Origin of the sequence: Sarcina ventriculi, assembly GCF_900456775.1 — a bacterium.
In the GTDB taxonomy this organism is placed as follows: Bacteria; Bacillota; Clostridia; order Clostridiales; family Clostridiaceae; genus Sarcina; species Sarcina ventriculi.
This window is the reverse complement of sequence record NZ_UAUL01000001.1, coordinates 403,701-634,386: the sequence shown is the minus strand read 5'-3', so window position 1 is coordinate 634,386 and position 230,686 is coordinate 403,701. Positions and strand designations below refer to the sequence as shown.

The 230,686-nt window shown below is 27.8% G+C and carries 202 protein-coding genes, 1 tRNA gene, 5 rRNA genes, 1 pseudogene, 1 riboswitch and 2 other annotated features (1 of these 212 running past the window's edge); of the genes and pseudogenes, 173 read left to right on the top strand and 36 right to left on the bottom strand.

Annotation, left to right across the window (positions count from 1 at the left end; genetic code table 11):
• The 3 genes in view from DR020_RS02830 to DR020_RS02820 are tightly spaced (at most 2 nt apart) and all read right to left on the bottom strand, a layout consistent with a single transcriptional unit that may run on beyond the window.
• Nucleotides 1-163, bottom strand: partial view of a TIGR03111 family XrtG-associated glycosyltransferase gene (locus tag DR020_RS02830; RefSeq protein ID WP_112365208.1) — the beginning only. It extends 1,163 nt beyond the left edge of the window; the window shows 163 of its 1,326 coding nt (coding positions 1-163); the start codon lies at nt 161-163; its stop codon lies off the left edge, out of view.
• Entirely contained in the window at nt 157-741 is a 585-nt protein-coding gene (gene xrtG / locus DR020_RS12710; RefSeq protein WP_055259691.1) for an exosortase family protein XrtG, read from the bottom strand. Before xrtG ends, DR020_RS02830 begins: the two co-directional genes overlap by 7 nt.
• Before the next feature lie 2 nt (nt 742-743).
• Nucleotides 744-1,100, bottom strand: coding sequence for a 6-carboxytetrahydropterin synthase (locus DR020_RS02820; RefSeq protein ID WP_160110436.1), 357 nt, complete (start codon nt 1,098-1,100; stop codon nt 744-746).
• Nucleotides 1,101-1,669: 569 nt separating this feature from the next.
• Between DR020_RS02820 and DR020_RS02815 the strand changes: the two genes are divergently transcribed.
• Complete coding sequence (locus DR020_RS02815; protein ID WP_112365206.1) at nt 1,670-2,263, top strand: class I SAM-dependent methyltransferase; 594 nt, start codon at nt 1,670-1,672, stop codon at nt 2,261-2,263.
• An 86-nt stretch (nt 2,264-2,349) separates the two neighbouring features.
• Here the strand turns inward: DR020_RS02815 and DR020_RS02810 are convergent, their stop codons facing one another.
• Nucleotides 2,350-2,784 carry a MarR family winged helix-turn-helix transcriptional regulator gene (locus DR020_RS02810; RefSeq protein ID WP_055259686.1) on the bottom strand — a complete coding sequence of 145 codons (435 nt, stop codon included), beginning with the start codon at nt 2,782-2,784 and terminating at the stop codon, nt 2,350-2,352.
• Nucleotides 2,785-3,111: 327 nt separating this feature from the next.
• Here DR020_RS02810 and DR020_RS02805 point away from each other — a divergent pair, with 327 nt between their 5' ends.
• The 4 genes from DR020_RS02805 (at nt 3,112) to DR020_RS02790 (ending at nt 6,705) form a co-directional block, all read left to right on the top strand.
• Nucleotides 3,112-3,786 (top strand): hypothetical protein, encoded by a 675-nt coding sequence (locus tag DR020_RS02805; RefSeq protein WP_112365205.1) that lies wholly within the window; start codon nt 3,112-3,114, stop codon nt 3,784-3,786.
• A 153-nt stretch (nt 3,787-3,939) separates the two neighbouring features.
• Nucleotides 3,940-5,232 carry a HAMP domain-containing sensor histidine kinase gene (locus DR020_RS02800; RefSeq protein ID WP_112365204.1) on the top strand — a complete coding sequence of 431 codons (1,293 nt, stop codon included), beginning with the start codon at nt 3,940-3,942 and terminating at the stop codon, nt 5,230-5,232.
• 2 nt (nt 5,233-5,234) lie between these two features.
• Nucleotides 5,235-5,927: a response regulator transcription factor gene (locus tag DR020_RS02795; protein ID WP_055259682.1), complete on the top strand. Its 693-nt coding sequence runs from the start codon at nt 5,235-5,237 to the stop codon at nt 5,925-5,927.
• Between the two features lie 49 nt (nt 5,928-5,976).
• A complete protein-coding gene (locus DR020_RS02790) occupies nt 5,977-6,705 on the top strand; it encodes an MBL fold metallo-hydrolase (protein ID WP_055259680.1) in 729 nt (242 codons plus the stop codon).
• A gap of 83 nt (nt 6,706-6,788) precedes the next feature.
• On the opposite strand, the gene DR020_RS02785 is transcribed toward DR020_RS02790, so the two are convergent.
• Genes DR020_RS02785 through DR020_RS02775 form a run of 3 tightly spaced genes read right to left on the bottom strand, consistent with a single transcriptional unit; the run spans nt 6,789 to nt 10,139 of the window.
• Nucleotides 6,789-8,096 carry an ABC transporter permease gene (locus tag DR020_RS02785; RefSeq protein WP_058992365.1) on the bottom strand — a complete coding sequence of 436 codons (1,308 nt, stop codon included), beginning with the start codon at nt 8,094-8,096 and terminating at the stop codon, nt 6,789-6,791.
• Nucleotides 8,097-8,110: 14 nt separating this feature from the next.
• Nucleotides 8,111-9,430, bottom strand: coding sequence for an ABC transporter permease (locus DR020_RS02780; RefSeq protein WP_112365203.1), 1,320 nt, complete (start codon nt 9,428-9,430; stop codon nt 8,111-8,113).
• Between the two features lie 31 nt (nt 9,431-9,461).
• Nucleotides 9,462-10,139: an ABC transporter ATP-binding protein gene (locus tag DR020_RS02775; protein WP_055259675.1), complete on the bottom strand. Its 678-nt coding sequence runs from the start codon at nt 10,137-10,139 to the stop codon at nt 9,462-9,464.
• A gap of 343 nt (nt 10,140-10,482) precedes the next feature.
• Between DR020_RS02775 and DR020_RS02770 the strand changes: the two genes are divergently transcribed.
• The 11 genes from DR020_RS02770 (at nt 10,483) to DR020_RS02720 (ending at nt 22,228) form a co-directional block, all read left to right on the top strand.
• Nucleotides 10,483-11,034, top strand: coding sequence for an ECF transporter S component (locus DR020_RS02770; protein ID WP_112365202.1), 552 nt, complete (start codon nt 10,483-10,485; stop codon nt 11,032-11,034).
• A gap of 135 nt (nt 11,035-11,169) precedes the next feature.
• The gene (locus DR020_RS02765; protein WP_055259671.1) at nt 11,170-11,601 is read left to right on the top strand and encodes a MarR family winged helix-turn-helix transcriptional regulator; all 432 of its coding nucleotides are present in this window, start codon (nt 11,170-11,172) and stop codon (nt 11,599-11,601) included.
• Nucleotides 11,602-11,749: 148 nt separating this feature from the next.
• Complete coding sequence (locus DR020_RS02760; protein ID WP_055259669.1) at nt 11,750-12,037, top strand: putative quinol monooxygenase; 288 nt, start codon at nt 11,750-11,752, stop codon at nt 12,035-12,037.
• 205 nt (nt 12,038-12,242) lie between these two features.
• Complete coding sequence (locus DR020_RS02755) at nt 12,243-13,034, top strand: alpha/beta fold hydrolase (RefSeq protein ID WP_082663345.1); 792 nt, start codon at nt 12,243-12,245, stop codon at nt 13,032-13,034.
• Between the two features lie 118 nt (nt 13,035-13,152).
• A complete protein-coding gene (locus DR020_RS02750; RefSeq protein ID WP_112365201.1) occupies nt 13,153-13,797 on the top strand; it encodes a DedA family protein in 645 nt (214 codons plus the stop codon).
• Between the two features lie 651 nt (nt 13,798-14,448).
• The gene (locus tag DR020_RS02745; protein ID WP_235865651.1) at nt 14,449-15,615 is read left to right on the top strand and encodes an MFS transporter; all 1,167 of its coding nucleotides are present in this window, start codon (nt 14,449-14,451) and stop codon (nt 15,613-15,615) included.
• 820 nt (nt 15,616-16,435) lie between these two features.
• Complete coding sequence (gene kdpF, locus DR020_RS12705; protein WP_082412345.1) at nt 16,436-16,516, top strand: K(+)-transporting ATPase subunit F; 81 nt, start codon at nt 16,436-16,438, stop codon at nt 16,514-16,516.
• A 20-nt stretch (nt 16,517-16,536) separates the two neighbouring features.
• Nucleotides 16,537-18,213: a potassium-transporting ATPase subunit KdpA gene (kdpA, locus tag DR020_RS02735; RefSeq protein ID WP_055259661.1), complete on the top strand. Its 1,677-nt coding sequence runs from the start codon at nt 16,537-16,539 to the stop codon at nt 18,211-18,213.
• A gap of 22 nt (nt 18,214-18,235) precedes the next feature.
• Nucleotides 18,236-20,296, top strand: coding sequence for a potassium-transporting ATPase subunit KdpB (gene kdpB / locus DR020_RS02730; protein ID WP_055259660.1), 2,061 nt, complete (start codon nt 18,236-18,238; stop codon nt 20,294-20,296).
• 12 nt (nt 20,297-20,308) lie between these two features.
• Entirely contained in the window at nt 20,309-20,896 is a 588-nt protein-coding gene (gene kdpC, locus DR020_RS02725) for a K(+)-transporting ATPase subunit C (protein WP_055259658.1), read from the top strand.
• Nucleotides 20,897-21,076: 180 nt separating this feature from the next.
• Nucleotides 21,077-22,228, top strand: a complete 1,152-nt coding sequence (locus tag DR020_RS02720) for a universal stress protein (protein WP_235804586.1) — start codon at nt 21,077-21,079, stop codon at nt 22,226-22,228.
• Nucleotides 22,229-22,321: 93 nt separating this feature from the next.
• Here the strand turns inward: DR020_RS02720 and pnuC are convergent, their stop codons facing one another.
• Complete coding sequence (pnuC, locus tag DR020_RS02715) at nt 22,322-23,146, bottom strand: nicotinamide riboside transporter PnuC (RefSeq protein ID WP_055259656.1); 825 nt, start codon at nt 23,144-23,146, stop codon at nt 22,322-22,324.
• 454 nt (nt 23,147-23,600) lie between these two features.
• On the opposite strand from pnuC, the gene DR020_RS02710 reads away from it, so the two are divergent.
• From DR020_RS02710 to DR020_RS02685, 7 genes are all read left to right on the top strand, one after another.
• Nucleotides 23,601-23,957 carry an ArsR/SmtB family transcription factor gene (locus tag DR020_RS02710; protein WP_055259653.1) on the top strand — a complete coding sequence of 119 codons (357 nt, stop codon included), beginning with the start codon at nt 23,601-23,603 and terminating at the stop codon, nt 23,955-23,957.
• Between the two features lie 173 nt (nt 23,958-24,130).
• Nucleotides 24,131-24,898: an ABC transporter ATP-binding protein gene (locus DR020_RS02705; RefSeq protein ID WP_055259648.1), complete on the top strand. Its 768-nt coding sequence runs from the start codon at nt 24,131-24,133 to the stop codon at nt 24,896-24,898.
• A complete protein-coding gene (locus DR020_RS12670) occupies nt 24,888-25,910 on the top strand; it encodes an FtsX-like permease family protein (RefSeq protein WP_321523632.1) in 1,023 nt (340 codons plus the stop codon). Before DR020_RS02705 ends, DR020_RS12670 begins: the two co-directional genes overlap by 11 nt.
• A 90-nt stretch (nt 25,911-26,000) precedes the next feature.
• Entirely contained in the window at nt 26,001-26,903 is a 903-nt protein-coding gene (locus DR020_RS12665) for an FtsX-like permease family protein (RefSeq protein WP_321523631.1), read from the top strand.
• Nucleotides 26,904-27,056: 153 nt separating this feature from the next.
• A complete protein-coding gene (locus tag DR020_RS02695; protein ID WP_112365200.1) occupies nt 27,057-27,725 on the top strand; it encodes a response regulator transcription factor in 669 nt (222 codons plus the stop codon).
• The gene (locus tag DR020_RS02690; protein WP_112365199.1) at nt 27,722-28,735 is read left to right on the top strand and encodes a sensor histidine kinase; all 1,014 of its coding nucleotides are present in this window, start codon (nt 27,722-27,724) and stop codon (nt 28,733-28,735) included. Before DR020_RS02695 ends, DR020_RS02690 begins: the two co-directional genes overlap by 4 nt.
• 371 nt (nt 28,736-29,106) lie before the next feature.
• Nucleotides 29,107-31,434: a heavy metal translocating P-type ATPase gene (locus tag DR020_RS02685; RefSeq protein WP_112365298.1), complete on the top strand. Its 2,328-nt coding sequence runs from the start codon at nt 29,107-29,109 to the stop codon at nt 31,432-31,434.
• Between the two features lie 45 nt (nt 31,435-31,479).
• On the opposite strand, the gene DR020_RS02680 is transcribed toward DR020_RS02685, so the two are convergent.
• Nucleotides 31,480-32,433, bottom strand: a complete 954-nt coding sequence (locus tag DR020_RS02680) for an aldo/keto reductase (RefSeq protein ID WP_055259638.1) — start codon at nt 32,431-32,433, stop codon at nt 31,480-31,482.
• A gap of 239 nt (nt 32,434-32,672) precedes the next feature.
• Between DR020_RS02680 and DR020_RS02675 the strand changes: the two genes are divergently transcribed.
• The gene (locus DR020_RS02675) at nt 32,673-33,572 is read left to right on the top strand and encodes a radical SAM protein (protein ID WP_112365198.1); all 900 of its coding nucleotides are present in this window, start codon (nt 32,673-32,675) and stop codon (nt 33,570-33,572) included.
• Between the two features lie 90 nt (nt 33,573-33,662).
• On the opposite strand, the gene DR020_RS02670 is transcribed toward DR020_RS02675, so the two are convergent.
• Nucleotides 33,663-33,845, bottom strand: a complete 183-nt coding sequence (locus DR020_RS02670) for an alpha/beta-type small acid-soluble spore protein (protein ID WP_055259637.1) — start codon at nt 33,843-33,845, stop codon at nt 33,663-33,665.
• A 207-nt stretch (nt 33,846-34,052) separates the two neighbouring features.
• Here DR020_RS02670 and DR020_RS02665 point away from each other — a divergent pair, with 207 nt between their 5' ends.
• The 14 genes from DR020_RS02665 to larB all read left to right on the top strand — a co-directional run bounded on the left by DR020_RS02665 (nt 34,053) and on the right by larB (nt 51,099).
• On the top strand, nt 34,053-34,709 hold the full coding sequence (locus DR020_RS02665) for a hypothetical protein (protein ID WP_055259633.1): 657 nt from the start codon (nt 34,053-34,055) through the stop codon (nt 34,707-34,709).
• Nucleotides 34,710-35,223: 514 nt separating this feature from the next.
• Nucleotides 35,224-36,733, top strand: a 16S ribosomal RNA gene (locus DR020_RS02660).
• Nucleotides 36,734-36,931: 198 nt separating this feature from the next.
• A 23S ribosomal RNA gene (locus DR020_RS02655) occupies nt 36,932-39,835 on the top strand.
• Nucleotides 39,836-39,902: 67 nt separating this feature from the next.
• Nucleotides 39,903-40,020 (top strand): 5S ribosomal RNA (gene rrf / locus DR020_RS02650).
• Together the 16S, 23S and 5S rRNA genes form the textbook arrangement of a ribosomal RNA operon.
• Before the next feature lie 187 nt (nt 40,021-40,207).
• Nucleotides 40,208-41,197 carry a Gfo/Idh/MocA family protein gene (locus tag DR020_RS02645; RefSeq protein WP_055260146.1) on the top strand — a complete coding sequence of 330 codons (990 nt, stop codon included), beginning with the start codon at nt 40,208-40,210 and terminating at the stop codon, nt 41,195-41,197.
• 248 nt (nt 41,198-41,445) lie between these two features.
• Nucleotides 41,446-42,375, top strand: coding sequence for an ABC transporter permease (locus tag DR020_RS02640; protein WP_055260147.1), 930 nt, complete (start codon nt 41,446-41,448; stop codon nt 42,373-42,375).
• An 11-nt stretch (nt 42,376-42,386) separates the two neighbouring features.
• The gene (locus DR020_RS02635) at nt 42,387-43,325 is read left to right on the top strand and encodes an ABC transporter permease (protein ID WP_055260148.1); all 939 of its coding nucleotides are present in this window, start codon (nt 42,387-42,389) and stop codon (nt 43,323-43,325) included.
• 12 nt (nt 43,326-43,337) lie between these two features.
• Nucleotides 43,338-44,348, top strand: a complete 1,011-nt coding sequence (locus DR020_RS02630; protein ID WP_112365197.1) for an ABC transporter ATP-binding protein — start codon at nt 43,338-43,340, stop codon at nt 44,346-44,348.
• Between the two features lies 1 nt (nt 44,349).
• Entirely contained in the window at nt 44,350-45,318 is a 969-nt protein-coding gene (locus tag DR020_RS02625) for an ABC transporter ATP-binding protein (protein WP_055260150.1), read from the top strand.
• A gap of 29 nt (nt 45,319-45,347) precedes the next feature.
• Complete coding sequence (locus DR020_RS02620; RefSeq protein ID WP_112365196.1) at nt 45,348-46,991, top strand: peptide ABC transporter substrate-binding protein; 1,644 nt, start codon at nt 45,348-45,350, stop codon at nt 46,989-46,991.
• 225 nt (nt 46,992-47,216) lie between these two features.
• The gene (locus DR020_RS02615; protein WP_055260151.1) at nt 47,217-47,867 is read left to right on the top strand and encodes a peptidoglycan recognition protein family protein; all 651 of its coding nucleotides are present in this window, start codon (nt 47,217-47,219) and stop codon (nt 47,865-47,867) included.
• Between the two features lie 358 nt (nt 47,868-48,225).
• Nucleotides 48,226-49,533 carry a nickel pincer cofactor biosynthesis protein LarC gene (larC, locus tag DR020_RS02610; RefSeq protein ID WP_112365195.1) on the top strand — a complete coding sequence of 436 codons (1,308 nt, stop codon included), beginning with the start codon at nt 48,226-48,228 and terminating at the stop codon, nt 49,531-49,533.
• Complete coding sequence (larE, locus tag DR020_RS02605) at nt 49,534-50,331, top strand: ATP-dependent sacrificial sulfur transferase LarE (protein ID WP_408069126.1); 798 nt, start codon at nt 49,534-49,536, stop codon at nt 50,329-50,331.
• Nucleotides 50,332-50,352: 21 nt separating this feature from the next.
• A complete protein-coding gene (gene larB, locus DR020_RS02600; RefSeq protein ID WP_058994140.1) occupies nt 50,353-51,099 on the top strand; it encodes a nickel pincer cofactor biosynthesis protein LarB in 747 nt (248 codons plus the stop codon).
• Between the two features lie 134 nt (nt 51,100-51,233).
• On the opposite strand, the gene DR020_RS02595 is transcribed toward larB, so the two are convergent.
• The gene (locus tag DR020_RS02595) at nt 51,234-52,016 is read right to left on the bottom strand and encodes a DeoR/GlpR family DNA-binding transcription regulator (RefSeq protein ID WP_112365193.1); all 783 of its coding nucleotides are present in this window, start codon (nt 52,014-52,016) and stop codon (nt 51,234-51,236) included.
• A 294-nt stretch (nt 52,017-52,310) separates the two neighbouring features.
• Between DR020_RS02595 and ulaG the strand changes: the two genes are divergently transcribed.
• The 13 genes from ulaG (at nt 52,311) to DR020_RS02530 (ending at nt 63,058) form a co-directional block, all read left to right on the top strand.
• On the top strand, nt 52,311-53,375 hold the full coding sequence (gene ulaG, locus DR020_RS02590) for an L-ascorbate 6-phosphate lactonase (RefSeq protein WP_058994142.1): 1,065 nt from the start codon (nt 52,311-52,313) through the stop codon (nt 53,373-53,375).
• A 29-nt stretch (nt 53,376-53,404) separates the two neighbouring features.
• Nucleotides 53,405-53,839 carry a PTS sugar transporter subunit IIA gene (locus tag DR020_RS02585; RefSeq protein ID WP_058994145.1) on the top strand — a complete coding sequence of 145 codons (435 nt, stop codon included), beginning with the start codon at nt 53,405-53,407 and terminating at the stop codon, nt 53,837-53,839.
• 69 nt (nt 53,840-53,908) lie between these two features.
• A complete protein-coding gene (locus DR020_RS02580) occupies nt 53,909-55,390 on the top strand; it encodes a PTS ascorbate transporter subunit IIC (protein WP_112365192.1) in 1,482 nt (493 codons plus the stop codon).
• A gap of 59 nt (nt 55,391-55,449) precedes the next feature.
• The gene (locus DR020_RS02575) at nt 55,450-55,740 is read left to right on the top strand and encodes a PTS sugar transporter subunit IIB (RefSeq protein WP_055260159.1); all 291 of its coding nucleotides are present in this window, start codon (nt 55,450-55,452) and stop codon (nt 55,738-55,740) included.
• A gap of 51 nt (nt 55,741-55,791) precedes the next feature.
• Nucleotides 55,792-56,823 carry a hypothetical protein gene (locus DR020_RS02570; RefSeq protein WP_055260160.1) on the top strand — a complete coding sequence of 344 codons (1,032 nt, stop codon included), beginning with the start codon at nt 55,792-55,794 and terminating at the stop codon, nt 56,821-56,823.
• A 94-nt stretch (nt 56,824-56,917) separates the two neighbouring features.
• Nucleotides 56,918-58,375: a PTS galactitol transporter subunit IIC gene (locus DR020_RS02565; protein ID WP_055260161.1), complete on the top strand. Its 1,458-nt coding sequence runs from the start codon at nt 56,918-56,920 to the stop codon at nt 58,373-58,375.
• 32 nt (nt 58,376-58,407) lie between these two features.
• The gene (araD, locus tag DR020_RS02560; protein ID WP_112365191.1) at nt 58,408-59,112 is read left to right on the top strand and encodes an L-ribulose-5-phosphate 4-epimerase; all 705 of its coding nucleotides are present in this window, start codon (nt 58,408-58,410) and stop codon (nt 59,110-59,112) included.
• A gap of 3 nt (nt 59,113-59,115) precedes the next feature.
• On the top strand, nt 59,116-59,970 hold the full coding sequence (locus DR020_RS02555; protein ID WP_112365190.1) for an L-ribulose-5-phosphate 3-epimerase: 855 nt from the start codon (nt 59,116-59,118) through the stop codon (nt 59,968-59,970).
• Nucleotides 59,963-60,784 (top strand): transketolase, encoded by an 822-nt coding sequence (locus DR020_RS02550; protein ID WP_112365189.1) that lies wholly within the window; start codon nt 59,963-59,965, stop codon nt 60,782-60,784. Before DR020_RS02555 ends, DR020_RS02550 begins: the two co-directional genes overlap by 8 nt.
• Nucleotides 60,784-61,719, top strand: a complete 936-nt coding sequence (locus tag DR020_RS02545; RefSeq protein ID WP_112365188.1) for a transketolase family protein — start codon at nt 60,784-60,786, stop codon at nt 61,717-61,719. The genes DR020_RS02550 and DR020_RS02545 overlap by 1 nt, the downstream gene beginning before the upstream one ends.
• A 22-nt stretch (nt 61,720-61,741) precedes the next feature.
• A complete protein-coding gene (locus tag DR020_RS02540; protein WP_055260166.1) occupies nt 61,742-62,020 on the top strand; it encodes a hypothetical protein in 279 nt (92 codons plus the stop codon).
• Nucleotides 62,021-62,063: 43 nt separating this feature from the next.
• Nucleotides 62,064-62,717, top strand: coding sequence for a fructose-6-phosphate aldolase (fsa, locus tag DR020_RS02535; RefSeq protein ID WP_055260167.1), 654 nt, complete (start codon nt 62,064-62,066; stop codon nt 62,715-62,717).
• Nucleotides 62,718-62,770: 53 nt separating this feature from the next.
• Nucleotides 62,771-63,058: an ATP cone domain-containing protein gene (locus DR020_RS02530; protein WP_146739581.1), complete on the top strand. Its 288-nt coding sequence runs from the start codon at nt 62,771-62,773 to the stop codon at nt 63,056-63,058.
• Nucleotides 63,059-63,196: 138 nt separating this feature from the next.
• Here DR020_RS02530 and DR020_RS02525 read toward each other — a convergent pair whose 3' ends face one another.
• The gene (locus DR020_RS02525; protein ID WP_112365187.1) at nt 63,197-64,960 is read right to left on the bottom strand and encodes a glycoside hydrolase family 13 protein; all 1,764 of its coding nucleotides are present in this window, start codon (nt 64,958-64,960) and stop codon (nt 63,197-63,199) included.
• A 127-nt stretch (nt 64,961-65,087) separates the two neighbouring features.
• On the opposite strand from DR020_RS02525, the gene DR020_RS02520 reads away from it, so the two are divergent.
• The 8 genes from DR020_RS02520 to DR020_RS02485 all read left to right on the top strand — a co-directional run bounded on the left by DR020_RS02520 (nt 65,088) and on the right by DR020_RS02485 (nt 72,288).
• Complete coding sequence (locus DR020_RS02520) at nt 65,088-65,756, top strand: helix-turn-helix domain-containing protein (protein ID WP_112365186.1); 669 nt, start codon at nt 65,088-65,090, stop codon at nt 65,754-65,756.
• A gap of 301 nt (nt 65,757-66,057) precedes the next feature.
• A complete protein-coding gene (locus tag DR020_RS02515) occupies nt 66,058-66,573 on the top strand; it encodes a PaaI family thioesterase (protein ID WP_112365185.1) in 516 nt (171 codons plus the stop codon).
• A gap of 17 nt (nt 66,574-66,590) precedes the next feature.
• The gene (locus DR020_RS02510) at nt 66,591-67,628 is read left to right on the top strand and encodes a M42 family metallopeptidase (protein ID WP_112365184.1); all 1,038 of its coding nucleotides are present in this window, start codon (nt 66,591-66,593) and stop codon (nt 67,626-67,628) included.
• 196 nt (nt 67,629-67,824) lie between these two features.
• Entirely contained in the window at nt 67,825-69,468 is a 1,644-nt protein-coding gene (gene hcp / locus DR020_RS02505; RefSeq protein WP_112365183.1) for a hydroxylamine reductase, read from the top strand.
• Between the two features lie 164 nt (nt 69,469-69,632).
• Complete coding sequence (locus DR020_RS02500) at nt 69,633-69,887, top strand: SHOCT domain-containing protein (RefSeq protein WP_055260174.1); 255 nt, start codon at nt 69,633-69,635, stop codon at nt 69,885-69,887.
• A 188-nt stretch (nt 69,888-70,075) separates the two neighbouring features.
• Nucleotides 70,076-70,942, top strand: coding sequence for a DUF4434 domain-containing protein (locus DR020_RS02495; protein ID WP_160110435.1), 867 nt, complete (start codon nt 70,076-70,078; stop codon nt 70,940-70,942).
• 73 nt (nt 70,943-71,015) lie between these two features.
• The gene (locus DR020_RS02490; RefSeq protein ID WP_160110434.1) at nt 71,016-71,795 is read left to right on the top strand and encodes a TMEM164 family acyltransferase; all 780 of its coding nucleotides are present in this window, start codon (nt 71,016-71,018) and stop codon (nt 71,793-71,795) included.
• A 97-nt stretch (nt 71,796-71,892) separates the two neighbouring features.
• Nucleotides 71,893-72,288, top strand: coding sequence for an RrF2 family transcriptional regulator (locus tag DR020_RS02485; RefSeq protein ID WP_055260177.1), 396 nt, complete (start codon nt 71,893-71,895; stop codon nt 72,286-72,288).
• 43 nt (nt 72,289-72,331) lie between these two features.
• On the opposite strand, the gene DR020_RS02480 is transcribed toward DR020_RS02485, so the two are convergent.
• From DR020_RS02480 to DR020_RS02465, 4 genes are all read right to left on the bottom strand, one after another.
• Nucleotides 72,332-73,138 carry a cation diffusion facilitator family transporter gene (locus DR020_RS02480; protein WP_112365180.1) on the bottom strand — a complete coding sequence of 269 codons (807 nt, stop codon included), beginning with the start codon at nt 73,136-73,138 and terminating at the stop codon, nt 72,332-72,334.
• Between the two features lie 397 nt (nt 73,139-73,535).
• Nucleotides 73,536-75,440, bottom strand: a complete 1,905-nt coding sequence (locus DR020_RS02475) for a PTS fructose transporter subunit IIABC (protein ID WP_112365179.1) — start codon at nt 75,438-75,440, stop codon at nt 73,536-73,538.
• A 17-nt stretch (nt 75,441-75,457) separates the two neighbouring features.
• Nucleotides 75,458-76,375 carry a 1-phosphofructokinase gene (gene pfkB / locus DR020_RS02470; protein ID WP_112365178.1) on the bottom strand — a complete coding sequence of 306 codons (918 nt, stop codon included), beginning with the start codon at nt 76,373-76,375 and terminating at the stop codon, nt 75,458-75,460.
• Nucleotides 76,375-77,121, bottom strand: coding sequence for a DeoR/GlpR family DNA-binding transcription regulator (locus tag DR020_RS02465; protein WP_055260181.1), 747 nt, complete (start codon nt 77,119-77,121; stop codon nt 76,375-76,377). The genes pfkB and DR020_RS02465 overlap by 1 nt, the downstream gene beginning before the upstream one ends.
• Before the next feature lie 317 nt (nt 77,122-77,438).
• Between DR020_RS02465 and DR020_RS02460 the strand changes: the two genes are divergently transcribed.
• Nucleotides 77,439-77,771, top strand: coding sequence for a hypothetical protein (locus DR020_RS02460; RefSeq protein WP_055260182.1), 333 nt, complete (start codon nt 77,439-77,441; stop codon nt 77,769-77,771).
• Between the two features lie 118 nt (nt 77,772-77,889).
• Here the strand turns inward: DR020_RS02460 and DR020_RS02455 are convergent, their stop codons facing one another.
• The gene (locus DR020_RS02455; protein ID WP_112365177.1) at nt 77,890-78,984 is read right to left on the bottom strand and encodes an AI-2E family transporter; all 1,095 of its coding nucleotides are present in this window, start codon (nt 78,982-78,984) and stop codon (nt 77,890-77,892) included.
• Between the two features lie 305 nt (nt 78,985-79,289).
• On the opposite strand from DR020_RS02455, the gene DR020_RS02450 reads away from it, so the two are divergent.
• The 17 genes from DR020_RS02450 to DR020_RS02370 all read left to right on the top strand — a co-directional run bounded on the left by DR020_RS02450 (nt 79,290) and on the right by DR020_RS02370 (nt 99,370).
• Nucleotides 79,290-79,916 (top strand): isochorismatase family cysteine hydrolase, encoded by a 627-nt coding sequence (locus tag DR020_RS02450; RefSeq protein ID WP_112365176.1) that lies wholly within the window; start codon nt 79,290-79,292, stop codon nt 79,914-79,916.
• A 284-nt stretch (nt 79,917-80,200) separates the two neighbouring features.
• A 16S ribosomal RNA gene (locus DR020_RS02445) occupies nt 80,201-81,710 on the top strand.
• 198 nt (nt 81,711-81,908) lie between these two features.
• Nucleotides 81,909-84,812: ribosomal RNA gene (locus DR020_RS02440) — 23S ribosomal RNA — on the top strand.
• Nucleotides 84,813-84,875: 63 nt separating this feature from the next.
• Nucleotides 84,876-84,950, top strand: a tRNA-Glu gene (locus DR020_RS02435).
• A gap of 285 nt (nt 84,951-85,235) precedes the next feature.
• Complete coding sequence (locus DR020_RS02430; RefSeq protein WP_112365175.1) at nt 85,236-85,733, top strand: NAD(+) diphosphatase; 498 nt, start codon at nt 85,236-85,238, stop codon at nt 85,731-85,733.
• A gap of 54 nt (nt 85,734-85,787) precedes the next feature.
• The gene (lysA, locus tag DR020_RS02425; protein WP_112365174.1) at nt 85,788-87,083 is read left to right on the top strand and encodes a diaminopimelate decarboxylase; all 1,296 of its coding nucleotides are present in this window, start codon (nt 85,788-85,790) and stop codon (nt 87,081-87,083) included.
• A gap of 116 nt (nt 87,084-87,199) precedes the next feature.
• Nucleotides 87,200-87,424: a DUF3006 domain-containing protein gene (locus DR020_RS02420; protein WP_055258124.1), complete on the top strand. Its 225-nt coding sequence runs from the start codon at nt 87,200-87,202 to the stop codon at nt 87,422-87,424.
• Nucleotides 87,417-87,953 carry a signal peptidase I gene (gene lepB, locus DR020_RS02415; protein ID WP_055258126.1) on the top strand — a complete coding sequence of 179 codons (537 nt, stop codon included), beginning with the start codon at nt 87,417-87,419 and terminating at the stop codon, nt 87,951-87,953. Before DR020_RS02420 ends, lepB begins: the two co-directional genes overlap by 8 nt.
• Nucleotides 87,954-87,991: 38 nt before the next feature.
• Nucleotides 87,992-90,112 carry an ATP-dependent zinc metalloprotease FtsH gene (gene ftsH / locus DR020_RS02410; protein ID WP_112365173.1) on the top strand — a complete coding sequence of 707 codons (2,121 nt, stop codon included), beginning with the start codon at nt 87,992-87,994 and terminating at the stop codon, nt 90,110-90,112.
• A 155-nt stretch (nt 90,113-90,267) separates the two neighbouring features.
• Nucleotides 90,268-92,385, top strand: coding sequence for a HelD family protein (locus DR020_RS02405; protein ID WP_112365172.1), 2,118 nt, complete (start codon nt 90,268-90,270; stop codon nt 92,383-92,385).
• Between the two features lie 190 nt (nt 92,386-92,575).
• The gene (locus DR020_RS02400; protein ID WP_112365171.1) at nt 92,576-93,415 is read left to right on the top strand and encodes a transporter substrate-binding domain-containing protein; all 840 of its coding nucleotides are present in this window, start codon (nt 92,576-92,578) and stop codon (nt 93,413-93,415) included.
• Between the two features lie 29 nt (nt 93,416-93,444).
• The gene (locus DR020_RS02395) at nt 93,445-94,122 is read left to right on the top strand and encodes an amino acid ABC transporter permease (protein ID WP_112365170.1); all 678 of its coding nucleotides are present in this window, start codon (nt 93,445-93,447) and stop codon (nt 94,120-94,122) included.
• Nucleotides 94,106-94,828 (top strand): amino acid ABC transporter ATP-binding protein, encoded by a 723-nt coding sequence (locus tag DR020_RS02390; RefSeq protein WP_112365169.1) that lies wholly within the window; start codon nt 94,106-94,108, stop codon nt 94,826-94,828. The genes DR020_RS02395 and DR020_RS02390 overlap by 17 nt, the downstream gene beginning before the upstream one ends.
• A 250-nt stretch (nt 94,829-95,078) precedes the next feature.
• A complete protein-coding gene (locus DR020_RS02385; protein WP_055258135.1) occupies nt 95,079-95,417 on the top strand; it encodes an EamA family transporter in 339 nt (112 codons plus the stop codon).
• Nucleotides 95,410-95,754, top strand: a complete 345-nt coding sequence (locus DR020_RS02380) for an EamA family transporter (protein WP_055258138.1) — start codon at nt 95,410-95,412, stop codon at nt 95,752-95,754. The genes DR020_RS02385 and DR020_RS02380 overlap by 8 nt, the downstream gene beginning before the upstream one ends.
• 52 nt (nt 95,755-95,806) lie before the next feature.
• Entirely contained in the window at nt 95,807-96,754 is a 948-nt protein-coding gene (locus DR020_RS02375; RefSeq protein WP_055258140.1) for a glycosyltransferase family 2 protein, read from the top strand.
• A gap of 9 nt (nt 96,755-96,763) precedes the next feature.
• Nucleotides 96,764-99,370: a YfhO family protein gene (locus tag DR020_RS02370; protein WP_112365168.1), complete on the top strand. Its 2,607-nt coding sequence runs from the start codon at nt 96,764-96,766 to the stop codon at nt 99,368-99,370.
• Nucleotides 99,371-99,487: 117 nt separating this feature from the next.
• On the opposite strand, the gene DR020_RS02365 is transcribed toward DR020_RS02370, so the two are convergent.
• Entirely contained in the window at nt 99,488-100,666 is a 1,179-nt protein-coding gene (locus DR020_RS02365; RefSeq protein WP_112365167.1) for a cation diffusion facilitator family transporter, read from the bottom strand.
• Nucleotides 100,667-100,985: 319 nt separating this feature from the next.
• Here DR020_RS02365 and DR020_RS02360 point away from each other — a divergent pair, with 319 nt between their 5' ends.
• The 3 genes from DR020_RS02360 (at nt 100,986) to DR020_RS02350 (ending at nt 103,620) form a co-directional block, all read left to right on the top strand.
• Nucleotides 100,986-101,279: a hypothetical protein gene (locus DR020_RS02360; RefSeq protein ID WP_112365166.1), complete on the top strand. Its 294-nt coding sequence runs from the start codon at nt 100,986-100,988 to the stop codon at nt 101,277-101,279.
• Between the two features lie 20 nt (nt 101,280-101,299).
• On the top strand, nt 101,300-102,229 hold the full coding sequence (locus tag DR020_RS02355) for an SH3 domain-containing protein (protein WP_112365165.1): 930 nt from the start codon (nt 101,300-101,302) through the stop codon (nt 102,227-102,229).
• Nucleotides 102,230-102,318: 89 nt separating this feature from the next.
• Complete coding sequence (locus DR020_RS02350) at nt 102,319-103,620, top strand: M18 family aminopeptidase (RefSeq protein WP_055258148.1); 1,302 nt, start codon at nt 102,319-102,321, stop codon at nt 103,618-103,620.
• An 88-nt stretch (nt 103,621-103,708) separates the two neighbouring features.
• On the opposite strand, the gene DR020_RS02345 is transcribed toward DR020_RS02350, so the two are convergent.
• Nucleotides 103,709-103,930, bottom strand: a complete 222-nt coding sequence (locus DR020_RS02345; RefSeq protein WP_058992740.1) for a hypothetical protein — start codon at nt 103,928-103,930, stop codon at nt 103,709-103,711.
• 196 nt (nt 103,931-104,126) lie between these two features.
• Here DR020_RS02345 and DR020_RS02340 point away from each other — a divergent pair, with 196 nt between their 5' ends.
• On the top strand, nt 104,127-104,960 hold the full coding sequence (locus DR020_RS02340; protein ID WP_112365164.1) for a Cof-type HAD-IIB family hydrolase: 834 nt from the start codon (nt 104,127-104,129) through the stop codon (nt 104,958-104,960).
• Between the two features lie 101 nt (nt 104,961-105,061).
• Here the strand turns inward: DR020_RS02340 and DR020_RS02335 are convergent, their stop codons facing one another.
• The 4 genes from DR020_RS02335 to DR020_RS02320 all read right to left on the bottom strand — a co-directional run bounded on the left by DR020_RS02335 (nt 105,062) and on the right by DR020_RS02320 (nt 111,132).
• On the bottom strand, nt 105,062-106,654 hold the full coding sequence (locus DR020_RS02335; protein ID WP_055258155.1) for a peptide chain release factor 3: 1,593 nt from the start codon (nt 106,652-106,654) through the stop codon (nt 105,062-105,064).
• 182 nt (nt 106,655-106,836) lie between these two features.
• Entirely contained in the window at nt 106,837-108,147 is a 1,311-nt protein-coding gene (locus DR020_RS02330) for a hypothetical protein (RefSeq protein ID WP_112365163.1), read from the bottom strand.
• 230 nt (nt 108,148-108,377) lie between these two features.
• Nucleotides 108,378-110,060, bottom strand: a complete 1,683-nt coding sequence (locus DR020_RS02325) for a PTS transporter subunit EIIC (protein WP_112365162.1) — start codon at nt 110,058-110,060, stop codon at nt 108,378-108,380.
• A 226-nt stretch (nt 110,061-110,286) separates the two neighbouring features.
• The gene (locus DR020_RS02320) at nt 110,287-111,132 is read right to left on the bottom strand and encodes a PRD domain-containing protein (protein WP_112365161.1); all 846 of its coding nucleotides are present in this window, start codon (nt 111,130-111,132) and stop codon (nt 110,287-110,289) included.
• A gap of 226 nt (nt 111,133-111,358) precedes the next feature.
• Between DR020_RS02320 and yidA the strand changes: the two genes are divergently transcribed.
• From yidA to DR020_RS02230, 18 genes are all read left to right on the top strand, one after another.
• Nucleotides 111,359-112,159: a sugar-phosphatase gene (gene yidA, locus DR020_RS02315; protein ID WP_112365160.1), complete on the top strand. Its 801-nt coding sequence runs from the start codon at nt 111,359-111,361 to the stop codon at nt 112,157-112,159.
• 483 nt (nt 112,160-112,642) lie between these two features.
• Complete coding sequence (locus tag DR020_RS02310; RefSeq protein ID WP_058992748.1) at nt 112,643-113,302, top strand: sugar transferase; 660 nt, start codon at nt 112,643-112,645, stop codon at nt 113,300-113,302.
• A 12-nt stretch (nt 113,303-113,314) separates the two neighbouring features.
• Nucleotides 113,315-114,355, top strand: coding sequence for a mannose-1-phosphate guanylyltransferase (locus DR020_RS02305; RefSeq protein WP_112365159.1), 1,041 nt, complete (start codon nt 113,315-113,317; stop codon nt 114,353-114,355).
• A gap of 6 nt (nt 114,356-114,361) precedes the next feature.
• Complete coding sequence (locus DR020_RS02300; protein ID WP_112365158.1) at nt 114,362-115,279, top strand: glycosyltransferase family 2 protein; 918 nt, start codon at nt 114,362-114,364, stop codon at nt 115,277-115,279.
• Between the two features lie 19 nt (nt 115,280-115,298).
• On the top strand, nt 115,299-116,210 hold the full coding sequence (rfbA, locus tag DR020_RS02295) for a glucose-1-phosphate thymidylyltransferase RfbA (protein ID WP_112365157.1): 912 nt from the start codon (nt 115,299-115,301) through the stop codon (nt 116,208-116,210).
• Between the two features lie 17 nt (nt 116,211-116,227).
• Nucleotides 116,228-116,791, top strand: a complete 564-nt coding sequence (gene rfbC, locus DR020_RS02290) for a dTDP-4-dehydrorhamnose 3,5-epimerase (RefSeq protein ID WP_112365156.1) — start codon at nt 116,228-116,230, stop codon at nt 116,789-116,791.
• Between the two features lie 47 nt (nt 116,792-116,838).
• Nucleotides 116,839-117,717: a dTDP-4-dehydrorhamnose reductase gene (gene rfbD / locus DR020_RS02285; RefSeq protein WP_112365155.1), complete on the top strand. Its 879-nt coding sequence runs from the start codon at nt 116,839-116,841 to the stop codon at nt 117,715-117,717.
• Between the two features lie 73 nt (nt 117,718-117,790).
• Nucleotides 117,791-118,843 carry a dTDP-glucose 4,6-dehydratase gene (gene rfbB, locus DR020_RS02280; RefSeq protein ID WP_112365154.1) on the top strand — a complete coding sequence of 351 codons (1,053 nt, stop codon included), beginning with the start codon at nt 117,791-117,793 and terminating at the stop codon, nt 118,841-118,843.
• Nucleotides 118,844-118,890: 47 nt separating this feature from the next.
• Nucleotides 118,891-119,727, top strand: coding sequence for a glycosyltransferase family 2 protein (locus DR020_RS02275; RefSeq protein WP_235865650.1), 837 nt, complete (start codon nt 118,891-118,893; stop codon nt 119,725-119,727).
• Nucleotides 119,728-119,750: 23 nt separating this feature from the next.
• Nucleotides 119,751-120,662: a glycosyltransferase family 2 protein gene (locus DR020_RS02270; RefSeq protein WP_112365153.1), complete on the top strand. Its 912-nt coding sequence runs from the start codon at nt 119,751-119,753 to the stop codon at nt 120,660-120,662.
• A 10-nt stretch (nt 120,663-120,672) separates the two neighbouring features.
• The gene (locus tag DR020_RS02265) at nt 120,673-122,586 is read left to right on the top strand and encodes an O-antigen ligase family protein (RefSeq protein WP_112365152.1); all 1,914 of its coding nucleotides are present in this window, start codon (nt 120,673-120,675) and stop codon (nt 122,584-122,586) included.
• 28 nt (nt 122,587-122,614) lie between these two features.
• Nucleotides 122,615-123,679: an acyltransferase family protein gene (locus DR020_RS02260; RefSeq protein WP_112365151.1), complete on the top strand. Its 1,065-nt coding sequence runs from the start codon at nt 122,615-122,617 to the stop codon at nt 123,677-123,679.
• 37 nt (nt 123,680-123,716) lie between these two features.
• Nucleotides 123,717-124,808 (top strand): glycosyltransferase family 4 protein, encoded by a 1,092-nt coding sequence (locus DR020_RS02255; protein WP_112365150.1) that lies wholly within the window; start codon nt 123,717-123,719, stop codon nt 124,806-124,808.
• Nucleotides 124,808-126,166 carry an O-antigen polymerase gene (locus DR020_RS02250; protein WP_112365149.1) on the top strand — a complete coding sequence of 453 codons (1,359 nt, stop codon included), beginning with the start codon at nt 124,808-124,810 and terminating at the stop codon, nt 126,164-126,166. The genes DR020_RS02255 and DR020_RS02250 overlap by 1 nt, the downstream gene beginning before the upstream one ends.
• Nucleotides 126,163-127,038: a glycosyltransferase family 2 protein gene (locus DR020_RS02245; RefSeq protein WP_112365148.1), complete on the top strand. Its 876-nt coding sequence runs from the start codon at nt 126,163-126,165 to the stop codon at nt 127,036-127,038. Before DR020_RS02250 ends, DR020_RS02245 begins: the two co-directional genes overlap by 4 nt.
• A gap of 171 nt (nt 127,039-127,209) precedes the next feature.
• On the top strand, nt 127,210-129,219 hold the full coding sequence (locus DR020_RS02240) for a hypothetical protein (protein WP_112365147.1): 2,010 nt from the start codon (nt 127,210-127,212) through the stop codon (nt 129,217-129,219).
• Between the two features lie 117 nt (nt 129,220-129,336).
• Nucleotides 129,337-130,308, top strand: coding sequence for a hypothetical protein (locus tag DR020_RS02235; RefSeq protein ID WP_112365146.1), 972 nt, complete (start codon nt 129,337-129,339; stop codon nt 130,306-130,308).
• Nucleotides 130,309-130,322: 14 nt separating this feature from the next.
• Nucleotides 130,323-131,132: an SLAP domain-containing protein gene (locus DR020_RS02230; RefSeq protein ID WP_112365145.1), complete on the top strand. Its 810-nt coding sequence runs from the start codon at nt 130,323-130,325 to the stop codon at nt 131,130-131,132.
• Between the two features lie 64 nt (nt 131,133-131,196).
• Here DR020_RS02230 and DR020_RS02225 read toward each other — a convergent pair whose 3' ends face one another.
• Together DR020_RS02225 and DR020_RS02220 are read right to left on the bottom strand one after the other, a co-directional pair.
• The gene (locus DR020_RS02225; RefSeq protein ID WP_112365144.1) at nt 131,197-132,687 is read right to left on the bottom strand and encodes an alginate O-acetyltransferase AlgX-related protein; all 1,491 of its coding nucleotides are present in this window, start codon (nt 132,685-132,687) and stop codon (nt 131,197-131,199) included.
• A gap of 31 nt (nt 132,688-132,718) precedes the next feature.
• On the bottom strand, nt 132,719-133,996 hold the full coding sequence (locus DR020_RS02220) for an MBOAT family O-acyltransferase (RefSeq protein ID WP_160110433.1): 1,278 nt from the start codon (nt 133,994-133,996) through the stop codon (nt 132,719-132,721).
• A gap of 278 nt (nt 133,997-134,274) precedes the next feature.
• On the opposite strand from DR020_RS02220, the gene secA reads away from it, so the two are divergent.
• Nucleotides 134,275-136,635 (top strand): preprotein translocase subunit SecA, encoded by a 2,361-nt coding sequence (gene secA / locus DR020_RS02215; RefSeq protein WP_112365142.1) that lies wholly within the window; start codon nt 134,275-134,277, stop codon nt 136,633-136,635.
• Between the two features lie 60 nt (nt 136,636-136,695).
• On the opposite strand, the gene DR020_RS02210 is transcribed toward secA, so the two are convergent.
• Nucleotides 136,696-137,721 carry an LCP family protein gene (locus DR020_RS02210; protein ID WP_112365141.1) on the bottom strand — a complete coding sequence of 342 codons (1,026 nt, stop codon included), beginning with the start codon at nt 137,719-137,721 and terminating at the stop codon, nt 136,696-136,698.
• 211 nt (nt 137,722-137,932) lie between these two features.
• Here DR020_RS02210 and DR020_RS02205 point away from each other — a divergent pair, with 211 nt between their 5' ends.
• The 15 genes from DR020_RS02205 (at nt 137,933) to DR020_RS02135 (ending at nt 154,285) form a co-directional block, all read left to right on the top strand.
• A complete protein-coding gene (locus DR020_RS02205) occupies nt 137,933-139,318 on the top strand; it encodes a polysaccharide biosynthesis protein (RefSeq protein ID WP_112365140.1) in 1,386 nt (461 codons plus the stop codon).
• A gap of 174 nt (nt 139,319-139,492) precedes the next feature.
• Nucleotides 139,493-140,110 carry a BsaA family SipW-dependent biofilm matrix protein gene (locus tag DR020_RS02200; RefSeq protein ID WP_112365139.1) on the top strand — a complete coding sequence of 206 codons (618 nt, stop codon included), beginning with the start codon at nt 139,493-139,495 and terminating at the stop codon, nt 140,108-140,110.
• Between the two features lie 42 nt (nt 140,111-140,152).
• Entirely contained in the window at nt 140,153-140,719 is a 567-nt protein-coding gene (locus tag DR020_RS02195) for a signal peptidase I (protein ID WP_112365138.1), read from the top strand.
• Between the two features lie 65 nt (nt 140,720-140,784).
• Nucleotides 140,785-141,474 carry a BsaA family SipW-dependent biofilm matrix protein gene (locus tag DR020_RS02190; protein ID WP_112365137.1) on the top strand — a complete coding sequence of 230 codons (690 nt, stop codon included), beginning with the start codon at nt 140,785-140,787 and terminating at the stop codon, nt 141,472-141,474.
• A gap of 66 nt (nt 141,475-141,540) precedes the next feature.
• Nucleotides 141,541-142,350, top strand: a complete 810-nt coding sequence (locus DR020_RS02185; RefSeq protein WP_112365136.1) for an LPXTG cell wall anchor domain-containing protein — start codon at nt 141,541-141,543, stop codon at nt 142,348-142,350.
• Between the two features lie 12 nt (nt 142,351-142,362).
• Nucleotides 142,363-144,861, top strand: coding sequence for a vWA domain-containing protein (locus tag DR020_RS02180; RefSeq protein WP_112365135.1), 2,499 nt, complete (start codon nt 142,363-142,365; stop codon nt 144,859-144,861).
• A gap of 207 nt (nt 144,862-145,068) precedes the next feature.
• A complete protein-coding gene (galE, locus tag DR020_RS02175) occupies nt 145,069-146,085 on the top strand; it encodes a UDP-glucose 4-epimerase GalE (RefSeq protein WP_112365134.1) in 1,017 nt (338 codons plus the stop codon).
• 108 nt (nt 146,086-146,193) lie between these two features.
• A complete protein-coding gene (gene galU / locus DR020_RS02170) occupies nt 146,194-147,063 on the top strand; it encodes a UTP--glucose-1-phosphate uridylyltransferase GalU (RefSeq protein WP_055258221.1) in 870 nt (289 codons plus the stop codon).
• Between the two features lie 261 nt (nt 147,064-147,324).
• Nucleotides 147,325-147,408, top strand: a riboswitch (cyclic di-GMP riboswitch).
• A gap of 132 nt (nt 147,409-147,540) precedes the next feature.
• A complete protein-coding gene (locus tag DR020_RS02165; RefSeq protein WP_112365133.1) occupies nt 147,541-149,967 on the top strand; it encodes a fibro-slime domain-containing protein in 2,427 nt (808 codons plus the stop codon).
• Nucleotides 149,968-149,977: 10 nt separating this feature from the next.
• The gene (locus tag DR020_RS02160) at nt 149,978-150,661 is read left to right on the top strand and encodes a BsaA family SipW-dependent biofilm matrix protein (protein ID WP_112365132.1); all 684 of its coding nucleotides are present in this window, start codon (nt 149,978-149,980) and stop codon (nt 150,659-150,661) included.
• Between the two features lie 19 nt (nt 150,662-150,680).
• Nucleotides 150,681-151,223 (top strand): signal peptidase I, encoded by a 543-nt coding sequence (locus DR020_RS02155; protein WP_112365131.1) that lies wholly within the window; start codon nt 150,681-150,683, stop codon nt 151,221-151,223.
• Nucleotides 151,224-151,277: 54 nt separating this feature from the next.
• Complete coding sequence (locus DR020_RS02150; protein ID WP_112365130.1) at nt 151,278-152,003, top strand: BsaA family SipW-dependent biofilm matrix protein; 726 nt, start codon at nt 151,278-151,280, stop codon at nt 152,001-152,003.
• Between the two features lie 102 nt (nt 152,004-152,105).
• On the top strand, nt 152,106-152,858 hold the full coding sequence (locus DR020_RS02145; protein ID WP_112365129.1) for a BsaA family SipW-dependent biofilm matrix protein: 753 nt from the start codon (nt 152,106-152,108) through the stop codon (nt 152,856-152,858).
• A 76-nt stretch (nt 152,859-152,934) separates the two neighbouring features.
• On the top strand, nt 152,935-153,600 hold the full coding sequence (locus tag DR020_RS02140) for a hypothetical protein (protein WP_112365128.1): 666 nt from the start codon (nt 152,935-152,937) through the stop codon (nt 153,598-153,600).
• Between the two features lie 88 nt (nt 153,601-153,688).
• Nucleotides 153,689-154,285 (top strand): VanZ family protein, encoded by a 597-nt coding sequence (locus DR020_RS02135; RefSeq protein ID WP_112365127.1) that lies wholly within the window; start codon nt 153,689-153,691, stop codon nt 154,283-154,285.
• 203 nt (nt 154,286-154,488) lie between these two features.
• Here DR020_RS02135 and hcp (DR020_RS02130) read toward each other — a convergent pair whose 3' ends face one another.
• A complete protein-coding gene (gene hcp / locus DR020_RS02130; protein ID WP_235865659.1) occupies nt 154,489-156,126 on the bottom strand; it encodes a hydroxylamine reductase in 1,638 nt (545 codons plus the stop codon).
• A gap of 394 nt (nt 156,127-156,520) precedes the next feature.
• Between hcp (DR020_RS02130) and DR020_RS02125 the strand changes: the two genes are divergently transcribed.
• Nucleotides 156,521-157,630: a glycosyltransferase family protein gene (locus DR020_RS02125; RefSeq protein WP_112365125.1), complete on the top strand. Its 1,110-nt coding sequence runs from the start codon at nt 156,521-156,523 to the stop codon at nt 157,628-157,630.
• Between the two features lie 191 nt (nt 157,631-157,821).
• Nucleotides 157,822-159,726: a hypothetical protein gene (locus DR020_RS02120; protein WP_112365124.1), complete on the top strand. Its 1,905-nt coding sequence runs from the start codon at nt 157,822-157,824 to the stop codon at nt 159,724-159,726.
• Nucleotides 159,727-159,797: 71 nt separating this feature from the next.
• Here DR020_RS02120 and DR020_RS02115 read toward each other — a convergent pair whose 3' ends face one another.
• Complete coding sequence (locus tag DR020_RS02115; protein WP_112365123.1) at nt 159,798-161,129, bottom strand: FAD-dependent oxidoreductase; 1,332 nt, start codon at nt 161,127-161,129, stop codon at nt 159,798-159,800.
• 563 nt (nt 161,130-161,692) lie between these two features.
• Here DR020_RS02115 and galU (DR020_RS02110) point away from each other — a divergent pair.
• The 4 genes from galU (DR020_RS02110) to DR020_RS02095 all read left to right on the top strand — a co-directional run bounded on the left by galU (DR020_RS02110) (nt 161,693) and on the right by DR020_RS02095 (nt 167,158).
• Complete coding sequence (gene galU / locus DR020_RS02110; protein WP_055258239.1) at nt 161,693-162,568, top strand: UTP--glucose-1-phosphate uridylyltransferase GalU; 876 nt, start codon at nt 161,693-161,695, stop codon at nt 162,566-162,568.
• A gap of 220 nt (nt 162,569-162,788) precedes the next feature.
• Nucleotides 162,789-164,768: an amylo-alpha-1,6-glucosidase gene (locus tag DR020_RS02105; RefSeq protein WP_112365122.1), complete on the top strand. Its 1,980-nt coding sequence runs from the start codon at nt 162,789-162,791 to the stop codon at nt 164,766-164,768.
• Nucleotides 164,769-165,314: 546 nt separating this feature from the next.
• The gene (gene trpS / locus DR020_RS02100; RefSeq protein WP_058992815.1) at nt 165,315-166,313 is read left to right on the top strand and encodes a tryptophan--tRNA ligase; all 999 of its coding nucleotides are present in this window, start codon (nt 165,315-165,317) and stop codon (nt 166,311-166,313) included.
• A 146-nt stretch (nt 166,314-166,459) separates the two neighbouring features.
• Nucleotides 166,460-167,158, top strand: a complete 699-nt coding sequence (locus DR020_RS02095) for a response regulator transcription factor (RefSeq protein ID WP_055258245.1) — start codon at nt 166,460-166,462, stop codon at nt 167,156-167,158.
• Nucleotides 167,159-167,309: 151 nt separating this feature from the next.
• Here the strand turns inward: DR020_RS02095 and DR020_RS02090 are convergent, their stop codons facing one another.
• Together DR020_RS02090 and DR020_RS02085 are read right to left on the bottom strand one after the other, a co-directional pair.
• Nucleotides 167,310-168,965, bottom strand: a complete 1,656-nt coding sequence (locus DR020_RS02090) for a glutamine--tRNA ligase/YqeY domain fusion protein (protein ID WP_112365121.1) — start codon at nt 168,963-168,965, stop codon at nt 167,310-167,312.
• A gap of 204 nt (nt 168,966-169,169) precedes the next feature.
• Complete coding sequence (locus DR020_RS02085) at nt 169,170-170,258, bottom strand: GerAB/ArcD/ProY family transporter (RefSeq protein WP_235865649.1); 1,089 nt, start codon at nt 170,256-170,258, stop codon at nt 169,170-169,172.
• Between the two features lie 178 nt (nt 170,259-170,436).
• On the opposite strand from DR020_RS02085, the gene DR020_RS02080 reads away from it, so the two are divergent.
• The 6 genes from DR020_RS02080 (at nt 170,437) to DR020_RS02055 (ending at nt 177,272) form a co-directional block, all read left to right on the top strand.
• Nucleotides 170,437-171,855, top strand: a complete 1,419-nt coding sequence (locus DR020_RS02080; protein ID WP_112365119.1) for a spore germination protein — start codon at nt 170,437-170,439, stop codon at nt 171,853-171,855.
• Nucleotides 171,836-172,972 carry a Ger(x)C family spore germination protein gene (locus DR020_RS02075; protein WP_112365296.1) on the top strand — a complete coding sequence of 379 codons (1,137 nt, stop codon included), beginning with the start codon at nt 171,836-171,838 and terminating at the stop codon, nt 172,970-172,972. Before DR020_RS02080 ends, DR020_RS02075 begins: the two co-directional genes overlap by 20 nt.
• A gap of 127 nt (nt 172,973-173,099) precedes the next feature.
• Nucleotides 173,100-173,513, top strand: a complete 414-nt coding sequence (locus tag DR020_RS02070) for an ATP-binding protein (protein ID WP_055258254.1) — start codon at nt 173,100-173,102, stop codon at nt 173,511-173,513.
• A 130-nt stretch (nt 173,514-173,643) separates the two neighbouring features.
• Nucleotides 173,644-173,901, top strand: a binding site (T-box leader).
• A gap of 53 nt (nt 173,902-173,954) precedes the next feature.
• Nucleotides 173,955-175,175, top strand: a complete 1,221-nt coding sequence (tyrS, locus tag DR020_RS02065; protein WP_112365118.1) for a tyrosine--tRNA ligase — start codon at nt 173,955-173,957, stop codon at nt 175,173-175,175.
• 256 nt (nt 175,176-175,431) lie between these two features.
• Nucleotides 175,432-176,406, top strand: a complete 975-nt coding sequence (locus tag DR020_RS02060) for a LacI family DNA-binding transcriptional regulator (protein ID WP_235804571.1) — start codon at nt 175,432-175,434, stop codon at nt 176,404-176,406.
• A gap of 173 nt (nt 176,407-176,579) precedes the next feature.
• A complete protein-coding gene (locus tag DR020_RS02055) occupies nt 176,580-177,272 on the top strand; it encodes a metallophosphoesterase (RefSeq protein WP_112365295.1) in 693 nt (230 codons plus the stop codon).
• A 106-nt stretch (nt 177,273-177,378) separates the two neighbouring features.
• On the opposite strand, the gene DR020_RS02050 is transcribed toward DR020_RS02055, so the two are convergent.
• On the bottom strand, nt 177,379-178,257 hold the full coding sequence (locus tag DR020_RS02050) for a hypothetical protein (RefSeq protein WP_112365117.1): 879 nt from the start codon (nt 178,255-178,257) through the stop codon (nt 177,379-177,381).
• Nucleotides 178,258-178,390: 133 nt separating this feature from the next.
• On the opposite strand from DR020_RS02050, the gene DR020_RS02045 reads away from it, so the two are divergent.
• The 6 genes from DR020_RS02045 (at nt 178,391) to DR020_RS02020 (ending at nt 184,940) form a co-directional block, all read left to right on the top strand.
• Nucleotides 178,391-179,563: an IS256 family transposase gene (locus tag DR020_RS02045; RefSeq protein ID WP_112365116.1), complete on the top strand. Its 1,173-nt coding sequence runs from the start codon at nt 178,391-178,393 to the stop codon at nt 179,561-179,563.
• 413 nt (nt 179,564-179,976) lie between these two features.
• A complete protein-coding gene (locus DR020_RS02040; RefSeq protein WP_058992826.1) occupies nt 179,977-180,768 on the top strand; it encodes a GTP pyrophosphokinase in 792 nt (263 codons plus the stop codon).
• Nucleotides 180,769-180,993: 225 nt separating this feature from the next.
• Nucleotides 180,994-181,773 carry a DUF4116 domain-containing protein gene (locus tag DR020_RS02035; protein WP_112365115.1) on the top strand — a complete coding sequence of 260 codons (780 nt, stop codon included), beginning with the start codon at nt 180,994-180,996 and terminating at the stop codon, nt 181,771-181,773.
• A gap of 17 nt (nt 181,774-181,790) precedes the next feature.
• Nucleotides 181,791-182,900: an AAA family ATPase gene (locus DR020_RS02030; RefSeq protein WP_112365114.1), complete on the top strand. Its 1,110-nt coding sequence runs from the start codon at nt 181,791-181,793 to the stop codon at nt 182,898-182,900.
• Between the two features lie 10 nt (nt 182,901-182,910).
• On the top strand, nt 182,911-184,254 hold the full coding sequence (locus tag DR020_RS02025) for a vWA domain-containing protein (protein ID WP_112365294.1): 1,344 nt from the start codon (nt 182,911-182,913) through the stop codon (nt 184,252-184,254).
• Between the two features lie 86 nt (nt 184,255-184,340).
• Complete coding sequence (locus DR020_RS02020) at nt 184,341-184,940, top strand: lysozyme inhibitor LprI family protein (RefSeq protein ID WP_112365113.1); 600 nt, start codon at nt 184,341-184,343, stop codon at nt 184,938-184,940.
• 108 nt (nt 184,941-185,048) lie between these two features.
• Here DR020_RS02020 and DR020_RS02015 read toward each other — a convergent pair whose 3' ends face one another.
• Nucleotides 185,049-185,468 carry a discoidin domain-containing protein gene (locus tag DR020_RS02015; RefSeq protein WP_055258270.1) on the bottom strand — a complete coding sequence of 140 codons (420 nt, stop codon included), beginning with the start codon at nt 185,466-185,468 and terminating at the stop codon, nt 185,049-185,051.
• 363 nt (nt 185,469-185,831) lie between these two features.
• On the opposite strand from DR020_RS02015, the gene DR020_RS02010 reads away from it, so the two are divergent.
• The 5 genes from DR020_RS02010 (at nt 185,832) to phoU (DR020_RS01990) (ending at nt 190,059) form a co-directional block, all read left to right on the top strand.
• Entirely contained in the window at nt 185,832-186,728 is an 897-nt protein-coding gene (locus tag DR020_RS02010; protein WP_055258272.1) for a phosphate ABC transporter substrate-binding protein PstS family protein, read from the top strand.
• Between the two features lie 54 nt (nt 186,729-186,782).
• Nucleotides 186,783-187,670: a phosphate ABC transporter permease subunit PstC gene (gene pstC, locus DR020_RS02005; protein ID WP_055258274.1), complete on the top strand. Its 888-nt coding sequence runs from the start codon at nt 186,783-186,785 to the stop codon at nt 187,668-187,670.
• A 2-nt stretch (nt 187,671-187,672) separates the two neighbouring features.
• A complete protein-coding gene (gene pstA, locus DR020_RS02000) occupies nt 187,673-188,575 on the top strand; it encodes a phosphate ABC transporter permease PstA (protein ID WP_055258277.1) in 903 nt (300 codons plus the stop codon).
• A 15-nt stretch (nt 188,576-188,590) separates the two neighbouring features.
• On the top strand, nt 188,591-189,340 hold the full coding sequence (gene pstB, locus DR020_RS01995) for a phosphate ABC transporter ATP-binding protein PstB (protein ID WP_055258279.1): 750 nt from the start codon (nt 188,591-188,593) through the stop codon (nt 189,338-189,340).
• Nucleotides 189,341-189,402: 62 nt separating this feature from the next.
• Complete coding sequence (phoU, locus tag DR020_RS01990; RefSeq protein WP_055258281.1) at nt 189,403-190,059, top strand: phosphate signaling complex protein PhoU; 657 nt, start codon at nt 189,403-189,405, stop codon at nt 190,057-190,059.
• Nucleotides 190,060-190,136: 77 nt separating this feature from the next.
• Here the strand turns inward: phoU (DR020_RS01990) and DR020_RS01985 are convergent, their stop codons facing one another.
• Nucleotides 190,137-190,490, bottom strand: a complete 354-nt coding sequence (locus DR020_RS01985) for a HesB-like protein (protein WP_055258283.1) — start codon at nt 190,488-190,490, stop codon at nt 190,137-190,139.
• A 349-nt stretch (nt 190,491-190,839) separates the two neighbouring features.
• Between DR020_RS01985 and DR020_RS01980 the strand changes: the two genes are divergently transcribed.
• The gene (locus DR020_RS01980; RefSeq protein ID WP_055258285.1) at nt 190,840-191,568 is read left to right on the top strand and encodes a spermidine synthase family protein; all 729 of its coding nucleotides are present in this window, start codon (nt 190,840-190,842) and stop codon (nt 191,566-191,568) included.
• Between the two features lie 54 nt (nt 191,569-191,622).
• Here DR020_RS01980 and DR020_RS01975 read toward each other — a convergent pair whose 3' ends face one another.
• Nucleotides 191,623-192,012 (bottom strand): hypothetical protein, encoded by a 390-nt coding sequence (locus DR020_RS01975; protein WP_055258287.1) that lies wholly within the window; start codon nt 192,010-192,012, stop codon nt 191,623-191,625.
• Nucleotides 192,013-192,246: 234 nt separating this feature from the next.
• Here DR020_RS01975 and DR020_RS01970 point away from each other — a divergent pair, with 234 nt between their 5' ends.
• The 14 genes and pseudogenes from DR020_RS01970 (at nt 192,247) to DR020_RS01905 (ending at nt 206,195) form a co-directional block, all read left to right on the top strand.
• The gene (locus DR020_RS01970) at nt 192,247-193,083 is read left to right on the top strand and encodes a phosphate ABC transporter substrate-binding protein (protein ID WP_055258289.1); all 837 of its coding nucleotides are present in this window, start codon (nt 192,247-192,249) and stop codon (nt 193,081-193,083) included.
• A 98-nt stretch (nt 193,084-193,181) separates the two neighbouring features.
• A complete protein-coding gene (gene pstC / locus DR020_RS01965; protein WP_082412320.1) occupies nt 193,182-194,120 on the top strand; it encodes a phosphate ABC transporter permease subunit PstC in 939 nt (312 codons plus the stop codon).
• A gap of 1 nt (nt 194,121) precedes the next feature.
• The gene (pstA, locus tag DR020_RS01960; RefSeq protein WP_112365112.1) at nt 194,122-194,946 is read left to right on the top strand and encodes a phosphate ABC transporter permease PstA; all 825 of its coding nucleotides are present in this window, start codon (nt 194,122-194,124) and stop codon (nt 194,944-194,946) included.
• 21 nt (nt 194,947-194,967) lie between these two features.
• A complete protein-coding gene (pstB, locus tag DR020_RS01955; protein ID WP_055258293.1) occupies nt 194,968-195,729 on the top strand; it encodes a phosphate ABC transporter ATP-binding protein PstB in 762 nt (253 codons plus the stop codon).
• A gap of 28 nt (nt 195,730-195,757) precedes the next feature.
• Nucleotides 195,758-196,411, top strand: a complete 654-nt coding sequence (gene phoU, locus DR020_RS01950; protein ID WP_055258295.1) for a phosphate signaling complex protein PhoU — start codon at nt 195,758-195,760, stop codon at nt 196,409-196,411.
• 180 nt (nt 196,412-196,591) lie between these two features.
• On the top strand, nt 196,592-197,476 hold the full coding sequence (locus DR020_RS01945; protein WP_055258296.1) for a hypothetical protein: 885 nt from the start codon (nt 196,592-196,594) through the stop codon (nt 197,474-197,476).
• Nucleotides 197,477-197,633: 157 nt separating this feature from the next.
• A complete protein-coding gene (locus tag DR020_RS01940) occupies nt 197,634-198,476 on the top strand; it encodes a prephenate dehydrogenase (RefSeq protein ID WP_112365110.1) in 843 nt (280 codons plus the stop codon).
• Nucleotides 198,477-198,697: 221 nt separating this feature from the next.
• The gene (locus DR020_RS01935) at nt 198,698-199,267 is read left to right on the top strand and encodes a TetR/AcrR family transcriptional regulator (RefSeq protein WP_112365109.1); all 570 of its coding nucleotides are present in this window, start codon (nt 198,698-198,700) and stop codon (nt 199,265-199,267) included.
• Nucleotides 199,268-199,372: 105 nt separating this feature from the next.
• The gene (locus tag DR020_RS01930) at nt 199,373-200,788 is read left to right on the top strand and encodes a DHA2 family efflux MFS transporter permease subunit (RefSeq protein WP_112365108.1); all 1,416 of its coding nucleotides are present in this window, start codon (nt 199,373-199,375) and stop codon (nt 200,786-200,788) included.
• A gap of 196 nt (nt 200,789-200,984) precedes the next feature.
• Nucleotides 200,985-202,211 (top strand): exonuclease SbcCD subunit D, encoded by a 1,227-nt coding sequence (locus tag DR020_RS01925; protein ID WP_112365107.1) that lies wholly within the window; start codon nt 200,985-200,987, stop codon nt 202,209-202,211.
• Complete coding sequence (locus tag DR020_RS01920) at nt 202,198-202,881, top strand: AAA family ATPase (protein WP_160110432.1); 684 nt, start codon at nt 202,198-202,200, stop codon at nt 202,879-202,881. The genes DR020_RS01925 and DR020_RS01920 overlap by 14 nt, the downstream gene beginning before the upstream one ends.
• A gap of 203 nt (nt 202,882-203,084) precedes the next feature.
• The gene (locus DR020_RS01915; protein WP_112365105.1) at nt 203,085-204,530 is read left to right on the top strand and encodes a hypothetical protein; all 1,446 of its coding nucleotides are present in this window, start codon (nt 203,085-203,087) and stop codon (nt 204,528-204,530) included.
• 674 nt (nt 204,531-205,204) lie between these two features.
• Nucleotides 205,205-205,699 (top strand): annotated as a pseudogene (locus DR020_RS01910) (SbcC/MukB-like Walker B domain-containing protein); the annotation flags it as partial.
• Nucleotides 205,700-205,721: 22 nt separating this feature from the next.
• A complete protein-coding gene (locus tag DR020_RS01905; RefSeq protein WP_055258310.1) occupies nt 205,722-206,195 on the top strand; it encodes a nucleoside deaminase in 474 nt (157 codons plus the stop codon).
• Between the two features lie 108 nt (nt 206,196-206,303).
• Here DR020_RS01905 and leuS read toward each other — a convergent pair whose 3' ends face one another.
• The gene (gene leuS / locus DR020_RS01900; protein ID WP_055258312.1) at nt 206,304-208,754 is read right to left on the bottom strand and encodes a leucine--tRNA ligase; all 2,451 of its coding nucleotides are present in this window, start codon (nt 208,752-208,754) and stop codon (nt 206,304-206,306) included.
• Between the two features lie 51 nt (nt 208,755-208,805).
• Nucleotides 208,806-209,020: a binding site (T-box leader), on the bottom strand.
• A gap of 117 nt (nt 209,021-209,137) precedes the next feature.
• On the opposite strand from leuS, the gene DR020_RS01895 reads away from it, so the two are divergent.
• The 13 genes from DR020_RS01895 (at nt 209,138) to DR020_RS01835 (ending at nt 222,272) form a co-directional block, all read left to right on the top strand.
• Entirely contained in the window at nt 209,138-209,728 is a 591-nt protein-coding gene (locus DR020_RS01895; protein ID WP_146739580.1) for an IS3 family transposase, read from the top strand.
• A 226-nt stretch (nt 209,729-209,954) separates the two neighbouring features.
• Entirely contained in the window at nt 209,955-211,103 is a 1,149-nt protein-coding gene (locus DR020_RS01890) for an IS3 family transposase (protein ID WP_082412323.1), read from the top strand.
• 18 nt (nt 211,104-211,121) lie between these two features.
• Nucleotides 211,122-211,622, top strand: a complete 501-nt coding sequence (locus DR020_RS01885) for a hypothetical protein (protein WP_055258316.1) — start codon at nt 211,122-211,124, stop codon at nt 211,620-211,622.
• A 551-nt stretch (nt 211,623-212,173) separates the two neighbouring features.
• The gene (locus DR020_RS01880; protein ID WP_112365102.1) at nt 212,174-213,787 is read left to right on the top strand and encodes a glycoside hydrolase family 16 protein; all 1,614 of its coding nucleotides are present in this window, start codon (nt 212,174-212,176) and stop codon (nt 213,785-213,787) included.
• A gap of 15 nt (nt 213,788-213,802) precedes the next feature.
• A complete protein-coding gene (locus tag DR020_RS01875) occupies nt 213,803-214,027 on the top strand; it encodes a hypothetical protein (RefSeq protein WP_055258320.1) in 225 nt (74 codons plus the stop codon).
• A 115-nt stretch (nt 214,028-214,142) separates the two neighbouring features.
• The gene (locus tag DR020_RS01870; protein WP_058992852.1) at nt 214,143-214,373 is read left to right on the top strand and encodes a hypothetical protein; all 231 of its coding nucleotides are present in this window, start codon (nt 214,143-214,145) and stop codon (nt 214,371-214,373) included.
• Nucleotides 214,374-214,523: 150 nt separating this feature from the next.
• A complete protein-coding gene (locus tag DR020_RS01865) occupies nt 214,524-216,101 on the top strand; it encodes a catalase (protein ID WP_112365101.1) in 1,578 nt (525 codons plus the stop codon).
• 202 nt (nt 216,102-216,303) lie between these two features.
• Nucleotides 216,304-217,068, top strand: a complete 765-nt coding sequence (locus DR020_RS01860; RefSeq protein ID WP_235865658.1) for a nucleotide-binding protein — start codon at nt 216,304-216,306, stop codon at nt 217,066-217,068.
• The gene (locus DR020_RS01855) at nt 217,065-217,955 is read left to right on the top strand and encodes an ABC transporter substrate-binding protein (RefSeq protein ID WP_112365100.1); all 891 of its coding nucleotides are present in this window, start codon (nt 217,065-217,067) and stop codon (nt 217,953-217,955) included. Before DR020_RS01860 ends, DR020_RS01855 begins: the two co-directional genes overlap by 4 nt.
• Nucleotides 217,956-217,957: 2 nt before the next feature.
• Nucleotides 217,958-218,998 carry a FecCD family ABC transporter permease gene (locus tag DR020_RS01850; RefSeq protein ID WP_408069125.1) on the top strand — a complete coding sequence of 347 codons (1,041 nt, stop codon included), beginning with the start codon at nt 217,958-217,960 and terminating at the stop codon, nt 218,996-218,998.
• A complete protein-coding gene (locus tag DR020_RS01845; RefSeq protein ID WP_055258328.1) occupies nt 218,998-219,777 on the top strand; it encodes an ABC transporter ATP-binding protein in 780 nt (259 codons plus the stop codon). Before DR020_RS01850 ends, DR020_RS01845 begins: the two co-directional genes overlap by 1 nt.
• Before the next feature lie 23 nt (nt 219,778-219,800).
• Nucleotides 219,801-221,051, top strand: a complete 1,251-nt coding sequence (locus DR020_RS01840) for a nitrogenase component 1 (protein ID WP_235809700.1) — start codon at nt 219,801-219,803, stop codon at nt 221,049-221,051.
• Nucleotides 221,052-221,060: 9 nt separating this feature from the next.
• Complete coding sequence (locus DR020_RS01835; RefSeq protein WP_112365099.1) at nt 221,061-222,272, top strand: nitrogenase component 1; 1,212 nt, start codon at nt 221,061-221,063, stop codon at nt 222,270-222,272.
• A gap of 104 nt (nt 222,273-222,376) precedes the next feature.
• On the opposite strand, the gene DR020_RS01830 is transcribed toward DR020_RS01835, so the two are convergent.
• Nucleotides 222,377-224,131 carry a 1-deoxy-D-xylulose-5-phosphate synthase gene (locus tag DR020_RS01830; RefSeq protein WP_112365098.1) on the bottom strand — a complete coding sequence of 585 codons (1,755 nt, stop codon included), beginning with the start codon at nt 224,129-224,131 and terminating at the stop codon, nt 222,377-222,379.
• A 359-nt stretch (nt 224,132-224,490) separates the two neighbouring features.
• Between DR020_RS01830 and aroF the strand changes: the two genes are divergently transcribed.
• Genes aroF through DR020_RS01795 form a run of 7 tightly spaced genes read left to right on the top strand, consistent with a single transcriptional unit; the run spans nt 224,491 to nt 230,584 of the window.
• Nucleotides 224,491-225,504 (top strand): 3-deoxy-7-phosphoheptulonate synthase, encoded by a 1,014-nt coding sequence (gene aroF / locus DR020_RS01825; RefSeq protein WP_112365097.1) that lies wholly within the window; start codon nt 224,491-224,493, stop codon nt 225,502-225,504.
• Nucleotides 225,505-225,523: 19 nt separating this feature from the next.
• Nucleotides 225,524-226,591 (top strand): 3-dehydroquinate synthase, encoded by a 1,068-nt coding sequence (gene aroB / locus DR020_RS01820; protein WP_112365096.1) that lies wholly within the window; start codon nt 225,524-225,526, stop codon nt 226,589-226,591.
• A 16-nt stretch (nt 226,592-226,607) separates the two neighbouring features.
• Nucleotides 226,608-227,885: a 3-phosphoshikimate 1-carboxyvinyltransferase gene (gene aroA, locus DR020_RS01815; protein ID WP_112365095.1), complete on the top strand. Its 1,278-nt coding sequence runs from the start codon at nt 226,608-226,610 to the stop codon at nt 227,883-227,885.
• Nucleotides 227,882-228,952, top strand: coding sequence for a chorismate synthase (gene aroC / locus DR020_RS01810; RefSeq protein WP_112365094.1), 1,071 nt, complete (start codon nt 227,882-227,884; stop codon nt 228,950-228,952). The genes aroA and aroC overlap by 4 nt, the downstream gene beginning before the upstream one ends.
• A gap of 22 nt (nt 228,953-228,974) precedes the next feature.
• Nucleotides 228,975-229,256, top strand: a complete 282-nt coding sequence (locus DR020_RS01805) for a chorismate mutase (RefSeq protein WP_112365093.1) — start codon at nt 228,975-228,977, stop codon at nt 229,254-229,256.
• 3 nt (nt 229,257-229,259) lie between these two features.
• Nucleotides 229,260-230,087 carry a shikimate dehydrogenase gene (gene aroE, locus DR020_RS01800; RefSeq protein ID WP_112365092.1) on the top strand — a complete coding sequence of 276 codons (828 nt, stop codon included), beginning with the start codon at nt 229,260-229,262 and terminating at the stop codon, nt 230,085-230,087.
• A gap of 5 nt (nt 230,088-230,092) precedes the next feature.
• Nucleotides 230,093-230,584 carry a shikimate kinase gene (locus DR020_RS01795; RefSeq protein WP_235804568.1) on the top strand — a complete coding sequence of 164 codons (492 nt, stop codon included), beginning with the start codon at nt 230,093-230,095 and terminating at the stop codon, nt 230,582-230,584.
• Nucleotides 230,585-230,686: the final 102 nt, after the last annotated feature.

Genomic DNA, 230,686 nt, shown 5'->3' with positions numbered 1-230,686 from the left:
TAGAGATTGTAGGATAAGATTTTAATATTTTTTCCTTCTTAATCTTAAATTGTGTGATAAATAGATTAAAGGCAATAAAAAAACCAGGAATTCCATCTACTACAAGGGGGATTAAAAGCCATATGCACCAAAAAATTAAATAAAAATAAACTGTATTTAACATAATAATTCACCTACTTTTTGATTTTTTATTTGTGCCTTAGTGAATATAAAATAGTACAACATTATAACTAAAACGAAAAATATAAGTTTTCCTATAACATCAAAATCAATTACTAAGGAATAGGTGGAAAATAATTTTATTAATGAAATTACAGTAAAAGATTTCAAAATATTTATTAAGAATATTAATATATTTCCTAGGAAAAATAAATAGATTCTTTTTTTTAGGGCTAATAAAGGGAAGAAACATATTAGTGATGTAAATACTGTCATACTAATAAATGTTGATGCTTGAAGAGAAAAGTTTATACTATATGTTAAATTATTAACATTAACAATCACATCAGATAAATTATTCAAATAAAAAATATGAGTTAAATTACTTAAAAATAATAACGAATAGAATAACAATATTTTAAAACCTTGCTCTAAGTAAGTTCTAAAAAAGAATAACAGTATAAAAAATAGACCAATAGATCCAAAATAAAATTTAAAAGCTGTCATTTTTAAATCATGGAACATTTTAACAAAGAATATCCAAATTATCATCGAAACTACAAATAAAGTACAAAAAATCATAATTACCTCTTTACAATAAAAGTTCTAGTTGGGTTTTCGCTAAGTTCTAAGCAATCTAAAACAATATCATCTTTTAAAACTACATTTGATAAATCTTCAAAAAAAGTGTAAGCGATATCTTCGGTTGTACAACTTTTATTAATGAAAACTTCTAATGTATTAAGGGATTTTTGTTCTAAATTTTTCAAGTATTGACTTATTTTACTTTCTAAATAGCTGAATTTAATAAGTTCATTGTTAGAAGAGGTTAACAATAAAGTTAATTCCCAAGTATGAGGGTGTAGGATAGTTGGCGTGCCAGCTATATTAGAATAATGTCTTGCGCTAACATAAAATTTGAATCTGTATTGATAATTCAAAATCAATCACTCCTTTTTCTTTAGTAATAAAAACCTAACAATAAATGCGTTAAAGTTGTAAATTGTTAAGTTTACATTAAATATTTTATCTATTTTTAAAGTTAATTTTAATATGTATAAACTTACCTATTAATCTAAAAATTAAGCAAATTAATACCAAAAAATAGATTTAATTTAATTAAAAATAAATTTTAATTAAGTAAAAGATTAATTAAATAAAATATAAAAATTAAATATATTAAATATAATCAATAATATCAAATGAATGTAAAAAAATTAAATATATTGGGAAAATTTTAATGGAAAAATTTAATAAAGTAATATGTTAAAAATATGTTAAAAATATAGAACCATTAAATATTTTAATATTAAGATTATTAAAATTATAGATTTTAATAAATATTACTTATAAAATAGAATAAAATATTTGTTAAAAATTTTAATAGATATAATAAAAAATTTTAAACAAGCATTTGTTATACTATTAATAATAATAGTAATTAAAATTAAGTTATATTTTATAAAATAAGTAGTTATTTATGAAATAAATAAAGAGGTAGGTGTATACAATGAGTAATGAAAGAATTAAAGAAGTTTTTAATTCTTGGGCTGAAACTTGGGATGAAAGAGCTATTCCAAGAGAGGAAAAGATAAAAAGAATTCTTGAAGTTGGTGAAATGAAGGAAGGATTAGATATTTTAGATGTTGCTTGTGGAACTGGAGTTATGGAGCAATTTTTACTAAAATATAATCCAAAATCAATAGTAGCAGTTGATATAGCTGAAAATATGATAAAAAAAGCAAAAGAAAAATATAATGATAACAGAATAGAATTTATTTGTGATGATATTCATAATATAAAGGATAGAAAGTTTGATTATGTAATAATATACAATGCTTTTCCACATTTTTTAAATCCAGATAAGTTTATAGCACATGTACATAGTTTGTTAAGAGAAAATGGTAAATTTTTAATTTGTCATGATATGGGAAGAGATCAATTAAATAACCATCACAATAATAAGAAAAAGGTAAGTGATATATCATTAGGACTTAAAGAAACAGCAGAAGTTGGATGGATGTTAGTAAATTCTTTTTTTGTTGATAAAATGGTAGATGAAAATGATATTTATATAATTTATTCTATAAAGAAGGAAAAATAAAAAAAGAGGATTCAAAATGAATCCTCTTTTTTATTTCTTTGTATAATTTATACGATGTAATGTGTTTAAATTAATATTTTCTACTATTAAGTATTATTTTGCACTATATTATATGAGATATCTACTAATTTGTTTAACATGTTGAAAAAGCATTCTTTTTCTTTAGTTGTAAAGTCTTTTAAAACCTCTTCTTCCCAGTTATTTTTTGCAGTTATTATTTTGGGAATTAGTTTTTTACCGTCATTAGATAAAGATAAGATATTTTTATTATTAGATTCTTTTTTTTGTTCTATATTTATAAATCCTTTAGCAGAAAGTGTTTGCATATGTCTAGATACTAAAGATTTATTCATTCTAACAACTCTACTTAATTCATTTTGTCCTAGTCCTTCTCGTTTTGAAAGCGCAAGTAAAATTGGAAATTCACCAGCACAAACATTTAAATCTTTTAAAACTTTATTCATATATTTGTGATAGGACCTATAAATAAAACTTAAATTTCTTCCCATACTAAATTCCATTATATTCTCTCCTTTATAAATGCTAATTTTAAATTGTTCACTTATAAACGCTAATAATTATAATATACCATTAGTAAAGTTATGTAAATATATTGATTTTATATAAATTATATTTTTAATAAATATAAAATTAAAAAGTATTTAAAAAAATTTTATAAAATTTTTATAATTGCTTTATTTAATTTTTAACTTATTAGTCTAAAATTAAAGCATAGCAAAGGCAAAGCAAACAAATATGTACATGAAATTTATACTTAATTAAAAATTAAGTTTTATACATATTAAATAAAGTTATATGTAAATAATATATTTTGGGAGGAATTTATTATGAATAAATTAGAAGTATTATATAAAGTAGTATCAACTATGAAAGAAAAAGAAGAGTTTAAAGGTGAAGGTAAACTTAACGTATCAGAGCAAAATGGACAAGGTATGTCTATTAGCAATAAATTTAATAAAAATGTAGCAAAAGGAATAGCAAATATAGATTTAAAAGCAGATATAAATTATGAAGACTTTAAAGTAAATGCTGAAGTTAAAAAAGAATTAGATTTAAATAGAATAAAAGAAATGAAAAGAATGGCTCATGGACATCACGGAATGCATGGACATGGATTCCATGGTGGAATGAAAGGTAAATTATCACATATAGCATTTATGTTAAAGAGATTAAATGATATTCAAGTAGAAGCAAATGGAGAAGGTCATTTAATAAAGGTTGATCTTAAAGAAGCTATAAAAGATATGAAAGCATTTAAAGAAGAAAGAATGCAAGAATTTAAAGCAGCTTGTGAAAGTGGACAAATTCAATTAACACAAGAACAAAAGGCTCATTATGATATTATGATGATGCACAAAAAATGCATGAAAAAGATATTCTGTGGAAATTATGATGAAGCTAAATTAAACATATATGTAAACAAAAACTTTGAGGTTGAAAAACTTGAAGCTAAAGGAACTGGTGATAAAAACTTTGATATAAGCTTAGTTTTAAACTGGTAATAAAAATAAATTCAAGGTAAAAACTCAAATATTTTGACTCTAGGAATTTAAGTTTATCTTATTTATTAACAAACTTAAGTTCCTTTTTTATTTAGAGGTATAATATTAAAGGAGTTGTTAAATATAAAAAAATAGTTTTTGCTAGAGGTTAAGATGAAAAAATTTAAAAAAAACATAACTAAAATAATTAAAGAACATTATGAACATCATAAGATAATTAAGGATTATCACAAGGGTTATAAGTATCATAGAAAGTTTCATGAAAATAGTAAATGGACGTCAGATATGGATGATAGAATGAAGAGAATTATTGAAGCGCATCATCACCATAATAATCAATATTATTCAGGACTATCACACAAGGCAAGGGAAGAATTTTATGTATTTCATAAATATATGATATATTTTAAGTTTGTAGCACTTATAGTTAGTATAATCATAACTGGATTAATGTTTGTAAGCATAGGAATTCAGGCAATAACAATATTTTTTGCAATATTTTTTGCTATAAATGAAATTGCTAATATTTATATTTATTACAGATTAGAAAGAAAAATAGTTAAACCGATAGAAAAATTAATAGATGGTGTTAAAAAAATTTCAACAGGGGATTATTCGGTAAGAGTTGAGAATAATTCTTTTAATGAAATTGGGATTTTAACTAGGGCTTTTAATGATATGGCAAACAAGCTTGAAGAGGGGGAAAAGTTAAAGGAAGAATATGAGGAAAATAGAAAGAGTCTTATAGCAAATATTTCTCATGATTTAAAAACACCAATAACGTCAATAAATGGTTATATAGAATTTATTGTAGATGGAAAAATTGAATCACAAGAGAAGGTGGATGGTTATTTAAAAACGATTCAAAGTAATATAGCTTATATGAATAGATTAATAGATGATTTATTTTTGTTTTCTCAATTGGATGTTCAAAAGTTAGATTTTGTGTTTAATAAAACTAATATAGGTATGTATATGATAGATGTTATAGAAGAATTTACTTTTATATTAGGGGAAGAAAATATAGGATTTAAATATATAGATAATTTAAAAGAAGATTTATTTGTAAATATAGATGGAAAGAGAATTTATAGAACTATAAGAAATATTATAGGCAATGCCATAAAGTATGGAACTGCTGATGGTTTATCTATACAAGTTAAGTTATATAATGATGATAATTTTGTATTCATTGATATAATGGATAATGGCCCTGGTATTGAAGAGGAGCATTTAAAGCATGTATTTGAGAGGTTTTATAGAATAGATAAAGAAAGAACTAAGGATTTATTAAGTACAGGGTTAGGTCTTGCCATTGCTAAAGAGATAGTTGAGGCTCATGGTGGAGATATTGGAGTTAAAAGCAAATTAAATGAAGGAACTGTATTTACTATAAGCTTACCCTTATATAGTGAAGAAGAAATTAATGGGTGTAAGGAGAAATAAAAATGGATGAGAAAAAAATATTAATAATAGAAGATGATTTAAATATTGCAGAGCTTGAAAGAGATTATCTTCAACTAAATGGATATAATGTGGAACTTATTTATGATGGTGCAGAGGGATTAAAAAAAGCATTAAGTAATAAATATGAACTTATAATAGTTGATATAATGCTTCCAGGAAAAAGTGGTTATGATATTGTGAAAGAAGTGAGAGAAAAATCAGAAGTTCCAATAATAATAGTTTCAGCTAAAACTGAAGATATAGATAAAATAAGGGGATTAGGGTTTGGAGCAGATGATTATTTAACTAAACCTTTTAGTCCGGCAGAACTTGTTGCTAGGATAAAATCTCATATAATAAGATATGAGAGGCTTATAGGAAAAAAGCCATCAAGTAACATAATAACTAATAAGGCTTTAGAAATAAGAACAGATTCTCATAAAGTTTTTATAAGAGGAAAGGAAATTATATTAACAACTAAAGAATATGAACTTTTATTGTTCTTGGCTACAAATCCTAATATAGTTTTTACAAAAGACAAAATATTTAATAGAATTTGGGGTGAAGAATATATAGGAGATACTGCAACTGTTGCAGTTCATATTCAAAAGCTTAGAAAAAAATTAGAACAAGACACATCAAATCCTGAATATATAGAAACTATTTGGGGAACAGGTTATAGATTTAATGAGTAAATTTTTATTTATTAAAATAGAATAGAAGAAATACAAAGGAGAAATTTATATGAATAATTATAAAATTGAAGTTTTAAATGAAGATACTTTAGGAATTAAAGAAGCAAGGGTTGTAAATCCAGTTTTAATATATAATGAAGAAGAGGCTGTTTTGGTTGATACTGATTATCCAGGAAGATTTGAAGGGTTAAAAAAATCTATTGAAAAATATATAGATATAAATAAATTAAAGACAATAATAATAACTCATCACGATATAGATCATGTTGGTTCAGCTAGAGAGTTTAAAGAATTATTAGGAGATAAAGTTAAAATTTTAGCAACAGAGATAGAAGCTAAATATATTTCAGGAAAAACAACTCCTATAAAATTAGATAATTTAGAAAAAGTTAAAGATAGTTTAAATGAAATGCAAAAAAGTTTTTATGAAATGTTAAAGGTAGGATTTCCAAGGTCTTATGTAGATGTTGATAAAATTATAAATTCAGGTGATGTTCTAAACTTAGCGGGAGCTAAAATTGAAGTTGTAGGAACCCCAGGGCATACCCCAGGTCATATTTGTTTATACATAGCTAAGGATAAAGCGTTAATAACAGGGGACACATTAATGAATAATGCTCAAAAATTAGATATTGTTTCAGATATGTATAATAATGACCCTAAAGAAGCTAGAGAATCATTGAAAAAATTAAAAGAGTTAGATATTGAAAAAGTTTATTGTTATCATGGCGGTCTTTATATTGGCAAACCGCATATAGATGAAATAGTAGCTAAATAATATTTAATAGAAAAAGGAGAGATAATTAATTATCTCTCCTTTTTGTGATTTAGAATAATTATTTTAATGTAGAATTTAAATTACTATTCTTCATTTATAACTTCAACAATATCTAGTTTAGCTGCTTTTGAAGCTGGGATAATTCCAGCAATTATTGAAACTATAATAGTTATAACTATTGAAGAAATTATAATAGTTGGAGTTATTAATATGGTGAAGTCTTTTCCTGACATAATTAAATATTGATTTACTAGAATAAGACCAATTGTTCCTATTATAGAGCCTAAGATAGCTCCAAGTGTTCCTAAAATTATAGATTGGGATAAAAATATAAATCTTATGTTTGACTTAGAAGCTCCAAGAGAACCCATGATACCAATCCATTTTTTCTTTTCTTGAACAGTCATATTCATAGTGTTTACAAGACCAATTCCAGCGACTACAACAACAATTAGTGCTGCTAAATCTAATAGTCCATTAACAAAACTTATAAATATACTAGCAAGACCAACTATTTGACCTAAATTAAATGTTTCATAACCTAAATTATTATTTATTGTATTTGTTATAGAATTTACATCAGATTGACTATTTGCATATAAACTAATCATTGAGTAAGTTGATTCTGGGTTAGTGTTTGGGTTAAGTCCATAAGTATAATCTATAATTTTATTTGTTATCGTATTATATGTTATTATATTTCCTAAATCAAAAGTTCCTTGTTTAAACACACCTTGTATTGAACCTGTAATTATTAAAGGTGTAGAGGAAATTTTAGAGTTTACTGTTAAAGTTATTGTTTTCCCTACAACACTAGAATAATCAGTTACACCTAATTCTTTTAAGAATGATTCATCAACTAAAAATTCATTAGCTTTTCCAGTTAGCTTGTTACCATATAAGATTTTAGAATCATTATAATTATAATTTGGACTATATCCTTGTATTGTTACATCTGATTGCGATGTATTTATTCCGTTTATCTCAACTTTATTTGCAGTAGCTGTGTTATATGCACTTACACTATTAACATTTTTTATTTCAGAAATACTTTTAGCTGTTGAATCAGTTATTACTTTTGTTAGATTAACAGCTTTAGAGCTTTCTTGCTTGTTAGCAACATAAGGAAGCATAGTGCTAGAGGAATCTATATTAAAACTAGATGCAAAGTTATAATCAGATTCATATTTTTGAGGTAAAACTATAACATTTTCTAAACTACCAAAGCTACTAATAAATTTGGTAGCATTTGAGCTTATAGATGTTCCCATTCCTTGCATAGCAACTAAAAGCATACTTCCAACTGAGATTGCAATAATAGTTAAGATACTTCTTAATTTTCTTCTTTTTATATCTCTCAAAGATATAATTATACCATCTAAAATTTTCATATAAATATACCTCCTTAATGCCTTAATGCTTCAATTGGATCAAGTTTTGATGCTCTTACAGCGGGATAAATTCCTGCAAGTAAGGATATTATAACTGAAAAAGCAATAGTAGCTACAATAAGCCACCAAGGAATATTACTTAAGAGACTTAACGAAAATCCTTGTTTTAATAATATTTGTTCAACTGAATAGCTTATAAGTTTAAAAAGACCAAAACTTATTAATGAGCCAATAATACTTCCAATAAATCCAATAATAGCGGATTGAAATAAAAACATAGATAAAATATCAAAGCTACTAGCTCCAAGAGATTTCATAACTCCAATGCTTTTTGTTCTTTCGTGAACAGCCATTATCATAGTGTTTATAATTCCAATAGCGGCAACTATTAAAACTATAACTCCTAAAATAGAAAGCATAAGGGTTATATTATTGAAATTTTTATTTATATCTTTTGTTGTAGATTCATTAGAACTAGTTTTGTAATTTAAATTATTTAAATCATTTTGAACAGCAGAAACATCACCAATAGAGTTTGTTTCTATTTTAACTGCGTTATAACCGTATGTATCCATAAAGTTATTGGTGTATTGTAAAACTCCAATCAAACTAGCTGCATTTTCAGAATCCATAATAATTTTATTTCCATCTGATAAGTCCTTACTTATAACTCCAGCAACTGTAAATGTCTTATAAACAGGAGTTATAGGTGTTCCGTTTATATTATCAACAACAAAAGTTAATTGTTTACCTACAATGTCATTAGGATTTGTTATATCTAAATTCTTTAAAAGTGATTCACCAACTAAAACATCATTTTTATTAGCTTCAGTTAGAGTATTACCTGCAATTATAGGTTTAAAATTTAATTTTTTAGCAGCTGTTTTTGCAGATTCTATTTGGCTATTAAGAAAAATGCTGTAATTTAAATCATAACCTACGATAGGAAACGTTGAGTTATATGTATTACCATTTAGCTCTATTTTAGCTAAGTCACCGCTTATGTATGCTTGAATTTGACTCACTCCAGAAATCTTACTTATTTTAGATAGAGTAGAATTATCTATCTTATTAAAATTTGTTTTAATCCAAGTAGTATAATTTTTTATATCTTTTAAATTAGAGTCTGCTTTAAACGGCTCAACAGTAATTACTTTAGAACTTGAACCACTATCAATTGTTTGAATTAAGAAGCCTTTTAACATAATACCTAATGAAACCATTAAAAGAATTAAAATAGTTCCAACAATTATACCAATTGATGTTAGGAGTGTTCTTTTTTTTCGTCTATTTAGGTCTCTAACTGCAAAAGATAAATTATCACTAAATTTCATTAGTATTCCTCCTTTACTTTTATATTAAATTTTAAACATTAAGAGAATCAGAAATTATATTGCCATCTTTGATTCTTACAACCCTTTTAGCTTTTTCAGCCTCTTCCATGTTGTGCGTTACCATTATAATAGTATAACCTTGATTGTTTAAATCTTTAAAAAGACTCATTATATTTTCACCAGTTTTAGAATCTAAATTTCCAGTAGGTTCATCTGCAAAAATTATTTTAGGATCATTTACAAGGGCTCTAGCGATTGAAACTCTTTGTCTTTGTCCACCTGACATTTCGTTGGGCTTATGGTTTTTTAAATGACCAAGCTCTACAAGTTCTAGAGCCTTTCCAGCTTTAGATTTTCTATTTTTCTTAGATGAACCCGAAAATATTAAGGGCATCATAACATTTTCTAATGCAGTTTGTGTGTTTTCCAAATTAAATGCTTGAAATACAAAACCAATTTCAGAATTTCTAAATTTAGCCTTTTCTTTATCCTTATACTTTGATATATCTTTATTATCAAAATATACATGACCTTCAGTTGGTGAATCCAATCCACCTATTATATGCATTATTGTAGATTTACCAGAGCCAGAAGGGCCAACAATAGCAACGAATTCTCCCTTATCTATGTTTAAGGATACATTATTTAAAGCTACTACTGTTTCTTTTCCCATTTTATATATTTTGGTTACATTTTTAACTTCAATCATTTTTTATCCTCCTAGTTTAAAAAATATTATATATATAAAATATCACTATTTTTAAAATAATAAAATAAAGTTTAATTATTAAAAATTTTATTTTAAGTTTAATTATAAAGCATATTGATATAAGTATATTATTACTTAAATCACAAATTTAATAAATTTAATATAATTACTAAAGTTTTTTAAATACTATCGGTATATTTGCAATAAAGTTATTAAGGATATATATTAGAAAAGTATGTGTTTTACGAGGGATTTTGTAATTATGATATATATTTTAAAATTATAAAATATAAAATTAAAACATGTCTATAATTAATGTATATATAATGGAAGGAAAATTTTTATGGAACAAAGAGCTAGGAATAATAAAGTTTTAATAATGATTTTAACAGCACTTATGATAGCACTTACCTTCGTTGCAGGAAGTGTGATTAAAATACCAACATTAAATGGATTTATGCAACCAGGTGATTGTATGATTTTACTTGGAGCAGTTCTTTTAGGAAAAAAACGAGGAGCTTTGTCTGCTGCGATAGGTATGGGACTAATAGATGTTACAAGTGGATATTTAATTTGGGCACCATTTTCTTTTGTAATACAAGGGGCTATGGGATTTGTTGCTGGATATTTATTTGAGAGATTTAAAGTAAAAAATTATAAGGCTTATTTGATTTCTTTTATTGTCGCAGGTTTTGTATCTTTAGGAGGATATTTTATAGCAAATGCAATAATGGGGGGAATAATAATGGGAGCAGTTCATGGATTTTTACCAAGTGTTCTTTATGCAGTTGCTCATGTGCCTGGGGATTCATCAGAAATAATATTTGGAATAATAATTGCCCTTATTTTAGCACCAATAGTTAATAAGGCTAGAGTAAAATTTAACTTAAAGTAAATTGTATTTTTAAAATTTAATAATATATAAATTTTTTATAGATTATATGGCAATGATTCGGATTAAATATTGACATATTAAGAGTTAGAGTGTTATCATCTGTTAAGAAGAAAATCTGATTGGAGAATTGTTTATATGAGAGATTTATGTATAATAGGTAAAATAGAAGAAATAGGATTAATTTCACATAGATATATGGAAAAAAGAATAAAAGAAGAAAATTTACCTATACTTAAAAATCATATACCACTTTTTTATATATTACCTGAAAATGGAGATAAGATGTTGTTCAATGCTCTAGCTAAATCTTGGGGAATATCTAAATCTTCTTTATCTGAGATGATTGTAAAATATGAAAATATAGGGCTTATAAAAAAATGTGTTTGTGAAGCTGATAGAAGAAGTGTTTATATAAGTCTGTTGCCCGATGCTGTTAAAATAAAAAGAATTTTACAACAAATACAAAAAGAATTTTTAGATAAAATAATGATAGATTTTACTGAATGTGAAAAAAGAACTTTTGAAAGTGCATTAGATAAAGCTTTGGAAAGTGGAAATCAAATATAAATGTAAAAGTTATGTGAGCTTAAATAGTAAACTATATTTAAATTGTTTTAGTTAAGATAAATTTAAATATAGTTTTATTTTATATAACTTTATTTTGAGTATAAATTAGATTAAAATATAAATAAATAGACATTAAGGAGATGAGAGAATGTTAACTGTAGTTGCTAAAGCAATAGTGAAAGAAGAAAAAATAGAAGAATTTAAAAAGTATGCAGATGAAATTATAAAGGAAACTAGAAAAGAAGAAGGTAATATTTCTTATAATTTATATGAGGATTCAAAGAATTCTAATATATTAACGTTTATAGAATTTTGGAGAAGCGAAGAAGATTTGCAAATACATTTTAATTCTAAACATTTTAAAGAAATACTTCCTAAGATGGGAGAACTTCAAAAATCAGAAACTGAAATAAATATTTATAAAGAAATCAGATAAATATTAAAAAATAAAAGAAATTTTTAATATTTGTTAGTTTAGATACTTTAAATTTTTAACATACATTAATAGGATAAGACCAAGAATATTTTATAAATATTTTTGGTCTTATTAGTTTTTATTACAAAATTAGGATTGTTTTTGTAGAAAAAACTATATGTATAAGATAAAATAATATAATAAGTACAATATTTTTTTATTTTTTATGAAATTGACATATTTATATACTATAATAAATAAGATAGTTGCAGAAAGTGTGGATAAAATGATATCAGTAAAGGAAGAGTGTCTACGTATAAATAGTGCAAATTTGGTTTATTATGAAACTGGTAATAGCGATATTCCTATATTATTTTTACATGGTAATAGTTCTAATAGTTTTATTTTTGATAAAATGTATAAATATTTTGAAAGAAAATATAGGGTTATAGCTGTTGATAGTAGAGGACATGGAAAAAGTGATAGGGGATATGTTCCATATTCTATAAGATTATTAGCATCAGATATGATAAATTTTTGTGATGCAAAAGGCTTAAAAAAAGTAATTATTATAGGATACAGTGACGGCGGTAACATAGCTTTAGTTATGGCTGATAAAAAACCAGAAATTATAGATAAATTAATAATTATATCTCCCAATAATAAAGTAAATGGAATGAAGAGGTGGTTTAGGTATAGTATACAGTTTTATACTATGGCATTAAAGATAATCCAAATTTTCAAATTTAATTCTAAAAGCAAAACAAGATTTCAAGTTTGGAGGATGAATCTTATGTTAAGAGATATAGGAGTATCCATGAAAGATTTAAATAAAATGAATGTAAAAACTCTTATTTTAGGTGCTGAAAATGATGTTATTTATAGAAAGCATCTTATTAAAATTAATAAGAATATAAAAAATTCTATATTAAAGATAATAAAATACACCAATCATTTTAATATAGTATCATCTGAAAAAACTATAAAATATATAGAAAATTTTATAGAGAGCAAATAAAAGATTTGTAATCTTTAATCAAATATTAATACGATTTATGAAAATTAATGTTATAATAAGTTGAAGTTAAGTTAATAATTTTTAAATTTAATAATAAATACTGGGGGTTAGAGAAAAAATGGCGCTTATACATGAGTTTATAAATGTAATACTGCACCTTAACCTTTATTTAGGAACAATTATAAATACATATGGAATATTGGTTTATGGTATATTATTTTTAATAATATTTATGGAAACTGGTTTTGTAGTTACACCTATTTTACCAGGAGATTCGGTGCTTTTTGCAGCGGGAGCGTTAGCAGCATCAGGAATGTTGAATATATATGGTTTATTAGGGCTTCTAATCTTTGCAGCTATTGCGGGAGATAATGTGAATTATAATATAGGAAAATTTTTATCGAAAAAAATACTAAAAAATAAAAATTCTAAAATTATAAAGAAAGAATATATTGATAGAACAAATGCTTATTATGATAAATATGGTGGTAAAACAATTATAATAGCTAGGTTTATTCCTATAGTTCGTACGTTTGCGCCTTTTGTTGCTGGTGTTGGAGCTATGGAATATAAGAAATTTGTAAAGTTTGATATATGTGGTGGAATATTATGGGTAGGACTAGTAACTCTTGTAGGATATTTTTTTGGTAATATACCTGTAGTTGAAAATAACTTTTCAATAGTTGTATTCGTAATAATAGGATTTTCATTAATAGCTCCTGCATATGGGTTTATAAAAAGTAGATTATCAACAGCGAAATAAAGTTAATATAAAAACATACCGTGCAATAAATATAATTATTAATTTTAAATTGCATGGTTTTTTTTATTATAAAATATAAAAAAATAATTTTATAATAAAACAGAATATCATTTTGTGTTTAAAATAATAAAGAAAAGGTTTTAAAATTAAAAAAATAAAACACTATTATTAAATATTAAAACACTATTGATGTAAAAGTTATTTAATTATATCTAAAAAGAATAAAAAATAAACAGTATAATGTAAAAATGAAACAGTTCTTATGAAAATGTTTTAAAAAATTTAAACACACCAATAATAAAAAAATGTCTAAAGGTGTAGAATACAGTAGATAAGCTATTTTATAATGTTGGCATAGTAATTGCTATATAATAAAGTGCTATCAAATTTATAATGCGTAAAAACTTTTAATTAATAAAGGAGGGAATAATTAAACATATTAAAACTAATAAGGTTTTCATAGCGTTGACAACGCTATCTGTAAAAATAGTAAAGATTTAAGTAAATTTAAAATTATTTCTTCCTTAATGAAATAATATTATTAATATTTTATATGATTTGGTAAAAGATATTAATAATATAGGAGAAAAATCAAAATTTATATTTAAAGTATTATTTTATGTAAAAAAATAGAAAGAGGTAACTATACATATGGAAATGAAAAGAAATAATAGTAAATTAGTTCCTATTTTAATGGCATTACCTAGTATTGGATTAGGTCTTGCATGGAATATGAACAGTACAGTAGTTCCGTTATTAGTTGAAACAGCAACTAAATCAGCTGTTCAATTAGCTATACTAATTGCTATGGCTTCTGTAACAGGAATATTTGCTCCGTACATATCAGGTATGTTAAGTGATAAATTAGGAAAAAGAAAACCATTTGTATTATTTGGGGCACTAGCAGGTGCTATATTCTTATTCTGCTTAGGATTTTCTTCAGCTTATTTAGAAATGTTTATATTTGCATTTTTATTCTATTTCTCAATGAACTTCTATCAAGGTTCATACTATGCTTGGATGCCAGAGGCTGTTCACAAAGACCAAATTGGTTTAGTTAATGGTTGGGGAAAATTATTCTACTCAGTTGGAGGAATTATAGTATTTGGTGTTGGAGTTTCTTTATTTGCTATAAGTCCTGCTTTACCACTTATAGTTGCAGGTGTAGTTGTTATAATATCTAACCTTATCACTGTATTTGGTGTAAAAGAAGATAGAAGTCATATGACTAAAGCTTCATCTAAAATTAGCTTTGACTTTTTAAAGAATGTTTCAGCAATGAAAGTATTTATGACAGCATTCTTCTTATACTTAGCTTATGGTTTAATAATGCCATACTGGTTACCATACTTTGAAAAAGCAAATGGTTTCACAAGTAATGATATCAGCTTAGCATTAGTTGGATTTACAGTAGTTGGACTTATACTTTCAGTATTTATCGGAATGTTATGTGATAGATATAATAAACAAGTAATATTATTTATTGTATGTGTAATTTATTTTATAGGTTTCTTAGTAGGTATGTTCGTTATGAACTTAGGAATGTTATGGGGATTCACAATCATCTTTGGTTTAGGCTTTGCCGTATTCCAAGTTGTATTCTATGCGTTAATTCCTGCGGTTGCACCTAAGGAAAGATTAGGAGAATATATGGGAATCAACAACGTATTCTTATGTATACCTCAAATCATAGGTAACCTTGTTGCTGGTTCTTTAATGTCTAGCGACATGCATTTAATATTCCCATTAGCTCTTATATCAATAGTGGTAGCGGCATTAATTTGTGGAATAGGTAAAATGAAATTTATAAATGAATAATTTATAACTAAAAAAATAAGGTATAAACATTATTGTTTATACCTTATTTTTTATTTTATATAATGTTTAGAATTATGTATCAATTAATATATTAAGTAAAAAAATAATATATTATAAAACATATTATTAATGTAGAAAAAATTTTTTATAGAAAAAAAGAATTATTTAAATATGTATTTTAAAAATTTAAATAATTGCTTATTAATATGTATATAATAAGTAGGAAAATAAATATAAAATTTAGTTTTAGTTAAAATAAACTATTAATATTTTTAATAGATTAAGAAGTTATCAATATAACATTTAATGATAAAAAAATAATTAAATTATTATAGGAAAATTAAATTCAAATTAATAAAAATATATTTGTAAAAAAGAGTAAAAATATTGCCTTTTTTTAAAAAAAATTTTTATAAAAAGTGAAATTTTTATAGTTTTTTTAAAATAATATTATAAAAATTAAAGGTTTAGACAGCAAAATATAGTTTTTTGATTTATTATAGAGTTATTTTCTTAAAATTAGATTATTTGATTTTATTTAACTTTAGATAGTGTTTTTTTAGTTTTGCCAAAGAAAAGACAATATGTATAATATATAAGTTGTAGTTTAAAATATTCTTTTTCTATACCCAAGGGTAAAACTTACATATATTCAAAAAAATTATATTAGCTAATTTTATAGCTTGATTTAAAATACTTAAAAGGGAAATTTAAACTGCAAAATTAAAAAAATACTAATTGACAAAAAAACTTAATAGAATTAAAATTTTTATTTAAGCTAATCTAAAAAATATTAAAGCAGAATTTGGAGGAACAAGCGATGATATTTGTCTTAGGAATTGTAGTTTTATGTTTGTTTGTGTATCTATTTTATGCATTATTAAATCCAGACAAATTTTAATCTATTGGAGGTAACAAAACATGAATATGCTAAATCTAATTTTATTTTTAGTCATATTTGTAGTGCTTATAGCTATCATAGGTAAATATTTATCTAATATTATTAATTTTAAGCAGTATAAAGGTGACAAATTTTTTAGTAAAATAGATAACTGCATTTATAAAATATGTGGTATATCGAAAGAAGATATGACGTTTAAGCAGTATGCTATTGCATTGCTTATGAGTAACTTTATTATGTTTTTAATAGGATTTATAATCTTAAAAATTCAAGGTTTAATTCCTTTATTAAATTCAGAACACGTAAAAGGTATGAGTACAAGCTTATCATTTAATACAGCTGTATCTTTTATAACAAATACAGACCTTCAACATTATTCTGGAGTAAGTGCCATTTCTAATTTGAGTCAAATGTTAGTTATAATATTTCTTATGTTTGCGGCAGCAGCTACAGGTTGTGCGATAGGAGCTGCATTTATAAGAACTGTTGCAGGAAAATCTAAAAGCCTTGGTAATTTCTATATGGATTTTACAAGAGCTTTAACTAGGGTATTAATACCAGGTGCATTTATATTAGCAATAATATTAATAGCTACAGGAGTTCCTCAAACACTTCAAGGTATGATAACAATAAAAACTATCGAAGGAACATTCCAAAACATAGCAATGGGTCCTATAGCTGCTTTAGAAGCAATTAAGTTTTTAGGTACAAATGGTGGTGGTTTCTTCGCAGCAAACTCAGCAACTCCATTTGCAGATCCAAACCTTATTTCAAATTTTATAGAAATGTTAGCGATGACTGTAATACCTGGTGCTTTTATAGTTAGTTTTGGTATGACAATCAAAAACAAAAAGCAATCAGTTGTAATAATAATTGCTTTATTAGTATTAGTTTTAATTTCATTCTTTGTTATGTATTATGGAAATTCTTTAGGAAATACATTACTTCAAAATTTAGGTTTATCTAAACAACTTAGTGGTTCTACAGGACAAGATTTAAGATTTGGTAACTTTGGAACATCATTATTTACGACAATAAGTACAGCATTTACAACAGGTGCTACAAATTCAGCATTAAATGCTGCAAATCCTATAGTAATTTTCATGGCTCTTTGGAACATGTCGCTTAATACTGTATTTGGCGGTATCGGTACAGGATTCATGAATGTAATAATGTATGTTTTATTAACTGTATTTATCTGTGGACTTATGGTTGGAAGAACGCCAGAGTTTTTAGGTAAAAAGGTTGAAGCAAGAGAAATAAAATTAATAGCGATAGCTATTTTAATACACCCTATACTAATTTTATTCTCAACAGCATTTACATTGATAAGTGGTATAGGCTTACATAGTGGAATTAGTCTTAGCTTCCATGGCATGAGTCAAGTTTTATATGAGTTTACAAGTGCAAGTGCTAACAATGGTTCACTTTTAGGTGGATTTGCAAACAGCACAGGATACTGGAATATACTTACTGCAGTAATTATGCTTATAGCAAGATATGCTCCTATTTTACTTTTATTAGCTGCTGGTTTATCATTAGCTAATAAGCGAAAAGTTCCAAATACTGTAGGAACATTCAAAACTGACAATGCTATATTTGGAGTTATGTTATTCTGCATTATTTTAGTTATAGGTGCTTTAACATTCCTTCCTGCATTAGGTCTTGGACCAATAACTGAGTTTCTTAAATTTTAGGATAAGGAGTGAATAAAGATTTATGAGCGAAAAAAGCGAAAAAGGTAAATTTGTAAGTAAAGACATCCTAAATAATGCGCTTAAGGATTCATTTAAAAAATTGAATCCTAAGCATATGTGTAAAAATCCTATTATGTTTTTAGTTGAATTAGGATGTATACTTGTTTTTATATTATCGGCTTTCCCAAATTTATTTGGGGGAACAGGAAATAATAGAATATATGATTTTATAATTGGGATAATATTATTTATCACCATACTTTTTGCTAACTTTGCAGAATCAATTGCAGAGGGAAGAGGTAAAGCTCAAGCTAGTACTCTTAAGCAAACTAGACAAAATACAGAGGCTAAATTGTTAGATGACAACGGAAATGTAACAATAATTAGTGCTAATGATTTAAAAAAAGGTGACATAATTTTAATAGAAGCTGGAGATTTAATTCCAAATGATGGAGAAGTTATAGAGGGAATCGCATCAGTTGATGAATCAGCTATAACTGGTGAATCAGCTCCAGTTGTTAAAGAGTGTGGTGGAGATTTTGCATCAGTAACTGGAGGAACAAAAGTTGTATCAGACTGGATAAAGGTTGAGATAACAGTTACTCCTGGTGAATCATTCTTAGATAAAATGATTAAGCTAGTTGAGGGTGCTGAAAGAAAGAAAACACCAAATGAAATAGCTTTAGGAACATTACTTTTATCATTAACAATAATATTCTTAGTTGTTGTAGTTACTTTATATCCTATGAGTAATTATTTAAGAGTTAATATATCCATAGCGACTTTGGTAGCGCTTCTTGTGTGTCTTATACCAACAACAATTGGTGGTCTTTTATCAGCAATTGGTATAGCTGGTATGGATAGAGTTACAAAGTTTAATATTATAGCAATGTCAGGTAAAGCAGTTGAAGCTTGTGGTGATGTTGATACTATGATATTAGATAAAACAGGAACAATAACTTTTGGTAATAGATTAGCAGCTGATTTCATACCAGTTGAAGGGGTTAACAAAGATGATTTAATAAAAGCAGCTCTTTTAACTTCACTTTTAGATACAACTCCAGAAGGTAAATCAGTTGTTGAATTAGCGGCTAAGATGAACATAACAGATAGTTTAGATAATTATCCAGGTGCTGAATTTATAGAATTCCAAGCTCAAACTAAAATGAGTGGTATGGATTTAAAAGATGGTACTAGGGTAAGAAAAGGTGCAAGTAGTGCTGTTAAAGAATTTGCTAAATCTTTAGGTGGAGACATTCCAAAAGATATAGATGAAAAAGTAGAACATGTATCAAAACTTGGAGGAACTCCATTAACTGTATGTGTTGAAAATAAAATATATGGTGTAATTTATTTAAAAGATACTGTAAAACCAGGTCTTGTAGAAAGATTTGAAAGACTTAGAGAAATGGGAATAAAAACAGTAATGTGTACTGGAGATAACCCATTAACTGCTGAAACTATAGCTAGAGAAGCTGGTGTTGATGACTTTGTAGCTGAATGTAAGCCAGAAGATAAAATAGCTGTTATTAAAAGAGAACAAGCTCTTGGTAAAATAGTTGCTATGACAGGTGATGGTACTAATGATGCTCCAGCATTAGCGCAAGCAGATGTTGGTATAGCTATGAACTCAGGTACAACTTCAGCAAAAGAAGCTGCGAATATGGTTGATTTAGATTCTGACCCAACTAAGATATTAGAAGTTGTTGAAATAGGTAAACAGCTTTTAATAACTAGAGGTGCTTTAACTACATTTAGTATAGCAAATGATATAGCTAAGTATTTTGCGGTAATTCCTGCAATATTTATTATTGCAATACCACAAATGAAAGTATTAAATGTTATGGGCTTATCTTCACCAACAACTGCAATTTTATCAGCTTTAATATTCAATGCTATTATAATACCAATATTAATACCAATAGCAATGAAAGGTGTTAAATATAGACCAATGAAATCAGAAATGTTACTTCTTAGAAATGTTCTTATATTTGGAGTAGGTGGAGTAATAACACCATTTATAGGAATTAAGATAATTAACATTATAATAACACCACTTTGTAGAATGCTAGGTATAATGTAAGGAGAGAGTTATATGAAACATTTAAAGACAAGTATAAAGCTATCCATTGTATTTATAATAGTATGTGGCCTTATATATCCTTTAGTGTTAACAGGAGTAGGTCAGGTGTTTATGAATAGTCAAGCTAACGGTAGCTTAATATATGTAAATGATAAAGTGGTTGGTTCAAAGCTTATAGGTCAAGAGTTTACAAGCGATATGTTCTTCCATGGCAGACCATCTACTATAAACTATAATACGACAACAACAGAAAGTACTACATTTGAAACAGGAAGTACAGCAGATGCTGCAAATTCATCTAAGTTAACATCAAGTGTAGAATCTAGAATAAATAAATTCTTAGCAGAAAATCCAACAGTTGCAAGACACAACTTACCAGCAAGTTTATTTACTGAATCAGCATCAGGATTAGATCCAGATATTACACTTCAAGGTGCAGAAGTTCAAATAGCTAGAGTGTCAAAAGCAACAGGAATCTCAAGAGTAGATTTAATTAAGTACATAAATGAAAGTAAAGAATCAGTATCTCCAAGTGGGGAAACATTAATAAATGTACTACAACTTAATATAAAAATTGCTGAAGCTCTTAAAATGATTTAATTTTAATTTAAAAGAGAATTATAATGTATTATTGCATTTTAATTCTCTTTTTTTATATTTAGTAATGTATAAATACTATGCTAAAATTAACGTATTAAGAGAAGTACATACAGTAATTTAAAGATTAATTAGAAATTGATTTTAAACTTAATTGCAGATATTTAGAAAGGGATGAACAAGGTGAAAGATAAAGATTTAGATATGGAAGAAGATAAATTAAAAGAAATAAACAAAAGTAGATATGATAGAGAAAATAGTGCGTTTTTAAAAATATTTTTAGGTTACGCACCAGGGGTTGGTAAGACTTATAGTATGCTAAATGAAGGTAATAGAAGGCTTCAGCGTGGAGAAGATATAGTAATTGGCTATATAGAAGACCATGGCAGAGCAGAAACTAAAGAGCAAATAAAAGATTTACCTGTTATTTCAAGAAAAAAAACCATGTACAAAGGTATAGAGCTTGAGGAAATGGATTTAGAAGCTATTATAGAGAGAAATCCTCAATTTGTAATAGTTGATGAGCTTGCTCATACTAATATACCAGGTTCTAAAAATAAAAAGAGATATGAAGATGTTCTAGAGCTTTTAGAACATGGAATAAGTGTTTTAACAACTGTTAATATTCAGCATATAGAAAGTTTGAATGATATAGTCGAAAAAATAACAGATGTGGTTGTAAGAGAAACTATACCTGATAAAATTATTCAAAGAGCAAATGATTTAATGATAATAGATTTGCCTCCAGAAAGTCTTATAAATAGATTAAAAGAGGGAAGAGTATATAAAAGTGAGAATATATCAAGATCATTAGATAATTTTTTCAAAAGAGGAAATTTAACAGCTTTGAGAGAAATGGCTTTAAGAGAAGCTGCAAACGAGGTTGACTATGATTTAAAGAATCATAAAAAACATTTTGAAATAAGAGATGAAATAAAGATAAATGAAAAAGTTTTAGTTTGCATAAGTTCTAATCCTAAGAGCTCTAAACTTATAAGGCATGCAGTAAGGACAGCTAGAAGATATAAATGTAAGTGTTATGTTTTGATAGTTGATTGTACTCACCCTTTAGCTAGAAAGGATACTCCAGAGGATTTGAAAACATTAGAGAGAAATAAAGCATTAGCTATTCATCTAGGAGCTCAAGTAGTTGAGAGAAGTGGAGATTCTATTTCTAAAGTAGTTGTAGATTTTGCTCAAGAAAAAGGCATAACTCAGCTTGTGCTAGGTCACAGCAAAAGAACCAAGCTGCAAACATTTTTTAGAGGTTCAACAATAAATAAAATTTTGAAAGAAGCAGAAAATATAGAAATACGTATAATACCATATACTTAAAATTAAAAAGTGTCATTTATAAAACAGAAATTAAAAAAGGAAGTATGAGGTTAGAGCATACTTCCTTTTGTCTAAATATCTATATTTTATGTGCTAAGCACATTTTGGAGAGGCATTACTATCTTTATTAAAAATTTTACTTTCTTTTTGTTTCTTATACATGTTCTTCCACATAATATATCCGTAAATTGTACCAATTAAGTATTGAACGTAGGATAATGTATCTGATAAGTATGCAACAAGCATTGAAGGATTAGATGCACCAGCTCCAATAGCTTGAATTAAAAACATTACAATTGCAACACCATTACAAGCAATCCAAATATTCCATTGTTGTACAAATCTCTTTCCTGTTAAATAAACAGCAGCGATTGTTGTTACAGCTGTAAATGAGTCAAGAACTATTTGTGGGTCAGCTGATATAGTTATACCAAATAATGTTTTGAACAAGAATGGTAGCTCTAACAAGAAGTATCCATATGCAACCCAGAATACAGCTAGAAGAACTAGCGCTAATATCCATTGTTTAAATGTAAATTGTTTAACTTCAATTTTGTCAGCATTATTTTTTTTCATATTCATTTTCCATGCTATAAAACCATAGATTTGAAGAGGTAATAGAATAAATAGATTTTCTATAAATTGCCCGTAAAGCCCACCAGCTATACCAATTGTAGCGAAAGTAATTGTATTTATCCACCACCATAAGTATCCGGAGATGCTAGCTTTAGCAGTATAAATAGAAACAAGTACACCGGAAATTGTACAAACAATACCTATTACTCCTAATGGAGTTAAAACCCCCGAAATACTTCCATTAGGTAAAAATGCAGGTATGAAAAAAACTATTAAACTAGCTATAATAAAAAACAGGAAAAATCCTTTTTGGAAATTAGTAAAATTTTTATAAAATTTCATTCGATAGTCCTTCCTTTAAATTAGTTTATATTCACGAGGTTAATTCATAAAAATATTTTACGATAATTACAGGATAATTTCAATAGTAATTTTCGTATTTATTTAAAAATATTTATAAAAAACTAAAAAAAACGAATAAAATTTAATAATTTAACCAATAAATTTGTAAAAAAAACAAGAAAATGTAAGAATGTAATACTGAATTACAAATAACGTATGATTAATTAAAAAAAATAATAAAGGTGCGTAAAAAATAAAATCAGAATAAATATTATAAAAATATGAATAAATATTCAAAAATATATTTAAAATGGCTATAAATATTAAAAAAAGTGAATAAAATTATCAAAAATATGTTAAATTGTTTGTACTTGATATGTTACTATATTTATTATTGTATAAAATAACTCAACAAGATAAAATTATAAATATAAGTTGGAAAGGGAATGATTATATGAGTAAAAAAATGGAAACTTGTAACTGTAACGTTATACATAAAGATGCAGTAGAAAAAGTTAGAAATATAATGCCACAAGATGAGAAATTAAATATATTAGCAGACTTTTTTAAGGTATTTGGAGACCCGACTAGATTAAAAATATTATCTGCGCTTTTTGAAGAAGAGCTTTGTGTGTGTGATATATCAGCACTTTTAAACATGACGCAATCAGCAGTTTCTCATCAATTAAGATTATTGAAAAAAAGTCATATAGTTAAATTTAGAAGAGAGGGAAAGGTAGTTTACTATTCTTTAGATGATGGTCATATAAAGTCTATAGTTGATCAAGGAATAATGCATATAAGTGAATAAGATTAAAGGATTATGTGGATATTTCATGTAGTCCTTTTTATTTTAATCAAAGCATCTTTTTATCTTACTAAAGTACATTACAAAAATGTAAGCTAAATGAAAGATAATAAAATATGAGATTAGTATTACAGATATTATAATAAGGGTGTAAAAAGAATTTGGAGGGAATTATAGTGGAAAATATATTAACAGTTAATAATATAGAAAAATATTATGGTGGAAAATCAAATATAACAAAGGCCATAGATAATATAAGTTTTACAATAGATAAAGGAGAATTTGTTGGCATTATGGGACCTTCAGGTAGTGGAAAAACAACTCTTTTAAATTGTATTTCGACAATAGATACGGTAACAACAGGAAATATAATTATAAATGGTCATGATATAACGAAATTAAAATCAAAAAAATTAGAGAATTTTAGGAAAAATGAATTAGGCTTTATATTTCAAGATTTCAATCTTTTAGATACGTTAACAGCTTATGAAAATATAGCCTTAGCATTAACTATTCAAGGAAAAAAACCAAAAGAAATAGATTCTTTAATAAAAGGTATTGTAGAAAATTTAGGAATATCATCTATTTTAAATAAATATCCTTACGAAATGTCAGGAGGACAAAAACAAAGAGTAGCATCTGCAAGAGCCATAGTTACAAATCCATCTTTAATATTAGCTGATGAACCAACTGGAGCATTAGATTCAAAATCATCAAGACTTTTATTAGATTCTTTTGAAAATTTAAATGAAAGATTAAAGGCAACAATACTTATGGTAACTCATGATGCTTTTACTGCAAGTTATGCTCATAGAATTTTATTTATAAAGGACGGTAAGATATTTAATGAGCTTATTCGTGGAAATGATTCAAGAAAAGAGTTTTTTGATAGAATAATAGAAGTTATAACGATTCTTGGAGGTGACTCAAACAGTGTATTCTAAAATTGCCTTAAATAGTGTAAAAAAAAGTTTTAAAGATTATACTATATATTTTTTAACTTTAACTTTTGCAGTTTGTATATTTTACAGTTTTAATTCTATAGAATCTCAAAAAGCTATGTTAGACCTCACTGTAAGTCAAAAAGCATATATGAAACTTTTTAGTAGTGTCATTTCCATTGCATCTGTTTTTGTATCGTTTATACTTGGTGCTTTAATAATATATGCAAATAATTTTTTAATAAAAAAGCGTAAAAAAGAGATGGGCATTTACATAATTCTTGGTATGCCAAAGAGAAAAGTATCTAATATACTTTTGCTTGAAACAGTTTTAATTGGAATAATTTCTTTAGGAATAGGGCTGATTTTAGGGGTAGTTTTATCACAAGGGTTATCTATTTTAACAGCTAAGCTATTTATGGGATCAATGACAAGTTATCAGTTTGCTTTTTCAATAGATGCAGTTTTAAAGACAATTTTGTATTTTGGAATAATATTTTTACTTGTCATGATATTTAATACAGTTATTATATCTAAATATAAACTTATAGATTTGTTAAATGCATCTAAGAAAAATGAAAAAATAAAAATGAGAAATCCTGTGATTTCAAGTATTATATTTTGTTTAGCAGTAATTTTTATAGTAGTAGCATATATTTTTATAAATAAATCTGGTTTAAATATAGAATCCATATATTTTCAATCATCTATGGTTTTGGGCGTAATTGGAACATTTTTATTTTTCTTTGGATTATCAGGGATTGTACTATATGTTATTCAAAGAAGCAAAAATATTTATTTGAAAAATTTAAATATTTTTATAGTTAGACAAATAAGCAGTAAATTTAATACAAACTTTTTATCAATGTCTTTAATATGTCTTATGCTATTTATAACAACAGTTATGTTATCTAGTGGGCTTGGATTTAAAAACACAATGGAACAAGGTGTAAAGAAAAATACTCCTTTTGATGCTTCGATAGAAATTTATTATTCTAGCGATAGTGTATCTTAAGCAAATGAGCTAACTCAAGTTGTAAACAATCAGTTATCTAAATATACTAATAAATCTTATATAGCTCAGTATCAACTTAATGATGTAAGTATGAGAAAAATGTTGCTTCCATATGTACCAAATACCATGAAAAAAGCAATAGATAATAGTTATAATGATTATTGTATGGCTGTAAGCATTTCTCAATATAATAAAATGAGGGAATTAGAAGGACAAAAACCGATAAATTTAGCTAATAATGATGTATTGGTTTTATCTAATGTGCAAAAGTTTGAAGGCCCTATAAATGATTTTATAAAAAATAACGGTAAAATAGATATAAATGGAACAGAATATAAAGTTCAAAATGATAAAGCTATTGAGGATTCTTTATATTCATCAGGAATGGCTATTAATACTATAACCCTAGTTGTTCCGGATAAAATTGTTCAAAATTTAATTCCATATACAGGGTATATAAATATAAATTATACAGGAAGTAATGCAGAAAAGAAAACGCAAGAAAGTAATATTGAAGCTATATTTAATAAATTAAATAGAGAAAAACCAGATGGATATATAGGAAATGGATATACTAGAACTCAACTTTATGAGCAAAGTTTAGGATTATCAGCTATAGTAATATATTTATCAATATATTTAGGAATTGTATTCTTAATAGCAAGTGCAGCAGTTTTAGCTCTTCAACAATTGTCAGAAGCAAGTGATAGTATAAATAGATATAAAGCTCTTAGAAAAATAGGGGTTACGGATAAAATGATAAATAAATCAATATTTATACAAACTTTAATATATTTTGGTGCTCCGTTAGCATTAGCTATAGTTCATTCAATAGTTGCAATATATGTAGTAAATGATTTTATATCTGCACTTGGAAGTACCAATATAATGATTTCAGCTTTAATTACTTTGGTGTTTATTCTATTAATATATAGTGGATATTTTTATGCAACATACACAAGTTATAAAAGAATAATTAAAAATAATAAATAATAAAAGAGGATTGTATTAAAATAAATTTAGTATTCTAATACAATCCTTTATTTAGTTACTTACTTATTATTTAAAGTTTTATTAAGCAATAGTTTTTATACTAAATATAATATATATTATTAAATAGGGGAAATTTAGAAGGAGGAAAAAATTATGAAAAAGATTTTAATAATTGAAGATGATGAAGCAATAAGAAATGAGCTTAAAACCTTTTTATGTAGATATAATTACGATGCTTTAGTTATAGAAAAATTTGAAAATGTTATAGAAGAGATAGAAAAAGAAAATGCGGATTTAATTCTTTTAGATATAAATTTACCTATTTTTGATGGTTTTTATATATGTAGAGAAATAAGAAAAAATTCTAATGTTCCAATAATTATTGTAACAAGTAGAGATAGTGATATAGATGAACTTATGAGTATGAATTTAGGGGCTGATGATTTCATTACAAAGCCATATAATACACAAATTCTTTTAGCTAGAATAAATTCTGTTTTAAAGAGAGTCTATTCAAAAGAAGTTCAAGAATCTATGGTATATAAAGATTTAGTATTAAATTTATCAAATGGAACTATATCTTATAAAGATAATACTTTAAACTTAACTAAAAATGAAATAAAAATTTTATCTTATCTTATAAAAAATAAAGGAAAGATAATTTCTAGAGAAAATCTTATGGAATATCTTTGGAATGATGATTTTTTTGTTGATGATAATACGCTATCTGTAAATATAACAAGGCTTAGGAAAAAGATAGAAAGTATTGGGCTTAAAAATCCAATAGAAACTAGAAGAGGATTAGGGTACATAATGCTATGAGTTTAATAGAATATTTTAAAGAAAAATTCAATTTTTTATTAATTAATATATTAATAGTACTAACAATTTCTATGTTTATGTTCTTATCAAGTTTTAGCATACAATCAATAATATTATTTGTCTTTATATGGTTTGCTCCTCTTTTGTCTTATATGATAATTGATGGAATAAATAAAAAAATATATTATGCTAAAGTAAAAGTTGTTTTAGATAATTTAAAAGATAAATATTTAATACCAGAAATAATGGAAAAACCTAATTTTATCGAAGGTTGTGTTCTTTATGAGATTTTGCAAGAAACCAATAAATCTATGAATGAGAACGTGAAAAAGTATAAAATTATGCAAAGAGAATATAGAGAGTACATAGAAACGTGGGTTCATGAAATAAAAACACCAATAGCTTCAGCAAAACTTATGTTAGAAAATAATGAAGGAGATATAAAAGAAAAAATAAATCCTCAACTAGATAAAATAGAAAATTTTATAGAACAGGTTTTATATTATGCTAAAATTGCTGATGCTAATAAAGATTATATAGTTAAAAATATAAACTTAAAGGAGATAACTAGAAAAGTTATAAGAAGAAATTCAAAGGATTTTATAAACAAAAAAGTAAAATTAGATATAGAGCAATTAGATGAAGAGGTTTTTAGTGATAGTAAGTGGGTTGAATTTATATTAAATCAAATAATAAGTAATTCGTTAAAATATTCAAAAGAAAAAGATTCTATTATAAAGATATATTCTGCTAAAAATAAATCAAATATAGTTTTAACCATAGAAGATAATGGAATTGGAATTAATGAAAAAGATATAGTTAAAGTGTTTGATAAGGGTTTTACTGGTGAAAATGGGCGAGAGTTTGGGAAATCTACTGGTATAGGCTTGTATCTTTGTAAAAAGCTTTGTGAAAAACTTGGGCTTGGGATAAATATAGAATCTAAAAAAGGTAATGGAACAAAAATAAACATAATATTTCCGCTTAGTGAATTTAATTTGAATTATTAATAAAAAGGCTTGTGCTATTTTGTATAGCCTTTTTATTTTTGTTAATCATCAGTAAATGATATATAAATTATTAAAAAATAAAAAAAATTTTTTACTATGTGGACAAAAACGTTGTATCTGTATATAATAATATATGAACATATGAATATTTGTTCATATGTTGATAGGAAATTAGAATTATAAAAATTTATATTATAAAGAAAAAAGGAGGAATTGTTGTGGAAGAGATAAGTTTGGATAACCAAGAAAAAAAACTTATAAAAAAATATTTAGGAAATAAAATAAAATTGTCCTCTACAAATAAACTTACAGTTACTCATAAAGAAATACTTCCTTTAAATAAAAGAGGTAATGATAAAGTTATAATTTACATGTCAAATTTAAATTGTGCAAACTGTGCAGCAAAGATAGAAAGACAATCAAAAAATATAGATGGCGTCGTTGGATCTAGTTTGAATTTTATGTCTAAAAAACTTGTACTAGATATAAAAGATAAAAATGTAAGAGAGAATGTTATAAAGAATGCTTTAAATCTTATAGAAAAGACAGAACCGGGAACAAAATGTGAGATTTTAGATAGCACAGAAAAAATTACAATTTATATGTCAAATTTAAATTGTGCAAATTGTGCAGCAAAAATAGAAAGGCAATCAAAAAATATAAATGGTGTTGTTGATTCTACATTAGATTTTATGTCTAAAAAGCTTATATTAAATATAGAAAGTAAGAGCTTAAAAAATGATGTTATAGATAATGCATTAAATCTTATAGAAAAGATTGAACCAGGTACCAAATGTGAAGTTTTAGATGATACTAAAAAATCTTTAAATAAAGAAGAAAAAAGTGTATGGATAGAAAATAAAACTAATCTTATAAGACTTGGGGTTGGTGGAGCATTATTTTTCATAGGTTTAGCTTTTGGCTTTCCAGATATAGTTGAAGGAATTTTGTTTTTAATAAGTTATCTTATAGTAGGTGGAGATGTTTTATTAAAGGCTGGTAAAAATATAGTTAGAGGTAAAGTTTTTGACGAAAATTTCTTAATGGCTTTAGCTACAATAGGAGCATTTGCTATAAAACAGTATCCAGAGGGTGTTGCGGTAATGCTTTTTTACCAAGTAGGAGAATTGTTCCAAGATATGGCTGTTGATAGTTCAAGAAGATCTATTAAATCTCTAATGAATATAAGACCGGATTATGCTAATGTAAAAAATGGACAAGATATAAAAAAAGTATCTCCAGAAGATGTTAATATAGGAGATATTATAGTTATAAAACCTGGAGAAAAAGTTCCTTTAGATGGTGTAATTATAGAGGGAAAATCAATGTTAGATACATCAGCTTTAACAGGTGAGAGTGTTCCAAGAAATGCGTCAATAGGTGATGAAATTTTAGGTGGGGCAATAAATAAAAATGGATTATTAATGGTTAAGGTAACAAAAGCATTTAGTGAATCAACAGTAGCTAAAATACTTAACTTAATGGAAAATGCAAGTAGTAAAAAAGCTCATACAGAAAACTTTATAACAAAGTTTGCTAAGTATTATACTCCAATAGTTGTAATATTGGCTGCATGTTTAGCTTTTATACCTCCTTTTGTAACAGGAATGGAGTTTTCTTCAAGCATATATAGAGCGTTAGTATTTTTAGTTGTTTCTTGTCCTTGTGCATTAGTTGTATCAATTCCTTTAGGATTTTTTGGAGGGATTGGAGGAGCTTCTAAAAATGGAATTCTAGTTAAGGGAGGAAATTATCTTGAAGCTTTAAACAATGTTGAAACTGTAGTTTTTGATAAGACAGGTACATTAACAAAGGGAACTTTTAATGTAACAAAAATAAATGTAGAAAATGGTTTTGACAAAGATATTTTAATGGAATATGCAGTAGCAGCTGAGAGTTTTTCAAGTCACCCAATAGCTACATCTATTATAAAAGCTTATGGAAAAGAAATAGAAAAAAAGAATGTAAAAAATTATGAAGAGATTTCAGGGCATGGTATTAAAGTTAACTATAAAGATAAAGTAGTTTTAGCAGGAAATAAAAAATTAATGAATAAAGAAAATATAGTTTGTAAAGAAGAGGAAACTGTTGGAACTGTGGTTTATATAGCAATAGATAATGAGTATGTAGGAAACATTATAATATCTGATGAAATAAAAGAGGATACAAAAGTTGCTATTAAAGAACTTAAAAAAATAGGTATTAAAAAAACTGTAATGCTTACAGGTGATAATAAAAAAGTTGGTGAAGGTATTGGAAAACTAGTTAATATAGATGAAGTTTACTCAGAACTTTTACCATATGAAAAAGTAGAAAAATTAGAAAAGATAGAAAATGAAAAATCTAAGAATAAAAAAGTAATATATGTTGGTGATGGTATAAATGATGCACCTGTTCTTGCAAGAGCTGATATAGGAATTGCAATGGGAGGAGTTGGTTCAGACGCAGCAATAGAGGCTGCTGATGTTATAATAATGACAGATGAACCATCAAAAATAGTATCATCAATAAAAATAGCAAAAAGAACAAGAAATATAGTAATTCAAAATATAGCTTTTGCAATTGGAGTTAAAGTAATAATTTTAATATTTGGAGCTTTAGGAATGGCAAATATGTGGGAAGCTGTTTTTGGAGATGTTGGAGTTGCATTAATTGCAGTATTAAATGCTATGAGAGCATTAAGGGTAAATAAGCTTTAAAAATTAAGCGTAAAGTATTAGGCTTTACGCTTAATTTTTTTATTACTAAAGAAGTTTTCTGTGTTCTACTAAATTATAAAGGTTATACCATTCTTCTCTGCTGATTTTGATTTGAGAACTTTGGCAAATATGTTTTATTCTTTGTATAGAACGGGTACCTATTATAGGTTGTATTTTAGCAGGATGTCTTAATAACCAATTAACAACTATAGCCCCTTTCTTAACTCCATATTTTTTGGCATATTCATCTAATGTAATATTTAATTTTCTATACTTTTCAATTTTAGGATCAACAATTCTTCCACCAGCAAGTGGAGACCAAGCTTGTAGAGTAATATCATGTAGACGGCAATATTCTAATGTTCCAAAGTTACGCATTGGTCCAGGGTTTGTATTAGAATTAACGTTTAACCCTTCATCTATAATGCTACTGTTTGCAAGTGAAATTTCAAGTTGATTAACAATTAATGGTTCATTTAAATATTTGTTTAATAATCTAATTTGCATAGCGTTATGATTACTAACCCCAAAATGTCTTACTTTCCCAGAAGTTTTTAGTATATCAAAAGCTTCAGCAACCTCTTCAGGTTCAACTAATGAATCAGGTCTATGTAAAAGCAGAACATCTAAATATTCAGTTTTTAATCTTTTTAATATCCCATCTACGGAACTTAATATGTAATCTTTACTGAAATCATAGTAAGGTGTTTTACCAAGATTGTTTATGCCACATTTAGATTGGAGAATTAAGTTTTCTCTTAATTTAGGTCTTTTGTCTAGAATCTTTGAAAATACTTCTTCAGATTTTCCTAAACAATATATGTCTGCATGATCAAAAAAGTTAATTCCATTCTCTAGAGCACAATCTACAGCAGCAAATGCTTTATATTCATCTTGCAAAGAGATAGGGTTTTTGTTCCAACCTCCTCCAAGACTCATACAACCAAAAGCAATTCTAGATGCTTCTAAATTGCTATTTCCAATTTTAATTTTTTCCATAAGTAGTCCTCCCAGTACTTGTTATTATTTAAATCTTACCATAATAAATTTATGAAAAATTTACAAAATTATTTCATATAAATTTATTATAGTAAATGATAAAAAGTATTGTATTCTTGTATATATTTTTGGTGATTAAAATATTATTTTTTCTTATTTAAAATTAAAGTGGTTTTTATCTTTAAAATGTTATAATTAAGTATATATGTTCAATATAAATGTAATTTAGGTGATTGATAATGATAGATTTATTAAAAAGTTGTAAGTTATGCCCTAGAAATTGTAAAGTTGATAGATTAAATAATAAGATTGGGTTTTGTAAAGCTACAGATAAGTTAAAAGTTGCTAGAGCGGCACTTCATTTTTGGGAAGAGCCTTGTATATCAGGAGAAAAAGGTTCAGGAACAGTATTTTTCTCAAATTGCACATTAAAATGTGTTTTTTGTCAGAATAATGATATAAGTGAATGTAGTGCAGGTAAAGAAATATCAATTGAAAGATTAAGTGATATATTTTTAGAACTTCAACACAAAGGAGCATTAAATATAAATTTAGTTACGCCAACTCATTATGTGCCACAAATAATAGAAGGGTTAAAAATTGCAAAAAATAAGGGATTAAATTTACCGATTATATACAATAGTAGTGGATACGAAAATATAGAAACCCTAAGATATTTAAAAGGATATATTGATGTTTATCTTCCAGATTTAAAGTATTTTAGCAATAAATATTCTTTAAAGTATTCAAATGCAAAAGATTATTTTAATTTTGCTATTAAAGCAATAGATGAAATGGTGAAACAAGTTGGAGATATTCAATTTGACAAAAACGGAATAATTAAAAAAGGTGTTATAGTAAGACATTTACTTTTACCTGGATTGTTATTTGATTCAAAAAAGATATTAGATTATTTACATAAGACATATGATGATAAAATTTATATAAGTATAATGAATCAATATACTCCTTTGGCACATGTTGAAAATTATCCAGAAATAAATAAAAAAATTAGTGAAAAATATTATAATACTATAATAGATTATGCTATATCTATAGGCATACAAAATGCATTTATTCAAGAAGAAGGGACTGCAAAAGAAAGTTTTATTCCTGCTTTTGATTATGAAGGTGTGTAAAGAAATTAAAGGTAAAAGCTACATTAAAATAATTTAATGTAGCTTTTATTTAAAAATTAATATTTAATTGAATGTAAACAATTAATAGAATTATTTAATTCCTTTTTCGTATTGTTCTACCATTCTTTTAACCATTTCTCCACCAACGCTTCCGCATTGTTTTGAACTTAATTCTCCATTGTAGTCTTTAAATGGAACTCCCATTTCATTAGCTACTTCGTTTTTAAATTTGTTTAAACCATCCTTTGCTTCTGGAACTAATTTTCTATTCATTTTTAATTCCTCCTTAAAAAATAATATATTTTATCAACAAGTGACTTTCTATCCCTTGTTGATATTAGTATGTGGAGAAAGAAAATTAATACACTATGAAAAACACTGAAATTAAGGAAAATAAAATATACAATTCTATATAATGTTAAAAATCATAAACTAGAATAATATATTATATAGTAATCAAGTAAAAAGAAAGGAAAAATAATGAGTAAGAATAAAAGAGTGTTATATAATTTGATAATAAAAAACTTTTTTAGACTTATTACTGTTATACTATGTTTTTTTTATTTGTTAGAACATGATGTTACACATATAGTTGGAGCTATTGTCTTTTTATTAACATCTTTAGGTGTTGATATTGTTTTTAAACTCATAAATGTAAAGTTAACTAGTATTATTGATTTGACAGTTCAAGTTTTTATATTTCTTTGTTTGTTTCTTGGGAAAATGTGTGATATGTATATTATTTTTTCTTGGTGGGATTCTTTTCTTCATTTTATTTCAGGAATAATAATAGGTATAGGAGGAATTTTGGCACTTAGAATTTTACTTCCTGAAGAAGTATTTTTTAAATTATCTGCATTAGTAAAAACATTAAATGCTTTTTTATTTTCAGTAGCTTCATCAGCTCTTTGGGAAATTTGGGAATTTGCAGGAGATCAACTATTTGGTTTTAATTCACAATTAAATAGTTTAACAGATACTATGACAGATATATGTGCCTGTACATTAGGAGGAATAATAATAAGTATATTGATTTATAGATTTTATAAAAAAGGTACATTTAGATTTATAGGAGAGATAGTGGAGCAATTTTCTAAAATAAATGCTAAAAATAAAAAGTATGATAATAAATTTTAATATAAAACAAAGCTACAAAATTTAAAAGTTTTGTAGCTTTTATTGATTTTAAAATTTTCCTTTAATGTCTTAAATGAAACTTAACTTAAAAGAATTAATTTTGTTTTATATTTATATAAAAGTAAAAAATATAATAAAATTTGCATATATACTATACCTGGTGTATCGAGTAATAAATAAAGGATAAAAAAAGAGAATTTATTAGTATAATTAATATAATTAAATTTTAAGGCACTATAAATATTCAATACATAGATATATTTATGATAAGATAAAACACGTCGCAAGGATAACTTAATAAAAACAAAAAATTAAGTTAAAGATAAAAATTAAAAAACTTGTTGACAAATGTTTAATCAAATGTTAAACTAAGAAAGTCGCTTGAGGGCGACAAAGAAAAAAGAAAAACAATGGTCTTTGAAAATTAAACAGATAATTTAAGTAAACCAGCAATTCTTTTATAAGTAATATGAGTAGATTAAACTCAAATAAAAACTAAGAAATTAGTATATTTTAATTTGAGAGTTTGATCCTGGCTCAGGATGAACGCTGGCGGCGTGCTTAACACATGCAAGTCGAGCGAGAAAAGTTCTTCGGAGCTTTTCTAGCGGCGGACGGGTGAGTAACACGTGGGCAACCTGCCTCATAGAGGGGAATAGCCTTCCGAAAGGAAGATTAATACCGCATAACATTGTTGAAAGGCATCTTTTAACAATCAAAGGAGCAATCCGCTATGAGATGGGCCCGCGGCGCATTAGCTAGTTGGTGAGGTAACGGCTCACCAAGGCGACGATGCGTAGCCGACCTGAGAGGGTGATCGGCCACATTGGAACTGAGACACGGTCCAGACTCCTACGGGAGGCAGCAGTGGGGAATATTGCACAATGGGGGAAACCCTGATGCAGCAACGCCGCGTGAGTGATGAAGGTCTTCGGATTGTAAAGCTCTGTCTTTAGGGACGATAATGACGGTACCTAAGGAGGAAGCCACGGCTAACTACGTGCCAGCAGCCGCGGTAATACGTAGGTGGCAAGCGTTATCCGGATTTACTGGGCGTAAAGGGAGCGTAGGCGGATATTTAAGTGGGATGTGAAATACCCGAGCTTAACTTGGGAGCTGCATTCCAAACTGGATATCTAGAGTGCAGGAGAGGAGAATGGAATTCCTAGTGTAGCGGTGAAATGCGTAGAGATTAGGAAGAACACCAGTGGCGAAGGCGATTCTCTGGACTGTAACTGACGCTGAGGCTCGAAAGCGTGGGGAGCAAACAGGATTAGATACCCTGGTAGTCCACGCCGTAAACGATGAATACTAGGTGTAGGGGCCCCAAGTCTCTGTGCCGCCGCTAACGCATTAAGTATTCCGCCTGGGGAGTACGGTCGCAAGATTAAAACTCAAAGGAATTGACGGGGACCCGCACAAGCAGCGGAGCATGTGGTTTAATTCGAAGCAACGCGAAGAACCTTACCTAGACTTGACATGTCCTGAATTACCAGTAATGTGGGAAATTCCTTCGGGAACAGGAACACAGGTGGTGCATGGTTGTCGTCAGCTCGTGTCGTGAGATGTTGGGTTAAGTCCCGCAACGAGCGCAACCCTTATTGTTAGTTGGTACCATTAAGTTGACCACTCTAGCGAGACTGCCCGGGTTAACCGGGAGGAAGGTGGGGATGACGTCAAATCATCATGCCCCTTATGTCTAGGGCTACACACGTGCTACAATGGCAAGTACAAAGAGAAGCAATACTGTGAAGTGGAGCAAAACTCAAAAACTTGTCTCAGTTCGGATTGTAGGCTGAAACTCGCCTACATGAAGCTGGAGTTGCTAGTAATCGCGAATCAGAATGTCGCGGTGAATACGTTCCCGGGTCTTGTACACACCGCCCGTCACACCATGAGAGTTGGCAATACCCGAAGTCCGTAAGCTAACCGTAAGGAGGCAGCGGCCGAAGGTAGGGTCAGCGATTGGGGTGAAGTCGTAACAAGGTAGCCGTAGGAGAACCTGCGGCTGGATCACCTCCTTTCTAAGGAAGAACATCTTAGGAAAACTAAGATGATAATAAAGAATGCTTCTTAAATATCTGTTTAATTTTGAAAGACTAAGTTCTTTCAAAATTATGTTCTTTGAAAATTACACATAAGTATTAATAAATAGAGTAAAGCCAATTAAATTTACTATTCTTTGTAAAATTGATTGCAACTATCTAAAAGATAGAAACAAAGGTCAAGCTACAAAGGGCGTATGGTGAATGCCTTGGCATCAGGAGCCGACGAAGGACGTGATAAGCTGCGATAAGCTTTGGGTAGACGCACATAGTCTGAGATCCAAAGATTTCCGAATGAGGAAACTCACATGGGAAACCTCATGTATCGTTAACTGAATAAATAGGTTAACGAGGGTAAACCTAGGGAACTGAAACATCTAAGTACCTAGAGGAAGAGAAAGAAAAATCGATTTTCTAAGTAGCGGCGAGCGAAAGGGAAAGAGCCCAAACCGGAAACTTGTTTCCGGGGTTGTGGATAGAACATAACGAGAAACTATAACTAATTGAAGAGAGCTGGAAAGCTCTACCGTAGAAGGTAATAGTCCTGTAAATGAAAGTTAGAGTAATCAAGTTCTAATCCAGAGTACCACGAGACACGTGAAACCTTGTGGGAAGCAGGGAGGACCACCTCCCAAGGCTAAATACTACCTGATGACCGATAGTGAAGCAGTACCGTGAGGGAAAGGTGAAAAGAACCCCGGGAGGGGAGTGAAATAGAACCTGAAACCATATGTCTACAACCGATCAAAGCACCTTATGTGTGCGATGATGTGCTTTTTGTAGAACGAGCCAACGAGTTACGATATGTAGCAAGGTTAAGTACTTAAGGTACGGAGCCGAAGGGAAACCAAGTCTTAACAGGGCAACTAGTTGCATGTCGTAGACCCGAAACCGGGTGACCTATCCATGGCCAGGTTGAAGCGAGGGTAAAACCTCGTGGAGGACCGAACCACGTTGCTGTTGAAAAAGCATGGGATGAGCTGTGGATAGCGGAGAAATTCCAATCGAACTCGGAGATAGCTGGTTCTCCTCGAAATAGCTTTAGGGCTAGCGTCGAATATGAGTAATGGAGGTAGAGCACTGAATGGGCTAGGGGGCATAGCGCTTACCGAACCTTATCAAACTCCGAATGCCATATACTATAAGTTCGGCAGTCAGACTACGAATGATAAGATCCGTGGTCAAAAGGGAAACAGCCCAGATCGTCAGCTAAGGTCCCAAAGTGTAAGTTAAGTGGAAAAGGATGTGGGATTTCTAAGACAACTAGAATGTTGGCTTAGAAGCAGCCACTCATTAAAAGAGTGCGTAATAGCTCACTAGTCGAGAGATCCTGCGCCGAAGATGTTCGGGGCTAAAACTTACCACCGAAGCTACGGGCTTGAATTTATTCAAGCGGTAGAGGAGCGTCGTAATCGGGCTGAAGTCATACCGTAAGGAGTGGTGGACTGATTACGAGTGAGAATGTTGGCATTAGTAGCGAGATGTAGGTGAGAATCCTACAGGTCGAATACCTAAGGTTTCCTCAGGAAGGCTCGTCCGCTGAGGGTTAGTCGGGACCTAAGCCGAGGCCGAAAGGCGTAGGTGATGGACAACTGGTTGATATTCCAGTACCACTACCATCGTTATTATCGATGGCGTGACGCAGGAGGATAGTGTGTGCTAGCTATTGGATGCTAGTCTAAGCATTTAGTCAGTTACAATAGGCAAATCCGTTGTAATAATGATGAGATGTTATGGGGAAGGTTCTACGGAACTGAAGTACATGATTCCACGCTGCCAAGAAAAGCGTCTAGAGAGAGAAGTAGTGCCCGTACCGCAAACCGACACAGGTAGGTGAGGAGAGAATCCTAAGGCCGGCGGAAGAATTGCAGTTAAGGAACTCGGCAAATTGATCCCGTAAGTTAGCAATAAGGGATGCCTATGAGAGTAGGTCGCAGAGAATAGGCTCAAGCAACTGTTTAGCAAAAACACAGGTCTCTGCTAAAGCGTAAGCTGATGTATAGGGGCTGACGCCTGCCCGGTGCTGGAAGGTTAAGGGGAACACTTAGCGTAAGCGAAGGTGTGAACTTAAGCCCCAGTAAACGGCGGCCGTAACTATAACGGTCCTAAGGTAGCGAAATTCCTTGTCAGGTAAGTTCTGACCCGCACGAATGGCGTAATGACTTGAGCACTGTCTCAACTGCAAATCCGGCGAAGTTGTAGTACCAGTGAAGATGCTGGTTACCCGCGATTGGACGGAAAGACCCCGTAGAGCTTTACTGTAGCTTAGCATTGAATTTCGGTATTGTCTGTACAGGATAGGTGGGAGACTGAGAGACTAGGGCGTCAGCTTTAGTGGAGTCGACGTTGGGATACCACCCTGATAGTACTGAAGTTCTAACTGGCGGCCATGAATCTGGTCACAGGACATTGTTAGGTGGGCAGTTTGACTGGGGCGGTCGCCTCCTAAAAAGTAACGGAGGCGCCCAAAGGTTCCCTCAGAACGGTCGGAAATCGTTCGAAGAGTGCAAAGGCAGAAGGGAGCCTGACTGCGACACCCACAAGTGGAGCAGGGACGAAAGTCGGGCTTAGTGATCCGGTGGTACCTCGTGGGAGGGCCATCGCTCAACGGATAAAAGCTACCTCGGGGATAACAGGCTGATCTCCCCCAAGAGTCCACATCGACGGGGAGGTTTGGCACCTCGATGTCGGCTCGTCGCATCCTGGGGCTGAAGTAGGTCCCAAGGGTTGGGCTGTTCGCCCATTAAAGCGGCACGCGAGCTGGGTTCAGAACGTCGTGAGACAGTTCGGTCCCTATCCGTCGTGGGCGTAGGAAATTTGAGAGGAGCTGTCCTTAGTACGAGAGGACCGGGATGGACTGACCTCTGGTGTACCAGTTGTTCCGCCAGGAGCACAGCTGGGTAGCTAAGTCGGGAAGGGATAAACGTTGAAAGCATCTAAGCGTGAAGCCCACCTCAAGATGAGATTTCCCATAGCATAAGCTAGTAAGACCCCTTGAAGAACACAAGGTTGATAGGTCAGAGGTGTAAGTATGGTAACATATTTAGCTGACTGATACTAATAGGTCGAGGGCTTGACCTAATTAACTTTATCTTAATGCTTAGTGTAATTTTGAGAGAATATATCTTTCATATAAATAACATGATTATCTGGTGATAATGCTCTTTAAGGTAACACCCGTTTCCATTCCGAACACGAAGGTTAAGCTTTTAGAGGCTGATGGTACTGCATGGGAGACTGTGTGGGAGAGTAAGTGGTTGCCAGGTTAGTAAGTAAGGAAAAATGTAATTTACGATTAGTAAATTACATTTTTATTTTTTTGCTTTTAATTAGATATAAAACTCACAACAAAGAATTTTAACATTATATTTAATTTTTATAAAAAAGTAATAAAGCCACTTTAAAAAACTTTTATACTAAAATATATAGATAACTATAGAGGTGGTTTGTTTAATGAGATTTGGAATAATTGGGACTAATTTTATATCCAATAATTTTATGGATGCAGCAAAGCATATAAAGGACTTTGAATTAATTGCTGTTTGTTCAGGAAAAGAAGAAAATGCAAAAAAATTTGCTCAAAAATATGGAGCAAAAAAGGTATTTACTTCTTGGGAGGAAATGGCTCGCTCAGGTATGATAGATGCAGTTTATATAGCTACACCTAACTATCTTCATTGTAAGCAAACATTGGAATTTTTAGATAATGATATTCATGTATTATGTGAAAAACCTATGGCAAGTAATATTCATGAGGTTAAGCTTATGATAAATAAAGCTATTGAAAAAGGTGTTGTTCTTATGGAAGCTATGAAACCAACATTGATGCCTAATTTTATTGCTGTAAAAGAAAATCTAAATAATATTGGAAAAATAAGACGTGCAATTTTTAACTATGGTAAGTATTCTTCTAGATATGATGCTTATAGAGAAGGAATAATATTAAATGCTTTTAAGCCAGAGATGTCTAATGGTTCAATTATGGATATTGGGGTGTATAGTATATTTAATGCTGTAACTTTATTTGGTATGCCTAAAAAGGTCTATGGTAATGCAATTATGTTAGAAAGTGGAGTAGACGGAATTGGAAGCGTTATTTTATCTTATGATGATAAAGAAGTAATACTTATGCATTCAAAAATTACTGATACAACATTGCCTTCAGAAATACAAGGTGAAGATGGAACTATAGTAATAGATGATATAAATTCACCATCTAAAATAACTTTATATGATAAAAGCAGACATATTATAAATTTAACAAGAAGTCAAATTGGTGATAATATGTTTTATGAAATTGATGAATTTATGAAGGTAGTTAAATTAGGACAACAGCAGTCAAATACAAACACTCATGAGATATCATTAATGGTTCATGAAATAATAACTGAAATTAGAAAACAAATAGGATTAAAATTTGTTGCAGATGAAATAAATATGTAGTAGAGTATCAAATTTTTGATGCTCTTTTTTATTAAATTTATTACAAGATATTTTTAAGATTTTATGTGGTATTAAAAGAGTAATTTATATGGTATAAATTACTCTTTTATCAATTTAAACCTATATTTTTAATTAGTATAACGTTTAAATAAAGAAAATTTTATTATTTTAATAAAAATATGGAATAAAACAATAATTATTTGTGTATACATAAAAACATTTAATAAAAAATTTAAGGAGGTGAAAAAGTGGCTAAGTACATTTTAAAGAGAATAGCTACAAGCATTATAACTTTATGGGCTGTTATAACAATTACTTTTTTTATGCTTAGGTTATTACCTGGGGGGCCTTTTACTGGTGAAAGGAATATACCAGAAGCTATTATGCAAAATTTAGAAGTAAAATATGGATTAGATAAACCACTTTTTGAACAATATGGGCTATATTTGAAAAATTTACTTCAAGGAGATTTAGGGGAAAGTATGAAATATGCAGGAAAAGAGGTAAGTGAAATAATATCATACTCATTTCCATCATCTGCGAAGCTTGGAGTTGTGGTAATAAGTATAGCTTTGATTTTTGGAATTACTTTAGGAATTATAGCTGCTTTAAAATATAATAGTTGGCCAGATTCTTTATGTATGGTTTTAGCGACTTTAGGGGTGACTATACCTAGCTTTGTTTTAGCAACTGTATTAATGTATATATTTGGTGTTAAATATAAACTATTACCTGTAACTGGACTTAATAGCCCTGTAAGTTATATATTGCCTGCACTAGCTTTAGGGGGTTATTCTATAGCTTTTATATCTAGGTTAACTAGGTCGAAACTTTTGGAAACATTAAATTCTGATTATATAAGGACAGCTAGGGCAAAAGGCGTTAGTGGATTTAAAGTTATAGTTAAACATGCTTTGAGAAACACACTTATTCCTATAATAACATATCTTGGACCATTAATTGCAGGAATACTTACTGGTAGTTTTGTAGTTGAAAAAATATTTGCAATACCAGGGCTTGGACGTGAGTTTGTCAATACTATAAGTAATAGAGATTATACAGTTATAATGGGGGTTACAGTTTTTTATAGTTCAATATTAATTATTTGCAATCTTTTAGTTGATTTGTTGTATGGAATTATAGATCCAAGGATAAAGTTAGATGATATTAAACAATAAGGGGGAAAATTATGGAGTTAGATGGTAGTAATAATTTAAAAGAGCAATCAGATTTTTCATTTGTAGAAAATAATCTAAAACATACAGAAGATATAACAAGACCTAGTATTCCTTCTTGGAAAGAAGCTTTAAGTAAATTAATTAGTAATAAATTAGCTGTTATGGGATTTTTGTTTATAGTTTTGATGGGCCTTTTGGCTATATTTGTTCCCATATTTTCACAATATGGATATGCAGAAAATAATTTGTCAATAACTAATGAAGCTCCGTCGTTAACCCATTGGTTTGGTACAGATCAATTAGGAAGAGATATTTTTGTAAGGGTTATGTATGGAGCGAGGTATTCTTTAATTATAGGTTTTGTAGCTTCTTTTTTAAATCTTTTCATTGGTATTATCTATGGAGGAATTGCAGGATTTGTTGGTGGAAAATTAGATAATATAATGATGAGGATTGTAGATATTATAAATTCAATTCCAATGACTATTTATGTAATACTTTTAATGGTTATGTTTGAGAAAGGTGGACTTTTTAATATAATAATAGCTTTATCAGTTTCATATTGGATAAGTATGGCTAGAATCGTTAGGGGTGAAATATTACAACTTAAACAACAGGAATTTGTTTTAGCAGCAAAAACTTTAGGAGCATCAGGAAAAAGAATATTATTTAAGCATTTAATACCCAACTGTTTAGGTTCAATAATAGTAACACTAACTCTTCAAATACCAACTGCTATATTTACAGAAGCTTTTTTAAGTTTTATAGGTCTTGGAATAGCACCACCTGCAGCATCATGGGGGACACTTGCAAATGATGCACTTCAAAGTTTAAGACTTTATCCATATCAATTATTGTTCCCAACTTTAGCAATATGCTTAACAATATTATCATTTAACTTACTTGGAGATGGTTTAAGAGATGCATTAGATCCTAAGGTTAAGAAATAAAGGGGGGAGCTTATGGAGAATTTATTAGATGTTAGGGGGCTAAAAACTTCATTTGATACTAAATTTGGAGAAGTACAAGCAGTTAGAGGAGTGTCTTTTCAGTTAACTAAAGGTGAAGTTGTTGGCGTAGTTGGAGAGTCAGGTTGTGGAAAGAGCATAACAATGATGTCTATCATGAGGTTGTTAGATAAAAATGGAACTATAAAAGATGGAAGAATATTTTTTGAAGGAAAAGATATAAGTAAAATTACAGAAAAAGAGATGTCAAAAATTCGAGGAAATGATATAGCAATGATATTCCAAGATCCTATGACCTCTTTAAATCCGCTTATTACAATAGGTAATCAAATAATAGAGCCTTTAATAATACATGAAAAATTATCAAAAAAAGAAGCGTTTAAAAAAGGGGTAGAACTTTTAAGGCTTGTTAATATTCCAAATCCAGAGAAGAGAATGAAGCAATATCCTCATGAATTTTCTGGAGGAATGAGGCAAAGAGCTATGATTGCTATGGCGCTTAGTTGTAATCCTAAACTAATAATTGCGGATGAACCAACAACGGCACTAGATGTGACTATACAGGCACAAATACTTGAAATAATGAAAAATATAAAAAATAAGCTAGGAACATCAATAATTTTTATTACGCATGATTTAGGTGTTGTAGCTGATATTTGTGACAGAGTAAATGTTATGTATGGTGGGCTTATTATAGAAAAAGGGGGAATAAATGATATATTTGATAATCCAAAGCATCCATATACTTGGGGATTGTTAGATAGTGTTCCTAGTGTACAAAAGGAAAGAAAAAGACTTAAACCAATAGAGGGACAGCCACCTGACCTTTTAAAACCGCCTAAAGGATGTCCTTTTTATGCAAGATGTAAGTTTGCTATGAATATATGCAGAGAAAAAATGCCTGAATTTTATGAGGTTTCTAAAAAACATAAGGTTTCTTGTTGGCTAAGTGATGAGAAAGCGCCAAAAGTTATAAGAGCAAGGTCTAGGGAGGTGGGTTTATAAAATGGAAAAATTAATTGAAATAAAAAATTTATCAAAGTATTTTAATACTAGTAAATCCATATTTTCAAAAAATAAAGGAATATTAAAAGCGGTTGATAATGTTTCTTTTGATATTAAAAAAGGTGAAACTTTAGGTCTTGTTGGAGAATCTGGGTGTGGAAAGAGTACTTTAGGGAGAACAATATTAAAACTTTACGAACCAACTAGTGGACAAATTGTTTATAAGGGGCAAGATATAAGTTCTATGAAGGGAAAAAATATTGTGAAATATAGAAAGCATATGCAAATGATATTTCAAGATCCGTATGCTTCTTTAAATCCTAGATTTACGGTAAGGGATATTATAGGTGAAGCAATAGATATTCATAGATTAGCAACAGGAAAAGATAAAACTGAGCTTATTAAGCATTATTTAAATAAAGTTGGATTAAACTCAAGTCATATCAGTAGATATCCTCATGAGTTTTCTGGTGGACAGAGGCAAAGAATAGGAATTGCAAGAGCTTTAGCTGTTAATCCAGAATTTATAGTTTGTGATGAACCAATATCGGCACTAGATGTTTCAATTCAAGCTCAGGTTATAAATATGTTGGAGGATTTACAGGAGGAGCTAGGATTAACATACTTATTTATAGCCCATGATTTATCCATGGTAAAACATATATCTACTAGGATTGGAATAATGTATTTAGGGAAGTTAGTAGAAATATCAACTAGTAATGAAGTGTATTATAATCCTGTACATCCGTATACAAAAGCTCTTTTATCAGCCATACCTGTGCCAGATCCTAAAATTGCAAAGACAAAGCAAAGAATTATTTTAGAGGGGGATATTCAATCACCAATAGATCCACCAAAGGGATGTAGATTTTGTTCAAGGTGTAAATATTCAAAACCTATATGTAAGGAAGAGGAGCCAAAACTTAAAGAGGTTTTTAAAGATCATTTTGTAGCATGTCATATTTCATAAAAAATTATACTATTTAAGGGGGAATTTATTTGAGTAAAATTAGATTAAAAAAGATTTTAGCTATGACACTTTTAACAGCACTTGTAGGAAGTACATTTTTAGGATGTGGAAGTACTGAAAACACTGTATCATCAGGAAATGTTGAACAAAAGATAGTATATAATATAGATGCAAATCCTAAAACAATAGATCCTCAACTAAACTCAGCAGTTGATGGCTCAAAGGTTATACGCAATACGTTTGAAGGATTAATGAGAGAAATAGAAAATGGGGAAGTAGAAAATGGTATAACAGAAGGGTATGAGGTGTCAGAAGATGGCTTAGTTTATACATTTCATATAAGGGATAATGCTAAATGGTCAGATGGGGAAGACGTTACAGCTAAAGATTTTGAATATGCTTGGAAGAGAGCATTGAATCCAAATACAGCAGCAGAATATGCTTATCAATTATTTTATATAAAAAATGGTGAGGCGTACAATAAAGGAGAAGCTTCAGCAGATGATGTAGGAATTAAGGTTGTAGACAATAAGACTATAGAAGTAACTTTAGAGAGTGCGGTGCCATATTTCGTATCACTATTGGCAATGCCAGTATATTATCCAGTAAGGCAAGACATAATAGAAGAAAATGGAGATAAATGGGCACTTAGTCCAGAAACTTATGTATCAAATGGACCTTTTAAAATGACTGAGTGGAGTGAAAAGGAAAGTATGACTTTCATAAAGAATGAAAATTATTGGGATGCAGATAATGTGAAATTAGAAACTTTAGTTTTTAGACTTATAGATGATCAAACTACTACTCTTTCAGCTTTTAAGAATGGTGAATTAGATATTATGGAACAACCACCAACTACTGAAATACAATCATTAATAGATGAAGGGGTAGCTAAAGTATATCCTTATCTTGGAACTTATTTTTATATGGTAAATGTATCTGGTAAAGGTTTGTCTTCAGAAGCAGTGGATGCTCTTCAAGATGTAAGGGTTAGAAAGGCTTTATCGCTTGCAATAGATAGAAATTTAATTACTGAAAAAGTTTCTATGGGAGGAGAAATTCCTGCAACTAGTTATGTTCCGGAAGGCGTTAAAGATACACAAGGAAATACATTTCATAAAGATTATTCTAGTGTAACAACTAATATAGAAGAGGCTAAGAAGCTTTTAGAGGAAGCTGGATATCCAAATGGTCAAGGTTTCCCAACTATTACATTCACTTATAATACAGCTTCAAACAATCAAATGATAGCACAAGCTATTCAAGATATGTGGAAAACTAATTTAGGAATAAATGTAGAACTTAAAAATGAAGAATGGGCAGTATTCCAAACAACTAGAAATAATTTTCAATATGAAGTTTGTAGACATGGTTGGATTGGAGATTATAATGATCCTATGACATTTTTAGATATGTGGGTAACAGCAAGTGGTCAAAATAATGCGGGATATTCAAATGAGGAATATGACTCTTTAATAGCTCAAGCTAAGTCAGAACAAGATGGAAAAAAGAGAACAGAGCTTTTAAGAAAAGCAGAAGATATACTTATGGATGATATGGCAATAATTCCAATATATTATTATACAAATATAGTTTGTGCTAATGATAATGTAAAGGGATATGTAAAATCACCTTTAGGTAGTATGTTGTTTAGACAGGCTTATGTTGAATAGAGATTATAAAATTAATAATAATTAAATATTGAAATAGATTATAGTAGGGTACTAAGATTTAATGATTAAATCTTAGTACTTTATATTTTTATAGAGATATAAATTTTGATATGAGTATTTATAAAAATAGAGGAAATTTATTGTAGTTAGTGGTATTTAGTAAATATTTGAGTTATAAATTATTCAGAGAGGATAAAGAGAATTTTTATATTCTTACAGAGGTTTATGAAAAATAAGTTTAAAGCAATAAAATTAAATAAAAAATTTATAATGAAAATAATAATATTTTTAATACTAAGTTTAATAGTTTTTTTAGGATATATTCTTATAAAAAATTTATGTAATAACAATAGTTATAAAAAGATATATGATGTTAGTATTAATAAAAAAGAGCTTAATATAATAAAGGAAAACTTAAATATACAGGAAATAGATTATAAATGGAATGGAGTATTAATTAGTGGAAATAATCCTAAAAAGATAGTAATTCATCATGCTGCGGCGGAAAATTTGTCACCACAAGAAGTTCATGAAATGCATGTAAGCAAGGGGTGGACAGGTATAGGATATCATTTTTATATAAGGAGTGATGGTACTATTTTTAAAGGAAGGAATGAGAATAAAATAGGTTCTCATGTATATGGAAATAATACGGATACATTAGGTATATGTCTTGAAGGAAATTTTGAGGAAAAGGGAGTACCGAGGGAGCAGTTAGAGGCTTTAGTGAATTTGGCAACATATCTAACTTTAAAATATGATATATCAGATATTGTACGACATAATGATTTAGGGGTAACAGAGTGTCCGGGAAAACTATTTCCTTTTGAAAGTATAAAAAATTCTATTATAGAGAAAATAAAAAATATAAATTAAAAACCATGAGCATATGCTTGCACATATTCATAAATATAACCATAATTATAGTTTATGTAAAAAACAACGAGAAAATTAACTTGTTGTTTTTTTATTTTATATATAGAAATTTATTGTGTTTTTTTATATTATATGAAATAAAAAATTTAAAATAATTATATAAATATTTAAAATATTAGTATAATACTTATAATTTATATACACTAACAATGAATTATGTAGTATAGTTTTATTGTAGAGAGTATCAATTTTAGTAGTAGATTTATATGATAAGGAGGTGAACTGTTGCTAATAAACTTTGAATTTAGATATTTGTTAGTGTTTAATTAAAATTTATAGTTTACTAGCAATAGATAAAATGAGGATACTATATTATGATTGTTTTTCAGGAATAAGTGGAGATATGAATTTAGGAGCTTTAGTTGATTTAGGGGTTCCTGGAGATTATTTATTAAAAGAGTTAAAAAAATTAAATGTTAGTAATGAATATAATATTCATATAGAGAAAGGGACAAAACAAGGTATTACAGGAACAAGTGTAAAAGTTTATGATATGAATGAATTACATGGACATGAGCATAATCATAATCATGAACATGAACATAACCATGAACATAGTCATGAGCATGAACACGAACATAATCATGAGCATGAGCATAACCATGACGAACATAATCATGAACATAGTCATGGAAGTAGGAATTATAATGATATAAAAGAATTAATAAATAATTCAGAAATAAATTCAAATGTGAAAAAAATATCATTAAAAATTTTTGATGAAGTTGCAAAGGCAGAAGCTAAAGTACATAATAAAACTATAGAAGAAGTTCATTTTCATGAAGTTGGAGCTATTGATTCGATAGTAGATATAGTAGGGGCTGCTATTTGTATAGATTATTTGAATATAGATAAAATAATATCTTCACCGGTTGAGGTTGGATATGGAACACTTAAATGTGCTCATGGAATATTACCAGTTCCAGCACCAGCAACAGCAGAAATATTAAAGGATATACCTGTTATTTCAAAGAATGTTCCTTTTGAAGCGACAACACCGACAGGAGCTGCCATAATAAAGGCGATGGCAAGAGAAATAACTTATGAAAAAAACTTTATGGTTAAAAAAATAGGTTATGGATTAGGTGAAAAGGAAGGCAAAAAAGCTCCTAATGTGTTAAGAGCATTTTTAGGTGAATCTGATGATAATACAAGTAAAGAATATATGGTAGAATGCAATATAGATGACATGAGAGGCGAAGAATTTCAACTTTTAATGGAAAGACTTTTAGAGGAAGGTGCATTAGATGTTTTCTATACATCAATACATATGAAAAAAGATAGACCAGCAACTAAAATATCTGTTTTGTGTGGTTTTGATGTTCTAGAAAATATTAAGAAAACTATATTTTTAAATTCATCAACAATTGGTGTTAGATGTTATGAGATAAGTAGAGAAAAATTAGAGAGAAGAGAAGAAATAGTTATTTGTAAATATGGAGATGTTCCAGTTAAAATATCATATTTAAATGGCGAGGAAATAAGAGTTAAACCAGAATATGATATATGTAAATACATAGCTAAAGAAAGAGGAATTGAGATAAATAAAGTATATAATGAAATAATGTATGAATATACAAAATCTAAAAAAAATAATTCTAAGTAGGTGATTCTTATGGATAAATTAGAAAGTTTAAAAGATTATATAAAAGAATTAGGTAAAGTTGCAATAGCATTTTCAGGTGGTGTAGATAGTACTTTTTTACTTAAAGTATGTGGTGACGTTTTAGGAGAAAATGCTGTTCCTATAACTATAGTTTCTCCATATATACCAAGATGGGAGATAGAAGAAGCAAAAGAACTTACTAGAAAGCTTAATTTAAATCATCAATTTATAGAAGTTTCTATTCCAGAAAACATTAAATATAATCCAGAAGATAGATGTTATTTATGTAAAAAACAAATTTTTACTTTGTTAAAAGATAAGGCTAAAAGTTTAGGGATAGATTATATTATAGATGGAACAAATTTAGATGATACAAAGGATTATAGACCAGGAATGAAGGCTTTGAAGGAGCTTGAGGTAAAAAGTCCTTTGCTAGATCTTGGATTTACCAAAAAGGATATAAGAGGATATTCTAAAGAGTTGAATCTTGAAACATGGTCAAAACCAGCCTATGCATGTCTTTTAACTAGACTTCAAGTTGGAGAAGAAATAACAGAAGAAAAGTTAAGAAAGATAGAAAAGTCAGAGCGTTATTTATTTTCTTTAGGCTTAACTGGTATAAGAGTTAGAAATCATGGAGATTTAGCAAGGATAGAAGTTCAACCACAGGATAGAGAAAAATTATTTAATGTTGATATAATGAATAAGATATCAGAAAAATTAAAAGAGTTTGGATTTAAATATGTAACATTAGATATGAGTGGATATAAAATGGGAAGTTTAAATAAAGAAAAATAATGATTTGAAAGGAAGATTTTTATGGATAAAGCTCATTTAAAGAAACTTTTAGAACTTGTAAAAAGTGATACTATATCTATAGATGAGGGAATTGAACAATTAGCAGAGTTACCATTTACAGATTTGGGATATGCAAAAATAGATAATCATAGAACATTGAGAGTTGGATATCCTGAAGTTATTTATTGTGCAGGAAAAACAATAGAACAAGTAGTTGGTATAGTTAAAAACATGTCTTTAGGAAATAATAATATATTAGGTACTAGAGCTTCTAAAGAAATGTATGATGAAGTTTTAAAAATATGCCCTGATGCTAAATATAATGAGTTAGCAAAAACTATAACAGTTGAAAGACAAAAAATAGAAAAAACAGAGAGTTATATAGCGATAGTTACAGCAGGAACATCAGATATTCCAATAGCTGAAGAGGCTGCAATAACTGCTGAAATATTTGGAAATAATGTAAAGAGAATATATGATGTAGGTGTTGCTGGAATACATAGATTATTTAATCGGGTCGATGTTATAAGAGGTGCAAAAGTAGTAATTGTAATAGCTGGAATGGAGGGTGCATTAGCTAGTGTAGTTGGTGGATTAGTTGATAAACCTGTAATAGCTGTTCCAACTAGTATAGGATATGGTGCAAACTTTAATGGACTTTCAGCGCTTTTAACAATGTTAAACAGTTGTGCAAGTGGTGTTAGCGTTGTAAATATAGATAATGGTTTCGGTGCTGGATATAATGCAAGTATGATAAATAAATTGTAGTACTAATGAAAAATTATAAAAAATAGAATAAGAAACTCATAAAATTAAAACAGTTGTTTAAACGAGTCAATAAAGTTTTAACAATTGTTTTAATTTATGATGGTTTAATATAAGGTTAATATTTTCAGCAAAGATTAATTTTCTTCTGAAAACATTACTTGAACTCCTTTTTCTTCAAGTTTTTTAACTTCATTTTCATCTGCGTTTTTATCTGTAATAACATAATTAACATTATCAATACTACCGCTAGAAAAATTATGATGGATTCCAATTTTTGAACTATCGGCTAATACGAATGTTGGTCCATTACAATTTTCAAGCATTTTCATGTTAATGGTCGTTTCTTGAAATACTGAAGTGCTTATTCCACAATGAGAAGCTATACCGTTAACCCCAATAAAACATTTAGTTGCAGTAATTGTTGAAATTATCTGTGTAGCTATATCTCCTATCATTGATTGTTTTCTTCCGTATACTTGACCTCCTGTAAGTATTACTTCTATTTTAGGAGAAAGATTCATACCTAAAACTTTTCCATTATTAGTGATGACAACAATTCTTTTATCACCAATATATTGTAAAATTTTTATAGCTGTTGAACTTGAATTTATAAAAATGATATCATTATTTTCTATAAATTCAACTGCTTTTTTAGCAATTGATGACTTTAAAATTTCATTTTTATTTGTAGCATTGTCACAAAATTTCTTATTTAAAATATTTTGCGAAACTTGTGCTCCGCCATGATTTCTAATAATAAGACCTTTTTCTTCAAGAATTTGAAAATCTCTTCTTATAGTTACATTAGAAGTATTTAGAAATTTAGCTAATTCTTCTGTTTTAGCGAAATTATTTTCTTCTAAATATTTTAATATAGCTTCTTGTCTTTTTAAAATAAAGGTTTTTGTATTTTTCATTATAATCTCCTTGAGTTTAAAATACTCTATTTATTCGCATTAATTATTATAAACAATAATTATATATAGTATAAGTATAACATAAAAATCAATAAAATATTAATAAAATAATTTAAAACAAACATAAAAAAATAAAAAAACGAACATAAAAAAGATTTTATTTATAAAAATATAATTTTTTTGATTGAATTACTTGAAAAGAAAACGATTTTAATTTATAATTAAATCAATAAATAACTTAAATAAAACAAAAAAGTTCTAAAAGAACATAAAATAAAAATATGGAGGGGAATTATGAATAAAGTGAGTGAAATAACAAGAGAATCTTGGATTTTAAATACGTTTCCAGAGTGGGGAACATGGTTAAATGAAGAAATAGAAAACGAAATAGTTAAACCGGGAACATTTTCTATGTGGTGGCTTGGCTGTACAGGAATTTGGTTAAAATCAGAGGGGAATACAAATATATGCATAGACTTTTGGTGTGGAAGTGGTAAAAAAACTAAAAAAAATCCATACATAAATCCACAACATCAAATGGCAAGAATGTGTGGAGGAAAAAAATTACAACCTAATTTAAGAGTTGCTCCATTTGTATTGGATCCTTTTGCAATAAAAGAAGTTGATGCTATAATATCTACACATGATCATAATGATCATATAGATGTAAATGTAGCAGCAGCAGTTCTTAAAAATTGTTCTAATAATGTTCCATTTATTGGACCACAAGCTTGTGTAGATAAATGGGTTGAATGGGGAGTGCCAAAGGGAAGATGTGTAGTGGTTAAACCAGGTGATGTGATAAAGATTAAAGATATTGAAATACATGTATTAGAATCTTTTGACAGAACTGCATTAATTACGGCTCCGCCAGATGGTGATTTGAGAGGTAAAATGCCAGTTGATATGGATTATAAGGCAGTTAATTATTTGATTAAAACTCCTGCTGGTAATTTATATCATAGTGGAGATTCACATTATTCAAATTATTATGCTAAACATGGAAATGATTACAAAATTGATGTAGCATTAGGCTCATATGGAGAAAATCCAAGGGGTATCACAGATAAAATGACTTCTGTTGATATTTTAAGAATGGCTGAAGCATTAAAAGCACAAGTGATTATACCGTTCCATCATGATATATGGTCAAACTTTCAAGCAGATACTAATGAAATACTAGCATTGTACGATATGAAAAAGTATAGATTGCAATATAAATTTAAACCATTTATATGGCAAGTTGGTGGAAAGTTTACATTCCCAAGTGACAAAGATAACAGAGAATATCATTATCCAAGAGGATTTGATGATTGTTTTGAAGTAGATATTAATTTACCATATAAATCATTCTTATAAAATTTATAAAGAGCTAGGAGGAAAAGTTTATGTTAAAAGAGATAATTGAAAAAAAAAGATATTCTTTTCATCAAGGCTTTGATAATTGGGAGGATGCAGTGAAAGCTGCATGCACTCCCTTAGTATTACAAAAAGCCATTGAAGAAGAATATTCTGATTTAATAATACAAAGTATAAAAAAGCATGGTCCATATATAGTAATTGCACCTAAAATTGCTATACCTCATGCACAAGAAGGAAAAGCGGTTAATGAAACATCTATATGCTTTATGAAAACGAATACTCCTGTTAGTTTTGGAGATAGTGAAGAATATGATGCTCAGTTATTTTTTGTATTAGCGTCAGTAGATAATGAAGTTCATCTTAAAAATCTTACGAAGATGGTAGAGTTGATATCTGATGAAGAGGTAGTAGATAAGCTTTTAAATGCAAAGTCTGTGGAGGATTTAAAGAAACTAATTTAAAGAATAGTATTTTATTATTTTTTATATTTATAAGAAGTGGTAAAATATACGAAAAGGATGATAAGTTTTATGGGTTACATTAATTACACTTGGCAATTTTTTCAAAATAATATATTAGATAGTGCGCCATTTCTTGTTGGACTTATAGTATTTATAGGCTACTTAATACTTAAAAAGCCTATTTATGATGCTATATCAGGGTTAATAAAGGCAATTGTAGGGTATCTAATTTTTAGTGTTGCAGTAAACGGTTTTTTTAACAATTTTACTCCAATTCTTTTAGGTCTTAAAGATACGTTTCATTTGCAAATGGCTGTTATGGATCCATATTTTGGTCAAATTGCAGCCCAGGAAGCTATAACTAAAGCTGGAAGATCCTTTTCTATGATGATAATTGTTTTGGTTATAGGATTTGCATTTAATTTACTTCTTGTATTATTAAAAAAATATACAAAAGTAAGGACTGTATTTATTACAGGACAAGTAATGGTACAACAATCATCAATAGCTTTATGGTTAATATTTTTCTGTTTTCCTAGTTTAAATAATATAGTGGTAGCGCTTGTTTTAGGTTTACTTTTGGGAACTTATTGGGCAGTATTTTCTAATCTTACAGTAGAACCTTGTCAAGAGCTTACTCAAGGTGGAGGTTTTGCGTTTGGTCATCAACAAATGTTAGGAGTTTGGATTACAGATAAAATTTCAGGTTTGTTTGGCAAATGTGAAAATGATGCAAAGGATATTGGAGATATAAAGTTTCCTAAATTTTTATCTTTGTTTAATGATAACGTTGTCGCAACTAGCATAATAGTTACAATTTTCTTTGGAATTATAATGTTATTAATTGGACCTAATATGATGCATAAACTCGATCCGAATTTTAGCAATAATACAAATTTTATATTTTACATAATAAAAAAATCATTAACTTTTACAGTATATTTAAGTATATTACAACTTGGACTTAGGATGTTTATTTCAGAGTTTGTGGAAATATTCCAAGCTATATCAGATAAACTTTTCTCAGGTTCAGCAGTTACAGCAGTTGACTGTGCAACAATATTTGGGTTTGGTCATCCAAATTTATTGACAATAGGTTTTTTATTCGGGGTGATTGGACAAGTTATTGCAATAATAGGTCTTGTGATTTTCAAAAGTCCAGTAATTGCAATTTCAGGATTTATACCTTTGTTCTTTGATAACGCTACATTTGCGGTGTTTGCATATAAGAAAGGTGGTTTAAAAGCCTCAATGATAATACCTTTATTGTCAGGATTTATTCAAATAGCTTGTGGTGCTTTTGCAGCATATTATTTTGGATTGGCTCATTTTGGAGGGTATAGTGGAAACTTTGATTGGGTTACATTATGGCCAGTTATAGGATTTTTGATGAATAAATTGCAATATGTTGGAGTAGTTATAGCTCTTATAGTTATGCTTTTGATTCCTCAAATTCAATATTTTAAAAATAGAAAAGGTTATTTTAAAATTGTTGAAGATTATGAGGGGTATTTAGAAGATAAAGAAAACAATAAACAAAATAGCATATAATTATAAATTTTATATAGAAAAATAATATTAAATAAAGTTGATTTTAGGAGGAGATAGTTATGTTAAAAGTAATAGCAGCATGTGGAAATGGAATGGGATCAAGTCAAATTATAAAGATGAAAATAGAGAAGATTTTTAAAAAATTAAATGTTCCAGTATCAATCACTCATACAAGTATAGGAGTGGCAAAGACACAAGCATCAACTTATGATGTGGTATTTTGTTCAGAAGCATTAAAAGATAATTTTGCTAATGCACAAAAATCAGGAACTATAATTATAGGGCTTAAAAATATATTATCAGAAAAAGAAATTGAAGAAAAAATACTTGAAAACGTAGTGAATAAATAATTTATCTTAGGTATAGATAGTAAATGTTAATTTAAAGTGAGGAGTGTTTTAATGAAGTTTGAAAGAAAATTTTTGACTGATTTACATAGATGTTATGCAACTAGTAGTGTAACTATAAATGGAGAAGAAAAGATACTTGTAGCAACTGAAGGTGAAGGTTCATGTTTTATGTACGATTCTAAAACATTTGAACAATCAACTGTATGGGATGGGCCTGGAGGAACTATGTCAATAGTTCCAATTCCAAAAAGAGAGGGAGAATTTTTAGCTGTGCAGAATTTTTTCCCAACATTTCAAGCAGAAGAATCTCAAATAGTATGGGGAAAATATATTGATGGTAAATGGGAAATTAAAGTTTTATTTAAATTACCATATTTACATCGTTTTGATATATTAGATGCAGATGGAAAATTATATTTTATAGGAGCTATTTTGTGCAATAGTAAGAAATTTAAAGATGATTGGAGTGACCCAGGAAAAATTTGTGTAAGTGAAATTCCAAATGATTTAACTAAACCTTTCGAATTTAGGGTTATTAAAGAAGGGTTAACTAAAAATCATGGATATTGTAGAGCAAGATATAATGGCAAGGTGGTCTCTTATGTGACATCACAAGAGGGTGTATTTAGAGTGATTCCTCCTTATGAAAATAATGATTGGAGAGTTGAAAAAGTAATAGATAGACCAACAAGTGATGTTGCTGTTATAGATATTGACGAAGATGGAGAAGATGAGTTAGTAACTATAGAAGAGTTTCATGGAAAACATTTTAGAATTAATAAAAAGTGTGGAAATGAATATAAAATTATTTATGAATATGAGAAGAAGATGGATTTTGGTCATGTAGTGTGGGGAGGAAAACTTAGAGGAATTCCTACAATAATTGGTGGATATAGGAGAGAAGATAAAGATTTATTTTATATACAATGTGTAGATAAAGAAAAATTGATATTTGATACAAAAGTTATAGAGTCAGGAGTAGGTCCAAGCAATGTGCATGTTATAAATGAAAAAGATAGAGATATTATAATATCAGCAAATAGAGAAGTTGGACAAGCAGTTTTATATATTGTTACAGAGTAAATTTTAAATAATATGCTACTAATAATTATGTATATTTAGTTTATACTAAATATACAAGCATATTATTAATTATTATTTTAAGGAGGCATTAGTTATGGTAAATTTCATGCATTCTTTTTTTACTAATATAACGGCTCCAGCATTTTTACCTGTTATTATATTTATAATATGTAAAGTGCTAAAAATGAAAACTAAAAAAGCATTTTTATCAGGTTTATACGCTGGTATTGGTTTAGAGGGCTTTATGTTGTTAATAAATGCCTTTACTCCGATAGTAAGTCCAATAGTAAAACAAATGGTAGATAGCACAGGAATACATTTACCAATAATAGACTTAGGTTGGCAAACAGCGTCAGTATTTGCTTACTCAAGTGAAATTGGCTTAGCATTCTTTGCTTTTGCAATAGTATTTCAAGTGTTTTTATTTTTTATAAAATGGACTGATATATTTCTACCATCAGATTTATGGTTGAACTATACATATATGATTTGGGGTGCAATGTTGTATGTTGCAACTGGAAATTGGATATTATCATTTGGTCTTATGGTTATGTTAAACCTTTTCAGCATACTTATATTTGAAGTTATATCAAATAGGTGGTCAAAGTATTATAAATATCCTAATTGTACTATTGTATCAATGCATAACACCGAGGCTAGTTTATTTTTAATATTAATTGATCCACTACTTAACTTTTTTAAACTTAATAAAGTTAAAATAAATCCTAAGAGATTAAGAGAGAAATTAGGAGTATTTGGTGAACCAGCTACATTAGGATTGCTTGTAGGTTTGTTTATAGGTTTCTTAGGAAATATGGATAGGCTTAATAGTTTAGTGGCATGGGGACAAATAACTAAATTAGGAATAGTTTTAGCAGCACTTATGCTTATATTTCCTAAAATTGCAGGTATATTTGGACAAGCATTTAAGCCTATGGCTGAGGCTGCAAATAAAAGTATACTTGGTGGAAATACAGAAGAGGGAAACAACAATGATAAAACTACTGTTAAAAAGGTTAAAAAGTGGTTTATTGGTGTAGATGATTCTACAGGATATGGTGAACCAGCTACATTATTAACAGGAACTATCCTAATACCTATTATGTTGTGTATGGCTTTGATTTTACCAGGTAATGAAACGCTACCTATGGTTGATTTGATATCGTTACCATTTATGATTGAATCAATAATAGCTCTTACAAATGGAAACATGATAAAAGTAATAATAACAGCTACAATGTGGTATTCAGCTGGTTTATATATGTGTACATGGACTGCACCGTATTATACACATGCAGCAGAAGTAGCAGGAATAGCTTTAACATCAGGTGCACTTATGATAACAAGTTTTAATATGATGGCACAGCCAATAGCAGGAGCAATATTCTTTGCATTTTTAACACAAAATCCTATATGGATAGGCGTTGTAATAGTAGTTTACTTTATATGTTTTATTATAGTAAAAACAAAGAAAGCTAAAATACATGAATATATAGAAAGACAGGCGGCTAAAAATGATAGAGCTAGCGCTGATGAAGAGTGGGCAAGTTGATGTATTTTTATATTAAAAAGGAGAGTTAAATTATGTTAGAGGAATTAAAAAAGCAAGTATTTGAAGCAAATCTTTTATTACCTAAAAATAATTTAGTTGTATTAACTTGGGGAAATGTATCAGGTATAGATGAAAGTAGAAAATATATGGTTATAAAGCCATCAGGTGTGAATTACGATGAAATGAAAATTGATGATATGGTAGTGCTTAGTTTAGAAACAGGAAAAGTAGTAGAGGGAAACCTTAATCCATCTTCAGATACAGCTACGCATATTGAATTATACAATAAATTTAAGGATATAAAGGGTGTTGTCCATACTCATTCGAGATATGCAACAATTTGGGCACAAGTAGGAAAAGATATTCCCCCTCTTGGTACAACACATGCAGATTATTTTTATGGAAATATACCATGCACTAGAGAAATGACTGAGAAAGAGATAAAAGGGGATTATGAGCTTGAAACAGGTAAAGTTATAGTTGAAACATTTAAAGATAAAAATCCGTTATATGTTCCAGGGGTATTAGTTCATTCTCATGGCCCTTTTACTTGGGGTAAAAGTCCATATGATGCAGTATATAATGCAATAGTATTAGAGGAGGTTGCTAATATGGCAATGCATACTAAACTTCTTAGTGAAAAGGATTTTAAAACTATGAGTAGTGTGTTAGAAGAAAAACACTTTTTAAGAAAGCATGGAAAGAATGCATATTATGGACAAAAAAATAGGAGATAAATTATGAAAAAGTATAGTTTAGGATTATATGAAAAAGCAATGAAATCAGATATTACATGGGAAGAAAAATTAAGTTGTGCTAAGGAAAATGGGTTTGATTTTGTTGAAATTAGTATAGATGAAACAAATGAAAAATTAAGAAGGCTTGATTGGACACAAGATGAACGTATGAAATTTTTAGAAACTCAATTTAAGGTGGGCATTAGAGTAAGTTCTATGTGTTTAAGTGCTCATAGAAAATACCCTATGGGTAGCTTAGATGAAGAAGTGAGAAAAAGGTCAATGGAGATAATGGAAAAAGCAATAATGCTTGCAAGAGATATAGGAGTGAGGGTAATTCAATTAGCTGGTTATGACGTTTATTATGAAGAACATAATGAAGAAACAGAAAAATTATTTTTAGAGAATTTAAGAAAAAGTGTAGAAATAGCGTCAAAAAATGGTGTGATTTTAGGGTTTGAAACAATGGAAACTCCTTTTATGGATACTGTAGAAAAAGCTATGAAGTATGTAAACATTATAAATTCTCCATATTTAAAGGTTTATCCTGATATAGGGAATTTAACTAATGCATCTAAAATATATAAAAAGAGTATTGTGTATGACTTAAAAAGTGGAGAGGGTTCACTATTTGCTTGTCATTTGAAAGATACGGTTGAAGGAAAATATAGAGATATAAGATTTGGAGATGGAAGTGTAGAGTTTGAAAAAGTTATACGAGAAGTATGGAAGTTAGGTGTTAGAAGATTTACTGGAGAGTTTTGGTATCATGGTGAGGAGAATTGGCAAGATAATATTAAAGAAGCTAATAAATTTTTAAGAGAGATAATAGATAATGTAGGAGGAGCACATGAATAGCATAGAAAATTTAAAAGAGATATCAAGAGTAATAAGAAAAGATATTGTAGAAATGTTGACAGAATCAGCATCAGGACATCCAGGAGGATCATTATCAATAGCAGATATAATGGCAACATTATATTTTAAGGAAATGAATATAGATGTTAAAAATCCAAAGGATGAAAATAGGGATAGATTTGTTTTATCAAAAGGGCATGCAGCACCAGCTCTATACAGTGCTTTAGCAAGAAAGGGATTTTTTGATGCTAAAGAATTAAAAACTTTAAGAAAAATAGGTTCAAAGCTTCAAGGACATCCAAACATGAATGATTTACCAGGGATAGATATGTCAACAGGTTCATTAGGTCAAGGAATATCAGCAGCAGTTGGAATGGCATTAGCAGGAAAGCTTGATAATAAATCTTATAGAACATTTGCAGTTTTAGGGGATGGAGAGCTTGAAGAAGGACAAGTGTGGGAAGCAGCAATGGCAGCAGCTCATTATAAATTAGATAATTTAACAATATTCGTAGATTCAAATGGATTACAAATAGATGGAGATGTTACAAATGTAATGAATCCAAGACCAATAGATAAAAAATTTGAGGCTTTTGGATGGAATGTTCTTATAATAGATGGACATAGTCATAAAGAAATAATAGAAGCTATAGAAAAAGGAAGAAATACTAAGAATATGCCAACTTGTATAATTGCAAATACTATAAAAGGAAAAGGTGTTTCATTTATGGAAAATGAAGCAGCATGGCATGGAACTGCTCCAAGTAAAGAACAATGTGCAAAGGCACTTAAAGAGTTAGGAGGACAAGAGTAATGGCAAATAAAATAGCAACAAGAGAAGCTTACGGAAAAACTTTAGCAAAATTAGCTGAAGAAGTTGAAAATATAGTAGTATTAGACGCAGATCTTTCAAAGTCTACAAAAACAGCGGATTTTAAAAAGGTAGCAGAGGATAGATTTTTCAATATGGGAATTGCAGAAGGAAATATGATGGGAGTTGCAGCAGGACTTTCAACTTGTGGAAAGATTCCTTTTGTTAGTACTTTTGCTATGTTTGCAGCAGGAAGAGCTTTTGAACAAATAAGAAACTCTATATGTTATCCTAATTTAAACGTAAAGGTATGTGCAACTCATGCAGGACTTACAGTAGGAGAAGATGGTGCATCTCATCAAGCTATTGAAGATTTATCTTTAATGAGAAGTATACCAAACATGACAGTTATATGTCCATCAGATGCAATTGAAACTGAAGCTGCAATAAGAGCTGTTGCAAAATATAATGGGCCTTGTTATGTAAGACTTGGAAGAGCGGCAGTAAATGTTATAAATGATAGAGCTGGATATAGTTTTGAAATTGGAAAAGGTGTTGAACTTGCAGGTGGTAATGATGTAACAATAGTTGCAACAGGAATAATGGTAGATGTTGCTTTAGAGGCTAAAGAAATGTTAGCTAAAGAAGGTATAAATGCTAGAGTTATAAACATACACACTTTAAAACCTATAGACAAAGAAATTATACTAAAAGCTGCTAGAGAAACTGGTGCAATAGTTACAGTTGAAGAGCACAGTATAATAGGAGGACTAGGTTCTGCAGTATCTGAGGTTGTGTGTGAAGAAAGACCTGTTCCAGTTGTAAGAATTGGTGTTAATGATAAGTTTGGTGAAAGTGGTAAACCAGATGAACTTTTAAGGGCTTATGGTTTAACTTCTGAAAATGTTGTTTCTGCTTGTAAAAAGGTTATTGGTTAAAGGGATAAGGAGTTGATATAAAATGCCTAATTTTTTTGTAGTTAACATTGTAAATTTAATATTATTAGTGGGAGTAATTTTTTACTCAGTTAAAAAAATTGGGGGCTCAAGGTATATTAGGAAAATTGAAGTTAAATCAATTGTAGCTATAATTATTTTTGATTTCATAGCTCTAATATTAGGATTTACTACAATTATACCGAATATTATATCAGCTGTTGTAATATTATACACCATATTTATTTTATATAAAACAAATAAAGCAATGAAACTTAGAGAAAAAATGAAACAAAAAAATTAAAATTTAGAAGATATTTAGATATAAAGATAAGGAGAAATATATTATGAAAATTTTTGTAGATACAGCTAAAGTAGAGGATATAAAAAAGGCAAATGATATGGGAGTAATTTGTGGGGTAACTACTAACCCATCGCTTATAGCAAAAGAAGGAAGAGATTTTAAAGAAGTTATTACCGAAATTACGCAGATAGTTGATGGGCCTATAAGTGGAGAAGTAAAAGCGACAACTACTTCAGCAGAAGGAATGATTAAAGAGGGAAGAGAAATTGCATCTATTCACAAAAATATGGTTGTAAAAATACCTATGACAATAGAAGGATTAAAAGCTGTTAAGGTTCTTTCGAAAGAGGGGATTAAAACAAATGTTACTTTGGTATTTACATCAAATCAAGCGCTTTTAGCAGCAAGGGCTGGCGCATCTTATGTTTCACCATTTTTAGGTCGCTTAGATGACATATCTCAATCAGGTATAGAATTGATAAAAGAAATATCTAGCATATTTAAGATATATAATTTTGATACAGAAATAATTGCAGCTAGCGTAAGAAATCCTATACATGTAAAAGAATGTGCATTAGCTGGAGCAGATATAGCAACCATTCCTTATGGTGTAATAGAACAAATGACAAAACATCCTTTAACTGATGCGGGAATATTAAAATTTCAACAAGATTATGAAAAGGTTTTTGGGAAATAAAAATATTATATATTCAAATAGTTTTAAATGTTAACGGAAAGGTTTTGGTGATAATGCAAGTAAGAAAAAGAAATGGATTTATACGTAATTTTAAAACTATTAAAATAGAGTATAGTATTATAAATTCTGCTAATGATGTTGGAATTTTTCTTACAGAATCTGATATTAAGTTATTAGTTCATGAAATATTGTACATGATAACAAAAGTCCATAAGGATAGTTTGTCACGTGTAATTTCAACATATGAACTTAAAGGGATGGTTTATTGTGCTTTGATTAATGAAGGGTTTTCAGAAGTAGCAGAATCTTATATGGATATTGCTTTTAGAAAATATTCGTAAATATATTTAAATTAATGAATTTGCAGAATAAAAATGATATGTATACTTAATTAAATTTTAAATATAGACAAATAGGTTTTTAATGATACTAAGGCATACCTATTTGTCTATCTCATATAACACTTTATAATAAAAATTTTATGAAATTACGTGTAAAATTTTAAATTCCATTGACTTTAAAAGTGTATTAGAATTTAATATTTCTATTTTATTAGTTATAAGATTTGTGCAAGTATAATTAGCATTTAAATCAATATATTCACTATGGTCATTATTATTAATAATAATTATATATTTTTCATTATTATATTCTCTAGAGTAAGACAGGATATTATTTTCTCCAGATATTTCTTTAAAATCTCCATGTACAAAAGTTGGATGTTTTTTTCTGATAGTAATCATTTTTTTATAAAAATTTAATAGGTCATGATTTTGAAGTTTTTCATTCCAAATCATACATTTTCTATTTTGAGGATCTTCTCCACCACACAGACCAATTTCATCACCGTAATAGATATATGGAACACCAACATAGGTAAATTGAAAACAAATGGCAAGCTTCATTTTTTCTATGTTATCATGACATTCAGTTAAAAATCTTGCGGTATCGTGACTTCCTATAAGATTTAATAATTGTTTATTTATACTATTCATATAAAGCATTCTATTTTGACCTAAAATATTTAAAAATTCTCTAGCAGTAATATTTTTTTTAGCAAAAAAATCAACACAAGCAAATTTTATTGGATAATTCATTATAGAATCTAATTGGTCGCCTTTCAAAAAATTATTAGCTTCATGCATTATTTCGCCGATTATTACAGCATCCTTATTAACGCTTTTAATAGTATCCCTAAATTTTTTCCAAAATGTGTGGCTAACCTCATCGCAAACATCTAATCGCCAACCATCTATTTTATATTCTTTAATCCAAAATTTTGCTACATCTAAAAGATATTTTGTAACCTCAGGATTACTTGTATTTAGTTTAGGCATATTTTTATGAGCATTTCCAAAAGCGTAGTAATTTATTTTTTCAGTTGAAACTGGAAAGTTGTTTATGATATACCAATCACTATATTGGGAGTTTTTTTGATTTCTCAAGACATCTTTAAAGGCAAAAAAATCATCTCCAGAATGATTAAACACAGCGTCAAAAATTATTTTTATGTTTTTTTTATGACATTTATCAATTAATTCTTTCACAAGCTCATTGCTTCCAAATTCAGGGTCTATTGTATAATAGTCTTGAGTATTATATTTATGATTTGAGGATGATTTAAATATTGGAGTTAAATAAATAACGTTTACACCTAAATCTTCTAAATAATCTAATTTATCTATAATTCCTTGAATATCACCACCAAATTTTGAGTGATAATCTACATGTGGATATCCCCAAGGTTTTGTATTTTTTGGATTTATCACAGAATTACCATTACAAAATCTATCAGGGAATATTTGATAAATTATAGATTCTTGAAGCCATTTTGACTCATTATAAACATCTTCTCTAGCAATGTAAGGAAATTGAAAAGCATTTATTAGAAGCGTATTAGATGTTTTGCTTTGTTGGTTTGTATTATCATATTTTTCGTCAATAAATCCTCGTTCATTAAAAAGAGTTGTAAAATTATTAAAATCAGTTAGCTCGAAAAAATATCTGTATCGATTCCATTTGACAGATATGGAGGTTTCATAATAAGTAAAAAGGTCTGTTTCCGAAACTATATACATATCTTTTGATTTATAAGGTAAATGATAGTCATATCTATCTTTATAATATATTTTGCAATTTTTAATATCATTTTTACAGGTTCTAATTCTGATTGTAAGTGTATTAGAATCTTCAGCATAAGCGTATGGGATATCTAATAAATGAAGTATTCCAAATTTGTTCATGGGTTTTATCTCCTTAAATTTATTTATATAACAATAAGATAACGTAATTATATCAAAATATATTGAAAAAATTTGTATATTTACAATATAATTGGTATATATATTATCTAAAATTTAAGGAGATTTTATGGGAACTTTTAAATCAGATTATTATATATTTAACAATGATATAGATGCCTTAATAAAGAATAAAGAAAAAAACGTTATTTTAAAAGTTATAAATGATAAACACATAGAAGAAATAATTAATAATATAGATATTTTAGATAAGAAAAATGATTTAATCATATGGAATGCTATTTATGTAAAAGAGATAATAAAAGAAGGTATTTCGAAAAAATATTTGCATCCTATATATAATGATTTTTATAATATTATTCAAAATACAGATAAATTAAAAGATTTACAAAAATTAGAAATAAATATGGCTATATGTTATCTGGATTTTCTAATAAAGGATGTACAAGTTACTGAAAATTTTATTTTAAATAAAATTTTACAAGTGATTCACGTAAGTATTGAGGATCATATACAGGCAAAAGACATTGCTAAAGCTGTAAATATTTCAGAGGGATATGCATTTAATTTATTTAAAAAATATATGGGAATATCTCTTATGGAGTATGTAAGAAAATTAAAAATTGAAAGAGGAAAGGTGTTGTTATTAAGGACTACTAAAAGTATTTTAGATATATCAATTATTTTAGGTTTTTATGATCAAAGTCATTTTACGAAAGTTTTTAAAAAAATAGTTGGTATAACTCCAACAGAATATAGAAATACACATTATTTTTAAAGGATTATATGTAGAAATAAAATACTTTTTAAATAAAAAAAGTTCTTGGAGAATTATCCAAGGACTTTTCTATTTAAAAAGCATATAAGGAACCAAATACATTCCTAAAATGAAACTTAAACAGATAATAAAATTTAAAATAAAAATGATTAATAAATTACCTTGATTTAATTTGTTATTATTTAGCATAAATATCACCTCTTTGCTTTAATTATTTCCACAAATATAAAATTTAAATCACTTTTTTACGATATTTCGTCTATAATTATATGTAGAATATATTAAAAGGGAGGTTTAGAGGATGAAAGTAAAGGTAGTTCAAAAACAGGCAAATGGAAAAAAATGCATTGTATGTGGTTTGAAAAATGAATTTGGTTTAAAAAGTGAGTTTTATGAATTAGAAAATGGTGAACTTTTATCTCTTTGTAAAACAGGAGAACTTCATCAAAGTTATCCAGGAAGAGTGCATGGAGGTGTATCATCTGCCATTTTAGATGAGGTTATAGCAAGAGCTATTGCAATTAAAGAGCCAGGAATTTGGGGGGTTACTGTTGAGCTTAATATCAAATATAAAAAACCAGTTCCTTTAGAACAAGAGATAAAAGCGATAGGACGAATAACAAGAAATACTAGAAAGATATTTGAAGGTTCGGGAGAAATTATATTAGAGAATGGCGATATAGTAGTTACTGCGACAGGGAAATATATAAAGATGCCAATAGAGAAGATATCGGGTGAAAGTTTAGATGATGATGAATGGACTTTAAATATAACAGATAATGATTTAAAGGAAATAGACATTCCACAAAATATATAGTAATTTAAGGAGAAGATATGGAATTATTAATTAATAAAGAATATGTATTAAATACAGCAAAAAAGATATTGGAATTTAATAGTCCAACAGGTTTTTGTTTTGAAATAATGGATTATATAAAGGATATAGTAGAGTCGTTTGGATATGAATTTGAAACCACTAACAAAGGATGCGGAGTAATTACTGTAAAAGGAAAAAAGGACGATAAAGTTGTAGGGCTTTCTGCACATGTTGATACTTTAGGTGCTATGGTTAGGTCTATAACAAACGAAGGAAATATAAGATTTACAAGTCTTGGAGGCCCTATTTTACCGACATTAGATGGTGAGTATTGTAAGATAAGAACTAGGTCTGGGAAAACATATACTGGAACATTTTTGAGTGAAAGTTCCGCAGCTCATGTTTTTGATGATAGTTCAACAAGAAAGCGTGATGAAAAAAATATGGTAGTTAGAATTGATGAATTGGTATATTCAAAAGAGGATGTTGAAAAATTAGATATATGTTCAGGTGATTTTATATTTATTGATACTAAAACTACTATAACAGAAAGTGGATTTATAAAATCTAGATTTATTGATGATAAGGGAAGTGTGTCAGCTTTAATAGGCTTATTAGAGGCTATGAGTAGACAAAAAATAGTTCCAAGTTATACAACAAAAATTATTATATCAACTTATGAAGAAGTAGGACATGGTGCGTCATATATTCCACAAGATATAACAGAAATGATAGCTGTTGATATGGGGTGTATTGGAGACGACTTAGGTTGTACAGAGGAAATGGTTAGTATATGTGCTAAAGATTCTGGAGGACCTTATGATTTTAATATGACGACTGATCTTATAAATTTGGCAAAGGATAATAATATAGGTTATGCAGTTGATATATATCCAAGATATGGTTCTGATGTAGGTGCAGCTTTAAGAGGGGGAAATAACATAAGAGGCGCTTTGATTGGACCTGGAGTAAATGCATCTCATGGTATGGAAAGAACACATTATAGTGCTATTGAAAATACTATGAAACTTTTATATTTATATTTAACAAAATAATGATAATTTAGAGTTCGTAGATTTATAAAATAATTATTCATTTAGATAAGTTTACGTATTTTTTGTACAGTTTATTGTTTGAGGTAAGCATTGTACTAAGATAAAAAACACATTACATAGTATAAAAGTAATGTGTTTTTTTTATACTAAGATTGTATTAATTAAAATATGTTAAAAAAGGGATGGAGGAATTGTTTTGGAAAATGCAATGTTTTGTTACCAATGTGAACAAACAGTAGGTGGAAAAGGATGTACAAGAGTAGGTGTTTGTGGTAAGGTACCAGAAATAGCTAATATGCAAGATTTATTAATATATCAATTAAAGGGTATAGCTTGTTATGCAAAGAATATGCTAGACAATGGAAAAGAAGTTCCAGAGTGTATTCCAAAGTTTATTGAAGATTGTCTTTTTACAACATTGACCAATGTAAATTTTGATAGTGATGTTCATATAAATCTTCTTAAAAAATCTCAAGAAATAAAAGAGGATTTAAGAAAACAAGTAACAGATAAAATTGATAGAGAACAAGCTACATATAATTTAAGTTCCACTAAATCAGAAATATTAAAAGATGCAGAAAAAGCGGGAATAATGTATGATGATACGATAGATCAAGATATTCGTTCTCTAAGAAGTACAATATTATATGGATTAAAGGGAATTAGTGCATATGGACATCAAGCAAGATATATTCACTATAAAAGTGATTTTGTTGATAAGTTTTATATAACTGCATTAGAGGCTTTAACTGATGATAAATTAACAGTTGAACATTTAATAACTTTAACAATGAAAGCAGGAGAGGCTAGTATTGAAGTTATGAAGGTTTTAGATAAAGCCAATAATGAAAAATTTAATAGTCCTACTCCACATAAAGTTAATGTAAATATTAAAAAAGGTCCATTTATAATAATATCAGGTCATGATTTAAGAGATTTAGAACAATTATTAGAACAAACAAAAGATAAAGGAATCAATATTTATACTCATGGAGAAATGTTGCCAGCTCATGGTTACCCAGCACTTAAGAAATATAAACATTTAGTTGGTAACTTTGGAGGGGCTTGGCAAAATCAACAAAAAGAATTTGATGGCATTCCAGGGTGTATCCTTATGACCACAAACTGTATCATGAGACCTAGGGATAGTTATAAAGATAGAATATTTACAACCAATGTAGTTGGTTGGGAAGGTGTAAAACATGTACCATTTAAAGAAGATGGAACAAAAGATTTTACAGAAATAATAAATAAAGCTTTGGAACTTGGTGGATTTAAAGAAGATGAAGAAACAAAAGAAATATTAGTAGGTTTTGGTCACAAAGCAACACTAGCTCATGCTGAGGAAATAGTTAAGTTAGTTAAAGAGGGAAAAATAAAACATTTCTTTGTAATTGGAGGATGTGATGGAGCTAGACCTGGAAGAAATTATTATACAGATTTTGCAAAAATGGTACCAAAAGATTGTATAATACTTACTTTAGCTTGTGGAAAATATAGATTTAATAAATTAGATTTTGGAACAATAGATGGTATTCCAAGATTATTAGACGTTGGTCAATGTAATGATGTTTATTCAGCTGTAAGAATTGCATTGGCTTTGGCAGATGCTTTTGATACAGATGTAAATTCACTTCCATTATCAATTATATTGTCTTGGTATGAACAAAAAGCAGTAGCAGACCTTTTAGCACTGCTTTCATTAGGAATTAAGGGCATGTACTTAGGACCAACACTTCCAGCATTTCTATCTCCTAATGTATTGCAATACTTAATAGATACATTTGATTTACGACCAATAAGTACACCAGATAAAGACTTACAAACTACATTAAATTAATGATAAGGTGCAATAATCAAATTGATTATTGCACTTTACTTTTAAAATAAAGAATTTACTCACAAAATTGTAACAAAACTAAGGTATGATTTTTATAGTAGAAATAATGAATTTTAGACATTTAGGAATATTTAAAGTTTATACAAAGGAGAGGAGGAAGCTAAATGATGATGTACTATGGAAATGGAATAATTGGAAATGGGATGACTATTTTTATAATAGTATTAGTTATTTTAGTTGGTGTGTATTTCATAGTGAAATTGTCCATGAATTCTAATAATAAAAAAGATATGACTAATGAAAGTAATAATACAAATAATGTAAATAGAAATGCTATGAATATTTTAGATGAAAGATATGTAAGAGGTGAGATTTCAGAAGAGGAATATGCTCACAAGAAAGAACAATTACGAAAATAAAAATTCAAATGCTTTTAAATTAATAAAAAAATATATTGTAAAAAAAAGATTAACTAAGAATAAAAAGATACTAACAAACCACAATTATATAATATATACACTTTAAGTAGCAGATACTGGGTAAAATGATTACTTGTATCTGCTTTTAACTTATTTAACAAAAGAAAATCAAAACGGAGGAACTTAACTTGAAAAATATAAATTTTGAATCATCTTTTATTCAAGCGTGGTATGCTAAAGATTTTTCTAAAAAGAGATGGATAGATGAATTTAGTATGTTAAAGGAAAAAAATATAAATGAGATAATTCTTCAAAGTGTATTTGATACCTTGAATAAGGTATGTTTTTATGAAACGAATAATATAGAATTTAAAAAAAATAGTGTAGATATGATAAAAAATTGTTTAGATGCGGCAAAAGAAACTAATTCAAAAGTAAGAATAGGTCTTGGGGAAAGTAAACTGTGGTGGATATTAGGCCCTTTAAGCCGCAGATGGATTTTAAAAGAAGCATACATAAATAATATTCTTTTTAATGAAATTTTTGAGAAATACGGAGATAATAAAGTTATATCTGGATGGTATATCCCATATGAATTATCAGATTATTTTATAGCTACTAAAACACAAAGAAAAAATATAAATAAATTTTTAAAAGAAATAAGCGAAAATATAAAGAGAAAAAGCGATTTAAGTGTAATGATAAGTCCATATTTTAATATACGAGGACCTAGAATTTTAACTATAAGAGCATGGGAAAAAGCATTAAAGGAAGCGTTAAGAGAATGTAAAATAGATATTTTAGCATTGCAAGATAGTATAGGAGCAGGTTTTAATACATTAAAAAATATAGAAAAGTTATTTTTACATACAAAAAAAGCTACAGATGATTTAGATGTAATATTATATGCTGATACTGAAACATTTAAAAAGAAAGGAGGAAAACTTGTTTCGGCGAGTGAAGAAGAATTTTTAGAGCGAGCTAATATAATTAAAAATTATGTTAAAGGACATATAGCTTTTAGTATAAATCATTATCAGAATGATAAAAATTAAATTATAGAATATATATGACAATTTATAGGGAATAATAATATTAAGAACAATGGTTATACGAATAGGAGGAATTATGAAATCAATGAAATTATTCTTTATAAATCAAGGAACAAGTTATACATTTAATTCACTTGGAAAAGTAATAATTATATTAGCAACGTTACTTATATGTTACATAACAATTAGAAATAGTGGAACCTTAAGAAAAAATTTGGAACTTAATAAAAAAATAAATATTTTATTTATAAGTTTATTGATAGTGCAACAAGTATTTTTAACTATACAAAATATTTTTTTACCAACAAATAATGTTTTAAATTTGTTTCCATTATGTATATCAAGGATATCAATTGTGCTTTTAGTAGTAGCCATATTAAAAAATAACTCAGTTATGAAAAATATGTCATGTTGTTTAGGGCTTTTTATAGGTATATATTCTCTAATGGTTACCAATATATTTGAAAAAAATTATATATATGAGAGTTTAAATTATTTTGGATATATGATTTTAGTGTGTGCAATAACATATATTATTTCTATAGAAGGATTTAAGTTAGAAAAAAAAATATTAAAAAATATTTTGATTTTTACTAATATTTATTCTGTATTTTTAATATCTTTAGGAACTATTTTAGATAATAATTATAACTTTATAAATGGTAATATATCTGCTATTTATAATACATTATCTAAAAGTAATTATATTGTTTTATCATTAATTTTTATAAATTTATCAATAGGACTTAGTTACTTTTTAATAAAATTTATATTGTGGGAAATAGATGCTAATTTTAAGCTTGAGTATAAGACAATTATAGAAAAAGATAAGTTGAATAAGGCAGAATTAGAATAGAATTTATTATATATAAAAATTTTAATCCAAACTTTAATTATTTTTGTTTATATATTTGATATAATTAGATAGATAATATAAAAAGGTTGTGATTAATATGTATTTATCTAAGTTTTCTGATTATTCATTTAGAATACTAATACACCTAGCTAAAAATCAAAACAAACTATGCACTGTAGAGGAGTTAGCAAATAGCTTTCAAATATCAGAACATCATGTAAAAAAAATAGTACATAAATTAGCTAAAACTGATTATATTACATCAATAAAGGGGCGTAATGGAGGATTATCATTAGGTATGGACCCTAAAAATATTAACCTTGGAGAAGTTTTAGAAATAACTGAAGATAATTTAGATATAGTTGAATGTTTTTGTGAAGAAAGCAATACTTGTAATTTAAATAAAAATTGTAAGTTTAAAAGGGTAATATATGATGCTTTAGGCTCTTTTATAGATGAATTTAAAAACTATAGTTTGCAAGATATAATTTAGTTGAAAAATAAAGCAAGACAATTTTTGTCATGCTTTATTTTTTTTAAACAGCCCATTTTCTATCTCCGGTAAATGAAATATTAAGCCATTTATTATATTTTATATGTTTCATTTCTTTAGATAATTTTTCACGAACAAAATCCATATCATCTAAATTATTTAATTTACTATCTTTGTTATATATGAAGTCTATTTCTATTCTAAGAGCACGTCCTATTTTCGAAACTCTTGTTATAGATTCTTGAAATTTATATTCTTTTTCTATTTCTTTGACCATGACTGAAATATCTTCATTTATTTCTTCATTAGCGCTACAACATAGAATTTCTTTAAAACTACTTATAAAAGTTGTAACAGGAACTTTTATAAATATTAATGAACTTATTATAACCATTGCAGGGTCAATGTAATTATTTATAAAACTAAATTTTGTAAAGCTTAGGATAATTGCTATTGTAAAACCAATTAATACTGAAATACTTAAGATTGTGTCCATAAGCCATTGTGAACTTTCTGCATTTATTAAATCAGAAGATAATTTTTTACCTTTTTTATCAAGATATTTATAAATTAAAGAACAACCTACAACAGAAATAAAGGAATAGATAAGTCCAAAATCAAAATCCATTCTATCTCCACCAAAGATTATAGTTCTAATTGCATCTACAAGAGAATAAATGCACATAGCTGCAATAACAAAAGATTTTAATGAGATTACCATTGGTTCTAATATGTTTTTTCCAAATGGAAATTTTTCTTGGTCTTTTTTAGCAATATAGCTACTTATAAATAAAGACATCATTGATAGAATTAAACTAACTAATGAATACATTCCATCAAACAAAACCATTTGAGAATCTATCGCTCATCCCCATGTAATTCCAAGTAGTGCAAAGAATAAAGCACCACATACAGAAAAACTTAATATTTTATTCTCAACTTTCATAATCTTAACACCTCTAAAATTTCAATAATTGTTATTAATTTTATTATAGATAAAAATATATATTAATGTAATGATTAAAATGCTTAAAAAAAATTACTAATAGAGGGGAATATTAAAATGGTATAATTATACAAATAGCATAAAAGTACTTAAAATAACTCTGAATAGTACCTAATATATATAAAAATTAACATGAATATTAAGTTTTTATAATAAAAATTCACAAATAAAACATAGTTTGTTGCAAAAAAAGCACTTACAAAATTATTTGTAAGTGCTCTTTATATTTAAATTTTATATTTTAGGCATTTTGATTTACTGGTTTTTTTACAATTGATAGAAGGATAGCAGCAACTGCTGAACCTATTCCAATTGCAAGTAGGTATAATAAAGGATTTCCGCCAGCTAATGGAACTACGAATATTCCACCAAATGGAGCAGGCATTGTTATACCAAATAACATTGATAATGCACCAGCAACTGCTGAACCAGCTATACAACAAGGAATAACTCTTCCAGGATCTGCTGCGGCAAAAGGAATTGTTCCTTCTGTAATAAATGATAATCCAAGTACATATGCAGTTTTACCAGCAGTTCTCTCACCTTCACTATATTTGTGTTTAGCAAATGTTGAAGATAAAGCAACAGCTAAAGGAGGAACCATACCACCTGCCATTATAGCAGCCATTGGAGCATTATCTCCAGCAGCTAACATTGCAAGACCAAATGTGTAAGCTGTTTTGTTAACAGGACCACCCATGTCAACTGCCATCATACCAGCAACTACTGCACCAAGTAATACTAAATATCCAGTACCCATGCTAGTTAATAAAGCTTCTGCACCGTGCATTATAGCAGCAACAGGAGGATCAACTACAATTATCATTAAGGCACCTGTTATAAGTACACCCAAAACTGGGAAAATTAACATAGGTTTAAGTCCATCTAATGAATGAGGCCATTTAGCAAATGCTTTCTTTAACATTAATACAACATATCCACCTAGGAAACCAGCTATAATACCACCTAGGAAACCAGCATCTGTTGAAGAGGCAATAAATCCACCAACCATGGCAGGTGCGAATCCAGGTCTATCTGCAATACTTGAACCAATGAAACCAGCTAATACAGGTATCATAAGACTAAATGTATATTTAGATCCTACGGTATTTAAAATATAAGCAAAGAAGTTATATTGTGGGCTTGAAGGATCGGCTGAATGAATACCAAAAGCATATGATAATGCGATTAAAATACCTCCACCAATAACAAATGGTAACATGTTTGAGATACCACTCATAAGGTGTTTATATACTCCACCTCTCTTATCAGCTCCAAGCATTCCAGCTATTGAAGTTTCTCCGCCTTTAGCATCTTTAGAGTAAATAGGTGCTGTTGTTAGTGATTCTTCAATAAGTTCTTTAGGTCTTTTCATAGCTTGTACAACTGGAACTATTACAACCTTTTTGCCAAGAAATCTATCCATTTCAACTTTTTTATCAGCTGCAACAATTATACCATCTGCTTTAGCTATATCCTCAGCAGTTAAACCGTTTTTAACTCCAGTAGAACCGTTTGTTTCTATTTTAACTTTATATCCCATTTCTTGAGCTGTTTTAGTTAAAGATTCAGCTGCCATATAGGTATGTGCTATACCGGTTGGACAAGCTGTTACTCCAATTATATATTTTTGATCTGAACTATCAGATTCTGTTGATATTTCATCGTTAGGTTTAGCTTCATCTTCATCTTCTTTTTCAAATTTATCCAAAAGACTGAATACGTCTTCAGGGACTTTAGAAGAAAGTAATCCTTCTTTAAATTCAGGATTCATAAGAAGTACTGATAGCCTAGATAATGTTTCTAAATGTTCATTATTTGCACCTTCTGGAGCTGCTATCATAAAAACTATATTAACAGGTGCACCATCTAATGAATCAAAATCAACACCATCTCTAAATATTCCAAGAGCAAGAGAAGCTTTTTTTACTGCTGATGTTTTACCATGAGGAATTCCAATTCCTTCACCAATACCAGTTGATGATAAGCTTTCTCTTTTAAGTATTTCCTCTTTATATAATTCTTTATCATTTAAGCGACCTGCATCATATAAAACATCTACTAATTGGTCTAAAACTTCCATTTTGCTATTTGCTTTTAAATTTAGCTTAATGGTGTCTTTACCTAATAATTCAGCTATTTTCATATTAATTATCCTCCTAATTAATTTTTATATGGAACTATATTTATAATTGGCAATAATTTTTTTACAAATTCTTCTTCACATAAGTCTAATGAAAAGGCACTAGCACTACCAGAGGCTATTCCATTCTTAAATGCTTTTAGTAAATCAGAGGATTTAGAGTATTCTGCTAGAAAGCCTCCAACTAATGAATCACCAGCGCCAACTGAATTTTTAACCTCTCCTTTAGGAGCATTTCCAAAGAAGACTCCTTGAGAACATATAAGAAGAGCTCCGTCACCTGCAAGAGAAATAATTACATTTTCAGCACCCATTTCATTAAGTTTTTTTCCATAGGTTATAAGTTCATCAGTATTATTAATCTTTACATTAAATATTTCTTCAATTTCGTGGTTATTTGGTTTTATTAAAAAAGGTTTATTTTTTACTGCTTCTAATAAAGCATTTCCAGAAGTATCAACTACAACTTTAACACCATTTTTAGAAACTAAATTTTGAATTTTAGAATATAATGTGCTTGGAAGAGTATTTTGTATATTTCCAGCAAGCACTAATATATCATTAGTTTTCAATTCTGAAAGTTTATTAAATAAACTTTGAAGTTCTGAGTCGGTTATTTTAGGACCAGCACCATTTATTTCAGTTTCTGTGTTAGATTTAACCTTTACATTAATTCTTGTATCTTCAGAAACTTTAATAAAATCAGTATGGATATTTAAATCTTTTAATGATTTCTCAACAAATTCTCCAGTAAATCCACCTATAAAACCAAGGGCTACATTACTAACATGTTGATTACTTAATATTCTAGAAACATTTATACCTTTTCCACCAGGGAATTTTATATCTTCTAAAGTTCTATTGATTTTTCCTAACGTTAAATTATTTACATTAACCACATAGTCAATAGAAGGATTTAAAGTTAAAGTGTATATCATTATTTAACTACCACCTTTATATCTGTAATTTCTTTATACTCATTTATACCATTTTCTTTATTAGTGATTATTATACATTTTTCTAACTCAGAAAATTTTACAAAACTAATTTCATTAAATTTTGAGTTATCAGCTAAAATAAAAGATATTTTTGAATTATCTATAGCACAACTTTTTATACTAGCTTCTTCACAATCTGGCGTTGTGAATCCTGCTTTTAAATCGATTCCATTAGTACCAATAAAACATTTATCAAATCTAAACTTATTTAAGCATTTTATAGCATGGGAACCAACTATGGCTTTAGTGTTTAACTTTACATTTCCTCCAATCATATAACATCTAATATCATTATCAACTAATGCATCTATATGATTTAATCCAGTTGTAACAACTAAAATATCTTTATTACGTAAATATTTAATAATTTCATAAGTTGATGTACCAGCATCTAAAAATATACATTCACCATCTTCGATAAGTGAAGCTGCATATTTTGCTAAAATGTTTTTTTCATGAATGTTTTTGGTTGATTTTTCTTTAAAGCTTAATTCCTTTGACGTGTAATTAATGCTTTTTGCACCACCATGTATTCTTTGGAGTAATCCTTTAGATTCAAGAGTACATAAATCACGTCTAATAGTTGATTCTGACGTATTTGTAGAATCCATAAGTTCAGTTACTTTAATCAATCCTTTTTCTTTTAGTAATGATAATATAATTTCATATCGTTTTTCTGTTAGCATTAAGCTCACCTCTTTGTAACTGTTTACGATATTATTATAAAACAATAAAAAGTAAAAATCAAGCAAAAACTTTCAAAAACATTTAAAAAAATAAAAAAACTTTTAAAAACATTAAAAATTAGTCAAAAAAGTTAAAAACAAATAAATAACATATATATTGATAAATAGCATATAATTTAAGTTATAAAATATTTTGAGAAAACGTATATATAATACATAGATTATATTTTAAATTGATATAGTATTAATTTGCACTATCACTAGGGATAAAAAAGTTAATATTATATAAATGTAAAATAGGTAGAGAGGTGTTTTATGTGGAAGCTTTTTATGGTAGAAATACTATATCGTATAATTATAGTAAAGAAAATAATATATTAAATAAAAATGAAATAGTGTTAAAGAATAAATTATTATTATCTCCAGTATCTGGGGTAGTAAAAAAGATAGATAGCTATAATGCTGAAATTATAATTAAAACATATGATGGATATATGCTTTTTCTATATTTAAACAATAAAGAGATTATTAAAGGTAATATAGAATGTTTTGTTACTGAAGGTTCTTTATTATTTAAAGGAGATGTAATATTTAAAATTGATTGTGGTTATGAAAAAGCAGATATAGTAATTTTGAAAATAAAAAATTAATGGACAAGTAAAATTATTTATGTAATAAAGAAATATGGAGAGTGCATTTGATAAATATTTATAAATTAAAAGATTAAAAAAATGAAGCAAGAGGGAACTTACTTCATTTTTTTATTAATTAAACTTCGTCTTCATATTTGTATTTGAATTTATTGAGAAATCTTATAGTATAAATTTTTATAACAGCCATGATAGGGCTTCCAAGAAGCATTCCTATAGGCCCATATAAGCTACCTCCAACTATAACACCTAATATAACAAGAAACGGTCTAAGACCAAGTCTATTTCCTATAAGTTTAGGCTCTAAAAACCAGCCATCAAATTGTTGAAGTGCTAAAATATATAAAAATATTATAATAGCTTGAATAGGGTCAAAGAAAAGATTTATTAAAGCACCACTTACCATTCCTATAAATGGACCAAAATAAGGAATCATATTTGCTACTCCAACTATAGCTGTTATTAAAAGTACATAATGAGAGCCTAATAAGCTAAGACCTACAAAAGCCATACCAGCTATTATAGCTGAATCTATAGCTTTTATTCCAATATAGCTACCAATCATATAATGAACAGTTTTTACAAAATATATTGCTTCACGTCCAAACCTTTTTCCTAAAATAATAAAAGTTAATTTTTTAGAAAAAGTTAAAAATCTATCTTTATCAATTAATACATATATTGATATTAAAAATCCAAAAAGCAGATGAATTAGTGAACTTGTAAATGAAATAGCTCCACTAATTAATATTCCTGAAATTGAGTTTAATTTACTGCTTAATGTAGGTAGATTATTTTTAACAGAAACTAATATATTAGAATAGCCATTATGTTGAGAATTACTGTAACCAAACATATTTCTAAAATAATTTTCTATATTAGGAATGTTATGTATAACTTCTATTGAACTAGTGTATATTTTAGGAATTAAAATCATTAAAATAATAGCTATTACAGATAAAAATAATACATATGTTATAGCTATACTAAGATATCTGTTGATTTTTAGTTTTTTATTAAAAAGATTTACTATAGGATTTAAAATATAAGCAATAATGAAGGCAAACAGAAAAGGAGCTATTATCTTATAAATAGTTTGAAAAATTGATTCATTAGAAAATATATTTTGTATAATAGATATACATACATATGAAGCAATTATTACAAAAAATAACTTTATATAAGTTTTATTACTTGTAAAAATGTTTTTCATTTGTTTTCCTCCCTAAAAAATTGTAATTAAATAATGGTTCTAATAAATCATAATAATTTAAATTAAAATTCCATTGATAAATATTATTTATATAATTGTGCTTATTAATAGTATTTATATATTATATGAATATATACATTAAAATAATATAGGAAAGAATGAGAAAAAGCAATGTTGAAGATAGTTAAAATATTGAATTTATAAAACATAATAATATATAATTTTCATAGTATGTTTTTATAAATGATACTATAAAAGTTTAATTTTACAAAATCACATTATTATGGAAAGTAAAGGAGGATTTTATGAGTGATTTAAATTTTATTAAATTAAATAATGTTGAAGAATTTTGTATAGATAATAAATCAGTGTTATTTATTATTGATATGAATAACGGGTTTGCTAAAAGTGGGCCTTTAAGTAGTAAGAGAGTAGAAAAACTAATACCAAGTATAGTTGAGGATGTAGAAATTTTTAATAGTTTTAATAATCCTATAATAGCATTTACTGATTCGCATAAAAAGGAATGTTTAGAATTTAAATCATATCCAGTACACTGTTTAGAAAATAGTTATGAGAGTGAGATAGTAGATGAAATAAAACAATTTAATGATATTATGATAATAAAAAAATCATCTACTAATGCTTTTTTAGAAGAAGAAACAAAAAAATATATAGATAGTTTTGTTAGAGATGGTTATAAAAATTTTGTATTATGTGGATGTATAACGGAGGTTTGTGTTAAGCAATTTGCACAAACATTAAAAGCCTATTTAAATGTTATAAATAAAGATATAAATGTAATAGTGCCTATAAATTCGGTAGATACTTATGATTCACCAGAGCATAACGCTGATATAATAAACCTATTTTCATTTTATGAGATGAATTCATGTGGAATAAAAATAGTTAAAAATATAATCAAAAAATAATTTTGAAAAATTTGTTGACAAATGTATTAAAAAAATGATAAGATAACACCTGTCGCAAGAAAACATTTAATTTAAAAGTCAAGAGTAAGATTTGAAAATTAAAAAAACTTGTTGACAAGTGTTTGATTAGATGTTAAACTAAAAAAGTCGCTTGAGGGCGATAAAGAAAAAAGAAAAACAATGGTCTTTGAAAATTAAACAGATAATTTAAGTAAACCAGCAATTCTTTTATAAGTAATATGAGTAGATTAAACTCAAATAAAAACTAAGAAATTAGTATATTTTAATTTGAGAGTTTGATCCTGGCTCAGGATGAACGCTGGCGGCGTGCTTAACACATGCAAGTCGAGCGGGAAAAGTTCTTCGGAGCTTTTCTAGCGGCGGACGGGTGAGTAACACGTGGGCAACCTGCCTCATAGAGGGGAATAGCCTTCCGAAAGGAAGATTAATACCGCATAATGTTGTTGAAAGGCATCTTTTAACAATTAAAGGAGCAATTCGCTATGAGATGGGCCTGCGGCGCATTAGCTAGTTGGTGAGGTAACGGCTCACCAAGGCGACGATGCGTAGCCGACCTGAGAGGGTGATCGGCCACATTGGAACTGAGATACGGTCCAGACTCCTACGGGAGGCAGCAGTGGGGAATATTGCACAATGGGGGAAACCCTGATGCAGCAACGCCGCGTGAGTGATGAAGGTCTTCGGATTGTAAAGCTCTGTCTTTAGGGACGATAATGACGGTACCTAAGGAGGAAGCCACGGCTAACTACGTGCCAGCAGCCGCGGTAATACGTAGGTGGCAAGCGTTATCCGGATTTACTGGGCGTAAAGGGAGCGTAGGCGGATATTTAAGTGGGATGTGAAATACCCGAGCTTAACTTGGGAGCTGCATTCCAAACTGGATATCTAGAGTGCAGGAGAGGAGAATGGAATTCCTAGTGTAGCGGTGAAATGCGTAGAGATTAGGAAGAACACCAGTGGCGAAGGCGATTCTCTGGACTGTAACTGACGCTGAGGCTCGAAAGCGTGGGGAGCAAACAGGATTAGATACCCTGGTAGTCCACGCCGTAAACGATGAATACTAGGTGTAGGGGCCCCAAGCCTCTGTGCCGCCGCTAACGCATTAAGTATTCCGCCTGGGGAGTACGGTCGCAAGATTAAAACTCAAAGGAATTGACGGGGACCCGCACAAGCAGCGGAGCATGTGGTTTAATTCGAAGCAACGCGAAGAACCTTACCTAGACTTGACATGTCCTGAATTACCAGTAATGTGGGAAATTCCTTCGGGAACAGGAACACAGGTGGTGCATGGTTGTCGTCAGCTCGTGTCGTGAGATGTTGGGTTAAGTCCCGCAACGAGCGCAACCCTTATTGTTAGTTGGTACCATTAAGTTGACCACTCTAGCGAGACTGCCCGGGTTAACCGGGAGGAAGGTGGGGATGACGTCAAATCATCATGCCCCTTATGTCTAGGGCTACACACGTGCTACAATGGCAAGTACAAAGAGAAGCAATACTGTGAAGTGGAGCAAAACTCAAAAACTTGTCTCAGTTCGGATTGTAGGCTGAAACTCGCCTACATGAAGCTGGAGTTGCTAGTAATCGCGAATCAGAATGTCGCGGTGAATACGTTCCCGGGTCTTGTACACACCGCCCGTCACACCATGAGAGTTGGCAATACCCGAAGTCCGTAAGCTAACCGTAAGGAGGCAGCGGCCGAAGGTAGGGTCAGCGATTGGGGTGAAGTCGTAACAAGGTAGCCGTAGGAGAACCTGCGGCTGGATCACCTCCTTTCTAAGGAAGAACATCTTAAGAAAACTAAGATGATAATAAAGAATGCTTCTTAAATATCTGTTTAATTTTGAAAGATTAAGTTCTTTCAAAATTATGTTCTTTGAAAATTACACATAAGTATTAATAAATAGAGTAAAGCCAATTAAATTTACTATTCTTTGTAAAATTGATTGCAACTATCTAAAAGATAGAAACAAAGGTCAAGCTACAAAGGGCGTATGGTGAATGCCTTGGCATCAGGAGCCGATGAAGGACGTGATAAGCTGCGATAAGCTTTGGGTAGACGCACATAGTCTGAGATCCAAAGATTTCCGAATGAGGAAACTCACATGGGAAACCCCATGTATCGTTAACTGAATAAATAGGTTAACGAGGGTAAACCTAGGGAACTGAAACATCTAAGTACCTAGAGGAAGAGAAAGAAAAATCGATTTTCTAAGTAGCGGCGAGCGAAAGGGAAAGAGCCCAAACCGGAAACTTGTTTCCGGGGTTGTGGATAGAACATAACGAGAAACTATAACTAATTGAAGAGAGCTGGAAAGCTCTACCGTAGAAGGTAATAGTCCTGTAAATGAAAGTTAGAGTAATCAAGTTCTAATCCAGAGTACTACGAGACACGTGAAACCTTGTGGGAAGCAGGGAGGACCACCTCCCAAGGCTAAATACTACCTGATGACCGATAGTGAAGCAGTACCGTGAGGGAAAGGTGAAAAGAACCCCGGGAGGGGAGTGAAATAGAACCTGAAACCATATGTCTACAACCGATCAAAGCACCTTATGTGTGCGATGATGTGCTTTTTGTAGAACGAGCCAACGAGTTACGATATGTAGCAAGGTTAAGTACTTAAGGTACGGAGCCGAAGGGAAACCAAGTCTTAATAGGGCAACTAGTTGCATGTCGTAGACCCGAAACCGGGTGACCTATCCATGGCCAGGTTGAAGCGAGGGTAAAACCTCGTGGAGGACCGAACCACGTTGCTGTTGAAAAAGCATGGGATGAGCTGTGGATAGCGGAGAAATTCCAATCGAACTCGGAGATAGCTGGTTCTCCTCGAAATAGCTTTAGGGCTAGCGTCGAATATGAGTAATGGAGGTAGAGCACTGAATGGGCTAGGGGGCATAGCGCTTACCGAACCTTATCAAACTCCGAATGCCATATACTATAAGTTCGGCAGTCAGACTACGAATGATAAGATCCGTGGTCAAAAGGGAAACAGCCCAGATCGTCAGCTAAGGTCCCAAAGTGTAAGTTAAGTGGAAAAGGATGTGGGATTTCTAAGACAACTAGGATGTTGGCTTAGAAGCAGCCACTCATTAAAAGAGTGCGTAATAGCTCACTAGTCGAGAGATCCTGCGCCGAAGATGTTCGGGGCTAAAACTTACCACCGAAGCTACGGGCTTGAATTTATTCAAGCGGTAGAGGAGCGTCGTAATCGGGCTGAAGTCATACCGTAAGGAGTGGTGGACTGATTACGAGTGAGAATGTTGGCATTAGTAGCGAGATGTAGGTGAGAATCCTACAGGCCGAATACCTAAGGTTTCCTCAGGAAGGCTCGTCCGCTGAGGGTTAGTCGGGACCTAAGCCGAGGCCGAAAGGCGTAGGTGATGGACAACTGGTTGATATTCCAGTACCACTACCATCGTTATTATCGATGGCGTGACGCAGGAGGATAGTGTGTGCTAGCTATTGGATGCTAGTCTAAGCATTTAGTCAGTTACAATAGGCAAATCCGTTGTAATAATGATGAGATGTTATGGGGAAGGTTCTACGGAACCGAAGTACATGATTCCACGCTGCCAAGAAAAGCGTCTAGAGAGAGAAGTAGTGCCCGTACCGCAAACCGACACAGGTAGGTGAGGAGAGAATCCTAAGGCCGGCGGAAGAATTGCAGTTAAGGAACTCGGCAAATTGATCCCGTAAGTTAGCAATAAGGGATGCCTATGAGAGTAGGCCGCAGAGAATAGGCTCAAGCAACTGTTTAGCAAAAACACAGGTCTCTGCTAAAGCGTAAGCTGATGTATAGGGGCTGACGCCTGCCCGGTGCTGGAAGGTTAAGGGGAACACTTAGCGTAAGCGAAGGTGTGAACTTAAGCCCCAGTAAACGGCGGCCGTAACTATAACGGTCCTAAGGTAGCGAAATTCCTTGTCAGGTAAGTTCTGACCCGCACGAATGGCGTAATGACTTGAGCACTGTCTCAACTGCAAATCCGGCGAAGTTGTAGTACCAGTGAAGATGCTGGTTACCCGCGATTGGACGGAAAGACCCCGTAGAGCTTTACTGTAGCTTAGCATTGAATTTCGGTATTGTCTGTACAGGATAGGTGGGAGACTGAGAGACTAGGGCGTCAGCCTTAGTGGAGTCGACGTTGGGATACCACCCTGATAGTACTGAAGTTCTAACTGGCGGCCATGAATCTGGTCACAGGACATTGTTAGGTGGGCAGTTTGACTGGGGCGGTCGCCTCCTAAAAAGTAACGGAGGCGCCCAAAGGTTCCCTCAGAACGGTCGGAAATCGTTCGAAGAGTGCAAAGGCAGAAGGGAGCCTGACTGCGACACCCACAAGTGGAGCAGGGACGAAAGTCGGGCTTAGTGATCCGGTGGTACCTCGTGGGAGGGCCATCGCTCAACGGATAAAAGCTACCTCGGGGATAACAGGCTGATCTCCCCCAAGAGTCCACATCGACGGGGAGGTTTGGCACCTCGATGTCGGCTCGTCGCATCCTGGGGCTGAAGTAGGTCCCAAGGGTTGGGCTGTTCGCCCATTAAAGCGGCACGCGAGCTGGGTTCAGAACGTCGTGAGACAGTTCGGTCCCTATCCGTCGCGGGCGTAGGAAATTTGAGAGGAGCTGTCCTTAGTACGAGAGGACCGGGATGGACTGACCTCTGGTGTACCAGTTGTTCCGCCAGGAGCACAGCTGGGTAGCTAAGTCGGGAAGGGATAAACGCTGAAAGCATCTAAGCGTGAAGCCCACCTCAAGATGAGATTTCCCATAGCATAAGCTAGTAAGACCCCTTGAAGAACACAAGGTTGATAGGTCAGAGGTGCAAGTATGGTAACATATTTAGCTGACTGATACTAATAGGTCGAGGGCTTGACCTAATTAACTTTATGTTAATACTTAGTGTAATTTTGAGAGAATATATAATTAAATATTTTTTATAAGGCCCATTGGTCAAGCGGTTAAGACACCACCCTTTCACGGTGGTAACAGGAGTTCGATTCTCCTATGGGTCACCAATTATATATGCTCCATAAGCAAATGCTTATGGAGCTTTTTGTCAAATATTTATAAATTAGTGCTTTATAAATATAATATTTTGCTTTATTATAATGATAAAACATAATAAAATAAGTTTTTATAAGATAATTATAAGCATTTAAATATATTCTATATTTTAAGATGTACTGAATTTGTTAAAGAATTTAGAATAAGCATATTTGCATATAATTATATAGTGTAGAAATTAGAAATTTAATTTTCTAACTTCTGTAAAAATAAAGTTACAAAAGTGAGGAGAGTTTATGCAATATAAATATTGTCCTTTATGTGGGGAAAAACTGGTGATAAAATACTGTTGGGATGAAGGTGGTGTTCCTTTTTGTGAAACTCATAAGGAGTTATTTTTTAATTTACCAAAACCATGCATTATGATTGGAGTTGTGAAAGAAAATTATATATTATTATTGAAACAAAGTTATATATTTAAAAATTCTAAAGTGTTATTAACTGGATACGTGGGAATTGATGAAACAGCAGAAGAAGCTGCAATCAGAGAAGTTAAAGAGGAATCAGGTTTAAATGTAAATGGTATAAAATATTTAGGAAGTGATTATGTAGAAGGCAAGGAGATTTTAATGTTAACATATATGGCTTTCTATGAAAGTGGTGAGATTGTAAAATCAGATGAAGTTGAAGATATGGGATGGGTGAAATTAGATGAAGCTTTGTCAGTAATGCAAGAAGATATAGTAGGTAAAAAAGTTGTTGAAAAAATTCTAAAATATTTGAAAAATAATTAGATTTTATATATTATTTAAAGTGAAAAATACTGTATTAATTTGGAGGAATATATAATGAAATTATTTGGGGCTATGAATATTAAAGATAATGAATTAATTATAGGAGGGGTTAAAATTTCTGAATTAGTTAATGAATATAATACTCCTCTATATGTTATGAATGAGGAACTTATAAGAAGCAATTGCAAAAGGTATTATAAAGCTTTTTATTGTGAATCTGAGAAAAATAGAGTGACTTATGCAGGAAAAGCTTTTTTAAATATGTATATGTGTAATATTTTAAAAGAAGAAGGTTTTTATTTAGATGTTGTTTCAGGTGGAGAATTATATACGTCATATAAAGCAAATTTCCCTTTGGAACATGTATATTTTCATGGAAATAATAAAACAAGAGATGAAATAGAGCTTGGTGTTAAACTTGGGGTTGGTAGATTTGTTGTTGATAATTTTTGTGAACTTAACGTTTTAAATAGTATCTCAAAATCTTATAATAAAGTGCAAAAAATATATTTAAGAATAACACCTGGAATAGAAGCACATACTCATGAGTACATAAAGACTGGTCAATTAGATTCTAAATTTGGATTTCCATTAATTGAAGAATCAATAATACATGTGGTAAATGAAGTTTTAAAATTGGAGAACATAGAATTAACAGGAATTCATTGTCATATAGGATCTCAAATATTTGACTTACAACCTTTTAAAGATGATGCTAAAATAATGGTTACTTTAGCTAATAATATTTATAAAAAAACAGGTCATCTTATAAAGGAGATAGATTTTGGAGGTGGCTTCGGAATTTATTACACTAAAGAAGATAAGCCAAAGGAAATTGAAGAGTATTGTAGTGCTATCTTAGATACTGCTGAAAAAGTTTGTGAAGAGTTGAATTTCCCAAGACCAGTGTTTTCAATAGAGCCTGGAAGAAGTTTAATTGGAAATGCAGGAACAACTTTATATACAATAGGTGCTATTAAGGAAATAGAAAATATCCGAAAATATGTGTGTGTAGATGGTGGAATGGCAGATAATATAAGACCAGCCCTTTATAATGCTAAATATGAATGTTTAATCGCAAATAGAGTTTCAGGGGATAAGTTTGAAGATGTGACTATTGCGGGGAAATGTTGCGAATCTGGAGATATATTAATAGACAATATAAGATTAAATGAACCAAAAACAGGAGATATATTAGCTGTTTTAAGTACGGGAGCATATGGGTATTCTATGGCAAGCAATTATAACAGAATACCAAGGGCAGCAGTAGTTATGGTATCAAATGGAAAAAGTAAATTAGCTTGTAAAAGAGAATCTTATGATGACATTATAAGAAATGATTGTGTGTAAAAAATTTAAAATAGTAATGTAAACTGATGAAAAAAATACTATAACAAATGATAAAAAAATGTTGTAATGTGGTATACTTATAAGTGATACTTTATTTTAAAGGAGTCTCAGAGTATATGAATTTTTGGGTAATAGATAGGATTGAGGATAATTTAGTTATATGTCAAGATGAAAATTTCAATACTATAAAAATAAATAAAGAATTAATAGTAGGAATTTTAAAAGAAGGATATATAATTAGAAAAGAAAAAGAAAAATATATACTAGATGAGAAAAAAACTATAGAAAGGAACAAAAAAATAAAAGAATTGATGAAAGGTATGTGGCAAAAGGATGAGTGATAATAAGACTAAGGTTACTAAAAAAAAGTCTTTTATAATCGGATGGATAATACCAATTATTGCGGCCATAGGATTAGCATTTCTTATAAATAAATTTGTAGTATTTAAGATAGTGGTACCTACATCATCTATGGCTCCAACTATAGAAGCTGGAGATCAAATACTAGTTAGTAGATTATTTAACGCTAATGATTTAAAAACTGGTGAGATAGTGGTATTTAAATCAAATTACTCAAATGAACTTCTTATAAAACGTGTGATAGGAACGCCTGGAGATAAAGTGGTTGTAGATGAAAATGGAGATGTTTATATAAATGGTAAACTTTTAAATCAGCCTTATGTAAAATATCCAGGAGGAAAATATGGTGAATGGAAGGTTCCTGCTGGCTGTTACTTTATGTTAGGGGATAATAGAGCTAACAGTTATGATTCAAGATATTGGTCAGATCCTTTTATTAAAGCATCTAGCATAGTAGCGGTTGCTGGATTTAGGATATATCCTTTTAATAAAATAGGATTTCTTACCTAGTTAAATAATTATAAGAAAAGGAGTAAAAGATAAGGAATATGTTTAAAGATAAGAAAAAACTTAGATATATACTTATATATGTTGCTATAGTTTTTGGTATAATCTTTATGTTTAATGTGGTTAAACAGGAAATGATGTATCAAAGCATAGATTATACTCAATTTAAACAAATGATTTCAGATAAAGAAATACAATCTGTTGATTTTGTGGGTAATCAAATTCAAATTGAACCTAAGGCAAATACTCAAGAAAGCGGAAAAATTCTTTATACAACAAATCCTGCTGTTGCAGGACTTAAGGATGATGGGCTAGTAAATGAATTACTTTCAGCTAATGTGCAAATAACAGTAAGTCAACCTCAAAATTATCCTATTTTAGAATTTATATTGTCTTGGGTAGCACCACTTTTAATATTTTTCCTACTAGGAAGATTTATGTTTGGAAAGATAGATAAAAAGATGGGTGGAGGCGTTATGTCTTTTGGAAAGAATAATGCTAAGCTTTATGCAGAAGATGAAACAGGAATTACTTTTGATGATGTTGCAGGTCAAGATGAGGCAAAAGAATCTTTAAAAGAAATTGTAGATTTTATGCATAATACTCAAAAGTATACTGCAATTGGAGCTAAACTACCTAAGGGTGCTCTTTTAGTTGGGCCTCCAGGAACTGGTAAGACACTTCTTGCAAAAGCTGTTGCAGGAGAGTGTAAAGTACCATTTTTCTCAATGTCAGGTTCTGATTTTGTTGAAATGTTTGTTGGTATGGGAGCTTCAAGAGTAAGAGATTTGTTTAAACAAGCAGAGGAAAAAGCACCTTGTATAGTATTTATAGATGAAATTGATGCTATAGGTAAAAGTAGAGATGGTGCTATTCAAGGAAATGATGAAAGAGAACAAACTCTAAATCAACTTTTAACTGAAATGGATGGATTTGATTCTTCAAAAGGAGTTGTAATACTTGCAGCTACAAATAGACCTGAAGTCTTAGATAAAGCGCTTTTAAGACCTGGTAGATTTGATAGAAGGGTTATAGTTGATAGTCCAGACCTTATTGGTAGAGAAGCTATTTTAAAGGTACATGCAAAAGATGTAAAACTTGCAGATGATGTATCTTTAAAGGCTATAGCTAAATCTACTCCAGGTGCTGTTGGAGCTGACCTTGCTAATATGGTAAATGAAGCAGCTTTAAGGGCAGTCAAGCATGGTAGACGTGAAGTTATACAAGAAGATTTAGAAGAAGCTGTAGAGGTTATTATAGCTGGTAAGGAAAAGAAAGATAGGATAATGTCTCCTAGAGAAAAGAGTATAGTTGCATATCATGAAGTAGGTCATGCTCTTGTGGCAGCTCTTTTAAATAATACTGATCCAGTTCATAAAATAACTATAATACCAAGAACAATGGGAGCATTAGGTTATACTATGCAACTTCCAGAAGAAGAAAAATATTTAGTATCTAAGGATGAAATGATAGATCAAATAGCTGTTATGCTTGGAGGTAGAGCTGCTGAAGAGGTTAAATTTGGTAGCATAACTACAGGTGCATCTAACGATATAGAAAGAGCAACTCAATCTGCTAGAAATATGGTTACACTTTATGGTATGAGTGATAGGTTTGATATGATGGCTTTAGAGTCTATAAATAACAGATATTTAGATGCGAGAGCTTCTAGAAATTGTTCAGAACAAACATCTACTATAGTTGATGAAGAAATTTTAGCTATAATTAGAACAGCTCATAAAGAAGCAAGAACTATATTAAGTGAAAACAAAGATCTTTTAGATGAAATTTCAAATGTTTTATTAGAAAAAGAAACTATAATGGGCGATGAGTTCATGGAAATAGTTTATGGAAAATATCCAGAAAAAAGAGAAGCTTATGAAAAAGCTAAGTATGAAAAAGAAATGTTGAGAGAATTAGCTATGGCTAAGAGAAGAGAAAAGGAAGAAGCTATTCAAAAAGCTAGAGAAGAGGCTTTGAAGGAAGAAGCTTTAGAAGAATCGACATTAAAATTAGAAAAAGAAAATGAAGAACAATTAGATTTTAAAAAGTCAGATATGACTATTCAAAGTTCTAATGATAATGAAAATTTGTCAGATGAAAATTTTGAATTAAAAAATAAAGATGATGAAGACAATTCTTCAAATAATAATTTATTCTAATTCTAATTTTAAAAACAAAGTAAGTTACAATATAGTGAGTTATGCTAATACATAGCTCACTTTTATTATTAATTCTAGGTTTTGTTAATTTTATAGAAAAGTTTTACAGTTAAATATTTTTTCTTTAAAATTAATAAATTTATGAGGAGGAAAAAATGGAAAAGAATAATGATTTTTTAATAGAGAACAAGCATTTAGAAGATACTTTAAATATATTAAACAAAGAGGTTCTAAATCATATAAATAAAAGAAAAGAAATAACAGAATATATATTAGATTATAGAAAAAATGCTATAGAAGAGTATAGAGATGACGAAGATAAGTTAATAGAATATTTTGATCATGAGAGATATATGAAGGAGCAGGCTTTTGCTTCTATAGATAAAAAATTAAAAGAACTTACTACATTAAAAAGTTCTCCTTATTTTGGTAAGATAAATTTTATTGATTCTAATTTTGATGATGAAGAAGAAATGTATATCGGAAGATTTGGAGTTATTCCAGAAGGAGATTTTGAACCGTTAATTGTTGACTGGAGAGCACCTATTGCATCATTATTTTATCATGGAAGTTTAGGAGAAGCATATTATACAGCACCTGATGGAAAAGTTAAAACTGATATCTTAAAAAGACGACAAATAATAGTTAAAAAGAGTGAATTAAAGGGAATATTTGATTCTGAAGTTGATATTAAAGATGAAATTTTACAAGAGGTCTTAAGTAATAATTCTTCTGAAAAATTAAAAGATATAGTTATGACTATACAAAAGGAACAAGATGAGATAATAAGAAAGGAAAGAACTAAGAATATAGTTGTAAATGGTGTAGCAGGTAGTGGTAAAACTACTATAGCTCTTCATAGAGTGGCATATCTTTTATATAATTATAGAAAAGAACTTGAGGATAAAGTTTTAATTTTAGGCCCAAACCACATATTTATGGAATATATATCACAGGTGTTACCAAGCCTTGGAGAATCAAAAGTTAAACAACAGACATTTTTAGATTTTGCAGCAGAGCAATTGGAAGAGCCAATAGAAATAGCAGGATTTGAGGAATATTTAGATGCTTTAGTTTCTGGTAATAAGCAAATTGTAGAAGATACTAAGTACAAAAATTCAACAAAAATAATAGATGATTTAGATATTTTAATAAGAAATATGGATTTAAATTATTTTAAGATTGAACCTGCTAAATATTTTGGTGAAGAGGTAGTTGGGGTAGATGAAATAAAAGAAATGTTTGAAAAACATTATGCATATATGCCTTTGTTTAGGAGAAGTGAAAAGATAAAAAGAATATTAATCTCTAAAATTAAAGATAAGAGAGATGAAAAGTTTAGGGAATTAAATAAAAAAGTAAATGAATTAAAATCTTCATTAAAGCCAGAAGAACTTTTAATTGAAGAAAATAATATAGAGTTTAAAAGAAGTATAGAAGTTAGGGAAATTGTTAAAGAAGTTATGAATTCAAGACAAGAAATAGAAACTTGGCTTGGAAAGAAAAGCATAGTTAAAATATATAAGGAATTTAATAACAATAAAATATTAACAACTAATGATTTAGCACCTATTTTATATTTGATGATAAATCTTGAAGGTAAAAAGGCAAAACAAAGTTATCGTCATGTAATAATAGATGAGGCACAAGACTATTCTCCAATTCAATTTAAAGTAATAAAAGAATTGACAGGAAGCAAGTATTTCACAATAGTTGGAGATGTAAATCAAAGAATAAATAAAGTGTCAGAAATTCCTGCTATGCTTAATTTAGATAATATTTTAAATTTAGATAATATTGAAGTCTTTAACTTAAATAGAAGTTATAGAAGTACTTTTGAAATAATAGATTATGCAAATAAATTTTTAAAAGAAACTTCAATAACACCTTTAGTTAGAAATGGAAAGGCTGTTGAAGCTATAAATGTAAAAAATAAAGGTGATTTTAGAGATAAGATAATAAATTGCATTAATGAATATAATGGTGATAAGTTAGATAGTATAGCTATTATAACAAAAGACCAGAATCAATTAGAACAAATATATGATATTATAAAAGATAAAATTCATGTAGTTAAATTTAATAGAGAAGATATAATTTATAAGGGTGGTGTTGTAATAATTCCGTCTTACTTAGCAAAAGGATTAGAATTTGATGGAGTTATAATAGCTGAAATAAAAGAATCTTCTAAAGAAAATAAAGAAGAGAATTTAATAAAATATATAATGTCCACTAGAGCCCTTCATAGATTAAAAGATATTACATTGGAATAAAAATCTTAAATTTAAAAAACTTGTTAATTAGAGATAGTTAGCAAGTTTTTTTATTTATCAAAAGGAATTTAATGATAAATAAATTTTAATTATTGCATAATAATTCACAAAAATGAATAATAATTCATATATTAAGATGATAGTTAATAAACTTATTAATAGTTAATATTAAAAAAGTGGGGGATTTTAAATGAAAATAAAAAAGAGATTTTTTAGAGGTGTTTTAGCTTTATCTGTAATGGGTGTTGCATTAAATTTATTGATAGGTTGTTCATCTAATAGTGGTACTGCAAGTACATCATCTAGCAAGTCAAGTTCTTTAGATAATATAAGGGATAATAGAAAATTAGTTGTTGGGATGAGTGCTGATTATGCACCTTATGAATTTCATACAATTATAGATGGAAAAGATCAAATTATAGGCTTTGATGTTGATGTTTCAAATGAAATAGCAAGCAGTTTAGGGGTAGAACTTGAGATTAGAGAAATGGATTTTGGAATGCTTTTAGCTGCACTTCAATCTGGAAAAATTGACATGGTTATATCAGGAATGAGTCCTAATGCAGAGCGTGAGAAAAGTGTTGATTTTTCTGATGTATATTATAAAGCAGTTCAATCTATTTTAGTATTAGATAGAAATAAGAATATTTATACGAGCTTAGAGGATTTAGCTAATAAAAAAATAGGAGTTCAAATGGGAGCTATTCAAGCAAGGATAGCAGAAGAACAAATAGAAAATGCTAATATAACAGAGCTTACAAAGGTTGATCAATTAATTACGGAATTAAAATCAGGAAAGATTGATGCGGTAGTAGTTGAAAAACCAGTAGCTGAAACAATTTTAACTACTAATGAAGATTTATTTTTAACTGAAATACCTGTTAAGTATGATGACGGAGGGGCAGCTATTGCTGTTAAAAAAGGCTCAAGTGATTTATTAGATGAGGTTAATAATATAATAGATGGGTTAATAAGCAACGGGAAAATAGATGAATTTGTTGTAAATGCAAATGCAATGGTTTCTAATTAATATTTGGAAATCATATATGGAGGGGTTTTATGGATTTTAGCTTTTTGTCAGATTACTATATGTATTTTATAGATGGAATAAAATTAACGTTATTTATATCTTTAATTTCTGTGTTTTTGGGGACTTTGTTTGGAATAGTTTTATATGCAATGAAAAAAAGCAAATTTACTATACTTAAAATAAATATTTTTAAAGTTTTATCAAGCACTTATATTGAAGTGGTACGTGGAACACCTCTTTATTTACAGATAATGATTGTATATTATGGAGCCGATCAAATTTTCAATTTAGATATGCCAGCCATAGCGTCAGGTATACTTGCAATATCATTAAATTCAGCAGCTTATGTATCAGAACTTATAAGAGCTGGGATAGAGGCAGTTGATAAAGGACAATTAGAAGCTGCAAGAAGTTTAGGAATGAATTATTCTAAGGCAATGTTTTTGGTAATTATTCCACAGGCAATAAAAAATATATTACCTGCCATTGGAAATGAGTTTATAGCAGTTATAAAAGAATCATCAATGGCATCAACTATTGGAGTTGCAGAACTTATGTATGCTGCAAATAAGGTTACTGGAAGAATATTTAGGTCTTTTGAACCACTTATAATTTCAGCAATTTGTTATTTTGTATTAACTTATACTTTAGGACGAGTTATAAAGTATATAGAAAGGAGAATGAATACAGATGCTTTATGTAAATAACCTTTATAAATGTTTTGGGGAGACTCAGGTTTTAAAAGGAATAGATGAGCATATTAAAAAAGGTGAAGTTTTAGTGCTTATAGGACCATCAGGTTCTGGAAAAAGTACATTTTTAAGATGTTTAAACCTTTTAGAAAAACCAACTTCTGGAGAAATAACTTTTGAAGGAAAATCTATAACAAATAAAGAGTGTGACATAAATAAAATAAGAGAAAAAATGGGTATGGTTTTTCAACAGTTTAATTTATTTCCACATAAAACAGTTTTAGAAAATATAACTATGGCACCTATTAAGGTCAAAAAGATATCAAAAGAAAAAGCTATTGAAAAAGCTATGGAACTTCTAGCAAAGGTTGGACTTTCTGACAAGGCAAATAGTTATCCAAGTTCATTATCAGGAGGGCAAAAGCAAAGAATAGCAATTGCAAGGGCATTGGCTATGGAGCCAGATGTTATGCTTTTTGATGAGCCAACATCTGCATTAGATCCAGAAATGGTTGGAGAGGTTTTAAATGTTATGAAACAATTAGCAAAAGATGGGATGACTATGGTGGTTGTAACTCATGAAATGGGCTTCGCTAAGGAGGTTGGAAGTAGAATAATTTTTATGGATAATGGAAAAATTATTGAAAAAGGTGAACCAAATGAGATATTTTTTAATCCAAAAAATTCAAGAACTAGAGAATTTTTATCTAAAATATTATAAATATACGATACAATTAATAATTTATCAAAAAAAATTCATTTCTGTTAGTAATTCAAGGTCTAAAGATGATATAATAATCTAGTTAGTATCATTTTTAGACTTTTTTTTGTTGCAAATCTTAAATAAGTGTTATAATTAAATAGGTTTGTTAGTAATATGTAAATTAAAACTTTTAATTTATAAAATTGTTAATTTAAAATTGAAAACAAGAAATACTTAGAGTGTGAAAAAAATAGGAGAGAAAAGTAGTATGGAAAAAAAGAATAATATGACACTGGGTATAACTCTAATAATACTGTCAGCAGTTTGTACATCTTTTGGACAATTATTTTGGAAAATAAGCAGTATAAATATTTTATATTTATTGATAGGATTTTTCTTGTATGGAATAGGAGCTCTTCTCATGATAGTGGCTCTTAAGTTTGGACAGCTTTCAGTTATACAGCCTCTTATGTGTGTAAGCTATGTATTTGCTCTTATAATTGGGTACATATTTTTGGGTGAAGTTGTATCTCCTATGGAATTAATAGGAATTGTGATTATAATAGCAGGAGTTATTTCCATAGCTAGGGGAGGTAAAAATGAATAAAATATATTTATTATTTCCAATTATGACGCTGATGGGAAGTTTAGGTGGATTCTTTTTTAAAAAAGGAGCAGCTCATTTAGATTTTAAGAATGTGTTTAGAAGTGTGTTTTTAAATTTAAATTTATACATTGGTGGAATATTATATGTTATAGCAGCAGTATTAAACATAGTAGCTTTAAAATATTTACCATACAGTATAGTGTTGCCGTTAACAGCCATAACTTATATATGGACTATTATAATATCTAGATTGATGCTAAAAGAAAAGGTTAATAAAGAGAAGGTTATAGGTATTATATTAATAATAATTGGTGCCATCTTTATAGCTATGAAATAGCATTAAATATTATAAGTTTAATTTAATATTAAGTTATATTAGGAGGAAAAAAATGAAAAAGGTCAGTATTTTGATACCTGCATATAACGAAGAAGAGGTTTTATATACTCTCTATGACAGGTTGGAAAATGTTATAAATAAATTAAACAATTATGAATTTGAGGTGTTGTTAATAAATGACGGTAGCAAAGATAACACATTAAATATTTTAAGAGAACTAAGAAAAAGAGATAAAAGAATGTGTTACATAAATTTATCAAGAAATTATGGAAAAGAGACTGCTATGATAGCGGGATTAGATTATGTAACTGGCGATTGTTGCATAATATTAGATGCTGATTTGCAAGATCCTCCAGAACTTATAGAAGAGATGTTAAAATATTGGGAACAAGGATATGACGATGTATATGCTAAAAGAAAAAGTAGAGCTGGGGAAAGCTTTATGAAAAAATTCACATCATCTCTTTTTTATAAGATGTTACAAAAAAGTACTAGAATACCTATTCAAAAAAATACAGGTGATTTTAGATTATTAGATAGAAGATGTGTAGATGCTCTTAGAAAATTTAGAGAATCAGAGAGATATACTAAGGGTATGTTTAGTTGGATAGGTTTTAATAAAAAGGAAATACTATTTGATAGAGACCCAAGAGTAGCGGGAAGTACTAAATGGAATTATTGGAAACTTATAGATTTAGCAATAGAGGGAATAACGTCTTTTACCACTAAACCTCTTAGAATTTCTAGCTTTTTAGGTGTTATAATTTCTTTTTGTGCCTTTGTTTATATAGTAATAATAATAGCAAGAACTTTAATAATGGGTGAAGCTGTTAAAGGATATCCATCACTTATGGCAGTTATACTATTTTTAGGTGGAGTTCAATTATTATCTCTAGGTATTATAGGAGAATATATAGGAAGAGTCTTTAATGAAACGAAGAGAAGACCTTTATATTTTGTTGAAGAATATAATGGAGAAAAGGTTAGAGATTTTGATTAGGAGAAAAATATGAATAAATCAACAGAGAAAAAAACTTTTGTAAAATATTTAATCATTGGCATGATAGCGCCAGCTTTAATACTTTACATAGCTTTTACGATTATTGGGGCAGGAGCTTTTGGTTTTAGAAGTATCTTAATTGGAGATATGTATAATCAATATGCAAATTTTTATTCATTATACAAAAGTATATTATCTAGTGGTGATTTTTCTCAATTATTATATTCATGGAAATTAAGTTTGGGTGGAGGATTTATAGGAATTTTTGCTTATTATTTAGCAAGTCCATTATCATTTTTAGTTTTACTTTTCCCAAAATCCGATATGCAAAATTTTATGATGACTTTGTTACTTATAAAAGTAGCATTATCATCATTAACATTTATTATATTTATAAAATACATGTACAAAAAAATAAATATATACACAGTATTTTTTTCAACAATGTATGCTTTAATGGGATATGTTGTAATGTATTATTTAAATATAATGTGGCTAGATGGAGTGATTCTTCTGCCACTTGTTTTAATAGGCGTTGAAAAATTAATAAAAGAAAAGAAAAAAACATTTTTTATTGTATTTTTAGCTATTATGATATTAGATAACTTTTATATATCATATATGGTTGGTGGATTTGCTTTGCTTTATTTTTTATCTAGATATTTTACAGAAAATAAAGTAACAGATTGGAAAAAATTCATTAAAGCATTAGCTAGGTTTTTATTTTCAGCTGTTGTTGCAGCTCTTATTTCTGGTATATTAGTTGTTCCTACATATTTTGCTATTAAAAATACAGGAACACAGATATATCTTAGCAATCCTATAAATACATTTAATTTTAATTTATTTTTATCAAAATTTTTTGCAGGTACATATGAAGCAATTTCCTATGGTCAACCCAATATATATATAGGGCTTATTCCACTTATATTATTAATTCCATATTTTTTTAATAAAAAGATATCTCAAAAGGAAAAGATTATAAGTCTTTTAATGTACGTTGGGATGTTTATAAGTTTTACAGTACCCATAGTAGATTTAGCATGGCAAGGGTTTGAAACTCCTATATGGTATATGTTTAGATTTTCTTTTGTGTATTCTTTTATGATGTTAAGTTATGCATATAAAGAATTTGTAAACATTAAATACAGTTCAAATAAAAGTATAATAATATCAGGAGTTATTTTAATTTGCATACTTGTATATTTACTTTTTACTTATGTAGGTGCAGGCGGAATGCTTGTAATTGCAGGTAATATAGTAATGGTGATAATATATGTAGTGCTTTTATATCTGTATAAAAATAGACCTGACTTAAAGAAAAATGTTTCAATTTTTATGATAATAATGATATTTGGAGAATTAACACTAAGTTCAGCTTTATATATAAGTGATATAAATGCTGATGTGGGCTCTATAGGAAGCAAAGTATATTCTAATATTATAAGTTCTCAACCTTTAGTAAATGAAATAAAAGAAAAAGATACTAGTTTTTATAGAATGGCTGAAGTTGATGGAAGATATAATAGAGGGATGGCTTTAGATTATAATAATATAGCATCGTTTACTTCATTTACATATCAACCTTTAGGAGAGTTTTTGCATTATGATTTGGGACTTGGTAATGCAGGAGTTAATTTAGCAACTACGTATTCAGGTACTACTGCTATTTTAAATTCGTTACTTGGAGTAAAATATGTAATGGCTAATAATTATTTAGGTGATTTATATACTGAAGTTGCTGAGGGATATGGAAAAGTAATTAATGAATATAAATATTCTCTTCCAATAGGTTATGTTGTAAACAGCGGTTTTATGGATAAAAATATAGATTTTACATCAAATATGTTTGTAAATAATAATTTATTTTTAAATAGTATGCTTGGAAATGAAATCAACACTGCAAATTATAAGGAGTATTTAGAACCAGCTGATTCAGATTATACAATAAGCCTACGTAATGCTCAGATAGTTGCAGATGGAGAGAGTAAGCTGGCTGTGGAGAAAATAAATGATAAGGAGACTGGAGTTCTAACGTTTAATATTATGAATGCGAAGAATCAAGAGCTTTATATGGATTTAAATGATGGAATTCAAAGAGCGGTTTATCTTTATGTAAATGGTAAAAAAATAAGCACCTATGGTGGTTCATGGAACAATGGAATAATAAGCTTAGGTTATTTTAAGGCTGGAGAAAATGTAACAGTTCAATTAGAATTAGTTGATAATGATTTTGTAATAAGTCATATTCAATTTTATGGATTAAATGTTAGTACATTTGCAAAAAGCATTGATACATTGAAGAATAATTCGATAAAAGATTTAGAGGTTACAAATACACAAATAACAGGTACTGTAACAGCACAAGGAAATAACAATATATTGTTCTTATCAATACCATATGATAGTGGGTGGAGCGCTTATATAAATGGTAAAAAAGTTAAGATTCTTTCTAAATATAACTTCATGGAGATAAAATTAAATCAAGGAACTCAAAACATAAAACTTGTATTTATTCCAGATGGTATTTATAAAGGCGCAGGCTTAACAATAATAGGTGTTTGTATACTTATGTTGATTATAATTAATGAAAGAAAAAAATATAAAAATAATTAATTAAGATAAAATAAAATTCTAAGATGTTTATTCTTAGAATTTTATTTTACACAAATTTTATTACAAATATTGATTTTTAAATTTTTATAGAATCACAATTTAATAAAAAGAGGACTGTTAAATAAACTCTCTATCAACTGTAATAATACATTTATAATTTTTATGTATTTTTTTTGTTTCTTCAGATATAAATTGAATAATTTCATCATCTGAAATCTTTTTATGAGCATCATCTGGTCTAATAACAACGTCAAAAATTAAACTTTTCTTTTCACCTTTTCCAATAATCCTAAAATCATGAATAGATGTTATTATAGGTTTTTTGCTGATTATTTTTTCTATAAGTTCTTTAGCTGATTTAACTTCATTTTCCTCAATAGATATAGGATCCATATGAACCACTAAAACTATTTTAAGTTTTTCTGATATTTCACGTTCTGCTAAATCTATGACATTATGAATTGTCATTATATCTATATTAGCAGGTATTTCAGCATGAATTGATGCCATGAATTTTCCAACTCCATAATTGTGAATTATTAAATCATGAACACCAGTTATATAATCATAAGATAGCAATTCCTCTTTTATACTATCTACAAGTTTTGGATCTGGTGATTCCCCCAAAAGTGGGCTTATTGTTTCTCTTAAAAGTTTGTATCCAGCATAAAGTATGAACAATGATACAAAAAGTCCAACATACCCATCTAAAGGAATTGATGTGAATCTTGCAACAACGAATGAAATTAAAACTATACTTGAAGCAAAAACATCTCCTAGAGAATCAAAAGCTGATATCTCAAGAGCTTTTGAATTAATCTTTTTACCAACGAATCTATTAAAAAGACTAAGCCAAATTTTAACTATTATTGTTATAAGTAATAAAATAAATGCAAGTATATCAAAATGAACAGGTGTAGGGTTTAGTATTCTTGTAATTGATGATTTTGCGAAATCTAAACCAACCATAAGTATTATGAAAGACATAATAAGGGATGCTATGTATTCTGATCTACCGTGTCCAAATGGATGTTCTTTATCAGGTGGAAGATTAGATAATCTAAATCCAAGTATTGTTATTATGGATGATATAGTGTCTGATAAATTGTTAAATGCATCAGCTGTAACAGCAATACTTCCAGTGATGATTCCTACAAATAATTTTATAAAAAAAAGTAGAAGATTAAATACAATACCGACTATTCCAGCAAAATATCCATACTTATCTCTTACAGAATTATCTTGTATGTTTTCAGAATTTTTAATAAAAATTTTAATTAATAGCTTTGAAAGCATATCATTTCCTCCTTTTCCTAAACTACATGAGCATTATTATAACATTAATATATGAAATAAAACACTAAAATTTAAAAAAAAAATAAAAAAATTAGAAAAAATTTACTTAAATAAGAATGATTTTAATAATCATGTTTATTTACATATAAATCTAGAAAATAAATTGTTTAAATAATCAAATAATACATAAATATTACAAAATTAATTTAATTAATACAAATTGTGGTACAATATATTATAAGGATATTAATAAAATTTTATGCTATTATTTAAATTTACCAATATAAATATTAAAAATTGAATATTAGGGGGAAATTCAATGAAAAGAAAAAAATTGTGTAGTTTTATGATGATATTAGGTTTAGGAACAGGCATTTTTATAAATAATACATGTGTTTTAGCAGAGGATAATTTAGAAGAAAAAATTATTGATATAAAAGATAATAATGATGCTATGTATATAGATGGACCTGCAATTGATGATTCATTAGAAAAATCAACTCAAATATATTATCAAACTCACAGCATAATGGGGAATGCAGAGGTTAGCAAGGAGGGATTTAAAAAATATTTTAATGAAATAGCAGAAAAAAAGGCTATGTATATAAATTAAATTGTAGCATAGATGAATTTGTGGATTTAGCTTATGAAGAGGCTAATATCGAAAAGGTTAGACCAGATATAGTTATAGCTCAAGCAATTTGGGAAACAGGGTATTTTCAATATGGTGGAATAGTTGATGCTAATGATAATAATTATGCTGGACTTGGAGCAACAGGAGCAGCTGGAGTTAAGGAAAAATTTAAAACTCCAAGACTTGGGTTAAGAGCACAAGTGCAACATTTAAAAGCTTATGCTTCAAAAGATTCTTTGGTTTTAGATTTAGTTGATTCAAGATTTAAATATGTAACAAGAGGAAGTGCACAGTCTGTTGAAGAACTTTCAGGGAAATGGGCTGTTCCAGGATATAGTACAAGCAAATATAGTTCATTAGTTGATGCTGCTAAAAACAATGATACTTATGGACAACGAATTTATAATTTGATTACAGAAGCGAAGGCTTATAATGGATATGAAGATAATAATGTAAATAATGGTAATAATACAGAAGCGACTACTAAAGTAGGAGTTGTAAAGGTTGATACATCATTAAATGTAAGAAAAGGTCCAGGAACTAATTATTCGGTAGTAGATAGACTTTATAATGGAAAGCAAGTAACTATAATGGGTGAAGAGAATAGTTTTTATAAAGTTAAATATGATGGAAGAGAAGGATATGTATCGAAGTCTTATGTAACTATTTTGGGAAATTCTTCAAACAATAATACAAATAATAATTCGGGTTCTACGATAACTTATAAAACAGGTGTTACGACAAATACAAATGCAAATTTAAATGTAAGAAAAGGGGCGGGAACTAATTATGCTGTAATTGGAACATTGAAACCTAAATCACAAGTTATTATATTAAATGAAGATGGAAAATGGTTAAAGATAGCTTATTATATTAATGGAAAGAGAATAGAAGGGTATGTAAGTTCATCTTATGTAAAGATTGGTTAATATTACAGAGAGATAGGATAGTTAGTTCACTAAAAATGATATATGTGTTAAAGTATAGATAGATTAATTAAACTTGAAAGGAGATTTTTATGAATAACTCAAGAGAAATTGCCCTTGATTTAATAGATTTTGCTTATAATAGTCCAACAGCTTTTCATGCTGTAGAAAATGTAAAAGATAGATTAAATAAAGAAGGATTTATAGAATTAAAAGAAGAGAACAAATGGAGTTTAGTTCCTAAAGGAAAATATTATGTAACTAAAAATAATTCTGCTATTGTAGCTTTTAAAGTAGGAAATGGTGATGTGGCAGAGCATGGTTTTAAACTTGTAGGTGCTCATACTGATTCACCAGGATTTAGGATTAAACCAAATCCAGATATTGTAGTTGAAAATGCTTATGTTAAGTTAAATACAGAAGTTTATGGAGGACCAATATTAAATACATGGTTTGACAGACCATTAGCTTTAGCTGGTAGAGTTACTTTAGAAGGAGATAATCCTCTATATCCAGTTAGTAAACTTGTGAACATAAAAAGACCAATTCTTGTAATTCCAAATCTTGCAATTCATATGAATAGAGAAGTTAATGATGGATTTAAGATAAATAGACAAAAAGATACTCTTCCACTTCTATCTTTAATAAATGAAAAATTAGAAAAAGGAAATTATCTTTTAGAACTTTTAGCGAAAGAATTAAATGTTTCAAAGGAAGCTATTATAGATTTTGAACTTTATCCTTATGAATATGAAAAAGGATGTTTAATGGGATTAAATGAAGAATTTATATCTTCTGGAAGATTAGATGATTTAGCTATGGTTCATGCTGGAATTGAGGCTTTAATTAGCGCTGATGTAAATTTAGCTACTAATATAATGATTGCTACTGATAATGAAGAGGTTGGAAGCTCTACAAAACAAGGTGGAGATTCTGAAATGCTATCAATGATTTTAGAGAGAATAGTTTTAGGTCTTGGAAAGGGAAGAGAAGATTTTTTAAGAGCTGTTTCTAAATCATTCTTAATATCAGCAGATTTAGCTCATGCAGTTCATCCAAATGTACCTGAAAAACATGATCCAACTGTAAGACCAGTTTTAAATGGTGGACCTGTCATAAAGATTGCGGCATCTCAAAGTTATGCAACTGATAGTGACACATCAACTGCTTATGAATTGATATGTAGAAAGGCTGGAGTTAATGTTCAAAGATTTGTTAATAGGTCAGATTTAAGAGGAGGTTCAACAATAGGACCAATATCTTCAACACATCTTCCAATAAGAATAGTTGATATGGGAACTCCAATACTTTCAATGCATTCAATAAGAGAACTTGCGGCAGTTAAGGATCATAGTGATTGTATAAAATCTTTTGAAGAATTTTATAAAATTTAATAAAAGGAAGCTGTATTATTTATAATACAGCCTCTTTTAGTACAAATGTGGTTTAATTTACTTTACAGTAAAGTTAGTTTGTGTAATATTATAGCTTTCCACTATCGATTAAATTGTCAGTATAATCAAATTCTTGAGAAGCAATATTGTTACATACTATTGGGTCTTTAGTGTGATCTGGTAAAGTTGTTTTAGTTTTACCTTCCCCAGAAATTAAATCCTCAGGAGCTGGTTCCAAAAAATTTCTCATATCTGGAGCATAGGTATTATGCTTTACTTTGGTATTTTCTGTAACTTTATTTTTTTGCATTAAAAAGACCTCCCTTCAATTATTTTAATAATATTATTCCACAGAAAAAATATGATTATGTATTTAATAAATAATTGGATAATATAAGGTTAGTACATATGTAATATTAATTTTTAATTATTCAAATTATATAAAAGTAAAAAATAAATATTGTAATAAAGGAGGACATTGCTAAAATATAGCAATAAATTTAATTATGGAATATAAAATGATTTGTATAGATATGGATGGAACTCTTTTAAATAGCAAGCATGAAGTAAGTGAGAGAAATAAAAAAGCAATAAAAGAAGCAATAGAAAAGGGAATAGTGGTTGCTATAACTACAGGAAGAATATTTAAATCGGCTAAAATTTATGCAGATTTACTTGGAATAGAAACCCCAATAGTTGCATCAAATGGAGGGTTTATAAAAGAGCAAGATAAAGAAGAGATTATATATAAATCTGCATTAACTTATGACCAGCTTAAAGTAATAGATTCTATTATTAAAAAACATAATTTAAATGTTTATTATAATTTATATAATGGAATAATCTTAGAAAAAACATTAAATGAAAATCATGCCTATAAGCAAACAAACAGAAAAGCTAAAAGAAATGAAGATAAAATAACAATACTTGAAAATGTAGATGTAGATAAAGCTTTTAAAGAAAATGAAGGAGATATTTTGAAAGCTATATGTATAGAAAATGAAAATATTGATGCTTTGAATAGAGCAAAAAAAGAATTGAGAGAAATAGAAGGTTTAGAGGTTGTAAGTTCTTGGTCAAATAATTTTGAAGTTATGCCAAAGGGTACATGCAAATGGAGTGGAATAAAGCAACTTGCAAAAATATTAGGAATAAAAGAAAATGAAATAATTTGTATTGGAGATAGTGAAAATGATTTATCAATGATACAAAATGCAGGTTTTGGAATTGCTATGGGTAATGCAAGGAAAGATGTTAAAGAAGCCGCAAAGTATATAACAGATAATAATGAATGCGACGGAGTTGGAAAAGCAATAGAGAAAATTGTTTTAGGAATATAATGCAGACTTAAAATAAAAAACAAGTTACATAAATCTGCATAATTAAAATTTTGCAGATTTAGTAATTTGTTTTTTTTGTTTAAATTTATATAAAGTTTAGATTAATCAGTAACTTTTCCTACATCAGATAAGATAAGTCCAGAATTATGTTCAAGTGCCCAACTAATACCCCAATCATTTTGGAATATTAAAAGATTTCTATCTCTAAGGTCCTTAACTTTTTTAGTATCTGATGTAAGGTTTAATTTATCAACATCAACATTATCATTTTCTATCCAACGAACATATCTAAATGGTAATCTATCCATTTTTATATCAACGTTATATTCACTTTTAAGCCTAAATTCTAAAACTTCAAATTGAAGAACGCCGACAACTCCAACTATAATTTCTTCCATTCCTATATGAAGTTCTTTAAAGACTTGAATTGCACCTTCTTGTGCTATTTGAGTTACACCTTTTATAAATTGCTTTCTTTTCATTGTATCCACAGGTTTAACTCTTGCGAAATGTTCAGGTGCAAATGTTGGGATACCGTCAAATTTGAATTTTTTAGGGTTTACACATAAAGTATCTCCAATTGAAAATATTCCTGGGTCAAATACACCAATTATGTCTCCCGCATAAGCCTCCTCAACGATTTCTCTATCTTGAGCTAAAAATTGTTGAGGTTGAGTAAGTTTAACTTTTTTTCCACCTTGAACATGGTTAACTTCTAAACCTTTTTCAAATTTACCTGAACAAATTCTCATAAATGCAAGTCTATCTCTATGAGCTTTATTCATATTAGCTTGTATTTTAAATACAAAAGCAGAGAAAGGTTCTTCAAAGGTATCAATTTCTCCTATGCTAGAATTTCTAGGAAGAGGAGATGATGTAAGGTTTAAAAATTCCTTTAAAAATGGTTCAACACCAAAGTTTGTTAAAGCAGAACCGAAAAATACTGGGGTAAGTTCTCCAACTCTAACCTTTTCTTCAGAAAAATCATCACCAGCTATATCTAAAAGTTCAATATCTTCCATAAGTTTTTCATAAAGGTTTTCCCCTAATACATTTTGAATGTTTTCATCATTTATATCAATGATAGTTTCTTTAACTTCATTTTGACCATGATTTCCACCTTCAAAAATAATAACTTTTTCTTCTTTACGGTCGTAAACGCCTTTAAAATCTTTACCAACACCAATTGGCCAATTCATAGGGTAAGATTTTATACCAAGTTCTGATTCAATATCTTCAAGAAGTTCAAAAGGATCTCTAGTTTCTCTATCCATTTTGTTTATGAATGTAAATATAGGAATTTCTCTTAAAGAACAAACATGGAATAATTTTCTTGTTTGATCTTCGACACCCTTAGCACCATCAATAACCATTACAGCAGAATCAGCTGCTATAAGTGTTCTATAAGTATCTTCTGAGAAGTCTTGGTGTCCTGGTGTATCTAATATATTTATACAATATCCATCATAGTTAAATTGCATAACAGAAGATGTAACAGAAATACCTCTTTGTTTTTCAATTTCCATCCAGTCAGATACTGCATGAGTAGCAGCTTTTCTAGCTTTAACAGAACCAGCCATTCTTATAGCTCCTCCATATAACAGGAACTTTTCAGTAAGTGTGGTTTTACCAGCATCAGGGTGAGAGATTATAGCAAAGGTTCTTCTTTTTTTTATTTCATCTATTAAACTCAAAACTTTTCCTCCTAATTATAAAATTTTAGTAATTTATATAAAAATTAATTATTTACAGTAAAATATCTGCTTTAAGATATATATTATTATAGATTATTTCTAATAGCAAAGATTATTATAACACAAAAAATAAAAATATCACAAAGCTTATAGCTATAAGCTTTGTGATATTTTTATATAAATTAAAGTGTTTTAAATCTTTTTCTATAACCAAAGTAAATTAATATAGCACTTATGACAAATACAACAGTAAATATCATAAATAAGCTTTGATATCCAGATGCACTATAGAAAAAAACTTTTTTTCCATAAAAGCCTACAAAAGATGATATAATTCCATCAAGTGCTACTGTTGATGCTACTAAAAAGGCTCTTAAATTTTTCTTAACAAGAAGTAGTTCTAAACTGTTTTGTATTGGATGTGTAGCCATAGTAAACCCATATCTAAAAAACAGTGCAATACCTATTACAAGTATTGTAGATGTACCAAATGAAGTACCAAATGTTAAAAGTAGCATTAACGGTGCTGAGAAAAGTAAAAGTAGTGAGAAAGCTTTTATAGCACCTAATTTTTTAACTAGGAAAGGTGTTATAAGTAAAAGTAAAACTTCACCAAAACTTTTAGCTGATATTAATGTTGAAACAACACCTCTTTCAATATGTAAGTAATTACTCAAATATACTGCTAAATTAGGAGCAATTAGAGTAGAATCTAAGCTCATAAGAGTAGAGTATATTATCCATATAATAATATATTTATCTTTAAAAATTCCAAAATCTATGTATGCACCTATTTTTTCTTTCCAATTATTAAATTGTATTGGATCTCTGAAGTCACTCTCTTTTTCCTTTATGAATAATAAGAAAGATAGACTAAAAATAGTAAGAAGTATACCTAAGATTATTACTATTTTATAAGAGATCAAGTAACTATGTAATTGTAAGCTAGATAATTTATCAACATTTTTTGATAAAAGATCTGCTTTTGCATATGTAATATTTAAGAAGTTTTTAAATATGTAGATAACTAATTTACCATCAAACATTGATACAATAGCTTCAATAAAAACATACAATAATAAAGCTCTTGCAAATCTAAATATTCGATTTCCTATTGAGCTATAAGATACCATAACTAGTATTATTATAAAATTAAATGCTTTATATCCAAGTTGTAGTGCTATTATGTCAAGAGGTAATATGTATGAGTTTGGAATAGTTATAGCTGTAAAAAATGCTACCATAATTAACAGTTCTAAGAAAATTAATATTTTTTTAAAACCGAATTTATTTATGGAGATTATAACTAAAGTAAGTATAATCATTGCTATTCCTATATAAATAGTAAAATTTTTAGATACATCAGAATTAACAATTCTTATATATGATCTAAAAGCATCATTTATTAATCCAAAAATACCCCCCATAACACCAAATGATAAGGTGAATAAAAGAGCATTTTTATCTATTCGTTTAGTTTCATTTAAGTCCAAAGTTTCACCGCTTTCAAATAATATCTTCTATGATTGATTGATTTTTAATAGAATTACATATTTATCTTACCATTAATGAAAATCACTTTCAATAGCTTATCATTGTTATGATATAATAATTATTAAATAAAATAAATTATTATTTAATTTATATAATAATTATATTAAAAATTAGTGTAAATTAAAAAATGTTAGAAACAGTTAAAACTATTTCTAACATTTTATTTGAATTAGTCTATATTCATAATTTTTTTAATTTCATTTTTATAACCATCAGCTTTAGCACCGAAAATAGCTTGAACTCCTTTGCCGACTTCTATAACACCAGCAGCACCTAAAGATTTAAGTTTATCCTTATCAACTTTAGATTTGTCTTTAACTTCAACTCTTAATCTAGTTATACAAGCATCAACACTTACTATATTAGATTCTCCACCTAATGCTTCTAAAACAGCAGGAGCTTTTTCAACTATTTCATTATTTCCAGATGCAATATTAGATTTACTTGCAGCAGCTTGTCCTTTAGCAGCTTGGAAATCAGCTTTAGTGTAAAGTTTAGTTTCTTCATTTTCATCTCTACCAGGAGTTTTTAAGTTAAACTTAACTATTAAGAATTTAAATAAGAAGTAGTAAACTACTGCGTAAACTGCCCCAACTGCAAGTATCATGTACCAATTAGTAGCAACTCCTGCGCCAGCTGGAAGTAATCCAAATAAAGTAAAATCAATAAATCCACCAGAGAAAGTCATACCTACAAATACATGAAGTATATCCATTAGGAAGAATGATAATCCTGCAAGTACACAGTGAACTGCATATAAAACTGGAGCAACAAATAAGAATGTAAATTCTAAAGGTTCAGTTATACCAGTTAAAAATGAAGTTATAGCAGCAGATGCTAAAAGTGAACCAACAACTTTTTTCTTAGTAGGAGAAGCTGTTTTGTACATTGCGAAAGCAGCTGCAGGAAGACCAAACATCATAAATGGGAACTTACCAGCCATAAATCTTGTAGTACCATTAACGATAGTTGCCATAGTAGCAGATGATGCACCAACTAAATCTTGCATACTTCCAAGTTGAGCAAAGTATGCGTAGTTTGCTCCAGCAACAACTGTTTGAGAACCGTTAATAATAACATTTCCTTCAACAAAAGAACTATACCAAAATGGAGTATAGAATATGTGGTGAAGACCAAATGGAATTAATGCTCTTTCAATTAATCCATATAGGAATGTTCCAATACTTCCAGCATTATTAACACCAAGTGCAATTAAAGCTATACCATCTTGAACAAAAGGCCAAGCGAATGCTAAAATAGCACCAACAACAGCCATAGCAAGTGAAACAACTATAGGAACAAATCTAGTTCCAGAGAAAAATCCTATAACAGGAGGTAATTGAATGTCATAAAATTTATTATGAAGTAGTGCAGTTACAACACCAGTTATAATACCACCAAACACTGACATATTAAGAGTAAATATACCTAAAGATGTAGTAACGTAATTTTCATATCCAGCAGCAATATTATCTGGAGTTAAAACTCCAAGACTAGTTACACCAAGACCAAGCAATGTGCTTATAACTTGGTTCATTATTAAAAAGCCAAATATAGCAGCTAAAGCTGAAGTTCCTTTTTCTCTATTTGCAAGACCAACAGCAACACCTACTGCAAATAAAATAGGTAAATTACCAAAAACTATGTTACCAACATCATTCATAACTTGTAGAATTATGGTTACAACAGGAATATTAACAAAAGCTATTAATGGTTGATAAACAGCTGGAGCATCAGTTAAAGATGCAATACTTAAAAAGGCACCACCAACACCTAAAAGTATACCTGCAATTGGAAGTGCAGCAATTGGAAGCATAATTGCTTTACCAATTCGTTGTAAATATTGTAGCATAAAAATTTCCCCCTTAAATTTTGATGAGTATTATTGTGACTAAATACAGGGTTTTTAATTTATTACTAAAATAATTCCAAAAAATAAAAAATGGGTCAAAACGTTCACTTTAACTATAAGTAAAGTGAATATTTTGACCCATGCCTGCATTATCAGTAACACGTCATATCATCTTAACAAGATAATAACATATAAAAAATAACTTGTAAATGCCAATATTTATAATTTATTTTTCAAAACTAATTGAATTTTTTACTAGTCTATCGATATGGAGTGCTATAAATCCAATTTCTTCATCAGTTAAGTTTATTTCATAATTTTCAAAAAGATAAGATCCTAAGAGTTTAGCTAAATTATAAGAGTGTAGTAGTTTTTCTTTTATATTATCAAGAAGAGGATTACTTTCATGAGAATTTTTAATTGCTCTGTTTAAAGCAAGTTTGATATGAATAGCTAATCTATTATAATAAATAGAACTTTTATCTATTTCAATTTTAAGTTTATCTTCTAAAAAATTAATAGAATTTTTTATTATAATAGCATTTTTGCCACCATCAATAGGTGATGTTTTATTTAATATTCCGTTTATATGCATAGTTACAAAGGCAATTTCATCATCATTTAGCTGGATTGATAAAGAAGAATTTATAAAATTTATAGCTTTTTCAGCCAAAAGCCATTCATTATCAAATAAAGTTTTAAGCTCATGCTTAAATTGATTTTCAAGGAAAATATCCTCATAATATCTTTCTATAGCAAAAACTAAATGGTCTAAAAGAGCAATATACGCTTTAGAATTTAAACTCCAATCTATATGCTCAGTTAGTATAGATAAAGCTTCTGTTGCAACTCCTATAAAGTTAGGATTTAAAGAATTGTAAAGCTCCTTAAGATTATCTTTTTTATCATTATGAACTATAAAAGTCTTCTCTATTTTGTTTGTAGCTTCAAATGATGTACCAGGTTTTGCATTAAAACCAATACCTTTGCCTAAAAGTATATACTCATTTTTATTGTAGATATCAGTACAGAGAATAACATTATTATTGAAACTTTTAATTATTTTGAACATAATGACTCCTTTTCTAATAATCTAATAAACATATAAATTATAACAATTTATTCTTAAATTTTCAATTATATAACACTATATTTTACATAATTCTTGTCCTAGTAAATACAGATTTTGTTCCTTATACTTAATTTAAATTTGTTATAAGTATTTAAATTAAAATATTAATAATTAAATGTAAGTGATATAATATTTAGAGATTATTAGAATAATAGTGGAGGATAATATGTATAAGTTAATAGCATTAGATATGGATGGAACTTTATTAAATAGTGAGAAAAAGGTTTCAGCTAAAACAAAAGAAGCCTTAAAATATGCAACAGATAAAGGGGTTAGAGTTGTTATTGCAACTGGTAGACCAATTGATGGAGTAGAAAGATATTTAGAGGAATTAAATTTAATATCAGAAGATGATTATGTATTAAGTTTTAATGGTGCACTTGTTAGAAATGCCAAAACGAAAGAGGCTATAAGCAAAGATGCGATAAAGGGTGCTGATTATAAATATCTTTATGAAATAAGCAAAGATTTAGGAGTGAATATTCATGCATTTTCTTTGTATGGGTGTCATACTCCAAAGATGAGTAAATATAGTGAGGTTGAAGCTAGATTAAATCAAATAAATATTGCTATAAAAGCGGTTGAAGAAGTTGACTCAGAAGAACCTATAATAAAGGTTATGATGGTTGATGAACCAGAAGTTTTAGAAAGAGCGGTAAAGGGATTACCAAAAGAGGTTTATGATAGGTATACAGTTGTTAGAAGCACACCATACTTTTTAGAATTTTTAAGTAAATCATGTAATAAAGGTGAAGGTTTAAGAAAATTAGCAGAATATTTGAATATAAAACAAGAAGAAATAATAGCATGTGGAGATGCTGAAAATGATCACCATATGATAGAATATGCAGGTCTTGGTGTTGCTATGGGAAATGGAACAGAGGAGACAAAGAAAATAGCAAATTATATAACAAAGACTAATAATGAAGATGGAATAGCTAATGTAATTTATAAATTTATAAAGTAATAAAAGTATATTTAAAAGATAAAAATAAGTGAAAGTTTAATATAATAAGCAAAGGAACAAGTTAGAAATTGAATTAATAATATATAAATGATTTTATGTTTATATATTATTAACAATAGCTTGTTCCTTTTATTTATGGTAATAGTTGTGAATATATACTATTTTATGATATTATATACATAAAATAGAATTATTTAATTTTAAATCAATTCAAAGCAAATGTTAATATATTATTAATTAGCTACTGTACAAGAATTAATCATCTATTAATTTAATTATATTACGCAATGATATTTTATGTATTGATAAAAAAAGAAAAAAATTACATATATGTAGAATAATGAGGAAACATTTAAGTTAAGTTTTTTAATAAAAAATGTTAGAATTATATCATAAAAATTAACATATATAATTTAATTTTGTTAATAATACTCTATATGTAATTTAAATAAATTAAAGGGAAAAGTTAAATTAGGAGGATTTATGCAGAATATAAAGGAGATTAAATTAAATTCTAAAATAAGCAATAAGAGCTTTTTAGTTTATAATTTTTTCAAGAGAAGTTTTGATATTATTAGTGCGAGCATAGGTATTTTGTTTTTATTGCCACTATTTATAGTATTAGCAATTCTGGTAAAACTAGATTCTAAAGGACCTATATTTTTCTCGCATAAAAGGATTGGGAAAAACGGAAAAATAATTGGAATTTATAAATTTAGATCAATGGTATCAAATTCTGAGGAAATTTTTAAGAATTTTACAGAAGAACAGAAAAAGGAGTTTGAAAAAAATTTCAAATTAGATGATGATCCAAGAATAACAAAAATAGGGGGATTTTTAAGAAAAACAAGTTTAGATGAGTTACCACAACTTCTAAATATAATAAAAGGCGATATGAGTGTTGTAGGGCCAAGACCAATAGTAAGAGCTGAGGTAGAAAAGTATGGAGTTTGTGCAGACAAGCTATTTAGTGTAAAGCCAGGACTTACAGGATTTTGGCAAGCAAATGGAAGAAGTGATACGACTTATGAGGAACGAGTACAAATGGACATGTATTATATTGACAATAGATCTTTTTTATTAGATATAAGGATAATATTAAAAACCGTTATATCTGTAATAAGAAAAGAGGGAGCAGTTTAGGGGGGAAAATATATGTTATGTGCTTTAATAATGGCTGGAGGAAAAGGGACAAGATTTTGGCCCCTTTCTACAGCTGATAAACCAAAACAATTTTTAAAACTATTAGGTTCGGAAACAATGATTCAAATGACAGTAAATAGAATAAATAAGGAAATACCATTAAGTAGAATTTTTGTGTGCACTACAAAAAATTATGTAGAGCTAGTAAAAGATCAACTTCCAAATCTTAATGTTAACAATATAATAGTTGAGCCAGAAGGCAGAAATACTGCCCCATGTATTACACTATCTGCTTTAATGATAAAAAGAAGGTTTAAAAATGCTAACATGATAGTACTTCCTTCAGATCATTTAATAAGAGATGAAGAAAAATTTTTGCAAAGCATCAAAGAAGCTAATGAATTTTTAGAAAATAACAAGAATGCAATTATAACTTTAGGAATGAAGGCAAATAGAGTTGAAACAGGTTATGGATATATAAAAATAGACAAGGAGTTTTTTGATGGTAATGTAAAGAAGGTTCAATCTTTTATTGAAAAACCTACTTTTAATAAAGCAAGAGAATATTTTGAAAGCAATGAGTATTTGTGGAATAGTGGAATGTTTTTGTGGAATGTGAATAACATAATATCTTTAATTAGAGAGCATTTACCCAAAACATATAATGCATTGTCTTTTTTATTAGATATTGAAGATAATAAGATTTACAGTGAGATTAATAAAAATTATAAAAACACAAATGCAATTTCCATTGATTATGGTATTTTAGAAAAAGCTAAAAACATATATATGATTCCTTGCGAGTGTGGATGGGATGATGTTGGAAACTGGACTAGTGTTGAGAGATATAGTGATAAAGATGATGTTGGAAATGTTTTTAAAGCACAGGGGACTTTATACAATTGTAAGAACAATATAGTGTTAACGCATAAAAATATACTCTTAAATGATGTTGAAAATTTGATAATTGTGGAAACTGATGATTATATTATGATTTCGTCTAAAAAACAAGAGCAAGATATTAAAAAAGCAAAAGAATTGTTAAGGGGGTAAGATTATATGTCAATAACTATAATATGTCCTTTATATGAAGGTAGTAATTATATAGATAATCTGCATAAATCGATAATTGCTCAAAAGGATGTAGAAATAAAAGAGGTAAAATATATTCTTACAGATACTAAAGATGATACTGAGGCAAAGTTAAAAAAGCTTAAAAAATGTAAGTATACGGTAGTTACAGCAAAGGATTTTTCTCATAGTTTAACTAGAGAAAAAGCGGCTATGGAATCAGATGCTGATATATGTGTATTTATAACTCAGGATATATTAATAAATGATGATAAATGGTTATATAAGCTCACAAAACCTATATATGAAAGTAAATGTGATGCTGCGTTTTCAAGGCAAATTTGTGATAATAAATCAATTGAAAAATATACTAGAATGAAAAATTATCCTAAAGAATCTAGAATAACAAGCAAAAAGGATACAGAAAGTCTTGGGATAAGAGCATTTTTCTTTTCAGATGCAGCGTCAGCTGTAAATTTGAATATTTATAAAAAGGTAGATGGTTATGATGGGTTAGACCTTTTAACCAATGAAGATATGTATCTAGCATATAAACTTATAAATAATGGATACAAGATAATGTATAATGCTGAGGCTTGTGTAATTCATTCTCACGATTATAAGTTTAAAACATTGTTTAAAAGATATTTTGACCAGGGAGTATTTTTAAAGGATAATTCGTATCTTTTAGACTATAAGGCAAATGATAGTGCGATAGAATTGCTAAAATTTGTTGTTAAGGAGTCTATAAAAGAAAATAATTATAAAGCATTTTTTAACATTATTCCTAATTTTGGAGCTAGATTTTTAGGGAATAAATTTGGTCAAAATTATGAAAAACTTTCAGTAGAAAAAGTAAAAAAATATTCTTCTAATTCAAATTATTGGGATAGAAAATATAATTAACTATAAGGGGGATAAAGTTATGAAGGGAATTATATTAGCAGGTGGGTCAGGGACAAGACTATACCCAGTTACAAAAGCAATGTCAAAACAGATGGTGCCAATATATGATAAGCCAATGATATATTATCCAATGTCTGTACTTATGCTTGCTGGAATAAAGGAAATATTAATAATATCAACAGAAAGAGATTTACCAATCTTTAAGGAGCTTTTTAAAGATGGAAGTGATTTGGGGCTTAGTATAGAGTATAAAATTCAAGAAAAACCAAATGGTCTTGCAGAAGCATTTATCATAGGAGAAGAGTTTATAGGAGATGATAATGTAGCAATGATTCTTGGAGATAACATATTTTATGGACAAAGTTTCACAAGTCATTTAAAAGAAGCTGCAAGTTTAAAGAGTGGAGCAATGGTCTTTGGATATTATGTTCAAAATCCAAAAGCTTTTGGAGTTGTAGAGTTTGATGATTGTGGAAATGTTATTTCTTTAGAGGAAAAACCAGAGAAACCAAAATCAAAATATGCAGTTCCAGGGCTTTATTTTTATGATAATTCTGTAATTGAAAAGGCAAAAACATTAAAGCCATCAGAAAGAGGAGAACTTGAGATAACTGATTTAAATAGAATTTATATGGAAGAGAAAAGTTTAAGGGTAAATCTTTTAGGGCGTGGTATGGCGTGGCTTGATACTGGAACTCATACAGCAATGCTTCAAGCATCAAATTTTGTGGAGGCAGTTCAAAATACGCAAGGAACTTATATAGCATGTTTAGAGGAAATAGCTTATAGAAATGGATGGATAACAAAGAATCAAGTTGAAGAAAGAGCGAAATCTTTAATGAAAACAGGCTATGGAAAATATTTAATGGATATTATAGAAGAAGTTAAGCATAAAGATATAGTAGAAAATTTAAATACAGTTAAATTTTAATGTAAGGGGAGCTATGAATGGGGAATTTTAAATTTATAGAAACTAAGATAAAAGATTTATATATAATAGAACCTAAAGTTTTTGGAGATAGTAGGGGCTATTTTATGGAGAGTTATAATAAAAAAGATTTTGAAGAGGCAGGACTTTCAATGACGTTTGTACAAGATAATGAGTCAAAATCTAAAAAGGGTGTTTTAAGGGGGCTTCACTTTCAAACTAAAAACATTCAAGGAAAGTTAGTTAGGGTAACTAAAGGAGAAGTTTTTGATGTAGCAGTAGATTTAAGAAAAGGATCACCTACTTTTGGACAATGGGAAGGTGTTTGTTTAAGTGAAGAAAATAAAAGACAATTTTATGTTCCAGAAGGTTTTGCTCATGGTTTTTTAGTTCTATCGGAAGAGGCTGTGTTTAATTATAAATGTACAAATATTTATTCACCAAAATATGATAGTGGGCTTTTATGGAATGATAAAGATGTAAATATACAGTGGCCATTAGAAAACATTGAAGAAATATTATTATCAGAGAAGGATAAAAATCAAAAAACATTAAAAGAATTAGAAATACCTTTTGTATATTAAATTTCATTAGTTTTATATAAAAGATGATTCAAATGAGGAGTGAAATTATGAAAATTTTAATAACTGGCTCTAAAGGTCAATTAGGTAATGAGTTACAAGACATAATAAAAAGTGGTAAATGCGATATTTGTAATATGCCTGAAAGAGTGAAAGAGTATGAAGTTATAGCTTTAGATGTTGAGGATTTGGATATAACAAGCTTTGAAAGTGTAAAAAAGGTTTTAGAAAAAGAAAAACCAGATGTTGTTATAAATTGTGCTGCAGCTACAAATGTTGATGGATGTGAATCGAATGTGGATTTAGCATTTAAGATAAATGCATTAGGTCCTAGAAATTTAGCTATAATTTGTGAAAAAATAGATGCTAAACTTGTTCAAGTTTCCACAGATTATGTATTTAGTGGACAAGGTATTAAGGCATTAACTGAATTTGATTTAACAGCTCCTTATAGTGTTTATGGAAAAACTAAGCTTTTAGGTGAAAGTTATGTAAGGGATTTTTCAAGTAAGTATTTTATAGTTAGGACGGCTTGGCTTTATGGAAGAGTTGGTAAAAATTTTGTTTATACTATGATGAAACTTGGTGAAGAAAAGGAAGTCTTAAATGTAGTAAATGATCAAAGGGGAAATCCAACTAATGCTAATGATTTAGCTTATCATATATTAAAACTTATAGAAACAGAAGAATATGGAGTTTATCATTGTACAGGAAAAGGTGAATGTAGTTGGTATGAATTTGCTAAAGAGATAATGGCTCTTTCAAATAGAAAATGCAAAGTTAATCCGTGCACTTCACAAGAATATAAAACTCCAGCCAAAAGACCAGAGTACTCATCACTTGATAATATGATGTTAAGAGCAACAGTTGGGGACGATATGAGAGAGTGGAAGGAAGCTCTTGAAAATTTTATAAAATCAATACCGTAAATACGTATTAAATATAAATGAAGTTATTAAAATTATATAGACTTTAATGATAAAAGCTAAGGGGGAATTTTAAATGAAGACATATTTAGTTACAGGTGGAGCAGGTTTTATAGGATCAAATTTTGTTTTATATATGTTACAAAAATATGATGATATAAGAATAATAAATTTAGATAAATTAACTTATGCAGGAAATTTGGAAAATTTAAAATCAGTGGAAAATGATAAAAGACATATATTTGTCCAAGGTGATATATGTGATAGGGGATTAGTTTCAAGTCTTTTTGAAAAATATGAAATAGATTATGTAGCTCATTTTGCGGCAGAGTCTCATGTAGATAGAAGTATAAGAGAACCAGAAGTTTTTGCTAAAACTAATGTTATGGGAACAGTTAATCTTTTAAGCTGTGCAAAGGATGCTTGGGAAAATCGAGAAGGGGTATGGAAAGAGGGTGTTAAGTTTTTACATGTATCAACTGATGAGGTTTATGGTTCATTAGGCGATACAGGATACTTTATGGAAACTACACCTTTAGATCCTCATAGTCCATATTCATCAAGTAAAGCAAGTTCAGACCTTATGGTTAAAGCATATCATGATACTTATAAAATGCCAATAAATATAACTAGATGTTCAAATAATTACGGTCCATTCCAATTTCCAGAAAAACTTATACCACTGCTTATAAATAATTGTTTAAATCTTAAGGATTTGCCGGTGTATGGTGATGGACTAAATATAAGGGATTGGCTTTTTGTTGAAGATCATGCAAAGGCAATTGATATGGTTATAAATAATGGACGAGTTGGTGAAGTTTATAATGTCGGTGGACATAATGAAAGGACAAATATTCAAATAGTTAAAACTGTTATAGGTTATATAAATGAAAATGTAGATAACAAAGTAACAGAAAATTTAATTAAATATGTTGAGGATAGAAAAGGTCATGATAAGAGATATGGAATTGACCCGACTAAGATAAAGGAAGAACTCGGTTGGTTTCCTGAAACGACATTTGAAGTTGGAATAAAGAAAACAATAAAATGGTATTTAGAAAATAAAGAGTGGATGGAAAATGTAACTAGTGGTGCATACCAAAAATATTATGAGAAGATGTATAACTAATACTATACTGAAGAATACAAAAGTGGGATGTGGTCAAAATAAAAAAATTGAAATTTTCTTTAATAATGGCAACCTATGGGCGAGAAAAAGAAGTAGGGGAGTTTTTATCTAAATTGAAAATTAACGATTATCCTAAAGAAAAAATACAGGTTATAATTGTTGATCAAAATGACAAAATAAATTTAAAACCTATAATAAAAAAATATGAAAATGATTTTAAAATAATATATATTAAGTCAAATGTTAAGGGGTTAGCTAGAAATAGAAATATAGGTTTAAGCAAAGCAACTGGGGATATAATAGCTTTTCCAGATGATGATTGTGAATACATTAGTGACACTTTAATAAAGGTAAATAATTATTTAAACACATCAGATTCTAATATAGTAATGGGAAGGATTATTGAAAGAGATGGAAGTAATTCTTTAAGAACATGGAAAAAAGAAAATTTTGAGGTTAATAAAAGTAATTTTTATACATCGTGTTCTTCAGTAACAATGTTTTTAAAAAAGGAAAATACAAGTCTATTATTTAATGAAAATTTAGGGGCAGGTGCTAAATTTGGTTCGTGCGAAGATTCAGATATTTTATATAGAAATTTAAAGGCTAATAATAAAGTTTTATATAAAAGTGATATAAAGATATATCATCCACATTATGATAGCAATGAAAATATGAGTAGAGAAAAGATATATAGTTATGGCTTGGGTTTTGGTGCATTTGTAAAAAGTAATTTGGATATAAATACTATAATGTTATTTGTTAAAGCTCAAGGATATCATATGATAAAAACTTTATACTATTTATTAACTTTTAAATTTGATAAATGTAAAAATAGTTATATATCATTTATAAGTAGAGTTAATGGGTTAATTAGCTATTAATAGGGGTAAGATAGGGGGATAAAATGAAAAAAGTTACAGTTATAACTCCTTATTATAGAGGTGAAAAAACTATATTTAACACTATAAATTCTGTTTTTAATTCATATGAAAATGTAAAAGATGAGATTAATTTAGAATATATAGTGATAATAGATAGCATGGAGGATAGAGATAAAATATTTAAGAAACTCAAAAATGAGTATAAAGATAAAATAATATTATTAGAAAACCAAGAAAATTTGGGGGTTGCAAAGTCTAGGAATAAAGCAATTAAGTTAGCAACAGGGGATTATGTTATATTTTTAGACCAAGATGATAATTTAGATGAAAATTATTTTACGTATATAAAGAATAATATAGAGGCGGATTCTAAAGTAATTTTGGTTAATGGATATATATGTAATAAAGTTAATGGAAAGAAAGCACCTCTTTATTATGTTAGACCAAAACTTAGAAGGAAAACTTTTTTAAGAGCAAATAAGATAAGTACACCAGGACAAGTTGTCTTTTCTAAATCTATTATAAATAATAATTTTTTTACGGGATGCTCAGAAGAATTTAAGGGAGCTGATGATTGGGCGGCATATATAAATATGTTTTTAAATAATCCTAATTTAAAAATTGATTATATATCTAAAAAATTATTTTATTATAATCTTCATGGTAACAATTATAGTAATAATTGGAAAGAACTTAATAGTAGCGCTATAGAAACATCAAAATATTTTATAAATAAAGTTCAAAGTGATGAAAAGAAAATATTACAAAAAAGAATAAATATATTAGCTTTTGAAAATATGTATTTAGGAAATAAATCCCTAAATTTTAAACTTAAGAATTTATGTAAAATAATTGATTATTATATTTTTCATATCGTATATGTTAATAGAATTTTGGGAGCATTTCATAAAAAATTAATAGGCTTTTATAGATAAAGGGGATAGTATGAAAAGTTTAATTAATAAAAATTTCTCTGTTAATAAGAATGCTCCATTAATAGAAAATAAAAAAATTATTAAGATAATTGAAATGTTATTTATAACAGCAATAATATTAATTCCTTTTGATAATATTCCATACTTTGATAAAGTGTTAGGGGAATTAAGTGTAAAAGCAAGTGTATATCCATTTTTAATAATAATATCTATAATATTTTTCTATACTTTAAAAAATAGAAAATTTTATTTAAAGAATACTATGGAAGTGAAAATACTTGCTGTATATTGTCTTTGGGTATGTATAAGTATAGGTATAAATTTTAGTAGTATTTTAGGAAATTCTTTTAAAGGAAGGTCTGGCATACAAAAGTTAATACTACAACTTATGGTTTTAGCATTTTTACTTTTAATAAGTTATTCGAGTAGTGTAGTTATAAAAATTAAAAATATAGACTTACTAAAATTAAGAAAATATATATGTTTTTCACTAATACCTGTTGGAATTTATGGTTTTATAGAACTATTAAATATTTTAAATGTAGTAGATTTTTCTTTTATTATAAGTAAAACATCATACTTTATACAAACCTATTTTAGAGGGGAAGTTTATCCAAAGGGTATAAGGACAGTAACTGGTGAGGTATCTTATTTTGGTGTATATTGTGCTTTTATATTACCTTGGATAATGAGTTATATATATACTGAAAAAACTAATAAACGAAAAATATTATTTGCTTTGATTAATGTGTATCTTTTAATTTTAATTGTATTTTCTAAATCAAGAACAGCATATGCAATAACTTTTTTACAAGTGTTTATGTATTCAATATGCATTTTAATATTTAAAACATCTAAGCAGAATAAAAAAATAGTAATATATATGGCCATAGGAATTATAAGCATGTTTTTTGTTATCAACAATACAGTGATATCTAAAGTAAAGACAGATGTAAATAGTGTTTCACAAATAAGTATAAGTAGCTTAATTAATTCATTATCAGACAAAAATAATATGTCTAATGTAGCTAGAAATGGTATGCAAAGAAGTGCAGTTCAAATCGGATTAGATAATCCTTTTGTAGGAGTTGGACTTGGACAATATGGTTTTTATGCAGAAAAATATTTAGATGAAAAAGCTATGACTTCTGATGAAGTTAGAAGATGGATTAGTGAAGATAATAATGCATGGCCACCTGTATTTAGTTTGTTTTCTAGAATAATTGCTGAACAGGGAATAATTGGAGTAATTATATGGACAAGTATGCTTATTTATATGATATTTTCAATGATACAGCAATTGAAAGTAAGACAAAATGATATTCTTGGAATTTCATTATTAGTAAGTTTTATAGGTGTAATAATATCATGGTTTAATGCAGATATGTTTTCTATGATAAGTTTTTGGATATTATTTCCTTTCTTAATTAAATATAATAATCAAAAGGATAACAGTAAAAAATTAAATGTAAAAACTAATATACTTTCTATTTGCATAGCTTCTGTGGTAATAGCATTTGCATGCATAGTTCATTATAGTGCGCAAAAGCAAATTCTAATTGATTCAGAAATTAACAATCTTCATAAGATAGCATATGAATCGACAGTTAATGCTTTAAGTAGTGAAAATTTAAATAATGAAGCAATACAAGTAAAAATAAATGAGGCACGACAAGCCATTAAACAATATAAAGAATTTTATTTAGATGTTAATGATGACAATAATGTAGATAATGATGTTATACCTTGGGGTGTTTTATTAGATGGAAAACAACAAGAAATATTAGATAGGATACAAGAAAAGATAAATATATATAGTGAAACGAAAAAATTAGATGATAAAGAGAAAGCTATAAATTATATGCCAGAGGCGTTACCACAACAATGGAAAAATTATTTTATAGAAATAATAAATAGTATTTAAAGGTAGCTAAAGAAGTAAAAGGAGAGGTATGGGATTTCAATTAGAAAAAAGTGGTGAAATAGATAATAAGAGAATAGAATATATAGACATATTAAGAGGAATAGCAATGATTTTAGTATTAATAGGTCACAATGATACTATTTTAACTAATTATATATATTCGTTTCATATACCATTGTTCTTTTTTATATCTGGACTTACTTATAAAGGTAATTCTGATTCTTTAAAGGAAGTTATTAAAAAAAGACTTAGAAATATTGTAATTCCATATTTTGAGTTATCTTTATTTTTATATTTTCTTTGGATATTATTAATGAATTTTCAAGGAATAGTTTTATATAAGAATGATATACTTAGAAATTTTGTTGGAATATTCTATTGTCAAGGTGTAGATAATATGGCATGGGGGTTGCAACTTTGGTTTTTACCATGTTTATTTATTACATCAATAATATTTTATTTTATAAGTAAAATAAAGAAAAAAGTCTTTGTATTAATATCAATAATAGTAGTATCTAGTGTTGGTTTTTTGTTAAATGATATTTTGAAAATTAATTTTTTATGGAGTTTTGATGTAGCATTAGTAGGAGTATTATTTTATGGAACTGGTTTTTTATTAAAAAATAAGTTAAATATATATAAACCTCAAATAGTAGATTATATATGTATGCTTATAAGTTTAGTGTTACTTATAATTTTTAATCAATTAAATGGAAGAGTTGATATGTATTCTAGTCAATATAATAATATTCTTTTGTTCATAAGCAATTCTTTTTTAGGTATATATATAATAATAGTAGTATCTAAGTTAATAAAACAAAAAAGGATTATAAGATTTGTAGGTAGTAACACTATTATAATACTTGCTTTTCATATTAGAGTATTAGATTTTATAAAGAAAGTATTTTTAATATTTTTTAGTTCGGCTTTGAATGTGAATAGTATTTTTAATGGTGTAATTTTAGTACCTATCCTACAAATTATCATTATAGCTCCCATAATATTTTTATTAAAGCAATTAAAAAAATATATTAAATACGCAAGGGTAATAAACATTAAAGAAAAGTTAGTTGTATTAATAAATAAGAATTGATTATTCTAGTGATGCTGTAACATTAGGAGGAAATTAAATGAGAAATAAGGTTATTATAAATTGTAGTATATTGCATGAAAAACCCACAGGGCTTGGTGTGTATGCAAAGAATGTAGTGCAGGAGATAAATAATATTGAAAACAATGTGGAGGTATTATCTCCAGTAGAGATAGATGGGGTTAATACAAAAATTATAAATAAGTATGTAAAGCCAAGTTATAAAAAAGTAGGGGGATTAGCTAGGTTTTTATGGACACAATTTGCATTGCCTTTTAAAGGGGGGAAAGATGATATAATATACCATCCTTTTCAATATATAAGCATTTTATCACCAGCCAAACAAATAATGACCATTCATGATTTGATTCCAATACGTTATCCTAAAGTGGCTAAGCATCAGTATATTTATTATAAATATCTTATGCCTATTTTAATAAAAAAATCAGATAAGATAATATGTATTTCTGAAAGCACAAAAAATGATTTAATAGATATTTATCAGATACAAGAGAATAAAATATCAGTAATTTATAATGGATATGATAAAAATTTATTTAACAAAAAAAATATAAATAGAAAAATATTAAATAAGTATCATATAGATTATGATTATATGGTTATGGTTGGTGCATCATATCCACATAAAAATATAGAAGTTGCTATAAAAGCTTTTGAAGAGATAGATAATTGTAAATTAATAATTGTAGGTAAAGATTCATATTATATATTAAAATTAAAAGCTTTAGTAAAGGAACTTAATATAGAAGAAAAAGTTAAGTTTGTAGGATATGTTCCAGATGAAGATTTACCAACACTTTATGGATGTTCTAAAGGTTTCTTATATACAACTTTATATGAAGGATTTGGACTTCCAATTTTAGAAGCTATGGCTTGTGGTGCTTTAGTTTTGTGTGGAAATAATTCATCACTTCCTGAGGTTTATGGAGATAGTGCATTAGTTTTAGATTTGAATGATGTAAATGATGTAAGGAAAAAAATAGAATTAGCTATAAAGGATAATAAGTTACGTAATGAACTTTTAAGAAGGTCTGAAAAAAATATAAACAAATTTTCATGGAATAAAACAGCAAGAGAAATATACAATGTGATAAATAAGGGGGAAAATTAGTGTTTTATTTTATAGGGGTTTTACAGCTTTTAATCTTTGGAAGTGTACTTTTTGTTGGGTATAAAAAACAAGGGTTAGCAATAGTTACTGATGCAGTAAAAATAATGGCTATGCTTTGGTTATTTAATATTGGTATGTACAACATGCAACTTAGTGGACTTTATAATCCAACTTGGCAAATAAATTTAGTTGTTATGATAATATGCAGTATATTTTTAATAGTTGGTTTTAAAAGTTATATAACAGAAAAAGATGTTATAAATATTGTTAGAGATTTAAAAGATGATAAGAGAAGTATTAAGATTTATTCAAATTTTACGAATGTAATAATAGTAATTGCATTATTATTGTTTTTAGTTAGTGTATATAAAAATGGATTAGCAATATTAAGTGAAAATAAAATAAATAAACAACAACTTGGGCATTATTCAGCTTATATTATATATATGTTAGCCTTTTGTGCTCAGTTAAAATATATTTTATTTAGAATTAATAAAAAGAAAATTGATTTATTACTTTTTTTAATAAGTATTGGCACACTAGTTTTAACATTAAATAGAGGACCAATAGCATTTATAGTAGCAGCTATATATATATACGAAATATATAATCTTATAAATGGAAGAAAGAATATATCTAATAAAAAGTTTATTGCAATGATAGCAACTTTGGTTATATTACTTATAGTATTCTTAGAATTTTTTGGGTATATAGGTGATCTTAGAATGAAATATGTGTTAGAAAACATTTTTCATAAAACTATAAATGAACATTATCAAGCACCCGATTGGATGAGTTCTGGTTCTTTGTGGAGTTATATTTATTTAACGAGTCCACTTGAAAATGCATCATATTCTATAATAAATCAAAGTGTTGATTTTACATTTTTTAATAATTTATTATATCCATTTATAAAACTTGGTGCTAATATTTTAGGTCTTGGTGCATCTTATAAGGCATGGATTATGGGGAGAGTTGGATATACTCCATATTTACAAGATAGTGTAGGATTAAATGTATTATCTTTTATTCCACAAGCTATGCAAGATTTAGGCTATATTGGTCTTATAGTATATGTATTTATATATGTTGGAATTGCATATTTTTCAATAAGGCTTATAAAGAGAAAAATAAAAATATCAGCTTTAGGTTCAATTATGATTTCTATAAACGTTATAAATATTTTACTTTGGAGTGTTTTTGATAATTCTTTAAAAATCCCAATACTTATATTAAATATATTATTATGTTTAGCTATTGAAATTTATAGGGCTAAAGTTTTAAAAATAAGTATAAACAAAGATGGCAAAATTGTTGATATTAGAAAGAATTTAAAAACTAAGGATGTGATAAGTTGAAGAAAGTAGCTATAATTATTTTAAATTATAAAAATTCTAAAGATACAATAGAATGTGTAGAGAGTTTAGAAAAAATAAAGTATAAAAATTTTGAAATAATTATTGTGGATAATGATTCGAGAGATGAATCTATTAAAACTTTAAGAAGCTATTTTAAAGACAAGTATATAGTTTTAGAGTCTAATAAAAATGGTGGTTTTGCATATGGAAATAATGTTGGCATAAAGTATGCACTAGACAATGGGGCAGATTATATTTTATTAATAAATAATGATACAACAGTTGAGGAAAATTTTTTAGATGTATTAATTGAAACTGCTGAAAAAGACAAAAATATTGGTATAACAACTGGGCTTATAATGAATTATTATGATAGAAATAAGATTTGGTACAATGGTGGAGAAATAGATTGGAATAAATTTTATGGATATCATTTGAATGAAAGAGGAAATTTTAGCACGGTAGAAGAAATCAAAGAAATAACTTTTGCTACTGGATGTTTAATGTTAATTAAAAAAGAAGTTTTTGAAACGGTGGGATTACTTCCAGAAGAATATTTTATGTATTATGAAGATGTAGATTTTTGCGTTATGGTAAAAAATAATGGATATAAAATTATATATAATTCAAAAAGTAAAATATATCATAAGGTGAGTGCATCATCAGGAGAAGAGGAATCTCCTTTTGCAATAGAGTGGAATACAAGAAATAGAATGAAGTTTTATAAAAAGTATAAAGATTTAGGAAGCAATAAAATAAAAGGAGTTTTCCCAATATTTTTTTATACAACTAGATTATTAAAATGTACTAAATATTTAAAAGAAAAAAGAATAGATAAGATAAAATCACTAAGAAGAGGAGTAATAGGATAAGTTGTTTTATCCTATTATTTTTTATTTAATATAATTTATGTATTCACAGAAAATTAACAATAAAAAGTTTTATATTACATATTAAGGTAGAAAAAGAATTTAATATATGATAAAATAATTATTGTAAAATAAAACAAATTAAAGAAAGAGATAAATTAGGGGGAAAAATTAATGAGTAAAAATTTACAAAAAACATTAGCAGGGGCTTTGGCTACAATGTCTGTAATGAGTATTGCAACACCAGTAATGGCAACAACAGTGGATATAGATGCTTTATATAAAAATGCATATGATGCTATGAGAAAAGCTCAAGAAACAGAAAAGCAAACTGATATAAATGCAGCTATGGAACTTATATGGGAATTAAGACATATAGGGGATGAAAGAAAAGATGAAAATTTAATAAATGCAGCTTGTACTTGGTCAAGTTTAGTTGATGAGGTTCAACATCCTAAATTAGTTAAAATAGTTACAGCTATAACTAAGGCGCAAGAAAGTGGTAGACAAGCTGATATAAATGAGGCATTTGCCACAATAGAACCTGAATTACCAGCGGTTTGGAGAAGTTCTTATACATCTGCAATAGATTTAGTTCAACAAAAATTAATTGATAAGGCTACTAATGCTACAGAAGACGCTGAAAAGGCTTATAAAGCATTTGAAAAAGATAAAAATGAGGATAATTTAAAGAAGGCAAAAGATGCTTTAAATGAGGCAAAAGAATTAGTAGCAAGTCTTTCAACTTCAGTAAATGAAGATGCTAAGAATTGTGCAAATAATGTTTTAAAAGTGAAACTTGATCTTATAAATTTAGAGGATGTAAAGTTATACAATTTGAAAATAACAGGTGCTACTTTTGATAAAGCTGGAATAAGAGTAACTTTTGATGCTTTAGAAAAAAGTTTAGACAATGTTACTTTAACTGTTTTAGATGACAATGGAAAGGAAGTTAAAGTAAAATCAATAGATACAATAAAAAAAGGTGCTACAGAGGCAAAATTTGCATTTAATAACTATTTATCAAATAGACCAACAGGAGTTTGGACTATAAATGGGGAAAAATTTAACTTGACAGAAGTAAATTTTGTTGAAGATGTTAAAGAGGCTGGAACTACTGAAGCCCTAAAAGTTGTTTTAGCTAAAAAAGAATATAAAGGTTTAGTCGCTTATAATGAAGAGAGAGCAGATAAATATTTAAAGGAATTGCAAAAAGCTAAATTAGAAAAAGTTAAGGATGTTCAAGATATAATAGATAAAGTTAATGCTGAACTTGATAAAGGAGAAGGCAAAACTGAATATATAAATTTAATAAAAGAAGTTTCAGTAAATGGAACACAAGAGCAATTTAATAATGTACTAAATCAAGGTGTTGAAGCAAAGTATATCGAGAAAGTAAATCAAGATTATATGAAACAATATAAGGACAAAATAAAATATAAAGTTGAAAATAATTGGATAGAAACATTAGAGAATATACAAAAATGTATTAATGAAATAAATACACAAAATTTAACTACAGCTAAAGATGCGTTAAAAGAAGCTTTACAAGGTGATAATAAGGAGGCTATCTTAAAAGCGCTACAAAATACAGATTTAGGTTTAGATAATGTAAAAGCTGAAAATATAGATGCATACTATATGGATAAGAACAATATTAAAGATAAATTTGGAAATAATGAAGAATTAAAAGAAATAAATAACTATATAAAAATATTAAATGATAAAGTACAAGTAGTTAATGCAACAAATCTTAAAGATATGTTAGTTGCTTTAAGATCTTTTGCTGAGAGTAATAAAATAGCTGAATTTAATAATTTATCGTCACAAAATAAGCAGGATACTGCTGAACAATTATTAAGAGTAACATGTGTGAATGGGAAATTAACTTTTACAGATGTTAATGAAAGTTTAGTAAAACTTGAAGTTATAGCACAAGCAAATAAAGTTAAAGAAAATTTAAATGATTTGCAAAATGCTTTAGAAGATTTAAAACGTATTAGAACTAAGAGTGTTGATGACGTAACACTTCCATTACGTAATGCTTTAAAGGCAATAACAACTAATGAGATTTCAGTAGAATTAGCTGATAAATTCTATGAAGCTTCCGTTAATAGTAAAGGAGAATTGACACCTTATAAAGATTATACACAAGTAAGAACAGTACTTAACGGTTTAAAATAAAAATTTTAATATATTAATAGATTGATTTTAAGAGTTATCTCAAGAATAAGTTTAAATTACTTCTTTAAGAGGTAACTCTTGTTGTTTTACAAAAATTAAATTTTGCAAGAGGAATTTATGGATAAAAAATATGTTATAGATATAAGGGAAAATAACGATAGTAATGATTTTGTTATAAACATTGGTGATATTTGTAATCTTAATACGTTAGATTTAGATATTAATAGTTGTTTAGCTAATTATAAAAAAGCTTTAAATAAATGTGATTTAGAAGAAGCTAGTGAGATTTTGCTTATTTTAAAAGAGTTAACAGAGTATGGTGATAAAAGATTTAGTGATGCAACTATTTTATTTAAAATTAAAGAAATAATTCTTTTTTATAAAAATATGGATTGTAAGAATATTATAGATTCTATGAATATTTTGCTCAAAATAAGAGGTTTTTTTAATTTTTTAAGTAGTCAAATTACTTTTGAATATGATGATGAAAATACACCACTTATAGAAGAAATAAAGGCAATAAGAGATAATGTGAAAATTGAAGAGTTACTAGATAAAAATTTATATCAAAATTATAATCCTTCAATAGAAGATTTGGAAGTAATAGAAAGGTTTTTAAAGAATTTTAATTATAAAAACTATGAATTTTTAGATGATATTTATGTTTTTTTTGAAGAAAAAATTAATGGAAAAATAAAAAACTTAAATAAATGTAAATTTAAAGATATTAAAAATATTTTTAAAGATAAATATGATAATGATTTTTATGAAAGTAGCGAATTTAAATCTTTATTAAATAAGAATATTATAAATAATTATAAAGAGTTTAGTTTATTGGTGAATAAGTATTATTTAATATATAGGTATAACAGTTTAGAGAGTTATAAAGAAAAAAGAGATATTTTGTTAAATTTATTAATAGGAAATTTAATTAATGTTCCTAAAATATATAGAGGTATTATAATAGAAAATATTTTGGAAAATGAAAAAAAATATTATGAAATGAATGATTTTTATGATGATGTAAATAAAATTTTGGAATTTATAAAAAAACAAAATAGATTAAATGCTATTATAATTAACACTTAAAGGTGGATAAAATTATGGAAATTAGAAAACTAGATTTTAATAATGTGGAAATGAAAAGCAAAATTCATGAGAGTGAATTTTTAAAAGAATTTTTAAAAGAAGAACTTTTTAATGTGTTAAAAAATGAAGAATTAAGAAGTAATAATTTATATATTTATAAATCATATATATATGAGAAAGAGGACTATATAGAAATTGGAATTTATATAATTAATACTTCTAAAAAAGATATTTTAGTAAAATCTTTGCCTTTCGTGATTACCTGTGGTAAAAATAAAATAAATAAGGTTTTATATGTAGAAGAAGAGATAAAAATGGCACAGGCAGTTTTTAAAGAATTGAGAATCAAGAAAATCTTATTAGAAGAATTTTATGATTTAAATTCATTTGAAATAAATATAGGTAATTTAAATAATTTAGAAAAGTATGAACCAATAGAATTGGAATTTAATATAGAGCCTAAATTTAAAGGGTATATTATTAAGCGAGAGTTTAATAAATTTATTGCGAATTTACCAAAGATAAATGAAAATAGTTTAGCTATTAATATATTTAAAAAGATGTATATTGAAGATGGGTATTTTATAAGTTTGATTATTAGAAATTCTTTTGTAAAAGATTTAAGTATAGCAACATTACCTATTGTTATTACAACTTCAAATAATCTTATAATATATGAAAGTGTGATTAAATTTGAAAATAATAGTTGTCTTATACCCGCTAATAAAGTAGTAATGAAAAATATACTAATACCATTTAAAGAAATTTTGTTGCTACCTAAACATGATGGGATGGATTTTAAGATATTGTTTAAAAATCTATAATACTATATGAAAGCCTTGAAGTAATATTTTCAAGGCTTTATAATTAATTTTACATTGTTAATATTTAATTATTTTTAGTATAAAGATCAATAGAGTTAATATTTAAGTCAACATTAGGTTTATTATTAAATGCTAATCTTATTTTATCTATGTTTGTATTATTATTGACAACAGGAATTTGATATTTACATTTTCCAGGTTTCAACAGTATATCAATAGAACTTTCATCTGTAAAATCTTCATTTTCTTTTGCCCAATATAGAGTAATTATTTTATATTCATCTAGATTATTTAAATCTAAGTATATATAATCCAAAGTTTTAATGTTTGTATTCCATGTTATATATGAGTCCTCAGATAGTGAAGAAAATCTAAACGGTGATATATCTGTAAATTTTGCTACGTTCTTAAAAACTCCTGAATTTAAGTCTAATGTATTTTTTGATAAATTGGACTCAAAATCATCCATACAGTCATCAAATACACTAAAATCATAGTTTAATAGTTCTGGTATATATCTTTCAACAATTTCAAAAATGACTATTTTTGAATTTGGTGAATACATAGAAAAATTACTATGAACCGGTGAATTTAAATTATGCATATCAATTCGTTGAATAAAAAAGTTATTTACACATGGTAAAACATCATTATAGAAAGAATCCATATAAACAAGAGTTTTTGGAAGTTTATTATCAGTTTCTATTGTATTAATATCACATGTAGTTTCAAGTATATCTGTTTTAATACCTAGTAGATCGTCTAAATCTCCTTGTCTATGGTCTTTTCTGATATTTATAGGAGAAACTGAGCCAAAATCAGAATTATATTTAGTTGAAAAATAATTTAAAAGTTCATTAGAGGCTAAAGTAGACGCAACCGTATTCCAATGAGTATCTCTTTTATAATAAAGTTCATAATTTTTTTTATTATTTATCATAAGATTTTTATAGTTTATATAATTTATAGAATAATTATTTATAGAGTTATTTATTTTATCAAGATTATTTTGACCATTTTCATTTAAACTTTCATAGGGCATAAATTCAGGGTAAATGGTGCTTTTATTAGGAGCAACAGTAAATACAAAATCGATACCTCTTTCAGCTAGCTTTTTTTGAAAATAAGATAACTTATTTAAAATAGTATTTATTTGTTCATCGGTTAAAGTATTTATCTTATTATAATCATTAGTTTCTTCATAAGAATATAAGTAATTATTTTTACCTAAAATAACATTAGAGTTTGATGAAATATTAAATACCTTAACATCTATTGTATTGGCAAGTTTTATAAAATTTTCTCTAAATCCAAAATTATCATTAAAATAAGTTTCATAATTTTGTAGATAAATTGAAATGTCTTCGTTTTTATTAAATACAGGTTTTTGTGCTTTTTCCCTCTTTTCATTTATTGTAGAAGTATTAAAAATATTTAAATTCATTTGAATTAAGGGAAGAAATATTATAATTAAAAATCCACATAAATACCATTTTCTTTTTATAAAATTTATAATCTTTATATTTTTCTTATGTTTAATAATATCTTTTTTCATAGAGTTTTTCCCCTTTCTACAATTAATATATTTAAAACTTAAAATATATAAATGGCTTAAAGCTTCCTGTGGTTACTATAGCGATAGAGTAAACAAGAATGATAAGAGAAAAACACTTGTTAGCAAATGTGCTAATATTGCTTTTAATAATTTTTATTTTAGGAATTAAAGTTATTAAAAGTGCAATTAATAATATTAAAAAGAATTTTTTATCTAATCCTAAAAAAGATGTATCTAAAACTCTATTTATAGCAAAAGGGTTAAATAAAGTTTTAATATATTTTACTGCATATTTAACATTGTCAGATCTAAAAAATACCCAGCCAATTGATACTATGGTAAAGGTAATACTTTGAGATAAAGCATTAGGTAATTTGTTTAAAAATTTTTTAAAGCCAAGTTTTTCAATAATAACCCAAAATCCATGATAAAATCCCCAAATTATAAATGTAAAATTGGCTCCATGCCAAATACCGCTTAAAGAGAAAACTATCATTGTATTTATAAGCATTCTACTTCTAGAAACTTTATTACCACCAAGAGGAATATATATATAATCTCTTAAAAAATTAGAAAGGGTGATATGCCATCTTCTCCAAAATTCTCCTATACTTTTTGAGAGATATGGCTTATTAAAGTTTTCAGGAAGATTAAAACAGAACATTTTAGCAATACCTATCGCCATATCTGTATAGCCTGAAAAATCAAAATATATTTGCATAGTGTATGCTATTATTCCAAGCCAAGCTAATGACATAGGAAGTGTGTTTGGGTCTAAAGCAAATATTTTATCTACAACATTTTGAAGTGTACTAGCTATTATTATTTTTTTTCCAAGACCTGTGGCAAATCTATAAATTCCATCATTCATAGAATCATCAGTATATTCTCTGAATTTAAAGTTAGATTTAACATCTTTAAACTGAATTATAGGACCAGAAATTATTTTTGGAAAAAATAATATATATAAACAATAATCTAAAAAGTTAATGTTAGTTTCACTATCTCTATAAATATCTACTATATAGCTAATTTGTTGAAATGTTATATAAGATAAACCAAGAGGTATTAATAAGCTAAGTGGAGAAAATTTAATATTTATATATTGTCCTAAAAAATTACTGAAAGACGAAACAAAAAAGTTTACATATTTGTAGTAAATTAAAATTAAAATATTAAATAAAATACCAATAAATAATACATGTTTTTTATATTTGCTTTTATTTATAGTGATGCCTATAAAATAATTTACTAGAATACTTATAAAAATTATTAATAAAGTTTTTGTTGAAGAAAAGGAATAAAACACTATACTGCCCAATAAAAGTACTAAGTTTTTGTATTTATCTTTAATAATATAATACAAAAAAAGTATTAATGGTAAAAAAAACAATATGAATATTAATGAATTAAACGACAATAATCATCATCTCCTTAAAAAATCATAAATATATTATACCATTAAAATACTTTTTGTAAAATTATTGATAAAAATGATATAAAAAGTTATAATTTCAAATATAGATATTAAATTGGAATATATTATATTTGTATAATTAAAATAATATAGATAAAAGAGGGGTAATTTTGAAAAAGATAATTAGTGGATTTATTGGAGATTATAGTTCAAGAGAGATAAAGAGGATAATGCCAATTGTAGAAAAAATAAAAGCTTTAGATAATGAAATGGGAAAAATTAAGGATGAAAGGCTAAGGGAAATAACAGAAGAATTAAAAGAAAGAATAAAAAATGGTGAATCTTTAGATGATGTGCTAGTTGAGGCTTTTGCTTTAGTTAGGGAAGCTTCTTTTAGAGTTTTAGGCATGAAGCATTATGATGTTCAAATACTTGGTGGAATTATTCTTCATCAAGGAAGAGTTGCGGAGATGAAAACTGGTGAAGGAAAAACGTTAGTTTCAGCATTACCAGCGTTTTTAAATGCCTTAACAGGTAAAGGTGTTCATGTTATTACATCAAATGAGTATCTAGCTAAAAGGGACTGTGAAGAAATAGGGAAAATACATGAATTTTTAGGATTAACAACAGGTGTAATTCTTCATGATATGAAAGGTGATGAAAGAAGAGAAATTTACAATAAAGATATAGTTTATGGAATAAATAGTGAAATAGGTTTTGATTATTTAAAGGATAATATGGTTAAGTGCAAAGAAAATAGAGTCCAAAGAGAACTTAACTATGTAATTATAGATGAAATAGATTCAATTTTGATAGATGAGGCGAGAACTCCGCTTATAATATCGGGAGATGGGGCAGAGCCTACTGAATATTATATAGATATTGATGAGTTTGTTAAGACTTTAAAAAAGGATAGAGATTTTGAAGTAGATGATAAGAAAAAAGCAGTTACTTTGACTGAAATGGGAATAGAAAAAGTAGAAGAATATTTTAAAATAGATAACTATGGAGATTTAAAAAATATAAATCTTCAGCACCATATAGTGCAAGCTATGAGGGCTAACTATACTATGGTTAAAGATATAGATTATATAGTTAATAAGAATGATGAAATTTTGATAGTTGATACAGGAACAGGCAGGATAATGGAAGGAAGGCGTTTTTCAGATGGTCTTCATCAAGCAATAGAAGCTAAAGAAGGTGTAGATATCCAAGAAGAATCTGAAACTATGGCAACTATAACACTTCAAAACTTTTTTAAACTTTATAAAAAATTATCTGGAATGAGTGGAACTGTAAATACTGAAGAAAAAGAATTTAGGGACATCTATTCTTTAGATGTTATAGTAGTTCCAACAAATAAACCAGTGCAAAGAATAGATAATAAAGATAAGGTTTATATTGATATAAAGAGTAAATATTATGCTGTTGTTGAAGATATAATAAAGACTAATAAAACAGGACAACCGATATTAGTTGGTACTTCTAGCATACAGAAATCTGAAGATATATCAGCGATATTGAAGAGAAAAAATATACCACATAATGTTTTGAACGCTAAAAATCATGAAATGGAAGCTAAAATAGTTGCAAAGGCTGGAGAAAAAGGGGCAATTACAATAGCAACTAATATGGCTGGAAGAGGAACAGATATAAAACTTACTGAAGAAGTTTATGGTTTAGGTGGTTTAAAGGTAATTGGGACAGAAAAGCATGATTCAAGGCGTGTAGATAATCAATTAAGGGGAAGGTCAGGAAGACAAGGTGATGTAGGAGAGAGTGTATTTTATGTTTCTTTAGAAGATGACATAATTAAAAATTATATGTCTAGCAAGTATAAGAAGATAATAGAAAGTTTAAATAAGAGTGAAGATGGAGAAATTAAGCATAAATCAGCAATAATTTCGGTAGAAAATGCACAAAGAGCTGTTGAAGGGGATAGTTTTGCAGCAAGAAAAGATATAATTGGATTTGATGATGTTATAAACAAGCAAAGAAAAGTGATATATGAACAAAGGAATAAAGTTTTAGATTCAGATGATATAGAAGATGATATAATAAATATGATAAGTTATTTAGTTAATGATTTATTAAGTAATTTTAATGAAGATGAAGAAATAACTAAAGAAGATATAAAAGAAATAAATAAAAATTTAGCTGAAAATTTTTATTTTAGCGCTGAGGATATAGATAGTTTAATAATTGGAAGCAAGTTTAAGTATTTATCAGTAGAAATAGAAAAAGTTATGATAAAGAAATATTTACTGTTTAAGAATAATAACGAAGAAAATTTTGAAAAAGAAATTCTTTTAGATACTGTTGATAGTTTTTGGATAGAATATATAAAAGATTTGGAATATTTAAGGCAAGGGATAAATTTAAGATCATATAAGCAAGTAGATCCAGTTCAAGAATTTCAAATAGAATCAAGTAAAATGTTTAATAATATGAGTAGAAATATAAAATTAGCAACAGTAAAAAATTTATTGGAGTATATTCATAAGAATAATGAAGTTTTTGAATTGGTTTAAAAATTAAAAGGATAGCTTATGACTATCCTTTTAATTTTTTAATATTATTAGAAATTAATGTTATTTAGAAGAAGATTTAGAGTTTGTGTCACTAATTCCATATATAAATTCATGAATTTCTTTAACAGTGGTATTTTCATTAAAGGTTAAATAATAAGTTCCATTAATCATAGAGTCCTTACTATTTTCCACAAGAGGAAAAGTTTTATTTTCTACTGGATAATTACTAAGTTTTAAAACATCTCCAGCAACGCCTAACATTTCGTTAGAAGTTAAGCTTGTCTTAATTACAGGTAAAAATTTATTTAAAAGAGCATTATATTTACTTACTGGGGTTTCTTTTATTTTTTCAATTAAAGCATTAAGAACAATTTGTTGTCTTTGAGTTCTTGCAGCATCTCCGCCATCTGTATATCTTATTCTAGCATAAGCTAAAGCTTGTGTTCCATCAACATGTTGAAGTCCTGGAGTAGTTATATATGGAGAGTTAGTTCCATTTAATGAATTTAAGTGTTGTATATGGCTATTTATATTTATAGAAGCGTTTATTTCTTCTTGTGTAATTTCTAAATCAATTCCACCTAAAGCATCTATTATTTCAGGAAATGATTCAAAATTTACCGTTAAAAATTCTTGTATATCTAAATCGAAGTTTTCATTTAATGTTTTTACAGCAAGTTGAGGACCACCATAGGCATAAGCATGAGTTATTTTATCCTTGTTATGACCAGGGATATTAACGTAAGCATCTCTCATTATTGAACTTACCTTTAATTTATTATTAATTTTATCAATAGTTAAAATTAAAATAGAATCAGAGCGACCGCCTTCTCCATTCATACTATCAACTCCAAATAAAGCGATGTTTACAATATTGTCATTAGATACGTATGTGTTTAATGATAAATCATTTTTATCCAATTCTACTTGTTCCATTTTATTAAATAAACCGTAAGAATAAGCAAAGATTCCACCTAAAACACTTACACCAAAAAGACAAATAAGACCAAAAACTATTAAAATTTTTTTACCTAGGGACAATTTTTTTTTCTTGGTGACGTTTTTTTCTTTTGAATTATTGACCATTTAACTGCACTTCCTTTCGTAATAACACATAAATTGTAACATTTTGACATACTTATGTAAAGTTTAACATAATATTATTAATAAAACTTTTTTAAATATATTTGTTGAATAATATAAAAAAATGATTTAAAGTAATTATATGTATAAAAATATTAAATATGTTTAAAATAAAAAGTTTACAAATTTAAAAATGGTATTAAAAGGAGAAGTTATGAGTCTGAAAAATAGTATTCTTAGGATATTTTCTGCAAATTTTTTAAGTATGATTTCAGGGATAATAATAGGGTTTGTTGTACCAGCCATATTATCTGTGGAATCTTATTCTTTTGTAAAAACTTATGCTTTTTATATATCATATATAGGTTTTTTACATTTTGGTTTTGTAGATGGAATGTATATAAAATATGGTGGAAAAAGTTCAAATGAAATTGATAAAGCAGAACTTAAAGGAGAGCATAAAGTATTTTTGGTTATGCAAGCAATAGTAACTGCTATATTTTTAATTTTTGCTTTTGTTAATAATGATGTAATAATGTTTTTAATAGCCCTTAGTATAATTCCTGTTAACACATATTCCTTTCATCAATTATATTATCAAGCTACAGGGCAATTTAAAGATTATGTAAAGGTTTCTTATGTTTATACTTTGATGTACCTTTTATTAAATATATTCTTAGCTATAATTTTTAGAAGTGAAAATAAGATTTTTTATTGTTTAACAACTTTAGTGGCTAATGGAATGGCTTTTTTATTTTTAGAATATAGATTTTATAAATCAACAAGGGGAATAAAAGCTAAATATGATTTGAAGGCATTAAAAAATGTTAAGGTGGGATTCTTCATTCTTTTAGGAAATCTATCGGTTATGATGTTTTATGCTATTGATAGATGGTTTATAAAATTATTTTTTGATGTAGATTCTTTTGCTTATTATTCTTTTGCAATATCTATGTTAAACATAATAAATCTTTTAGTTAGCGCGGTGTCTGTAACATTTTATAATTATCTATCTAAGGGAGAAAAAGAGGAAGAAGTTAAAAAACTTAAAAATGCTTTTTTAATTTTAGGTGGATTTGCAAGTCTTGGATATTTTGCTTTTGCAGCTATTGTGTCTATTATGATAAAAAAATATATACCAGCTCTTAATATAATAGCAATATCTTTTGCAGCATATCCTTATATGATTGTTATAAATGCACTTTATGTAAATTTATATAAGGCTAGAAAAAATGAAAAAAGATATGTTAAAGTAGTGTTTTTTATGGTTCTAATTTCAGCAATATATAATACAGTTGCTATGTTTATATCAAAAACACCAGAAGCTATTGCAGTTGCAACAACTCTTGCGTTTATAACATGGTATATTTATTCTATTAAAGATTTTGGATATTTAACCATAACTAAAAAAGAATTTATTTATCTTTTGGTTTTAATTGTAAGCTTTTTAACTCTATCTAATAATTTTAATTGGTTAGTTGGGGGACTTGCTTATTTAACTATTCTTATAGTTTTGAATTTTATTACTTTTAATAAGGAAATAAAGGAACTTTTAAAGGCATTAAAAATAAAAAAGAAATTAAAGCAAAATATTGTTTGATTGGCTTTAGGGATAATATTTCCCTAAAGTCTTTTATTTTACATATTATTAACTATTAAATATTTTGTAAACGTAATATTAAAAAATAACTTAGTAGAATTATTTATATTTGAATTAAAGAAAAGAGTAGTACATATAAATTAATAAAATAATGTATAGGGAAAAGGAGCAAGTATGACAAAAAAGAATATCAAGTTAAGTATAATATTGACTGCTATGTTAGTTAGTATTGTAGGGATTGTTGTTGGAACTAATGCGTATTTTTCGTCTAAGGATGAGGTTACAAATGCCTTTGTATCTGGGGATGTTGATATAGAGGTAGATGAAGAATTTGACCCTCCAGAAAATTGGAAGGGTGAAAGTTATGATAAAAAGGTGAAGGTTAAAAATAACGGTAATGTAAATACACTTATAAGAGTTGCAATAGTTCCAAGATGGGTAGATGAAAATGGAAAGGCATGGGCAGGAGATACCAATATTATAAAGTTGAACTGGGCTAGTGCAAATATAGCAGATGCAAGTACATCTGAATCAAACAAATGGATAGATGGTGGAGACGGATATTATTATTATAATACTTTAGTTCCTAAAGATGGAAGTACTGAAATTTTATTAGAGAGTGTAAGTGCCGATATACCAAATGAATTACAAAGTAGATATAATGGAAAAAAATTAATAGTAGATGTAAAAGCAGAAGCTGTACAAGCAACAAAGGAAGCTTATGAAAAAACATGGTCTAATATTAGTAATGATAGTATAAAAACAATGTTAAATAATTTATGTAATAAATAATAAAATATTTAAAGTAATTTTAAATTATGTTGAGGTAGAAAAATGACTAAAAATAAAGTTTGGAAGTTATTAGGTAATATCATATTTTATGCAGTCCTAATAACGTTAATTGCTATTTCTGGATTTTCGTTAAATTCTGTAAGAAAGGGTGTACAGCCTAGCTTTTTTGGATATAAATTTTTTACAGTATTAACGGGAAGTATGAGTCCTACTATAAATATTAATGATTTGGTAATAGTCAAAGAAGTAAAGCCAGAGGAGATAGAGGTTAATGATATTATAACATTTGGTAGTACAAATTCTGATAATATAACGACACACAGGGTAAAGGAGATAATTAATGAAAACAATGCTATAAAATATGTTACCCAAGGGGATGCGAATAACGTAGAAGATCCATCACCAGTACAATCAGATGTTTTAATAGGGAAAGTTGTAAAATTTGTGCCTAAAGTTGGGGCTGTCATGGCTTGGATGAAAAATAATTTAACAAAAATAATAGTGTTTGTAGTGGCTTTAATGGCGTTATTTGTTATAGGGGCAGGACTTAGAAAAAGATTAAAATTTATAGATGAGGAAGAAAAAAATAAAAATTTCAATAAAGTATAGTTATATAAAAATGTGTTTTGACATAGTCTTAAGATATAAATTAAAAATTAATTAGGGGGACCAAAATGAATAAGAAAAAATTAAGTGCTTTGTTGTTGGCAGGAATATTAACAGCAGGAGTAGTTGGAGGAACATTTGCGTGGTTTACATCTAAAGATACTGTAACAAACCAATTTGCTACTACAGGAACAGATGAACCTGGTAATCCAGATGCAGGAATAAAGATAGAGGAAGAATTCCAAAAACCTGAAAATGTGTTACCAGGAACTGAAACAAATAAGGATGTTCGAGTTAAAAGTACAGCAAATTATGATCAATTTATAAAAGTTAAATTTGAGAAAAAATTTGTTAAGGTAGATAAAGATGAAAATGGAAATGAAAAGAGAACTGAGATTAAAAAAATTCAAGTTGCTGGAAAGGAGTATGAACTAGATACTAGTCTTATAGAATTAAATTTCACTGATTATCTTAAGGATACTAAGGCAGAAGGAACTTGGTTTGAAGGGGAAGATGGATATTATTACTATATAGGAAAAGTGGCAGGTGGTAGTTACACTAATATGTTATTAGACTCTGTTACTTTAAGCAGTAAGGCTGGTAATGAATATAAAAATTTAGAATTTGATGTAACAGTTGTAGCAGATTCTATACAATCATCTAATGAGGCATATAAAGATTGGGCTCCTGATAGTTTATATCCTATATATGGAACCCTTGGACAAGATGCAGTAGCAGCTACTAGGCCAAGTAATTAGAATTTAATATTAAACATAAATAAGATAATATCATAATAAAACAGAAATCAAATAAGGAGTGAGAACATGAAGGGTTTTATAAAAACAGTTTTAATAACCCTTTCACTTCTTTTAATAATTAGCATAAAGGGGGAGGCAAGTACGTTGACTCCCCCTAATGTTCAATTATTAGGAAATGCAGATGGATTGGTTCATATATCAAATACTGAGGATATGTTTCTTTATAGATACAACATGTTACCTGGGGATAGTGTTGAAAGAACTTTAGAAATAAAGAATCAGTATGAGGATAGTTATGAGCTTTTTTTAAGGGCAGAAAGAGTAAGTGAAAAGGAAGAATATGATTTATTAGATAAGCTGGATTTAAAGATAACTTTTGATGACAAGGTTATATATGTAGGTCCAACTAGTGGCGAATATAAGCTAACAGATAATATAAGCTTGGGAACGTTTAAACCGGGGGAAGAAGCAACATTATTTGCTAAGGTGGAATTGGATGGACCAAGCACTGGAAATGAGTATAAAAATAAATTTGCTCAAGTCAATTGGATTTTTACAGCGGTAAGAAAAGATTCTAAAGGTAATACATCAACAGATAAGCCAAGTAATAAGCCTAGTAATGGAAATAAACCAAGTACCAATAAGCCTACAACGAATAGGGGAAATTCAACAGGAAATGGAACTATAACTAATACTGGAAATTCAACAAGTAGCAATACCTCAGCTAATAGTACAAGTTCAAATGTGCAAAAGCCATCTACTAGTTTACCATATACAGGTCAAATAAATTTGTTAAAATATATGGCTTTAATTGGTGGAATTTTGATTATAATTGGTGTGGCTATAAATAAAAAATCAAAATCATATAAGGAGTGAGTTTAAATTGAAATGAAAAATAAAAATAAAAAGACAGTATCATTAACGGTGATAATGACTCTAATTATAACAATGATAGTAGGATTAATAAATCCAGTATCTATTGTAAAAGCTGAGGATACTAAATCTGTAAGGATAAAAGATGTATTAAATAATGATGAAATTGTATCAGATGATGGAAAACTTATTTTAAGTAAGACTGGAGAAAAGATTTCAGATGATGAATTAAAAGTAACCTTAAAAATAAAAGGAAATAATGAGGAAAACATAAATATTTATAATGCTAGCGCAACATATACATTAAATAGCGGTTTTGAATTAGTTGAAAATAGCATTAATGTAGTAGGAATTGACGATAAAGAAAGTGTAAAGATAACTACTGATGGAGAAAAAACAAATATTGAATTTGGTGATATTAATGTAAAGGAAGTTGAGGTTTCTTTTTCAGCAAAGGTAAAAGAGGGGATAAAAGTTGAAGAGAATGTAGAGGTTACATCAGAAACAAAGCTTGTTTATAATCTTCAAGAAAATACAGAAGATAATCAAGAAAACACAGAAATTGATTTTCCAAAACTATATGTAAGTTTAGAAAGTATTGTAGCAGAAAAAGAAACAACAGAGGAGAATGTAGAAAATGAAATTATAGAAGATATAACAAAGAAAGATGAAAAGACAGAAGAAAATGCAAAAGAAGACAAAGAAGATATAGAAAATGAAGTTGCAGATGATACAGTACAAGAAGATGCTATTGATGATACGAATAGTGAAGGCACTATTGATGATGCTGAAGAAAATGTTGATAATGATGTAGTTGAAGATGAGGTTGATGATGTTGTAGCTAATGGAAGTGTAATAAAAAATGAAAATAACGAAAATAATTCTCCAACAACTTCAAGTGGATTAACTATAAATAAAACAGCTGAATTAGTGGATGGTGAAACAGTTAAAATAACTCTAACAGCTGAAGGAGAGGTAACTAGAACAGATGCTAAAAATGCTGATATTGTTATGGTTATAGATAAATCAGGTAGCATGAATGATAAACTTGATAAGATTAAGGAAGCAGCTACAAATTTTACTAATAATATATTATCAAATACTCAAGGTTCAGATGTAAGGATAGCGATAGTTACTTATGATTATTATGGTAAATATAATGGTTATAATGGACAAGGCTCATATTTAAATTTGGGGTTTTCCAGTAGTAAAGACGATATAAATAAAGCGATAAATGCTATAACGGCAGGAGGAGGAACCAATACACAGGCTGGAATTAGAAGGGCAGCTGAAACCTTGAGAGGGGCTAGAACAGATGCTAAAAAATATGTGGTATTTTTTACAGATGGACTTCCAACACAATCGTATTCTGGTGGTAATGGAACTACAGTTTCTCAACAATATATGAATGCTGCTAAAGATGAATATAATAAACATTTTACAAGTTGGAATAAAACATCTAGTAATAATAATCAAATAGATGCTAAATTTTATAGCGTAGGTGTTTTTACAAATGCTAGTAATAATGAAAAAAAACAAGCTGTTAATTTCTTAAAAACAATACAAAATGTTATAGACACTAATGAATTTGGAAAAAAATATTATACTGAAAATTTAGATGTTGTAAATAGTATATTTACTGATATCAGTAATGAGATTGCGGCTGATATAAATAATACAGTAGCCACTAATGTAACTATTAATGATATAGTAACTGATTATTTTAATATTGTAGATAAGAGTTGGAAGGTCACTGATTTGAAAGGGAATGTTATAAATATACAACCAAAAGTTACTGGAAATAATATAACATTTAAGATAGGTGATATAAAGGTAAATGCAGGAGAAAGCAAAGGTGGAGTAATAGTTACATTTAATGCGAAATTAAAAGATGCTTATTTTGGTGGAGACAATATAGACACAAATGTTTCAGCCGACATCACTTATAATGATGGACAGAAGCAAGAATTTAATATTCCAAACGTTAATATTCCTTCTAAAAAGGGAACAATAAAAATAAAAAAAGAAATAGTTGAAAAAGAGCTTTTGCGTGGATGGAATAAAGTTTCTGATGATGAAGTCAACAAAGATGATAAATTTTCAATATCAGTAGTTGGAAATGAAAAATATACTGTTAATTTAGTGGGAAATAGTGAGGAAACATTAAACTTTTATTTGAAAGGTGAAAATACAGATATATCTATAAATACTGATACCAGCCTTAATTATCTTACAGTAGGACAGTACAAAATAGAGGAATTACTTCCTATGAATTATCAACAAGTAGATGTTTATGTAGAAACTGAAGGTAAGACAGTTAAATTAGAAAATTGGGAAAATTACAATAAACAAACAAAAACATTTACCATTGATAAAGACAATAATAATATAACAATTATAGTTAGAAATACTTTAGTGAATAAAGGTTATTGGTTTGATAAGACTGATGTGGAAAATAAATTTAGATACTATAATGCAATAACTCCACAGCAATTAGAGACATCTATTTATTAATTAGATATATTTTAGTTTTTTAAATCCTCTGTATAAAAGCAGAGGATTTTTTATAAATATACAAGTAAATATTTAGTAAAATTTATTGACTTTTAATTATAAGAATTAAAAAAATAATACTATAAAATAACAATAAATTGTTGAATATAGAAAATAAATATTATAAAGTTATATTAAGGGAATTAATAAATTGATGGGGGTAGATTTATGAATGTTTTAGTTACAGGAGGTATGGGATATATAGGAAGCCATACTGTAGTTGAGCTTTTAAATGCAGGATATAATGTTATAGTGGTGGATAACTTAGTTAATAGTAAAATAGAAGTTAAGGAAAAAATCGAAACTATAACAGGCAAAACTTTTAAATTTTATGAAGAAGATTTAATAAATTTAAATGAGGTTTATAGAATTTTTAGAGAAAATAAGATAGATTCAGTTATTCATTTTGCTGCTCTTAAAGCTGTTGGTGAATCAGTTTCTAAACCTTTAGAATATTATGAAAATAATTTAATAAGTACATTAAATGTTTTAAGAGCTATGAAGCAGTATAATGTTAAGAATTTTGTGTTTAGTTCGTCTGCAACTGTTTATGGTGAGGCTAAAACTATGCCTATATTAGAAGATTTTGAACTTTCAGCTACAAATCCTTATGGAAGGAGTAAGCTTATTATAGAAGATATTTTAAGAGATTTATATAATGCTGATAAGAATTTTAATATAGCAATTTTGAGGTATTTTAACCCAGTAGGGGCTCATGAAAGTGGTTTGATTGGAGAAAATCCAAATGGTATTCCTAATAATTTGATGCCATATATTACACAAGTTGCAATAGGTAAGCTTTCAAAACTTAATGTTTTTGGAAATGATTATAATACAAAAGACGGTACAGGTGTTAGAGATTATATTCATGTAGTTGATTTAGCTAAAGGTCATTTAAAAGCATTAGAAAAATTAAAAAAGGATTCAGGAATTTTTACTTATAATTTGGGTACGGGAAAGGGGTATAGCGTTTTAGAAGTTATAGAAGCTTTTGAAAAGGAAAGTGGAAGAAAAGTGCCTTATGAAATAGTTAAAAGGAGAGCAGGAGATATTGGAGTTTGTTATGCAGATCCAACTAAAGCAAATAGAGAACTTAATTGGATGGCAACAAAAAATATTAATGATATGTGTAGGGATTCTTGGAGATGGCAAGAATCTAATTTAAAAGAAACAGTTTTAGTTTAAGTAATATGATAATGTTATATAAGTATGGTTTTATTATGTAAAAATAGATTGTATAATAAATAATAGAATATATTAAAACATAATATTAGATTTTAGGAGAGTAGTAGTATGGATAAAAAGATAAGAAAAGCAATTATACCAGCAGCAGGTCTTGGAACTAGATTTTTACCTGCAACAAAGGCTCAACCAAAGGAGATGCTTCCAATAGTTGATAAGCCAACTCTTCAATATATTATAGAAGAGGCAATAGAATCTGGAATTGAGGAAATACTTATAATAACAGGAAGAAATAAAAAAAGTATAGAAGACCATTTCGATAGATCAGTTGAACTTGAGCTTGAACTTGAGCATAAGGGAAAAGTAGAAATGTTAGAAATGGTTAAAAGCATTTCAAATATGGTAGATATTCATTTTATAAGACAAAAGGAACCAAAAGGATTAGGTCATGCAATTTATTGTGCAAAAAGCTTTGTTGGAAATGAACCTTTTGCAGTTATGCTTGGAGATGATATAGTTTATAATGAGGGAAAACCTTGTTTAAGACAACTTATGGACTGTTATGATGAATATAAAACAAGTGTTTTAGGAGTTCAAACTGTTCCAGATGGAGATGTTGATAAATATGGAATAGTTGATGGATTAAAGATAGAAGGAAATGTTACGAAGGTTAAAGGATTGGTTGAAAAACCATCAGTTGATGAAGCGCCAAGCAATATGGCTATATTAGGAAGATACATAATAACACCTAGTATATTTGAAATATTAGAAAGAACAAAGCCAGGAAAAGGTGGAGAAATTCAACTTACAGATGCTCTTTTAGAACTTATGAGTGAGGAAGCTATTTATGCTTATAATTTTGAAGGTAGAAGATATGACGTTGGAGATAAATTAGGTTTCTTAGAAGCAACAGTTGAATATGCACTTAGAAAACCAGAACTTAAAGATGCGTTTATAGAATATTTAAAAAGCATATTATAATAGTGTAAATTACAATTAAAGCTATATTTTAGTTAATTAAGCTAGGATATAGCTTTTTTGTATTGTAATAAAAGTAATGTTAATAAAATTTATTATAATATTAAAAATAATCGTTTTCATATTAGAATTTAAAATCTAAACTAATATTATTAGATGTATTTATAGAATAAATTATTGTTAAAATTATTTTATTGTAAAAAATTCTTATTTTTTAAAACATATTTACATAATAGTAAAAATTGTGTAAAATTATTATTGGAAATAAGATGTAGATTCTATGAAATATATTCTGTATTTGGGCACTTGGAATATATGGAGAAAATAGTGCAACCGGCTATATTTATAATGTTTTATAGACATTATATATACAGCTTTTTTTATTGTCTAAATTATCAAATGTAGAAACGTTAAAATAATAATGCCCAAAAAATAATTTATAACAATTTTATTTTTTGAAATATAATTAAGGGGGATAAAATGAAAAGGCTACGGATGTTCATAATAATTTCATTATTAATAACAAATATTATATATATTATATCAACTTTAGGAGTTCAAATTGTACAAGCTACCCAAGAAGATGATTTAAGTGTCTGGAGCATATCAGATGAATCGGATGTAATAGAATTTCCAGTAACTATAAGAGATTTTAGAATGGATTATGTTTTATTTGATGCAGATTTAACAAAATTTCCGTACTTAGGGGCAGGCATGGTAGCAGAGAATTTGGATAATAATAAAAAACCTATATTCACTCAAAGTTCGATAAAGCAAGTAGCTGAAAGTTTAAATGAAAATTTAAATAAAGTATATGAAAGAAATAAAAGAAATCAATATTATACAAATGTATTTGAGAGGATATTAAAAAACAAAGAAGGAAATGAAAGAGAAAAAAATGAAAGATTGGGTACATATGAAGGAGCAAAAGCATTATACGATAGCAATCAATTAGGTATATCTAGCATTAATACTTGTTATGAATATGTTTATTATATAATGAACAATTGGTTTAAAGATGTTAATGGCTCTGAAAACCTAAATGTGCAAGATAATGATACAAGATTTTTAAAATTAGAAAAACAAGATAGAGGGAAATATGTTTTTGATAGTGGTAAAGACGGTTTTTTTCCTTTAGATAATAAAGGATTTGGAAACGAAGAATTTGTGAAAGAAGATAATTCAACCTTTACTTTATGGCATAATTTTCACTTTACTTTAGAATCGCATAGCAGTTTTTCTTTTAATGGGGAAGATGAACTAACTTTCAATTTTAGTGGTGATGATGATGTATGGGTTTATTTAGATGGCAAGCTAGTTATTGATTTAGGAGGAATACATGCTAAACAAGATGCGAGTTTTACAATAAAGAAAGATGAAAGTGATAAAAGGTACGGGATAGTTTCTTATACGTTAGGAGGTAAAAGTAGAAATTTTAAAATTGAGATAAATAAATTATATAATTTTGACTTTTTTTATATGGAGAGGCATACAGCTGAGTCTAATTTAAAAATAGAAACAAATATAAAATTTATCCCTAAAATGTCAGTAAGTAAAAATGCTTATTTGATAAATGATAATAACGAAAAGATAGAATTGACAAATGATAGTTACGTATATCCAGGGGAAACTATTTATTACGAATTTTCATTAAAAAATAATGGAAATGTGCCTCTTACAAATGTTGAATTTGTTGATAAAATGCTTGGAGTAACAATAAATAAAGATGGTGTTCATAAAGATAATAACAAGATTCAAGATTCGGATTTAGAAATTATTAAGAAAAATAAAGATAATGTAATTGGAAGTGGACTAAGCGCTTTAGAGTCTTTAGATGTAGATGAAATTATAGTTGTACAGAGCAAAGAATTGTTGAAATATTTAGTAAGCGATGGTGATGCTACAAATGGTGTAGTAGAGAATACAGTTATTTCAAGTGCAACTCATAAAGAAAGTGAAACAAATCTTAGAAATGATGGACAGGCAAGTGTTAAAGTGCAGATTAAAGATATACCAATTACACCAGATGAAAGTGATAATAAAATCAATATAAATATAACTAAAGATATTGAAAAAGTAACTAGGGAAGAAGAAATTATATTTGAAAAACAAAGTGGAGAAAGATTTATAGGAGAGTTGTATCCAGGGGATAAAGTGGAGTTTTTATTTGAGATAACAAATAATACTATTACTCCTAATGGAACCGCGGTAGCAGTTGAAAATCTTAGTTTAAAAGATGAACTTACAAATTACAAGATAAATAATGATGATTGGGAGTTTTATTTAATAAATGATGATGGACAAGAGGAAAAAATAAATGCGAATAATTTTTGTATAGATAAAGGAAAAACTATGAAGATTAGAGCAAAAGGGTGGACGGTTCCTAGTAAATTGAAGTGTGACAGTAATGGTGAGTTGATTAAAGATGAAACTAACACAGTTACTTTATTTAAAAATGCTGGAGATAATTTTAAAAAAATTAGTGATGCTTCTGTGGAAATGAAGTTAGCTCCATTATCATTAAAAGTTAAAAAAGTTGTAGAGAATGCTGTTTTAAACGATACTTCGTTTACTTTGAAGTTGATAGGAAAAAATGAAAATGGTGAGATAAAAGAACAAATTAATGTAGAGGCTATACCTGATAAAGAATATGAATTTGCTAATTTAACTTATGGTCTAACTTATGAATTATTTGAAGTAGTTCCAATGAATTATGAATTGGTTAGTAATTGTTTTAAAGATGAATTGTCTAGTACAAAAAGCTTAAAAACTATAAAGATGACCACATTAACCAATAATTATATCGGAGTTATTACAAATAGATTTAAAAATAGTAATTTGTTTTATGATAGTAGCAATAAGAAAAATACAATAAAGTATGATGCAACAGTAAGTATAACTAATTAGGAGGAAAGTTATGAAAAAGAGAATATTTATATCATTAGTTGCAATAGCTTTCCTTCTAGTTGGAATAAGAGTGGGGACAACATCAGCTTATTTTATATCAGAGGATAAGGTTACAAATAATTTTCAAAATGGGGATATAGATATTGAGGTTGAAGAACCAGACTTCAAACCTCCTAGCGAGGGATGGTCTGGGCAGAAAATAAATAAAAAAGTTCAAGTGAAAAATGAATCTATCATACCCGTTCTTGTAAGAGTTAATATAACACCTAGTTGGTCAATTGATAAAGAAGGAAATTCACCTTTTTCAATGGGAAATGCTAGTGAAGATGTTGTAAAGCTCAATTTAAAAGAAGGAAATTTAATTACAAGTATTAATGGAAATATTTCAGAAAAGTGGATTAAAGGAAATGATGGGTATTATTATTATACATCAATTTTAAATGCTGAAGAGACTACAAATGAACTTTTAGAATCTGTACAAGCTGTAGTTGATAAAAATACAGTAGGAGAAAATTTTGTAGGCTTATATAAAGATAAATATTTGCAGGTAGACGTTAAATCAGAGGCTATTCAAGTATCAGAAGAGGCTTGTAAAAAACTTTGGAATATAGATATTAATGATAAAGATACTGTTGCTGATAAAACTATATGTGAGTTATTAGATAAAATTATAAAGGGATACAAAGAAAGTTAGAGGTGAAAGTGCTTAGATTATGAAAAAACTTATAAACATGTTGGGTAACATAATGTTTTATACTGTGCTTATTTTTCTTTTATTGACTACTTTGATTATGGGAAGAGCGAGTAAAACAGGACAAGCGCCTTCTTTTTTAGGGTATAAAGTTTACAATGTTTTAACAGGTAGCATGAGTCCTACTATAAAAGTAGGTGGTTTGATAATTGTAAAAGAGGTGTCACCTCAAAATATTCAAGAAGGTGATGTAATAACTTTTAGAAGTTCAAGTACAGATAATGTAACAACTCACAGAGTGATAGATATAGAAAATGCTAATGGGATAAAGTTTGTAACAAAAGGAGATGCAAATAATGTGCAGGATCCAAATCCTATAGATTCGAGTTTTTTAGTAGGTAAGGTAGTTAAATTTATACCCTATCTGGGAGCAGTAGCTATGTTTATACAAAAAAATATGCTTTTGATGATAGGTGGATTAATTATAATATTTATTATTTTTATGCTAATAACAAAAATAACAAAGGTGCAAACTAGAAATAAAAAATTAAAGATAGCCGATTAGTGTATTTGATATATAAAAAATAAATAATATTTATAAATTTAGGGGGAAATTAAAGTGAATAAAAAGAAAGTGTCAGCATTATTAATAGCAGGAATATTATCGATAGGGGCAATAGGTGGAACTCTTGCATGGTTTACATCACAAGACAGTGTAACTAATGCATTTCAAACAGGAAGTACTAATAATCCAGGAAATACAGATGGTGGTATAAATATTGAAGAAAATTTTGATAAAAATAATGCTGGAAATATAACTCCAGGAGATGAAGTAAAGAAGGAAGTAAGTGTTACTAATACTGCAAGTTATGATCAACTTATAAGGGCTAAAATAGAGAAGGTATGGAAAGATTCTGAAGGTAATGTAGTTACTCACTATATAATAAGTGAAGGAAAGGCTAAAGATAAACAAGGGAGTGATGTTACAGTTCCAACTATACAATATTTAAATTTAACTGAAGAAGAAGCATCTAGTACTGATGGAGCTCAATCATTAGATAAAAATTTAATAATATTAAATCTTGATAAGGATAAATGGATAAATAATAGTGATACTGAATTAGGGGCTGATGTAGGATATTACTATTATAATAGTGTAGTTAAACCAAACAAATCTACATCTCAATTATTAAAATCAGTTACATTATCAGGTGAAGCAGATAATATATATAAAAATTTAAAATTTGATGTAATAATTACGGCAGAAAGTGTACAAGCATCTAATGGAGCTGTAGGTCAAACATGGACAACTGCACCAGAAGCAATAAAAAATTTAGGTAAATAGTAAATGTAATTAAAAAGCTATGTTTTGATTTTAAAACATAGCTTAAGGTTATAAGAAAAATAAATAGATTTTTTAATATTTAAAAGAGTAAGGGGATTTAGAATGAGTAAAAAGAAAATAGTATCTCTTTTTATAGGTGGAATTTTAGCTATTGGGTTAATTGGTGGTAGCTTTGCGTGGTTTACATCAAAAGATAGTATAACTAATGCTTTTGAAACTGTGAATTCTGGTGAAGCAAATAATATAGAAAGTGGAGTAAAAATCGAAGAAAATTTTGATAGAGAAGGTGCTAAGAACATGATTCCTGGTGCTACAAAGAAAAAAGAAGTTAAAATAAAAAATACAGCAAATTACAATCAATTTATAAGGGTAAAAATAGATAAAGTATGGAAACATAAAGGTGAGATAGTTACGCATTATATTGAAAAAATAGAAAAACAAAAAGATGAACAGGGAAATGATAAAGAAGTTAAAAAATATGAGTATCTAACAAAGGAACAAGCTTCAAGTAATAAAAAAGCAATTCCTTTAGATGAATCTTTGATAGTTTTAAATTTTAATAAAGATCATCTTAATAATATAAATAATATGAGAGATAAATGGACAAATGTTAAAGATTTGGGTGAAGATAATGGATGGTTTTACTATATTGCTAGAGTTGTGCCTAATGGTGAAACAAATCTTCTTTTAGATTCGGTTACTTTATCACTAGATGCAAGCATTGTATATAAAAGTTTAGCTTTTGATGTAGTAGTGACAGCGGAAAGTGTACAAGATACAAATAGTGCTTTGGATGATGTTTGGCGTGATATACCATCTCTTGTGAAAAATGCTATGATAAAGTATCAAATATAAAATAATAACAGTAAATTTAATTTTGGAATATAAAATTTTATATGTATTTTGATGTATAAATTTAAAGGGGAATTTTATGAAGGGATATTTAAAAGTTTTAATAATATCATGTTGTTTTCTATGCTTTAGAGGTATAGATGTTTTAGGTGTTAATAATAGTATTATAAAAATACATATGAATAATAATATGAATATAAATGAAGAAAAAATATTTTTAGAAAATTTAGATATGAATCCTGGAGATGAGATAGAAAATACTCTTATTATAGAGAATAATTATGATTTTGCTTATAGTCTTTATATGAGTGCAAAAAGAATAACTAATGAAGAAGAATATGATTTGCTTAAAGTTATTGATTTGGAAGTCAGTTTTGGGGATGAAGTTATTTATAAAGGCCCAATTATAAATGAGAAGAGTGAAGAAAAAATTCTTTTAGGTGTATTTGATCCTAATAGTAGTAAAACGTTTAAAGCAGTGGCAACATTAAGGGATGGTATAGGAGATGAATATAAAGATAAATATGCAAGGGTTGATTGGTTATTTATAGCAGAGGGGGATGATGGCAATAGTATAACTAGTAGCAATCAAATAAATTTAGGTAATAATATAAAAAATAATAATAAAACAAATTTACCACGTACAGGGGAAATAATTAGGAGGATTTATTTTGCAGTAGGTTTTATTGCAATTGGAATTCTTTTACTAAGTTCTAAAAATGATAAAAAGAAATTTAAGAATTAGTTCAATTATAATTTAATACATAATTTACATTTAAAAACTATTAAGGTATAATTTTTATAAAAATAAACTAAATTAAAAGGTAAAAAATATGAAAAAGATAATTGTGTTTTTATGTGTGATTTGGATTGGATTTATATTTTATAATTCAAGTCAAGTAGGTATTGAGTCAAGCAATACTACTGACTCTTTTATAAGCAATGTAAAGAGCGTAATGAAGGGGGAGGAAATTGATAGTATAAGTTATGGTGTTGATAAAGACAGTGTAAAGTTGAGTTTAAAAAGCATATTACAAACGCTTAAGGATAATATAAATGATTGGAAAAATAAGACAAGAAGTGATAAAATTTATTATATTTTTAGAAAGTGTGCACATGGATTTGAGTTTTTTATATTAGCTTTTATTCTGTCTTTAATCTTTGTTAAGACTAATGTTACAAGAAGGGAAGCAATAATTTATACTCTATTTACAGTTCTTCTTTGTGCAGTTTTTGATGAATACTTTCAGATGTATATACAAGGAAGAAGTTCTAGTGTAGGAGATGTTTTAATTGATTTTACAGGAGGCATAATTTCAGTTATTGTTTTTAATATTATTAGAAATTTTGTTGAAAGTTTAAGTTTGTTAATTAAAAGAAGCAGAAATAAGAAAAAAACTATTAAAAAAGCTAAGCTTAATAAAGTGTAAAATCAGAAATTAATAGATAAGGTATTAGAGTTTTAATATAAATTAAGTAAAACAAATTCTAAGCATAAAAAGGCTATATTTTAGAGTGAATTTACTCTAAAATATAGCCTTAAAATTTTATATTAATGAGGGTTGTTTTGGGAATTTTATTTAATCTAATTAATTTTACATCCTTTTATGTTTAGTTGATTTTAATGAATAGATTATGCTTCTAAGAACATCTTCATATCATCATCAACATTAGTTATTCCACCTATTCCAAAGTTGTCTACTAATACTTTAACAACATTTGGTGAAAGGAAAGCTGGAAGTGTTGGTCCTAAGTGAATATTTTTAACTCCTAAGTGTAATAATGATAATAATACTATTACGGCTTTTTGTTCATACCATGCTATATTGTAGTGTATTGGTAAATCATTTAAGCTTTCAAGACCAAATACTTCAGCAAGTTTTTGAGCTATTAAAACTAATGAATATGAGTCATTACATTGTCCAGCATCTAAAACTCTTGGAATTCCGTTTATATCACCTAAGTTTAATTTGTTATATTTATATTTAGCACATCCTGCTGTTAATATAACTGCATCTTTTGGTAATTTTTCAGCAAATTCAGTATAGTAGTTTCTTGATTTAGCTCTACCATCACATCCTCCCATAACGAAGAAGTGTTTTATTGCTCCAGTTTTTACAGCGTTAACTATTTTGTTTGATAATTGCATTACTTGGTTATGAGCAAATCCACCTATGATTTCTCCTTTTTCGATTTCTGTTGGAGAAGCACATTTTTTAGCATGTTCTATTATTTCTGAAAAATCTTTTGTTCCATCTAATTTATTGTTTATATGTTTTAATCCCTTAAATCCTACAGTACCAGTTGTATAAACTCTGTCTTTGTAGCTATCTTTAGGTGGTACTAAGCAGTTTGTAGTCATAAGTATTGGACCATTAAAGCTTTCAAATTCAGTAGTTTGTTTCCACCAAGCATTTCCATAGTTTCCTACAAAGTGATCATATTTCTTAAATGCTGGATAGTAGTTAGCTGGAAGCATTTCACCGTGAGTATAAACATCTACTCCAGTTCCTTCTGTTTGTTTTAATAATTCTTCCATATCTTTTAAGTCATGTCCACTTATTAAGATAGCAGGATTGTTTCTAACACCTATATTTACTTTAGTTATTTCAGGGTGACCATATGTTTCAGTATTAGCCTTATCAAGTAAAGCCATTCCGTCAACTCCATATTTACCCATTTCAACAGTTAAAGCAACTAAAGCATAAATATCTAATGAATCATCTAATGTTTTAGCTAAAGCGCTTTGCATGAATGCATCTACATCATCATTGTAGTATCCTAAAACTCTAGCATGTTTAAGGTAAGCTGAAAGACCTTTAGCTCCATATATTATAAGTTCTCTTAAACTTCTTATATCTTCATTTTCAGTAGCTAATACTCCAACAGTTCTAGCTTTTTCTTGCATTTCTTCAACGCTATCACCAGACCATAATGCAGCTTCTGGAAGATTTTCTAAGTTTCCTTTTAAAGCTTCAATTTCTTTCTTTAAGTATTCTCTTAATGCAAGACCAGTTCTTACTCTTGCTACAAATACTTCATCATTAAAGTTAGCATTTGTTATAGTTGTGAATAATGATTCAGCAACGAACTTATTAACTTCTCTATTGTTTATTCCAACTTCTCTACCTCTTACAGCAACAGCAGATAATCCTTTAACAACGTATATTAAAAGGTCTTGAAGTCTAGCAACATCAGCAGGTTTTCCACAAACACCTTTTACAGTACAACCAGAACATCCAGCTGTTTCTTGACATTGATAACAGAACATTTCAGGGGCTTTCTTTTCAGGAACTTCTACAACTATTTCTTTTTCTTTTTCTTTTCTTGCTTTTTCTTCATTACGTTTTTTAAAAAATAACTCCATTTTAATTACTCCTTTATATGTATATTTATTGGTATATAATTAATTTTTCAAATTTCAATTTAAATAATATGTTTTTTATGTTTTAATGTGTAGCTCCTTGCTACAGTTAGTAGTATACATAAATTTAAATTCAAAGTATGTAACTCATGTTACGTGTATTATTTTATATTTATAATTTTTTTATTATTAAGTTTTTTAATAATTAATGAGAAATATAATTTTAAATATTAGAATTAATAATTGAGGTTAAACATAAGATTTATTAAATAACTAATATTTATTAGGTGGAGTTGATTTTATGAATCCTATTAGAATTTTAAATATTTTACCTAAAAATAATTGCAAAAAAGCTCAGGTTTTTATTATGAATATGTATAGAAATATAGATAGAAAAAATGTTCAATTTGATTTTTTGTTTCAAGGAGAATGCGAAGGAATTTTTAATGAAGAGATAGAGTCTTTAGGGGGACATATATTTAAGATACAATGTTTAAAAGAAATAGGAGCATATAAATACAGAAAACTTGCTAGAGATTTTTTTAAAACTCATAAATATGATATAGTTCATTGTTATTTAGATGATTTTTCAGGAGTAATATTGTCAGAGGCTAAAAAGGCTGGTGTGGCAATTAGAATCGCACATATGTATAACAAAATTCCTAAGTTTAATAGAAATGGATATTTTAGATTTTCTGTCAATAGAAATTCAAATTACAAGTTTGCTTATTCAAAAGAAGAGGGAAATTTATTTTTTGGAGAATTTGAGAAATTCACTCTTTTAAAAAATGTTATTGATTTAGATGAGTTTTCTTATAATGGAGAAATTCAAAAAAACATTAAAAAGCTTTTAAAATTAAATAATGAGAAAGTTATTGGATTTATAAATAAATCTAACAAGGAAGAAAAGAATAAAAAAATGCTGTCACTTTTTAAAGAAATAAGAAAGTATCATAAAAACTCAAAGCTTATTTTGATTTCTAATGATATTTGTAAAGAAAAGATAAATAATGAGATAAAAAAATTAAATTTAGATGCTAATAATATAGTTTTATTAGAAGAGAGCAAGTTTTTGAAGCAAGATATTATACAAGTTTTTGATGTAATGGTATTTCTAGACCAAGATGAAATAGAAAATTTTATAATAAAGGCTCAAGAAAATGATTTACCTTGCATAGTTTTAGGAAATATGGATGATGGTTTGGATTTAAATTTAGACTTGGTATATAGATTTAATTATAATGAAAATGAACAAATTATAGCTAAAAATATATTAGAAAAATCTTTATTAAGAAATAGTGTAAATCAAGATTATATAAAATATAAAATGAATAAACAAGGTTATGACTTAAAAAGGGAGGCTAAAATTTTAGAAAATTTTTACTTAAGAGAGCATAAAAATATTGATTAATATAAATTATAAATTGTGTAAATTAAAAAATTTAAACATTAAATTATTGCTTAAATACTCTTTTATAAAAGGGTATATTTTTGACTATTTTTATGGAAAAAATAACCAATATATATTATAATTTATTGTATTATATAGGCTAAATTTCTATTTGGTTTATAAAGAAAATTTAATATTTAAGGAGAATTTTTATGATGAAAAGGGGGAAATTAGGGAGCGAGAGAGGTAACAAAAGAAAAAGTGTAAAAAAGAATTTATTAAATAGTTTTAATAATATGGTTAAGAAGAACAGTAGAAAAAGAGTTATAGTAAGTGGCGTTATAGTATCGGTTTTGAGTTTTTCGTGTGTATGGTATTTTCAAAGTAAAAGTGCTTTAGCATCAAATAGAGAAATATATAAATCTTTAGAAATTACTAATAAAGCAGAAGAGGTAAAGACTGTTACTGCCTATGATAAACTTATTGACGGAGAAGATATTAATATACTTATTTTAGGTGATGAAAATTATTTGGGTGATGTTATTTTAAAAGAAGATATAACATCATTTATAGAAAACACTTATAATTCAAAGGTTAAATTAACAAATTTGTCAGAGGATAATGCCACTATTTATGAGCAATTAAATAAATATATAAATATAAAAAATAGAGAGTTTGATTTAGTTTTTTTATGTTTTGAAAATAATGATGAGAAAGAAATTAGTGAAATTAATTTTAGTGGAATATATGAAAGTATTTTAAGAGATTTAAAATATAACAACACTTCGGTGGATATTATACCAATTGTAAAACATGAAAGTTTGATTAGTGATGCTTATTATCAAAGTATAAATGGGTTAGCAACGTATTATGGTTTGGATTTAGCTAAGGTAAATGAAGATGTAGTAAAAAATAATATAGAAGGAGAGGGGATAGAGGATTTTAGGGAAAGTTATTGCAAAAATTTAACCAATATTATAGAGAACAATGTGAATAATAAAAAAGAAATAAGTACCCAATATAAAGATGCTTATTATGGGGTAACCACTCTTTTTGAACCTTATAAGGTAACTCTTAAAGGAGAAAAAAAGAAGGGATTTTCAGTTTCTCAAAATAAGGTTAAAAGTAGTAGTAAAAATGATTATATAAGGTATAAAGTCGATGGAAACATTATAGGTTTAGGGTACGAAACTAGCAAAAATGGTGGAATAATTGAGATTTATGTAAATAGGATTTTATATAGAAGAATAGATACTAAATCAGATAATGAAGACTTAAAATATATATTAATATCTAGTAATTTAAGTGGAGCAAATGAGATAAAGGTTGTAAATAATGATGGAGGAGATGTAACGTTACTTGGAGTTATAACAAGTGGAAATAACACAGATTCTAAGGAGGTAGAGGGGTTAAACAATATTTTAGCTAGAAATACAGGCAGTTATAATGGGCAAATAAAAGATGATTCATTATATGAAAATGCTAAAAAAGAAACAAATGAAGAAAACAAGGAAAAACAAAAAGTAGAAACTCCAATTAAAAAGAGTGAAAATAAGAATTCATCATCTCAAAATGCTTCTAGCAAAGTGAAAAAAAATGAATCAAAAAACAACGATATACCTGAAGTTAATAATGAGTCAACTATTGAAAATAAGCAAGGTAATACTGAAAATAGTAATGATGTTCTTAATAATAAAGAAAATAAAAATCAGCAAAATGGAGGTAATATTTTAGAAAATAATATTTATAATAACAATAATAATTTAGGAGATGGTATCACAGAAAATAATAATCAAAATATATGGGGAAGTGGTAATAACGAAATAAATAGTAATGAAAATAATGAAATAAATATGGGAGGGAATAATTCAAATAATAATCTAAATAATTCTGTAAACAATATAGATAATGGAGGAAATGCTTTAAATAATAACAATAATAATTCACAAAATAGTAGCAATGCTATAAATAATATAGGTGGAGAAAGTAGTAATGAAAATAGTAATGGAGGGGGAGATATAGGGGAACAGACATCACAAAATAAAATTAATAACGCTCAGAATACTGAAAGTGTAAATTCGGTAGAAAGTTCAACAGATAATATTTTAAGTGAGTAAATATTTATTAATTGTAAATAAAAACACTCTCAATTTTTTTTGAGAGTGTTTTTAACTTTAAAAATTTTATATTATAGAGCTTTTAAAGCTACTGCGTTTAATAAACTCCATGGTTTGTTATAGTGAGGTTGGAAGAAGAAGTCTGTAACAGCTAAATCTTCTAAAGTCATTTTGTTTTGTATTACTACAGATAGAGTATTCATGAATTGAGTTAAATCTATCTTAGATACTATTTGACCACCTATTATTACTCTAGTATCTTTATCATATACTAATTTTATAGTAGCAGGTTCAAAAGTTGGCATAAATTCTGGTCTATAATTGTCTGTTAATATTACAGAACCTACGTTGAATTTAGTTGTTTTCTTAGCAACTTCTTCAGTTAAACCAGTTGATGCAATGTTTTGTTCGTATATTTTTATTCCTGAAGTACCTTGAGTTCCTAAATATTTAAGAGTTGGTTCAACTATATTTTTAGCAACTAAAGTACCCATTCTTACAGCGTTTGTAGCTAGAGGAATATATCTTTCATCTCCAGCTGGATTGTATTTAACAACACAACAGTCTCCAGCAGCGAAAACATCTTTTTTGCTTGTTCTCATATATTCATCAATTATTATAGCTCCATTTGGAAGAGTTTCTAATTTATCTTTAATAAGTTTTGTATTTGGAGCAAATCCTATACAAAGAACAACTAAATCTCCGTCATAGCTTCCATTTTCAGTAACAACTTTAGTAACTTTTCCGTTAGCACCTTCAAATTTTTGAACTTTTTCTCCTAAAACAAGGTTAACTCCACGACTTGAGAATTCTTTTTCTGCAATATCAGTAAAATCTTTATCTAAATATTTGCTCATTATTCTGTCTTCAGCATCTATTAAAGTAACTTTCTTTCCTAAGTCTTCAAATGCTTCAACAAGTTCAACTCCGATATAACCAGCTCCAATTATAACAACATTTTTAGCATTTGAGCTTTTAGCTATTATAGTTTTAGCGTGATCATAGTTTTTACATAACTCTATGTTTTCTAAATTTCCACCTTCGAATCTTGGAACGATTGGCCATGAACCTAAAGTAAGAACTAATTTATCATAGTTATCTTCAAATTCTTTTCCAGAAGTTAAATCTTTAACTTTAACTTTTTTATTGTCAAAGTCTATATCAGTAACTTCATGTTTCATTTTAGTGTTAACTCCTATTTTAGCTAATCCCTCTGGTGAGTTATAGAATAATTTTTCAGGTTCAGTAACAACTTTATTTACGCTTAAAGCTATACCACATGATAAGAATGATATATTATCATTTTTTTCATAAACTGTTACATCACTATTTGGGTGAAGTTCCTTTAAATTTACTATGGCAGCTGTACCTGCATGTGTACATCCAACAACTATTACTTTCATTTTAAAATCCTCCTAAAAATACGTTTATATATGTAAATTGTCTTTTTAAATTTATTATTTAATAATTATTATCTTGTAATAAATACTATCATATTTTTTTTGCTTTGTAAATATAATTTTCATTTTTTTTAGAAATGTCTGAAAATTGAAAATTAGACAAAACAAATAAAATAAACTTTATAACATCTTTGATTAAATAATAATATTTATTAATTAATCATTACTATAGCACTCTTATATATATATGTAAAGTGGAAATATAATCTAGTTTATGCTTAAATCTTAAAATTAATCTTTATTAAAAAAATATTTTCAATTATTTATATATTAAGATAAGATGAAAAATTTTTATAAAATTTTATAATCTTAAAAACAAAACTGTTAATTAAAAAAAATTTTTTATAAATATTTATATTTTAATAATATAAATTATGAATAAAATTATATAGATAAAAAATTTCCTATTGTAATTTTTATAATAAGTAGTATAATTGTTTGATATAAGGTAAGATAAAAAGTTGTTCATATAATTTAATTTGCAAAAAAAAGAGAGGTAATAATAAATGGAAAAAAGAATAAGAAAAGCGATAATACCAGCAGCAGGTCTTGGAACTAGATTTTTGCCTGCTACGAAAGCGCAACCAAAAGAAATGCTTCCAATTGTTGATAAACCAACATTACAATATATAATAGAAGAAGCTATAGCTTCAGGAATAGAAGAAATACTTATAATAACAGGAAGAAATAAAAAAAGTATAGAAGACCATTTTGATAGATCAGTTGAATTAGAACTTGAACTTGAAAAGAAGGGAAAAAATGCTATGTTAGAAATGGTAAGAGACATATCTAATATGGCTGATATATATTTTATAAGACAAAAAGAACCTAAAGGATTAGGACATGCTATAAGCTGTGCAAAAAGTTTTGTTGGGGATGAACCATTCGCAATATTACTTGGAGATGATATAGTTTATAATGATGAAAAACCATGTTTAAAACAACTTATCGATTGTTATTCAGAATATAGAACAAGCGTACTTGGTGTTCAAACAGTAGCAAAAGAAGATGTAGATAAATATGGAATAGTTGATGGCGTTCACATAGAAGACAGAGTATATAAAGTTAGAGACTTAGTTGAAAAACCATCAGTAGAAGATGCACCTACTAATATAGCTATATTAGGTAGATACATAGTAACACCAAAAATATTTGAAATATTAGAAAATACAAAACCTGGTAAAGGTGGAGAAATACAATTAACTGATGCACTTTTAGAACTTATAAATAATGAAGCTATGTATGCTTATAACTTCGAAGGTAGAAGATATGATGTTGGAGATAAATTAGGTTTCTTAGAAGCAACAGTTGAATATGCACTTAGAAAACCAGAACTTAAAGATGGATTTACAAAATACTTAAATACTGTATTACAAAAATAGTAATATTTTATTTGTCATTTAAATACTTTAAATCACGTGTAAATTTAAATATGAGCTATATAAGAGAAATTTATAATTCTTTTATATAGCTTTTTAAATATAAATCAACCCTTCTCAATTTACAAAAATTTCTATATATAGTATCATAAAATAGTAATCGTTTCCTAAAATTTATTTGTAAGTTAGGAGGGAACTGTGCAAAGGTTGTGCAGTAATTTTTATGAGAATTGAAAAACAAACTTTAAGTGATTTTAATGTAGCTAAAAATAAAGAATTTTTAATAACAAATGGTTTAGGTGGATATGCGTCAAGAACAGTAAATAATTTAAGCTCTAGAATATATAGTGGCTTATTGATTGCTTCTTTGAATCCACCAGTTGAAAGAAGGCTTTTACTTTCAGATTTAAGAGAAAGAATTTCAATAAAAGATGAAACTAGACAAAGAAATGATAATATCATTCATTTAAGTGATAGAAATAAAAAAAATTTTAAAAATCTTTATGTTACATCATCGAATGAAATTTCTATGCAAGAGAGTTTTGAATTTAATATTTATCCGAAATATAGTTATTATGTGAATGAAACTTTTATAGATAAAGAGATTGTAATGGATTATGGACATAATACAACAGTCATAAAATATACAATTCAAACAACAGCTAATGATATAGAATTAGAGATAATGCCTTTGATAAATAATAGAAACCATCATGATGTAACAATGAAAGATGATTTTTTATGCATACAAAAAAATAATAAAAATGGAGTAAGTTTAACTTTTGATATAAATGATATAAAGTTAAATTTATTGTCAGATAAATGTAAGTTTTTTAAGGATGAAAATTGGATTTGTGACACACCTTATTTTATTGAAATTGAGAGAGGAAATTTAGGTATAGATTATCATTTTACTCCTGGATATTTTAATATAAATGTACAGAAATTTTCAAGGGTTGAATTTAGTATAATAGCTACTACCGAGGAAGATGTAAGTCTAGATGGGGATTATTATATAAACAAGGAAATTGAGAGAAAAAATAATCTTTTGAAAAAAATAAAAAATAGAGATGAATTTATAGATAAATTAGTTTTATTTAGTGATAATTTTATAGTTTCTAGAAAATCTACTGGTTTAAAAACTATTATAGCGGGATATCCATGGTTTAGCGATTGGGGACGAGATACCATGATTGCAATGATTGGATTAACATTGTGCACCAATAGATTTGATGATGCTAGAGAAATTCTAATAAGTTTTAAGAAATATATAAAAAATGGACTTATTCCTAATATGTTTCCAGATAGCGGAATGAACCCTCTATATAACACAATAGATGGTACTCTTTGGTATTTTAATGCTGTTTATAAATATTTAGAATATACTAATGATTATGATTTTATTTATGAAAATTTAATTGATAACTTAAATGATATAATAAATAATCATATTAAAGGAACTTATTATTCTATAAAAATGGATGGTGATGGGCTTTTAATGGGAGGAGATGAAAATACTCAACTTACATGGATGGATGTGAAAGTTGCAGGACATGCTGTAACTCCAAGGTATGGAAAAGCAATTGAAATAAATGCTCTTTGGTATAATGCAATCTGTTTTATGATAGATTTAAATAAAAAGTTTAACATAGAATATTATGAGTATGAAAAAATAAAAGAAAAAATAGAAAAAACATTTATAAAAACATTTTGGTGTAAAGAAACGAATTATTTTTATGATTACATTTATGGTGAAGAAAGAAATAAGCAAATAAGACCAAATGGTGTAATAGCTTTAAGTCTACCATATTCTTTAGTTAACAAAGAAATAGGGAAAAAAGCTTTAGAAACAGTTTTTAAGCAGTTATATACACCTTATGGACTTAGAAGTTTAAGTAATTTAGATGTTGAATTTAGGGGAGAGTATAAAGGAAACTTATATGAAAGAGATATGAGTTATCATCAAGGGAGTGTATGGTCGTGGCTTATTGGTCCAATAATAACGGCAACTAAAAGATATTTAAACGATACTAGGTTATGTGAAAAAATGATAGAACCATTTAAAAATCATTTGAATGATAGTTGTGTTTTGGGAATATCAGAAATTTTTGATGGAAAGAACCCATATAATCCAAGAGGGGCATATGCACAAGCATGGGGAGCTGGAGAAGTTTTACGAGCTTATATTGAAGATGTAAAATAAGAGTTTAAACGTATATAATTAAAATATGTTTTGTATTTGATAAATTAAGTAGAAAAATATGTTTATAACTTATTGACATTGTGTTATTAAAAGTTTAATATTATACTAAGTTTGAAAATAATAATTAAAAATTCGATGATAAGGAAAAGTAGCTAAGCTTAGGTTCAATAAAGAGAGCTGATAGAGGGTGTAATATTGGCAAGAAAGGGTTTTAGTGAATGGGCCTTTGAGAAATAAAATGAAATTTTAAGTTGTTTTAAGAGATTAGTGGATATCGTTTTATACACGTTATAGTATAAGATATTTAAAATATCTAATGAGTGGCAATAAAATTTTTGAATTTTTTATTGCAATTTAGGTGGTATCACGGATTAAAATATTCCGTCCTATTTTTATAGGGCGGATTTGTTATTTTACAAAAAATATTTATATCATTATATTAGTAAAAAATGAAATTTAGCTTATCAAATATTATTGTAAGTGTAAATTTTTTTGTTTTAAATTTAATAAAAATACTAACTATAAACATAAAGGAAGGTGAAAGGTATGGAAGAGAACAAAAAAATAATATTTAGTGGAATTCAGCCATCTGGTGAACTTACTTTAGGAAATTATTTAGGAGCTTTAAAAAACTGGGTTAAGCTTCAAGACGAGTATGATTGTTATTTTTGTGTAGTTGATTTACATGCCATAACAGTTAAGCAAAAATCAGCAGATTTAAGAAGAAGAACTTTAGAGGTTTTGGCAATTTATATTGCAGCTGGAATTAATCCAGAAAAAAATACCCTATTTATACAATCACATGTTCCAGCACATTCAGAGGCTGCTTGGCTTTTAACTTGTAACTCATATATGGGTGAGCTTAGTCGTATGACTCAATTTAAAGATAAGTCTAAAAAGCATGGAGAATCTGTTCCAACAGGATTATTTACATATCCTGTACTAATGGCTGCCGACATACTTTTATATCAAACAGATTTAGTACCAGTTGGAGTAGACCAAAAGCAACATTTAGAACTTGCAAGAGATTTAGGTGGAAGATTTAATAGTGCTTATAGTCAAACGTTTAAAATTCCAGAACCATATATTCCACCAGTTGGAGCTAAAATAATGAGTCTTCAAGAACCAACTAAAAAGATGTCAAAATCAGATGAAAATGTCAATGGATTTATTTTAATTATGGATCCACCAGATGTTATAAGAAGAAAAATATCAAGAGCTGTAACAGACAGCATAGGGGTTGTAAATTATACTGATGAGCAACCTGGAATTAAAAATTTGATAAATATATTATCTGCTATTAAAGGATATACTTCAGATGAAATAGTTGCTATGTATAAGGATAAGGGATATTCAGAATTTAAAAATGATGTAGCTGAGGCTATAATTGAAGAACTTAAGCCACTTCAAGATAAAGTTAATGAGTTTTTAAAAGATAAAAAATCTTTGGAAACTATATATAAAGCTGGTGCTGATAAGGCAAATTATATGGCTAATAAAACATTAAGAAAAGTTCAAAAGAAAATAGGTTTAATCCCAAGATAATTATAAAAATAAGAAGAATTGGTGCGAAGTTTAGTGCATTAGTTCTTCTTTTTATAGAATTTATTCAAAATATATGTAATAATATTATATGGATAATATAATATACATAAATGTTTTTTTAATAATCGAAAGTTAGGGGGATAAAAATGGCTGAAAAAAAAATTCTAATTGTAGATGATGAAGATCATATAAGAGAGCTTTTGAAATTCAACCTAGAAAAAAATGGATACGTTGTATATATGGCAAATGATGGGTTAAATGGATTGAAGCTTGCAAGAGAAAAGCAAGTTGATTTAATTTTATTAGATTTAATGCTACCTGGTATGGATGGATTTGAAGTATGTAAAGAAATACGTAGGGATAACATAATATCTAATGTGCCTATCATAATGCTTACAGCAAAAAGTGAAGAAATAGATAAAATTTTAGGTTTAGAATTAGGAGCTGATGATTATATAACAAAGCCATTTTCCATAAGAGAACTATCTGCTAGAATTAAGGCACTTTTAAGAAGAAGCAATGTAAAATACGATAATGAAATTTTAAGATTTGGTAACATAACTTTAAATTTGCAGACAAGAGAAGTTTTAAAACATGGAAAAAAATTAGATTTTACTTTGAAAGAGTTTGAAGTATTAAAGCTATTAATTCAAAATAAGGGAAAAATATTAACTAGAGAAATATTATTAGATAAGATATGGGGATATGAATATGTTGGAGAAACTAGAACTGTCGATGTTCATATAAGACATATTAGAAAAAAAATAGAGGAAGATGATAAAAAACCAATATATATCCAAACCATAAGAGGTGTAGGGTATAAGTTTATAGGTGATGTGCTATAATTTTATATCTATTATGAGCAAATATTTGTATATTTGCTTAAAAATAAACATAAATAAAACGTTTACCAAGGCGTTTTACATATACTAAATATGATTTTAGATAAATCTCTAAATCTATCTAAAATCATATTATTAAAGATGAGTAAAAAAACTATTTAATTTTGAATGAACTCTTAAGAGATACAATTCTATTAAATACTAATTTATTATCATCACTATAAACAGGATCAATGTTAAAATATCCATTTCTAACAAGTTGGAACTTGTCATTTCCTTTAGAATTTTTAATGTTTGTTTCAATAAATCCTTGAGTTACAGTTAGTGAATTTGGATTTATTTGTTCTAAGAAATGTTTGTTTTCTTCACTCTCTGAGTCTAGAATTAATGGTTCGTATAATCTAAATTCACAAGGTAATGAATTATTTGCATCTACCCAATGAATTGTTGATTTAACTTTTCTTCCTGTAAATCCAGAGCCACTTTTTGTTTCAACATCATAAGTTCCATGAATTTCAACAACATTTCCGTCTTTATCTTTTATAACGTCTGTACATTTAACAAAATAAGCCCCCATAAGTCTAACTTCATTTCCTGGGAAAAATCTATAATATTTTTTTGGAGGGTTTTCCATGAAATCTTCTCTTTCTATATAAAGTTCTCTAGAGAATGTTATAGTTCTTTTTCCAGCAGTTTCATCATTAGGATTATTTTCAACTTCTAATACTTCTGATTGTCCTTCAGGATAATTAGTTATTACAAGTTTTAGAGGATTTATAACAGCCATAGCTCTTGGTGCTTTAGTGTTTAAATCTTCTCTTATAAAATGTTCTAGCATTTGTGAATCAACTGTTGAGCTAGCTTTTGCAACACCAATTTCTCTGCAGAAATTTCTGATTGATTCAGGTGTATATCCACGTCTTCTAAGACCTGCGATAGTTGGCATTCTAGGGTCATCCCATCCATCAACTACACCTTCATCAACTAACATTTTAAGTTTTCTCTTACTCATAACAGTATTTGTAATGTTAAGTCTTGCAAATTCTATTTGTCTAGGGGTTGAACTCATTTCACAATTTTCAACAACCCAATCATATAAAGGTCTATGGTCTTCAAATTCAAGAGTACAGATTGAATGAGTTATGCCCTCTATTGCATCTTCTAAAGGATGCGCAAAGTCATACATTGGGTATACACACCATTTGCTTCCTGTATTATGGTGTTTTGTGTGAGAAATTCTATAAATTATAGGATCTCTCATATTTATATTTGGAGATGACATATCTATTTTAGCTCTTAAAACTTTTGAACCATCTTCAAATTCTCCATTTTTCATTTTTTCAAAAAGGCTTAAGTTTTCCTCAACGCTTCTGTTTCTATAAGGACTTTCCTTACCAGGTTCTGTTAGAGTTCCTCTATAAGCTTTTATATCTTCAGGAGTTAAATCACAAACATAAGCTAATCCTTTTTTTATTAAAAGAATTGCTTTTTCATACATAGTATCAAAATAGTTAGAAGCAAAGAATAAGTTATCCCAATTAAATCCTAACCAGTTAACATCTTCTTTAATAGATTCTACGTATTCTGTATCTTCTTTTACAGGGTTTGTATCATCAAATCTTAAATTAGTTTTTCCTTTAAATTCATCAGCAAGTTCAAAATTTAAAACTATGGATTTAGCATGGCCTATATGAAGATATCCATTTGGTTCTGGTGGGAAACGAGTGATTATTTCTTCGTGTTTACCACTATTTAAATCATCTATAACTATATTTCTTATAAAGTTAGATGAACTTTGAGTATTTGACATATTATCATTCCTTTTCTTTAATTTTATCTCATGTCTACCATTTCTAATAATTTATTTATCTTTGTTTAAAGTTTAATATTCTTTGTTAGAACATTATGTAGTAAATAATTAGAGGTGATAGCATTTAAAAATAAGCTTAAAGCTTATTATTTTCCTATAATACATAAAATTATATTACCATAAAACAAAAAACCTATCTACTGCTTATTTATGTACTTTAGCTTTTTTTCTTACAGCATAAATCCCATAAATTATTATAGGAAGAACAAAAAATACTACAAAGTTTATATATTGATAATAAGGTAATATAGAAAAAAGAGTATATACATTGTTGCCTAAATATAAAGATGATATATAAACAATTAAGGAAACTACGGACAAAAATACTAATTTGTTTTTGAATTTATCCTTCCAAATTGTATATAGTGAAAAAATAGATATTACATACTTTATTGTCCAAAGAAAAATAGAAATAACCATAGTTAATATGTCTCCATTTTCTATAAAGCCCCCAAAGGAAATAAGTTGTGTTTGTATAAACTCTGGATAAAAAATATTACCACTTCTTTCAGCACCAATAGATGAAATTAAATTGACTATGAAAAATATTAAGCAAGATAAAACTATAGGAATTATTATAAGTGATGTTTTTTTTAGATTTTTTTTATCATTAATTCTATTCAAAAAAGGAAGCAATATAAAAAATGATGAAAATGAACCAAGTTGACTTATTATAGATGTAGTCCATGTGTTTATAGAAACATTTTTTAATATTGGTAGAAGGTGGCGTAAGTTAGTATATTTTATTGATAATAATATTATTACTATTGATAGTATTGATAGTATACTAACGCTAATTATAGTAGTTATTAAAACACTTCTAAATCCGTTTTTAGATATAAATAAAGCTGTACCTATAAAAAATAATAGCGAGTACCAAATAGGAGTTTTTATGAATATGTTTGTATGTATTGAGCTAGAGCTTACGGTTGCACATTCTATACATGCTAGTACAAGGCATAGAGAAAATATGAATAAAAATAAATTTCCCAAATGTTTACCAAGTGATTTATAACAAACTTGCTTAAAGTCGTAAGCATTTTTTTTTGAGATTATAGAGAGAATTATCCAAGCAAACAATAAAAAAATTAAACTAGATATTATTGAAAATATCCAAGTATTCCTACCCCCCAATCTTATAAATGTAGAGGGGTAATTAAAAAGCGTTGCAGCAAGTGGTGCAACAATAAAAAACATAAAGTGTTTAGATGTTATCTTTTCCAATATATTCACCTCATTTAATTTTGTTTTAACTTTTTTGAGTTTATTTATAATTTTTAGCGTTTAAGGCATATTTCAAACCTAATAAGTTATGAACATAGCTAAGTAATAATCAGTGCTTTAATTATTATTTGCAATTAAATGAATATTAAACATTGTTTATACAAACAATATTTTGGGTGATAAAATTATGAAAAAACAGTTAGACTTCTTATCAGATAAATTTAAAAATAGTTTTGATGTAAAAAAGAGAGAAATAGAAACGGCTTTAGGGCCTGCAACTTTAATGTTTACTGATACCTTATGTTCTACACAATTTATAAGTGAGTATATTATAAAGCCTTTAACTATTGTTATGGATGGAATAAAAACAGAAGACGATATAATAAAACGGGTTTTAAATATAAACTCAGCAGATTATGTTAAAGATGATAATGATGCTATTTTACATGTTTTATCAGGAGATGTTGTTATCATTTTTCATGATAAAGAAAAATCAATATTTTGTGAGGTAAAGGGATATACAAGAAGAAGTGTTAGTATACCTGTTACAGAAGCTGGCTTAAAGGGACCTAGAGAAGGGTTTACTGAGGCTTTTGTAGATAATGTAACTTTAATTAGAAGAAGGGTAAAAAATGCAGCGTTAAAGTTTGAAGCGATTTATGTGGGAAAAGAAACGCAAACAGTTGTGACTTTAACTTATATAGAAGGTGTTGCTCCAAAAGAAATAGTAGATAGTGTTAGGAAAACATTAAAAACATTAGATTATAACTTTGTATTAGATTCAAATTATATCGAGGCAAAACTTAGAGCAAAGAGAACGCTTTTTGATACCGTTGGATACACGGAAAAGGCTGATGATGCAACAGCTAAAATTTTAGAAGGGAGAGTTGCGATTATAGTAGATGGAACACCATTTGTTATAACAGTACCGTCATATTTTATAGAAAATTTTCAGGTGCCTGATGATTTTTATTTAAACAGATATTTTGCAACATTTACAAGAACTTTAAGGTGGATAGCCTTCTTTATAGCCTTATTTTTACCAGGGCTTTATGTTGCGGTAACCACTCATCATTTTTCAGTATTACCTACAACATTTATATTTAGGCTTGCTGTATCTAGGGTTGGAGTTCCTTTTCCTACGATTGCAGAGGTTTTAATAATTATGTTTCTATTTCAGCTTATTAAGGAAGCTGGACTTAGATTACCACAACCCATAGGAACGTCTATGAGTTTGGTTGCTTCATTTGTACTTGGAAGTTCTGCAGTAGCGGCTGGAGTAGCATCAACAATAACTATAATAGTTGTCTGTATAGCAGCGGTTTGTTACTTCTTAATTCCAAGACTATATGCAGCAGTGTCTCTTTGGAGCTTTGTGGTGGCTATATTTGGAGCATTATATGGTTTCCCAGGAATAATATTTATAGGGCTTATTATATTAGCACATTTATCTAATTTATACACATGTGAACATCCTTATTTATTTCCAGTAGGAACTTTAGGAGAACATAAATTTCAAGATTTATTGTCAAGAGGAAGTTTGGAGAAAATTTCTGGGCATATAGTAAAGGAGGTACATGAGAAAAATGGAAAATCTAAAAAATAGATTATTAAAACTATTTTCTTTAATCCTTCTCTTTATTTTTTTAGGTAGTATGCAAGGATGTTATTCTTATGAAGATATTAATAATGGAATATTTGTTACAACTATAATATTTGATGAAAATGAAATAGGAGATGTAGAACTTTATTTAGATACTGTAAAACCTTATAGAAGCGCTAATGAGTCATCTGATAAGGGACAGAGAGAGGTTTATCAAGGAACAGGGAGGACTGTTGGAGAAGCTATAAAGGCTATAAATTTACAAGCTAGTGGACAAATAAGTTTTAGTCAATGCAAAGCATATATTTTTACTGAACAGGTTTCAAAAGAAGGTATAAAAAAATTTATGGATGCAATAAATAGAAATCAAGAGTTTATGATAAGACCATATATGTTTGTTTTATTCGGAAGTCCTAGTGAACTTTTAAATCAAGTCACAGGGGATGAGGAATATTTAGGAATTTATTTAAATCAACTTGTAAAAAAAATGAACGAAAATCCTAAAGTTATAGCGATAAATGCTAATAATTATTTAGCAGCTAGAACAAGTTATAATAATATAGCAGTATTAGGTGCTTTAACTATTGAAAATAATAATGGAAAAAAGAGTTTAGATTTAAGTGGAGGGGCTCTTTTTAAAGATGAGGTTATGGTAAGGAAGATAAGCACTAGTGAGGGAATGAGTTATAATTTTTTAACTGGTAGGGTTAGAAGTGGAACATTGGAGGCCATAAATCCTCAAGATACAAATAGTTTTGTAACTTTAGAAATACAAAATTCTAAAACAACAACATCAATAAATTATGATGGCGAAAGAATTAAACTTTATAAAAAAATAGTCATAGATTGTTATTTAGCAGATTCGCAAAGTAGACTCATGGTAGATAAAGACGTTTTAAATATAATAAAGTATGAAGAGGAAAGTATGTTAAGTCAGTACATACAAATATTATTTACAAAGTTTAAAAATGATAATTTAGATATAGCAAATGTGGCAACACTATTTGAGCAGGAGTATCCAAATATAACTTTAAGTGTAGATCCATTAACTATAACGGATTTAGGTTTGGATATTGATATAAAAATAAATGGAACTAGTAAAGTAGCAGATACCTTTTAAGGAATAAATATCACTTCTCTATCATATTTAAGTGGAAGTCAGAATAGTATATATAAAGATAGATAAAGGCATTAAAAATTAAAATAAATGATTTTCACTTAAATTTTATGTAGAGGAGTGGGAAAATATGATTCAAGTTTTTTTTGATCATAGAGGTGCTGGAAAAAGCAAAAATTTAATTGGTTTAGCTAATAATGAAGTTAAAAATTGTAAAGGAACTGTTGTTTATATTGATGATGATAAAAAGCATATGTTACAACTTCAAAGTCAAATAAGGTTAATAACATTAGATGAATTAAATGTTGAAGGGGCAGATCAATTTTATGGGCTTCTTTGCGGGATAAAAGCAAAGGATTATGATGTGGAAAGTATATTTATTGATGGGCTTAGCAATTTATTAAATATTAGCAATATAGAACAGGTAAAACAGCACTTTTGTATGATTGAAAAATTCAGCAAAAATTTCAATGTAAACGTATATATAAATATGCATTGTTCAGATTTTGAGGTACCTGATTTTATAAAAAAATATGTATCTTAGGCAATTTAAGTGAAAAATATTTTTATTAAGGATTAATTTAATTTTCGGAAATTTTAAAACACGTTTTTATAAAAATAAATCTGGTTGACAACTATAAAAAACAATAATATAATTTTAAGCAAGAAAATTAGAAAAAGCGTTGACGAGAAGGAGTAAATTTAATTTTAGTTTTAAAGAGAGCCCTTGTTTGGTGTAAAAGGGAAAACGAATTAAATAGAATACATCTCAGAGCAGCACTCCCAAAAGATAACAACCAGTAGGAAGATGTCGTAAGTGCACACGTTACAGTGCTAGAGTATAACTAAGTTTTTAGAGTACTTGATGAGTTTATTATGGTGACGTAATAAAGAATTAAGGTGGTATCGCGTGATTATATCCCGTCCTTTATATTTTGTATAAAGGGCGGTTTTTTATTTTTATAAAAATTTGGAGGAAAGTTAAATGTCAAATGTATTGGATACTTTATTAGAGCGTGGGTATATTAAGCAATTTACTCACGAAGAAGAAACAAGAGAATTATTAGAAAAGGAAAAAATAACTTTTTATATAGGTTTTGATCCAACAGCAGATAGCTTACATGTAGGTCATTTTATAACAATGATGTTTATGGCTCATATGCAAAGGGCAGGTCATAGACCAATAGCTTTAATTGGTGGTGGAACTGCTATGGTTGGAGATCCAAGTGGTAAAACTGATATGAGAAAGATGCTTACAAAAGAAGAAATAGAGAATAATGTTGCATCAATAAAGAAACAAATGGAAAAGTTTATAGATTTTTCAGATGATAAAGCTATACTAGCTAATAATGCAGATTGGCTTTTAAAACTTAATTATGTTGATTTTTTAAGAGAAGTTGGAGTTCATTTTTCAGTAAACAGAATGTTGACTGCTGAGTGTTTTAAGCAAAGATTAGAAAAGGGATTATCTTTCTTAGAATTTAATTATATGTTAATGCAAGGATATGATTTTTATGTTTTAAATCAAAAATATAATTGTAAAATGGAACTTGGTGGAGATGACCAATGGTCTAATATGATAGCTGGGGTTGAACTTGTTAGAAGAAAAGCACAAGGTCAAGCAATGGCTATGACATGCACATTATTAACAAATAGCCAAGGTCAAAAGATGGGTAAAACAGTTGGAGGAGCGTTATGGCTTGATCCAAAGAAAACATCACCATATGACTTTTATCAATATTGGAGAAATGTTGATGATGCAGATGTTGAAAAATGCTTGAGATTATTAACATTTGTTCCTATGGATGAAATTAAAAAACTTGCTGCTTTAGAGGGAGCTGCTATAAATGAGGCTAAAAAGGTTTTAGCTTTTGAAGTTACTAAACTTATACATGGAGAAGAAGAAGCTAAAAAGGCTCAAAGTGCTGCCGAAAGTTTATTTGGAGCTGGTGGAAACATGGATAATGTTCCTACGGTTAAAATAGAGAATGAACAAGTTGGATCACTTTTATTAGATATATTAGTAGCAGGTAAGATAATACCATCTAAAGCAGAAGGAAAAAGACTTGTACAACAAGGTGGCTTAAGTTTAAATGGTGAAAAGGTTACAGATATTAAAAGAACTTTAAATAAAGAGGATTTTGAAGATGGGGTAGCTCTTATTAAAAGAGGAAAGAAAAATTTCAATAAAATAATCATAGAATAATATAAAAACTATATCAAAATTTCTATTTTGATATAGTTTTTTATTGCAGTAATTTTGTTATTTATCCTGTATAAGGAAGTTTAAAATATGATTAATACATAAAATGTTAATTTTTTATTAAATTTAGCTAAAAAGAATGAAAAAGCTAACATTTATCTATATAATTGAAATAACAAGTATATTTAGTGTTTTTAAATAAAGTTTACAAATAAAGAAAAATTTATTAAAAACTAAGGGGGAAAAGTTTTTGGTTAGAATGAAAGATGTTGCTGAAATGGCTGGAGTATCATTAATAACGGTTTCAAGAGTGTTAAATGCACCAGAACTTGTAAAAGATGAAACAAAGGCTAGAGTAGAAGAGGCAATAAAAGAACTTAAATTTGTTCCAAATTATACAGCTAAAGCTTTAGCTGAAAATAAAACAAGGGTTATTTATTTATATATTCCTAAGGAATCAAGTTTAGATGAACTTGTAAATATGAATTTAATATCTGGAATAATGGCACACTTAAGTGAAAAGCAATATTCACTTCAAATTACAAGAAACTTTGAACTTCCACAAAAATGTGATGGAATGATAATTATAGGTAGAAATGGTTTAGAAGAAGACATGGACAGTAAAATTAGAGTTCCGTATGTTGTGTTTGGAAGAAGCAATTTAAATGTTGATCACGTAGATGTTAATAATTATAAGGGTTCTTATGATATGACTAAGTATTTAATATCAAAAGGACATAAGGACATATTATTTTTAAAAATAAACAATGAAAATATAAGATTCAATGAACGTTTTAGAGGGTACAAGGATGCTCTTTTAGATAGCGATATAAAATTTAAAGAGTCTTTAGTAATAGATATAGATGAAAATCAAGAACAATTAGCATATTTAGCTATAAGATATAGCGAAAAAATTGAAAAAGCTACTGCTCTTTTTTGCTCAACTGATTTATCAGCAATAGGTGCTTATAGAGCTTTAAAAGAAAAAAATATTGTTATTCCTAAAGATATATCTGTAGTTGGCTTTGATGGGCTTGCAAATGAAGTTGTACCACTTACAACTGTTAAACAACCGATATATAATGTTGGAGAACGTTTGGCTGAAATATTAATAAATAGAATAAATAATAGATCAAAAGAAATTGAAAGAGTATTGTTAGAACCACAAATCATAGAGAGTAAAACAAGCGGATGTACATCATTATTGGGTAAAGATTTAAATTTAGCGTTATAAAAACTTAAATAATTAATTTCTTTAAGTTGTGATAGTGTTTATGATATAATGTAATAAAAAAGTAATTAGGGTGGAGAATTCTCCACCTTAATTTTATTGAAAGCAACACAAAAATATATCTTTCATTCTAATATGAGGTAGGGTGATAAGATGTGTTTAGAAAGGTAGGAATTATGGCATTATATGCTATTTCAGATTTACATCTTGCTTTGAGTACAGATAAACCTATGGATATATTTGGAGAAAAATGGATTGGTCATGATGAAAAAATTAGAAATAATTGGATAGAAAAAATAAAGGATACAGATACAGTTTTAATTGCGGGAGATATATCTTGGTCAATGAAGCATGATGATAGTAAAAAAGATTTAGATTGGGTGGATGATTTGCCTGGAAAAAAAATAATATCTAAAGGAAATCATGATTATTGGTGGTGTAGTATATCAAAATTAAATGCTATGTATAAAAATACTAAGTTTATTCAAAATAATTTTTTTACATATAAAGATTATGCTATTTGTGGAACAAGAGGATGGATTTGCAAAGGTTCGGAGAGATTTTCAGGAAAAGATGAAAAAATTTATTTAAGAGAAGAAATAAGGCTTAGATTGTCATTAGAAGAGGCAAAAAAGGCAGGATATGAAAAGATTATTTGTATGTTACATTATCCTCCAACTAATGAGAAGTTAGAGAATTCAGTTTTTACATCCATACTTGAGGAGTTTAAGGTTGAAAAAGTTGTATATGGTCATCTTCATGGGAATATTTTAAAAGATAGAATGTTAGAAGGAAATCACAATGGGGTTGAGTATATTTTAACAAGTTGTGATTATATAGATTTTAATCCGATTAAAATTTTGGATTAATTGCTTATAATGATATTTAAGCTGTTATTGTTTTAACGCTATTATATAGAAAACTCTATCTTAGAAAATTTAAGATAGAGTAAAAAAACAAATTCTTTATTAATTATTAATCCTCGTCTCTAAATTTAGATTTTCCAGAACCATGATGATGACCATTAGAACCATTATTGTCATTTCCATCATTAGGGCCATTGTTTCCGTTTCCGATATTTCCACCATTATTTCCATTTCCACAATTTCCAGAGTCTGAATCAAAATCAGAATCAGAGTCAACTATTTGGAATAACATACAGATACAGAATATAGAATATGCAGGAATATCTAAATCATAATTGCTTCTTCTTCCAGAAAGTTTTCTCAATCTTAAAATTATAGGTTCTCTAGTACCTTTAAATATACAAGATTCACGACTGCCATGATGATGTCCATTATTATCAGGATTATTAGGACGTCTGTTGTCATCATCTTCGTCATGATAATCGTGTTTTGAACAAGGTTTTAAAGGAACAGCTCTTCCACCTCTACTCATACGAACTAATTCGTATCCTTCAGGTACACAAAGGTCAACTAATTTTAAAGTTAAGCCTCTGCTAATTTTTAATTCGTCTTCTAAAGTTACTGAACCAGAACTAGCATTATAATCTTTGCTACCAAGATTTCCAAGTACTAATGTAAAGCCTATAGCGTCTCCTTCAGTTGGATAAAATGGTAAGCCGTGTTTGCAACCAAAGCAATCAGCTTCAGAGTGCATAAATTTTTTAGCGAATATTTTTATATCTGGTCTAACTCTTATTTTTTGGCACAAATCATCAGAATCTATACAAAAGATTGGACTATCGTCAAATAATACTTTATCACTATAAGTTAAAAGTGCATCATCAGGATCGTCAGGATCATTATCGCAATGATGTCCAGCTAAATCAGAAGCTAATAATTCTTCAGAATCTTCTAATGTTCCATCGAAAATATTTTTATCTTTATCCACAAATATCACCTTATAAATTATTTCTTTTAATATAAGTGTATTCACTTTAGTTAAAAAGTGCGACAAAATATCTAGTATCAATTTTATGTTTTTATGAATATTTTATATTATTAATGATAGAGAGGTAATTTTTATGGCTTTTATAAGTTTTACTGGGAATATAGGTAATGATTCAGATATTTCTTACAATGAAAAAAAGCAAGAAGAAACTCACTCAGAAAAATATAGTCAAGAAGATTACTCTAAGGCTGAGGCTAAATTAGATAAACTTAACAAAGTTATTGCAGAAAAAGAAAAAAAATTAGAAGATTTAAAAGATGATATTTTAGAACAAGAAGGAATTCTTAAAGATTTAAAAATAGATATTTTACAAAGAAAAAATGTTATTAAGGATTTAGAGTTACAACTTATACAAAAAGAAGTAGGACTAAAAAATTTAGAAGAACAAATATTAGATAAGTATAAGCAAAAAGATGTATACGAACAAGAAGATAGTATAAAAGATAACAATGTTAATAATATAAAGGTTGTGGATTTTGATATATGGATAGATAGAGAGTTAGAAAAAGTTTATTCTGTTGTATTTACTGATGTGTATAAATTTAAAATAAAAAAAGAAGAAAAAGTAATGTTTAAATATATTTATTCTGTTATAGGAATAGATATAAAAGGAAAAAGAGATATATTAGGTATTTGGGTTTTTAATGAGGAATCGGTTAAATGTTGGGTTGATATTTTTGATGAATTAAAAGATAGAGGTGTAAGAGATATTTTAATAATATCCATTCCTTTAATTAGTGAATTAAAAAAAGGTATTTTAAGTGTATATCCTAAAGCTAAAATTGAATTTAGTATAACTGATGAGATAAGGATGTGCAATAAATATGTATATTATAAAGATTTGAAACCATTTAATACTGATTTGAAGAAAATATATTTAGCCTCTACAGAAGAAATAGCGTTAAAAGAATATGATGAGTTAGATAGAAAGTGGAGGGACAAATATCCGATAGCATTAAAAGCTTGGGATAGCAATTTAAATAGTTTATCTTTAATATACAAGTATCCTGAAGAAATAAGAAGAATTTTATATGCTACAAATACTTTAGAGAAATATAATAATAAATTAAAAAAAATAATTAAAGATACTTATGAAACGTCTAGTAATGGGGAAATTAGCGAAAAGATATATTGTGAAGTAATTGGATTAACGTATAAATGGAAACAACCTATTAGAGGATGGGTTGAGGTATTATCTAAATTGTCAATGATTTTTAAATCTAGGGTGGATAGGCAAGTATTATAGACACTTAAAAAGGAGCTACAAAAATATATAACTCCTTTTTAACTTTATAATATAATTTTAAAATTGGGCAAAATACTATACAAGAAAATTCTGTAAATATTTACAAAAAGATTTTACAATTAAATGTTCTTTTTGTCAATAATTAAAACATATCGTATTTATTTTGATATAATTGTATTTTTAATAAAATAATAAAAAATAACTATATGTAATTTCAAATCATTATTATATAATAAAATTAATTAATAAACAATATTAAATTAAATTAATAAAAGTTTGATATAAAGTATATAAATTTATATACATATATTTGTAAAATATAATAGTTTTCTACTGTATATGTATTTAGTTTTTTTGAAAATTTTGTTATAATGATTAAGGCACTAAACTAACACGAAAAGATAGGTGACACTATGACGATAAAGAGTTGGAAAGAGTTTTTAGCTCCTTATGATCAAGCAGTAGAGGAGTTAAAGGTTAAACTTAAAAGTATTAGAAAAGAATATAGAAAAAGAAATGAGTATTCCCCTATAGAATTTGTGACTGGAAGAGTAAAAGAAGTTTCTAGTATATTAGAAAAGGCTAACAAATATGCTATACCAGTTGATAGGGTAAAATATGAAATGGAAGACATAGCTGGTATAAGAATTATGTGTCAGTTTGTTGATGATATAGATAGAGTTGTTGAAATAATTAGAGAACGTGAAGATATGCAAATTCTTTACGAGAAGGATTATGTTAAAAATGTTAAACCAAGTGGATATAGAAGCTATCACATGGTTATAAGATATCCTGTTTATATGGCTAAGGGAAAGGTGGAAATTTTAGCAGAGTTCCAAATAAGAACGTTAGCTATGAATTTTTGGGCAACTATTGAACATTCTTTAAATTATAAATATAAAAAAAATTTGCCAAATGAAATTAAATTAAAATTAAAAAGTGCGGCAGATGCAGCTTTTACTTTAGACGAGGAAATGTTAGAGATAAAGGATGAAATTATGGATGCACAAAAATTATTTGAAGTTAAATCAGATATAATTACAACAATAATGAATGGAATTTTAAACCTAATAGCAATAGGGAAAATCCCAGAAGCGTCAAGATATCAGATGTCTTTAAATAAACTGATTGAAGAAGGAGAAGTATGGGAATTTAATAATCTTCTTCAAATTTTAAATAAAGATTTAGAAAAATTCAAAGAATAAAAGCCTAGAGTATCTAGGCTTTTATTTTTATGTATAAAAATTAATGAGAAATAGTTTAATACTATATGTTAATAAATAATAAATATTTAATAATAATATTTATTATTTATTAAAGTGTGGTATAATTAAATTGAGCAAAATATAGTTTTGATTCTTAGTGTATTTTTATTAAATATAATCAAATAATTTAATATAGTAATGTAAATTTAGATGGGATGTGAAATGATGATAGAAAATAATGAATTAGAAAATAAGGTAATGAATAATCCGTTATATATAAGAGAAATAGAAAATCCAAGTGAAGAATTGATTTTAAAAGCAATTAGAAAAAATCCATCAGTTATAAAATATATAAGGAATAAATCTAAGAAGATACAGGAGGAAGCCGTAAAGTTAAACCCTTTAGTTATAGAATATATTGAAAATCCATCTGAGGATATCTGCATTTTAGCTGTTAGACTTTTATGGAACGCATTAAAAAATATAAAAAATCCAACTTATAATGTTTTAAAGGAAGCTGTTAAATCTAAGGGATGGGCTTTGCAATTTATAGATAAAAAAACTGAAGAACTGTGTGTTATTGCTGTTTCAAGGGATTATGATGCTATACAATATATAGAAAATCCATCAGAAGATGTGCAAATGAGAGCTGTTAAACAGTATTGGGGAGCAATAAAATATATAAAAAATCCTAGTATTTTGGTGATGAGAGAAGCGGTGAAAAGAGAAGCAGAGGCAATAAATTTTATTAATGGTTATGATTATGATGATATGAAATATTTTATTTATGATAATATAAATTCTTTAAAATATATTTATGAGAGTATTGATATAGATGTGGTATTAGATGTTTTAAAAGAAAAATTTTCTAGTGAAAATATAGATAGAGAATATATTGTAGATTTTTATAACTTAGAAATTTTAGATATGGATAAAATTGAGTTTATCAAGGAATGGGGAAGTAAAAATACTAAAAAGCTTTTGGTTGATTATATTTTAAATTAGGAAGGTTGGGATTTAATTTGAATTTTAGAGAAGCATTAGATACAGCAAAATTGGTTATTATGACAGGAGAGGTTCCTCTTTTGATTGGTGAAAGTGGTATAGGTAAAACTTCATTGGTTATGGAAATAGCTAAAGAATTAGATTATGAAATAGTTACTATAGATGCTAACCTTTTAAAAGAAGGTGAAATTGGAGGGTTGCCTATAGTAGCAGATATGGAAGTTAAAAATGGAAATAACATAAGTAAGAGAAAAATAACAACATATGCAATTCATAACAAACTTATAGAAGTAGATTTAGCAATTGAGAAGGAGAGAAATGTTTTACTTTTTGTAGATGAGCTTAATAGGTGTGACCATGCTGTACAGCAAGAACTTATGAATTTAGTTTTAAATAGAGAAATAAATGGGTATAAACTGTCTGATAAAGTATATATAATAGCAGCAATGAATCCATCAAATAGATATGAAGGGTATGAGGAAAGTAATTATCAAGTAGTAGATATGGACCCTGCACAAGAAAATAGATTTGTTTGGATTAAAATGGAGTCAGATTTAAAGCAGTGGCTTAATTGGGCTATGGGAAATGGGAATATTCATAGTAGTGTAATTGAATTTTTATCGGCTTTTCCAGAATATTTAAATGTTACTGAAGGTGAAGATAGTGTTCGTGCAACACCAAGAAGTTGGGAAAGAGTTTCAAAAGCTTATAAAGTATATGAAAAATCTAAGGAGTTTAATTCTGATATTTTAAGCAATGTAGTTAAAGGCAATGTTGGAATTTCTATTACACAAGATTTTATGTCATACATAAAAAATATGAATAACCCTTTAATTAATTTTAAAGATATATTAGAAGATGGAATATTAACTTTTGATAAAAAAGAAATTATAAGAAGTGAGAATCATTCAAGATTATATATATTAGCCAAAAATGCATTAAGAATTTTAGATAATGATAGTAGCAAAAAAGCAATAGATCTTTTTTCTGATATTTTAGATTTATATCCTAAAGATTTAAGGCTTGGGATAATGAAAGAGATTAAAAGCGATGTAAATAAAGAATTGTATAATAGAATTTTAGACAATGATAAATTTATAGATGCTTTCTTTAACATATATAGTTAGAGGTGATTTGATGGCTTTTGAAGAGGAGAGAAGACGACTTTATAATAAGTTTTTAGAGGAAGAAAGGTTAGGAAAAATAGATGTGCAAACAAAGAAAGATTTTTGGAGTCTTTTAGAAAATGTAATAATATCTTTGTATGATAGGGAAAATTCTTTCTTTGGACATTTTTTAATTCAAATTAAAAGGGATATAAGGTTAGATATATTTTGGCCAATTGCAACAAAGCCAATTTCTGATGGATTTATAATGTATTTTAATCCTATTATGATTTTAGAGTGCAATAAAAAAGAGATACAAGGTCTTTTAAAGCATGAGGTTTATCATATAATGATGAAACATTATGAAAGAAGTTTGCTTTTAAAGGAGAAATATTCAAAGGAAGCTATAAGCATAGCTATGGATATAGCAATAAATCAGTATATAAAGAATTTACCGAGCTATTCAAAAAAAATGAATGATGTGAGTTTAGAGTATAATGTAAATTTGACTGAAGATATGACTATGGAGATGTATGCAAAAAAAATACAACAAGCGATAGATTATAAAAATGCTAGAAATACATCTAAATATAAAGATAATAAAGACAGCTTTAATAACAATATAACTCAAGAAAAATCTCATGATATATGGGAAGAAATAGATGTTTCTTATGATAGTATAAATGAAAGTGTGAAAAAAATAGCTATAAATTCAAGTAAAAAGGAAGCCCCAAAGCATATAAAAAAAATAGTAGAACTTATGACTGAAAAACCGAGGCTTAAATGGAATGATATTTTAAAGAATATGATTCCAAAGGCTAAGAGTGGCTATAAAAAAACTACAACAAGATTAGATAGAAGATTTCCAGATAGGTTAGATTTGAAGGGGAAACTTCCAAATAGGCAATCAAATATTTTAATAGCTATTGATATTTCAGCTTCAATGAGTGATAAAGATATAGAAAATATTCTAGTTGAGGTATTGGAGATTGCAAAAAATAATAAGTGCAAGATTAAAGTGATTGAGTGTGATGATGTTATTAGAAGGGTTTATCAACTACATGGTATAAAAGATATAAAGCCAAGGAGTAAGAAAAATGGTTCAACTAAATTTTCACCTGTGTTTGAATATATAAAGATTAATAATTTAAGAGATTATATTTTAATATATTTTACAGATGGTATTGGAGAAAAAGTATTAAGTACAAAACCAATAAATGATAAAAATTTATGGGTTTTAACAGGAAATTCTGTTCTTAGCTTGGAAAAGCCTTATGGAAAAGTTGTTAAATTGGAAAGAGAGAAAAAAGAAATATATGGAACAACTTATGGTCTTGAAGAACTAAGGGATAGTATTCATGATTGGCCAAGATAACTATTGTTAGTTTTATTTAATTATTTAAATTAAGAAAATATAGGAATTACATTTGATTGTGAAATTTAGTAAAGGAGAGTGTGATAATGAAAAAAAGAGATGTAATTTTATTTTTTATATCGTCATTAAAAAATAGAATATTCATAGCTATTTTAATACTTTTTTTGATTAGCATGGGAGGGATAATTTTATCAACTCACAACAATTTTTCAAGCAATAATTTAAATAATAAAACCATATTGGCACAAAAGGAAATAAAGCAAAATGCTAATGATAATAAAATAGATAAAAGTTCGATTTCTAATACTAATTTAGAAACTCAAGTAAGTGCTATGAAGAGAAATTACTTGAATGAATTAAATAAAATAAATGAACAAGCTAATGTGCTTATAAATGGAAATATAGATGACACACAATATGAAATTAATCAATCATCTGTGCAAGCTTATAATCTTTGGAATAATGAATTAGATAAAATTTATTCTAATTTAAAAACTACTCTTACAAGTGAAGAAATGCTTAAGTTGCAAAAAGAAGAGATAAATTGGATTATTTATAAAGAAAAAATTATAAAGAAAGATTCGGTAAACTATGAGGGAGGAAGCGTTTATGATTCTGCTTTAAATATTAAGTTAGCAAATTTAACTAAAGAAAGATGTTATTATTTGGTCAATAATTATATGTAATTACATAAAAGTATAGTGAAATAAAAACAACCTATATTATTATTTTTAGGTTGTTTTTATTTTAATGTTTTTTAATAATAAATAAAAATTTTATTAGAAAAAGAAAAATTAAATTTCGTTATAAACGCTTAAATTATTTATTGCGAGTTGATCTTTATAATTTAAAAAGGAAATTTTTAATTTAGAAGCTTTTACAGTTGGAAATTTTGCTAGGTGTTTAAATCCTATGGTTGTACCAGAATACAACTTAGACCATTCATTGTTTTTATATGCGTATATATCAAATTCATTTACGTTTTCTCCAAGAGGAGTGTATTCTTGAATTTCTACAGTATTAAATTCTTCTTCATTATTAAATTTAAGTTCTATATAGGAAGTTAAAGCATTACATTTAGGAGAAGTCCAATATGTTAAAAAATTTCCATCTATTAAGTTTTTACTATTGCTATGAGAGTCATTAGTAGCAATAATGTTAGCTTCCTTAGCTAAATCTCTTATATTTTTTTTATTTATTGTGAAATTTCCCATAGATATATTACTCCTTTATCCTTATTTTTATATAAAAATTAATATTTGCCTTATAAATTTTAAATATAAAGCAATGTTTTTAGAGTTTTTTTAATTTTATATAAAGATTTATATTAATAGGAAGGCAAATTTATGACATATAATAAGCTATATTTTTATAATTTGAATAATAATTGTTGTTGTGCAAATACTAATTTAAGAAAAAATTTAAAAAATACATTTTAATGTTAAATTTTCTTAACATTTCTGTAATAATAGTTAACATTTATTTAATACAGTCTTAACTTCATAACATTATTATAAAATTGTTATTATTAAACCTACTTTGTAAATTTATAACTTGAAAATTTTGGAGGATGAGTAATGTTATCTAAAAAGTTTAAAATTATTGGTGGAATTGTGGTAGCGCTTTTCATTGCATTAGTTATCGCTGGATTTATGCCTGTTGAAGAAAATGCAAATTCAGATGGCTTAGTAGGTGCTATTACAATTGCAGGGTCGACAGCCATGCAACCTTTAATAACAAAAAGTTCTAATTCCTTTATGGATAAATATCAAGATGTTAGCATAACTGTTCAAGGTGGTGGCTCAGGTACTGGTTTAACACAAGTTTATCAAGGTGCAATAACAATTGGAGATTCAGATGTTTATGCAGAAGATATGCTAACAGATGCTCAATCAAATAAACTAGTAAATCATAACGTTGTTGTAGAACCTTTCGCAGTTGTTGTTAGCGATGACGTAAAGCTTACTAATTTGTCAACTAAGCAATTACAAGAAATATTCTCAGGAAAAGTAACTAATTGGGATGAAGTCGGAGGCCCTAATTTACCAATCGTTGTAGTACATAGACCTTCATCATCAGGTACAAGAACAACATTTGCAAATACAATTATGGGAGGAAATAAAAATTTAGAAGATAATAGTATCGGAATAACTGCTGATTCAAATGGTAACGTAGAAACAACAGTTAAGTCTACTCCAGGTGCGATAGGATATTTAGCTTTATCATATGCTAAATCAGCAGAAGAGAGAGGCTCACTTAAAGTAATTTCAATAAATGGATATTCATCTTCAGATGAAAATATAGAGACAGGAAAATACGTATTCTGGTCTTATGGTCATATGTATACTTATGGAGAACCAAATAAGGTTACTCAAGCATTTATAGATTATGTAAAGAGTCCAGATAACAATTCAAATATACAATCTTTAGGATATATACCTATATCTTTAATGAAAGTAACAGATGGAAAGTAAGTAGGGTTTATTTAAATCTTACTTACAAAGAAAACTAAATTTTGAGGGAGAAATATGAGTAATAAAAATACTTTACGTAAATTTAAAAGTGAATACATAGGAAGAGGATTTGCATATTGTTGCGGAATATTTTTAGTAGTAGTAACATTTGCTATAATATTTTTCCTAGTTTCAAAGGGTATTCAAACATTTACAACCGATCATTATAATGTATTTGATTTTATTTTTGGAACTACATGGGATCCACAAGGGTCAACTCCATCTTATGGTGCTCTTATATTTATAGTAGGGTCTACGGTTGCAGCAGCAGGAGCTGTAATTATTAGTGCACCCATAGCTATTGCTCTTGCAGTATTTATAAATATGATTTCACCTAAATTTGGTAAAAAAGTTTTGCAACCAGCATTAGAAATATTTGTTGGGATACCATCAGTTGTTTATGGATGGATTGGTATAACTGTTTTAGTTCCACATATTAGATTGATTTTTGGTGGGACAGGATTTAGTGTTTTAGCAGCAATACTTGTTTTAAGTATAATGATACTTCCAACGATAGCAACAATAGCAACAGATGCTATTAAAGCATTGCCTAGAGATTACATGGAAGCTTCTTATGGGCTTGGAGCAACAAGATGGCAAACAATTTATAAAGTAATTGTTCCAGCTGCAAAAAATGGAATTTTAACTGGAGTTGTTTTAGGACTTGGAAGAGCTTTTGGAGAAGCACTAGCTGTTCAAATGGTTATAGGTAATACTTTAAAGATGGCATCATCATTATTAAGTCCAACAACAACTTTAACTAGTATTTTAACATCAGATATAGCTAATACATCATTTGGGTCAATGTGGAATAATGCTCTTTGGTCTTTAGCGCTTATATTACTAGTAATTTCGTTTATATTTATAATAATCATAAGAATAATAGGGAGAAGAGGTAATTAATAATGAAAGCTAAAACAGCAGATAAAATAGCAACTGCCGTCTTGTATATTATAGCAGGGGCAATAGTAGTTCTTCTTGCAGCATTTATAATATACCTTTTATATGAGGGAAGAGAGTCATTAAATTTTAGTTTTATATTTGGAAACAATGTTTTAGGTGGAGATGGTGGAGGAATTGGACCACAATTATTTAATACTATATATTTATTAATAATTTCTTTAATTATAACAGTTCCAATAGGAGTTGGAGCAGGAATATATTTAGCAGAGTATGCTGGGAATGGTAAAATTGTTGAGATAATAAGATTATGTATAGAAACAATGTCATCATTACCATCAATAGTTGTAGGTCTATTTGGACTTTTAGTGTTTGTAACTTATGCTGGATGGAGATATTCAATTATAGCTGGAGCGCTTTCAGTTGGAATATTAAATCTCCCATATATCACAAGAATAAGTGAAAATGCCATAAGGGCAGCATCTAAAAATATAAAAGAAGCGAGTTTAGGTCTTGGGGCAACAAGATGGCAAACTGTCATTTACATAATATTACCGGCAGCTTTTCCAGACCTTTTAACAGGGCTTATATTAGCATCAGGTAGAATTTTTGGGGAAGCGGCATCACTTTTGTATACAGCTGGTATGACAGCACCAAGAGTACATTATTATTTGTTTAATTTATTTTCTCAAAGTCCATCAGCCCAAATGTCGGCGTTTAATCTTTTTAGACCTGCGGAAACATTGGCGGTATATATATATTCATTAAATGCAGAAAGTATAGTATCGGATACGACAAAAATAATAAATGGTACTGCTGCGGTTTTGATAATACTTGTATTAATATTTAATTTTGGTGCAAGATTTTTAGGAAATTATATACACAAGCGTTATACAGGTGAGAAGTAATTAGGAGGAACTTTCATGGCAATAATAGAATCTAAAAATTTAAATCTTTATTATGCGGCAAATCATGCTCTTAAAAATATAAATATGGAGATAGAAAAAAATAAAGTTACTGCTTTAATAGGTCCATCAGGGTGTGGTAAGTCAACTTTTTTAAGAACCTTAAATAGAATGAATGATTTAATAGATATAGTTAGAATTGAAGGTCAAATATTTTTTGAAGGAAAAGATATTTATAAGGATTATGATGAAATACAATTAAGAAAAAGGGTGGGAATGGTTTTCCAAAGACCTAATCCATTTGCTATGCCAATATATGATAATATAGCTTTTGGTCCTAGAATTCATGGAATAACTAATAAAAAGAAATTAGATGAAATTGTAGAAAGGTCATTAAGAGGAGCTGCACTTTGGGATGAGGTTAAGGATAGATTAAATAAAAGTGCATTAGGTATGTCAGGTGGACAACAACAAAGGCTTTGTATTGCAAGAACATTAGCTATTGAGCCAGAGGTTATACTTATGGATGAGCCAACATCAGCTCTTGATCCGATATCAACAAACAAAGTTGAAGAACTTATAGCCGAGATTAAGGAGAAATATACGGTTGTAATAGTTACACATAATATGCAACAAGCAGGAAGAATAGCTGATAAAACTGCATTTTTCTTAAGCGGAGAACTTGTTGAATATGGCAAGACAGAAGATATATTCTACAAACCAAAGGATAAGAGAACAGAAGATTATATAACAGGAAGATTTGGTTAAAATTATTATATAAAATATTAAGAAATTAATAACATATAAATAAGCACAAGAGGTGGGAAACTATGTCAAGAGTATTATTTGATTTAGCTTTAAAAAATTTAAATAATGATTTGCTGAGAATGTGTGAAGAGGTAAAAAAACAAATAAGACTTTCAATAAAATCCTTAGTAAATAAAGATATAGAACTTGCGAAACAAGTTATTAAAGATGATGATATTATAGATAACTTTAATAAAGAAATAGAAGATAGATGTGTACGAGTTATAGCAACAGAACAACCCCTTGCAAAAGATTTAAGAGAAATATTTACAGCTATTAAGGTTGTTACAGACCTAGAGAGAATGGCAGATTATGCTGTTGATATAGCTAAAATAACAATACATCTTAAAGGTGATGAATATATAAAAGAGTTGATACAAATTCCAGAACTTGCTGAAAAAGTATTAAATATAATTAGTTTAGCAATAGACGCTTATGTTAAAGGTGATTCAAAAAAAGCTTATGAAATATGCAAAATGGATGATGAAATAGATAGTCTATATAAAGAAATATTGGAAGAACTTTTTAATATAATGGTTGAAGATAATTCACTTGCAACACAAGCGGGAAGATTTATGTTTGTAGCTAAAAATTTAGAAAGAATAGGGGACCATGTAACTAATATATGTGAATGGACAATATATTTAGTAGATGGAACATATGTTGATTTAAATGAATAATTTTATTTATTTAAAATTAAATAACTTGCATAATAAAAAACTATTCTAACATTACGTTAGAATAGTTTTTTAGATATTTAGTGGCATCCACCACCACAAGAGCTACAACAAGAACCATCACAGCCATCTTCTTCAATAATTGGAGTTAAAAGAGGTTTTAATGCTAAACCTTGTCCTTCATTCTCTTCGCTTGATAGGAATATAAATCCGCCAAAGTTATCAATAAGGCTTGGTTCCATAACAAAAGTTAAATCATTAACTGTAGCTAAAATATCATCTTCTTTAGCCTCACCAACACTTATATTAAAAGCAGCGCCGTGACAAGACATTCCAACAAAATGAACTCTCATAGTGCGTTCGCTAACATTATTTTCGTTTAAAAAATTTATAAATTCATTATAAGCATCATCGCTCATTGTCATCTTATTCATAATTACACCTCGTAAGAATTAATTAACAATAATTATTAATTAAATTATACTACTTTAGTATGAATAAAGCAATAAAGTTTTTATAGGAAGTAAATTAAAATATAATAATATAAAATAAATTTAATGAAAAAATTACATAAAATTTAATAAAAGAAATAAAATAGTCTAATATTAATAATTTGTTGGAATATAGTTAAGCTTTACAATATACTATTTTAGTAAAGAAGTATTAATAATTTGAATTTATTTGTAATACTTATTTATGATATAATTACTTAGTTTATAAAATAATAGAATGAAGTATAATTAAATATAAAATAGATAGTTTTAAACTAGGAAGGGATAAAGTATGGTATATAAAGCAGAAGAAGTTAATAAAAAGATAGAAGAATATAAAAAATACATAAAACCAATAAAAATAAATAATATAGAGGTTAAATACGGAGAAAATAAAAATTTAAGTGGATATTTATACAATAAAAAAGAAAAATATAATACCACAGATATAGAGCTTTTTATAGATGATAAATTGTCCATGGAAATATCTCCAAGAGAACTTCAAGGGGCTTTTCAAATTATTAAAAATGCTAAAGGTAAAGTAGGGATTATAGGTCTTGGACTTGGTTATTTAACTAATGAAATATTAAAAAAAGAGTCAGTTTCTAAAGTTGTAGTGTATGAAGAAAATAAAGATATAATTGATTTATATTATAAAAACTTTGGTGAAAATAGTAAACTTGAAGTTTTAAATCAAGATGGATTTAAAGGTAAAAGTGATAGTTTTGATAGTTTTATTGTTGATATTTATAGTTATAATCTTGAAGATAGAGTGGTGTTAGATTATAAAAAGTTAAATGAATTACATAAAATAGATGAGTATTATTTTTTTGGATTTGAACATTTTTTATTAAGTTGCCCAACATCTGAGATAGCATTTGTATATGTTCCAGAGTATTGGACAGAAGCGTTAGAAAGAGTGTATAGACAGCTTATGGATAATGGATATATAAACGATTTTGTGCCGATAGCTGAAGAAAAAGTTATGAAAATATTATTAGAATTTAAAAAGATTTTATAAAAAATAAGGTTATGTTTTAATAAAATTTTGTTAAGACATAACCTTGTTTTTATATTATAAAAGTTTAACACCTCTTTTTTTTAGATAAAGCTTTAAATCATTTTTGCATGAACAAGGTTTTGTGCATGTACAAGTGTATTCTCTTAAAGAATCTCTCAAATCATCTTTCATTGAAATAAAATCGTTTTGTGGTGATTTTATTACAGGTAACACAAAATATAAAATAGTAAAAAGAATTAAAAGATTAAATAAGTCATTTATAGAAAAATCGTTAAAAAATGCTGGGAGGGTAATAGCTAATAGAATTAAAGATAAAGTATAAACTATATACTCTATAAACTTGAACATGTATATAATTTTTCTAAATTTTAAAATGGCTTGAACCTCTCGTATGGTTTTAGATGTCAATTTATCGTAAAAAGGTTCTTTAGATAGTTTACTCATTTATTACACCCCTTTATAAATATTATTAACATAATATATGTAAAATAAAGTAATAATATTAAATAAAATGAATATAAAAATATATTTCAATAACAAGAAATACAAAGAATAATTAACATATAATTAACAAATGTATAACACTTTTTTAACATAAGTGTATTAATATATCTTTAATAGGAAAAGAAATAAAAAATAGAAGATAAATAATGTATTGTTATTTAGGGGGATTAATAGATGCTAAGAAAAAGGTTAATAGCTGCAGTATCAGTAGTGATTGTTGCAAGTTCATTAATAATAGGATGTGGATCAAGTGATACAACTATGTCTAAAAAAGGAAATGATACGACAATTGCAATATCAGGATCAACTTCTGTAGGACCTTTAGTTGAACTTGAGGAAGAAGAATTTGAAGCTAATAATCAAGGTGTAACTATTGAAATTAATCAAACAGGCTCATCTTCTGGTATAAAGGACACAATAAGTGGAACAACAGAAATTGGAATGTCTTCTAGAGAATTAACTAATGAAGAATCAAAAAATTTAAAAGAAGTAACAATAGCAGTAGATGGAATTGGCGTTGTTGTAAATAAAAATAATCCAGTAAAAAATTTAACTTTAGAGCAGATTAAAGATATTTTTACAGGAAAAATAACTAACTGGAGTGAAGTTGGTGGAGAAGATAAGGAGATAGTTGTTGTATCTAGAGAAGAAGGTTCTGGAACTAGGACAGCTTTTCAGGAAATATTAAATTATTCAACAGAAGATACAGTTAAGAATGCTATAGTAAATAATTCAACTGGGGCTACTAAAGTAATGGTAGAAGAAAATGATAATGCTATAGGATATATGTCAATTGGGTATATTGATGACTCCATAGCATCAGTTAATGTAGATGGAGTAGAGGCTACAGCTGACAATGTAAAATCAGGAGAATATAAGATACAAAGACCATTTTTACTTGTGTATAAAGAAGGTGCTTTATCAGAAGAAGGACAAGAGTTTATAGATTTTATATTAAGCGATAAGGGACAAGCAATCGTAGCGGAAGAGAATTTAGTTACTGTTGATTAAGATATTGTTAAAATTTAAAACCTAAAATTAAAAAATTATTTTAATATAGAAACATTATAAGTATTTTGAAATGTTTATATAAAATATTCGGAGGTAATATGTTAATTAATGAGAAACTTGTTCAAAAACAAAAGCAAAGTATAGATAAAAAAAATAAATTTAAAAAATCTAATGCTGGTAAATATTTAGCTGAGGCTATATCAGAAAAGGTATTTATGATAAGTGCATGGGTTGCGGTTGTAAGTTTAATTCTTATAATAGGATTTGTTTTTTATAAGGGATTAACTCCTTTTATAGCAAAAGGGTATTCGTTTATTAGTTTTATTACAGGAACAAATTGGTATCCAACTTCTGATGTTTTTCAGATTTTACCAATGATAATTGCATCTTTGGGAATAACATTAGGAGCAGTTGTTATAGGAGTTCCAATAGGAATATTAGCAGCAGTATTTATAGCTGAAATAGCACCAAAAAAAGTTGCTAAAGTTATTTCAACTGCAGTTGAACTTTTAGCAGGAATACCATCAGTTTTATATGGATTATTTGGTTTAGCTATAATAGTTCCAGGAATAAAAGTTATTTTTAATCAACCAAAGGGACAAAGCTTATTAGCAGCTATTTTGGTTTTAGCAATTATGATGCTTCCAACTATAATATCAGTATCAGTAACAGCTTTAAAGGCAGTCCCAAATACGTATAAAGAAGGTTCATTAGCACTTGGAGCTTCAAAAACAGAAACAATATTTAAAGTTGTAATACCAGCTGCAAAATCAGGAATACTTACAGGTGTTATTTTAGGAATAGGAAGAGCACTTGGAGAAACTATGGCAGTAATAATGGTAGTTGGAAATTCAGCAATTATACCAGATTCTATATTTAGTAGTGTTAGACCGCTTACAACTAATATAGCATTAGAGATGGGATATGCATCAGGTGTTCATCAAGAAATGCTATTTGCAACAGGAGTTGTATTATTTAGTTTCATATTAATACTTAATTTGGTTATAAATAAAATTGCAAATAAGGCAGGGAAATAATATGAGAAGAGCTAAAGAACTTTTATTCAATATATTAGTATGGGCATCAGCTATATTTACAGTAGGAATATTAATAGCCATAATTGGTTTCATATTTATAAAGGGAATAGGAAAAATAAATTTAAACTTTTTAATTAGCAATTATTCTGCTAAGGGAGATGGAGGAATTCTTCCAATGGTAGTTGCAACACTTTATACAGTGGGATTATCACTTTTATTTGCAACACCAATTGGTGTTTTAGCAGCTGTATATCTTCAAGAATATGAAAAACAAGGTAAAATAGTTAAATTTATAAGATTTGCAACAGAAAGCTTAGCTGGTATTCCATCAATAGTTTATGGGCTTTTTGGAGGAATATTCTTTGTTGTAAGTTTAAAAATGGGATATTCAATTTTAGCAGGTTCTTTAACAGTTGCGATAATAATTCTTCCAACAATAATAAGAACAACAGAAGAAGCTTTAAAAACAGTTCCTCAATCTTATAGAGAAGCGTCACTTGGACTTGGAGCAACAAAGTTTCAAACACTTTATAAAGTAATACTTCCAAGCTGCCTTTCTGGAATAATATCTGGAATAATATTATCAGTTGGGCGTATAGTTGGAGAATCTGCTGCAATACTTTTGACAGCAGGAACAGTTGCTAAAATGCCAAAGGGGATATTTTCAAGTGCAAGAACTTTAACTGTTCACTCCTATTTAACAGCAAGTGAAAGTGGAGATATTCAAACAGCGGCAGCAGTTGGAATTGTATTAATAATAATAGTATTGGTTTTAAATATTTCAACAAAATTAATAACTAAAAAGCTAAATAAAGCAAAAGGTTAAGTTTAGAAAGGATGAATTAGTATGGTAGAGAAAAAAACTAAAATAAGAGTTAGAAATTTAGATTTGTTTTATGCTCAAAATCAAGCACTTAAAAATATAAATATAGATATAAAAGAAAATGAAGTAACTGCTCTTATAGGACCTTCTGGCTGTGGTAAATCAACCTTTTTAAGGACTTTAAATAGAATGAATGATTTAATTGATATAGTTAAGATTAAGGGGAATATTGAAGTTGATAATCAAGATATATATGAAACAGATGATGTTATATCTTTGAGAACAAAAGTTGGAATGGTATTTCAAAAGCCGAATTTATTTCCTATGAGCATTTATGAAAATGTAGTTTATGGACCTAAGATTCAGGGGATAAGGGATAAGAAAACACTAGATAAGATAGTTGAGGAAAGTTTAAAAGGGGCTGCTATATGGGATGATGTTAAGGATAGGTTAAAATCGTCAGCATTAGGTTTGTCTGGTGGACAACAACAACGTATTTGTATAGCAAGGGCGATAGCTATGAATCCAGAAGTTATTCTTATGGACGAACCTACATCAGCGCTAGATCCAATATCTACTTTAAAAGTAGAAGAACTTATAGAGCAACTTAAAGAGAAGTATACTATAGTAATAGTAACTCACAATATGCAACAAGCAGCTCGTATATCAGATAAAACAGCTTTTTTCTTAAGTGGAGAACTTATAGAAGTTGGCGATACAAATACTATTTTTACAAATCCAAAGGATAAGAGAACAGAAGATTATATAACAGGACGTTTTGGTTAAAAACTATTAAAATTTAGGGGGAGGATTAATGGTTAATAAAAATCTAGTGGTTAGTATCGAAAACTTAAAAAATGATATAATTGATATGATGGAGCAGTGTGCAAAACTTATAGATATGTCTTTGGTTTCTATAATAAATAGAGATGTAGAACTTGCTAAAAAGGTTATAGACTTAGATGATGAAGTAGATAATCTTAGAGTTTATATAATAGATAAAAGTGTAAGACTTATAGCACTTAAGCAACCAGTTGCTAGAGATTTAAGGCTTATATATTCTTTAGGATATATGGCTTTAGATTTAGAGAGAATTGGTGATTATTCAGTAAATATAGCTGAAAAATCATTAAAACTTGTTGAAGAAGATGATATTGAACCATTAGGAGATATAGTAAGGATGAGAGATATGTGCATATCTATGCTTTATGAAGTTGAGAAAGCTTTAAAAGGAAATGATGCTAAAGCGGCTTACAGTTCAGCAAATCATGATGATGTTTTGGATGATCTTTATAAAAGAGCGTATAAAGAAATAGTTAAAAATATGCATAAAGATGATCAAAATATAGACAAGGGAGTAAGAACCCTTTTTATAGCTAGATACTTAGAGAGAATTGGTGACCATATAACTAATATTTGTGAAAATGTTATATATGCTGTAAATGGAGATGTTGTTGAAATAGGATAATGGATTAATATTATTTAGCGCAATGTACTTTTAGTTAAAAGTATATTGCGTTTTTAATTTACTAGTAATATGTATTGACAAAAATAGGAGAAAATATTATACTAAAATTAATATATTTATTCATTATATGTTTATATATATTCATGAAAACGATACAATAATTGGGTAGAGGTGATGTAATTGATTAATAATGAATTATTAAATACAATTTCTGATAGTACAGTAACTAACAATATCTCTACAGCAATGACAAGAAAAAAAGAATCTAGGAAATTTAAAATATTAGAATCTTATAATAGCAAATATGATTTTGGTAAAAATAATTTTATAAAAGGGCTAAAATATAGAGAAGATAAGGTAATTTCTATAGATAATTATAAAGCTTTGCTGAGAGAAAGAGTTATAAATGATGAAAAAGAGTTATTATGGCTATTAAGAAACACAGAAGTAAAAAATATAAAATTAGCTAAAGATTTGGATTTGTCTAGATTTAACATAAAAGATAGAATAATAGATATAGATGGTTTAACCATAAATGGGAACGGTAATTGTATAATTTTATCCGAACGAAATGATATCCTATCACAGAGCTTATTAACATTAAAGGGCAAAGGAATATTGTTAAAAAATATAACAATAAAAGTGAATTGTGATAACAAAAATAAAAAAAGAGCAATAGATGTTATAAGTATTTTAGGCGATAATACAAAACTTATAAATATAAAGATTCAGACTAATGGAAATAATGGGATTAAAATTTCGCAGTGCTTTGGCGTGGAACTTAATAAAATATATATAAAAGGTAGTGAAAGTAAAAGTTCAGCGATTAAAGTCGAAAGTGCTGGTGTTGTATGTAAAAATATAAAAATTAAAAGCTTTAAAACTGGTTTGGAATCTGTCGGAAGGGCAGCATCATTAACGATATTTGGTAAACAATCAATAGATACACAATTTCATATAAAGAATAATTTTAAAAGTGGCTCAATAATAAAGGCTGTTGAAAACAAATTAAATCTTTTGGAAACGGTTTTTTGTTATGAGTATTTTAAATTACCTTTAAATTAAAGATAAAAGTAGTTCAACGTATAAAATATAAGCATTGAACTACTTTTAATATTATTATATAAAAAAGAAGCAATGGTGTTACAAAATACATATATAATATCATAATTTAATATAATCTAAGTTATAAAGTATGATAAATAAAAGTGGGGATTTGAGAATGATAATAACAATAGTTGGGCTTGGAGTTGTAGGTGCATCTTACGGGTTAGCTCTTAAAGATAAGAATATAGAGGTATATGGCATTGATATAGATTATAAAGTTTTAAAAAAGGCTAAAAATATGAATATAATAAAGGATGGCTTTATTTACAATAGTATAGAATCAAAAGATATAATTTCTAGAAGCGATATTTTAATTATTAGTATATATCCTAAAAAAATAAAGGAGTTTATAGAGGTTTATAAGAGTTACTTTAGTGAAGAACTTATAATAACAGATGTTACAGGTGTAAAAGAGAGGTTAGTTTCTGAATTAGAGTTAATACTTCCAAATCATGTAGATTTTATTTTTGCCCATCCGATGGCAGGAAGAGAAAAAAAGGGAATTGATTATGCAAGTGCTGATGTTTTTAAAGAAGCTAATTTTATAATAACGCCGACAAAGAAAAATAAAGAAAGAAATATTGAGGTTGTTGAAGATTTAGCAAAACAAATGGGATTTTTAAATATTAATAAAGTATCACCAAGGGAGCATGATTGTATAATATCATTTACAAGTCAGCTTCCTCATGTTCTTGCTGTATCTTTAATAAATAGTGATGATTTAACATTTGATACAGGAAGTTTTATTGGCGATAGTTATAGAGAGTTAACTAGAATTGCTAATATAAATGAGGAGTTGTGGACGGAATTATTTTTAGAGAATAAAGAAAATTTACTTGCTAGAATAGAAAATTTTGAAAAAGAACTTTTAAAGATAAGACAATGTTTACTAGAAGGTGATGATGAAACACTTAAAGAAATATTTAGGGAGGCAACAAGAAGAAGAGAAAAATTATAATTTATAGATAAGTATAAAAAATAAGATGATATAGGCGATAGGGTATGTAATCTAGAGTCTATATCGTTTTTATGTTAAATAATACTTGTGAATTAAAATATTACTATAAGAAAAAAATAATGATAAAATAATACATAAAAAAGGAGTGGTCTATAACTTGACAATAAATTTAAAAGTTTTATAATTAAATAGACTAGTCTATATAATTAAGGAGATAATGTATGAGACAGGATAAAGGCATAAAGGAACAATTTATAATTACAGCTTCTAAATTATTTGAAGAAAAGGGATATTATGCAGTTGGAATTAATGAAATTTTAAGAGAAAGTAAGGCACCAAAAGGTTCTCTTTATTATTATTTCCCAAACGGTAAGGAAGAATTAGCTATTGAATCTATTAGATATGCTAAAATGAAAATTATAAACCATATTAAAGATACTTTTATGCAATGTGGTAGTTTTATTGAAGGTTTAGAAAAAAATTTGTTGTGTATGGCTGATTTGGTAGATACAGAAAAGAAACTTAGGGATATTTCAATTGGTTTAATAGCTTTAGAAACTTATAGTTCAAGCCCTAATTTAAGGCAAGAATGTTACTTAGTGTTTGAAACTATTATTAATTTTTACATAGAAGAGTTAGTTAAATCAGGCTTAAATAAGCAAAAAGCTTTAGAAATTGCAACACTTATAGAGTCTTTAACTGAGGGAGCTATAACTTTAAGTCTTACATCTGGAGAAGGAACTCCCCTTAGAATAGCTGCTAAAAATATTAAATATTTAATAATGCAATAAATAAAATTAATCTCATATACAGAAAAGTGATATGAGATTTTAATATGTTTAATATAACAACTGGTCTATATAAAATATATTATTAATAAAACAAAGGAGAAAAACATGACTAATATTAAACAAAATAATAAGAAAATTAATACTAAGCTTATTATAGCTGTTTTGGTCTTTAGTGCATTTATAGGAACGTTTAATGAAACTATATTAAATGTAGCATTAAATCCAATAATGAATGATTTTCATATTAATTCAGGAACAGCTCAATGGATAATTACAGCATATATGTTAGTAACATCTGTAATGGTACCGATAACTGCGTTTCTTTATGAAAGTTTTAAAACAAAAAAATTATATATAATAGCAATGCTATTTTTACTTATAGGAACTGTTATTTGTGCTGGTTCTACATCACTATTAATACTTATATTAGGTAGAATGGTACAGGCTATAGGAGCAGGAATGTTGATTCCTATTATGATGAGTACAGTTTTATTGGTGTCACCTAAAGAAAAAATAGGTATATCTATGGCAATATGTGTATCAGCTGTAACTCTTGGACCTGCATTTGGACCAACAATATCAGGAATAATATTACAATTTTTAAGTTGGAATATGCTTTTTATTATTTTAATACCAATTGTTATCATAGCAATAATTTTAGGAGCTATCTTTATAGAAAATGCATCAGATTTAAGGAAACCAAAATTAGATTATTTATCTGTTGTTTTATCTATGGCTGGTCTTGTAGCAATCATTTATGGAATTAGTAGTATATTTAATACATTTAATGTAGCAATAATATGTTTTGTAATAGGAATAATTTTAATTGCTATTTTTGCTAAACGTCAAACAAAATTAAAGGAGCCTATGCTTAATTTAAATCCATTTAGGTTTGTTCCTTTTGATTTTGGGGTTCTTATGGTTATGGTAATTATGATGATATGTTTTACAATGAATGTAATTATACCATTATATTTAGAAGGAGCATTGCATACATCAAGTTTTGTTGCTGGTATTGTATTACTTCCTGCAATATTATGTAATGCTGTGGCGGCAACTTGTGGAGGAAAAATACTCGATAAATATGGAATTAAAATTTTAATTCCAGGAGGATTTTTATTGATAGCAGTATCAGTATTTATTATGTCAATGGTAAATGCATCAACACAAGTTATGACAATTGCTATTATTTATATATTTATTCAAATAGGGGTTGGACTTACAATGTCACCATCTCAAACAAGTGGATTAAGATATTTACCAAGAGATATTTATACTCATGGTGTAGCAATTATGAATACATTTCAACAAATTGCAGCTTGTATAGGCTCATCATTATTTGTTGGTGTTATGTCATTTGTTGAGCAAAAAAAATTATTACTTGGAGTAGTTTCAGAAAATGCAGTAGCTCAAGGTTTTTCAGCTGCGATTCTAGTTGCTTTTGTTATAGTAATTGTTGGACTTATAGCGTCAATAGTTTTTATTGGTGTATTTAATAAAAATTCTAAAGATAAAAAATAGTAATTTTATTGTTTTGAATTAAAGATTAGAGGTTTGTTATGCTCTAATCTTTATTTTTTTATTTTTATAAATATTAAATTAACTAATGAAGTTAAGTTAGATGTTATAATATCAAATAAGGGATAAAGAAAAAGTATAATATTTATATAGGTGATAAAATTTACAATTATATTTAAATGACTTGGAGGGAGAATTTTTGAGAATATTACACACAGCAGATTGGCATTTGGGAAAGAGTTTAGAAAAGAGAAGTAGAATAGATGAACAAAAAAAATTTTTAGATGATTTTATAGAAATTGCTAAAGAAAATGATATAGATTTAGTTATTATTGCGGGGGATATTTATGATTCTAGTAATCCGCCTGCTATTGCTGAAAAAATGTTTTATGATACCTTAAAGAAAATATCTGATAATGGAAAAAGATTAATTTTAATTATAGCAGGAAATCATGATAATCCTGAAAGACTTGTAGCATCAGCACCTTTAGCTAGGGAACATGGAATTATAATGATTGGAACATTAAAAACTATAATTGATACTGGAAATTATGGTAGGCATAAAATTATAAATTCTGGTGAAGGCTTTATTGAAGTAGAGATAAATGGAGAGAAAGCTGTTATTTTGACAGTTCCTTATTTAAGCGAGAAAAGGTTGAATGAAGTTTTATATAAGGATATGGATAGTGATGAGGAGAGGATAAAATCATATAGTGATAGAGTGTTTTCACTTTTTGATTCTCTTAAGGATAATTATAGGGAAGATACGATAAATTTATTAGTTTCGCATCTTTTTGCTATGGGAAGTGAAGAGGGGGGATCTGAGAGAAGTATTCAGCTTGGTGGAAGTTATATAGTAAATTGCGAATGTTTTCCTAAAGAAGCTCAGTATATCGCTTTAGGTCATGTTCATAAACCACAACTAGTTCCAGGAACGAATAAAAAAGCTAGATATTCTGGTTCTCCAATTCATTATAATAAAAAAGAAGTTTCTTATAATAAAAAATGTTTTGTTGTAGATGTTAAAGCAAATGAGGAGGCTAATGTTAAAGAGGTTTATTTTAAAGTTTATAAGCCTATAGAAATATGGAAATGTGAAAATTTTGATGATGCACTATTAAAATGTGAAGAAAATAAGGATAGAGAGTGTTGGGTTTACTTAGAGATAAAGGTAGATAGATATATGAGAGAGGATGAGATAAAAAAATTAAAAGAGTTGAAAAAGGATATTTTAGAGATTACTCCAATAATAGAGAATATTCATAGAGATGATGAAAGTGCTATTAGTTTGTCAGAAAAAAGTTTTGAGGAATTATTTATTGATTTTTATAAAAAAGAAAGAATGGGAGAGCCAGATAAGGAAATTATAGATTTGTTTTTGAATTTAGTTTATGAAGAGGAGAATGGGGAAAATGAGACCAATTAGGCTTAAAATAAAAGGATTAAATAGTTTTATAGATGAACAAGAAATAGATTTTAATAAGCTTACTGAAAGAGGACTATTCGGAATTTTTGGTCCAACTGGAAGTGGCAAATCCACTATATTAGATGGTATAACTTTGGCTCTTTATGGTGATTTGCCAAGAAAGAGCACGAATTATATAAATATGAATTGCAATAGTTTAAATGTAAGTTTTGAGTTTTCTATATCAGATGGAAAGACTAAAACTTATAGAGTTGAAAGGGAATTTAAAACCGATAAAAAAACAGGTAGACCTAAAAGTGGGAAATGCAAAGTTTTAGATATAACACAGGTTAATCCTATAATTTTAGCAGAATCTGTAAAGGAAGTTACAAGGACATGCGAGAATATTATTGGTCTTGGTATGAATGATTTTACAAAAACTGTGGTTCTTCCTCAAGGAAGTTTTAGTGAATTTTTAAAGATAAGTGGCAAAGACAGAAGAGAAATGTTAGAAAGGCTTTTTAATCTTCAAGAATATGGTGAAAATTTAGAAAAAAAATTATCAGCAAAAAGTAAAGTGATAGAAAAGAAATTAGATATTATAAAAGGAAAATTAAGCAGTTATGAAGATATTAATTTAGACGATTTAGAAATAAAAGAAAATGAATTTAAAAATAATGAAAAAATATAAAACAAAAGAGTTCAGAGCTTTTAGAAATAAATGAAACTTATGAGGAAGCAAAAGAAATTTTTCAATTAAAGAGTGAACTAAATTCTTATGAGAATGAAAGAAATATAATAAGTATAGAGGCAAAAGATATTGAAAATAAAAGGGGGAAAATAGATAACATAGAAAAGTCATTAAGAATATTAAATTTTATAGAAAATTATGATATGGTATTAAACGAGTTAAATGAGAAAAATAAAAATTTAGAAGATTATAATCTTGAATTTGAGAACATAAAAAATAAAAAGAATAATATTCTAAAAGTTTATAATGAATTTTTAGAAAAAAAGCAAGAGAGTGTGCCAAAGTTAAAGATAAAAGCTGAAAGATTAGATAGTGAGTTAAAAAATAGAAAAGCTTTAAGAGTATTAGAAGAAGAAATAAATAGGTTAAATGAGATTATTAAGTTCCTTAAGATAGATAAGGAAAAAAGTATAACTCAAGTAAATAAAACGATAAATGAGATAGATGATATAAATTTAAATATAAAAAGTTTGGAAAAAAAATATGACTCTTTAAAGGTTGATAGAAATTTAAAAAAAGAAATTGAAGAAGCTTTAAGACTTGAAGAGGATTATTTGAGCTTAGGTAAAGATATTGATGAATCTCTAAAAGACATAGAATCTTTGGAAAAGAGTATAAAATTATGTGAGGACAAGAAAATAAGTTTACAAGATGGTAGAGATAGGAACTTAAAAGAGTTAAAAGAGTATGAATTTTTATTAGAAAATTTAAATAAAAATTGTCCAGCAGAAGATAAAGACTTATTAAATAAAAAAGTTTTATTAGAAAATATTAAAATAAAACAAGAGAAATTTAGTGATTGTAAAAAAAAAATAGATTTAAATAATAATAAAATTTTAAAGATAAATGATACGCTAAGTAAATTAAATGAGGAAAAAGATAATTTAAAAAAATTTATAGATTTATTAGAAAAAGAAGTAGATGATTTTAAAATTCAATCCTTGGGATTAAAGATTAGAGAAAAACTAATAGAAGGTGATATATGCCCTGTTTGTGGTTCTACTCATCACAATATAGAAATTTTTCAAGAGTTAGATTTAAGTTTATTAGAAAGTAAAAATTCTAAGCTTTTAAGAAATAAAGATGAATTGCTTGAAAAAGAAAGAGAAATAGCAAAGCTAGAGGAAAGAATAATAGCTATAAATAACGAAAGTAAAAATTTTAAAGATGAAATAAAATCTTTAGGGGAAGATTTTAGTGAAAATATAATTTGCGAATTGCAAAAAGAGATTTATATTTTAGAAAATGATATAAAAAGGTATAAAGAAGAAAAATTGAACCTCGAAAATAAACTAAATGATATTAAGGATATAGATAGAGATTTAAATAATGATATAAAAATATTAAATGTAAATCTAGAAAATAGTAGAAATAATTTAGATGATAAGATACAGAAAAGAAAAATAAGCTTAGAAAAATTTAATTCTTTAAATAATTTAATTGAAGAGAAGAGAAGCACTTTAAAAATAGATGATTTTAAAGAATATTATAAGGATTTAATAGAAAAAGAAAATAAAAGAGAAGAATTAGAGAGTTGTATAAAAGATAAACGGGCTTTTAAAGAAAAAAAGAAAGTGAAAGAGAGATAAAAAATAAAGAAAAGGAGGAGATAATTAATAGTTTAGCTAGTAATGAAGCTGCTTTAAAAGAAAAAGAAAATCAAAAGAATAATATAAAAAATAACTTAAATCAAGAATTTACTCAATTAGAAAATATAAATAATATAGAGAAAATTTTAATACAGACTAATCAGGAGATAAAGAATATAAATGAGTATTTTGAAAAATATATTGATGAAAAAAATTGTATAGAAGAAAAGTTTGAAGAAATCAATAATAAATTAAATAAAGAAAGTTTAAAAGTTAAAGCTTTAGAAGATAAAGAAAAATCAATAAAAGAAGAGTTAGAGTTTAATTTACAGAAAGAAAATTTCACCAATGTAGATGAGGTTGAGGAACTTTTAAAGGAAAAGCATACTTTAAAGGAATTAAAGGATTATGTAAAAAATTATGATGATAAGATGAAAGTTTTAGAGGTTAATATAGATAATGTATTAAAAAAGTTAAAGAATAGGGATATTTGCAATGAAGAATTAGAAAGTATAAGAACAAATAAAGAGAAGGTACAATGTGAATTAGATTCTCTAAAGGATGTCAATTTAATATTAAAGCAAGAAATTAAAAATTTAAAAGAAAAAATAGAAAAGTTTAAAACAATAATGAGTGAAAAGAAAAAAATAAAACATGATGAAATAATAATAAATGATTTGAGAAAGTTGTTTAGTGGAAGAAAATTTGTTGACTATATTGCAACAGAAAGGCTTAAATATGTGGCTTTAGAGGCTTCAAAAAGACTTAAGGAAATAACTAACAATAATTATTCTTTGGAAATAAATAAAGACGGAATGTTTATAATGAGAGATTTTAAAAATGGAGGTTGTATAAGAGATGTTTCAACTTTATCTGGAGGAGAAACTTTTTTAACATCTTTAGCTTTGTCATTGGCGTTATCTAGTGGACTTCAGCTAAAAAAAGCAGTGCCTTTAGAACTTTTTTTCCTAGATGAAGGTTTTGGAACGTTAGATGATGATTTGTTAGAGACTGTAGTAAGTTCTTTAGAGAAAATACAACATGAAAAATTAAAAATAGGAATAATAAGTCATGTTGAATCTATTAAAAATAGAGTACCAGTAAAACTTATTGTAACACCAGCAGAATCAGGTATGGGTGGAAGTAAGGTTAAAATAGAAAGAAATTAATAATATAGGAGAGATGGAAATTATGAATAAAAATGAAATAATGAAATTATGTGTTGAAAGTTGTATTGATGGAATGAAAAATCATGAGGGGGGTCCTTTTGGTTGTGCTATAGTAAAGGATGGAGAAGTTATAGCTGTTGCTCATAATACTGTAATTAAAACAAACGATCCAACAGCTCATGGAGAGGTAAATGCTATAAGAGAAGCCTGTAAAAAGTTAAATACTTTTGATTTATCGGGGTGTGAGCTATATACAACTTCTGAACCATGTCCTATGTGTATGTCAGCTATAATATGGGCTAATATATCAAAAGTATATTATGGGTGTACTGTACAAGATGCGAGGGATATAGGATTTAGGGATGAGCATATATTAAATTTCCTTAAAAATGATTGTAATGATAAAAAAATATTAGATTTAGAAGCTATTGATAAAACAGAGGCTTTAAAAGCCTTTGAGTTTTGGAAAAATGATGTTTCAAAGACAAGTTATTAGAATTTATTAAGTTTTTTTATAGAATTATTTTTAGTGATTTTATAGCAAAATAAGCGAAGAATTTTTTAATCTTCGCTTATTTTAAGTTTATTAGAAATATTATTAGCTCTATTTTACAACTATATTAACAAGTCTTCCCTTGATAACAATGACTTTAACTACAGTTTTGTCACCAATACTTGCTTTTATTTTTTCATCAGCAAGAGAGGCAGACTTTATACCTTCTTCATCTAAAGAGGATGCAACCATTATTTTATTTTTAATTTTTCCGTTAACTTGTATAGCTATTTCAACTTCATCTTTAACTAAAGCTTTTTCATCAAATACAGGGTAGCTCTCATTAAATACTGAATCTACATTTCCAAGAAGATTCCATTGTTCCTCAGAGAAATGTGGTGCAAATGGGGCTAAAAGTTTTATATAGTCTTCACAAGTTTCTTTTAAGAAATTTAAGTTTTTAGTGTCTTCTTGAATATATTTATGAAGAGCATTTAATAGTTCCATCATTCTAGCTATAGCAGTATTAAATTGAAGTCTATCTGTGTCAGAAGTAACAGATTTTATGGTATTATGTCTCCAAAAATTAAGTTCTTTTTCTGCAGAATCTAATGAATTTTTGTTGTTTTTATTAGAGTTTATAGCTTCTCTAGCAGAATCTAAAGTTCTTTCAATTCTTTCAACAAATCTATTTACAGATTTTATTCCATCATCACTCCAAGCACCGCCTTCAACATATCCAAATCCAAACATTAGATACATTCTAAATACGTCAGCACCATATTCTTTTATATAATCATCAGGAGATATTGTATTTCCTTTAGATTTACTCATTTTAAGTCCATCTGGCCCTAAGATTAAACCTTGGTGAGTTAATGATTTAAATGGTTCATCAAAGTTTAAATATCCCATATCTCTTAATGCTTTAGTTATAAATCTAGCATATAAAAGATGCATACAAGCATGTTCAGGACCACCAACATATTTATCAACAGGAAGCATTTTGTTTATAATATCAGGATTAAATGGTGCATCTGCATTTTTGTTATCTGGGTATCTTAAATAGTACCAAGAAGAACAAACAAATGTATCTAAAGTGTCAGTTTCTCTTTTTGCTGGTTTTCCACAGTGAGGACAAGTTGTATTTACAAAGCTTTCAGATTTTGAAAGTGGTGATTTTCCATCAGGAGTAAATTCAACATCATAAGGAAGTTCAACTGGCAACTGATTTTCAGGAACAGGAACTATTCCACAATCTTCACAGTAAACAACAGGAATTGGAGCTCCCCAATATCTTTGTCTTGAAACTAACCAATCTCTTAATCTATAATTAACCTTTTGTTCACCTAAGTTATTTTCAGCTAATTTTTCAACTATTTTAACTTTAGCTTCAGATGTAGTTAATCCATCAAATTCTCCAGAGTTAACTAAAATTCCATGTTCACAATATGGAAGATCTTCTTCACCTTTTTTAGAGTTTATTACTCTATTAATTGGAAGATTAAATTTTGTAGCAAAAGCAAAATCACGTTCATCATGAGCAGGAACTGCCATAACTGCACCAGTACCATAAGTTGCTAAAACATAATCTCCAACCCATATTGGAACTTCTTTTCCGTTTAGAGGATGAATAGCATAAGCACCACTAAACACTCCTGTTTTTTCTCTAGAAATTGATTGTCTCTCTATATCAGATTGCTTTTTAGCTTCTTCTTTATAGTTTTCAACAGCTTCTCTTTGAGCATCTGTAACTATTTTATCAACTAATGGATTTTCAGGTGCTAAAACAACATAGCTAACTCCAAGAAGTGTATCCACTCTTGTAGTAAATACATTAAAATCAAGGTCTGAATCTTTTATTTTAAAGTTAACTTCTGCACCAGTTGATTTTCCAATCCAATGCTTTTGCATAGCAACAGTTTTTTCTGGCCAATCTAATCCATCTAGTTTTTCTAAAAGTTCATCAGCGTAATCTGTTATTTTAAAGAACCATTGAGTTAAATCTTTTTTAGTAACTTCAGTTGAACATCTTTCACAAGTACCATCTGCCAAAACTTGTTCATTAGCTAAAACTGTATTACAAGAAGGGCACCAATTTACTGGAGCTTTTTTTCTATATGCTAATCCTTTTTCATAAAGTTTTAAGAATAACCATTGAGTCCATTTATAGTAGTCTGGCATACAAGTTACAACTTCATTATCCCAGTTAAACATTGCACCCATAGATTTTAGTTGCGTTTCCATAGTTTTTATATTTTTAACTGTTGAATCTTGTGGATGTATTCCAGTTTTTATAGCAAAGTTTTCAGCTGGAAGACCAAAGGCATCAAACCCCATTGGTTGGAAAACATTATATCCCTTCATTCTTTTAAATCTAGCCCAAGAATCTACTGGTCCATAATTAAACCAATGACCTGCATGAAGTTGGCTACCTGATGGATAAGAGAACATTTCTAAAACATAAAGTTTTTCCTTATCGCTATCTGGATTAAATTTATATAAATCTTTTTCTTCCCATATTTTTTGCCACTTTTTATCTATGGCAGTACTGTAATTTCCCATTAAAGTTCCTCCTTTTTATTTAAATATAAAAAAACCTTCCATCTCTAAACTTGAAGAGACGAAAGGATAATTTCGCGGTACCACTCTACTTAGAAAGATAAAATGTCTTTCTCACTTAATTATCTGATAACGAAGATAAAACGTATATGCTTTTAACATATATTGCTCCTAGGCAAGTTCATAAAAAGACAAATACTATGTTGCACCAAATTCATAGCTCTCTAAAATTTAATCTTTGAATTACTACTCCTACTCAAAGCTAATATTGTATAAAATATTATATAGTATTTATAAATCCCAAGTCAACAATAAAATATAAAATTTATAATTGTAGAAAAACATAGAAAGTGAAATTATAATAGAGAATTAGGGTGGTGGTAATTGTGGCAAATAGAAAATATTCTGAAGAGTTTAAAAAAAATATAGTTAATTTATATAAAAATGGAAATAGTGTAAAAAAAATAAGTGAGAATTATAATATTCCAAAATCAAATATAATTGCGTGGAGCAAGAAATTCCAAGAAATACAAATAAACAATAAAGAAAATATAACGGTAAAAGAAATAATTGACTTAAAGAAAGAATTACAAAAGCTTATAGAAGAGAATAGCATTTTAATAGATTTAGATGATATTTATGAAAAAAAAGATATAGAAAGGAAGGTAAAGTTTATAAGTGACAATAAAGAAGATTATAATATAAAAAGTCTTTGTGATATGTTAAATATAAGTGTTAGCACTTATTATAATTATTTAGCAAATAAAATGTTAGATAAGAGTAATAAAGAAAAATGGATAAATCAAATAGTAAAAGAGGTTTATATGGAAAACAAAGGAATATATGGTGTTAATAAAATGTATTTCGCATTAAGAAAAAAAGGTGTACATATAGGTAAGAAAAGAGTTCAAAAGATAATGAGAGAGTTAAGATTGTACCCAATTACACTAAAAAAACATAGCAATGTAAATATGTAACTTTGTTATATTTAAGTCAAAAATATTTGATATAAAAAATATTTGATATAAAAAATAATATTTTTTATTGATATACATACACTAGGAAAATTCAATAGATAAATAACGATGAAAAGGGTATTTGAAAGGATTTAAATAACTTTTATGATAAGATGAATTTGTAGACACGATAATATAAACTAATTTAAAATAAAATTAATAATAAAAATAATGGAGTGTCTAAGTAATGTGGGGCAGAAGGTATACAAAATGTGAGAAAGAACAAATAATAGCATTATATAATGCAGGGGTATCCTTAATTAAACTTAGCAAACGTTATAAGATTGAAGTACAAACATTAAGACTTTGGGTAAAAAGGTTTAGGAGAATTAAACTAAATAAAAGTGAAGTAATTACAATAGCTGAAATTAATAGATTGAAGGAAAATATAATTCTAGAAAAAAGAAAGAATAAAATATTAAAAAAAGCTCATGAGCACATTTTAAATAATAAACATATTAATAAAAAAAAAATCAAATTTATAAATAAAAATAAAACGGTATACTCTATAAAAACCATGTGTAGAATACTTAATATAAATAGAAGTACGTTTTATAAAAATATTAATAGAAAACAAACAAAGAGAGAAAAACAAAATAAAATATTAGAGAAAACAATATATAATATTTGTGGAAAAAATAAAAAGAAGTATGCAGTAATAGAGATAAAAAATATATTATCTAAAAAAGGATATAATATAAGCTTAAAAAAAGTTAAAAAATTTATGGAGAAAATGAAACTTTATTTGTACAAGAGAAAAACATATAAATATTCTAGAAAAAAGTATTATAATAAAGAATTTCCTAATATATTAAATAGAAATTTTAAAACTAATAATGTAAATGAGAAGTGGTTAGGGGATATAACATATATTTATATAAAAAATAGAGGATGGTGTTATTTGGCTTCAGTCTTGGAATTACATACAAGAAAAATAATAGGATATAGTATAGGAAAAAATATGACTACAGATTTAGCGATAAAATCTTTAGAAAGAGCTTGTAGAGGTAAAAAGTCTTTAAAAGGATTAATATTTCATAGTGATTTAGGAAGTCAATATACAAGTCATAAATTTAAAGAATATTGCGATAAGATGGGAATAATACAGTCATATAGTAAAAAAGGTTGCCCTTATGATAACGCTCCCATGGAAGCTTTTCATTCAATTTTAAAAAAAGAAGAGGTTTATTTAAAAAATTATAGTACTTTTAGAGAAGTGTGTATGAACTTATATAAATTTATAGAAAATTGGTACAATAAAAAAAGAATACATTCATCAATAAATTATATGACACCACATGAACTTGAGAATTTGATAAAAAGTAATAACTGTTAATTTATGGAGGAATTGAAGATGGCAAAAAATATGTGTAATGTAAAAGCGTGTGAAATGGTTTTAAAGTATTATGGAGAAGAGTATTTTTTAGTACAAGCAGAAAAAAAACTTCAAGAGTTGAGTAAATGCATATATGAAAGAGAAATAGATGAATTCATAGAAAAAATGGTTGAAGTAGAAATATGTTTATACATATTGAAGCAAATGAGATTTTTTGATGAAAAAAAATATAAAAAATTAAAAAATTATAAGATTAAGAGAAATTTAGAAATAATAAATTTTGAAATGAAAAAGAAGAGAAATAAGATAATACAAAAGAGGGATTTGGGTAAACTAAAGGTAGGGGAAAAAATAATATTACAACCTTTAATAGAGGATTATGAAAATGAAAAGGGTAAGATGGTAACGATATTAAATAAAAAAATTTATAATAAATATACATGTATTACAGTTGAAGGGGAAAAGAATGTATGGACTTTACCAGATGATATGGAAATATGTAATTTTTATAGAATATAATTAAAATAATATATAAAAGTTGAGATTGATATAAATAAAGAAGTGTAACTAAATTTTAGATATACTTCTTTTATAATTTAATTATAAAAAAATATAAAAATATGCTTGACTATTGTCAATAAATAGTATATTATAAAGACATGGAAAGCAAATCAGTACAGAACGTTCAAATACTAAAATTTTAAAACATTTCGATTATTAAATGATAAATTCTTAAAAAATTTCACGGAATCAATTAAAGATATTTCTAATACTATTTTAAATTATTAATATAATTAAAATTTCTTTTTGTTAATTTGATTGGTCTAAAATTAGATTCAATGAGATTAATGTCTAAACCTATAAAATTTCTTAAGAGAATTCCCGATTAATTTAAATAGATATTGTAGTTTTAAAACATAATTAATAATGGTGTGTTTTAAAAATCAAATCATAAATAAGCTTTTCTAAAAAATAGTAGGATCTTACTAATTCAATTAATTCATTGATGCATCAAATCTAAATAAAATAAATCCAAAATAAAAATTACAAATAACAAGGAGTGTATAAAAATGATAATATCAACAAAATTAAATAATGGTGAAAGCATTGAATTAGAAGTAGGAGTATTAGATGATTCTATTTTAACTAATATAGAGAATTCTATGAAATCACAAGGTTATGAAGGTCCCGTGTATGGATTTGAAATTGAAGGATTAGAGAGTTTAACAGATAATACAATAGAAGTTTCAGCAACACTAGAAGGAAATAGCAAATTTTTAAATCAAAATGTAAAAGTATATAGCTTTGATAAAGTAGCAAACACATTTAAATGCATAGGTGTAGCAAATGTAAACCAAGATTATAATATAACTTTTAATATAAAGGCATGTGGGGTATTCTTTATAGCACTTTTAAATGCACCAATTTATGATTCAAATGCGATGACATTAAGTTTTAGTGATAGCTTTGATTATGAAGGAGCACCAAATAGTGAAGTTTGGGGTTATGATATTGGAAATAATGATGGATGGGGAAATGGAGAACTTGAATATTATACTAATAGTTTAGATAATGTATCAGTAAAAGATGGAGAATTATCAATAACAGTTAAAAATCAAGCTATGGATGGATTTAATTATACATCAGGAAGACTTAAGAGTTTGAAATCATGGACTTATGGTAAGTTTGAAGTAAGTGCAAAACTTCCAAAGGGCGAAGGACTTTGGCCAGCTATATGGCTTTTACCAACAGATGATTGTTATGGTGCATGGCCAAATAGTGGTGAGATAGATGTTATGGAATGTACAGGAAAAACTCAAAACTATATACATGGTTCACTTCAAACAGAAGCTAGAAACTTTAAAGCTGCAGCTGGAGACCAAACAGCTCAAATAGAAATATTAGATGATTACAGTGAATTTCATACTTATGGATTAGTGTGGACTCCAGAATATATTACAATTCTTGTAGATGGAATAGAGTATTTTAAATCACAAAGAGATTTAGCACAACCTTTAAATACTAAAGAATTTCCTTTTGTTCAAGCATTCCATCTTATGTTAAATGTAGCTGTTGGTGGCTCAATGGGAGGAAGCACAATAGACACATCAGCACTTCCACAATCAATGGTTATAAATTCTATAAAGGTTTATGATTTAGGATTAGAAAACTTTTCTTTAAATGCAAATCCAGTAAGCACATATGTTACACCAGTATCAGATAGTCAAGTAGTTCTACAATCAGATTTTCAAAATTTAGATGTTATAGGATGTCAAAGTTATATAGATACACCAACAGCTAGTGCAAATGTTATATTTAATACAGAAACAAAAACAATGGATACTATAATAGATAATGCAGGAGATGCAAATTGGAATATTCAACTATATTATTCTGATTTAACTTTAGAAGGTGGACAAGAATATACTTACAATGTAACTTTAACATCAACAATAGATAGAATAGTATATGTTGGAATACAAGATACGAGTATAGGAAGCCCTTATTTCTTAAATGAGCAAAAGCTTACAGCCAATGAAAAAACAGTTATAAGCGGTGTGTATACACAAAAACAAACAGTTAATGATGATATAAGTATAATAGTTTATATGGGTTCAGCTCAAGGAACTTTAGAACCTCATACAATATCAGTAAGCAGTATATCAATTGAGAAAAAAGATTAGGCACAGGTATTAACTATGGATGAGCTAACAGAATATGTATATAGACAAGAAAATAAATTGCAAGAATATGAAGAAAAATTAAGTAATTTGTATGTTGAGAACTTAAAAATAAATGAAAAGGTAAATAGGCTTACTGAAAAAATCCAAAGCATATTTGCAGTTTTAAGGTGGATGTCTGTGACAGGACTAGGAGCTGCTTTAAGTTTAATTATCTTCATAATAGAAATTCATATAAAGTAAATTTAAGTTTTGTTGATTTTAGATAAATTTTATCTAAAATCAACAATAAATATATAAACGTAAAAGGAAAAGTGAACAGTAATAGAATTTATAGTTTATTAAAGGAGAGATTTTTATGAATTTACAACTTATTAATTTAATAATTACATCATCTATAATGGCAATTTTAATTATTTTGAATAGTTTGCATATCGGTATTACAAGGAAAGGATTGAAAAAAATAAATGGAGTTTTAAAAGATATAATATTAGATTGTAGTAAAGCAGCAAAAGAGATTCCAGCTAATAATACTATTGTTTCTTTAATAGAAAATGGTATAGATGATTTAGAAAATATCATTAAATAAAAAAATAAATTTAAAGGTAAATTAATAAAAAATTAATTTGCCTTTAAAATATTTTTATTATTACTATAATGTAGATTTATTAAATTTATTAACAATTTTTAACTTGAAAATATATAATATAAGTAAATGAATTTTTAGGAAAGAATAGTTATGGGAAGTAAAAATAAGTCAAAGAAGAATTTAAGTAGGAACAAAGAAAATAAAGATATAGAAGAATATGATGTTGTAAATAAAGAAAATGAAGATATAAATAATGATTGCTGTACATCATATTTAACAACTAATACAGGTTCTTTAGTTTCTAATGATACCAATTCAGAAACTGTTGGCTCAAATGGACCTGTACTTATTCAAGACGTTCATTTAATAGATAAGATGGCTCATTTTGATAGAGAAAGAATTCCAGAAAGAGTAGTTCATGCAAAAGGTGCAGGAGCACATGGATATTTTGAAGTTTATAGATGCATGGAAGAATATACTTGTGCTGATTTTTTACAAGTACCTAAAGCAAAAATACCTGTTTTTGTTAGATTTTCAACAGTTATAGGCTCTAAGGGGTCGGCAGATACTGTAAGAGATCCTAGAGGGTTTGCAGTAAAATTTTATACAAGTGAAGGTAATTATGATATAGTTGGAAATGATATTCCAGTATTTTTTATAAGAGATTCAATAAAATTTCCAGACGTGATACATTCGCTTAAACCTTCTCCAGATACTAATTTAAAAGATGTAAGTAGATTTTGGGATTTTATTTCAAATAGTCCAGAAGCAATGCATATGATAACATGGCTTTACTCAGATAGGGGAACTATAAAAAGTTATAGGCATATAGATGGATTTGGTGTAAACACTTATGTTTGGGTAAATTCTAGGGGAAAAAGAAGGTATGTGAAATACCATTGGAAGACAATGCAAGGTGTAGAGACTATAGATAGACATGAAGCTGAGATACTTGCAGGTTTAGACCCAGATATTGCAGTTAGAGATTTACACGAAGCGATAGAGTGTGGTAAATATCCTAAGTATGAACTTTATGTTCAACTTATGGATGTAGAAGAAGCTGAAAATTTACCATTTAATCCTTTAGATGATACTAAAACTTGGCCAGAAGATAGGTTTCCTTTAAAAAGAGTTGGTATGATGACTTTAAATAAAAATCCAGAAAATTTTTTCGCTGAAGTTGAACAGTCTGCATTTTGTCCAGCGAATATAGTAAGAGGTATAGAATTTTCAGACGATAAAATGCTTCAAGGAAGAATATTTTCATATTCAGATACTCAAAGATATAGATTAGGTATAAATTTCACTCAACTTCCAATAAATAAAGCAAAATGTCCAGTAGATAATAATAACCAAGATGGCTTAATGAGATATGATTACAAAAAAGGAAGTGTAAATTATAAACCCAATTCACTAAATGGAAATAAGCCAATAGAAGCACCAGAAGAAAGAGTTGAATGTGTTTATGTAGAGGGAAATATAACTAAAGAATCTATAAAGAAGACTGATGATTTTACTCAAGCTGGTGAAAGATACAGAGGGCTTAATGAAAATGAAAAAACTGCTTTAGTAGACAATATATTATCAGAGCTTTGGCAAGTGCCAGAAAAAATTCAAAGAAAGCTGATAGAACATTTTACAAGATGTGATGAGGAATTTGGAGATAGAATAGCTGAAGGTTTAAATTTAAAAAGTAAAAAATCTATAAATAAGTATAAATTTAAATAATAATACAATGAGATAATTTATTAATAAAAAATAGTTAGTATATAAAACATTATTTATATTACTAACTATTTTTTTATTTATATTCTTAATTATCAACTATTTATAAAACATTTTTCATTAAAAATAATAGAAAAATAGTTAAAAAATAGAAAAATAGTTAATAATGAAAATCATTATCATAATATTATTTATAATATAAAAAATTGCTGTTTATGGTAAAGGTGGAATTGGAAAATCTACAACAGTATCAAATTTATCAGCTGCTATATCAAAACTTGGATATAAAGTTATGCAAATAGGATGTGATCCTAAAGCGGACTCTACTAAAAATTTAATGGGTGGAGTGTTTATACCGTCTGTTTTAGATGTTATGAAAGAAAAGGGCGATAGTTTAGAGTTAACGGATATAGTATTTCAAGGATTTAATGGCGTGCTATGTGTAGAAGCTGGTGGACCAAGTCCTGGAGTTGGATGTGCTGGAAGAGGAATAATAGCTGCTTTTGAGAAGTTAGAGCAATTAAAGGCTTTTGAAGTATATAAGCCAGATGTAGTTATTTATGATGTTTTAGGTGATGTAGTTTGTGGTGGATTTTCTATGCCAATAAGAAATGGATATGCACAAGATATTTATATAGTAACATCAGGAGAAATGATGTCTATGTATGCGGCTAATAATATATCAAGAGCTATTAATCAGTTCAAGAGTAAAGGATACGCATCATTAAAAGGATTGATATTAAATGCTAAAAATGTTGAGAATGAAGTCTATTTAGTGGAAAAATTATGTGAGGAAATAAAAAGCGAGATATTCAAATATATACCAAGAGATAAAACAGTTCAAGAATCTGAAAATAGAGGAAAAACTGTTATTGAATATGACTGTGAATCAAGTATGGCAAATGTTTATTTTGATTTGGCAAAAAAAATATTAAATGATAATGAGAAAGTTGAGGAAAATGTTATATGATAAAGAAATTTTTTATAGCTATATTGGCAAGTATGTCAGTATTAGCAATAGGATGTGGAAGTGATAATAATGGTACTAAAGAAGTAAATAATACTGTAGGAGAAGTTCAGGAATTAAAGATAGCATCTGGAACAGTAGCTGCAACACAAGTTATGGATAAATTAGAAATGGAGTTAGTTGGAGTACCTCAAACAAGTACTGAATTGCCAAAAAGATATGAGGGGCTAACGCAAATAGGACAAGCATTTTCACCTAATTTAGAAGTTGTAGTTTCATTAGAAAGTGATTTATTAGTTCTTGATAGTAATTTTAAAGAAAAATTAGATGAGCAAGTTAAACAATATGGAATAAATACTTTTTATTTTAACACAACTACCTTTGAAAATTTTAAAAATAGTATATTAGAACTTGGTAAGTTAGGCAATAAGGAAAGTAAAGCAAAGGAATTAGTTGAAGATTTACAATCTTCTGTGGATGAGGTTTTACAAAAAGCAAATAAAGATAATATTAAAGTTGCAATAGTTTTTGGAACAGGTGAGAGTTATATGTTAGCTACTGATAAATCTTATGTTGGAGATTTATTAAATTCTATTGGAATTTCTAATATAACAGATGAATTGGAGGCAGATTCAGCTTATGTAAACTTTAGTATGGAACAAGTTTTAGATATTAATCCGGATTATGTATTAAGACTTGCTCACGGAAATATAGAAGAGAGTAAGGCTGGCTTTGAAAAGGAATTTAGTGAAAATCCTGCATGGAGTTCAATAAAAGCAAGTGAAAATGGAAATATTTACGATTTAGACCCAAGTATTTTTGGAGTTTCAGCAAATCTTAATGTTAAAGAGGCTATAACTGAGCTTGGAAATATATTCTATGGTGAATAATAATGGAGAGTAACAAAAATATGCTACTTAAGAAAAAAGATGGACAAAGTTTTAAGGAAAAAATTAGTAATAATAAAAAGGTAGCAATTATTTGCGCAATGAGCGTAATCTTAATACTGCTTATATTTATTTTTTCAACTGTTGGAAGTGTAAATTTAAGTTTTAATGAAATAATTTTAGCTTTGATAAAAAATGATAATAAGGTGGTTGTAACAATTGTTTATCATATGAGATTGCCAAGGAATATATTAGCTGTTTTAGTTGGAGCAAGTTTAGCTGTATCAGGATGTCTTTTACAAGCAGTAATGAAAAATCCATTAGCAGATCCAGGAATAACGGGGGTATCTTCAGGGGCTAGCGTTTTTGCAATATTTATACTTTTGTTGTTTCCTAAATATACTACAATATTGCCTATGATAGCTTTTTTAGGTGGAGCATTTGCGTGTATATTAGTGTATTTGATGGCGTGGAAGAATGGATTAAATCCAATGAGAGTTGTTTTAGCAGGTGTTGCTATAAATTCAATACTTGGAGGAGTTATCTCATTGTTAACTACAATGTATAGCGATAGAATACAAAGTGCTTTGCTTTGGTTAAATGGAAGTCTTGCATCAAAAACGTGGAATGATACTAAAATAATTGCAATTTATTCATTAATAGGACTTATATTGTCTTTATTTTGTATAAGAGGAGCAAATGTATTAAGTCTAGGTGATGATACTGCGATTAACTTGGGATTTAATGTTGCAAAAACAAGAATTATATTATCCGCTATATCTGTATTTTTAGCTGGAACTTGTACGGCAATTGTTGGAGTGATAAGTTTTGTAGGATTAATAGTTCCTCATATAGGAAGAATGATAATTGGTTCAGATCACAAATATTTAATACCATTTTCTATGGTATTGGGGGGTAGTGTTTTGCTTATAGCAGATACAATATCAAGAACGATACTAGGGGCTGTAGAACTTCCTGTTGGAGTTGTTATGTCTATACTTGGTGGACCATTTTTCTTGTATCTTTTAAAAAGGGGAGAAAAATAGTGATAAGTGTAAATAATTTAAATTCAGGTTATGAAAATAAAGAAATAATAAAGAATTTATCAGTAAATATAAAAGAAGGAGAAATAGTTTCTATAATAGGTCCTAATGGGTCTGGGAAATCTACTCTATTAAAATCTTTAGGAAAATTTTTAAGGAAAAATAGTGGAGAGGTATTTATAGATAAAAAAAACGTAGATATCATGAAGATTAGTGATATAGCAAAAATAATGTCCACACTCTCACAACACAACTCTTCTCCAGATGATATAAAGGTTAGGGATTTAGTTTATTATGGGAGAATACCTCATAAAAGATGGTATGAGATGAAGAATGAAGAGGATGAAGAAATAGTTAATTGGGCATTAAAAAATACATGTACTGATATTTATTCTGAAAGAAGGATATTAGAATTATCAGGTGGAGAAAGACAAAGAGTATATCTTGCTATGGCACTTGCTCAAAAACCTAAAGTATTACTTTTAGATGAACCAACAACTTATTTAGATATGTGTCATCAATTAGAACTTATGGATCTTGTTGTAGATATAAATAATAGGTTTAATATGACAATTTTGATGGTTTTGCATGATTTAAATCAGGCTGTTAGATATAGTCATAGGGTGATAATAATGAAAAAAGGAGATATAGTTGCAGATGGTAAACCAGAAGATATCATAAATGAAGAAATTATAAATAATGTATATAATGTAAGATGTGTTATCAATAAGGAACCTGTAAGCAATAAACTTCATATATATCCTTTAGAAGTTTCTTATTAATAATGATGAAAGGTGTAATAATTTTGAATTATAGTTTAAGTGTTTTAAATAAATTAAAAGATATTAAAGAGGACAAGGATATTAAAGCGTTAAGTTCTGCTATTTTCCCAGGCACACATTGTCCACTATTTGGAGTTGCATTAACTGCGTCTTATGTTAAAGATATGGCTATGTTAGTTGTTGGAACAAGTGAATGTACTTATTATACCAAGGTTTTTAGTAATAATAGGCAAAAGGGAATGGATAAGGTTTATTCTCTTGTAATGAAAGAAAAAGAAGTGGTTTTTGGGGCTTATGAGCAAGTAAAAATGGCAATAGAACATATTATAGAATATGAAAAACCTTCGGGAATAATGGTTGTAACAACTTGTGTACCAGAATTAATAGGAGAAGATTATAAAGATTTAGAGAGTAGTGAAAATAATTTTGGAATACCTATATTTGTTGTACAAACGGAGCATTATAAATGTAATAGTCATATACCTGGAATGATGAGAGCTTTAAATTCTTTTTGTAATATTATGCAAAAGCAAGATGATTTGGATGGGGTTAATATATTAGGGCATAGACAAAGTGGTATTGAGAATACAGAACTTTTTAAAGTGTTAACTTCTAAAGGTATTAAAGTGAATGTTATAATACCATCAAAGTGTACGATAGAAACAATAAAAACAGCACCTAAAGCTAAGTTAAATATAGTTACTGATATGATAGCTTTAGAATTAGCTGAAAATATGAAGAAAAATTTTGATATTCCTTATGTATTTTTTGATAAAAATATGGACAAAAAAATAATAAATAATAATTATAAAATGATAAGTGAATTGTTGAGTATAGATTTAACTAAATATTTAGAGAGTATGGAAAAAGAATATGATGAGTGTTTAGAAAAAATTAAAAAAATTACTTTTGGAAAGTCTTTTATATATGGGAATACTCCTATGATGCCTTGTGAAACTTCATCTTTTTTAATTGATTTAGGGATGATACCAAAACTTATTCAATTAAGGGAATTATATAATGTAGATTTAAAGTGGAAAAAGTATATAGTAGATAAAGGATATAATCCGTATGTAACAAGGATTGCTAATATTGCACCACTAAGAGAGTTATATAGTGAAATAGGCGCAGATATTTATATAGGTCATGAGAATCCAATGTTATTAAAATCTAAAGGTTTAAAGCAAATAACTCTAGATAATAATGCTCAAAAAATCGGATATGAGTTACCTATAGCAATTATGAATGATTTAATAAATAAGTTTAAAGATTAAGGGGTAAATATGAAACTTTATAAAAATTTAGTAGTACCATCAGATAGAATGGGATTAATATGGACGCTATGTACAATAGAAAATGCATGTATAGTAGAGTTTGGCCCAACTGGGACAACCCATTACGCAGTTGAGGCTATAGGTCAATTAAATGGAGAAGCTTTAGCTAAAATATATTCAACGCATATGTCAGAGACAGATATAACTTTTGGTTCTTATGATAGATTAATAGATTCAATAAGAGAAATAGATATAAATATTAAACCTAAATATATATTTGTTTTAACATCTTCTATAACATCAATTATAGGTAGTGATATACATGGTATATGTAGTGAAATTAGTCACGAAGTAAATGCTAAGATTATACCTATTGATATAGGGGGATTAAAAGATGATTATAATAGAGGAGTTGAAAAGGGATTTGAATTAATAGCTAAAAATATAGTAAAAGATAATTTGGAGAAAACAGATACATTTAATATCATTGGTTCTAATATAGATTGTTTTAATTTTTTATCTGATTGTGAAGAAATTAAAAGAATGATGAAATCTATATTTAATAAAGAAGTTAATACTATATTTACAGCTTATACAGATATAGAAAGTTTAGAAAATGCATCTAAGGCTAATTTAAATATAGTGCTTAGAGGAGAAGGGCTAAAAGCAGCGGTGTATATGGAAAATAAATTTAAAATACCATATATATATTATAAGCCTATAGGCTTTACTCAAACTATGAAATGGATAGATATGATAAAAGAAAAAACTAATTATGTTATAAACTTGGATAACATAAAAGAGGAAGAAAAGCTTATAAAAAAACATATGTTTAGAGTAAATATGAAAATAAAATTACTTAAAAATAAAAATATTGCTATATTTGCTGATAAAGATACTTTATTATCAGTTAAGGAATTTATGAAAGAATTAAATTTTAATGTTCATAGAGCTGAAATTATTCATAATTGCAAAGTAGATGATGAAGGCGTAATTGTAGATAGCGGAGAATTAAACATATTAAAATATTTAGAAAATGAATCACTAGCTATGTTATTAGCAGATGGTGGAACTTTAAAGATGAAACATAAAAGTAATCTTGATATACAAATAAGTAATCCTAATTTTGAAGAGGTAAAGGTAAATCCATATAATCCATTTGTTGGTTTTAGAGGAACTATATATTTTATGGAAAAAATATTATCGATTAAAGAATTTTAATTGAATATAAAAAATAATAGAGTAGGTTATACTTTTACCTACTCTATAAATATTTTAATGTTTATGCTTATAACATTTTTTAATCTGTTTTTTTAGTTTTTTTATTAGTAAACAGATTTTTTAATATAAGCAGTTAATTGTTCTACAGACATTCCATTTTCAGCTAATAATTCATCGGCTTTAAAATCTGTATGGAAAGCTTTTGAGATTCCATAATTTTTTACTTTGATATTCATGTCGCCATAGAATGAAGCTATTGTTTGACCGTAACCACCAATTAGTTCTCCATCTTCTAGTGTGATAACTAGTTCATGGTTTTCTTTTAATTTAGTTAGTAATTCTTCGTCTAATCCAGTTAAGAATCTAGGATTAATTACAGTAATTTCAAGTCCAGTTTCCTCTTTTACTTTCTTTGCAGTTTCTAATGCCATTGGTAACATAGCACCTACAGCAAAAATTGCAACTTTAGAACCTTTAATTTCTACTTTATTTTTATTATATACAGAATAATCTGTGGTATCTTCTACGCCTGATTGCGTAAATACAACAGGAACTCTAATTGCTACTGGATGCTCTTTTTGTGTTGTTGCAAATTTAAACATTTGTCTATATTCTTCTTTGCTTGCTGGAGCAAGATAAATAAGATTTGGGATATGAGCAAACATTTGAATATCACATAATGCAATATGAGTATTTGTATTCATACCATATATACCAGGTGATACTACAAGCATAGTTGCAGGGTTATCATTTAAGCAAAGGTCATGAGATATTTGGTCATAAGTTCTTTGGAAAAATGGAGCAAATGTACCAAATACAGCTGTACCACCGTTTTTAGCAATACCGCTACTCATAGCAACTGCATTTTCCTCTGCAATTCCGACGTCTATAAATTGCCCTCTTTTAACATATTCTTCTCTAACATCTTTCATAAATCCAAGTACCATAGGTGTTCCAGCATTTAGTACTACGGCTTTATCATTATTATCAAGTAATTCTTTTAAAGATTCAAATACTGTTGGATCAAGATTGAAGCCACCACCTTTTGATGAACCGTCTTCTATGTTAAATGGGCCTCCAGCATGCCATAACTCACGGTTTGCTTCTGCATATGAAAGTCCCTTACCTTTTATAGTATGAATATGAAGAACAATAGGATGATCAATTCCTTTTACGCTTTCAAAAAGTTCTATTAATTTTTCTATATTGTGTCCATCATCTAAATATTTATATTCTAAACCAAAGGCTTTAAACATATTGTGGTTACTTTCACCATTATTTTCTCTTAATTCTTTTAATGTTTTATAGATACCACCATGGTTTTCAGCTATGCTTTGGTCGTTATCGTTAACTATAATAATTAAATTATTTTTATATTCTCCAGCATAATCAAGTGCTTCTAAAGCCTCACCACCTGAAAGTGAACCATCACCAATGATTGCAATAACATTTTCATTGTTTTTTTTCAAATCTCTACCTTTTGCAAGACCTAAAGCAAGAGATACAGACGTTGAAGTGTGTCCTATTGTAAATAAATCATGTTCACTTTCTAATGGATTTGTATAACCAGTTACATCACCAAAATGATTTGAATCCATAAATGCTTGTTTTCTTCCAGTAAGAATTTTGTGAGGGTAAGATTGGTGAGATACATCAAATACTATCTTATCTTTTGGTGAATCAAATACATAGTGCATAGCAATAGTTAATTCTACTACTCCAAGATTAGGTCCACTGTGTCCACCAACATTACTTATTTTATTAATTAGAGCGTTTCTAGTTTCGTCTGCTAATGTTTGAAGTTGTTCTTTTTTTAATTTTTTAATATCTTCTGGACCATTAATTTTTTCTAAATACATATCTTTTCCTCCAATTTATAAATATTTTGAAAAACTTATTTTTATCATAAATTTTTAATCTAAATACATTTGGTATAACTTTGTTTACCTAGTATTTTAGTATGAAGTTTTATTGCCTTATTTATTCTTTTATGTTAAAGTTACTTCAACATCGTAACTTAAATTCATTTTAATACTTAAAGTTAACTCTAAGTCAAGAGTTTTTTATTAGATTTTAAAATTTTAATGAATTTTACATATAATATAATTAGGAGAGGGTGTTGCGATGATTAAAAAATAATTATTTAAAATAAAAATAGAATTTTGTACATATAAAACCATAATAATAAAGATACAAATACAATTTAAGGAGAGCAAAAATGATAGTAAAATTAAATCCCAAAACAAAAAGTGAAGATATTGAAAGATTAATAAAAGAGGTAGAAGACTTAGGTGTAAGTGCTTCCTTAATTGAAGGATTTGAAAAATCAGTAATAGGTTTAGTTGGGGATACTACTCTAATAGATGAGAAAAAATTAGAGGGTAATAAAATAGTTGAGAAAATAACTAAAGTTCAAGAGCCGTTTAAAAAGGCAAATAGAATGTTTCATCCTTTAAATTCAGTATACGATGTATTAGGACAAAAAATTGGTGGGGAAAAGATTGCGTTAATTGCAGGTCCATGTTCAGTAGAAAGTGCAGAACAAATAACTAATATTGCTTCTAGTGTTAAAATGTGTGGAGCAGGATTTCTAAGAGGTGGGGCGTTTAAGCCAAGAACTTCACCATATAGTTTTCAAGGATTAGAACTTCAAGGACTAGAACTTTTAAAATTAGCTAAAAAGAAAACTGGACTACCCATAGTTACTGAAATAATGTCAACAAGTATGATTGAAAAATTTAATGAAGAGGTAGATATAATACAAGTTGGAGCAAGAAATATGCAAAATTTTGACCTTTTAAAAGAACTTGGAAAAATAAAAAAGCCAATACTTTTAAAAAGAGGATTATCAGCAACTATAGAGGAATTATTAATGTCAGCTGAATATATAATGGCTGGGGGTAATGAGCAAGTTATTCTTTGTGAAAGAGGTGTAAGAACTTTTGAAAATTATACAAGAAATACTTTAGATTTAAGTGCGATTCCTGTAATTAAAAAATTAAGTCATCTTCCAATTATAATAGACCCAAGTCATGCAACGGGTAAATCATGGATGGTAGAGCCTTTATCTAAAGCTGCCATAGCAGCAGGAGCGGATGGACTTATAATAGAGGTTCATAATGACCCTAAAAATGCTCTTTGTGATGGGCAACAATCAATAACTCCTGAAGAATATAAAATATTGGTTGAAAAACTAAAGAAAATAGCAAATGCAGTAGATAGAGAAATTTAAAGAAAAGAGTTGACTTATATTGAAAAAATTAAAAGTTAATCTTAAAGATAGAAGTTATAATATTTTAATAGATAAAAATTTGAAAAAAGATTTTGGAAAACTTATAAAAGAAGTTTTTAATGGAAAAAAGATATGTGTAATAACTGATGATAATTTAAATAGTTTATATGGAGATTTTTTAAGTGATGTACTAAAAAATGAAGGCTTTTTAGTTAATGTAGTTTCAATAACTCCAGGTGAAAAGAGCAAAAATTTTAACACTGTTATTCCAATATATGATAAACTTTTAGATTTTAATTTAACAAGGAGTGACTTAATAGTTGCTTTTGGTGGAGGAGTTGTGGGAGATTTAGCAGGATTTATAGCTGCTACTTTTTTAAGAGGAGTAAAATTTATTCAAATACCAACATCACTTTTAGCTCAAGTAGATTCAAGTGTTGGAGGGAAAGTTGGAATTGATATTGATAGGGGAAAAAATTTAGTAGGTGCTTTTTATCAACCAAGTCTTGTTTTAATTGATACTAAAATGTTAGAAACTCTTCCAGAAAAATTTTTAAATGATGGTATGGGAGAGGTAATAAAATATGGATGTATAAAAGATAAAAGCCTTTTTGAGAAATTAAGTATTTTTAGAGATAAGATAGAGTTTTTAGAAAATATAGATGAGATAATATATACTTGTTGTGATATAAAAAGGCAAGTGGTTGAAAATGATGAAAAAGATACTGGAGAAAGAATGATATTAAACTTTGGTCATACATTAGGTCATAGTATAGAGGTTAACTATGGTTTTGAACGCTATACTCATGGTGAGGGTGTTGGCATTGGAATGTATTTAATAACTAAAATAAGTGAAAGTTTAGCTTTAACAAAACCTAAAACAGCAGAGAAAATAAAAAATTTATTGATAAAATATAATCTTCCTTTTGAAACTTGTAAGAGAGTAAACAACGAGGAAATTAAAAGGTCTATATTGAGTGATAAAAAAAATTTAGAAGGTAATTTAAATGTTATATTACTAAAAGATATAGGAGAGAGTTTTATTTATAAAACAGATATTAGTTTTTTTAATGGTTTAGAATGTTAAGTAAAATGGAGGAAAAATGAAAGAAGTAACTATAATTCCTAAAAGGTTAGGTGGTTCTTTGAAGATACCGCCTTCAAAAAGCATGGCTCACAGGGCTATTATATGTGCAGGTCTTAGCAAGGGAAATAGCATCATAGAAAATATTGAGTATTCTGATGATATTATAGCAACCATAAATGCTATGAGGGCTTTAGGAGTAAATATAATTGAGGATAAAGATAGACTTATAATAAATGGAGAAAATATATTTAGTAATGATTCAAGGGTTATAGATTGTAATGAGTCTGGGTCAACTTTAAGATTTTTAATGCCTATAGCTTTGATAAAAAATGGAGAATCAAGGTTTTTAGGTAAAGGTAATTTAGGAAAAAGACCTTTAAAAACATATTATGATATTTTTAGAAAGCAAGGGATTGCCTATACCTATGATGAGGGTATTTTAAATACTTTTGTTAAGGGAAATTTAAAAGCTGATGAATTTAGAGTAGAGGGTAATATAAGTTCTCAATTTATAAGCGGACTTTTATTTGCGCTTCCTCTTTTAGATGGTGATTCAAAAATAGTCATAACAACTAATCTTGAGTCTAAGGGATATATTGATTTAACTTTATTTATGTTAGATAAGTTTGGAATTAAAATAGAAAATTTAAATTATAAAGAATTTAGGATTAAAGGGAATCAAAGTTATAAGCCTTTTAATTACAGGGTTGAAGGAGATTATTCTCAAGGAGCTTTCTTTTTTGCAGCTGGAGCATTAGGAAATAACATTGTATGTTATGATTTGGAAGAAAAATCAAAACAAGGTGATAAAGAGGTTTTGGATATTTTAGAGAATATGGGCAATACTTTAATAAAAGAGTTTAAGGAAGATAAAAAAATAGGATTAAGTATAGTTAGTAAAGAGTTAAAGGCAAGTGTAATTGATGCATCACAATGTCCTGATATAATTCCTATTATAGCTGTTGTTGCTTCGGTAGCGAAGGGCGAAACAAGAATAATTAATGGAGAAAGGCTTAGAATAAAGGAATGTGATAGATTAAGTGCAATAGCTACAGAACTTAAAACTTTAGGTGCAGATATTAAAGAAACTGATGATGGTCTTATAATAAATGGTGTAAAAAATCTTAAGGGTGGAAAAGTTTCAAGTCATAATGATCATAGAATAGCTATGAGTTTAGCTATTGCATCTACTGTATGTATAGGGAATGTGGTTATAGATAATGGAGAATGTGTTAAAAAATCTTATCCGAATTTTTGGAGTGATTTCGAAAGTTTAGGAGGAAAAATAGAATGAGTGGGAATTTTGGAAAAAAGATAAATTTATCTATTTTTGGTGAATCTCATGGCAAGGCTATTGGTATTGTTATAAATGGTATCGAACCTGGCATAGAGATAGATTTAGAGAAAATAAAAAAAGATATGGCAAGGCGTGCTCCTGGAAGAAATACTTTGTCTACTCAAAGAAAAGAAGGAGATAATTTTGAAATTTTAAGTGGTTTTTTTGAGGGATATACAACTGGAACCCCACTTTCTGTAATAATTAAAAATAATGATACAAAATCTAAAGATTATTCAAAGATAAAGAATTTAGTGAGACCAAGTCATGGAGATTTTTCTGGTTTTGTTAAATATAATGGGTTTAATGATTATAGGGGTGGAGGTCATTTTTCAGGAAGGATAACAGCTCCTTTAGTGTTTGCTGGGGCTTTAGCAAAACAAATATTAGAATCAAAAGGAATTTATGTAGGTGCTCATATACAAAGGGTTGGAAAAGTTGAGGATGATAGCTTTGATAGAGTTAATTTAAATAAAGAAGTTTTAGATTCTATATCAGTCAAAGAGTTGCCTTTGTTAAATAATGAGAAAATAGATGAAATAAAGAGAGAGATACTAAATGCAAGACAAAATGGAGATTCTGTGGGGGGAGCCATAGAGTGTAGTTTGATAGGAATAAACCCTGGTATTGGTAATCCATTTTTTGATTCTTTAGAAAGTGTAATAGCTCATTTAGCTTTTTCAGTTCCAGCAGTAAAAGGAATAGAGTTTGGATTAGGATTTGACTTTGCAAAAGAAAATGCATCAAAAGTAAATGATGAATATTACATTGAAAATCGTAAGATTAGGACATATACAAATAATAATGGTGGAATAGTTGGAGGGATAACAAATGGAATGCCAGTTGTTTTTAGAGTTGCAATAAAACCGACGCCATCTATAAGTAAAGAACAAAGAACTGTAAATATAAAAACAATGGAAGAGGGAATATTAAAGATAGAAGGGCGACACGATCCTTGTATTGTTCAAAGGGCTGTTGTTGTAATAGAGGCAATAGCGGCGTTAGCTGTATTAGAACTTTTATAATTTATATGAAAGAGGTGATTTTTTGAAAGATTTAAATGAGTGCAGAAAAAGAATAGACGAAATAGATGATACACTTATAGCGCTTTTTGAAGAAAGAATGGAAATAGCTACAAGCGTGGCGGACTATAAGATAAAAAATAATTTACCTATATTTAATAAGGAAAGAGAAGACCAAGTTATAGAAAAAAATTTATCTAAAATAAAAAATAAAGATATAAAGAAATATGGAGAAAAAATGCTTCATTGTCTTATGGATTTAAGTAAAGACTATCAAAGAGCTTTAAGTGATAAGGATAAGAGGTAACAAATGATGAATTTTGGATTATTAGGGGAGAAGTTAGGTCATAGTTTATCTCCTAAAATACATAGGATAATTTTTAAAAAGTTAAATATAGAAGGAACATATGCTTTATTTGAAATAAAAAAAGAGAATTTTTGTAAGGCTTTAGATAGTGTTAAAACTTTAAATATACAAGGAGTTAATGTAACAATTCCTTATAAAGAAGATATTATAAAGCAAATTGAATTTATATCTTCTGAGGCTAAAAGAATTGGTGCTATAAATACTGTTAAAATTATAGATAATAAAGTTTTCGGATATAATACGGATTATTATGGTTTTGGATATATGTTATCTAAAGGAAGTATTTCTATAAAAGGAAAAGATTTTTATGTTTTAGGTTCTGGGGGAGCAGCAAAAGCTGTTGTTGCTTATCTTGAGGATAATGGGGCAGAATCAATAAATTTAGTTTCAAGAAATAAAAAAAATGCAAAAGAAAGTTTTAGTGGCTTTGATGTAAATGTCATTGATTATGATGATTTAAAAAGGAAAAAAGGATATTGCATAATAAATACAACTCCTGTTGGAATGTATCCTAAAATAGATTTTTCACCAGTTGACAAGAAAGTAATAATTAATTTTAATGTTGCCGTAGATATAGTTTATAATCCATTAGAAACTAAATTTTTAAAGATGGCTAAAGATTTAGGGTTAAAATGTATTGATGGATTGTATATGCTAGTTGGACAAGGCGTGAAAGCAGAGGAGATTTGGAATGATATAAAAATAGATAATGAGATACTAGATATAATATATGAAAGATTAAAGAATATTCTAAATAATAAAGAGGTGTAAACTGCTTGGGGAAAAGTGTTTTATTAATTGGTATGCCAGGTTGTGGCAAGACAACTTTAGGTGAAAAATTAGCAAAAAGCATAGGATATGATTTTGTTGATATGGATAGATTTATAGAAGAAAAAACGGGAAAGAGTATAGTAGAAATTTTTAAAAGTGGAGAAAAAACTTTTAGAGATATAGAAACCACTACATCTGAAAAACTGGGAAAATTAAAAGGAGTTGTAATATCATCAGGCGGTGGAATTGTAACGAGAAAACAAAATATTGATTATTTTAAAAATTTTACAATTATATTTATAAATAGATCGTTAGATTTAATAGTAAGTGATATAGACATAGAAAATAGACCACTTTTAAAGGATAAAAAAGACCGATTGTATGACTTATATAATGAAAGAATAAATTTATATAAGACATTTGGAGAAAAACACATATTAAATGATTCTACAATAGATGTTGCAATAGAGCGATTAAAGGAAGCTATTATTTACTAAGTTAGCAATATAATTTAAATATTAATCGTAAATTAAAAATATAATTTAAGTTTGAAGAATATAGAATCTCACAGTATGAAATAATTAAGTACTGTGGGATTA

Bases quoted from the DNA above. Each gene is read 5' to 3' on its own strand.
- xrtG (WP_055259691.1), bottom strand. From the start codon at position 741: ATGATTTTTTGTACTTTATTTGTAGTTTCGATGATAATTTGGATATTC.
- DR020_RS02815 (WP_112365206.1), top strand. From the start codon at position 1,670: ATGAGTAATGAAAGAATTAAAGAAGTTTTTAATTCTTGGGCTGAAACT.
- DR020_RS02810 (WP_055259686.1), bottom strand. From the start codon at position 2,784: ATGGAATTTAGTATGGGAAGAAATTTAAGTTTTATTTATAGGTCCTAT.
- DR020_RS02805 (WP_112365205.1), top strand. From the start codon at position 3,112: ATGAATAAATTAGAAGTATTATATAAAGTAGTATCAACTATGAAAGAA.
- DR020_RS02800 (WP_112365204.1), top strand. From the start codon at position 3,940: ATGAAAAAATTTAAAAAAAACATAACTAAAATAATTAAAGAACATTAT.
- DR020_RS02795 (WP_055259682.1), top strand. From the start codon at position 5,235: ATGGATGAGAAAAAAATATTAATAATAGAAGATGATTTAAATATTGCA.
- DR020_RS02790 (WP_055259680.1), top strand. From the start codon at position 5,977: ATGAATAATTATAAAATTGAAGTTTTAAATGAAGATACTTTAGGAATT.
- DR020_RS02785 (WP_058992365.1), bottom strand. From the start codon at position 8,096: ATGAAAATTTTAGATGGTATAATTATATCTTTGAGAGATATAAAAAGA.
- DR020_RS02780 (WP_112365203.1), bottom strand. From the start codon at position 9,430: ATGAAATTTAGTGATAATTTATCTTTTGCAGTTAGAGACCTAAATAGA.
- DR020_RS02775 (WP_055259675.1), bottom strand. From the start codon at position 10,139: ATGATTGAAGTTAAAAATGTAACCAAAATATATAAAATGGGAAAAGAA.
- DR020_RS02770 (WP_112365202.1), top strand. From the start codon at position 10,483: ATGGAACAAAGAGCTAGGAATAATAAAGTTTTAATAATGATTTTAACA.
- DR020_RS02765 (WP_055259671.1), top strand. From the start codon at position 11,170: ATGAGAGATTTATGTATAATAGGTAAAATAGAAGAAATAGGATTAATT.
- DR020_RS02760 (WP_055259669.1), top strand. From the start codon at position 11,750: ATGTTAACTGTAGTTGCTAAAGCAATAGTGAAAGAAGAAAAAATAGAA.
- DR020_RS02755 (WP_082663345.1), top strand. From the start codon at position 12,243: ATGAAATTGACATATTTATATACTATAATAAATAAGATAGTTGCAGAA.
- DR020_RS02750 (WP_112365201.1), top strand. From the start codon at position 13,153: ATGGCGCTTATACATGAGTTTATAAATGTAATACTGCACCTTAACCTT.
- DR020_RS02745 (WP_235865651.1), top strand. From the start codon at position 14,449: ATGGAAATGAAAAGAAATAATAGTAAATTAGTTCCTATTTTAATGGCA.
- kdpF (WP_082412345.1), top strand. From the start codon at position 16,436: ATGATATTTGTCTTAGGAATTGTAGTTTTATGTTTGTTTGTGTATCTA.
- kdpA (WP_055259661.1), top strand. From the start codon at position 16,537: ATGAATATGCTAAATCTAATTTTATTTTTAGTCATATTTGTAGTGCTT.
- kdpB (WP_055259660.1), top strand. From the start codon at position 18,236: ATGAGCGAAAAAAGCGAAAAAGGTAAATTTGTAAGTAAAGACATCCTA.
- kdpC (WP_055259658.1), top strand. From the start codon at position 20,309: ATGAAACATTTAAAGACAAGTATAAAGCTATCCATTGTATTTATAATA.
- pnuC (WP_055259656.1), bottom strand. From the start codon at position 23,146: ATGAAATTTTATAAAAATTTTACTAATTTCCAAAAAGGATTTTTCCTG.
- DR020_RS02710 (WP_055259653.1), top strand. From the start codon at position 23,601: ATGAGTAAAAAAATGGAAACTTGTAACTGTAACGTTATACATAAAGAT.
- DR020_RS12665 (WP_321523631.1), top strand. From the start codon at position 26,001: ATGAGAAAAATGTTGCTTCCATATGTACCAAATACCATGAAAAAAGCA.
- DR020_RS02695 (WP_112365200.1), top strand. From the start codon at position 27,057: ATGAAAAAGATTTTAATAATTGAAGATGATGAAGCAATAAGAAATGAG.
- DR020_RS02690 (WP_112365199.1), top strand. From the start codon at position 27,722: ATGAGTTTAATAGAATATTTTAAAGAAAAATTCAATTTTTTATTAATT.
- DR020_RS02685 (WP_112365298.1), top strand. From the start codon at position 29,107: ATGTCAAATTTAAATTGTGCAAACTGTGCAGCAAAGATAGAAAGACAA.
- DR020_RS02680 (WP_055259638.1), bottom strand. From the start codon at position 32,433: ATGGAAAAAATTAAAATTGGAAATAGCAATTTAGAAGCATCTAGAATT.
- DR020_RS02675 (WP_112365198.1), top strand. From the start codon at position 32,673: ATGATAGATTTATTAAAAAGTTGTAAGTTATGCCCTAGAAATTGTAAA.
- DR020_RS02670 (WP_055259637.1), bottom strand. From the start codon at position 33,845: ATGAATAGAAAATTAGTTCCAGAAGCAAAGGATGGTTTAAACAAATTT.
- DR020_RS02665 (WP_055259633.1), top strand. From the start codon at position 34,053: ATGAGTAAGAATAAAAGAGTGTTATATAATTTGATAATAAAAAACTTT.
- DR020_RS02645 (WP_055260146.1), top strand. From the start codon at position 40,208: ATGAGATTTGGAATAATTGGGACTAATTTTATATCCAATAATTTTATG.
- DR020_RS02635 (WP_055260148.1), top strand. From the start codon at position 42,387: ATGGAGTTAGATGGTAGTAATAATTTAAAAGAGCAATCAGATTTTTCA.
- DR020_RS02630 (WP_112365197.1), top strand. From the start codon at position 43,338: ATGGAGAATTTATTAGATGTTAGGGGGCTAAAAACTTCATTTGATACT.
- DR020_RS02625 (WP_055260150.1), top strand. From the start codon at position 44,350: ATGGAAAAATTAATTGAAATAAAAAATTTATCAAAGTATTTTAATACT.
- DR020_RS02615 (WP_055260151.1), top strand. From the start codon at position 47,217: ATGAAAAATAAGTTTAAAGCAATAAAATTAAATAAAAAATTTATAATG.
- larC (WP_112365195.1), top strand. From the start codon at position 48,226: ATGAGGATACTATATTATGATTGTTTTTCAGGAATAAGTGGAGATATG.
- larB (WP_058994140.1), top strand. From the start codon at position 50,353: ATGGATAAAGCTCATTTAAAGAAACTTTTAGAACTTGTAAAAAGTGAT.
- DR020_RS02595 (WP_112365193.1), bottom strand. From the start codon at position 52,016: ATGAAAAATACAAAAACCTTTATTTTAAAAAGACAAGAAGCTATATTA.
- ulaG (WP_058994142.1), top strand. From the start codon at position 52,311: ATGAATAAAGTGAGTGAAATAACAAGAGAATCTTGGATTTTAAATACG.
- DR020_RS02585 (WP_058994145.1), top strand. From the start codon at position 53,405: ATGTTAAAAGAGATAATTGAAAAAAAAAGATATTCTTTTCATCAAGGC.
- DR020_RS02580 (WP_112365192.1), top strand. From the start codon at position 53,909: ATGGGTTACATTAATTACACTTGGCAATTTTTTCAAAATAATATATTA.
- DR020_RS02575 (WP_055260159.1), top strand. From the start codon at position 55,450: ATGTTAAAAGTAATAGCAGCATGTGGAAATGGAATGGGATCAAGTCAA.
- DR020_RS02570 (WP_055260160.1), top strand. From the start codon at position 55,792: ATGAAGTTTGAAAGAAAATTTTTGACTGATTTACATAGATGTTATGCA.
- DR020_RS02565 (WP_055260161.1), top strand. From the start codon at position 56,918: ATGGTAAATTTCATGCATTCTTTTTTTACTAATATAACGGCTCCAGCA.
- araD (WP_112365191.1), top strand. From the start codon at position 58,408: ATGTTAGAGGAATTAAAAAAGCAAGTATTTGAAGCAAATCTTTTATTA.
- DR020_RS02555 (WP_112365190.1), top strand. From the start codon at position 59,116: ATGAAAAAGTATAGTTTAGGATTATATGAAAAAGCAATGAAATCAGAT.
- DR020_RS02550 (WP_112365189.1), top strand. From the start codon at position 59,963: ATGAATAGCATAGAAAATTTAAAAGAGATATCAAGAGTAATAAGAAAA.
- DR020_RS02545 (WP_112365188.1), top strand. From the start codon at position 60,784: ATGGCAAATAAAATAGCAACAAGAGAAGCTTACGGAAAAACTTTAGCA.
- DR020_RS02540 (WP_055260166.1), top strand. From the start codon at position 61,742: ATGCCTAATTTTTTTGTAGTTAACATTGTAAATTTAATATTATTAGTG.
- fsa (WP_055260167.1), top strand. From the start codon at position 62,064: ATGAAAATTTTTGTAGATACAGCTAAAGTAGAGGATATAAAAAAGGCA.
- DR020_RS02530 (WP_146739581.1), top strand. From the start codon at position 62,771: ATGCAAGTAAGAAAAAGAAATGGATTTATACGTAATTTTAAAACTATT.
- DR020_RS02525 (WP_112365187.1), bottom strand. From the start codon at position 64,960: ATGAACAAATTTGGAATACTTCATTTATTAGATATCCCATACGCTTAT.
- DR020_RS02520 (WP_112365186.1), top strand. From the start codon at position 65,088: ATGGGAACTTTTAAATCAGATTATTATATATTTAACAATGATATAGAT.
- DR020_RS02515 (WP_112365185.1), top strand. From the start codon at position 66,058: ATGAAAGTAAAGGTAGTTCAAAAACAGGCAAATGGAAAAAAATGCATT.
- DR020_RS02510 (WP_112365184.1), top strand. From the start codon at position 66,591: ATGGAATTATTAATTAATAAAGAATATGTATTAAATACAGCAAAAAAG.
- DR020_RS02500 (WP_055260174.1), top strand. From the start codon at position 69,633: ATGATGATGTACTATGGAAATGGAATAATTGGAAATGGGATGACTATT.
- DR020_RS02490 (WP_160110434.1), top strand. From the start codon at position 71,016: ATGAAATCAATGAAATTATTCTTTATAAATCAAGGAACAAGTTATACA.
- DR020_RS02485 (WP_055260177.1), top strand. From the start codon at position 71,893: ATGTATTTATCTAAGTTTTCTGATTATTCATTTAGAATACTAATACAC.
- DR020_RS02480 (WP_112365180.1), bottom strand. From the start codon at position 73,138: ATGGTTTTGTTTGATGGAATGTATTCATTAGTTAGTTTAATTCTATCA.
- DR020_RS02475 (WP_112365179.1), bottom strand. From the start codon at position 75,440: ATGAAAATAGCTGAATTATTAGGTAAAGACACCATTAAGCTAAATTTA.
- pfkB (WP_112365178.1), bottom strand. From the start codon at position 76,375: ATGATATACACTTTAACTTTAAATCCTTCTATTGACTATGTGGTTAAT.
- DR020_RS02465 (WP_055260181.1), bottom strand. From the start codon at position 77,121: ATGCTAACAGAAAAACGATATGAAATTATATTATCATTACTAAAAGAA.
- DR020_RS02455 (WP_112365177.1), bottom strand. From the start codon at position 78,984: ATGAAAAACATTTTTACAAGTAATAAAACTTATATAAAGTTATTTTTT.
- DR020_RS02450 (WP_112365176.1), top strand. From the start codon at position 79,290: ATGAGTGATTTAAATTTTATTAAATTAAATAATGTTGAAGAATTTTGT.
- DR020_RS02430 (WP_112365175.1), top strand. From the start codon at position 85,236: ATGCAATATAAATATTGTCCTTTATGTGGGGAAAAACTGGTGATAAAA.
- lysA (WP_112365174.1), top strand. From the start codon at position 85,788: ATGAAATTATTTGGGGCTATGAATATTAAAGATAATGAATTAATTATA.
- DR020_RS02420 (WP_055258124.1), top strand. From the start codon at position 87,200: ATGAATTTTTGGGTAATAGATAGGATTGAGGATAATTTAGTTATATGT.
- lepB (WP_055258126.1), top strand. From the start codon at position 87,417: ATGAGTGATAATAAGACTAAGGTTACTAAAAAAAAGTCTTTTATAATC.
- ftsH (WP_112365173.1), top strand. From the start codon at position 87,992: ATGTTTAAAGATAAGAAAAAACTTAGATATATACTTATATATGTTGCT.
- DR020_RS02405 (WP_112365172.1), top strand. From the start codon at position 90,268: ATGGAAAAGAATAATGATTTTTTAATAGAGAACAAGCATTTAGAAGAT.
- DR020_RS02400 (WP_112365171.1), top strand. From the start codon at position 92,576: ATGAAAATAAAAAAGAGATTTTTTAGAGGTGTTTTAGCTTTATCTGTA.
- DR020_RS02395 (WP_112365170.1), top strand. From the start codon at position 93,445: ATGGATTTTAGCTTTTTGTCAGATTACTATATGTATTTTATAGATGGA.
- DR020_RS02390 (WP_112365169.1), top strand. From the start codon at position 94,106: ATGCTTTATGTAAATAACCTTTATAAATGTTTTGGGGAGACTCAGGTT.
- DR020_RS02385 (WP_055258135.1), top strand. From the start codon at position 95,079: ATGGAAAAAAAGAATAATATGACACTGGGTATAACTCTAATAATACTG.
- DR020_RS02380 (WP_055258138.1), top strand. From the start codon at position 95,410: ATGAATAAAATATATTTATTATTTCCAATTATGACGCTGATGGGAAGT.
- DR020_RS02375 (WP_055258140.1), top strand. From the start codon at position 95,807: ATGAAAAAGGTCAGTATTTTGATACCTGCATATAACGAAGAAGAGGTT.
- DR020_RS02370 (WP_112365168.1), top strand. From the start codon at position 96,764: ATGAATAAATCAACAGAGAAAAAAACTTTTGTAAAATATTTAATCATT.
- DR020_RS02365 (WP_112365167.1), bottom strand. From the start codon at position 100,666: ATGCTTTCAAAGCTATTAATTAAAATTTTTATTAAAAATTCTGAAAAC.
- DR020_RS02360 (WP_112365166.1), top strand. From the start codon at position 100,986: ATGAAAAGAAAAAAATTGTGTAGTTTTATGATGATATTAGGTTTAGGA.
- DR020_RS02350 (WP_055258148.1), top strand. From the start codon at position 102,319: ATGAATAACTCAAGAGAAATTGCCCTTGATTTAATAGATTTTGCTTAT.
- DR020_RS02345 (WP_058992740.1), bottom strand. From the start codon at position 103,930: ATGCAAAAAAATAAAGTTACAGAAAATACCAAAGTAAAGCATAATACC.
- DR020_RS02340 (WP_112365164.1), top strand. From the start codon at position 104,127: ATGGAATATAAAATGATTTGTATAGATATGGATGGAACTCTTTTAAAT.
- DR020_RS02325 (WP_112365162.1), bottom strand. From the start codon at position 110,060: ATGCTACAATATTTACAACGAATTGGTAAAGCAATTATGCTTCCAATT.
- DR020_RS02320 (WP_112365161.1), bottom strand. From the start codon at position 111,132: ATGTTCAAAATAATTAAAAGTTTCAATAATAATGTTATTCTCTGTACT.
- yidA (WP_112365160.1), top strand. From the start codon at position 111,359: ATGTATAAGTTAATAGCATTAGATATGGATGGAACTTTATTAAATAGT.
- DR020_RS02310 (WP_058992748.1), top strand. From the start codon at position 112,643: ATGCAGAATATAAAGGAGATTAAATTAAATTCTAAAATAAGCAATAAG.
- DR020_RS02305 (WP_112365159.1), top strand. From the start codon at position 113,315: ATGTTATGTGCTTTAATAATGGCTGGAGGAAAAGGGACAAGATTTTGG.
- DR020_RS02300 (WP_112365158.1), top strand. From the start codon at position 114,362: ATGTCAATAACTATAATATGTCCTTTATATGAAGGTAGTAATTATATA.
- rfbA (WP_112365157.1), top strand. From the start codon at position 115,299: ATGAAGGGAATTATATTAGCAGGTGGGTCAGGGACAAGACTATACCCA.
- rfbC (WP_112365156.1), top strand. From the start codon at position 116,228: ATGGGGAATTTTAAATTTATAGAAACTAAGATAAAAGATTTATATATA.
- rfbD (WP_112365155.1), top strand. From the start codon at position 116,839: ATGAAAATTTTAATAACTGGCTCTAAAGGTCAATTAGGTAATGAGTTA.
- rfbB (WP_112365154.1), top strand. From the start codon at position 117,791: ATGAAGACATATTTAGTTACAGGTGGAGCAGGTTTTATAGGATCAAAT.
- DR020_RS02270 (WP_112365153.1), top strand. From the start codon at position 119,751: ATGAAAAAAGTTACAGTTATAACTCCTTATTATAGAGGTGAAAAAACT.
- DR020_RS02265 (WP_112365152.1), top strand. From the start codon at position 120,673: ATGAAAAGTTTAATTAATAAAAATTTCTCTGTTAATAAGAATGCTCCA.
- DR020_RS02260 (WP_112365151.1), top strand. From the start codon at position 122,615: ATGGGATTTCAATTAGAAAAAAGTGGTGAAATAGATAATAAGAGAATA.
- DR020_RS02255 (WP_112365150.1), top strand. From the start codon at position 123,717: ATGAGAAATAAGGTTATTATAAATTGTAGTATATTGCATGAAAAACCC.
- DR020_RS02240 (WP_112365147.1), top strand. From the start codon at position 127,210: ATGAGTAAAAATTTACAAAAAACATTAGCAGGGGCTTTGGCTACAATG.
- DR020_RS02235 (WP_112365146.1), top strand. From the start codon at position 129,337: ATGGATAAAAAATATGTTATAGATATAAGGGAAAATAACGATAGTAAT.
- DR020_RS02230 (WP_112365145.1), top strand. From the start codon at position 130,323: ATGGAAATTAGAAAACTAGATTTTAATAATGTGGAAATGAAAAGCAAA.
- DR020_RS02225 (WP_112365144.1), bottom strand. From the start codon at position 132,687: ATGAAAAAAGATATTATTAAACATAAGAAAAATATAAAGATTATAAAT.
- DR020_RS02210 (WP_112365141.1), bottom strand. From the start codon at position 137,721: ATGGTCAATAATTCAAAAGAAAAAAACGTCACCAAGAAAAAAAAATTG.
- DR020_RS02205 (WP_112365140.1), top strand. From the start codon at position 137,933: ATGAGTCTGAAAAATAGTATTCTTAGGATATTTTCTGCAAATTTTTTA.
- DR020_RS02200 (WP_112365139.1), top strand. From the start codon at position 139,493: ATGACAAAAAAGAATATCAAGTTAAGTATAATATTGACTGCTATGTTA.
- DR020_RS02195 (WP_112365138.1), top strand. From the start codon at position 140,153: ATGACTAAAAATAAAGTTTGGAAGTTATTAGGTAATATCATATTTTAT.
- DR020_RS02190 (WP_112365137.1), top strand. From the start codon at position 140,785: ATGAATAAGAAAAAATTAAGTGCTTTGTTGTTGGCAGGAATATTAACA.
- DR020_RS02185 (WP_112365136.1), top strand. From the start codon at position 141,541: ATGAAGGGTTTTATAAAAACAGTTTTAATAACCCTTTCACTTCTTTTA.
- DR020_RS02180 (WP_112365135.1), top strand. From the start codon at position 142,363: ATGAAAAATAAAAATAAAAAGACAGTATCATTAACGGTGATAATGACT.
- galE (WP_112365134.1), top strand. From the start codon at position 145,069: ATGAATGTTTTAGTTACAGGAGGTATGGGATATATAGGAAGCCATACT.
- galU (WP_055258221.1), top strand. From the start codon at position 146,194: ATGGATAAAAAGATAAGAAAAGCAATTATACCAGCAGCAGGTCTTGGA.
- DR020_RS02165 (WP_112365133.1), top strand. From the start codon at position 147,541: ATGAAAAGGCTACGGATGTTCATAATAATTTCATTATTAATAACAAAT.
- DR020_RS02160 (WP_112365132.1), top strand. From the start codon at position 149,978: ATGAAAAAGAGAATATTTATATCATTAGTTGCAATAGCTTTCCTTCTA.
- DR020_RS02155 (WP_112365131.1), top strand. From the start codon at position 150,681: ATGAAAAAACTTATAAACATGTTGGGTAACATAATGTTTTATACTGTG.
- DR020_RS02145 (WP_112365129.1), top strand. From the start codon at position 152,106: ATGAGTAAAAAGAAAATAGTATCTCTTTTTATAGGTGGAATTTTAGCT.
- DR020_RS02140 (WP_112365128.1), top strand. From the start codon at position 152,935: ATGAAGGGATATTTAAAAGTTTTAATAATATCATGTTGTTTTCTATGC.
- DR020_RS02135 (WP_112365127.1), top strand. From the start codon at position 153,689: ATGAAAAAGATAATTGTGTTTTTATGTGTGATTTGGATTGGATTTATA.
- hcp (WP_235865659.1), bottom strand. From the start codon at position 156,126: ATGTTCTGTTATCAATGTCAAGAAACAGCTGGATGTTCTGGTTGTACT.
- DR020_RS02125 (WP_112365125.1), top strand. From the start codon at position 156,521: ATGAATCCTATTAGAATTTTAAATATTTTACCTAAAAATAATTGCAAA.
- DR020_RS02120 (WP_112365124.1), top strand. From the start codon at position 157,822: ATGATGAAAAGGGGGAAATTAGGGAGCGAGAGAGGTAACAAAAGAAAA.
- DR020_RS02115 (WP_112365123.1), bottom strand. From the start codon at position 161,129: ATGAAAGTAATAGTTGTTGGATGTACACATGCAGGTACAGCTGCCATA.
- galU (WP_055258239.1), top strand. From the start codon at position 161,693: ATGGAAAAAAGAATAAGAAAAGCGATAATACCAGCAGCAGGTCTTGGA.
- DR020_RS02105 (WP_112365122.1), top strand. From the start codon at position 162,789: ATGAGAATTGAAAAACAAACTTTAAGTGATTTTAATGTAGCTAAAAAT.
- trpS (WP_058992815.1), top strand. From the start codon at position 165,315: ATGGAAGAGAACAAAAAAATAATATTTAGTGGAATTCAGCCATCTGGT.
- DR020_RS02095 (WP_055258245.1), top strand. From the start codon at position 166,460: ATGGCTGAAAAAAAAATTCTAATTGTAGATGATGAAGATCATATAAGA.
- DR020_RS02090 (WP_112365121.1), bottom strand. From the start codon at position 168,965: ATGTCAAATACTCAAAGTTCATCTAACTTTATAAGAAATATAGTTATA.
- DR020_RS02080 (WP_112365119.1), top strand. From the start codon at position 170,437: ATGAAAAAACAGTTAGACTTCTTATCAGATAAATTTAAAAATAGTTTT.
- DR020_RS02075 (WP_112365296.1), top strand. From the start codon at position 171,836: ATGGAAAATCTAAAAAATAGATTATTAAAACTATTTTCTTTAATCCTT.
- DR020_RS02070 (WP_055258254.1), top strand. From the start codon at position 173,100: ATGATTCAAGTTTTTTTTGATCATAGAGGTGCTGGAAAAAGCAAAAAT.
- tyrS (WP_112365118.1), top strand. From the start codon at position 173,955: ATGTCAAATGTATTGGATACTTTATTAGAGCGTGGGTATATTAAGCAA.
- DR020_RS02060 (WP_235804571.1), top strand. From the start codon at position 175,432: ATGAAAGATGTTGCTGAAATGGCTGGAGTATCATTAATAACGGTTTCA.
- DR020_RS02055 (WP_112365295.1), top strand. From the start codon at position 176,580: ATGGCATTATATGCTATTTCAGATTTACATCTTGCTTTGAGTACAGAT.
- DR020_RS02045 (WP_112365116.1), top strand. From the start codon at position 178,391: ATGGCTTTTATAAGTTTTACTGGGAATATAGGTAATGATTCAGATATT.
- DR020_RS02040 (WP_058992826.1), top strand. From the start codon at position 179,977: ATGACGATAAAGAGTTGGAAAGAGTTTTTAGCTCCTTATGATCAAGCA.
- DR020_RS02035 (WP_112365115.1), top strand. From the start codon at position 180,994: ATGATAGAAAATAATGAATTAGAAAATAAGGTAATGAATAATCCGTTA.
- DR020_RS02025 (WP_112365294.1), top strand. From the start codon at position 182,911: ATGGCTTTTGAAGAGGAGAGAAGACGACTTTATAATAAGTTTTTAGAG.
- DR020_RS02020 (WP_112365113.1), top strand. From the start codon at position 184,341: ATGAAAAAAAGAGATGTAATTTTATTTTTTATATCGTCATTAAAAAAT.
- DR020_RS02015 (WP_055258270.1), bottom strand. From the start codon at position 185,468: ATGGGAAATTTCACAATAAATAAAAAAAATATAAGAGATTTAGCTAAG.
- DR020_RS02010 (WP_055258272.1), top strand. From the start codon at position 185,832: ATGTTATCTAAAAAGTTTAAAATTATTGGTGGAATTGTGGTAGCGCTT.
- pstC (WP_055258274.1), top strand. From the start codon at position 186,783: ATGAGTAATAAAAATACTTTACGTAAATTTAAAAGTGAATACATAGGA.
- pstA (WP_055258277.1), top strand. From the start codon at position 187,673: ATGAAAGCTAAAACAGCAGATAAAATAGCAACTGCCGTCTTGTATATT.
- pstB (WP_055258279.1), top strand. From the start codon at position 188,591: ATGGCAATAATAGAATCTAAAAATTTAAATCTTTATTATGCGGCAAAT.
- phoU (WP_055258281.1), top strand. From the start codon at position 189,403: ATGTCAAGAGTATTATTTGATTTAGCTTTAAAAAATTTAAATAATGAT.
- DR020_RS01985 (WP_055258283.1), bottom strand. From the start codon at position 190,490: ATGAATAAGATGACAATGAGCGATGATGCTTATAATGAATTTATAAAT.
- DR020_RS01980 (WP_055258285.1), top strand. From the start codon at position 190,840: ATGGTATATAAAGCAGAAGAAGTTAATAAAAAGATAGAAGAATATAAA.
- DR020_RS01975 (WP_055258287.1), bottom strand. From the start codon at position 192,012: ATGAGTAAACTATCTAAAGAACCTTTTTACGATAAATTGACATCTAAA.
- DR020_RS01970 (WP_055258289.1), top strand. From the start codon at position 192,247: ATGCTAAGAAAAAGGTTAATAGCTGCAGTATCAGTAGTGATTGTTGCA.
- pstC (WP_082412320.1), top strand. From the start codon at position 193,182: ATGTTAATTAATGAGAAACTTGTTCAAAAACAAAAGCAAAGTATAGAT.
- pstA (WP_112365112.1), top strand. From the start codon at position 194,122: ATGAGAAGAGCTAAAGAACTTTTATTCAATATATTAGTATGGGCATCA.
- pstB (WP_055258293.1), top strand. From the start codon at position 194,968: ATGGTAGAGAAAAAAACTAAAATAAGAGTTAGAAATTTAGATTTGTTT.
- phoU (WP_055258295.1), top strand. From the start codon at position 195,758: ATGGTTAATAAAAATCTAGTGGTTAGTATCGAAAACTTAAAAAATGAT.
- DR020_RS01940 (WP_112365110.1), top strand. From the start codon at position 197,634: ATGATAATAACAATAGTTGGGCTTGGAGTTGTAGGTGCATCTTACGGG.
- DR020_RS01935 (WP_112365109.1), top strand. From the start codon at position 198,698: ATGAGACAGGATAAAGGCATAAAGGAACAATTTATAATTACAGCTTCT.
- DR020_RS01930 (WP_112365108.1), top strand. From the start codon at position 199,373: ATGACTAATATTAAACAAAATAATAAGAAAATTAATACTAAGCTTATT.
- DR020_RS01920 (WP_160110432.1), top strand. From the start codon at position 202,198: ATGAGACCAATTAGGCTTAAAATAAAAGGATTAAATAGTTTTATAGAT.
- DR020_RS01915 (WP_112365105.1), top strand. From the start codon at position 203,085: ATGGTATTAAACGAGTTAAATGAGAAAAATAAAAATTTAGAAGATTAT.
- DR020_RS01905 (WP_055258310.1), top strand. From the start codon at position 205,722: ATGAATAAAAATGAAATAATGAAATTATGTGTTGAAAGTTGTATTGAT.
- leuS (WP_055258312.1), bottom strand. From the start codon at position 208,754: ATGGGAAATTACAGTACTGCCATAGATAAAAAGTGGCAAAAAATATGG.
- DR020_RS01890 (WP_082412323.1), top strand. From the start codon at position 209,955: ATGTGGGGCAGAAGGTATACAAAATGTGAGAAAGAACAAATAATAGCA.
- DR020_RS01885 (WP_055258316.1), top strand. From the start codon at position 211,122: ATGGCAAAAAATATGTGTAATGTAAAAGCGTGTGAAATGGTTTTAAAG.
- DR020_RS01880 (WP_112365102.1), top strand. From the start codon at position 212,174: ATGATAATATCAACAAAATTAAATAATGGTGAAAGCATTGAATTAGAA.
- DR020_RS01875 (WP_055258320.1), top strand. From the start codon at position 213,803: ATGGATGAGCTAACAGAATATGTATATAGACAAGAAAATAAATTGCAA.
- DR020_RS01870 (WP_058992852.1), top strand. From the start codon at position 214,143: ATGAATTTACAACTTATTAATTTAATAATTACATCATCTATAATGGCA.
- DR020_RS01865 (WP_112365101.1), top strand. From the start codon at position 214,524: ATGGGAAGTAAAAATAAGTCAAAGAAGAATTTAAGTAGGAACAAAGAA.
- DR020_RS01855 (WP_112365100.1), top strand. From the start codon at position 217,065: ATGATAAAGAAATTTTTTATAGCTATATTGGCAAGTATGTCAGTATTA.
- DR020_RS01850 (WP_408069125.1), top strand. From the start codon at position 217,958: ATGGAGAGTAACAAAAATATGCTACTTAAGAAAAAAGATGGACAAAGT.
- DR020_RS01835 (WP_112365099.1), top strand. From the start codon at position 221,061: ATGAAACTTTATAAAAATTTAGTAGTACCATCAGATAGAATGGGATTA.
- DR020_RS01830 (WP_112365098.1), bottom strand. From the start codon at position 224,131: ATGTATTTAGAAAAAATTAATGGTCCAGAAGATATTAAAAAATTAAAA.
- aroF (WP_112365097.1), top strand. From the start codon at position 224,491: ATGATAGTAAAATTAAATCCCAAAACAAAAAGTGAAGATATTGAAAGA.
- aroA (WP_112365095.1), top strand. From the start codon at position 226,608: ATGAAAGAAGTAACTATAATTCCTAAAAGGTTAGGTGGTTCTTTGAAG.
- aroC (WP_112365094.1), top strand. From the start codon at position 227,882: ATGAGTGGGAATTTTGGAAAAAAGATAAATTTATCTATTTTTGGTGAA.
- aroE (WP_112365092.1), top strand. From the start codon at position 229,260: ATGATGAATTTTGGATTATTAGGGGAGAAGTTAGGTCATAGTTTATCT.